Genomic DNA, 230,686 nt, shown 5'->3' on the forward strand with positions numbered 1-230,686 from the left:
GCGCCCTTTTCATGTTTCAGGTTTCAGACCGCTTACTGATCTTCGCCGTCTTCCGGCTGCGGCTCGGCGTCCATATCGGTCTCATCGACCATCGGCGCTTCGTCACCGGTCTCTTCGTCGACCATCACGGGTTCAACCGCGTCATCGCCAGCCACCGATTCTGCATCGGCATCCTCGTTGACATCGCCTTCAGCCATCGGGGCCTCTTCGGCCGGGGTGGCAAGCGGCTCGGGGAAGGGCATGTCCGAGCTGCCTTGCTCGTGCATGTAGGCGATCAGGTTGATGCGGTCTTCCTGGTCGCGCAGGCCGGCGAAGCTCATCGCGGTGCCGGGCATGTAGCGGCGCGGATTTTCCAGGAAGTTGAACATGTTCTCATAGCCCCAACCGTCCACGGTCTCGGCATATTCCTGCATCGCACCGGAATAGTTGAAACCATCGACAGCGGCGACAGCGCGGCCCAGAACACCATACAGGTGCGGACCCGTGCCGTCGGCCATGCCGGAATCGAAGGTGTGGCAGCTGGCGCAACGGCGCGCCACGCGCTCACCGGCGCTGATATCGGCGGAGGCGAGCAGAACGCCGAAATCAATCGGACCCTCTTCCTCTTCCTCGGCGCCCGCAGAGCTTTCAAGCGCGGCGAGATCAACCGGGTAGCCGTATTCCTCGGGCTGTTCGACATTGAACAAGCTGTCACCCAGCGTGGTCAGCCCCAGGACCACCAGGACGATCGCCAGAAGTGCGGCGGCCAGCTTATTGAAGAAAAGAGAGCCCATGAGCGTCCTCACCGATCCCTACTGATTAAAACGGAGTGTGGCGGTGTTTGGCACGCTCCGACGAAAGAGGCAACCAGTTCACACCGCTTCGAAAGGTAATGCCCAGCTCAATCTGACAAGCGCGACAGGGGGTCGCAGGTCTCAGTCTGAACCGGCAGCGAGCCATCTTTCTATCAGCATCCGTGCAATTGAGAAGTGCGATGGCATCATCCGGGCGATCTCGCTGTTGAAAAGCGTGCGCACCTCGCCGCGGGTGAACCAGCGCGCATCTTCCAGATCATCGTCAGGAACAAGTTCGCCCGGCTCGGCTTCCGCCATCAGGCCGATCATGAGCTGGGACGGAAATGGCCAGGGCTGGCTGGTGACATACTCCACCGAGGTCACCTTGAGATGGACTTCCTCGGCCACCTCGCGCGCGCAGGCGGCGTCAATGGTCTCGCCTGGCTCCATGAAGCCGGCCAGGGTCGAGTACATGCCTTCAGGCCAGTTCGGTTGTCGGCCCAGCACGCATTTGTCGCCCGCATGCACCAGCATGATCACGCTGGGATTGACCCGCGGGAAGTGTTCGGTCTGACAGGTCGGGCAGACGCGTCTGGATCCCGCATCCGCGCCCACCGTCTTCTCTCCGCAATTGGAGCAGAATGTATGTTCGCGATGCCACATCAATAAGGACCGAGCGCGTCCGAACGTGCTGGCGAGCTCGGGCGGCGCATGAATGGCCGATTGCCGGAAATCGGGGCCCTTCTCCGCCACGCCGGGCTCCAAGGCGCCCGCGAACCAGGGCGCCCCGTCCAGCAGCCCCAGGAAGATCAGGCCGGGTGATTTGAGCGGCAGCCGGGACGCGTGTTTGGCGCGCATGACAAGCGGCCCGCCATGCTCGTCCATCGCCAGGTCCCCGCCGGCGAACAGAACAGCCTGCGCCTTGCGGTCGGCAAGCTGACTTTCGATCCACTCCGGATCGCATCGGAGCAATCCCGCATGATCCAGCGCGGTGTCGGTGAATGTCAGTTCCATGCCCGCCTTCTAGCGCGCATCGGGGGGCGGACGCCAGTGTGAAACGACCTCACACATGGCTCTCCATCGTGTGAAATCGTGTTGATCGATCAGTCTCTTCTCACACCCGGCTTGCTCCCCCATCTGCGGCTCGTTGCCTTGACCGGCGTCGCATCCCGCCACGCCGCCCCCCTCAGGATGGAGCCTTCCATGACCGACTTTAATCTCTACGACGAAACCAATGCGCCCGAAGCCGCCCGCCCGGTGCTCGCCACCGCCAAGAGCGCCTTCGGCTTTGTGCCCAATCTTCTGGGCACGCTGTCTGAAAGCCCGGCGGCCGCCGAAGCCTATCTGACCCTCGCGGGCATTGTGGACAAGACGAGCCTGAGCCCGGCCGAGCGCCAGATCGTGCTGCTGACCGTGTCCTATGAAAACACCTGCCATTACTGCATGGCGGCGCATTCCACCCTGGCGGGCGGCGCAGGCGTTGACGCGGCGACCCTGAACGCCCTGCGCACCGGAACTCCGCTGCCTGACGCACGCCAGAACGCCCTGGCCCGCTTCACCCGCACCCTGGTGCGCGAACGCGGTTACGCCAATGACGCTGACATCAAGGCCTTCCTCGACGCCGGCTTCACCAAGGCGAACATTTTCGACGTCATCACCGCGACTGCGCTGAAGACCATCTCCAACTACGCCAACCATATCGCCGAAACCCCGGTCGATGACGCCTTCAAGGCCCAGACCTGGGCGAAACCGGCCGCCGCCTGACCCTTGCTCAAACGTTAACAGATCGGTGCGATGGCGAAATTCCGTCCGGGTTTCGCCACCGCCCGGTCACCCTTCGCCACGGCTTGGTCATAATGCGTCGCAGAACTGCAACACTGCGTTTTTACAGACATTTTCAGAAGCAGAAGCGGTCTTGCGAAGTCCGAAATCCGGGCACAGCTTCCTTCGCGGGCTGGGGCTTGAACCAAACCCACTACGCGTCACAGAAAGACAAAAACCATGCAAAAGACGATCCTCCTCTCCACCGCCGCCGCTCTGCTGATCGCGGGGGGCGCCTCCGCGCAAGACTCCCAATGGAATATCGGCGCGGGCTACACTTATTTTGACGCTTCTGACGTCGAGCTGGACGTTATCAATGTCCGCGGCGGTTACGACATCACCGAGTATTTCGGCGTTGAAGGCGAACTGCTGGTCGGCCTTGAAGACGAAGACTATTCCTTCGGCGGCGTCCCGGCCGAAGTGGGCCTGGATTACGGCCTGGGCATCTACGCCAAGGCGCAATACCCGCTGGCCGAGCAAGTCTCTGTGTATGGCCGCGCCGGCTATGCCTATCACGAGTTCGACGCCTCGCTGGCGACCGCCAGCTTTGACGACAGCTCGGACGCCTTTGCGTTCGGCGGCGGTCTGGAATGGGCCGTTTCCGGTCCGAACGCCGTGCGTCTGGACTACACCCGCTATGAGTATGATGGCGACGGCGATGCAGACGCCTTCTCCATCAACTATGTGCGTCGCTTCTAGGCGATCTGCCTGAACCGATACGGGAAACGGGCGCGGCCAAGGCCGCGCCCGTTTTGTATGCGCTGCTGCGGCGAAATGGACCGAGAGAGAAACAGCACTGGACAAGCCTGCGCGCTTTCCTGAAAATGCGAATTGTTCGCAATAAGGAGAGTCGCCATGGCGTGCGCTGTTGTTGAATTCCCCACCTTGAAATCGGAGGTCTGCGCCCCGTCCGTGACCGATTGGCTCGACAGTCAGGCGCGCGTGATCGACATCTGGATTGATCGCCTGGTGGCGACGGGCGGAGATGTCGGGCTGATCGCCGTGCTCGATCAGCATGCCGCTTTTCTGCGCGAGGCTCTGGAGCGCAGCGCAGACGCGGACCCGGCCTAGGCGGCCGAGCTGATCAGATCCGCGTAAAAGTCGTTGTCGAAGTCGGATTTGGCGGCCAGGCCTTCGCGGCCGCTCAGCTTCACCGCATCGCGGAAAGCGGAATAGATCAGACGGTCAGACAGGCTCATCTCGCGTTCGGTTTCGCCATTGCCGCGAATGCGCGCCCAGCGCCAGATCGCCAGTTTGAGCGCAATGCTGTTCCAGTCAGACGCCTCCTGTGCGCTAACGGCGGGCATGAGGTGAACCAGGTCGGGGTTTTCCCCTTCCGATTTCATCTGCTTGAGCTGTTCAAAGACGAATTCAATGAATTCAGAGTCGTTCACACACACACTCCGTTGCGGCTGAACGGCGTTCAATCGCCGAGGCGGCGGGTATAGTTAAATCTGAATGGAGGTCACGTCCCGTAATTCAGGGACAAAGCAGGGCAAGGCTGCCTTATTTCCCCTCATTGTCGCCTTACTGGCGAGAACGCGTCTGAATACGTTCAATTAAAGCGTTATCAATCCGCTTCTTAGCGCTTTGAGCACGGCCGAGATCCGATTGGGCGCTTCGAGCTTCACAAAGGCCCGGCGCAAAATTGTATCCACAGTATGAGGGGACACGCCTAGAATCGCCGCGATGACCGCGTTACTTTTGCCACGGGCGAGCCATTGCAGAACTTCCACCTCACGTTCGGACAGGTGCGGCGGCGCCGGCGCATCCCTTTTCTGCAGAATCAGGGTCCGGCTGAACAATTCCTGGCTGGCGAGCTGGAGCACGCGCAATTGAATGTCGGTCAGGTCGAAGGCGCCCGAAAAGCGCCCGCACGCCACAAAGGCCGCCAGGCCATACGGGCCGAACACCGGAATGGTGAAGCCGTCGGTGAACCCTGACTCCCGCAGCAGCGTGAACAATCGCTGGCTGAAGCGTGTTCCGGGCGAGGTCTGTTCAACATCAAACCAGAACTGAGGCTGCAACGCCGTGGCGGCGCGGCTGGTCACCGGATCATGTTCGAACAGACGTTCTTCGAGATAGGCCTCATGCATCTGGGCGGGGAAGGTGTTGTATTCGAACGTGAAAGACGTGTCCGACGCCTCAAACGGGTCAGGCAGGACCTGGTAGCCGAAGGCCTCGACCCCGTAGAGTTCGCTAAAATCCTTGAAGGCGTGACAGAGCGCTTCCTTGTCGTCCGCGTCAGCACTGTGCTCCAGAAAGGCAAGGAGCGTATCGGTCATCTCTTTCCCCGTGATTGAGAAAAGAGGAACACCCAAACGCGAAAATGGCAAGAACGAAACCCGCCCTCGCCATATACAACAACGACTTACCACCCAAGGCTTGCCCGGTCGACATGGCCGGGCCGCCCCAGAGCGCCTGCCCTCATCATCTGGCTCCGCTGCGGTCTTTCTTGTCTCTTTGGTCAACCAATTCCGGCCAGATCGGATCTGAAGCCCGAATTCGCCAGAGATGACAGTCGAGCCGAAGCCCGCCTTGAGAAAAAGTGAAACTTTGGAAAGCTGTGGACACCTGCGGGCCCGCCTTGCGTTCGCGCGGCTCAAACGCGATATTATGCACAGGAAGGCCGGCGGCGGACGAGCCCCTCGCCAACCCGGTCAGGTCCGGAAGGAAGCAGCCGTAACGAGTTTCGGTTCGGGTCGCCGTCCGGTCTTCCGCCGTCTTCCGCGTCAGTTCATCTCCCGCAGCACCCGCTTATGGGCGCGCGGACCCGCGCGAAGGACCCTCTCCTGTGATGGATGATCCCCATTCCGACGCGCCTGAGTCTGACGTCGCCGAGGCGTATGACGGCCCGGCCCTGCCCGGTCTCGAACCCGAAGCCGCCAGCGATCCCGGCTATCAGGTGCTGGCGCGCAAATACCGCCCGCAAACCTTTGACGACCTGATCGGCCAGGAGCCGATGGTGCGCACGCTGACCAATGCGTTCGCCTCGGGCCGCATCGCCCACGCCTATATGATGACCGGCGTGCGCGGGGTGGGCAAAACCACCACGGCGCGCCTGATCGCCCGGGCGCTCAATTACGACACCGATGAGGTGCACCAGCCCTCCATCAATCTCACCCCGCCGGGCCGGCATTGCGACGCCATTGCGCGCTCGGCCCATGTGGACGTGATGGAGATGGACGCCGCCAGCCGCACCGGCATTTCCGACATCCGCGAAATTCTGGACGGGGTGCGCTATGCGCCCGTCAGCGCGCGCTACAAGGTCTACATCATCGACGAGGTGCACATGCTGTCCACCTCGGCCTTCAACGCGCTGCTCAAGACGCTCGAGGAACCGCCCGAGCATGTGAAGTTCATTTTCGCCACCACCGAGATCCGCAAGGTGCCCGTCACCGTGCTGTCGCGCTGCCAGCGCTTTGATCTCAAACGCGTGGATCGCGAAGTGCTCACCGACCATCTGGCGCGCATCTGCGAGAAGGAGAACGCCAGCGTGGAGCGCGACGGCCTCGCCGCCATCGCCCGCGCCGCCGAAGGCTCGGTCCGTGATGCGCTGTCCCTGCTCGATCAGGCGATCGTCCAGGCCGATGCGGGCCAGAGCGTCACCGCCGACCAGATCCGCGACATGCTGGGTCTGGCGGACCGCTCGCGCGTGCTCGATCTTCTCGAAGCGGCGCTGGAGAACCGGGCCAAGGATGCGCTCGACGAGCTGCGCCACCAGTATGACTCTGGCGCCGACCCGCAAGTGCTGATGCGTGACCTTCTAGATCATCTGCATGCGGTCAGCCGCATCAAGGCGGCGGGCCCGTCCGCCGATCTTGGCGAAGCGCAGGAAACCGTGGACCGGCTGGCGAAGCTGGCCGAGGCGCATTCCCTCGCCTCGCTGGGACGGCTCTGGAAGACCGCGCTGACCGGGCTCGAGGATGTGCGCAACGCGCCCGATCCGGTCTCGGCGGCGGAAATGGCGGTGATCCGGCTGATGGCCGCAGCCAGCCTGCCCAGCCCCGAAGACGCCGCTCGCCTGCTCGCCGGGGTCGCCGCCCCGTCAGGCGGTGGGGCAAACCCTAGCACCGGTCCGGGGGGCGCGCCGTCCGGACCGCAAGCGACTTATGCGGCGCCGCCCGAGCCCGAGTTTCACGGCCCCAAGGATCTCGACGCCCTGATCGCCCTGGTCGACGAAGCGCGCGATATCGGCCTGAAGCTTGATATCGAACGCTGTTTCCGTCCGGTCTCGATCAAGCCCGGCGCCATCGTCTTTGAACCCACCGAAAACGCGCCCAGCAATCTGGGCGGGCGCATCGCCGCCTTCCTGCAAGAGCAGACCGGCGAGCGCTGGCTGGTGGATTCCAAACCCAAATCCAAGGGCGGGGAGACCATCGCCGAGCGTCGGGCGCGCGAGCATGAGGAACGCATGGACGCCATCCGCCGCGACCCGGCCATGGTGAAAGCGCTGACCCTGTTTCCGGGCGCGGAAATCCTCACCGTTGACGAGGCCGCGCCGCTCCCCACATCTGAAGACGAAGACGACACCACTGCGCGGCAGGAGAACTCGCGATGAAAGACCTTGGCGGGCTGATGAAAAAAGCCCAGGAAATGCAGGCGAAAATGGCCGAGGCGCAACAGCGCCTTGAAAGCCTTGAAGTCACCGGCGAAGCCGGCGCAGGCATGGTCAAGCTGACCCTGACCGCCAAGGGCGAGATGCGCGGATTGGAGATCGACAAATCCGTCATCGATCCCGAAGACCCCGCCATGCTCGAAGACCTGATCAAGGCCGCCCATAACGACGCCAAGCGCAAGGCCGACCAGGCCCAGGCCGACGCCATGAGCGAAGCCACCCAGGGCATGGGCCTGCCGCCGGGCATTGATCTGCCGTTTGGCACGAAGCCGGGGCCGTTCTAAAGGGCGTTTTCACACGTCAACGCCAATCCCATCCCACTCCCCTCCCTGAGGGGAGAGGTTAGATGAGGGGTGAGCAGCACTTCATCCGGCTGCGAGCTCAGCCATTGAAACGCACCCCCTCACCCGACCTCTCCCCCTTGTCCAAGGGGGAGAGGGGAAGCTCACCAACGTGCTACGCCTTTCGCTTGGCCTGAACGCTCGCTCCGCCCTACCCTCACAAATGTGATTCTCTGCGTTGAGGCCGCCATGTCCGCTGGTCCTGAAATCGAGCGTCTGATCCAGCTCCTGTCCAAGCTGCCCGGCCTGGGGCCGCGGTGGGCGCGGCGCGCCTCGCTGTCGCTGCTCCAAAAGCGCGATCAGCTGATGAAGCCGTTGGCCGAGGCGATGGCGGATGCGGCTGACAAGATCAGTGCTTGTACTGAATGCGGCAATCTTGATGTCACCGATCCCTGTGCGGTGTGCCGCGATCATCGCCGTGATGACAGCGTGATCTGTGTGGTCGAAACGGTTGGTGATCTGTGGGCGCTCGAACGCGCCTCCGCCTTCAAGGGCCGCTATCATGTGCTCGGCGGCGTTCTGTCTGCGCTCGATGGCGTGGGCCCCGAAGACCTCAATGTGGCGCGTCTGATCGAGCGGGCGAACCACGAGGATGTGAAAGAGATCATCCTGGCGCTGAACGCCACGGTGGATGGCCAGACCACCGCCCATTTCCTGGCGGACAAGCTGGCCGAGGCGAGCGTGGACATCACCTCGCTGGCGCGCGGCGTGCCGGTGGGCGGCGAGCTCGATTATCTCGATGATGGCACGCTCACCGCGGCCTTCCGCTCGCGGCGTCCGGCGTAAGCGTCTCAAACATCATCTTTCTCAATGTGTCATAGAGAATGAAACCCCGGCCAAGCGCAGCGTAGAGCCGGGGCCTCCATCAGAATAAGGCGCTTTGAGCGCAAAGAGGTCCCGGGTCTTCGCGATGCTCGCCCGGGAATTCATTGGCTCAGGACCTGAAACCCCACTTGATCTCAGCGCCCAACCCGCCTGTCATGACGTTCCAGCCAAGGAGCCTGCCATGACCCGTCGTACGCCCCATCCCGCCGGAACTGTCACCCGCATCACGGTCCAGTCCAAACTTCTGGAGGGCAATCTGCTGGGTGATCCGACCGAGCGGGTCATCGATGTGTATGTGCCCCATGGCCATGACGGGGCGGGCCTGCCGCTCCTGGTCGACCTGGCGGGGTATACCGGCTCGGGGCTGAGCCATTCGGCGTGGAAGAATTTCGGCGAGAACCTGCCCGAGCGGCTGGACCGGCTGATCGGGGATGGCGTTCTGCCGCCGGTCGTGGTGGCCATGCCTGATTGCTTCACACGGCTGGGCGGCAACCAGTACATCAACTCCGCGGCCATGGGACCGTGGGAGGACATCCTGATCACCGAATTCGTCCCGGCCGTGGAAGACCGCTTCCAGTGCGGCGGCGCTGGCCAGCGCGGCGTGTTCGGCAAGAGTTCGGGCGGCTATGGCGCGATCGTCCACGCGCTCAAGCATAATGACTTCTGGTCCGCCGCCGCCTGCCATTCCGGCGATATGGCGTTCGAGCTGTGCTATGCGCGCGATTTTCCCGCCGCGCTGCGCGCCATCGCCAAACACGGCTCGGTCGAAGCCTTCATCGAGCACATCGAAACCAGCCACAAACCCAAGGGCGACGACATTCATGCGCTGATGTCACTGGCCATGGCGGCGACCTATGACCCGGACCCCAGCCAGCCTTTCGGCGTACGCCTGCCGGTGACGCTCGACACCTGCGAGCGCATTGAAGACCTTTGGAAAAACTGGCTCGCCTGGGACCCGCTGACGCTGGTGGAGAGCCATCATGAAGGGCTCAAATCGCTCAAGGCGCTATTCATCGATTGCGGCGATATCGACCAGTATGATCTGGTCTATGGCGCGCGCCGCCTGCACCGCCGTCTCGACGCGCTCGGGGTGTCCCATCGCTATGAAGAATTCCCCGACACTCATTCCGGCATCGATTACCGCATGGATGTCAGCCTGCCCTGGCTGGCGAAGGCGCTGGGCTGATCAGGCGGTGCCGGGATAAAAACTCGGCACGACCTGGCCTACTTCCACCCGGTTTCGACCGTTCGATTTCGCCTGATAGAGCGCCCGGTCCGCCAGCTCGATCAGCTCTTCCGGAGATAGGGCGTAGGAGTAAAGCGGCGCCACGCCAAAACTCGCGGTCACCTCGATGTCCGCGCCCTCCGGCGTGGACAGGGTCAGGCGCTCGATCGCCCGGCGACAGCGCTCCGCCGCCACCACGGCCTGATCCAGGGCGCACTCGGTGAAAAGGACGGCGAATTGTGCGCCGCCCAGCCGCCCCAGCTTCGAGCCTGCACGCAGTTCGGTTTCACACGCGGCGATGACGCTGCGAATGACCTGATCGCCAAGCGCGCGGCCATGGGCGTCATTGATCCGCTTGAAGCGGTCGATATCAAACAGGCTGATGCACAGGGTATTCGCATTACGCGCCGCGCGCTGGATCTCTTCTCTCACCATCGCCATCCAGGCGCCGTGGACCATGACCCCCGTCAGCTGATCCGCGCCGGACTGGAGCCGCAATTCGAGCTCGTCCACGACCAGCCGGGCGAAACGGCGCAACACCCTCAGATCATAGTCGGAAAAGGTCCGCGGCTGTGTGTCCATGGCGAACAGCGTGCCGATCGCATACCCGTCCGGCGTCACCAGCGGCACGCCCGCATAGGCCCGCAAATGCTCTTCGCCCGTCACCAGCGGATTGGCGCTGAACCGTTCATCCGCCGTCGTGTCGGGCACGACCATGGGCTCTTCTTGCTGAATGGCGTAATGGCACAGCGCAATGTCGCGCGAGGTCTCGCAAACCTCGAGCCCGCGCTGGGCCTTGAACCATTGCCGGTCAGCATCCAGAAGGCTGACTGCGCATATCGGGACTTCCAGTATGTCCTCGACGAGAGAGATGATGGTCTCAAACGGACGCTCGATCTGGGTATCCAGCACCTGATAGCGGCGCAGAGCCGCCAGACGACCGGTTTCGTCATCCAGTTTCACCTTGCCGGGCAAGGGCGCCTCCATCCACCAAGGCTGTGCGTGATTGCACCCCAGAATGATGGCGGCAGGCTTGATCAAGCTTTAATCAAGAGAACCGGATCGGCTCAGCCCAAACGGTAAATCCCGCTGATCGGCGCATAGTTAAAGGCGATGCGCTTGGCGGCCCGCGCCAGGTTCTCCTTTACTGTCAGCATATGGTGACCATTGGCGTGCAACAGGGTCTCCGCATCGGTCATCACGCCCACATGTCCTGGCCAGAACACCAGATCGCCGCGCTGAAGGCCGCTAAACCCTTCGGTGATCTCGATGGCGCGGCCGTGCTGTTTCGCCCAGGACTCCTGCGGACCGGAATCGCGTGGGGGATAACGCCCCGCTGCTTCCATCGCTGTCTGGATCAGCCCCGAGCAATCCAGCCCCAGGCTTTCCTTCCCGCCCCATAGATAGGGCGTGTGCTCGAAACGTTCGGCGACAGCCACCCAATCAGATTCCACCGGTTCGCCAACCGCGCGCAAATGATCCTCCAGCACCCAGCCCATGCGCTGGGCCTCCACGAAGCGCCCCTCGCGTCGCGCGCCGACGATTTTGGCGTTCATGGAAATCAGGCAGACAGGCGCGCTCTTCATGTCCGGTTCGGCGTACACATAAGTGCGCAGGGTCTTCACAGCATGGGTCGGAATCAGGGCCGGAGCGGACAGGGTCGCCATGTCCGCCCAGCCTTCGTAATTGTCCAGAAGCGCCCGACCGCGCGCCCAGCCCGCCTGTTCCTCGATCAGCTCGAACAGCTCGCCGGCCAGCATCTGCGTCTCCATTGCCCCGTCATCTGTCGGGGTCCGACGGAGCGCGCTGACGCCGGCGGTGACCTGGTACACGGATTGCTCAGCGTTCATCGCTCAGCCTCCAAAGCGGGCTTTCAGGTATTCATAAACAGCGCGACCCGCCAGCATTTCTCCGCCTTGCGGGCGCCCGGGGCGCGCAGACGGCGTCCAGCCGAAGATATCGAAATGGGCCCATTCCTTCGCATCCGCGCCGAACCGGCGCAGGAACAGCGCCGCAGTGATGGAGCCGGCGAACTTGCCATTGCCGGTGGAGCTGAGATCCGCGATCGGGCTGTCCATCCACTCGTCATAGCGGTTCCACAACGGCATGCGCCAGACCGGGTCGTCAATGCGCCCGCCCGCTTGCGCAACGCCCTCCGCAATGGCGTCCACATCGGTGTAGAACGGCGCCACATCCGGTCCCATGGCCACACGCGCCGCACCGGTCAGGGTCGCCATGTCGATCAGCAGATCAGGCTCGGACTCGCACGCCTTGGTGATCGCATCGGCCAGCACCAGACGGCCTTCAGCATCGGTATTGCCGACCTCGACGGTGAGCCCCTTGCGGCTATTGAGAATGTCGCCGGGGCGGAAGGCATTGCCGGAAATCGCATTCTCAACCGCCGGGACCAGCACGTGCAGGCGCACGGGCAGCTTGGCGTCCATGATCATGGACGCCAAGCCCAGCACAGTGGCCGAGCCGCCCATATCCTTTTTCATCAGCAACATGCCATCAGCGGGCTTGATGTCGAGACCGCCGGAGTCAAAGCACACGCCCTTGCCCACCAGCGCCAGACGCGGATGGCTGTCATCGCCCCATTCAAACTCGATGAGACGCGGCGCATCGTCGGCCGCCCGGCCGACGGCGTGGATCATGGGATAGTTCTGCTCGAGCAGATCATCGCCCGTGATCACGCTGAACCGGGCGCCATGGGCTTCGGCCAGCTCCCGCGCCGCCGCTTCAAGATGGGACGGCAGCATGTCGCCGGCCGGCGTGTTGATGAGATCGCGGGTCAGCATGACACCGCGCGCCACGCGCTCGGCCTCGGCCACATCACAGCCCTGCGGACCGACCAGCCGCGCCGGAGCGCGCTTGGCCGCCTTGTACCGGGTGAACTGATAACCGCCGAGGGCGAAGGCGATGGCGGTCTGGGTGGCGTCCCAGCCCTTGGGCAGGCCGTCATAGCTCCAATCGCCCTCCGGCAACGCCAGGGCCGCGCCCGCCGCCTCGAACGGGGACTGGCCCGCCCCGGCGCCCACAAGCGCGTCCAGGCCCGCCTCGCCCGGCAGCATCACCACCTGCCCCGGCGCCGCTTCAAAGCCGCTGGCGCGGGCATGGGCGGCGCTCGAATCGCTCAGGCGCGCCAGTTCGGCGTCCAGATCGCCAAAGGTGACAAGGCGCGCCGTGCGGGCGAAATCGGAGGGAGAGGCAAACAGGTCCGTCATGATACGTCTTTCACTCAATGGCTTGCGGCATACGCCAGATCGCGCGTCAAAAAAGACAGGGTGAACGCGATGGAAACGTTAACGACTTCTTGACCGGCGCACAGGCATTCTCTTCACACACACCTAGAGACAAAGCGCCCGTCGGCAAAAGGTAGAGCATGGCCCGCCCGTCCCCTGCAATCGTCGCACTGAGCATGAGCGTGTGTCTGCTGGCCCTGAGCGGCTGCGCCACCCATGCCGAACTGCAACCGACCGAGCAGGAAGCCGAACTGACCGAGACCCTGCAGGCGCGCTCGATCGCACCGGCCACCGCCGAAGAGCGCGAGGCCATCCACAATCAGGATCTCCTGACGCAGGCCGCGTTCTGGGCGGAAGCGTATGAGCTTAATCCCGGCGACCGGGAAGCGGCGTTCGAGCTGTCCTCGGTATTGCGCCAGCTGGGCTCGACCCAGCGCGCCGCCGAAGTCTCCCGCCAGGCGCTGGCGCTCTATCCCGATGACCAGGAGCTGTTGAGCGCCCACGGCATGGCGCTGACCGCAGACGGACGCGGCGCGCAAGCGGTGGAATACCTGATGCGGGCCCTGAATGCCGGCGCGCCGGACTGGCGTCTCGTCAATACGCTGGGCGTGGCGCTCGAGCAGAGCGGCCGTCCCGATCAGGCGCGGGCGCGTTTCATGGAAGCCCTGGGCATGCAGCCCGGCGAGCCGGCCATCATGAACAATCTGGCGCTGTCCCATCTGCTGGCCGGCGAGCCCGAGCGCGCGGAATCGGTGCTGCGTCAGGCCATGCAGAATGTCGCCGCCGGCCCCGAAATCCGTCAGAACCTCGCCATGGCGCTGGCCCTGCAGGGCCGGTTCGACGAGGCGCGGGAGATCGCACTGATCGATTCCACGCCGGAAATGGCGGAAGCCAATCTCGATTACATTCGCAATCTGATGAGCAGCCCGCGCAGCTGGGAACAGCTGCGGCGCTCCGAAGCGCTCGGCGGTTAGAGACGATCAGACGTCCTTGACGTCCGGCGGCGGCGCCATGGGCGGCGGCGCAGTCTGCACCTCTTCCACCTTCTTGAGCGGGAAACGGGTCTTCAGCCACTGGCTGACCATGATCTGGTCAAAGCGGAAATCCTCGGCCTCCTGCCGCAATTCGGCCGGGGCCCGGCCATCCTTGGACGCCTCAATGGCGCGATAGAGCGCATACAGCCGCAAATAGCCCTTGTCGTCCTTGCTCAGCGAGGTCTCGTCCAGCCCCGAGCAAACCTCCAGCAGCTTGGCGTTGCCGGACCGGCGTTTGCCGCTGGCCAGCTCGACCACCGCCATGGCGAGGGCGGGCTTCCAGCCGCCATCAGCGTATTTGAGCTTTTTGGGAACGGCGGACAATTCCTGGCGCGCTCGCGCCAGATCGCCTTCCGCCAGCGCATCCAGGGCATGATCCGCCGCCTGCTCCGCAATGCGGATCGCCTCACGGCGCTTGGCCACAGCCTTTTCACCACCGAACATGCCTTGAAGGCTCCCTCAGAACGCGACGCCCCGACCTAGCGCAGAACGAAGGCGCCAGACTAGCTGGGGTTACATGTTTTGGAAACTGATCGCGGCGGGTCCGATGATCACGACGAACAGCACGGGCAGGAAGAACAGGATCATCGGCACGGTCAGCTTGGCGGGCAGCGCGGCGGCTTTCTTCTCCGCATTGCTCATGCGCATGTCGCGATTTTCCTTGGCCATCACGCGCAGCGCCTGGCCCAGAGGCGTGCCATAGCGCTCCGCCTGGATCAGCGCCGTCGCCACCGCCTTCACGCCGGGCAGATTGGTGCGCATGCCCAGATTTTCAAACGCCGCGCGCCGGTCCTGCAGATAGGCCAGTTCGGCGTTGGTCAGGGACAGTTCCTCGGCCAGCTCCATGGAGTTCGTGCCGATCTCGGAGGCCACCTTGTGAAGGGCCGCCTCGATGGACATGCCCGCTTCCACGCAGATCAGCAGCAGGTCCAGGGAATCGGGGAAAGCCTGCATGATCGAGTCGCGGCGCTTGGCCGCCTGATTGGACAGGTAGATGCCCGGCGCATAATAGCCTAGCACCGCCAGCACCATCACGATCGTCAGGCGCTGCATCACCGGCAGGCCGAAATCATTGACCACCCAGAAGTAGAAGAAGCCCAGAAGCCCCATGACCGGCGGAATGGCGAAGCGAGCGAAATAGAAGGCGTAGGCCGGCCCCTGGCCGCGATAGCCGGCCTGGATCAGCTTGGTCTTGAGATTGGCGTCTTCCAGCAGCGTCGCCAGATTGAGCTTCTCCACCACCTTGCGATAGAGCGAGCGCGTGTCCTTGCCGCGCAGACCGCCCTTTTTCTCGCTGGCGGACTTTTCAAGCTCTTCACGCGCCTTGCGCCGCAATTCCTCGCGCCGGTTGGCCACGGCCTTCATGCGCTTGTTCAGATTGTCCCCGCCCATGGCCGGCGCGGAAATGGTCCACACCGTGGCGAATACGAGCCCGGCCGCGATGACCGCGAACAGGTTCGCCGGGGTCACGATCCACTGGATGAAATCTTCCATGATCGCCCCCTACATCTTGAAATTGATCATGCCGCGCATGACCAGGATGCCGGTGAGCATCCACACGCCCCCGCCCAGCAGCAGGAAATGCCCGGTGGGCGTGGTCAGGAGCGGCGTCATGTAGTCAGGCGACATGATGGACACCATCACGCCCACGCCCGGCGGCAGCGAGCCGATTATCCAGGCGGACGCCTTGGCCTCGGACGACAGGGCGCCGACCTTCTCGCGCATCATCTTGCGCGCGCGCAGGACGGCGGAAAGGTTGTTGAGCGCTTCGGCGAGATTACCGCCGGTCTTTTGCTGGATCGCCAGAACGGTCGTGAAGAAGGACAGTTCGGGCAAGGGCATGCGGCGATGCATGCGGCGCATGCCTTCTTCCACATCGACCCCGACGGCGAGCCCTTCCACCAGAAGCTGGAACTCCTGCTTCACCGGCGCCTCGCCCTCCTGGGCGATGATCTTCAGCGTCTCATTGAGCGGCAGGCCGGATTTGACGCCGCGCACGATGATGTCGAGCGCATCGGCGAAGTTCTCGGTGAACTTCTTCTGACGACTCTTGCGCATCATGCTCAGCACCCAGCGCGGCAGACCCAGCCCCGCAATGAAGGCGGCGGCGATCGCGAACAGGATGTTGAGCCCGGCGATGACGATCGCAAAGGCGGCGAGGAACCCCAGAATGGCGGAAAACATCCAGAACTGAACCGGTCCGGTCTTGAACAGCCCCGCCTGATCCAACCGCGCGCGCAAGGTCAGCGACTTCTTGCGCTCGGCTTTCTGGCTGCTCTCAAGCTCCTTGAGCCCTTCCTGGATCTGGCGGCGCTTCTGGGCGGCGCTGTCGACCGGCGCGCCGCGTCGGCGCGGGCTCTGCACGGGCCCGCCCACAGCGCCTTCCAGACGCGCCTTGCGCGACTTTTCCTCGCTTGAGCCGACAAAGACCCAGCCAATGCCCGCCACGGCGAGAAAGGCGCATCCGGCGGCCACGAAGAGGGCGAGATCGGGCGTCATGGCTAGGCCTCCGATGCGTCGAGCGCGGCGGCCAGCTGGGCGTCCAGACCGAAGTAACGGGCCCGCTCCCAGAAGTTCGGACGGGCAATGCCGGTGGAGACGTGACGACCGGCGATGTCGCCGTTCTCGTCTTCGCCGGTGATCTCGTACAGGAACAGGTCCTGGGTGATGATCACATCGCCTTCCATGCCCAGCACTTCGGTGATGTGGGTGATCTTGCGCGAGCCGTCGCGCAGGCGCGCCGCCTGCACGATCACGTCGATCGAACCCGAAATCATTTCGCGAATGGTCTTGGTGGGCAGGTTGTAGCCGCCCATGGTGATCATGGATTCAATCCGCGACAGCGCTTCGCGCGGAGAGTTGGCGTGCAGCGTGCCCATGGAGCCGTCATGGCCCGTGTTCATTGCCTGCAACAGGTCAAACGCTTCCGAGCCGCGCACCTCGCCCACGATGATCCGTTCAGGACGCATCCGCAGACAGTTCTTCACCAGGTCGCGCATGGTGACCTGGCCCTGCCCTTCGAGGTTGGGCGGACGGGTTTCAAGGCGCACCACATGCGGCTGTTGCAGCTGAAGCTCGGCGGCGTCTTCACAAGTGATGACGCGCTCATCCTCACCGATGAACCCGGTCAGACAGTTCAGGAGCGTCGTCTTGCCCGAGCCCGTACCGCCTGAAATCAGGACATTGGCGCGGCAGGCGCCGATGATTTCGAGGATGCGGGCGCCTTCGGGCGAGATCGAGCCGAACTCCACAAGGTTCTGGAGCTTGAGCTTGTCCTTCTTGAATTTCCGGATGGTCAGGGTGGGACCGTCCAGCGCCAGCGGCGGCGCGATCACGTTCACCCGGCTGCCATCAGCGAGACGCGCGTCACAGATCGGCGAGCTTTCATCTACGCGCCGGCCCACCTGGGACACGATGCGCTGGCAGATATTCATCAGCTGGCCGTTGTCGCGGAACCGGATATTGGTCTTCTGGACCTTGCCCTTCACCTCGATGAACACATCGCCCGCGCCATTGACCATGATGTCGGCGATATCGTCACGTTCCAGCAAGGGTTCGAGCGGGCCATAGCCCAGAACGTCGTTGCAGATGTCCTGGAGCAGCTGTTCCTGCTCGGCGATGGACATGGCCACATTCTTGATCGAGATGATCTCGGTGACGATGTCGCGGATCTCGTCGCGGGCGGTCTCATTGTCCAGACGCGCCAGCTGGCCCAGATCGATCGTGTCGATCAGGGCGTTGAAGATGGTCGTCTTGACCGCATAGTACTCCGCCGACCGCTCCGTCCCGATCGAGGCGACCTGGGCGGCGGGTTTGGCCTTGATCGGCGCGGAGGCCGCCGGTTTGGGCTTGGGCGTCCTCGAAGCGGGTATCACAGGCGCTTCGGCCGCAGCGGGCTTGGGCGAAGACGCGGGGCTGGGCGCAGGCGTCCGCGGCTTGGTCGCCACACCGCCGGAACCGCCCTGTGCAGGGCGCGGAGCGCTGCCCCCGAACTGGCGGGGCGGGTTTTGCGGACCTGTGGGACGCTTTCCGAACATCGCCGAGCGTTAGCCTTTGCCGAGGAGTGAGCCGAACAGAGATTTGCGCCGCGGCGCCGCGGGCGCGCGCCCGGTCAGCTGGGCGGCGAGATGTGCAAAGCCGTCAGACGCCTTGGACTTGGCGTCCACCTCAGCGATCATCTGGCCGTTATTGGCCGCCTTGCCGAAGAGCGCCGGTTCAAACGGCAGCACCAGAGCCGGCGCCGCGCCCAGAGCATCCGAGAAATCCTTGAGCGGGATATCGGGCTTTTTCGGGCAACCGGCCATGTTCACCACCACCTTGGGCGGCTCGTCATTGGGCCGGGCGTTCTGCACCAGATCAAACAGGTTCTTGGCGTTGCGCAAGCTCGCAAGATCGGGCGTCACGGTGACCACGACCTGATCCGCGCTCAGAAGCGTATGGCGCACCCAGGGGCTCCAGGCGTGCGGCAGGTCGAGCGCAATGAAGGGCGCCTGGCGGCGCACCTTGTCGAGCACCGTTTCGAAGGCATCGGGCTGGAAATCCCAGTCGCGCTCCAGCGTGGCGGGCGCGGAGAACAGGCTCAGCCGCTCGGTGCAGCGCACCAGCAGGCGGTCCAGGAGCGCATCATCCAGACGGTCAGGCTCTTCCAGCGCTTGCGCGATGGTCTGGGCCGGGTCCTGATTGAAATCCAGCCCCGCCGTGCCGAAGGACAGATCAAGATCGACCAGCACCGCGTCAGAACGCAGGCCCTCTGTCATCTGCCAGGCGACATTATGGGCGATCGTGGAGGAGCCCACCCCGCCCTTGGCGCCGATAAAGGCGATCGAGCGGCCCGCAAACGGCGCTTCGGGATCCAGGAACAGCCCCGAGATCGTCGAGATCAGGTGCAGGGGCGTCATTGGCGGCACGAGATATTCGCTGACGCCGCGCTTCATCAGCTCGCGATACAGGGTGATGTCATTGGCCGCGCCGATGATGATCACCTTGGTGTCGCCGTCACACACAGCCGCCAGGTCTTCGAGCTGCTGGAACAGCTCCCGCCCGCGCATGCCGGTCTCAAGGATCAGCAGTTCGGGCGTGCTTTCATCGTGAAAGCGCTCGATCGCGGCGGACAGACCGCCCAGCTCGACCGTGACATGGGTGCGCGCCATGCGCCGGTCATCCGCGGCGTGATGGATCAGGCGGCCCGTTTCGGGGCTTTCGCAAAAGGCGTGAATGGCGATCCGCGGCACGGGCTGGTTCAGCAGCGATTCATCGGGCGCGCTGACCGCGGCGATTTCACCGCTCATCCCGCCCGACGCCAGCGGCGTGGTCAGGGGCAGCGTATCATCTTCCCCGAACGGATCGGGTTCGCGGGCGACCGGTTCAGCGGGCTGGGCCGCCGGACGCATCGGCGTGGCCGGTTCATAGCCGCCGAAATCATCATCGTACTCGGAGTCACGATTGGCGTCCGCCAGTCGCGCCCCGAACGGGCGCGCACCGGGCGCATCAGGCAGCGGCGCGTCATCAACATCGCCAAATCCATCATCCTCACCCAGAAGGCGGCGCTCTATGCTTTCAGCGCCATGGAACGGATCATCGTCGGACGCCGCTTCAAGCGGCTCCGCTGGCGTGTACGCATCGTCGGAGACAAACTCGTCCGCGGCGTCAAAGGCGTTATCATCAAAGGCGTCAGCGGTGCGGTTCATAGCCATACCCTGTTAATTGCCGACCGAAGAGCTGACTGCGCCGCTCTCCCGATCGGAACGCTGGCTGGCGGTGCTTTCGCCTTGCCGGTAGTTATCAAGAACGGTCTGACGGCGACCGGTGTCGGGGCCGTCCATCGTGCGCGGCGCCACAAGATCACGCGGATCCGCGACCATGTTGGCGAGATTGTTCGCCGTGGCGCAGCCGAAACGCGGCCAGTTCTCATTGGCGCGCACATTGGCCATGTCGTTCCAGCGCGTGTCGCACTCGGGCGCGATCGCCTGATAGCGGGTGAAGGAGAAGATGACCGGCGCGCTGGTCCGACCGCCGGCTTCATAGGCGCCGCCCGCAATCTGACGCCAGTCCAGGCCCGCCGCATAAAGTTGGGTCCGGGCCTCGGCGATGGCGCTGATGGCGGCGTCCGCATTGCCCGCATTCTGGGGATAGGAAATCACCAGCGGGCCATGACCGCGCGCCTTGTATTCTGTGGCGACAGCATTGATGACGTCGATCTGGTTCCAGGTCAGCCCGTTATCACGCGCGCTGACATCCATGCTGACGCGCACGGTTTCCGGGGCCGCCGTCGCACGCGGCAGGGGCTGGGGCGCAGAGGCGCAGCCTGCAAGGGTCAGAGCGCTCAGGGCCAGAAGGGCTTTGAAGACATGGTTCATCTTAGCTACTCCAGCACAAAGCCGATCGGACCCGACCAGCCGCGGTTTTCAACCTGCGCGCCCGGCGCGGCGTAAACCCGGTTCAGCCGGCCCAGGAAAGCGCCCGCCGCCACGGACGACACGGCGAAGCCTTCGGCCGGGCTTTCCACGTCATCAGGATTGAGCGGGTCGACCAGATACGGGGTGATCACCACCACCAGCTCGGTTTCATTGTTGGCGAAATCACGTGAGCGGAAGAGCGAGCCCAAGACCGGCATGCGCTCGATGCCGGGCACGCTGTCCATCGCCTGTCGCGTCTCTTCGCGGATCAGACCGGCGATGACCATGGACCCGCCCGAAGGCAGCTCGACCGTGGTCTCCGCCCGGTTCACCGACAAGGCCGGAATGGTCACGCCGGGCACAGTCCCGGTGACATTTCCCTGGTCATCGGTGGTGACGGACTGGCTCAGTGAAATCGCGCCCTCATTGGACAACTCTGACACTTCCGTGGACACCCGCAACGAGATCCGGCCTTCCGACATCACGACCGGGGTAAAGCCCAGGCCCACGCCGAAGGGTTTGAATTCGATGGTGACATTGCCGTCGCGGTCACGCCCGACGGGAACCGGGAACTCCCCGCCCGCCAGGAATTGCGCCGGCTCGCCCGATATGGCGGTGATGTTCGGCTCGGCCAGCGTCCGCACCAGCCCCACGCGCTCGAGCGCGTTCAGGGTCGCCGAAACCGAGCTTTGCAGAACACCGTCGACAAGGTTTTGCGTGCCCAGCGAGCCGGTCAGCCCGCCCAGCGCGGCGCCGGCGACGCCAAACGCGTTGGAGGTGCCCCAGCTGCTCGAATTCTGGAAACGGCCCTGCTGATAGACCTCGTAAATCGGCGCACCGAACTGGTTGAGCAAAGGTTCGCCCCGGTCATTGGTGGCCGGGGTGCGCACGGTCGGCGTGAACTCGCCAAACGCCTGCTCGCCGCTGAGATTGACGCCCAGCTGACGCACCAGCGTGCGCTCCATTTCCACGATCCGAACCTGAAGCGTGACCTGGTCGCGCCCCTCGATCGTCAGGAAGGAGACAACCTGTTCAGGATTGTCCACCCAGCGCTGCGCCACCTGCAGGGCGGTATCCGCCGCAGCGGCCGAAGGCACCTGGCCGGAGAGCACGATATTGGCGTTCATGCTTTCAGCCTGAATGCGACCCTCGGGCACAAACCGGTCAAGCGCGTCCTGCAACGCGGCAATATCGCGTTCGACCCGAACATTGAGATCCAGGATCAGCCCGCCATCAGCGTCAAAGAAGAAGATATTCGTCCGACCAACCATCTGGCCCAGCACGAAGGCGCGACGCGTGGTGCGCACAACCGCACTGGCGACCTCATCATTGGCGATGACCACATCGGCGGCGTCGTCGGGCAGATGAATGACCGCGGCCTGTCCCAGCGGCAGTTGCAGGCTTTCAGACGCCGGGCCCTGGCCGGGCTCGCGGATATGGACCTGCAGCGTGTTGTTGGCCTCGGTGCGACCGCCCGACAATTGAGCCTGGGCGGGGGAGACGCACAAAACCGCCAGAGCGGCGGCGAGACCGAAAATATGTGAGACACGGACCATTACGGCGTCCCTCCCAGCGCAACGCGCTGTTCTGCGCCATACCGGATGATCCGCACTTCCCGACGGGGGCCCGGATCCTCCGAAGTCTCCCCTTCGCTCAGGCGCGGTCCGCCATCGCGATCAGCCACCGAGCGCAGGGCCAGAACGATGTCGCCTTCCGCGACACCCAGCGCCACCGACCGGGTCTGCCCCGGAGTCAGCTCCAGGGTTGCGGTCGAGCCGAGCACCACGCTCTCGCCGTCATCCACATAGGTCTGGTCAATGGCGAGAACTCGCACATTTTCAACAAGCAGTTCAGAAATATAGCCCATGTCGCGGGCCGAGGTCGTCACCAGCACATCCACCCGGTCATTGGGCAGGATAAAGCCACCCGCGCCGGATTCCGCCGAAATCGGCACGGCGACAGCGCGCATGCCCGGATCAATGACCGCCGCCATGAAGCCCGCTTCGCCCGGCTGGACCAGCTTGCCCGGAAGGATCGGCTCGCCTTCGACAAAGGCGGCGCGCGTCACGGCGCCGCTCATCTCGTCCATGGCGCCCGGACGCATGTCACGTGTGACGAAGGCCGGCATGACGGCTTCGACGGGCCAGTCCGCCCAGCGGAAATCAGCGCCCGTAACTCGCGAAGACGGGCTCATGTCCCGGGCCGCCACCAGCACCTGAGCGACTTCCGGCTCTGCGGCCTGTTCGGCGACGACCGGGGCCGGCGCCGGCGCAGGTTGCATCGCGCCGCGCACGAAGACAGCGGCGAAGACCGCCGCCAGCGCAGCGACTGCAAGCACGATCAAGCGGAGAGCATTCATCTCGGACCCCAAAACCCTTTTGCGCACAAGGCGTCAGCAGGCATCAGAGCCGATAATTCTCAAGGCCGCGTTAATGCACGGTGATCAGGAGATTAACTAACTTGTGTAGGCCGCGAACATTTGCGCCTGGGGCAGCACCAGCAAGGCCCCTGCCGCGATGGCGATGGCGTAGGGCACGGGCGCGCCCTGGGCGAGCGCCGTGGCGCCCAGCCGGTCAGACGAAATCGGAAGCAGGGTCGCCACCTGGCGCAAAACCACCAGGATCACCGCCAACACGCCGCCCGCCGCCACAGCGATCAGCAGGAAGGCCAGCGCATCGGGCCAGCCGAACCAGAGCGCGCCGGCCGCCAGCAGCTTGACGTCTCCGCCGCCAACCCAGCCCGGCGCCCAGAGCGCCATGCCGAGCGCCAGCACGCCGATCCCCGCCAGCAGCGACAAACCCGCGCCGGTCCAGCCCAGCCCCAGAAACGGCGCCGCCAGCACCCAGCCCGCGATCATCACGCCGGGAACCCAGTTGGGGATGGTGAAACTGCGCACATCGTACCAGACCGCGCACAGCATCAGGAAAACAAAGCCCAGAAGAGCAATATTGGAAATCATGGCCGACGCCCGCATCCGTCACATCAATGCGCGGACCCTAGGCGGTCATGCTTAAGGCTTTTCAAACAACGCACAGATCCCTGCAAATGCAGAAAGGCCGCCCCTTCCAGGACGGCCTTTCAACTCGATCAGCGTCGATTGGCGCAGACGATTAGGTGCCGCTGCCGCCGGAACCGGCGCTGTTGGCGGTCGAGAGCTGGGTCCCGACATTGCTGAAGGTGGTGCTGAGGTTGGTGCCCAGCGTGGTGACAGCCGTGATGATCACGACCGCGATGAGCGCAGCAATCAGACCGTATTCGATCGCAGTAGCGCCAGACTCATCTTTCAGAAAGCGCGAAACCAGGTTTTTCATCCCATCCACTCCGTTTGGTTTTATCAGACCCAGGATCACGGCTCTTCCCTGCCCCGTCCTGAATGCAGGGTGAGTTAAACCCGAAGACGATTTAAACCGGGTAAAAATCCATGCTTTATTTTGTGTAAACGACCACTTTCTGAAATATGCTAAATAGAACGTAAATGAATTTATATTTGATCACGCTATGTAAACAGGTGTTCTCAATTCGCAAAGATCAAATATCAGCCCTTTTGCAAGCGCGACTGCCCCAGTCCTCCAGACCCTGGCTGGCTGTTTAGGTTTCCTTCACGGGCGAGGTCCATCATGCGGGCGTCCTACTAACAAAGAGGCCTGTCATGGGTTTTCGCACGTTCTGCATCGCAATCGTCATGGCGCTTGGCCTGGGCGCGGCCCAGGCGAGAGACTTTGTCGTCACCGCGGACCAGGCGGGCCTGATCCGTCTGCCGGGCGACGCAGCGGGCGTCATTGTGGGCAATCCGGGCATTGCCGACGCCATGCTCTATGACTCGCGGACGCTCTTTGTCACCGGCAAGGTCTTCGGGCGCACCAATCTGATCGTGCTCGATGGCGCCGGCCGCGTGCTGTACACCTCTGACCTCGTGGTCTCGCAACCGGATTCAGGCACGGTGCAGGTCTTCCGCAACTCGGATCGGCCCGAAACCTATGTGTGCGCGCCGACCTGTCAGGCCATTCCCCAGATTGGCGACGAGATGAGCTGGTTCGATGAGGTCGACCAGCAACGCATCTCCGCCCGCGCCGGCGCCCGTGATGGCGCAACTGCGGATGTGGGCCCGAATTAACCGTATGGTTTCATCGCGCATTAAGCGCTTTGTGTCAGTGTGATCCTTCATATTGAGGGTCGCATCATGCCGTTCAGGCCGATGATCAAAACAGCATCACACCGGTTCATTCGTGCACGCGAAGGCGCTGCAGCGGTCGAGTTCTCCTTGATCGCCGCGCCCTTCTTCCTGTTGATCTTCGCCACGCTGGAAGTCGCCCTCTTCTTTCTGGGCTCCACCATTATCGAAAACGGCGTGAATGAAGCCGCGCGCTCCATCCGGACCGGCCAGCTGCAGCAATCAAGTCAGTCGGTCGAGGATTTCAGAAGCTCGATCTGCGAACGCATCAGCTCGATCGCCGATTGCAGCCGCATCCAGCTGGATGTGCGCACCTTCGAGTCCTTCTCCGAAAGCACATCCATGGACTATCCGCTGGATGAGAACGGCGACATCGACAACAGCGATTTCACCTTCGATCCGGGCGGCGGCGGCGATGTGGTTGTGGTGCGCGTCTTCTATGACTGGCAGCTTCTGGCGCCGGGCGTGGTGTCGGGCATGACGAATATGAGCGGCAACAAGCGCCTGATCACGGCGACCTCCGTGTTCCGCAACGAGCCCTTCGAGTAAGCCATGCGTCAGGTGTTTCGTCTCTTCACGGCCCTCAAGCGCGACCGGCGCGGTGTTTCCGCGGTGGAGTTCGCCTTGCTCGCGCCGTTCATGATCGCGCTCTATCTGGGCTCGGTGCAGCTGACGCTGGGGCTGACCGCAGACCGCAAGGTCTCCCAGGTCGCCAACTCGGTCGCCGACCTTGTGACCCAGGACGACTTCGTCACCGATTCCGATCTGGTGGACATCTATGCGGCGGCGGACGCCATCCTGAACCCGTTTGATCCGGAGCCGCTGGCCCTGCGCATCACCTCGGTGCGCATGGACGCGGAAGGCGAAGTCTTCGTGGACTGGAGCGAGGGGGACGGCATGACCCCGCATGACACCGACAGTCTGCCCGATCTGCCTGAAGGCCTGATGGCGCCCATGAACTCGATCATCATGGTGGAAGCCACCTACCGCTTCTCCACCAATCTGGGCGAGCTGACCAAAACGCCGATCACCCTGTCCGACACGGCCTATCTGCGCCCGCGGCGCGGTCCGTGGGTGCGGCGCGGCTAGGCTGCCGCTTCGCACACGGCCCGGAACAGCGCCAGATCCGCGTCCGGCGGCGTCATGGCGTCACCATCCACAGACACGATCGGGGTCAGCCCCATGACCGCATTGGTGACAAAGCCCCAATCCGCCGTTTCGAGGGCGCTTGGGGCGTACTCGCCCTCGCACACCTCGACGCGCTGCTCGCGAAGGGCGTCAAGCAACGCGGCGCGGGCTGTCCCCGGCAGGCAACCGCATGACAGGGCCGGCGTGAACACGGTCCCGCCCCTCACCCAGAACAGATTGGCGCTATCCGCGCTCGACAGATGGCCGTCACTGGACAGGACCAGGGCGATATCGGCGCCCGCGCGTTGCGCCGTACGCCGCGCGCCCAACATGTCGGCATAGCCGGTCAGCTTATGCTGGCTTGAGAGGTTGCGCCCATCCCGGCGCGCATCCGGGACAATGCGCGCGCTCAGCGTTTTTGGCCGGTCCGGCAGGGGGCGCGCGGTGATCAGCACGGTTGGCGACACAGCGCCTGTCGCCTGCATGCCGCCCCCCATCGCCCCGCGTGATACGGTGAGCCGCACCACGGCGCGCTTCAGCCCCAGGCTCTGGCAGAGCGTCTGAGCTCCGTGCTCAAGCTCTGCTGCGTCTAAGCGGGGGATGTCCAGTGCCTGCAAGGCCCGGTCAAGGCGCGCCCTGTGCCGGGGCCAGCGCCGGATCTCTCCGCGCTGACACGCCATGGTTTCAAATGCGCCATCGCCCAGAAGGAAGCCGCGATCGGCTGGATCGATGCGCGCCTCATCGGCTTGGACCAGCGCGCCGTTGAGCCAGACCTGCGTCATGCATCACCCTCCAGAGCCGCGCGCAGCGCCGCCGCCTTGTGACGGGTCTCATCGAGTTCGGCCTGCGGCTCGGAATCTATGGTGATCGCCCCGCCCGACCGCACCTCCACGTCCCAGCCCTCGTCCGCGCGAGCGAAGCTGGCCGTCCGGATCATCACGTTCAGATCGCACGCCCCGTCCGCGCCCAGCCATCCCAGCGACCCGCAATAGGCGCCCCGGCTTTGCTGTTCGAGTTCGGCGATGATCTCCATGGCGCGCACTTTCGGCGCGCCTGTGATCGAACCGGGCGGGAAGGTCGCGCCGATCAGGTCAAACACCGTGCACTCGGAAGCCAGCTCACCAGTCACGGTCGAGACCAGGTGATGGACATTGGCGTAGCTCTCCACGCTGAACAGCTCGGGCGTTTTCACACTGCCCGGCCGGCAGACCCGCGCCAGATCATTGCGCATCAGATCGACGATCATCAGGTTCTCTGCCCGGTCCTTGAGCGAGGCTGCCAGCGCCTGGGCTTCGTCATTGTCGCGCTCCGGATCGGCACGGCGCGGCCGCGTGCCCTTGATCGGTCGCGTCTCCACCTCGCCTTTCGAGGAGACCTGCAAGAACCGTTCAGGCGAATTGGTCAGCACCACCTGATCCGCGTTGAGCCGGAAATAGGCGGAGAAAGCGGCGGGACTGTTCCGGGTGAGCCGCTCGAACACGCTCAACGGCGCCGCGCGCCCGCCCACATGCCCCGTGAAGGCGTGAGACAGATTGACCTGGAAGATATCGCCCGCAGCGATGTAGTCGCGCGCGCGCTCCACAGCCTGAAGATACTGGCGGTCCAGCCAGGCCTGGCTCAGCGTGCCCTGGCTGGTTTGCTCCAGCTTGGAACCGGGCGCATCCAGACAGGCCAGACGCTCGACAAGCCTTTGGGCCGCCGCACGCTCGCCCAGGGCCTGCACGGTCCGGTCGTGATGGTCAAACTCCAGCACCGCCCCATACCAGCCCATCGCCACTGCCGGGCAAGCCGCCAGCCCCGGCTCTAATACCGGCACGCGTTCAAACGCCTGCCCCAGATCATAGCCGAGCAAACCCGCATAACCGCCCGAAAACCCGCCTTCGCCTGTGGCGTCAGACGGGCGAAACCCATCGCGCAGGCGTTCAAATGCCTGCGCAGGATCGCTCTCTTCAATCGTGAATTCGGGGAAGGCGCACAGATAACTCTTGCGGCCCCAGGACTGGCCACCTCCGCCTTGCAGCAAGAGCGTATAGGGCTCGGTGTCAAAGGCGCGCAACGCCCGAACCGGCTCAACCCAGTCCAGGCTCTGCGCCCCCGTCTGGCGCCGGCTCACGAGGTTTTAAGCCGCTCGTGCAATTGCGCGATCACGGCCTCGCTCAAACCCAGCTCATTGCGCAGATACCCGGTGACGTCGCCCATGGCGTCAAAGGCGGTCGCCAGATAGCCATCCTCCACACCCAGAAAGGCGCGGATTTCCCGGTCACCCACATCCCGGCCCATGCCGTCGCGAATACGCTTGGCGAACCGGGGCGCCAGCTCATCATAGTCCACGGCCGTATTGGTCATCAGATAGTCTTCGCGCACCGCTTCGGGATCCACGCCCAGCTCGGTCAGCAGCAGGGCGCAGAAAATGCCCGTCCGGTCCTTGCCCGCCGCGCAATGAACGACAAAGCCGTCCTCGTCTTCGGCCTTCGCGAGCGCTTCAAAGCCCGCCTTGAACACCGCCTTGTTGCCCGGATCAAAGGGCAAACGGCGATAGGTTTCCGTCATGAAGCCGCGAATATTGTCCAGCGTCAGATCGCTTTCACGCAAAAAGGCCAGATGCGGCGGCTCGGCATGCCCGGCATGATCGGAGCTCAGAATGGTCACCGCATCATGATCGGTCCAGTGAGACGGCTCCAACTCGCGCTCCTTGGGGCGGCGCAAATCGGCGACATAGCGGATGTTCAGGCCATTGAGGGTCTGCACGTCCTCATCGGTCACGCGCGAGAACTGTCCGGACCGGTACAGGCGGTCACGCACCTTCCCGCCGGACTTGAGCGGATAAGCGCCGAAATGGCGGAAATTATAAACACCGTCGAGGGGGAGAACGCGATCTGTCATGTGGCTGAATTAGAACCGAATAGTTTTATGAGCAAGGGATACGGCGAAAAGCTACGAGCATAAGCGCCAATTAAGACTGTAGCGCTACGGCTGTCTCTCCTTAAGGAGAAACCTTTGCGCGTACTCAGCTGTCTCGCTTTCGAGCACCATTTCCCAAGCGTCCTGCTAGCCGGGCTGGTCTGTGTGATCAGTTGCCTGCTCAGCATGCGCCTGCAACGGCGCAGCGAGGACACGGACAGCCTGACCCAGGTCGCCTGGCTGGTGGTCACCGCCACCTGCCTGAGCGCCGGCATCTGGTCGACGCATTTCATCGCCATGCTGGGCTATCGCCCCGCCGCGAGCGTTAGCTTGCAACTGGAAGAAACCGCCCTGTCCGCCCTGATCATCATGTGCGGCGCCCTGGTGGGCTGCTATCTGGCGACCTTGCGCTTCGTCTTCGCCAAGGCGCTCGCCGGCGTTGTCATCGGCCTGTCCGTCACCGGCATGCACTATGCGGGCATGATGGCCTACCATCTGGACGCCGTGGTGATCTGGGATGCGCGATATGTCCTGGCCTCGGTGATCTTCGCCGTATTCTTTGGCGTCTTCGCCTTCGAGGCGTCCGACCGGTTCGACACCGGCTGGAAAAAACTCATCCCCGGCGGCCTTCTGGCGCTAGGCGTGGTCTCCCTGCACTTTACCGGCATGGGCGCAATGACCGTCGTCTCCCTGGGCGGCGCGGAAGGGCTCGACTCCATCACCTTCCAGATTCTGGCGCTGACCACCGCCATCACCACGCTTGTGGTGGTGGGCGCTGGCGGCGCCGGTTATGCCGTCGAGGCCAGCCTGCGCGAGCGCACGGACCGCCATCTGCGTCATCTGGCCCTGCATGATGTGGTGACCGACCTGCCCAACCGGGCTTACTTCACCGCGCTGGTCGAGCAAGCCATCCAGGATCGCAAGACCCATAAGCTCGCGGTCCTCGTCATTGATCTCAATCGCTTCAAGGAGATCAATGATGTCTGGGGCCATCAGGCAGGCGACGCCGTTCTGTGCGATATCGCCGAACGCTTGCGCAGTCATGAACGCCCCGGCGGCTTCGCCGCACGGCTGGGCGGGGATGAGTTCGGCATCGTATTCCCGGTGGATGACGAAGCAGAGCTGGCCCGAGAGCTCAAGCTCATTGAATCGCTCTTCATGACGCCCGTGCGCCATGCCGACTTTGAAATCGTCACCAGCGGGAGCCTGGGCGTGGCGGTCTATCCCGAGGACGGGCGCGATTGCGAAACCCTGATGCGCAACGCCGATCTGGCCATGTACAAGGCCAAGACCGACCCCATAAACCGCATCCAGCATTATGAGCATGCGCTGGGCGAAGCGGTTCGCCTGCGCCGCGAGCTGGCCCAGGACCTGCGCACCGCGCTCGAAACCGGCGAGCTGCGCATGTTCTACCAACCGCAGATCGACCTGAAGTCCGGAGAGGTGTGCGGGTATGAAGCCCTGGTGCGCTGGCCGCATCCGGAACGGGGCATGATTTCACCGGCCGAGTTCGTTCCGCTGGCGGAAGCGAACGGCCTGATCGGGCGGCTGGGCGACTGGGTCCTGGAAACGACCTGTCAGGAAGTGGCGCAGTGGTCGGGCTCTCCCAAGGTGGCGATCAATCTGTCCGCCATCCAGCTCAATGACCCGCAACTGGTCAACAAGGTGCTCCAGGCCATGGTGGCCACCGGTATGAGCCCCAGCCAGCTCGAGATCGAGCTGACCGAAACCGCGCTGATCCATGATCTGGGACAGTCGCTGAACGTGCTGCGCCGGATCAAGGCGCTGGGCGTATCCATGGCGCTGGATGATTTCGGCACCGGCTATTCCGCGCTCGAAACCCTGCGCCGTTTCCCGTTCGACAAGATCAAGCTCGACAAGGGCTTCACCGACGGCCTGTCCGATGGCGGACGCTCCAAGGCCGTCATCAGCGCGGTGGTGACGCTGGCCCGCAATCTGGACGTCCCCGTGCTGGCGGAGGGCGTTGAGACGAGCGACCAGCTGGACGCCTTGAACATGATCGGATGCGAGCAGGCCCAGGGTTATCTGATCGGTCGTCCGGCCCCCAGCGAGAACGGTCAGCCGCCTCAGGTTCTGGACGTGATGTGGCGGCCGGGAAACCCGACCGCCACATACTCGACCGGACTGACCGGCTAGACCCTAGCGGAAGGGCGGTTCGTCAAAGCTTCTGAGCTTGCGCGAATGCAGCGCATCCGCGCCCTGCCGCTTGAGGATTTCCACCGCCTCGATCCCCGCCGCCAGGTGCTCTGACACTGACTTGGCGTAAAACCGGTTGGCGGCGCCGGGCAGTTTCAGCTCGCCGTGAAGCGGCTTGTCGGACACGCACAACAGCGTGCCATAGGGCACACGCAGGCGGAAGCCGTTCGCGGCGATGGTGGCGCTTTCCATGTCCACGGCGATGGAACGGGACTGATTGATGCGCCGCGCTTCCTGAGTGTAGCGCAGCTCCCAGTTCCGGTCGGCGTAGGTCACCACGGTGCCGGTGCGCAGACGGCGCTTGAGCTCGTCGGCGTCATCACCGCTGACGCTTTCCACCGCCTCTTGCAGGGCGACCTGGATCTCGGCGATCGGCGGGATCGGAATCTCCACCGGCAGATCGCGATCGAGCACGCTGTCATAGCGCAGATAGGCGTGCGCCAGCACGTAATCGCCCAGACGCTGGGAATGGCGCAGACCGCCGCAATGGCCGATCATCATCCAGCATTCCGGTCGCAATACGGCCAGATGGTCAGTGATGTTCTTGGCGTTGGACGGGCCGACCCCGATATTGACCAGCGTGATGCCCCGGCCATCCTTGGCCTTGAGGTGATAGGCCGGCATCTGGAAGCGCCGCCAGGGCGCCGCGCTGATCTCGCCCACCGGGTCTTCGGTATTGGCGTCCACATTGACGAAGCCGGCGGCCGACAGCGCCACGTAATCGGTGCTGTCATCCTTCACCTGCTCCACCGCCCAGTCCACGAACGCATCCACATAGCGATGGTAGTTGGTGAACAGGATGAAGGGCTGCACATCCTCATAGGGCGTGCCGGTATAATGGCGGATGCGCTGCAACGAATAATCGGTGCGCACCGCGTCAAACAGGCTTAGCGGGCGAGGACGGCCCGGCATTGAGGGACGCTCGCCATTGGGCAGCGCGTCATCAATGCCCGCCAGATCCGCATAAGGAAAGTGGCGCACCAGCTCCGCGGGGGAGGCCGCATCCATATCCAGATCATCGGCGCCGTCGAGCACATAGGAGAACGGGATCTCCTGCACCGACAAGCCGGTCTCGATCTTCACCGGATAGGTGTCGGACAGAAGCTCGATCTGCTCGACCAGATAACGGCGGAACTCTTCGGGATGAGTGATCGTCTGTTCATAGACGCCCGCTTCGGAGAACTTGCCGAAGGCGCGGCTGACCGGCGGCACGGCGCCGTCCGGCTGGTAGATGATGCGCAGGGCCGGATAGGCGAAGGCGCCGGCGAAACGATCCGCCTCGGACGGCGGCGGGCCGCCATCGAGATAGATCTTCAACTCGTCGCGCAGCGCCTTGACCGAGGCCTCGAACAGGACGCACAGCCGGTCGACCGCCTCGGAGGCGGAACCGGCGCGCTTGAACGTCTTCTCGACCGCTTCGTGGGACACGATATCGGTATCGCCCAAAGCCTAGTCCTCTCGCTTGACGAAGGTCACGGTGAACAGCGGTTCGCCGTCGAACACCGGGTCGGTCTTGCCGTCCTCGTCAATCATCTGGAAGGCGGTGGGCTCGATGCGGCCTTCCATGCGGTAGCCGCGTTCAGCCATGCGACCGCGATGAAATTCGAGGGCCGCCGCTGAAAACGTCTTGGCCAGGAAGGTGATGCGATGCGGTTCGTCTGCCATGGCGGCCTCCTTTGAAACTCTTGTGCGCGCGGAGCGCGGTCCTAAGTCGTACCGCTATCTCCGCGCGCTTCCAAGCCGGGATGACCGTCTGAAGCGAGGCTTTTACTGCGCCGGGCAGCGACCGTCCGTCACACGCGCCACCACTTCGGGGTCGCCATCGGTCTGAGCGGGCTCCAGCCCCAGGGCGCAGGCGATCATCAGATAGACGTTGACGTTCTCGAACGGCGCCACCTCGCCAATCCCGTCAAAACGGGGCCCGGCGGCCACGAAAGTGGCGCCCATCACAGGGTCCATATTGTCATAGCCATGGTTGCCCGGAATGATCCGGCGCGGCGATTGCTCGAGGCTCGGCGCCACGATGGACCAGCCCGCTTCGGCCACCACCAGAAGATCGGGACCGCGGGTCGGGTGGTCGAGATGGTAGTGCGCCGGCATCTCGTGCGCCTTGTAGGCCACCACATGCGCATTGCCGGACCCGTTGATGGCCTCGTAAGCGTCATCAATGGCGGCCTCGTCGCCCTCTTCGGAGAACAGGAAGATGTAAGGATGCGCGCCGGCGCCCCAGCGGCCCTCCATGTGCGGCGAGTACACGCGATCAAAATCGATCCACTCATCCACCGCCACGATGCGCTCGTCAGACAGCTGGGCCATGCCATGGTCGGACACGATGATGATGTTGGTGGTCTCCAGAAGGCCCCGGTCGCGCAATCCCTCGACCAGCTGTCCCACATAGCCGTCCACTTCGGCGACGGCTTCGGCGACCGCCGCGTTCTCAGGCCCATTGCGGTGGGCCACGCTGTCCACGCGGTCAAAATAGACCGCCGCCAGACGCGGCGCCTCCTCGGCCGGCGCATCATACCAGGCCAGCACCTCGTCCACGCGCTCCTGATAGGGCTTGTCGTGCTGATAGGGCGTCCAGATCGACGGACGCAGCCCGTCATGCTCCACTTCCGAGCCCAGCCAGAACATGATCGCGCTGGTCAGGCCCTCACGCTCGGCGGTAGTCCAGATCGGCTCGCCCTGCCACCAGAACGGGTCCTGGGCCGACATCGGATTGACGAACCCGGTTTCCGCCTCCCGGTCATAGGGCGCGTTCTCGGTCATGCCGTGGTTCTCAGGATAGAGCCCGGTGGCGATGGAATAGAAATTCACGAAGGTCTTCGATGGCATGACCGGGATCATGCGTTCGGCCTCCACGCCGCGGTCAGCCAGCGCCTCCAGATACGGCGCGTCATACAGATCCAGAAAATCGTGACGCACCCCGTCCAGACCGATCATCAGAACCCGCTCGGGCTGTTCGCTGGACGCCGTTACGGGCGCGACGGGCGCGTCCGACACGCTGGCGCAGCTCGCCAAAGCCAGCGCACTGCACGCCGCAATAGTATAGACAAAAGACCGAAACATGACGCATCCCCATGCGATGACTGGAAATTTCAAGCTCGCCCTAGCCCATGCCGCACCCGGGGTAAAGTGAACACCGCGAATGAAAACTTTCGCACTGCAACATGGCGCGCTATGGGATCGGCCTTCTTGTAATTCTGGACGATCCGATGACTGATCAAACCCCTCACGCCAACCGTGTCTGGACTGTTTTGAAATTCGGCGGCACCTCCGTGGCCAAGCCGGAAAACTGGGCTGTAATCGCAAAACTTGCGAAGGCCCGGCTCAAACAGGACAAACCGGGCGGCAAGGTGCTGATCGTCCATTCCGCGCTTTCGGGCGTGTCGAACCGGCTCGAAGCCCTGCCCGACCTGGCGCTCAAGGGCGATGTCAGCCCGGAGATCGCCGCCATCAAGGCGGTCCATCTCGATTTCGCCGAGAGTGCGCTGCTCGATGGCGCGACGCTGCTGGCCGAACCGTTTGAAATCCTCGACCGTCTCGCGGCCGGCATTGCGCTGGTGCGTGAAGCCAGCCCGCGCGTGCGCGCCGAATTACTCGCCCTGGGCGAACAGATGGCGAGCCGTCTGGGCATGGAGCGCCTGCGTCAGGAAGGGCTGAGCCCGGTTTTCCTCGATGCCCGGGACGCCCTGAAGGCCGCGTCCGACAGCGCTGACCCCAGCGGCTATCTGTCCAATTCGGTGATCGACGGCGCGGATCCTGAGCTGCAGGCGCAGCTTGGCCATGCTGAGCTGGTGCTGACCCAGGGTTTCATCGCCCGCAACAGCCGCGACGAAACCGTCCTGTTGGGCCGCGGCGGATCGGACACCTCGGCGGCGTATTTCGCCAACAAGCTCGAAGCGAAGAAGCTCGAGATCTGGACCGATGTGCCCGGCCTGTTCAGTGCCGATCCGCGCCTCACCGAAGGCGCGCGCCTGTTGCAGGCCCTGTCCTATGACGAGGCGCAGGAAATCGCGACCATGGGCGGCAAGGTGCTGCATCCGCGCTGCATCGGCCCGGCCCGCCGCGCCAATGTGCCCGTGGAAGTGCGCTCCACCCTGCGGCCGGATCTGGCGGGCACCCTGATCACCGCCAAGCCCGGCGATGACGCGCCCCAGCTCAAGGCCGTGTCGGTCAAGTCCGGCGTGCGCATTGTCGCCATGGAAGGCGCGGGCATGTGGCGTCAGGCCGGTTTCCTCGCCGATGTCTTCGCCTGCTTCAAGGAGTGCGGCGTGTCGGTGGACCTGGTCTCCACCTCCGAGACCAATGTCACGGTCAGCCTCGACCCCGATCCCAGCCTCGATCAGGCGCGACTGGACGCCCTGCGCGCCCGGCTCGAACGCTTCTGCCGGGTGAAGATCATGGATGATGGCGCCGCGGTGTCTTTGGTGGGCTATGGCGTGCGTCGCATCCTGCACAAGCTGGCCCCGGCGCTGGAAATGTTCCAGGACAAGCCGATCCGGCTCGTCAGCCAGGCCGCCAATGATCTCAACTTCACCGTCGTCGTGGACGCCAGCGAGGGCCGCGCCCTCGCCGCGCGCCTGCATGAAGAGCTGATCGCCCCCGCCCCGGCCGGTCCCGTCTTCGGGCCCAGCTGGGCGGAGCTGAACGAGACCGCCTCCAGCACGCCGGCCCGGCCCGATCCGTGGTGGGTCACCAAGCGCGAGCAACTCATCGAGATCGCCCCGCAAACCGGCGGGCGTTATGTCTATGACCGCGACACGATCAAGGCGCGCGCGGCCGCCGTGGCCAATATCAAGAGCGTCAATCGCGCCTTCTACGCCATGAAGGCCAACCCGCATCCCGAAGTCCTCAAGACCATTTTCGAAGCGGGTCTGGGCTTTGAGTGCGTCTCGCCGGGCGAGCTGATGCGGCTCAAGGACACCTTCCCCGATCTGGATCCCAAGAAGGTGCTGTTCACGCCCAATTTCGCCGCGCGCCATGAATACGCCGCCGCCATCCAGCTGGGCACCAACCTGACCATTGACGGTCTGCACCCGCTCGTCGAATGGCCCGAGCTATTCAAGGGCGCCGAGGTCATCCTGCGCATCAATCCCGACCGCCCGCGCGGCCACCACCAGCATGTGCAGACCGCCGGACCCAAGGCCAAGTTCGGCATTCCGCTCGATCAGCTCGACGCCGCGCGCGAGGCCGCCGACAAGGCGGGCGCCACGGTCATCGGTCTGCACGCCCATGCCGGCTCCGGCGTGGTTGAGGCCGGCCATTGGCGCGAGATCGGCGCCATTCTGGCCCGCGCCGCTGAAGACTTTTCCGACATCCGCATCCTCAATGTGGGCGGCGGCCTCGGCGTGCCCGAAAGCGCCGAAGCGCCCGCGCTGGATCTCGCTCTGGTGGATGCCGAGCTCGCCAAGCTCAAGCAGGCCCTGCCCGATTACGAGATCTGGATGGAGCCGGGCCGTTATCCGGTCGCCGAATCCGGCGTGCTGCTCTCCGCGGTCACACAGGTCAAACACGCCTTCGGCACGCGTTTCATTGGCCTCGGGACCGGCATGAACTCACTGATCCGCCCGGCGCTCTACGGCGCCCGCCATGAGATCGTGAACCTGTCGCGCTATGACGCGGACGGCACGGGCATGGCGTCCATCGTCGGCCCGATCTGCGAAAGCGCGGACCTTCTGGGCGCAGACCGTCTGATGCCGGACACGACCGAAGGCGATGTCATCGCCATCGCCGAAGCCGGCGCCTATGGCGCGGTCATGTCCAGCCGCTACAATCTGCGCGAACCGGCGGATGAAGTGGTGATTTAGGGGGGGACAAAACCCCTCTTCCCCGGCGCAGGCCGGGGCCCAGAGCCGCAGATGCGGCGTGCTATGATCTCTGGATCCCGGCCTACACCGGGAAAGAGGACATGAAAAAGCCCCGGTCACATCGACCGGGGCTTTGTCGTTTCGGAGACGACCTAGAGCGGCCGTGCTTCCGCCCTGGTACAAAAGAACACGTCGAACCAAACTCCTTGCCTATCTTTCAAAACCGCTCACTTGACACAGTGTAAAGTTCCGGTATTTTGCGCCCTCTTAGATAGCGCATCAGCCGGCTTCTTGTGACGTGTCGCCGCCTGCGACACAGAGGATTGAGCGCGTCTTCCGCCGACTGATATCAACCACAGAGGGAGTTTCCATTTGTCCGCTTTTTTGACCCGAATAGCGAAAGGCCTTGGCCTGTCCGCCGCTGTCACGACATGTCTTCTGTCCGCTCCCAGCTTTGCGCAATCTGATCCTGCCAGTTTTGCCGACAAGCTGCGGCCACGCGTCTGGATTGGCGACGCGGAAGAGCACTATTCTCTCGACCAACGCATGGTCGACTATGGCGTGCCGGGTGTGGCCGTCGCCATCATTGAGAATGGGGAAGTCGTTTTCGCCTCGGGATATGGCGTGCGACAGTCCGGGACGACGGACCCGGTTGATGCTGACACGGTGTTTTCAACGGCGTCCATCAGCAAGGTCGCAACGGCGAGCCTCGTACTGAGGCTTGCACACGCAGGCGCCCTCGAGCTGGACGCCCCTGTCGCCATCCAGCTGGAGAGCTGGTCCCTGCCCGATTATCCCGAGTTTGACGAAGATCGCATTACCCTGCGCACGATCCTGTCGCATACATCCGGCTTTAATATGCACGGATTTCGAGACTTTCAGCCTGGCGGCGATCTGCCCTCGACGATCGATACGCTTGAAGGCCAAAGCCCGGCGGTGAACGACCCGCTCACACTCTTGTTCGAGCCCGGAACCGCGTACAAGTATTCCGGTGGCGGCTATACGCTCGCTCAACAGATTGTCGATGATGTCGATCCAGCAGCAGATTTCGATACGATCGCGAACACGCACCTGCTGGCGCCACTCGGCATGACCCGCAGCACCTTCACCAATCCGCTGCCGCCAGAACATGGCAATATCGCGATGGCCCATGGTCGAGACGGCACACCCGCCGCGCTACCACGCGGCTATGAGGCCTTCCCGGAGCGCGCAGCGGGGGGGCTTTGGGCAAGCGCGAATGACCTCGCAAGCCTGGTTGCCGGCCTTTTGGCCAGCTATCGGAGTGATGACGGCTTCCTGCCTCGCTCTGTGGCACAGGACATGATGACACCCGTATCGCCCAGCGAGCATGGGCTGGGGCCGCGAATCGAAGGGCGCGATGATCAGCTTTTATTTCACCATGGCGGCGTAAACGACTCCTATCACGCCTGGATCGAGGGGCATCTTGCGACCGGTGACGGCGTGGTCATTCTCACCAATGGCGCCAACGGCAATGGATTGATCACGGAAATCAGAAATGGGGTTGCCGATGCGATGAATTGGGAGATCAACGCGCCGATCCGGGTTCCCGAAATCGCCCTCTCCGCAGACCAGCTTTCGGACTATACCGGCTGGTACCGCGTCGACACCGACTTTCCCGACGCCTTGCGCCGCATCATGGTGCGTGGGCTCTTCGAGCAGCGCATTCACATTGAGACAGACGGCGAAAGGCTGACCCTGAACGTGGGCGACGATGACGGCGCGATCGCCCTGATCCCGCTCTCCACGAACCGGTTCTGGATCGAGGGATTCGGGTTACGCTTGGGCATTGCTGAACTGGAATTTCATCGCGATGCATACGGAGACACGCAGTCGGTCACCTTCCATTTGCCGAATGCCAGCTCTCACTATGTTCGCGACTAACAGCGTGCCGGGCCTTCGCTTTGCTCATCCCAGGGGCTTCAGTCTTCTCTTTCACGGCAGAAGCCGGGGCCCTGAGCCGGACAATCTCTTGATCCCGGCACTCGCCGGAAATGAGAGGGTGAAAAACACAAAGCCCCGGTCACATCGACCGGGGCTTTTCGTGTCAGGAAGGACGCGACCTAGTCGTCGTCTTCTTCATCGTCATCGTCATCATCATCGTCGTCATCCGCCTCGATCATCGCGGCGGTGGCGCTCCAGCCATAGGCGTGGGTGATGACGTGGTGGAGGGTGTTCTGCTCCATCGTGCCATCCACCAGATGCGCCCAGGGGCCGACGGCGTAAGCGATCACGTCTTCGCCCGAATGGGTTTCGGACCCCATGGGCACCGCCGCTTCCTGGCGATAGTTCGGGTCCATGACGATGGCGTCGGTCAGCGGTTCGGCATCCTCGCCACGCGGGCGCAGCGGGCCGCCATTATGATAGCCGAGCGTGGTGTAGGGACGTCCATCCGCCGCCGGCAGCGGCGGGGTGTCCGCATCGCTCAGGTTCGGCGCGGGCGGGCGCACCAGCCCGAGGATCGGATTGCCTCGGCGCGGATAGCCCGCAATGGTGAAGACATGGCCGTGGTCGGCGGTCACGAGGATCAGCGTCTCGTCGAGATCCACCATGGATTCCGCCGTCGCGACGGCTTCAGCCATAGCCAGCGCGTCATTGAGCGCGCGGGCGGCGTTGGCGCCATGGTGGGCGTGGTCGATGCGGCCGCCCTCAACCAGCAGGTAATAGCCGTCCTCATTGTTGGACAGGCGCTCGATGGCGAATTCGGTCAGCTCCGCCAGCGACGGCTCCTCGGCCGGATCCCGGTCGAGCTCATAGCTGAGATGGGAGTTGGTGAAGAGGCCTAGCACCGGCGCGTCATCGTCCGCGTCCAGCGCGTCGAACCCGGCGCGGTCAGCCACATAGACGCCGCCCAGATCGGTCCATTCCGCGGTCAGATCGCGATCCTGGCGCTGGCCGCCCTGATCGGCGGTGACAAAGGCCGCACGACCGCCCCCGAGCGCCAGGTCCAGACCATCGCCATAGGCGCCCGAGCGCGTGCCGATCAGCTGAGCGGCGATATCGGTGCAGCCCGCTTCCACGGCGGCGGCGGGCAAGGACACATCGCTTTCCCAGCCGCGATCGGTAACGTGAGCGTAGGTGGTGGCCGGGGTGGCGTGGGTCAGGCGCGCCGACGACACGATGCCGGTGGCGAGACCGCGTTCCTCGGCCATTTCCACCAGGGTTTGCGGCACCGGGCCGCCCTGGCAGGGCTCGAGCATGTCACGGGCATAGACCGAGATCGCGCCCGAATGGGTTTTGACGCCGGTATGGATGGCGGACGCAGTGGCGGCGCTGTCGGGCACCTGGGCGTTTTCAGAATAGGTCTTGATCAGCGCGGAATGGCCCCAGCGCTCGAACGGCAGATAATTCTCTTCCCCGCTCATGCCCTGGTTCTGACCGTCAAGGATGCGCGAGGCGACGATGGTGCTGAGGTTCAGCCCGTCACCGACAAAGACGATCACATTGCGAGCGCGCCCTTCGCGCTGCGGTCGGCTAAGGCGGGCCAGGATCTCGTCCTGGGCCTGCGTGCGCCAGCCTGCGCCCGGGCCCTCAAATTGCGCCGGCGCGGCGGTCGTCTGGGCCGGCGCGTCATCGCGTCCGCTCCAGTCGGCATCGGATTGGGCGGTGACGGTCTGGCAGGCGCACAACGATAAGGCGCTTGCAGAAAACAGGGCGGCGCGGAAGAACATGGTTGATCCCTTCTCTGACACTGGTGAGGGTTTAGCGCGGGACTGTGACAGATCAAAGCATCTGTCCTGCCTTCCATGCGTTATAAACGGTGAACCCGGAGTCCTCGGAGGCCAACCTTTTGAAAACCTTGTCGCTTGTGCTGAACGCCCATTCCGGAACCACGCGCGAGCTGGGCAAGGACAGGGTGCTGGACGCCGTGCGCGGCTCCGCGGACTGGGCCGAGGTGATCGTGCATGACTGTTCGGAGACGTTTCAGGAGCGGGTCAACAAAGCCTGCGCCGAACCGTCGGACTATATCGCCGTCGCGGGCGGAGACGGGACCGCCGCCGCGGTTCTGAACGAGCTGGTGCGCACCCAATGCCGCACGCCGGTCATCCCTCTGCCGCTCGGCACCGCCAACCTGTTGCCCAAGCGGCTTTATGGCGACCGGTCGATCGAGACCATCCTGCGCGAAGCCCCCGATTACCCGGTCGAGCCCCTGCATGCGGGCGAGGTGGACGGGCATCTGTTCTTCTGCGCGCTGATGGCGGGGTTCCCGGTCCGCTTCGGACAGGCGCGCGAGGCCCTGCGTCCGGATGGACAGGGTCGGCAGCCTGCACGCGCCCTCACCTATCTGCGCAAGGCCTGGCGCGCCTTCGGCTCGACCCGCATGCGGCTGACGCTGGATGATGACGAGGTGAAGAAGCTGCGCCGCGCGAACGCTTTGATGACCATTCCCGGCGGCGCGGGCGCCATGATCCATGGCGCGCGGCCCGGCGATGAAGTGCTGGAGCACATCTTCACCCATACCGAGAACATATCCGACGCCCTGGGCGCCCTGACCGGATTTCTCGGTGAAATGCTGAATATGGGCGAGCTGCATCCCGCCCGCTCCGAGCATAGCGCCGTCCTGGACGGCCCCACCAAGATCCCGGTCATGCTCGATGGCGAGGTGTTGACCCTGAAGACGCCCATACGCATCTCCTTAAAGCCCAACGCCGCCCTGTTCGCTGCACCGGAGCCTGACGCATGACACGCCTGGCGCAAATCTCAGACCTGCATTTCGGGGCGGAATCCCCCGGCCTGCCCGAAGCCCTGCTGGACACGCTCAACACGCTCAAGCCCGATGCGGTCATCGCGTCCGGTGATTTCACCCAGTATGGCCGCCGGCGCGAGTTTGACGCCGCGCGCGATTTCTTCAGCGCCATCGAAGCGCCGGTCATCGCCGCGCCGGGCAATCACGACACGCCCTATCTCAATCTCGCCGCACGGGTCGCCGCGCCCTGGGCGCGCTTTGAAAAACGGCTCGGCAAGGGCGTGACGCCCAGCTGGCGCTCCCCCACGGCGGCGGTGGAATCCTATCTGACCGCGCGCGGGCTTCAGGCCCAGCTTGACTGGTCGCTGGGTCGGGCCAATCCGCGCCAGGCCGCCCAGATCGCGCAGAGCTTCAATGACTTCAGAGGGCTCAAGGTCGTCGCCGCCCACCACCCGCTCATGGCGCCAGGCGGGCTGAAAGGCCGGGCCAAGACCCGCGGTGGCCGTGAAGCCGCGGACATTTTCGTGCAGGCGGGCATGGACCTTGTGGTCACCGGCCATCTGCATCAGGTCTTCGCCCTGCCCCAGCGCCGGCCCGATGGCGGGTCGTGCTGGTTCGTGGGCGCCGGCACGGCGCTGTCGCATCGCACGCGCGGCGAACCGCCCAGCTTCAACCTGTTTGACAACACGCTCGAAGGGTTGAGCCTGACCGTCTATGCCGCCGAGGATGGAGAGAACCGCTTCACCCCCGGCAAGGTCCAGCCGCTGCACCGCTAAAGGCGCATCCCAAGCAACAAAAAGCCCGGCGCCATGCGCCGGGCTTTCCGTTTGCGAACTATAGCCCTGTTACCAGATGCGCACGCGCTGTTCCGGCGGCAGGTAAAGATCGTCATCCTCGGTCACGCCGAACGCGTCATACCAGGCGTCCAGGTTACGCACGACGCCGTTGATGCGGTACTGCGCCGGGCTGTGCGGGCCCTGAACGATCTGGGCGCGCAGGGCGTCCTCGGTGTACAGGTTCCGCCAGACTTGCGCCCAGGCAAGGAAGAAACGCTGATCGCCGGTCAGACCGTCGATCACCGGCGCTTCGCCGCCATGCACTTCGTCCACATACTGACGCCAGGCGGTGTAGGCCATTTGCAGGCCGCCCAGATCGCCAATGTTCTCGCCCATGCTCAGGCGACCGGACACGCAGCTGCCTTCAAGCGGGCAATAGGTGTCGTACTGGGCGCCCAGAGCCGACGCACGCTCTTCAAAGCGGCTGTTGGTCTCTTCGGTCCACCAGTCCCGCAGACGGCCCTCGGCGTCATAGCGACGACCATTGTCATCAAAGCCGTGGCCGATCTCGTGACCGATCACGCCGCCAATGGCGCCAAAGTTGATCGCCATGTCGGCGTTCGGGTCAAAGAACGGCGCCTGCAGGATGCCGGCCGGGAAGGTGATCTGGTTGGCCAGCGGGGAGTAGGACGCGTTCACGATTTGCGGCGGCCAGCCCCATTCGCGAGTGTCCACCGGGCTGTTGAGATCCTCGATCTGCTCGGCCCAGCCGAACTCGGCCATGCGCACGCGGTTGCCGAAATAATCGTCGCCGGTGATCTCCAGGCCCTCATAGGAATCCCAGATTTCCGGATAGCCGATGCGCGCTTCAAAGCCGGCCAGCTTGGTCAGGGCTTCTTCGCGGGTCTCGTCATCCATCCATTCGAGGTTTTCCAGACGCGCTTCAAAGGCCGTGGTCAGACGCGCGACCAGGTCTTCCATCTGGGTCTTGGAGCTCGGCGGGAAGTGGCGATCCACATAGATCTGGCCCACGGCATGGCCCAGGGCGCCGCCCACCAGGTTGACCGCACGGCGGTCACGCGGCCGCTGCTCGGTCTGACCGCGCAGGGTGCGACCGAAGAAGTCAAAGCTCGCCTCGTCAAACTCCGAGGTGAGCCAGCCGGCGCGATCGGAAATGAAGCTGAACGCCATCCAGTCCTTGATGGTCTGAAGGTCGGCGTCCGCCAGAATGGCCGAAGTCTGCTCGATGGCGGTCGGCTGAACCACGATCAGCTCTTCCACATCCAGACCCAGATTGGCCATGCCTTCGGGGAAGTTCAGCGCCGGCGCCAGCGCGTCCAGCTCCTCAACGCTCATGACGTTGTAGGTCAGCGTAACGTCGCGGCTGTCCTCACGGGTCCAGTGCGCTTCGGCGATGCGGGTTTCAAAGGCCAGGATATCCTGCGCCTTCTCTTGCCCGTTCTCGATGCCGGACAGTTCGAAAATGCGCGCGATGTAATCGACATAGGCGTCGCGGTATTGCTGGAAGCGTTCGCCTTCATCGAGATAGTAATCGCGGTTGCCCATGCCCAGGCCGCCCTGGAACAGGCGCAGCGCGTTCACGGACGGATCGGACGGGTCGGCCCAGACGGCGAAGCCATAGGGCGACTGATGATGCACGCTGGCGAACAGCGCCGTAGCGTCATCCAGACTCTCCACCGCGTTGATCTCGGCCAGATAGGGCTCGAGCGGCGCAATGCCGGCGGCGTTGATGGCGTCTTCGTTCATGTAGCTGGCATACAGATCGCCCACCAGCTGGTTGTTCGAGCCTGCTTCGGCGTCCGCTTCACCGGCTTCGAGGATGATCGCCTGAACGTCTTCTTCGGCCTCTTCGGACAGCACGGTGAACATGCCATAGCGCGAGCGGTCGCCCGGCAGCTCGGTGGTCTCCATCCAGCCGCCATTGGCGTACTGGTTGAAGTCGTCGCCCGGATCGGCGCTGGTATCCATGCCGGCCACGTCAAAACCGAACTCGCCAATGACCGGCGAGGCGTCGGCCTGGGCGGTTTCGGTTTGAGCGGCGGTGTCGGTTTGCGTGGAAGCGTTGCTCTCAGGCGCCTCGGTCGGGCCGCACGCGGCCAGGCTGAGCACGGCCAGCGCCGAGCAAGACAACAGGATCTGTTTCATATGGGTTCCCCTTAGCGTTCACATCTGACCCGCCTCGCAAGCGAGAGGGTGTCAGAATTGTGGCGCACCCTCACGTCCGGCAAGATGGATGGCAAGTGAAATTGCGGAAAGACTGAGCTAAACCCATGAAAAAGCCCGGCGCCTGAGCGCCGGGCTTGAACGGTTTCGATCGAGGTTGGTCTACCAGATCGAAACGCGTTGTTCGGGCGGCAGGTAGAGATCGTCGCTCTCATCCACGCCGAAGGCGGCGTACCAGGCGTCGATATTGCGCACCACGCCATTGACCCGATACTCGGACGGGCTGTGCGGATCGGTCCGCAGGCGGCTGATGAGATTGTCCTCACGATACAGGCGACGCCAGACCTGGGCCCAGCCCAGGAAGAAGCGCTGATCACCGGTGAAGCCGTCAATGACCGGCGCTTCGCCGTCATAGTGCTCGTCGACATAATCGCGCCAGGCCGAATAGGCCATTTCCATGCCGCCCAGATCGCCGATGTTCTCACCCAGGGTGAAGCGGCCATTGACCGTGTAGCCTTCAATGGGTTCGAACTGGTCGTATTGGGCAACGAGCGCGTCAGAGCGTTCGATGAAGCGCTCATTGGTCTCTTCGGTCCACCAGTCGCGAATGCGGCCCTGGGCGTCAAAGCGACGGCCCTGATCATCAAAGCCATGGCCGATCTCGTGGCCGATCACCGCCCCGATGCCGCCGAAATTGACCGCCATGTCGGCGTTCGGGTCGAAGAACGGCGCCTGCAGGATGCCGGCGGGGAAGGTGATCTGGTTCAGCAGCGGATTGTAGCTGGCGTTCACGATTTGCGGCGGCCAGTCCCATTCGCGACGATCCACCGGACCGGCGAGATCCTCGAGCTGTTCCGCCCAGCCAAACTCGGCCATGCGGATGCGATTGCCGAAATAGTCGTCCGCCCGGATTTCGAGACCCTCATAGGTGTCCCAGACTTCGGGATAGCCGATGCGCGGCTCGAAGGTGGAGAGCTTCTCCAGCGCCTGGGCGCGGGTTTCGTCATCCATCCAGCTCAGAGTTTCCAGACGATCGCGGAAGGCGGTCTGAAGACCGGCCACCAGCGCTTCCATCTGGGTCTTGGATTCGGGCGGGAAATGACGGTCCACATAGATCTGGCCGATGGCGTGACCCAGCGCGCCGCCGATCAGGTCCACGCCGCGCTTTTCACGCGGACGCTGTTCTTCAATGCCGTTCAGCGTGCGCGAGAAGAACTCAAAGCTCGCCTGGTCAAACTCATCGCCCAGCCAGCTGGCGCGATCAGACAGGAAGTGGAAGGTCAGATAGGCCTTGAGCGTGTCGAGATCGGTTTGAGAGAAGATCTCGCCCGCATCGGCAATGGCGCTCGGCGTGGCGACCATGAAGCTGTCCTGATCGCCCAGGCCGAAAGCGTCGAGATTGGCGCGGAAATCAAATTCGGGCGCCAGCTCCACTACTTCATCCAGCGACATCACATTGTAGATCTCGGTGATCTCGCGGGTGCGCTCCTGGGTCCAGTGGACCTCGGCCAGCGCGGTTTCCAGCGCCATGATGGCTTCGGCCTTCTCCGCGCCGCCTTCCATGCCGGCGAGATCGAATATGGTCTCGATATAGTCGACATAGGCCGCGCGATACCGCTCGGACGCCTCGTCGTCCTCAAGATAGTAATCGCGATCGGGCAGGCCCAGACCGCCCTGACCCATATACAGGGTGTATTGGGAGGTGTTCGCCGGATCGGGGATCACGCCCACGCCCCAGGGCGCGGCGTAATGCACGGTGGCGAACAGGGAGGCGACATCCTCCCAGCTCGACGCGGCGTTGATCTCGTCGAGATAGGGCTGGGCCGGGGTCAGGCCGGCGGCGTTGATGGCGTCTGCGTCCATCCAGGACTTGAACAAATCCCCCACCAGCTGGGCATTGGAGCCGTCGGCCGCGTCGGTCGCGGCGGCTTCGTCGATGATCTCCCGGACATGGTCTTCCGCCTCGATGGCGAGCTTGGTGAACATGCCGTAATTGGAGCGGTCGGACGGGATTTCGGTGCGCTCGAGCCAGGCCTGGTTGGCGAACTGGAAAAAGTCATCACCGGGATCGAGCTCGGCGTTCATGCCGGTGGCGTCAAAGCCGAACTCACCCAGGACCGGCGCGTCTTGCGCAAAGGCCGGCGCTGCGGCGGCGAGCGCGAGCACCGCGACGCCAGACAACAGATGTTTCATAGTCTTCCCCTTGATTATCGTATCGTTCCGAGCGCCGAAAAAGCGGGCGCGAAAGTTGGGTCCTGCGGCGCGAGGCGTGTGAGGCGTCACCCGCGCCGCAGGATCGTGAGGGTTATTCAGCCGGGGCCGTTCCCTCATCCGGATGGCCGACATCGACGCCATCAAGGCCCGAGTCATGGCCGATATAGCTCTCGCCAATGCGCGGCTGTTTCTCGCCGGTCCACATCCCCTTGAAGAAGCGGCCGATATCCGCGCCGATCGCATACAGCGCCGGCACCATCAGCAGCGTCAGGAACAGGGCGAACACCACGGCAAAGCCCAGCGAGATCACCATCGGCTTGAGAAATTGCGCCGCGGTGGAGCGCTCGGCGATCATCGGCAGGATGCCGATGAAGGTGGTGACCGTAGTCAGAAGGATCGGACGGAAGCGCTGCACGCCCGCATCCACCAGGGCCTGCATGGCCCCGACGCCGCGATCACGCAGACGGTTCACGAAGTCCACCAGCACCAGGTTGTCGTTGATCACGATCCCGGCCGCCGCGCCGATGCCGAACATCGAGAACAGCGCGAAGGGCTCGCCCAGGATCAGGTGACCGAACACCGCCCCGGCATAGGCCATGGGAATGGCGGTCATGATCATCAGCGGCTGGGCGTAGGAGCGGAAAGCCACTGCCAGCAGGACATACATCATCACCAGCATCATCAGCTGATACTTGATGACCTCGGCCAGGAACTGGGCTTCGCCCTCCGCCTCGCCGATGGCGCCCGTGGAGATGCCCGGATACCGCTCTTCCCATTGCGGGAAGAAGTTCTCCTCCAGCTCCTGGCGGATATTGGCCGCCGCATCATTGTCGGTCAGCTCGGCGCTCACCGTCACGGTCCGCTGACGCTCCCGGCGGCGGATCTGGTTGATCCCCGGCGCGAACTCGGCGTCGACCACAGCCGCCAGCGGCACTTCCCGGCCGTCATTGGTGCGGATGCGCAGATTGTTCACCGCATCCAGGCTGTTCCGCGCTTCACGGGGATAGCGCACCATCACCCGCACATCCTCGCCGTCGCGCGGCAGGCGTTGCACTTCATAGCCATAGAAGGCCTGGCCCACCTGACGGGTCACATCGGCCAGCGTCAGACCCAGGGCCTGAGCGTCCGGACGCAGGGTCAGGCGCAGCTCGTCGGCCGAGGATTGCAGATTGTCGATGATGTCGTAGGTGGTCTCGAAGGTCCCCAGATGCGCCCGCAGGTCCGCCGCAGCGGCGCGCAGGACATCCAGATCGGGGTGGTTGATCGCGAACTGGATCGCCGGGCCATTGCCGTTGAGCGTCGCTTCGAAACGGATCTCCTCCGCATCGGGCACCGGGCCCAGAGCGTCGCGCAGACGCTGCGCCACATCCGCGGTCGGGGTGCGGCCCGGACGGTTTTCCGGCGGCGCGATATTGATCCAGGCGCGCACCGAGCCATCCGTGGCCAGGGTGGAGCGCGAGCGGATCATGTCGGTTTCACCCGGAAACTCCTCGCGATAGGCCTGCTGCACTTCCAGTTCGGCCTCATCCAGGCGCGCGCGGATTTCATCGGTCCGCGACCAGGGCGTGCCGTCGGCGAGCTGGATGTTCACCCGGATCAGATCGCTCTCGATCTCGGGCATGAAGGCGGACTTCACATAACCGTTCGCCTGCAGCGCAATGGCCAGACCAAAGACGCCGATGAAGAACACCAAGGTGGCGTAGCGCAGACGGATGGCGGTCGCCAGGATCGGGCCGTAGACCGAGTGGGCAAAGGCCACCAGGCTGTCCGCGATCATCGCCTGGAACTTGATGAACGGGCCGAAGAAACCGCCGGTTTTCTGCGGTTTGATGTGCGCCAGGTGCGCCGGCAGGATCAGCAGGGATTCAATGAGCGAGAAGCCCAGCGCCGCAATGATCACCAGAGAGATCTGACGCGTGAACTGCACTTCCGGTCCCGACAGCATCATCCAGGGCGCGAACGCCATCATGGTGGTGATGACCGCGAAGACGACGGGCTTGGCCACCATCTGGGTGCCCACGACCGCAGCCGTCATGCCCTGCTCGCCCCGCTCCACGCGGGCGTGAATGTTCTCACCCACGATGATGGCGTCGTCGACGACCACGCCGATCACGATCAGGAAGGCGAACAGCGACAGGAAGTTCAGCGTGATGCCGATCATGGGCAGCACCAGGAAGGCGCCGGCGAACGCCGTGGCGATGCCGATGGTCACCCAGAACGCCACGATGGGACGCAGGAACAGCACCAGAATGCCCAGCACCAGCACCAGCCCCAGAAGGGCGGAATTGCCGATCACCAGCAGCTGGGAGTTGAACTGGTCCGCGCCGTCCCACCACACCGACAATTGCACGGTGGAGGGCAGTTCGGCGTTCTTGCGCTCGAGATAGTCCTGCATGGCGTTGGACACGTCGATGATGTCCGAGCTGCCGGTCGAGCGGATGGCGATGATCACCATCTGCTCGCCATCGAAGGTGGCGTTCAGATTGGCGTCCACCAGGCCGTCAATGACGGTGGCCACATCGCCCACGCGCACCACGCCGCCATCCGGCGTCTGGCGCACGATGATATTCTCGAATTCGTAGGCGGTGTCCGCCAGCTCGCGTGAGGCGATGCGCACATCCCCAAGATCGGTGCGCACCGAGCCTGCAGAGGCATTGATGGAGGAGTTGGAAATGGCCTGTGCAATCTCGGCGAAGCCCACGCCATACCGGCGCATGGCTTCCTCGGACACTTCAATTGCGACTTCCTCGCCCAGCACGCCCATCACCTCGACCAGCGAGGCGCCGGGAATGGTGGAGGAAATCTCGTTGCGGATTTCACGGGCGATCCGTTGCAGGTCGCGCCGTTCGATCTGGCCATGCAGGGCGAAACCGGCGATCTGGTCGGAGTTCTGCCAACGCTGCACCTGCGGACGATACGCCTCGCGCGGCAGGTTGTTGATGGAGTCCACGCGCAGCTTGATCTCGTCGATGAAAGCCGCCGCATCCTGGCTGGGCAGGCCGGAGACATAGACCGAGCCCGAGCCTTCGCGGGCCACCGCTTCGAGCTCGTCCACGCCGTCGAGATCGCTCAGCGCTTCCTCGATGCGGACAATGATCTGCTCTTCGATCTCCTGGGGTGACGCGCCCGGCCAGGCCACCGAGATCGATGCGCCCGGGAACACCGCGCCGGGATTGTTTTCCCGTTGCATGGAGAAGTAACCCACCACGCCGCCGATCAGGGCGATCAGCATCAGCAGGTTGGCGGCCACCGAGTTCTTGGCCCACCAGGCCAGCAATCCGGTGTGTTTATCGTGTTCAGGATTATGAACCATGATCGTTCTCCTCAATCCTGATTAATTGGCCCGCGATGCGGTATTGGTCTCCTGGACCAGCGCTTCGCTCTCGGAGGCGTTATCCGCGTCGTTTTCGGCTTCGGGTTCGGGATCCAGCGGATCGCCATTGGCGTCCACAGCCCGCACCAGCATGCCTTCAGCGGCGCCGCGCAGCGGCGAGGTGACGACCCGGTCGCCCGGCTGCACGCCTGCGGTCAGGACCACGCGCTCGGCGCTGGTGTCGACCACGGTGACAGTGCGGATGCCCAGCGTGCCGTCCTGCTCAGCCACATAGACCTCGCTGGAGCCGCGCAGGGCGCTGCGGGGCAGCACGATGGCGTTGTCCAGTTCTCGGCCATCAATGCTTGCGGTGACAAACAGGCCCACAGCCAGGGGCGCGCCCGCCTCTTCGGCTGCTGCGCCATACGGGTCTTCCACTTCGATGATGGCGCTCATGGTCCGGGTTTGCGGATCAATGGCGCTGTCGGTGCGGACCAAGCGGCCTTCCCATTGACGCTCCTGGCCCGCCACATCGGCGCTCAGATGCGCCGGGCGGCCCGGATTGGCGTCGGTCGACTGAAAGGCCAGCGGCAGGTTCAGAACCGCCAGTTCGGCATTGGTCAGCGGCAGGCGCACCTGCACGCGATTGGTGGCGAACACGCGGCCCAGCCCGGTGCCCGGGCCCACATACTGGCCCAGATCGGCGTTCTTGGCCCGCACGCGACCGTCAAACGGCGCGGTGATGCGGGTGCGGCTCAGATTGAGGCGGGCTTCATCCAGGCTCGCCTGGGCCGAAGCCAGCTGAGCCCGCGCTTCGGCCATTTGCGGCTCCCGCAGGGTCAGGGCGCTGGCTTCGCCATCGCCCAGGGCTTCCCATTCTTCCGCCGCCAGTTCGGATTCAGCCTGCTCGCGCACCAGTGCCTGACGGCTCTGGGCCACCAGCGCTTCGGCGCGGGTCACGGCCAGGCGATAGTCCGCATCTTCCAGACGCACCAGGACTTCGCCGGCTTCAAAGAAACCGCCCGCCACGAAATTCGGGTTCACATAGGTGATGCGACCGGACACCTGGGCGGTGAGATCAATCTCGGTGAGAGGGGTGACCTCACCCTGCGTGGTGACAGACAGCTGCACCGGGCTGAGCGCCGCTTCGGTGACAAAGACCGCAGACGGACGCGCCACGACTTCCGCGCGCTCGGGCTGGGGCGCCGCCGCCGCGAGAACAACATAGATAACGATAAAGATCGCCAGCACCGCCAACGGCAGTCCCAGTATCAACAAACGACCAACAAACTTGCTCATGACCAACCTCTTTTGTCCCCTGACCGGTTTTCCGGTCTTATGATGTCCTAGTTATCGATATTGGATGCAGGCAGACCGCCGCCGGCGCTGAAATCGCCCGCAATGGCCAGGTGCAGCGCGATCCGGTTATCCACCCGGTCATTCCGCGCTGAAATGAGAGCCGACTGCGCCGAGATCTGACGCGTTTGCGCATCAATCAGCTCGAAAATCGTCGACAGACCCGACGCATACTGCCGCTCCACGAGCGCCAGCGCTTCCCGGGCTTCATCCGCCGCAACCGTGAGGGCCGCGACCCGCTGATCCAGGCGACGATCCGCCTCGATCGCATCTTCCGCTTCGCGCAGCGCGGTCAGCGCCGTGCTCACCAGATTGGCCGACAATTGTTCGGCCTGGGCTTCAGCCCGATCGCGCTCGGCGCGCAGACGACCGCCCTGGAAAATCGGCGCGGTGATCGACCCCGCAATCGTCTGGACCAGATCATCAAAGTCCAGCGCATCTGCGATGTCCGCACCGCCATCGGCCAGGCTGGCGCGCAGGCCCAGACCCGGATAGAGCGCTTTTTGCGCCGCCGAGGCAGAGAAGCCGGCCGCAGCGAGACGCGCTTGCGCCGCAACCACGTCCGGACGACGCGAGAGCAGGGTTTCAGGCTGCCCCGGATTGGGCAGCGCACCCAGCTCCGGCAGCACCGCGCCGGACGCGATGGAGGCGGACGGGTAGCGACCCAGGGCGACTTCCAGAACGCGCGCCGCATTGGCTTGCGCCCGCAGGCGCGAAGCGAGCGTGGCTTCCGAAGACGCCAGCGCCGAACGCGCCGTGCGCACATCCGAAGACCGGACCACGCCGCGCTGGAAGCGCCGCTCTACGATTTCAAGCTGATTGGTCCGCGCCTCGACATCGGCCCGGGCCAGGTCGGCCTGCTGGCTGGCGGCGATAAGCGCATACCAGGACCGCGCCACAGAGGCCGCGATCGACAGGCGGGCGCCGTACCAGTCTGCTCGCGCCGCTTCGGCGGTCAGAGCGCCGGAACGCGCCTGGTCGCCCAGACGGCCCCAGACATCGGCCTGCCAGTTCACTTCGAGACCGGAACTGAAACCGGTATTGCCCGGCTCCTGGTCCGTATAGCCCAGCGAACCGTCAAGGCTCGGCAGGCGCGCAGCGCCGGCGGAGCGGGCGCCCGCACGGGCCGCCTCATAATTGGCGAGCGCGGACGCGACGGTCGGATTGGCGTCCATCGCCTCGGCCACCAACGCCTGAAGCACCGGATCATTGAACGCGGCGACCCAGTCAGCGGGCGATGCATCCAGCTCGGCCGGAACCGCGGAAAACGTTTCAGGCGCTGCAACGAGCTCGGTCGCGCCTGGCGTGGCGACGCTGGCGCAAGCGCTCAACAGCAAGGGCGCAAAAAACGGTGAAATACGCAAAAGGGACACGGGCCCTCCCCCGGAATAATGACTGAACTTGGATTGCACCCTAAAAGCGCGACCTCGAAAGTCAATCAAAACTTATCGAAAAACGCTAAAAGTTTCTCGAATTACAAAAAATTTATACAGGCATTCACGCCCGCCGGCCGGGAGAAACCGCAAGACAACAAGGGTTTCCGGCGTGTCACATTCCCATGCTACGAAAGGGTATGACTGAAGAACGTGACTCGACTGCAAAGCGTCTGACCGGGGATCGTCCGCGCCGCCGGGACATTGCCTTGAGCGTGTCCATCGGCGTGGTCGTCATGATGGTGCTCGCCATCGCCGGGGAACTTTCCGCCGGCGCCTTTCTGGGCGGGACGGTGGCCTTTATCGCCCTGGGTTTCGTCTATTATCTGACCGCCCTGACCACGGCCGAACCCAATCCGCGCCCCACCTCGGTGAACGCGCCGCGCGACCTTGAGGGCGAGGCCAGCGTGACCATGCTCGAGCGCTTGCCCATCCCGGTCCTGCTGATCGGCGCCGGCGGACGAATCGAACGCGCCAATCCCGCCGCGCGCACCTTTCTAGGCCTGGGCGCAGAGCGCGGCCTGCTCTCGACCGTGCTGCGCCAGCCACGGGTGCTGGAAGCGGTCAGCGCCGCCCTGCGCGGCGACAGAGGCGCCACGGTGGAGTATTCAACGCTGGCGCCGCTGGAAAGCCATGTGCGCGCCTTTGTGGAGCCCATCCGCCTGTCCGCGCCCGGGCCCATGCCCTTCCGCGCCATGCTGGTTCTGGCCGACGACACCAATTCCAAGCGCGCCGAGCGCATGCGGGCGGACTTCCTGGCCAACGCCAGTCATGAGCTGCGCACCCCCCTCGCCTCGCTGGCCGGCTTTATCGAGACCCTGTCCGGCCCGGCGCGGGACGATGAAGAGGCCCGCGACCGCTTTCTGGAGATCATGACCGTTCAGACCGAGCGCATGCGCCGGTTGATCAATGATCTGCTTTCGCTGAGCCGGGTGGAGATGAACGAGCATATGCCGCCCACCGGCTCGGTCGATCTGAACAATCTGACCCTCGATGTGTCCGAAGCGCTGGTCCCGGTGGCGGCAAGCCGCAACATCCGCGTGGAGATCGACGAGGCTGATGTCCGGGGCGGCGCCCAGATACGCGGCGATCGCGACCAGCTCTACGAGGTGATCGAGAATCTGGTGCAGAACGCCATCAAGTATTCGCCCGACGGGTCACGCGTGAAAGTCAGCGTCCGCCACGGCGTTTCCCGCGACGCCGCCGAACATCTGGGCGCGCGGATTGATCCTGATTCCGGCCGCCTGACCCTGACGGCCCCGGCGCTCGACCCCGACGCCAAGTTCGGCGTGGTGCGCGTGCAGGATGAGGGTGGCGGCATTGAACGGCGCTATCTGCCCCGTCTGGCGGAACGCTTCTTCCGGGTTGATGGACAAAAGAGCGGTCCTACTTCGGGCACCGGCCTCGGGCTGGCGATCGTCAAGCACATCGTCAACCGCCACAGAGGCGGCTTCACCGTGGAAAGCGCGCCCGAAGTCGGCTCCGTGTTCACGGTCTTCTTCCCCGTGGCGACAGCGGCCAGCCAACCGGACACAGTCGAAGCGAACGCCAGTTCGGACATCGCAGCGCCCTAGCGTCACTTACGGCGTCACATAACTGTCATCAAACTTACATATTGGGTTGATCGTTCCCGACCATGGTCCGCCGCTGATCAAGCTTAGGGACGATACGCGCCTCGCGCAGAGAGTCGCGTCCCGACCAGGTAGGTTTCATGCAGTCTTCGCTTTTCGCTGTCCTTGCACTGTTGGTGCTGACAGCGGTCGGATTTCTGATCGGTCGCCGTCGCGCTGTCGCGGCGGGGAGCGGTCGTGCGTCCAGACTGCACTCCCTGCCCAATTATTACGGCTATTATCTCGCACTGTGGACCGGGCTGCCGGCCTTCGTCCTGCTCGCGCTTTACGGCCTGTTCGGCGCCAGCCTCGTGAACACGCTGGCATTAGGCGAGCTTGAACGCGAAGCCGCGCCGCTGATCCGCGAATATGAAGCCCAGCTCGCGCGCGATGACCAGTATCAGGCGCTGGCCGAGGAAACCCAGCAGATCGAAGCCGAAGCGCTGTCCGCCCGCAATGAGATGTTCCGCGCCGAGCGCGAAGGCGGGGACGCCGAACGCTATCTGCGCGCCCTGGGGGCCCTGACCGCCCAGCGCAATGAAATTGCGGCGGAGCGACAGGTCCGGCGCGACCAGGTCGCGAGCTCCGTCGCCGCGCGCGCCCCGCGCACCATCCCCGGCGTCCGCGCCCGGGCCGGCTTTGAATACTGGCGCGCGCCCAGCGAACGGCGCGAACTGTTCATCGCGGACGCCCGCGCCCTGGCCTTCAATGAAGGCCTCGCCAGCCGCAACACCGAGGAAATCCGCGCCGCCGCCCTGGCGCTGCGGCCCTGGGAAGACCTGTTCCGCTGGAGCGCGGCCGGGGTCGCCCTGGCCCTGTCCGTCGCCGGACTGGCCTATGCGCGCACCCGCATCCGCGCGAGCTTCCGGGCGCGCGACCGGGTGGAGGGCGTGGTCGGACTGGCGCTGATGATGACATCGGCCATCGCCATCCTCACGACGCTGGGGATCGTGTTCTCGCTGTTGTTTGAATCGATCCGCTTCTTCGCCTCGATCGACTGGCGCATCCACGAATTCCTGTTCGGGCTGCACTGGAGCCCGCAGATCGCGATCCGCGCCGACCAGGTGGGCCAGTCGGGCGCCTTCGGCGCCGTCCCGCTCTTCGCCGGCACGGCGCTGATCACCCTGATCGCCATGCTGGTCGCAGCCCCGATCGGGCTGATGGCGGCGATCTATCTGTCCGAATACGCCAGCCCGCGCCTGCGCGCCTGGGCCAAGCCGGCCCTTGAGATCCTCGCGGGCGTGCCAACAGTGGTCTACGGCTTCTTCGCGCTTCTGACCGTGGGGCCCTTCCTGCGCCAGTTCGCGATGATGCTCGGCTATGAGGATGCCGTGACCCAGTCCGCCCTGTCGGCCGGTCTGGTCATGGGCGTGATGATCATCCCCTTCGTCTCCTCGCTGTCCGACGACGTCATCAACGCCGTGCCTCAGACCTTGCGCGATGGCAGCTACGCCATGGGCGCGACCAAGTCCGAAACCGTGCGCCATGTGGTTTTCCCCGCCGCCCTGCCCGGCATTGTAGGCGCGCTGCTGCTGGCGGTGTCGCGCGCCGTGGGCGAAACCATGATCGTGGTCATGGCCGCCGGCCAGGGCGCGAACCTGACAGCGAACCCGCTGGAATCGGTGACCACCATCACCGTCCAGATCGTCATGCTGCTGACCGGGGACCAAGAGTTTGACAGCCCCAAAACCCTGTCCGCCTTCGCGCTGGGCCTGGTGCTGTTCGTCATGACCCTCATCCTGAACATCATCGCGCTGCGCGTGGTGCAACGCTTCCGGGAACGCTATGAATAACGCGCCGACCATACGCGACGCGGTTCAGGCGCGCCTGGCCAAGCGTCATCGCGCCGAAATGCGCTTCCAGTTCTATGGACTGGCGGCGATCAGCGCGGCTGTGCTGTTTCTCGCCGTGCTGCTGGGCTCGATCATCATCCAGTCCATACCCGCATTTACGGCGCACCGGCTGGTGCTCGACGTCGAGATCCGCCCCGAAATCGCCGACCCGCGCGGTGATGGCAGTGAAGCCTCCCTACGCCGGGGGTCTTACAACACGCTGATCCAGAACAGTCTTCGCGACCAGTTTCCGGAAGCCGGCTCGGTGGGCGAGCTGCGCGAACTGTTTGGCCTTTACAGCGCCGTCAACGCCGCCCGCCTGCTCAATGAGGTGGTGAACAATCCTGAAGTTCTGGGCGAGACCCTGCCCTTCAGCCTGCCGATTTCGGACGATGCGGATCTCTATCTTAAAGGCCTCACCACAGACGAAGAGTTCCTGCCCGGCGCCGCCCCGCTGACCCTGGAACCGGGCATGGACGATGCGTTGACCCTGCGCTCTCAGACCGGCGCGCCCGTCTTTGATGTCTTTCTCGATCTCGTACAGGCCCGCCAGGACGCCGCGCTCGATCAGGCCCGGATCCGCGCCGAGCGAACCGCCGCGCGCGCCGCCGAAGAGCTGGACACCGACACCCGCAACAGCCTTGAGGCCGAGGCGCAACGCGCCCGTGACCTTGTCCAGGCCTTGCAAGAAGCCCGTTCGGACACCGGCCCGGTCCGCCTGAATTCCCAGACGGCGTCCCTGATGCTGCGCGCCCAGGGCGGCGTCCTTCGCATCAATGCGCTGGCCCGGGACGGGCTGAGCGCGGAAGGGACCTGGCTGGTCGGCCCTGACACGGCCTCACAGACGGCCCAGGACTGGTCGCTCTGGGTGATCGAAACCCCGTCCATCGCCCGGCGCATCACCGATCGTCAGATCGTCTGGGCGCGCACGCTCAAGGAGCGCGGCCTGATCAAGAATGGTCTGAACACCACGCTGTTCACCAACGCCGACAGTCGGGAGCCCGAGCTGGCCGGCGTCGCCGGGGCGCTGGCGGGCTCCATCCTGACCATGGTCATCACCATGTTGCTGGCCGTGCCGATCGGCGTGGGCGCCGCGATCTATCTTGAAGAGTTCGCGCCCAAGAACCGGCTGACCGACTTCATCGAGGTCAATATCAACAACCTCGCCGCCGTGCCCTCGATCGTGTTCGGCCTTCTGGGGCTTGCCGTCTTCATCAACCTGTTCGGCTTCCCGCGCTCGGCCCCGCTCGTGGGCGGCATGGTGCTGGCGCTGATGACCCTGCCCACGGTGATCATTTCCGCCCGCGCCGCCCTCAAGGCGGTGCCGCCATCCATCCGCGAAGCCGCACTGGGCGTGGGCGCCTCGCGTACCCAGGCCGTGTTCCACCACGTGCTGCCGCTGGCCATGCCGGGCATCCTCACCGGCTCGATCATCGGTCTGGCCCAGGCGCTGGGCGAGACCGCCCCGCTGCTGATGATCGGCATGGTCGCCTTTATCGCCGACCCGCCCACGCTGGGCCTGTCAGGCTTCACCGAGCCGGCCACCGTCATGCCGGTTCAGATTTACATTTGGTCTTCAAGCGCCGAGCGCGCCTTCGAAGCGCGCACCGCCGCAGCGATCCTGGCCCTGTTGACGCTGCTGGTCAGCTTCAACGCCGTCGCCATCTATCTGCGGCGCCGCTTCGAACGGAGATGGTAGGACAATGTCAATGACGCTCGATTTCCCCATCGACAACCCGCCCACCCGGTATCACCCGCTGACCACCCAGTTGCCGATCAAGGTGGCCACCGAGGATGTCAGCGTGCGCTATGGCGGCAAGCTGGCGCTCGAGGACGTGACGCTGGAGATCCCCGATCGCGCGGTGACCGCCTGCATCGGGCCGTCCGGTTGCGGCAAGTCGACCTTCCTGCGGTGCGTGAACCGGATGAACGACACGATCGATACGGCGCGCGTGTCGGGATCGATCCGGATTGATTCCGAAGAGGTCAATGGCCGCGATGTGGACCCGGTGGTGCTGCGCGCCCGGGTCGGCATGGTGTTCCAGAAACCCAATCCGTTCCCGAAATCGATCTATGAGAATGTGGCCTATGGCCCGCGCATTCACGGCCTGGCCGAGACCAAGGCCGAGCTCGACCACATCGTCGAGACCAGCCTGATCAAGGCCGGGCTCTGGGCGGAAGTGGCCGACCGGCTGCATCATCCGGGCACCTCGCTGTCGGGCGGCCAGCAACAGCGTCTGGTCATCGCCCGCGCCATCGCGGTGAACCCCGAAGTCATCTTGATGGACGAGCCGTGTTCGGCCCTCGACCCCATCGCGACCGCGCGCATCGAAGAGCTGATCGACGAGATGCGCGAAAACTACTCGCTGATCATCGTGACCCACTCCATGGCCCAGGCCGCACGCGTGTCGCAGATGACGGCGTTCTTCCACCTCGGAAAACTCGTCGAGTACGGACCGACCGAGGAAATCTTCACCAACCCGCTCGACCAACGCACCCAGGACTACATCACCGGACGTTTCGGATAACCCCCGCGCAATCGGACCTTTGAAAGGCCAACGCAATGAACTCGACGCACAACGCGCCGCATATCGTCAAAGCCTTCTCTGAAGAGCTGGAGCAGCTGACCGCCGATGTGGCGGCCATGGGCGGGCTGGCCGAAAGCATGGTCAGCGACGCGCTGCAGGCCGCCGCCAATCGCGATGGCGAGCTGGCCGATGAAGTGCGCTTCCGTGACGCCCAGGTCGATCAGATGCAGCGCGATATCGAGAAGAAGATCATTCGGCTGCTCGCCCTGCGTCAGCCCATCGCCCAGGATTTGCGGGTGTGCATCGCCGCGCTGAAAATCGTCGCCGACCTCGAGCGCGTGGGCGATCTCGCCAAATCCATCGCCCGGCGCGTGCACACGCTGAACGCCTCCGACCCGACCGCCCTGAACGGCGCCGTCGAGCGGATGGGCCGCGTGGTGCAAAGCCATCTTCATCAGGTTCTGGACGCATACGCGACGGGCGAAGCCAGTCGCGCGGTGGCGGTCTGGGAACGCGATGACGATGTGGACGAGCATTACAATGCGCTCTTCCGCGACCTCGTCACCGCCATGCGCGAGGACGGCTCGATGATCGAGCCCGGCGCGCATCTGCTCTTCATTGCGAAGAATCTCGAACGTATCGGCGACCATGCCACGAACGTCGCCGAAGTGGTCCATTACCTGGTTACCGGGCAAGAGCTGACGGCCGACCGGCCGCGCGGCCCTCGTCCAGAAACGTCCTAGCGAAGGGGGTTCGCCATGCAACCGCATGTTCTGGTCGTAGAAGACGAAGACGCTCTGTCCGAGCTGCTTTCGTACAATCTCAAGAAGGAAGGCTTCCGGGTCTCCCTCGCCGCCGATGGCGAAGAGGCGATGATGCTGGTCGAGGAACGTCAGCCTGACGTGGTCGTGCTGGACTGGATGCTGCCCAAGATTTCCGGCATTGAAGTCTGCCGCCGCCTGCGCAGCCGGCATGAATCACGCAATCTGCCGATCATCATGCTGACCGCGCGCGGCGAGGAAGCCGATCGCATCCGCGGGCTGGACACCGGCGCAGACGATTACATCGTCAAACCCTTCCTGATGAAGGAGCTGTTTGCGCGCGTCCGCGCCGTGCTCCGCCGCATCCGGCCGGGCCTGGCTGAAGACTCCGTGACCGTGGGCGACATCACCATTGACCGGGTGGCGCACCGTGTGGTGCGTTCAGACCTTGAAATCCATCTGGGTCCGACCGAGTTCCGACTGCTCGACTATCTCATGCAGCACCCCGGCCGCGTGTTCTCCCGCGAGCAACTGCTTGATGCAGTGTGGGGCTCTGACGTTTATGTGGAAGCCCGCACGGTAGACGTGCATATTGGACGCCTGAGAAAAGCATTGAGCGCAGGCGGGGAACATGACCCGATCCGCACCGTGCGCTCGGCCGGTTACGCCCTGAACGCCGGCTGATCGTGAAAGACACGACGCTTCAGGAGCTGCAGACCCTGCGGCGTCGTTAAAAAGGCCGGCCTGGACATCCAGGCCGGCCTTTAATTGTCAGGTCTGCGAAAGCCGCCTAGAGGACTTCGAACAGACCGGCTGCGCCCATGCCGCCACCCACACACATGGTGCAGACAACGTATTTCGCGCCGCGGCGTTTGCCCTCGATCAGGGCGTGGCCGACCATGCGGGCGCCGGACATGCCGTAGGGGTGGCCCACCGAGATCGCGCCGCCATTGACGTTCAGGTTCTCGTTCGGAATGCCCAGCTTGTCGCGGCAGTACAGAACCTGCACCGCGAACGCCTCGTTGAGCTCCCACAGACCGATATCGTCCATGGTCAGGCCATTGGCCTTGAGAAGCTTGGGAATGGCGTAAACCGGACCAATGCCCATCTCATCCGGATCAAGGCCGGCCACCGCAATGCCGCGATAGGCGCCCAGTGGCTGGAGGCCGCGCTTTTCCGCTTCCTTGCCTTCCATCAGCACGGCCGCAGACGCGCCGTCAGAGAGCTGGGAGGCGTTGCCGGCCGTGATGAACTTGCCTTCCTTGATCTGCTGACCATTGGCGAAGACCGGGTTCAGTGATTGCAGGTTTTCAAGCGTGGTGGACGGACGATTGCCCTCATCCTTCTCCAGCGTCACGTCCTGCTTGGAAATCTCGCCCGTCGCCTTGTCCTTCACCAGCATGGTGGACGGCAGCGGCACGATCTCATCGTTGAACTTGCCCGCTTCCTGGGCCGCGGCCGTGCGCTGCTGCGATTGCAGGGCGTATTCGTCCTGGGCCTCACGCGAGATGCCATAGCGCTCGGCGACCACTTCAGCAGTCTCCAGCATGGACATGTACAGGTCCGGGCGATGCTCGTTGATCCACGGATCGAACGCCTTGTGCAGGTTCATGTGCTCGTTCTGCACGAGGGAGATCGACTCAAGGCCGCCGCCGACGGTGACGTTCATGCCGTCGGAAATGATCTGCTTGGCGGCGGTGGCGATCGCCATCATGCCCGAGGCGCACTGGCGATCCATGCTCATGCCGGACACCGAGGTCGGCAGACCGGCGCGGATGGCGGCCTGGCGACCGATATTCTGGAAGGTTGAGCCCTGCTGCATGGCCGCGCCGAGGATCACATCCTCGATCTCGTCGGGGGCGACCTTGGAGCGCTCGACGGCGTGCTTGATGGCGTGGCCGCCCAGTTCCTGGGCCTGGGTGTCGTTGAACGCGCCGCGATAGGCCTTGCCGATCGGCGTACGGGCGGTGGAGACGATAAGCGCTTCACGCATGGTAAAGCTCCTTTGCTGGCTTAAAGGATGGAGACCTAGCCCAGGGCGAGGTCGAAATGCTTGGCGGCGTACTGGATGAACTTGAAGGTCTGGCGCGCGCCTTCCTCGTATTCTTCCTGGCCATGATCAGACGTGATCTTGTCGAGATTGGCCATGACGTTTTCGGCCGTCTGCTCTTCAGGCGGCAGGTAGACGCCCGGCGTCTCGTAGATCTTGGTGGCGGCGTACCCGCCCGCGCCGGCGCACAGAATGGTACGTTCGGGGGCGTTCTCCGCGCACAGGGCGATCAGCCCCGCCGTAACGCTTTCGGGCGTCATCAGCTTGGCGGCCTCTTCGGGGATCAGCCCTTCGGTCATCCGGGTATGAGCGGTCGGGGACAGGGTGTTGACCTTGATGTTGTTCTTGCGCCCTTCCAGATGGAGGACGTTCATCAGGCCCACAACCCCCATCTTGGCGGCGCCATAGTTGGACTGGCCGAAATTGCCATAGATGCCGGAGGATGAGCTGGTCATCACGATCCGGCCATAACCAGCCTCTTTCATGTGATCCCAGACCGCCTTGGTGCAGACGGTCGCGCCCCACAGATGGACTTCCATCACGGCGCGGAAGTCGTCCAGGGTCATCTTGGAGAAGCTCTTGTCACGCAGGATCCCGGCATTGTTGACCAGGATGTCGACCTTGCCCCACGCCTTGCGCGCGGCTTCGACCATGTCGGCGACTTCATCGGGCTTGGTGACGTTGGCGCCATTGGCCATGGCCTCGCCGCCAGCGGCCTTGATCTCTTCGACGACGGTTTCCGCCGCGCTCAGGGACGCGCCCGTGCCGTCCACGGCGCCGCCCAGGTCATTGACGACGACTTTCGCGCCGCGACGCGCCAGCTCCAGTGCATGTGAACGCCCCAGACCCGCGCCCGCGCCGGTCACAATGGCGACGCGGCCATCAAAACGAATATCGCTCATGGCAAAATGCCTCCCTGATCAATCGGTCTTTTCGCGTATGCGAACCGGTTTTGATCAGGAAAGCAATTGCTGCGGCGCCGCGCAAGGTACTTAAGCTATAAAAGAAACGCCGGCTCAGAGACGGTGTCGAACCCGCTGCGGCAGATGAAGGCCTGCACAGATGCATTCGAAAGCTCTGAAATAAATGCGGAATCCGTCAGCGGATGACGTCCGTCGCGGGACAGCTTCACGCTGCTGCGTTCGTCGGACTTGCCGCCCACATGACGCTCCCAATCATCAAGGGCGTCCTTGATGATCTGCGGGTCGAGATTGAGGGCGTCCACACAGGCGGACAAACGCGCGCCGGTCGTGTGGCGCAGGTCCAGGACGATCTGGAGTTTGAGCACTTCCTCGATCGGCCACAGACGCATCCGGCCCCCATGGGGACGCACGCCATGGACCGCCTTGATGAAGCCCAGCCGCTGGAGATGGCGCAGAACACCCGTTGAAACCGGACGATCCACCGCTTCCGTGATCACCTCGTCATCGGTGAGCAGTTTGCGGAGCCGCCAATCATAGACCAGCAGTGCGCCCAGCGCGCCCGGGTCGCGCAAGGTGAAGTCCGTACGTTCAGCAAGTGCTGCCATGTCAGCCCCCTTTGCCCACGCTTCAGTGATTCTGAATGCGTATAATGAGTTCGTCTAATAAACATATTCGCCGAATTGTCTTAATGAATAATTTCGAGAATTCCTGAGTTATATGCGAATAACTCGCAGAACTGAGATCCAGTTGATTGTTTTATTTGAACAATTGAAAATTACGCACCAAAACGGCACATCGACCTTGGTCGCAATCACGCACGCGCAGGGCGCGAAAGACCACAACCCGAATCTGTTCAACGAGAACCCTGAAATTCCAGGTGAACAGATTCACCGAAATGATCAGCTCTCGATGATGAGAAGCGCGCCTGACTAGTCGGAACCCGTATCGGTTTCCGAAAGCAGGGCCTGATAGCTGTCGACCAGCGCCATATAGGGCGGAACATGGGTGTTCTGCAGCCCCTGGCTCGTTGCGATCGCCATCTTGATCTCGAAATGCAGATGAATGGTGGTGGCGTTTCCACCAAACTCGTTGGAGACCAGCCCCAGGCGTTCGCCCCGGCTCACTGGGTCGCCCGGCTCCACCTCCAGGCTGTCCCGCTCCAGATGTAGATAGGTGTAGCGCACCCCGTCCGCACTCATCAGCCGGACCGAATAAGACCCGACCGAGGTGATCACGCCATCATCTGCTGCGACGGCCCAGTGTCGGGCATCTTCACAACTGGCGGGGCGGATATCCTGGCCCTGATGGCCCGTGCCTGACGGGCACATGGGCGTGGCATAGCCACGCGTCTCACAGAAATTGTCACGCCAGGCATAGCTGTAGTTCGCTGCCGCGCATTGACCGCCGCCCGGCCCCAGATAACCGCCATGACCGTAGACCTGGGAGTTGGCGTAAGCCTGCCCCGCTTCGAGGGGGAACCGCATGCCCGGCGCATAATTGATCTGGGCGACCTGACCCGCACCGCTATCGGGAACCAGATCCCCCGGCGGCAGGAAGGCCACCGGGTCCAGCCCCTCATCCAGAAGCGGTCCGTCCGGTTCAGGTTCAGATTCAGGTTCAGGCTCGGGCTCGGGCTCGGGCTCCGGCTCCGGCTCCGGCTCCGGCTCCGACTCCGGCTCCGGCTCCGGCTCCGGCTCCGCGATGTCCTCAACCGGCTCTTCCGGCGCAATGGGGGTTTGACTGTCAGGCCAGCACACCAGGACGGCCCCGCCGATGAGCGCCGTCAGAGCGGCGAGGACCAGCTCTATCGGGCGCGGCATCACTCAGCCTCCCCGGTCCGGGCGCCCGGCATCAGCTGGAGCGAATTGCGCAGGCGGTCGCCATAATCGGGTTCAACGCATCGCGGATCAGACTGCGGCGACGCGCATTCGAGCGTGATCGAATAGGCCGCATTATATCGATTGAAGGTGATTTCCCGGCCATAAGCGGTGGGCGTGCTGCGGTACCCCTCCTCCCCGGTCCCGCGCAGATGGCGCGCGGTCAGCGGGTCAGGCGGGCGGGCATGGGCCAAGCGTGTTCCGAACACTTCGATCAAAATCCCGTCGCCCTCGATCACGAGCGTGTAGAAATCGACACGCGGAAAAAGTCGCCCCTGGACCGGAGCGTCAAAGCCCAGCGACTGTTGCGTCGGCGTCAGGACGGGGACTTCACTGATCACGGCCTCATCAGCGGTGATATTGCCGGCCATGACAGGAGCGGGCGCCGCGCGCACCGCGGTAAAGCGCGCGCGTTGACGCTGCTGCATATCCTCGCGCACGGCCTGCCAATCCACTGCAACAGCGACGGGCGCGTCAGGGCGTGGCTCTACGGGCTGTACATTGGTCAGACGCGCGCTCTGGGCCAGAGCCGTGCCCCCCATCCCCGCCAGCATGACGGCGATGACAATGCGCCTTCCCCATAGAGCCAACAGCCTCAGCATGCGCCCCTCCTAGACATGGACGCATGTTAATCTATTCTTAACCGTCTGACGACGCCTTTTGGCCCACGCCTCAGACGGCCTTTTCAATCAGCGACTTGCTCCGGCCTTGGTGCGAACCACGCATAGACGGCCGGCACAATGAACACCGTCACCAGCGTCGAGCTGACCAGCCCGCCGATCACCACGGTCGCCAAGGGGCGCTGCACCTCCGAACCGACGCCGCTTGCGAACAGCAAGGGTGCAAGTCCCAGCATGGTGGTCGCCGCGGTCATCAGGACCGGCCGCACGCGCAAGAGCGCCCCCTGAACACTCAAACTGTCGCGATCGCCGCCCTGCCGCGCCAGACGATCCAGGAAGGAGACGAGCACCATGGCGTTGCCCAGCGCAATGCCGAACAAGGCGATAAACCCGACCGAGGCGGGCACGGACAGATTCAGCCCCGATAGCCAGAGCGCCACCAGCCCGCCGACAAGCGCCAACGGAATGTTCAGGACAATCAACGCCGCGCTCTTGAGTCGACCGAACGCGGCCAACAGCAGGAGAAACACCAGCCCCAGCGTCACCGGCACGATCACCGCAAATCGGGCGTTCGCCTGTTGCTGAAGCTCGAACTGACCGCCCCATTCCAGGAGATAACCCGGGGGCAGCTCGAGCTGGTCAGCGACTGCGGCCTGCGCGTCTTGCACAAAGGAGCCGATATCGCGTTCGCGGACATTGGTCTGGATGGTGATGAAACGCCGTCCGTTCTCCCGCGTCACCTGACGCGGCCCCTCGATGCGCTCGACCCGCGCCAGCGCCCCCAAGGGCAGACGCTCGCCATTGGGCCCTTCAATCAGGGTGCGGGCGATCCGTTCGGGCGTGTCCCGGTCCGCTTCGGCATAACGGGCGATGATGTCGAACCGGCGTACGCCGTCAAACACCTGGCCGGCCCGGGCGCCGCCAATCGCATCCTGGACCGTCTCCAGCACATCGGCGACCTGAAGCCCGTATCGCGCCATGGCGGCGCGATCGACCTCGATGCTGATCTGCGGAGCGCCGCCGACCTGTTCGACCTGCACATCGGCCGCGCCGCGCACGGTGCTGACGACAGCGGCGACCTCATCCGCCTCCTGCGCCAGCACATCGGTGTCAGGCCCGAACAGCTTGATGGCGATCTCGGCGCGCGAACCGGTGAGAAGTTCATCCGTCGCCGCCGCAATGGGCTGGGTGAAATTGAACTGCGCGCCGGGGAAGTCCTCGAACGCCGCGCTCATCTGCGCCAGCAGGGCCTCCTGATTGCGCACCGCGCCCCATTCGGCCCGGGGCTTGAGCGCCAGAAAGGATTCCGCGTTGTTGACCGGATCAGCATGAGCGCCGACTTCGCCGCGTCCCACACGGGTCACGACACGCTCGACCTGGGGAAAGCGCTCCAGCACGTCGCGTTCAAACCGTGTCACCGTCTCTTTCGCCGCATCCAGGGAGATCGACGGCGCCATGGTCATCCGCACCAGGATATCGCCTTCGTTCAGACGCGGTGAGAATTCAGAGCCCAGACGCGTGAAGGCGAGCGCCCCTGTGGCGAGCATCGCCATCGCCAGTCCCGCCGCCAAAGCGCGGCGCGCCACGAAAAAGCCGATCGCGGCGCCCAGCCGGGCTTCGAGCCTTCCGGTGGGCTCTGTCCCAGCCGGACGGGCGGGCGCTTTGAGCAAGCGGCTGGCCGCCGGCGCGACGAAAAGCGCAAACACCAGTGATCCGGCCATGGCGAGGATCACCGCGAAGGCCAGAGGCCGGAAGGTTTTCCCCTCCACGCCCTGCAAGGTGACAATGGGCAGGAAGACCAGCATGACAATCGCGATGGAAAAGCCGAGCGGCTTGATCACCTCCATGAGGGAGGCCGCCAGCAAGGCGGTCTCATCCTGTCCCGCCTCGCCAGACAGCCGGCGGCGGGCATTCTCCACGATCACCACCGCCCCATCGACCATCATGCCGATGGCGATGGCGATGCCGCCCAGCGACATCAGGTTCGCCGACACATCCAGCACGCGCATGGCGATCAAGGCGAAGGCCACCGAAAAGGGTATGGAGGCCGCCACGATCAGGCCCGGACGCCAGCCGCCCATGAACACCATCAAGAGCACCCCGACCAGCAGCGCGCCCTGCCACAGCGCGGTGGTCATGGTGGAGACCGCCTGCCCCACCAGCTCGGACTGATCATAATAGGGCCGCGCCACCACGCCGTCGGGCAAGGCGTCATTGACCGCCGAAAGCCGGTCCGTGACGGCGGCGATGACCGCATTGGTGTTCGCCCCGGTCAGTTTGAGCACCAGCCCGGCGACCACCTCGCCCTCGCCGTTCATCGTGGCGAGCCCCTGACGTGGCGCTCCGCCGACCGCAATGTCGGCGATCTCACCCATCACCACAGGCACCCCGTCCACGGCTTTCACAACCACCTGGCGCAAATCCGCCTCGCCGTGCAGCAGGCCTTCGGCCCGCACGGTGTATTGCTCATTGTTCTCGACAATGTATTGAGCGCCGGCATTGAGGTTCGCCCGTTCCAGCGCGGTGATGACATCGCCCATGACAAGGTCATACTGAACCAGCGCCTGGGGCCGCACATTGACCTGATACTGACGCTCATACCCGCCTAGCGAAAGCACTTCGGTGACCCCGGGCACGGTCTGCAGATCAAGCTTCACCAGCCAGTCCTGTACGGTGCGCAGGCCAATCAGGTCCGCGTTTGCACTCTCGAGATAGTAGAACAGGACCTGCCCCAGCCCGGTGGTGATGGGCCCCAGCTCCGGCTCTCCGAAGCCTGGCGGCATGTCCGCCCGCGCCGCGTCCAGGCGTTCGGAGACCAGCTGGCGCGCCAGGTAGATATCGGTCCCATCCTCGAAATAGACCGTCACCACAGACAGGCCGAAGGTCGAGTTCGAACGCACCTGGTCCAGTCCGGGCAGGCCGCTCATGGCGGTCTCTACCGGAAAGGTGACATAGCGCTCGACTTCTTGAGGGGAGAGCCCGTCGGTGACCGTGAAAACCTGCACGAGCGGCGGCGTAATGTCGGGGAAGGCGTCCACCGGCAAGGTCCGCCATGACCAGACGCCGGCGACGAGCACAGCCAGGAAGGCGAACAGGGCCAGCCCCTTGGCCGAGACTATCTTGTGCGCCCAGCCCAGGCGCTCAGGGTTGGACGCTTTAGTGGTTATGGCCATCACCGAAATCTCCCTTCTGGAGTTCGGCCTTCAGCGCAAAGGCGCCGGCCACCACAATCTCTTCGCCCTCGCTCAGACCGGAGACGATCTCAACAAAGTCAGCGCTGCGCCGCCCCAACCGGACCGGGCGCGGTTCAAACCCGTCGCCCTCGGGCACGAACACTACGCTGTCCCCCTCAAGGGTCTGGACAGCGCTGGCGGGCGCCCGAAGCAGCTGAGCGGCCGCGCCGTCTTCGAGCTCCACAGTGACGAAGGCGCCGGGCATCAAACGTCCCGCTTCATTGTCGACGATCAGCCGGGCCAGGCCCGTCCGCGTCTCTGCGCCAATCTGGGGCGCAATGAAACTCACCTCGGTTTCAATCACCGCCTCGGCTCCCCAACGAATGCGCGCGCGAGCGCCGGGACGCACGCGCATCAGATCCGGGCCATAGACCGCCGCATCCACCCAGACCTGGCTGGCATCCGCGATGGTGAAGGTCGGCATTACATCGCCCGCCTCGGCGAACTCGCCGCGCACGGCGTGGCGCTGCGTGATCACCCCGCTCATGGGCGCGCGCAGCGCATAGCGGCTCAGGGACCCGGTTTCGGGGTCAGCGAGCGTGTCGCGCGCCGCTGCATCAATGCCCAGCGCATCAAGCTGGAACTCGGCGCTCCTGACGGCGATGCGCGCTTCTTCCAATGCGCGTCTCGCGGTCTGAAAGCGGCTCTCGGTGGATACGCCCCGATCAAAGAGTTCGCGTTCACGCTCGAATTCGGGGCGGACCAGCTCCAGCGAGGCGAGCGAGGAGAGATAGTCCGCCTTGGCTTCCGCCAGTTCGCGGCTGTCCACATAGGCCAGGAGGTCTCCGGCTTGCACGGCATCGCCCACGCTGGCGTGCACTTCGCGGATCACGCCCTCTACGGGCGCTGAGACCAGCGCGATCCGGTTCTCGTCAAACCGCACCTCGCCGGGCAGTTCGACCCAGCCGCCCACCGGCCCGGCGTCGACAATGCCGAGCGTGACGCCCAGCGCCTCACGGTCTTCATCAGACAGCCGGACCCGTTCATGGTCCTCCGCCCCTTCGTGATCGTGATCATGCCCTGCGTCATGGTCTTCAACAGAGCCGCCATGGTCATGGCCAGCCGTTACCGGGGACGGCGCGCCACACGCCGACAGCCCGAGCGATATCGCTGCGACAGCCGCAGCGAGGGGGAAGGCGTAAAGCCTTCCATCAGTCTTGAAAGTCATGGAAATCCCTGAAGGTCAGTGCGTCGTGAAACGGTTCAGACGATGACGCTCCGGGGCGGGGCATAAGGCGGCGCGGTGGCCCGCGTGCTGAACGCCTGGGGCGCACTGGCGCGGGTCAGGCCGCGTTCGGCCAGCAGCGTGGGTTCGACCGCTGTGGGCAGCAACACCAGATGGTGGGTCACACAGGCCTCCTGACAGGGGGCCTCTGCGTCATGATGATCGTGATCGGCGTCCGCATGGTGGACGGAATGGCCCTGCCCGGCCTTGATCATCAGATCGTCCGCCGCACACGCCATTTGCGCGCTGACCATCAACACGGTCAGCACCATGAGCAGGAAATGAAACGGGCGGTGCAGCATCGTCGAAACGATAGCCAACACCGCCCGTCTGAACAAGCACGCCTGGTGCGCGCTATCGTCTAGCTGACCATTTGCTCGCGCAGTTTGCGCGACGCCATGACAAAGCCGATCAGACTGGTCGCGCCGAACACCGCCACCACGATGATCGCCCAGCGCAGGCCCTCGGCCACATCCATGCCGCTGGCCGAGAAGCTGTCAGAGAGCAGGCCGACGCTGAGCGGACCCAGCCCCAGACCGATCAGGTTGATCACGAACAACAAAAGCGCCGAAGCGGTCGCACGGGTTTGCGGACGCACCAGCCCCTGGGCCGTTGCGAAGATCGGCCCGTACCAGACCGCGTTCAGCAGCACCGGAATGGTCAGAAGGATCAGCGACAGCGATACCGAAGGGGTGAGCATGGCCCACAAGAAGGGCGGCACGGACAGCACCGAAGCAAGGGCGGGCACCAGGGTATAGGCCCGCGCATCCTTGCGACCCACATGGTCGGAAATGAAGCCGCCCAGATAGGTGCCGATCGCGCCGAAAATACCGATCAGAATTCCGAGCACCAATCCAATGAACCCGATCGGGCCCAGCGCCACCCCGGTCACATTCTCCAGATTCTGGGAAATCGCCGCCAGACCGTCGGTGTGGTTGCGCATGTAGAAGGAGCCGTAAAAGGCGATATGGCCGTAAGACACCATGGCGTTGATGGCTGCACCGAACGCGATCCACCAAAAGGCGGACTTGCCGCGCAACTCACGGGCAGCTTCACCCAGGGTCGGGCCGGTATCGCTTGGCGTCTTGGGCCGGTCCGTACGCGGTTCGGGCAAGGTGAACCAGGCGAGCAGCGCCATCAGAACGCCCGGAGCGCCCGCCACAAAGAAGGCCGCCCGCCAGCCATAGGCGTCTGCAATGAGACCACCTAGCGCCATACCCGCCAGTGAGCCGAGCGGGATGCCCAGCGAGTAGTAGGCCAACGCCGAGGCGCGTTTCTCCTTGGGCGCATAATCAGAGATCAGCGAGTGCGCCGGCGGCGTACAGCCTGCTTCACCGACGCCGACGCCAATCCGCGCCAGCAGAAGCTGGGCGAAATTGGTCGCCAGACCACACGCCATGGTGAACAGGCTCCAGACCGCCACGGCCACCGATATGATTTTCACCCGGTTGCCGCGCTCGGCGAGCCGCGCAATGGGCAGGCCCAGGAAAGTATAAAACAGGGCGAAGGCCAGGCCGGTGAGCACGCCCACCTGCCAGTCCGCCAGACCCAGCTCGACCTTGATAGGCTCGGCCAGGATGTTGACGACCTGACGGTCAAGAAAGTTCAGGATGTAGATGACCAACAGCACCGTCAGGGCATAGCGCCGCTTGGGCGCGGCCAAGGGCTGGACAGGTGGTTGATCGGATGCGGCCTCAGCCATGATGGACTCCCCGGAAATCTTGTTCTGTTTTTTGATGGCGCGCGTTTAACGGCTGCGCGCCAGAGCCGGATTGCTGACCCTAGTTGAAGGGTGCGTTCTCCTGTGCCTTGCGCCGCAGGAAGGGGCTGATTTCAAAGCCCTGCGCGAAACGGTCCGCATGCTTCTCCAGTCCGTCGAGCACGGTTTTCGCGCCGATCTGATCCGCCCAGAACATCGGCCCGCCGCGATAGGTCGGCCAGCCATAGCCATACACCCAGACCACATCGATATCGGAGGCGCGCTGGGCGATGCCTTCATCAAGGATCTTGGCGCCTTCATTGACCATGGGATAGAGTAGGCGTTCGCGGATTTCCTGATCATCAATCGCGCGTTGCTTATAGCCGGCCTTGTCAGCGAACTCGGCGATCAACCGCTCCACATGCTCGGACGGCGCGCCGCGACGGTTCTGGTCGTAATCATAAAAGCCCGCGCCCGTTTTCTGGCCCCGGCGATCCTGCTCGCACAGGATTTCGCGCACCGTGGAGGACGAAGTGGCGTCCGGATCCCAGCCGATGTCCAGCCCCGCCAGGTCCGCCATCTGGAACGGGCCCATGGGCAGGCCGAACTCCACCAGCACCCGGTCCACATCCCAGGGCTTGGCGCCCTCGAGGATCAGGCTGTTGGCCTCCGCCTGGCGCTGGGCCAGCATGCGGTTGCCGATGAAGCCGTGACACACCCCGGCGACCACAGCCACCTTGCCGATCTTGCGCGACAGATCCATGGCCGTCGCCAGAACCGTGTCGGCGGTCTTGGCGCCGCGAACAATCTCCAGCAACTTCATGATGTTGGCTGGCGAGAAGAAGTGCAGACCGAGCACCGATTCAGGCCGCTGGGTCACCGCCGCGATCTCGTTCACATCCAGATAGCTGGTGTTTGTGGCAAGGATCGCATCGTCCTTGGCGATGGAATCCAGCGCCGAGAAAATCTCCTTCTTGATCCGCATCAGCTCGAAGACCGCCTCGATGATCAGATCACAGTCCGACAGGGCGTCCATGTCCAGGGTCGGGGTGAGACGCGCCATGGCCGCCTCAACCTGGTCCTGGCTCAAACGTCCCTTGGCGGCGCTGGCCTCGTAATTCTTGCGAATGGTCGCAACGCCGCGGTCGAGCGCAGCTTGCTCGCGCTCCACCAGGGTGACCGGGATGCCCGCGGACAGGAAGTTCATGGTGATCCCGCCGCCCATGGTGCCCGCGCCGATCACACCGACCTTGGACACTGTCTTGCGCGGCGTGTCCTTGGCGATGTCATCAATCTTGGCGGCGGCGCGTTCGGCGAAGAACAGGTGCCGCAATGCTGCGGACTGGTCGCCCGTCATCAGCTTGGTGAACAGTTCGCGTTCCAGTTTCAGCCCTTCGGACAAGGGCTTCTCGGTCGCCGCCCTCACCGCCTCGATACAGGCCTGCGGCGCGTCCATGCCACGGAAGCGGCGGGCGTTTTTCTGGGCGAAGGCGTGAAAGACCTCCGCATCCGCAGAGAGCTTGTCCGTTCGCGCACCGCTGCGGCGCGGCCCGTCGGCAATCCTGGCCCTGGCAAACGCGATGGCCGCGTCGCGCAGCTTCTCCGCCTCCACCAGCTCATCCACCAGACCGAGGCTTTGCGCCTTTTCCGCCGAGATCGGGTCGCCTTTCGCGATCATCTCGAGCGCAGCTTCCACACCGACCACCCGCGGCAATCGCTGGGTGCCGCCTGCGCCCGGCAACAGGCCGAGTTTGACTTCGGGAAGTCCCAGCTTCGAGCCGCGAGCCGCCACCCGGTAGTGCGCGCCCAAGGCCACTTCCAGCCCGCCGCCCAGCGTCGTGCCGTGCAGCGCCGCGACAACAGGCTTGTCCAGCGCTTCGATCGCCTCGATCACTTCGGGCAAGGACGGAGACTGGGGCGGCTTTCCGAACTCGGTGATGTCAGCGCCCGCATGAAAGGTCCGTCCGTCAGCGGCGATCACCACGGCTTTCACCGCGTCATCGGACCCGGCGGCTGTGACAGCGTCCATGAGGCCGGACCGCACCGCATGGGAAAGCGCGTTCACCGGCGGATTGTCCGAGACGATCACGAGCACGCCGTCCGTCACCTGAGTCTTCACTGTCATCACGTTTGCCTCTTTGCGTCTTGCTGCAGCATACCGATTTTTCTATCGCCTGATCACGGCGGTCAAGGATTGTGCGAGGGAATTTGATCAATTGCCGTTCGCGCAAGCATGATCTAGCGTTTGAAAAACGCAATATATATATACCTTGGAGGAAACATGATGGGCGCGCGCGAATGGCCCGCGCTTACGGCGCAAGCCGCTCAAGAGCAGCTATGCGCGCCGGGGGCGCTTTTCGAATTTACGGTACAACAGATCAATGGCGCGCCCGTTCGGGTGTGGAAGAACGGACCGCAAATCCTGCCCGATCTGGTCGAAGCCGCAAAGGTGCACGGCGACCGGGACTTCATGGTTCTCAATGATGAGCGGCTCAGTTTTGACGCCTTCCGGCGCGCCACCGCTCATCTGGCCGACGCCTTGCTTGCGCGGGGCGTCGAGCCGGGCGACCGGGTTGCGATCGCCATGCGCAACCTGCCTGAATTTCCCATCGCCTATTTCGCCATCACGGTCCTGGGCGCCATCGCCGTGCCGCTGAACGCTTGGTGGACCGGGCCCGAGCTCGAGTACGCGATAAGGGACAGTGGCGCGCGCACCCTGATCTGCGACGCCGCCCGCTGGCACATACTGGCGGATCAGGCGATCAGCTGTGACGTGCTGGTCAGCCGCGCAGCGCCGGGCGCAGCGCCCGAACGCCTTGAAGACCTGATCGGCTCGCCGAACGACTGGGCGACGCTGGCGCCGCGCCCCCTGCCCGAAATCGACATCGCCCCGGACGATCCGGCGACCCTGTTCTACACCTCCGGCACAACCGGTAAGCCGAAAGGCGCGCTCGGCACCCATCGCAGCTCGATGAGCAATGTGCTGTCCACCGCCTATGCCGGCGCCTTCGCCGCCCTGCGTCGCGGCGAGCCTGTGCCCGAGCCTGAACCGCGCGCCTCGCTCCTGCCCATACCCCTATTTCACGTCACCGCCTGCAATGCGCGCATGCTGTCGAGCGTGCATGTGGGCCACAAGACCGTGCTGATGGACAAATGGGATCCGCTGGAAGCGCTCCAATTGATCGAACGCGAACAGATCACCCATACCGGGGGCGTGCCCGCCATCGCCTGGAGCCTGATCGAACATCCGCGTCGCAAGGAATTTGACCTGTCCTCCCTCACCGGGGTCGCCTATGGCGGCGCGCCCGCTGCGCCCGAACTGGTCCGCCTGATCGCCGAAGATCTGAACTGTGAGCCGGGTACGGGCTGGGGCATGACCGAAACCAGCGGCACGGTCACCCGCCATGATGGCGAGGATTATCTGAACAGGCCCGACAGTTGCGGCCCGCCCGTGCCCGTGGCGGAGCTCAAGATCATGAGCCTGGACGGCGAAACCGAACTGCCCGCCGGGCAATCGGGCGAGCTGTGGGCGCGCGGCCCGATGGTGGTTCGCGAATACTGGAACCGGCCCGACGCGACGGCGGACACCTTCAAGGCGGGCTGGGTGCGCACCGGCGACGTCGCCCGGCTCGACGAAGAGGGCTTTTGCTACATCGTTGATCGCGCGAAGGATGTGATCATTCGCGGCGGCGAGAACATCTATCCAGTGGAGATCGAGAACCGCCTGTATGAGCATCCCGCCATTGTGGATGCCGCCGTGGCCGCGATTCCCCACCGCACGCTTGGAGAGGAGCCCGCCGCCCTTGTCACCCTGGCGTCCGGCGCACAGGCGGACGAGGCGGACCTTCAGGCCTTCGTGCGCGAGGCGCTGGCAAGCTTCAAGACACCCGTCCTCGTGCGCGTTCATGACGGACCGTTGCCGCGCAACGCCAGCGGGAAGATCCTGAAAACTGAAGTCAGGCGCATTCTGACGGAACTCGCTGCCACGCGCGCCTCGGCATGACGGCGAGACGCGCTATAGCGGTGGCGTTTATCAGCAAGCCCTTTAGATTAACGCCATGACCGAGACAGGCCTTTCCGCCGCGGCGAGTCGCTATGACCGCAAGCGCGACCAGATCATTGCTGCGGCGACCGAGCTGATCAACGAGCTCGGCTATAAAGGCATGACCTTGACCAAGGTCGCCCAGGCCATCGAGCTGAACACGACCAGCATCACCTATTACTTCAAGCGCAAGGAATTGCTGGCGGAAGCGATTCTGGAAGCGGCGATCGAACGCTACAATAGGATCGTCGATCAGGCCGAGCTTGAGCCGACCCCCTTTGACAAGCTGCACCGCATGGTCTGGGCGACGCTGGAGCAGTTTGCGCAAATCCGCTCGGGCGATGCCCCGCCCGTGGCGAACCTGTCCCACATTCGCAGCCTGAACGAACCACTGCGCACGCGCCTCAGCGACCAGTACATCGTCATGTTCCGCCGCGTGCGCCGGTTCTTTGAAGAAGACGACGGATCGCGCAAGCATCTGGCGACCGCGCAAACCCACGTTCTGCTCGAGAACCTGTTCTGGGCCCAGGCCTGGTTGCGGCGCTATTCACTGGGTGATTTCGAACGCGTGGCCCATCGCTTCAGTGAAGTGCTGGCCTATGGCGTTTCCGGTGCGGGGCGGGACTGGGACCCGGCCTTGCTGGCCCTTGAAGAGCCCGAAACCGTCAAAGGGCTGGGCGACATGAATATCGCCTTTCTCAAGGCGGCCGCCATCACCATCAATGACTGGGGCTATCGCGGCGCGTCTGTGGATCGCATCGCGGCCGAGCTATCCGTCACCAAAGGCAGCTTCTATCACCATTTGCAGAGCAAGGACGATTTGGTCCTGGCCTGCTTTGACCTGAGCTATGCCCGGGTCTCGCTTGCCCAGAGGGCCGCCGAGCGCATTGAAGGCGACCATCACCGCAAGCTGTGCGCCTCGGTCGCATCCTTGCTGGAGCTGCAGTTCTATGGCGACTCCCCACTCCTTCGGACCACGGCGCTCTACGCCCTGCCACCCGATGTCCGAGCCGGCGTCATTGAACGCTCCAACCGGATGGCGCGGCGCTATGCGGGTGTCCTGATCGACGGGATCACCGAATCCTCAATCAAGGCGATTGATCCGCTGATCGCCGCGCAGATGATCATGGCGACGCTGAACACGGCCTATGAGATGCGGCGCTGGGCCGAAGTCCAAGCGCCCGAGCAAGCCATAAAGACTTACGCGTCAATCATCACGCGCGGGCTCATTCCCAACCGCTAGACACCCCGGACAGCCTCACCCCTTCAAGCTGACAGGCGAATTGCGCTCGCAACCCCCTACAAACCCAATATTCAAAAAGCACCACTATTGCGCCGCAACACTTCGCAATAGCGAGAAATTTAATACGTACCGGTTTTTCTTTTTTCTTGAAAGCGACCACAGAAGCTGTAGCGTTTTTGCGATCGGGGCGGATGGGAGACTCACACTCAAACGAACTGCGTCCGGCGCGAACCGCGCCTGAGGGAAGGCCGGGGCCGGCCTGTGCGAACGCATCAACGGCCCGAAAGAACAAGCGCCGGAAAGGCGCGACGAACTGCGGTCTCAACCGCGAGGGACATGGCCTGCATGGCAGGTCGGGAGGAGAACACGATGACAATCAAGTCAAAGCTCATGCTGGGGGCGGTCTGCGCGCCACTGGCCTTCATGGCGGTCACGACCGCTTCTGCTCAGGAGAGCGCCAACCCTGCACAATCTGATGACGCCGCGATGCCGGTTGATCGTGTGGTCATCACCGGCTCGTATATCCGCGGGCGCGGTGAGGACGGCGCATTGCCGGTGGATGTGTTCGGCGCTCAGGAGCTGGATAATCGCGGCATCGACAGCCCGCTCGAATTCATGAAAACCCTGCCGTCGGTCGGTCCGGTCCTGGGCGATTCCAACCAGTTCGCCGCCGGCACCGAACAGGGCGTGGGCTCGATCAACCTGCGCAGCCTCGGCCGTGAGCGCACGCTGGTGCTCTTCAATGGCCGCCGCACGATCTCCAGCCCCGGCACCGGTTCGACCGACACAAACCTCATCCCCTTCTTCGCGGTTCAGCGCGTGGAAGTCCTCAAGGACGGCGCGGCGTCGACCTATGGCTCCGACGCCATCGCCGGGGTGGCCAACTTCGTGACCTACAACGCCTTTGAAGGCATTGAAGTGTCCGGCAGCTACAATTTCATCGACGGCTCGGACGGCAATTACCAGGCCAGCGTTCTGGCAGGCGAGCGCTTCGGCAATGTCGATGTGATGGTTGGCGCAGGCTGGCAACGGCGCAATGAACTGCCCAACACCGAGCGCGCCTTCACCCAGACCGAATATGATGTGAACCCGACAGGCTATTCCTTCCTGTCCAATCCAGGCACTTATCTGCCCATCATTCCCGGTTTCGGCGTCGTGGGCATCGGCATTGACGGTCAACAGCTGGACACCTGCACCGCCATGGGCGGCATCCAGGGCACCTTCCCGACCTCACCGACCAGCGCTTTCCCGGTCTGCCGCTACTCCTATGTGGACTTCAGCAATCTGGTTGAAGAAGAAGAGCGCTATCAGATCTACGGCCAGATCGATGTGGATCTGGGCCCGAACACCACTTTCCACGCCGAAGCGATCTATGCGGGCATGGAAATGATCGATTACGCCGGTTCGCCCAGCTACCCGCCGGTGCAGGGTCCGCTGGGCCCGGGCAGCGCCAATGCCTTCTCCGTACCCGCCTCGAACCCGGGTTATGCGGCCTATCTGTCGCAAACCTTCCCGGCGGGGTCGCCGGCCTATCTGTCCTCGCTGTCGAACATCTTGTTCTTCCGCCCCTTCGCTCTGGGCGGCAATCCGCTTGATGAGCGCGGCGCGGGCCTGGGCAGCGCGGAAAACGAGGCCTGGCGCATTGCAGGCGGCTTCGAGCACGATTTCTCGGACAATTTCGGCGCCCAGCTCTATGCCACCTACATCCACTCAAACCGCAAGAATGCGGTGCGGGACTTTGTGGGCGACCGGCTGCAGCGGGCCATCAACGGGTTTGGCGGCGCCAGCTGTTCGAGCAGCACGCCCGGGGCGAACGGGTGCCAGTACTTCAACCCGTTCATCAACTCCGCGCCGGGCCATCCCACCCTGGGGCTGACCAACCCGGCCTTTGTGCCGGGCAATGAGAACGATCCGGCCCTGATCGAATGGATGTACCAGCCCAGCGGCACCGATCAGACCGAGGACCAGTTCATCGTCGACCTGATCTTCAGCGGCTATGACACGCTGTTCGGCCAGGAAGTGGACTACGCGTTCGGCGCCCAATACCGCCGCACCGAGTACGAATCCCTGCCCGCCAATGTCTTCAGCGATCCGGTCGGTTTCCCGTGCGCGATCGAAGGCGATCGCTCCTGCCTGGACGATCCCAACGACGCCAACCTGCCCACGGGACCGTTCATCTTCCTGGGTCAGTACTCCACCGTGAATGTGGAGCAGGATGTCTACGCCCTGTTCGCCGAAGCCCAGATCGAACCGTTTGACGGCTTCGAACTGACCGGCGCAGTCCGTTACGAGGATTATGGCAATCCGGTCGGCTCCACCTTCAATCCCAAGATCTCGGCGCGTTGGCAGGTCAGCGACAATGTCGCCCTGCGCGCCTCGGTCGGCGACACCTTCCGCGCGCCGCTGCCCAGTGATCTGGAAGGCGACGGCCTGACCCTGGTCGAGGGCATCGACGCCGCCGGCGGCGCCTTCAAGGCCAACCAGATCGCCGGCAACCCCGATCTCGATCCGGAAACCGCCTTTACGTACAATTTCGGCATTCTGTTTGAATCGGGCGGCTTCAGCGCCAGCGTCGATTTCTGGAATTACGACTTTGAAGGCCGGTTCACCGAGCTGCCTGTTCAGGCCATCGCCAGCGCTGTGGCGCCGGGCCCGGTCACGGACGGCACCCAGGCAGTGGATTGTTCCAGCCCGTTCACCGAATTTGTGGTGTTCGCAGGCGGCAGCTGCACCGCCGGAACCACGGCGAACGACATCTCCCGCATCCTGGTGCAGGTCGTGAACGGCCCGGACGTGACCACGAACGGTCTCGATTTCTCGCTCAATTATCGCGGCGATGTCGGCCCGTTCGACTTCAGCGGCGGAGTGAACGCCACCTATACCGCCAAGTACGAGTTCGGCGAGTTCGTCTATCAGGGGCTGACCTTTGACGGCTCCTATGACGCGGCCGGCTTCGCCAATTATGACCGCGCCCCCGGCACGGTCTCGCCCTGGCGCGCCAGCGGTTTCGCGAGCTTCACCTATGGCCGCTACAACGCGACCTATTCGCTGACCTATATCGACGGCGTGGACGACAATCGCTGTCCGGACACGGGGGCGTGCACCCAGACGCCCGAATTCGGTCCGACCGATTTCGGACGCACGGTGGAATCCTATACCCAGCATGACCTTCTGGGCACGGTGGATCTCGCCGCCTTCGGCGCGGATGTGCAGTTCCAGGCTGGTGTGGAGAACATCTTCGACACCGACCCGCCTGCGGCGCGTCTGGAGTTGAGCTACGATCCCTATGTCGGCAACCCGCTGGGTCGGGTGTATCGACTGGGACTGACAGCCCGCTTCTAGGTCCGGGACATCTCCCCCTGAGGGCCGGGCTCTGTCCCGGCCCTTTTCTTTTTGAACTCTGTGCAAGGAGCGCCCTTCATGACGCTTTTCGATCTGACCGGAAAAACCGCCGTGATCACCGGCTCTTCACGCGGCATTGGCCGCGCCATCGCCGAACAGCTGGCGCGACAGGGCGCGCGCGTGGTGATCTCCAGCCGCAATCAGGACGCCTGTGAGGACGTGGCGAACGCCATCAATGCCGAACATGGCGAAACCCGCGCCCTGGCCATCGCCGCCAGCATTTCCTCCAAGCCCGAACTGGAAGCTCTGTTTGAAAAGACCCGCGCCGGTTTCGGCCCGGTGGACATTCTGGTCTGCAACGCGGCGAGCAATCCCTATTACGGCTCCATGGACGGGATTACGGACGAACAGTTCCAAAAGGTCCTGAACAATAACATCATCTCGAACCACTGGCTGATCCAGATGGCGTTGCCCGACATGCGCAAGGCCAAGGATGGCGCCATCATCGTGATCTCATCCATCGGCGGCTTGCGCGGCTCGCAGACCATCGGCGCCTACAACATTTCCAAGGCCGCGGATTTCCAGCTGGTGCGCAATTACGCCCTGGAAGCGGGCCCGGACAATATTCGCGTCAACGCCATCGCCCCCGGCGTTGTGAAAACCGATTTCGCCCGCGCCCTGTGGGAAGACCCCAAGGCCGAGGCGGCGGTGTCCAGACGCACGCCCCTGCGCCGCCTGGGCGAGCCTGAAGACATTGCGGGCGCTGCCGTTTACCTCGCCGGTCAGGCGGGCGCCTGGATGACAGGTCAGATGATGGTGATTGATGGCGGGGTGACCGCCGGCGTCCTTGAATAAGGGCGCCGACGGTCCGTGCCTCAGGCCGCGCTGGCGAGCTTGAGATAGCGCGCCATATGGGCGTCTTCATCGCCGAGCACATGGTCAAGCATGACCAGTCGCTTGGCGAAGTGCGACAGCGGCATTTCCCAGGACATGCCGATGCCGCCATGCATCTGGATCGCCTCTTCGGCGGTCAGGGCGCCCACCTTGCCGGCCGTGTATTTCGCCGCCGACCCGTAACGATCCCGCGTCGCCGGGTCCTTGGCGAAATACGCCGCGGCGTTGATGGCCGCCGAGCGCGCCTGTTCGATTTCCAGCGCCACGCTGGTCATGCGGTGCTTGAGCGCCTGGAACGCGCCGATCGGCACGCCGAACTGCTTGCGCGTGCCCAGATACTCGATAGTCGCATCGCGCAGGACTTCCATCACGGCGACCGCTTCCCAGACCGTGGCGACCAGCCCCAGAGCGCGCGCCTTCGAGATGGCGTCCTCTCCGGACACCAGAAGCCGGGCAGACGCGCCCTCCAGGGTCAGCTCGCCGGCCGCGCCGCCATCCACCAGCGGATAGGCGCGACGCTCCACGCCTTCGGCGTCCGCCTCGACAAGGAAGCTCGCCCAGCCCGCATCGGCCTCGGCCGTCACCACGATCAGGTCCGCAGAGCCCAGATAATCGACCACGCCTTTCGCGCCGCTCAGACGCCAGGCCTCGCCCTCCTTCACCGCCTTGACCGGGTCGGTCACGACGCCGTTGGAATCCATGGCCGGATCATCGGCGAACGTCAGGATTTTCGAGCCTGCAATCACCTCTCCCAGAAGGTCCGCTTCACCCGCGGCCTCCAGGATATTGCCACCCAGCAGCGTGCCCAGGAACGGCCCGGTCGCAAGCGCTTTGCCGACTTCGGCAAACACGGCGCCCGCGTCAAAGGCCGAGCCGCCATAGCCGCCGGCCTCTTCACCAAACAACAGGCCCAGCACGCCCAGTTCAGCGAGGCCCGCCCACATGTCGCGGCTGAAGCCCGCTTCGCTCTCGGCGGCGGCCTGACGGGCTTCCCAGCCCAGCGTGTCGGCAAAATAGCGCGACAGCGAATCCGCCATCATCCGGCGATCATCACCCAGTGAAAAATCCATGATTAGAGCCCCATCATCGATTTGCCGATGATCTCGCGCTGCACCTCGTTGGAGCCGCCAAAGATCGAAAGCTTGCGATTGTTGAAATACTGCGACGCCACAGGCGCGGCCCATCCCGGCCCGACCGGTTCGCCGTTGAAGCCGCCTTCCAGCGCTTCATCCAGGAAGGGTTGGGCGTAGCGCCCCGCCGCCCGACGCATAAGCGCCGTGATTTTCTGGCGAATTTCAGTGCCGCGAATTTTCAGCATCGAGGATTCCGCCATTGGCGTCTGGCCGCGGCCGACGCTGTCGAGCACGCGCAGATTGGTGGTGCGCATGTTCTCAAGGTCGATTTCCACTTCCGCCATGCGTGCTGCGAACAGCGAGTCTTCGATCAGGGCAGATCCGTTGCGTCGGGTCGTGCGCGCCACTTCCTTGAGCCGCTCGAACGCCGCCATGGAGGCGCCGACGCCGGCGATATTGGTGCGCTCATAGCTCAAGAGGTATTTGGCGCAGGTCCAGCCCTTGTTCTCTTCACCCACCAGGTTCTCGACAGGCACTTTCACATCGGAGAACCAGACCTCGTTCACCTCGTGATCGCCATCAAGCAGCTTGATCGGGCGCACTTCGACGCCGGGCGTGTCCATGTCGACGAGGAGGAAGGAAATGCCTTCCTGCTTCTTGCCTTCCTTGCTGGTGCGCACCAGGCAGAAGATCTTGTTGGCGCACTGCGCCAGGGTGGTCCAGGTCTTCTGGCCATTGATGACGTAATGATCGCCCTCGCGCACAGCGGAGGTTTTTAGGCTGGCAAGATCCGACCCGGCGCCCGGTTCGGAATAGCCCTGACACCACCAGTCAGACCCGTCCAGGATGCGCGGCAGCCAGTGTTTCTTCTGCTCTTCGGTGCCGAACTTGATCAGCACCGGGCCCAGCATGGACACCCCGAAGGGCACGACCCGCGGCGCATGCGCCATGGCGGTTTCGGTTTCGAAGATGAAGCGCTGGACCACACTCCAGTCGGTGCCGCCCCATTCCACGGGCCAGTGCGGCGCCAGCCAGCCGCGCTCATTGAGGATGGCGTGCCATTCCTCCATGTCGGCCTTGGTCAGCCGCTGCCCCTGGCGCACCTTGTCTGACAGGCGCTTGGGCAGTTTCTCGTTCAGGAATTCACGCACTTCCTCGCGGAAGGCTTCGTCCTTTTCAGTGAAATCGAGATCCATGACGGTCTCCTCCGCTTTTCTAGTCGACCAGCTCGAACAGGCCGGCCGCGCCCATGCCGCCTGCGACGCACATGGAGACGACTACATATCTAACACCCCGGCGCCGGCCTTCCAGCAGCGCCGCCCCCACGAGACGCGATCCGGTCATGCCGAAGGGGTGGCCCACCGCGATCGCGCCTCCGTTCACATTGAGCCTGTCTGACGGCAGGTCCAACCGGTCGCGGCAGTACACGATCTGGCTGGCGAAGGCCTCGTTGATCTCCCACAGGCCGATATCCCCGACCCCGAGACCGGCGCGCTTGAGCAGTTTCGGGATGGCGAACACCGGGCCGATGCCCATTTCGTCCGGCGCGCAGCCGGCGACCTGAAAGCCCCGGAACACGCCCAGCACCTCGCGGCCTTCGGCCTTGGCGGTTGCGTGATCCATGACCACTTGCGCCGCCGCGCCATCCGACAGCTGGCTGGCATTGCCCGCCGTGACAAAACGGCCTTCCGCCACAGACTTGCCCCCGCTCCAGACCGGCTTGAGACCCCTGAGCGCCTCATAGCTGGCGCCCGGGCGCACGCCTTCGTCCGCAGTCAGATTGACGGCCTCGCGCCCGGTTTCGGACCCGTCCTTGGCGCGCACGATCTTCTCGGCGGGCAAGGGCGCGATTTCCGCTTCCTGCCGCCCTGCTTCAATCGCGGCGGCTGCGCGTTGCTGGCTCTGGACCGCATACTGATCCTGCGCCTCGCGGCTGACGCCATAGCGCTCGGCCACCACTTCGGCGGTTTCGATCATCGCCATATAGGCGTCCGGCTCGGCGGCCATGACGCTTTGAGACCGCCAGCTTTCATCGGGCAAGCCCGGCAGTCGCGTCATGGAGACCGACTCCACCCCGCCCGCCAGGATCATGTCCGCATCATCGGCCATGATGGAGCGCGCCGCCAAGGCGACGGCGGTGAGGCCGGACGCGCATTTGCGATCTAGCGTGGTCGCCCCCAGCGACTGGGGCAGCCCCGCCGTGAACAGGCTCATGCGGGCGAGATTGTAGAATTGAGGGCCGTACTGATTACCCGCGCCGAAGATCACATCATCGAGCCTTTGCGGATCCACGCCCGCGCGCTCGACCGCCGCTTTCATGACATGAGCGGCCAGCCGATCCGGCGCCGTGTCGTTGAAGGCGCCGCGGTGGGCCTTGCCGATCGGCGTGCGCGCTGTTGAAACGATTGCGGCTTCACGTGTCATGACACTCTCCCCAGGCGGGCGGGCAACCCATACCGTTCTTTCTATTTTCTGTAAGCGGTTATGCCGCGCTCGCACGGAAATCGCAATAACACGGCGTTATATGTCGACATTTCAGTGCAGCTACGTCAGAGTTCTACATACCCAATACACAAAAATTGACAGGGGAGGACATCATGGCGCTCACATCAGGAAGCCTTATTCGAACTTGGGCCGGGGCAGCACTGCTGTCGGCTGCAACCGCATTGCCCGGCGCCGCTTACGCTCAGGGCGAAGCCGGCGCCGCGCCAGACTATGATGACGGCTCGGTCTGGCTGTGCCGCCCGGGACGCGAGGATGCTTGCGCGGTTGATCTGGACGCTGCGGTCGTTCAGCCGGATGGCTCGGTGACCATGGATATTCACCAGCCCGCACAGGATCCCGCGATTGATTGCTTTTACGTCTATCCGACGGTTTCGGTAGACCCCGGCGTCAACAGCGATCTCGAAATCGGCCCGGAAGAGCGCGGCGTGGTGCACGCCCAGTTCGCCCGCTTCAGCGAGGTCTGCCGTCCGTTTGCACCGCTCTATCGGCAGGTGACCCTGACCGCCCTGCGCGCGGCCATGGCCGGTGATGGCGACGCCATGTCCGGCGGCGCGCTGGCCTATGGCGATGTGCGCGAGGCGTGGCGTCATTATCTCGAGCACGACAATGACGGTCGCGGCGTCATCCTGGTCGGGCACAGCCAAGGCGCGCGCATGCTGCAAACGCTGATCAGCCAGGAGATCGAGGGCGAGCCGATCCAGGATCAGGTCATTTCCGCCTATCTGATCGGGTGGAACGTCCAGGTGCCGGAAGGCGAGACAATGGGCGGCGACTTCAACGCCATGCCGATCTGCACCGAGGCGGGCCAGACCGGCTGCGTGGTCTCCTATGTCACCTTCCGCGATGACGTGCCGCCGCCGGCCAATACCCGGTTCGGACGCAGCCCGGACCCGGCCAATCAAATCGCCTGCGTCAATCCCGCCAGCCTCTCCGGCGACGGACCGGTCATGCTGGACGCCTATCTGAGCAATGGCTCGGACGGGTACGACATGGCGAGCCAGAGCTGGACCGAGACCCAGGATGTGGACGCCCGCTTTGTCAAACTGCCGGACTTTCTCAGCGGCCAGTGCGTCAATCGCGATGGCGCGCAATACCTGTCGGTGACCGTGAACGCTGACCCGTCAGACCCGCGCACGGACATCCTGACCGGAGACGTGATTGCCAATGGTCAGGTTCTGGCGGACTGGGGCCTGCATCTGGTGGACATGCATGTGGTCATGGGCGATCTGATCGACCTGGCCGAAACGCAGGCGGACGCGTACCAGAACCGCTGACGCCAGCGACACTCCATGAGCAAGGCGCGAGTCCGCAGGACGGGCCCGCGCCTTGTTGCTTAAGAGCCCGAGCCGAGCTTGCGCCGGGTCTGCTGCATCAGGGACTCAGGGGTGAAAGGTTTGGTGATCACGGTCACGCCTTCGGGGAATTCGGCGATGGCGCTGTCGGCTTCGCCGTATCCGGTCGCCAGGATATAGGGCGTTCCGCGTTCGCTCAGCGCCCGGGCGACTTCAGCCGATGTCTGATCGCGCAAATTCACGTCCAGCAGCGCGAAGACGATCGGTTCACGCTCGATCAGGGCCAGGGCCTCCTCCAGGCTGCTCGCCATGTGCGCCTTGCTCGCACCGCCGCGCTGGAGCGTCTCTGACGCATCCATGGCGACGATCATATTGTCCTCAAGCACCAGAACCTCGCCGCTCAGCTCGCCCGATACATGCGCCTCAACGGACTCTGGAAGGGCCGGTCTGGGGGCAGGCGCGCCTTCGGGCGCAGCCTCTTCCGGCGCCCCTTCTCGGACGATCCTGGCCGGCAGGGTGATGTCCGCTTCAAAGCCAGCCGGCTCGTAGCGGGTTTCAACCGAGCCGTTGAGCTCGAAGGGAATGGTCCGCTCGATGACGGTCGATCCGAACCCGCGCCGCGACGGCGTCGCGACGGGCGGTCCGCCGACTTCGCGCCACTGAATGTGCAATGCGCCGTCTTCACCAAAGCGCATATCCACATGAACGACCCCGGCGTGCCCGGTCAGGGCGCCATATTTGGCGGAGTTGGTGATCAGCTCGTGCATCACCAGCGCCAGGCTCGTGAAGGCCTCCGGCTCAAGCATGGGGCTGACGCCGCTCAGCCTGACCCGATCGCCCTGGGCGTCCAGATAGGCCGCCGCCTCCACTTCGATGAGTTCGACCAGGGAAATCGCCGACCATTCCTTGCGCGTCAGCTGGTCATGGGCGCGCGCCAGAGCATGCACGCGCTGATCCAGCACCTTCTTGTAGGTGTCGATATCATTGGCGGCCGGACGCCCCTGGGAGACCAGACCCTGGATAAGATTGAGGATATTGCGAACCCGGTGATTGAGCTCGGCGATCAGGAAATCCTGCTTCTCCGCCGCCTTGCGTCGGGCAATGTTCGCCTCGTCCGTCAGCTTCAGGACAACCTCGATCAGGGAGACGCGCAAGGCCTCCGCAATCCGCAGCTCGCTCTCGGTCCAGGGCGCACAGGCCCCGCGCACCATCTCCTTCCACTCGGCAAAGCTCTCCCGCGGCGTCAGGGCCCGTCCGCCCTCCTTGGCCTCCACAGGCTTGTTCGGGTCGCCGCCCCAAACCACCGAGCGGGCGATCTCACGGCGAAAGAACACGATGTAGTCGCGCGGCGTGCGCGAGATCGGCACCGCCAGCAAGCCGGCGATGCGATCACCGAACGCTTCGGCCTCTTCAAAGACCGAAGACAGGTTTTCGACGCTGTAGACCTGACCGGCCGGCGCGGTGTTCAGAAAGCGGGCCAGCGACTGGAAGGCCTCTTCTGACGGCGCCTCTCCGCGAGCCTTGAAACGCCCTTCGGAAAACACGGCCAGACCATCGCTGGGGATAATCCGCGACAGCTCATCGGCCAGTATGTCGAACCCTTCCACGAAGTCCGTGCCCGAAGACAGGCGCACCATCAGATTGTCATGGATCGCGCGGGCTTCGCCCTCCTCCGCGCGCGCCGCCAGCTCGATCTTGTGCACCAGCTCGTAGGAAAAGAACTGCGCGAACAGCTCGATGGCTGTCCGACGCTCATAGTCCACATAGCGCGGGGTCTTGTGGTGGCATGCGATCAGCCCCCAGAGCTCCCCATCCTTCAGAATGGAGACCGACATCGAGGCCTCAACGCCCATATTGCGCAGATATTGCAGGTGTATGGGCGACACGGCGCGCGTGACCGCCAGGGACAGATCCAGGGGCTCGCCCTGCGCGTCGAGCTGGGGCGTCAGTGCCGAGACCTCCCCGTTCACATCCGCAATCAAGCGCAGGACGCTGCGCTTGTAGAGCTCGCGCGCCTGCTTGGGAATGTCACTGGCCGGAAAGCGCAAGCCTAGGAAGGGCTCCATATCGTCACGACGACGTTCGGCGATCACTTCACCGCTGCCGTCTTGGGCGAACTGGTAGACCATTACCCGGTCAAATCCGGACAAGGCGGCCATGGCCGAAGCGGCTTCATGACACGCAGCCTCTATATCCTCCGCCTGCTTCACACGCCCCACAAGCGGCATGACCGTGGACAAATCATCGCGGTGGCCGCCGCCGGCCTTGGGCTCGAATTCGAACACATACGAGCTGGCGGACTGATGGATGGAAATATCGAACAGCTCACCGGTCTTCATCACGTCATAACCGAACAGGCGCACGACATTGGTCTGGACAGAGAGCAATTGCAGCTTGGCCCGCAGGTCGTGCACCGCTTCACTTGGCAACAGATCGCCCAGATGGGCGCCAATGGCGGCTTTCGGCTCTATGCCCAGTATGGTCTCGAGATTCTCGGAAACATGATTGACCATCAGGTCCGAGGACGCGGACACCAGTCCGCCATACGCCTGAACGCCGCCCAGGAGGTGAATGGGCTCCTGGTCGCACTGGCTGAGATCGGGTGCGTTTGTCGCGCCAGTCTGAATTGTCTCATGGCTCATTGGACCTGGCCCTCCGCCATGGCGGGCGCCTGAACGCCGCGTCCGCTCTCGATGAACAGCCCGAAGACCGCCCTTACATCGCGCACAATCCGCGCAGCGCGTCGGCCATCCGGCGCCAAAGCCGACAAGGCGGCGCACACCGTGCGCCACAACTCGGGATTATGCGGCAGGTTCAGATAGCCGCCCGCGGCGCGGACGACCGCGTCCCGGCTCTGCAACCAGCGCCGCGACAGGAGCTGCGATCCCAGGCGGGAGCCGCACACCACGTAATCAATGGCCAGCGGATCAGGCGCACGAGCGAGCACAGGCGCGCCAGGCGTGAAGGCGCTCGCAGGAAAACCGGCAAGGTCCGCTTTCAGCTGCGCATTCATGCGCGCCAGCAAGTCCTGCGTCAGGCAGTGCCGGTCGGCATAATGACCAAGCACCCCAAAGCTCGCGGCATGAATGAGCAAAAAGCGCTGGTAATCCTGACGGTGTTGGAAATCGAGTTGTGAAAAAAGGGCGTCGACACAGTCGTGCGCCTCCCTTGCCCCATCTCTGAGGGCAAAGCGAAAATCGTGACACATTTGTAGAACCTGCAAAAATCCTAGGATTCGACTTAAATTGTGAACGCTATGGATGACCTGCAGGGTCTCATCACATTCGCTGGGCCTGACATAGGCTTGCGCCGATAGTGTCAGTCATGTCGCGCAATCGCAAGCGAACTAAGCGGCGGCGCAATTCCTGTGGGGCGAATCCATCGCCCGAAGACGCGCGCAATCCTGTCTGATGATCCGGGCCCGATGATTAATCCCTGCGCAAGTTCGCCCCACTTATCTTGCCATGACTGGCGGAGTCCCCCATGCCCAAAGCAAGTGCAAGATCAATTGTTGAGAAATTTTGCCTGGAGCTTCCACGCGAAATCCAACAGGTGAACGCGATCCTCAACGCACAATCGGACTCTCGCTTTGAACACGCCAAAAAGCTCAAGAGCCTGCAGGAAGAATGCCACAGATTGCGCGGCAGCTCTTACTGCATGGGGTTTCCGACCCTCGGGGCGGAGTTCACGAAAATGGAGCAAGATTGCGCCCTGCCCCGTGACCCCAAGGAGGCCATGGACCCGCGCAAGATCGAGCGCATCCGCCTGAGGCTGGCCAAGGTCAAAAGCATCGCGGGCAAGCTCTCCGCGGATCAGTCCCGGCTGGTTCACAGGCTCGAAAACGCGACCAGGCCCGCACAGCCCCCGGCGCCGCCCAAACCGTCGAGCCCGCCCGACGATGATTTTTTCATGATCTAGAGAACCGTCCGCCGTGCGGGGCGACGGCCTAACCTGAGCCCACACGCGACGCGCATGCGAGCCAGCAAGCGCGCTTTGATCGCGCACAGCCGTATGCATTCAAATATCGTTTTGGAAAAGATGGCGCGCCGGGGAGGATTCGAACCCCCGACCCCCAGATTCGTAGTCTGGTGCTCTATCCAATCTTTTCAATGTTTTACTTGTCCTATGCAGCATCCGTGCAGCATGCTGACGCCAGCCCTGTTCCCGGCTCGTGCCGGGTCCGTTCCGGATGACCGCACTGCCAGAATGGAGAAGTCCTAGAAGAAATCAGGCTCAATGAGCCGGGTCCTTCGGGTACAAACCGTCCCTCGAAACGAGTTGACCCATATGGGAGACAACCAAACCATAGTCCCGGTCCCGCGTTGCCTCACCGGCTTTGACCGGCTCACAATCAGGCTCATTGCACCCGCTGGTGCAGTCGGGTGACAGCTCGACTTGCGACCTCCAGCATTGTTGTGAACCGACCAGTCGTGGCGCTATCCAGAGCTGAGCGCAAGCAAGGCTTCACCCTCAGCGCGGGTTTCTCGACTACGCGGCGGAGCAACACGGCCATCAGTAGCGTGCTTGTCCCCATGATCGCGAACATCGCGCCAGTCCCAATGTCGGGATTAAGCGCGACGCACACCTGACCGACCGGCCAGTGCAGGATGTACAGGCCGTAGGAGATATCCTCGACCTCGCGCACCTGACGGCCAATCTCGCCGGGGACCGTCTTGAAGCCGAGCCACAGGAACACATAGGCGCTGGCGATCTGACCAGCGATCATGCCCGCCGGTGTGGCGTACAGCGCGAATGCTCCGAGGCAGAGCAGCGCGGCCCGGCGGCGTTCAAGGCGATCCGGTGGCGGAAACGATAGAAAATCGCTCCGGTCAGGAAGGCCGGCCCAAACCGGGACATGACCTCGACCGTGTCATCGAGCGGCCCGGAATAGGGAAACGCCTGGACCGTCAATGAGACCATGACCGCCAGGGCGAACAGGACCGGCACGTCCCAGCTGCGCCGCCAGACCCCAACCGTCGCCGCAGCTCCGGCGAGAACATAGCAAACCAGCTCATAGCGGATCGTCCAGAGCGGCCCGTTGATCTCCGTTATTGGGTTGGCTTCGAACACGCCGGGCAGCGTGCCCGTAAAGAATCAGGACGGCGAACCCGATCCGCATGGCGGTGAAATTGTTCGACCGATCTTCAAGCCGGCCGTGTCCGGGTGCGGTTTGCATGGCGCGCCTTTCCTCTGCCTGTCTCGGTCTCACGCAAACAGTGGCCCAGCAGCAACGCGCAGGCGTCGAGATAGGCGGTGCAGCGATCCTGAGGGAGGGCCGGTTGCGCCGCGTATAGAGGACGAGAGCGCCGTAGGCCCATGGGAGGATAAGTTGGATCATCAATGCCATGAGCACGACGCCCCGTCTCACAAGCACGATCCAGGGCAGCAGCCCGGCGGGAAGTATGATCGCATTCCCAACGACTTTGACGGCGTCGTCTACACCTGTCCCATGCATCCTGGCGTTCGTGAGCCGAAACCGGGGCCCTGCCCGATCTGCGGTATGGCGCTTGAGCCGGAGAGCGTGATCGCCGGGGATGAGCAGGACAGCGAGGAATTAGCTGACATGACCCGGCGCTTCTGGGTCAGCGCGGCGTTCACGCTGCCCTTGTTTCTCTACACTATGGTGGAGATGGTGCCGGGCAGCCCGTCGCATGCGCTGATCAGGGGCGCGTCAGCGCAATGGCTACAGCTTCTTCTGGCCTCTCCCGTCGTCCTGTGGGGCGGTTGGCCCTTTCTGGTGCGCGGAGCGCAGTCGGTTCGCACCATGAACCTGAACATGTTCACCCTGATCGGGTTGGGTGTTTCGGTCGCCTATCTTTACAGCGTCGTCGCCACGGTGGCGCCAGGCTTGTTTCCAGATGCGTTCCGTCAAGCCAGTGGCGAGGTCGGGGTCTATTTCGAGGCCGCCGCGGTCATCACGACGCTGGTTCTGCTTGGGCAGGTGCTTGAGCTTCGCGCACGTAGTGCGACTTCGGGGGCGATCCGCGCGCTCCTGGAACTTGCACCACCGACCGCGCGACGGATCGAAACAGACGGATCGGAAGCGGAAGTGGCGCTCGACGAGCTGGCCGAGGGCGACCGGCTGCGGGTGCGCCCCGGCGAGAAAATTCCGGTGGACGCGACAGTGGAGGACGGCTCCAGCACGGTCGACGAATCCATGATCACCGGCGAGGCCATACCTGTCGCCAAGCAACATGGCGACGCAGTCACGGGAGGCACCGTGAACCAGACCGGTGGGCTGATCATTAAAGCGACAAGGGTCGGCGAAGACTCAACCCTCTCACAGATCGTTCAGATGGTCGCCGAGGCACAGCGAAGCCGCGCACCGATCCAAAGACTGGCCGATACGGTGTCGGGTTGGTTCGTTCCAGCTGTTATGGCGGTCGCGGTGATCTCCTTCATTGCATGGTCGACCTTCGGCCCTGAACCGGCGATGACCTATGCGCTCGTCAACGCAGTCGCCGTCCTCATCATCGCCTGTCCGTGCGCACTCGGGCTCGCCACACCCATGTCGATCATGGTGGCGACCGGTCAGGGGGCGAAGAGCGGCGTCCTTGTGAAGAATGCCGAGGCCCTTGAAACGCTAGAGAAAGTTAACCTTCTTGTCGTCGACAAGACCGGCACGCTCACAGAGGGCCGCCCCAAGCTCACCTCGATCAAGTGTTTCGGCGAGCTTCCAGAGGATGACGTATTGGGCCTTGTCGCCTCACTCGAGCAAGGCAGTGAGCACCCGCTCGCCGCCGCGATCGTTGCTGGCGCCCAAGCGCGTGGCGCCTCAATCAGCGATGTTTCTGAATTCCAGTCCACCACGGGGAAGGGTGTGGCAGGCGAGGTTCGTGAGCACGCGGTCGCGGTTGGCAATGCGGCGATGATGGAGGCGTTCGGCGGAATGCCCGCCGAAATCGCTGCCGAGGCCGACTCCTGGCGGGCAGAGGGCCAGACCGTGATGTTCGCCGCCATCGACGGCACGGTCGCCGGAATGATCGGCGTCGCCGATCCGATCAAGGAAACGACGAGCGATGCGCTTGCCGACCTCCATGGCGCGAATATCCGTGTGGTGATGTTGACAGGCGACAACCGGCGCACAGCCGAAGCCATCGGCGCCAAGCTTGGTATTGACGAAATTCACGCCGATGTCTTGCCTCAGGACAAGAGCCGCATCGTCAAAGAGTTTCAGGGGAAGGGCTTCATCGTCGCCATGGCTGGCGACGGCGTGAACGACGCACCTGCGCTCGCCGGTGCGAATGTGGGCATCGCCATGGGCACAGGCGCTGACGTGGCGATGGAAAGCGCGAGCGTCACCCTGATGAGCGGTGACTTGCGAGGTGTCGCGAAAGCGGTCCGCCTTAGCCGCGCCACGATGGCCAATATCCGCCAGAATCTATTCTTCGCCTTCATATACAACGCAGCCGGCGTACCGGTGGCTGCTGGGCTTCTATACCCCGTCTTCGGCGTTCTCCTCAGCCCGATGATTGCAGCCGCGGCGATGAGCCTGTCTTCGGTCTCTGTGATCGGCAACGCGCTGCGTCTTCGCAGCGTTCGGCTCTAGGCAGACGCTGGAGGCCTTCCCTTGAAGAACGACAAACGCTCGGCGAAATACGCCGCAAACAGTCTGACCCTCGCCGGTGCTGTAGCTATGGGAACCGGGGTCATGATCGGTGCGGGGATATTCGCGCTGACCGGCCAGATCGCCGAATTCGCCGGTCCCTGGTTCCCGCTCGCTTTCCTGGTGGCCGCCGTGATCAGCGGTTTCAGCGCCTACACCTATATCAAGGTGTCCAACCGCTATCCGTCTGCGGGCGGCATCGCGATGATTCTCAACAAGGCCTACGGTCCGGTCGCTGTGACCGGCGGATCAGCTCTTCTCATGGCCTTCTCCATGATCATCAACGAGAGCCTCGTGGCGCGCACGTTCGCCACCTACACGCTGCAGCTCTTTCCAGGTGATACGCCGTCTGTGATCATCCCGGTTCTGGCGGTTGGTCTCATCGTGTTCGCCTTCATCGTGAACGTCGCGGGAAACCGGTTCGTCGGAGGCCTTTCCAAGGTCGCAGCGGTGGTGAAGATCGGCGGCATTCTGGTCTTCGCGATCGTCGCGTTGGCCGCAGCCGGGTTCAGCTTCGATCCTGCGACGGGCGATGAACCGGCGCACGCGGGTTCGATTGGCGGCTTTCTCGCCGGCGTCGCTCTCGCCATTCTCGCCTACAAGGGCTTCACGACCATCACCAACAGCGGCTCGGAGCTTAAAAATCCGCACCGCAATGTCGGCCGCGCGATCATCATCGCACTCGCAATCTGCCTCGTGGTTTACATGCTGGTCGCCTGGGCGGTCGGCTCGACGCTTTCCATTGAGGAAATCATCGCCGCGCGGGACTATTCGCTGGCTGAAGCTGCTCGGCCGGCGGTGGGAGATCTCGGGGTCCAGTTCACCGTGACGCTCGCCATCATTGCGACCGCATCGGGCGTCATCGCAAGCATCTTCGCCGTCTCGCGCATGATCGCCATGCTGACCGACATGAAGCTGGTCCCGCACAAGCATTTCGGAATGCCTGGCGACATCCAGAAACATACCTTGGTCTATACGGTGGTCGCGGCGGGAGTCCTGGCCGCCTTCTTCGATCTGAGCCGCATCGCGTCGATGGGAGCGATCTTCTATCTGGTGATGGACATCATCATCCATTGGGGCGTGCTCCGGCGCATGCGCGAGGACGTCGACGCGAACCCGGTCATCCTGGTCAGCGCGATTGTTCTCGACGCCGTCGCTCTCGCCGCTTTCATCGTAATGAAGGCGCTGAACGACCCGATCATCATCGGGATTTCGCTTGGAGGCATCGTCGCGATCTTCGCATTCGAAAGCTGGTTCCTACGCCGTGCTCAAGCTGAGGGTCTGCGGGACGGTGAAAGCTCGAGCTAGGAAGCCGGACCGCTGACCGTTGTCGCCCATGTGACGAGTGCGAGCGCTGTGAAGAACAGCACCGTGTCAGCACTAAGCGTGATTTGCAGGAGCCGGCGTCCGCGGGGCAGATCGGCGGCGAGTATTCGGCTCACGAGCTGCTTGTTGACGGCGCCGAGTGCGAGCGCCACCAGGGCGACGGCGAATTTGGCGGTCAGGAGCTGTCCGTAGGGGGTGGTGAAGAGTTCGGTCAGCCCCCCGGCCAGGCGCCAGGCGAGATATCCGCCTGCGGCGAAGACCATAGGGACCATCCAGACCGCCGCTTCGCTGAAGCGGCTTACGGCGCTCGCGTCCGAGCCATCCCCCACCCCACGAGGCCAAAGGAGCAGCGGGGCGATGAACCAGAACGACGCGGCGAGCCCATGGATCGCCACGCCAATCTGGGCGGAGAGCCCGTCTTCCAGACCCGCGGCATGACCACTCAGGGAGAACGACGCGGCGATGAGTAGCGCCGCGGCGAGACCGAGCAAGCCCAGCTTGGCGAGGGAGGCCGCGACCGCCGCCACAAGTCCAAGGCTAAGCACAAGAACCTGAGCTTGCCGGCCGGGCCATATCCAGCCGAATGTCATCGGATCGAGCGCAGAGGCCCACGCGCCGCCGAGCTGGGCGTTCATCGTGAGGAGGAGGATCGCGTAGCAAAGAGCTGCTGCCAGGGCAGAGCCGACGACAACGTTCGGCCTCACCCGGCGCGCAAGATCGCCGCCGAGCGCGATCGCCCAGCCCAGGCCCGCCGACATCAGCGCAGCGGCGAGGACGCAGAGCTTCGCCGCGAAGACAGCCAGCGTAAACCCGTCAGGCATCGCCGCCGGTCACAGAGAAGCTGATCTCTCCCGTCATGACGTGGCCGTCTCGTGCAAGCGCGCGCCATTCAAGGACGTATGCGCCTTGAGACAGCTCAGGAAGCGGCGCGATGTGCTCGACCGCAAATGACCGGTCTGGCGAAAACCCGGTTTCAAGCGAGCTCCCGTCGGCGGTCTCCAACTGCACCGACGCCAACCCGACCTCCGCGGTGAATTCAAGCGTGATCTGGCTCGGCGCCGTTACCAGCGTCGCGCCATCCTCGATCGAGGAGGACCTGAGGCCGGCATGGGCGTGGGCGGCCGCAGTGAAACTCACCAGGGCGACCGCAGCGGCAAGGCCGCGCACCATTATTCGCTCGCTCCGGCCGGCGTCATCTCCACGATGCGGAAGACGTCGTCGCGTCCGCGCCGGACGGTGAAGCGCACCGTGTCGCCCTCGCTGAACCCGGAAAGATCGACCGTGCCGGTGACGGGTATGTCCATGGTCATTTCCGGCCAGTTGATCTCAGGCATGGGCGGGTGGGTGATGTTCACCGAGCCGGCGTCCGAGTCGATGGTGTTGACCACGCCCTCGGCGGTGGCTTCAGCCGCCGCCATGCCGCCGGACATGGCGCCGTGATCCATACCTCCATGGTCCATTCCCGCGTGCATGTCGCCGCTAGCCATTTCGCCATGGTTCATATCACCGTGGTCCATGCCGGACGAAGCGGTCTGCTCGCCAGCAGCGGACGCTTCGGCGGCGACCGCCGGCGCCTCGGTCTCGGGCTCCGAGCAGGCGGCGATCAGGGCCGCGGTGGATGCAGCGATCAGAAACAAGGATGGACGGGTCATGGTCAGGCCTCCGTTCGGGTTGAGAGTGAGTTTGAGACTTCGGACGCATTCCGGTCCAGCCTGAGCCGGAACGCCTCCCAGAGGAAATAGATCGCCGGAACGACCAGCAGGGTCAGCACCAGGGTCGAGACCATGCCGCCCACCATGGGCAGCGCGATCCGGCGCATCACGTCTGCGCCGAGCCCGTCGGTGATGAAGACCGGCGCCAGGCCGGCGAAAATGGTCAGCACCGTCATCAGTTTCGGACGAAGTCGCATGGCCGCGCCGGCCATCACCGCTTCGAACAGCTCGTCCTGAGTTCGGGGCGGATGCTCACGGACCTGCTGGTCTAGGTAGAGCACCATCACCACTGCGGTCTCCACCGCGATGCCGCCAAGCGCGATGAACCCGACAGCGGTCGCGACGGACATGTCGTAGCCGGCGAGCCAGAGCGACCACAAACCGCCGATCAGGGCGAAGGGCAGCGATGCCATGATCATAAGCGTCCGGTCCACACGCCCGAAATGCAGCATCAGCAATACGAACACGATCAGAATGGCGGCGGGTATCGCGAGCGACAAGCGTTCGCGCGCCTCGATCATCTGTTCAAACTGGCCCGACCATTCCACCGCATAGCCGGACGGCAGCGTGACCTCCTCCGCCACCACGCGCTGCGCGTCGTTGACGAACGAAGCGATGTCGCGCCCGGCGACGTCGACGAACACCCAGCCGGTCAGACGGGCGTTCTCCGAGCGGATCATGGGCGGCCCGTCGACGAAGGCGATGTCGGCGAGTTCCGACAAGGGGATCTGAGCGCCGTCACGGCTTGTCACCAGGAGGTCGCCGACTGCGGACGGCTGGTTTCGGAACGGCCGGTCGTAGCGTACTGCGATGGCGTAGCGCTCGCGTCCCTGAACGCTCTCGCTCACCGGGCGTCCGCCCATCGCGGCGTTGATCACCGCCTGAACGCTGGCGAGATCGACATTCTGCCGCGCCAGCTCGCGGCGGTCCGGCGTGATTTCCAGATAGCGCCCGCCCATGGTGCGGTCCGCGAACGCCGAACGTGCGCCGTCCACGCCTTCCACGACTCGGGCCAGATCGGCGGCGACGCGTTCGATTTCGAACAGGTCGTCGCCGGTGATCTTCACACCCACGGGCGTGCGCACGCCGGTCGAGATCATGTCCATGCGGATCTTGATCGGGTAGCCCCAGGAATTGACGAGCCCCGGCATCGCAACGCGCTCGTTCAATTCCTCGATTAGGGCCTCCGGCGTGAGGCCCGATCGCCATTCCTCCCGCGGCTTGAGGCGTATCCAGGTCTCGATCATGGACATGGGCGCGGGATCGGTCGCCGTGTCGGCCCGCCCGGCCTTGCCGAAGGCCTGTTCGACTTCGGGGACCGTCATGATCAAACGGTTCGTGGTCGAGAGAATGTCTCGCGCCTCGGCCGTCGAGACGCCGGGAAGAGTCGTCGGCATATACAACAACTCGCCCTCGTAAAGCGGCGGCATGAACTCGCCGCCGAGTCGGGCGAGCGGAAGCGCCGAGCTCAGCAGCAGCACCATCGTCAGGCCAATCGTCACCCAGCGGAACCGCAGCGCCAGGCGCAGGACGGGCCGATACCCGGCGATGAGGACCCGCATGATCGGATTGGCGCGCTCAGGCCGCACGCGGCCGCGTACAAGCAGCATGATCAGAACCGGAACCAGCGTCACTGACAGGGCCGCAGCGAACGCCATGGCGTAGGTCTTGGTGAAAGCGAGCGGGGAGAAGAGCCGGAAGCTTTCACCGGTCAGGGCGAAGACGGGAAGGAAGGACACCGTGATGATCAAAAGCGAGAAGAAGACGCCTGGCCCGACCTCCTGCACTGCCTTGATCCGCGCGGCGTCCCGATCGGCCTTCGAGGCGTCGGGCGGTAGGTCTGCGAGGCGGCGGTTGGCGTTCTCCACCATGACGATGGAGGCGTCGACCATGGCGCCGATTGCAATGGCGATTCCGCCCAGCGACATGATGTTCGCGGTGACGCCCTGAGCCTGCATGACGATAAAGGCGGCGAGGACGCCGAGCGGAAGGGTGATGACCGACACGAACGCGGAACGCACGTGGAGGAGGAAGATCAGCACCACGAGCGTGACCGCGATCGCCTCCTCGATGAGCTTGTGCTGAAGATACTCGACCGCGCCTTCGATCAACGGCGCGCGGTCGTAGACTGAAACGATCTCCACGCCCTCCGGCAAGCCGGCCGACAATTCGTCGATGCGTTCGGTCACCCGGTCGATGACCTCAAGAGCGTTTTCGCCGTCGCGCATCACGATGATGCCCGAGACCACTTCGCCCTCGCCATTAAGCTCGGTCACGCCGCGCCGCAGCGCCGGCCCCTCGATGACCCGGCCGAGATCGGCGACGGTCACCGGAGCGCCGTCTTCGGCGTAGAGCGAGACCTGCTCAAGCTCTCCGGCCGTGGTCACATAGCCTCGCGCGCGCACGAAAAATTCCGTCTCGGCCTGCTCGACGATGCTGCCGCTTGCTTCAAGCGAAGACCGGCGGACCGCTTCGATCACGTCAGGAAGCGCCACACTGAACGCGCGCAGCCTGTCCGGATCAAGAAGCACCTGAAACTCGCGCTGGAAGCCGCCGACCGAGGCGACCTCCGCCACACCGTCCACGGCGGCGAGTTCAAAGCGCAGGAACCAATCCTGAAGGGCGCGCAAATCGGCGAGGTCGCGCTCGCCGGTGCGGTCGACGAGGGCGTACTGATAAACCCAGCCGACGCCTGTGGCGTCGGGACCGAGCTCCGGCGTCGCGCCGGCGGGCAGTTCGGCCTGCATGCGCGAGAGCGCCTCGAGCACGCGGGAGCGCGCCCAATACTGATCCACCCCGTCCTCGAACACCACGTAGATGAAGGAGGAACCGAACATGGAGACGCCACGCACGTCCTCCGTCCGCGGCAAGCCCAGCAGCGCGCTCGCCATCGGATAAGTGACGAGGTCTTCGACCAGCTGAGGGCTTTGCCCCGGGAACTCGGTGCGCACGATGACCTGAGTGTCGGTCATGTCGGGCACCGCGTCGAGCGGCGTGGACTGAACCGCGCGAATCCCGCCCACCAAGAGCACCGCCGCACCGATCAGGACCAATAACTTGTTCTGGATCGACCAGGCGATGAGGCCGCCAACCCAACCCTTGGACGGGTCGCGGAGCCCTGAGTCAGTGGTTTGCATGACTGCCCCCGGCGCGCATTGCGTCTTCGCTCATGCCTTCGGCTTGTTCACGCTCCGCCGCGGCTTCTGGCCACGTCACCCGTCTCGCGTCTTCATCGCCGTAGGGGTTGAACGGCCTTGTGGTCCCGGCCTCAAGCCAGGCGCGCCCGTCCGCTTCATAGATCGACAGGCCGAGCGCTTCATAGCGCTGCGGCCGGCTCATCAGCCAGGGCCGGAGGGTCTCCACCAGGTCGTCCAGACCGCCTCGAAGTTCGGACGCGGTTCCCGCCTCGGTCAGGTCCTGAAGAGTCTTGGCGGACTCTTCCATGATCCTTCGCAAACGCCCCGGATAGCGGTCTGCGATCATCTCTGCAGCGTCGATCGCAGGCTGGAAGAAGGACGGCTGGACCGGGTAGCCGTCTCGCAGCGCCTCGTGGACATAGAGCGCGGCGTCCACGACATGGTCCACCATGTCGAGCTCGGCCTCGGACAGTTCAAGCGCGCTCAAGGGCGCGTCGCCGCCCTGCATGCGCGCAAAGCTCTCCCGCAGACGGCTTTCGCTATCAATCAGAAACTGGCCCGAGGCGACGATGGTCTCGCCTTCCGACAGGCCGCGTCTTACCTCGGTGAAGCCGTTTTCGCTCATCCCCGTCTCGACCGCACGCGGCTCGAACCGGCCGCCACCAAGCCCGACGACGACGCGCGCGCCATCCTCGCTGTAGAGCACGGCTTCAGTGGGGACCGCGAGACGTCGCTCGATATCGCCCGCAAACGTGACGCTGGCGAACGCGCCGGGGCGCAGCGCGCCGGACGGGTTCGGCACGGCCACGCGAACACGGCCTGTCCGTGTGCGCGCGTCGAAAGTCGGATAGATGTAATCCACTTCGCCGCTGACCGCTGCGCCGCCGCGAGCCAGCCGCACATCGGCGCTCTGCCCCTCGGCGAGGTGCACCAGATCGCTCTGCGGCGCCTCGGCGATCACCCAGACCGTCGAATAGTCCTGCAGCATCAGGACGTCCGCACCGACCGGCAAGTAATTGCCCTCGGCGACGTTCAGCTCGGATACGACGCCATCGCGTTCGGCGAAGACCGGGACGGTGCGAAGGGGCTCGCCGCGCTCGCGCATGCGGGCGATGGCGATCGGCCCCATTCCCAGCGCCTCAAGCCGGCGGAGCGACGCCTCGGCGCGGCGCGCATTGGAGGCGCGCGCCGAGAAGTAATCCATCTGCGCGGCCACAAGCTCGGGGCTGTAGAACTCGAACAGCAGATCGCCGGTGCTCACCTCGTCGCCGACGGCGCGCACGTAGAGCCGTTCGATCCAGCCCGGCGTGCGAGTGGAGACAGCCGACTGGAGCCGCTCATCAGCGGCGATCTGGGCGAACGCTTCGATACGCCCGCCAAATTCGGCGGGCGCGGCTTCGGCGGTCCGTACGCCCACCGTCTGAAGCAGGGCGGGAGAGATGGTTACGGCGGGACTCGCGCCCGCTGAAGAGCCCGTTGCCGCGTCCGCGCCGCCGCTGTCCATAGGCACCAGGTCCATGCCGCAAATCGGACAGCTTCCCGGATCATCCGAAATGTAGTGAGGGTGCATGGGGCAGGTATAGCGCTGCTCGCCGCCCTCCGCCGTTTGCCCCTCGGCGATATATGCGCCAAATGAGAGCGGAACCGGGGCGACAAACACCGAGACCGCCGCCAACATCATGAAGAGTGCGTGTTTCATCAGATCAATCCAGCGTCAGGGCATGCATGCGGGCAGCGGCGCGGTCGGCCTGGAGTTGCAGCTGCAAGACACGAACCCTCACCTCAAGCGCGTTCGCCCGAGCCTCTAAAACAGGGCGCAGATCGCCAGAACCCGCTTCATACTCACGCTGCGCCGCGTCGGAGAGCGCTTCAAGCGCTGCGATCCGATCTTCGAGGGCGGTGCGTGAGCGAAGGGCCGACGCGAACGCCGCCGTCGCCGCGCGGTATTCATCAAGCGCGTTGCGTCTGGCGTCTGCGGTCCTCAGCGCGGCGGCGTCCGCATCACGGCGCGCGGCCTCCAGTGCAGGCTGCTGATTCCACCGCGACCAGAGCGGGATCGACACACCGACGCGCGCCGAAACCCAGTCATCGCCCTCGAACATCGCTCCTGATTCACGCTGGAAATAGCTGACCGACACTTCGTAGCCGAGGTCGAAATCGCGCTCGCGGATTTCGACACCCGCCTCAGCGGCACGCGCCTGAGCCTCTGCCAAGGCGACCGCGTGAAAGCGGAGCGGCTCGTCGCTCATCGGCGGTTCGATGGTCTCAAGACGCGGCGCGGTGTCGACAGCGCCCACCAGGCTTTCCAGCCGACTGCGCGCCTGGGCCGCCATGCGGGCGGCGTCCGCGGCGGTCGTGTCGGCGGCGGCGCGCTCCGCATCGATATCGGCCAGCGCGGCGAACCGGCTTTCGCCCGTGGCGGCAGCGCTTTCAAGCACCTCAGCAAGGTCGTCGTAGACTGCAAGCTGGCGGGCGACGAGCTGTTCGATAGTGTCGGCCGCATCGATCTCGCGGAGCGACACGTGGAGCGCCGCTTCAAGCTGGTCGCGGCGCATGCCCATCATGGTCAGCGCGATGTAAGCGCGGGCTTCGTCAGCAGCCGTGCGGGCCTGGCGCAGCCCACGGCTGGGCAAGGCCTGGGTCACCGTGACCGATTTCGAGCTCGGCAGGTATTCGTCGAACTGGAACGGGTCGTTCACCGGCACATTGTTCACGCCGAGCGCAATGCTTGGGTTTGGCAGGCCGAGACGGCTACGCCCCTCAAGGCGACGCGCCTCGGCCTCGACCGCAAGAGCGGCGAGCGCCGGGTGCTCGTCAAGGCGCGCGCTCAAGTCGGCCAGCGCGGGAGCGGGCGTCGCAGAAAGGGTGGCGGCGAGCGCGGCGAGTATCAGCATGAGAGTTCATCCTGTGTGTTTCACTCTCTCTACGCGCTGGAAATGCGCTTCCCTCACCGGGCTCACAGAAACCGGCACAGATCTGATCTGCAATGAGTTTGAGGGAAGGCGCGCTGGCGTGCGTATAATGGGCATGATCACCAATAGGAGCCGCGCGATGACAGACATCGACCGCGTACTCAAAAAGATCGGCGAAGAACCGGCGACGGCTGACCTCACCGCAATGGAGGCTGAGGTCTGGGCGCGTATCGACGAGCAGAGGCCCGACACTCAGACGGGGCAGTGGACGTTCGAAGGGCCTGTCCAGATTCTGACCAGTCCTGCAGCGGCGATCCTTATCGCCCTCCTCATCGGAGCTGTAATCGGCGCAACCAGCCTTCAGAGTTCGGGCGCGGCGGGCCCTATGAGCGCCTTCTCGGCATCGGCGCCATACGCCCCTTCGACGCTGCTTGGAGGTTCGCCGCAATGAGCAAGCTCGGCTTTTATCAAGGGCTCTGCGTCGTCCTGGCCCTCGCCGCCGGCGCCCTCGGGGCCTGGTGCGTCACTCACTATTTCGCGCCAGCCGATAGCGGCCCGTCGCTCCATCAGATGGTCCATCGCGAGCTTGAGCTTTCATCAGAGCAGGCCGAAGCGATCGCCGAAATCGAGGCGCGCTATCAATCACGACGCCGCGCCCTGGAAAACGAGATGCAGGCTGCCAATGCGCGCCTCGCTGCAGCGATTGACGCGGACAAGGCCTATACCGACGAGGTCCAGTCCGCGATCGAGGACTTTCACGGCGCCATGGGCGCGCTCCAGCGCGAAACCATCGTCTTCGTCCTTGAAATGCGCGAGGTGCTTACTGCCGAGCAGCAGGCGCGCTTTGACGCTACCGTTACGGCGACCCTGACACAGACCGGGCAGTGATGCAGGACGCAGATGCATCGGACGGCGATCTGGCGGCCAGGGCGCTTGCTGGCGAGGACCGGGCCTTCACGCTGCTCATGCGCCGGACCAAGCAGCCGCTTTACCGCTTCGCTTGCCGTCATATCGGCAATGACGACCTCGCCTACGACATGGTCCAGCAGGCTTTCGTTTCAGCCTGGCGGTCGCTGCGCAGCTATGATCCCGCTTATCCTTTCGAGACATGGATGCGCACCATCGTGCGCAACAAGTGCCGCGACGAACAGCGCAAGGCGCGCGTCCGTCGCTGGATCACCCTCAGCCCGGTCGCAAACTCCGGCGTCCAGCTGGACGCTCCGCACGAGGCCGCCGACCCCGAACGCGTTACGACAGAGCGCGATGAGCTGGAACGGGCAAGAGAAGCGATCAGCGCTTTGCCGGACGGTCTCAAGACACCGCTCATTCTCACCGCCTTGGAAGGGCTGACCATGTCTGAAGCCGCCCGCGAGCTCGGCCTCACGGAGAAGGCCGTGGAGAACCGACTTTACCGGGCCAGGAAGAGATTGGCGGAAACGCTGAAGCGCACACGCTGACGCGCTTAACTTATCGCGCGCAGTCTGAAAGTGGCCCAGGTCCCTGGGCGCATTGTGAGTTATGGGACCGCTGAGGGCCCGCGAACTTCCGGCTCTCAGATCTGTGTCGCACGGCAAATGGAGCCTCACAGCTCCACACGGGACGCACCGAAAACTGCGATGATCTTGGGAAGAATGGCGCGCCGGGGAGGATTCGAACCCCCGACCCCCAGATTCGTAGTCTGGTGCTCTATCCAGCTGAGCTACCGGCGCCTGTTTCGTCCTTGGGGGCGCTGGGCGTCCCTGTCGGCGAGGCGCGGAAACTAGCCAAGGCTTGTCAGCTTGGCAAGCGTCCTGACTGCGCTTTTCTCACCTTTGATGCAGCGGGGCCGAACACGCCTGAAACCGGGGGTCCAGGCCGCATCCGGCCCCGTCGCAAAACCCTTATGCCGCGCGCACCGCGGAGAGGAAGTCGCGGACGCGTGTGGCCAAGCCACCCGCTTCCTGGCGGACCGTCGCGGCGGTTTCCTGCACCGTGCCGGCCTGGGAGCTGGTCTCGTCCGCTGAACGGCTGACCTGTTCGATATTGGCCGACACACGCTGGGTCTCGGACGCCGCGCTTTGCGCCGAGCTGGCGATTTCCGTGGAGGCCGACCGCTGCTCGTCAATGGCGGCGTTAATGGCCGAGGCGACATTGAGCATCTCGTCGATCACGCCGCGCACTTCCTGCATGGCGCTCTCCACGGCGCCCGTGGCGGACTGGATCTGGGTAATCTGGTTGGAGATCTGCCCCGTGGCCCGACCAGTCTGTTCAGCCAGGGTCTTCACCTCGCTCGCGACCACGGCGAAGCCCTTGCCGGCCTCACCCGCACGCGCCGCCTCGATGGTGGCGTTCAGCGCCAGCAGGTTCGTCTGCTCGGCGATATCGGAGATCAGCTTGACCACCTGGTCGATTTCATTGGCCGCGGTCGTCAGCTGGTTCATCTCGGTGGAGGCGCGCTCCATCCGGTCCTTCGCCTGCCCCGACACATCGCTGGAGCGCTCGACCTGGGCGGCGATTTCAGACACCGATGCAGACAGCTCCTCGGCGGCGGAGGCCACCGTCGCAACCGCTTCAGAGGCGGACGCTCCCGCGCCGGACACTTCGCCCGCGCGGCTGGTGGTGTTCGACGACGCGCCGACCAGAACTTCGGCGGTTTCCTGAAGCGCGCTGGCGGACATGGTCACCGCCTCCAGCGTGCGCTCCACAGCGGCGTCAAAATCGGCCGCCAATTGTTCGATCTTGCGGGCTCGTTCGGCTTCCGCTTCGCTGGCGCGCAGGCTTTCGGCCTGCAGGCGAGCCGCTTCCTCGCCGCTATTGCGGAAGGTTTCCAGCGACGCCACGATAGAGCCCAGCTCGTCGGCGCGTTTGAGATGGGTGACATCCACGGTGAAGTCGCCCGCCGCCAGCTTCTCGGTGGCGCTGGCGATGGATTTGACAGAGCGGCTCACCGCACGTCCGAAGCCGAACGCCACAGCGGTCAGGCCCAGAGCCACGAGCAAGGTTGCAATGCCGAACATCCATTTGGTCCGCGATGCGGACGCGTTCGCCGCCTCGGCGCGAGCATTGGCTTCAGCGACCGCCGCCTCGCTCAGGCTGACAATGTCGGCGTTCATCTGCGCGAACACCTCATCGAACGGTTCGATGAAGCTCACCGCGCTGGCGAAATCCATTTCCAGCATGGAGCCGACCACTTCCAGCCCGCCCGAATACAGCTCCAGCTGCTCATCCAGGTCAGCGAAAATCTCGTCATTCGCCCCGCCGGCTTCGTTATGAATCGCATCGAAACTGGCGCGCAGCTCGGCGACCCGGTTCATATAGCCTTCAAACTGGGTGAAGACGTCCACATCGCGGCCCGCCGCCACGGCGGTCAGCGTCTGGTAGACATCGGCGTTCAGGGCTTCGGTTTCGGTGCGCAGGCCGTCCAGTTCGATCACATTGGTCAGACGCTCGACCGTGTCGCGCTGGCTGTTCGCAACGCCATTCAGGGCGAAACCGCCCATCAAGGCGATCCCGATCAAGGCCAGAACCGCAAAAGCCGGCGCAACGCCGAATTTCAACGAGAATGGCCAGTCATTAAAACTCAGACGCGTGAACATTAGTATGCGACCCCTTTAAAATCCCAGCGCGAGCATATGGATATGACCAACCTAAACCTGACTTCTTAATAGGTTATTCATGCTCTTCGCAGAATTCCGCCGCCCCGCTGTGGCGAGGCGGCGAAACAGGCAGGCTTTAGAAATTCGCCCGCAGACTGACCCAGTAACGGGCCTCGGTTTCATAGACGGGCGTGGTCAGCTCGCCATCACCGAAATTGACGTTCTGGGCCGTCAGGCTGAGGTCCAGATTGTCGCTCAGCTCATAGCTGGCCCGACCGGAGAAGGAGATGTGACCGTCAATGTCACGCGATGCGACGGCGCCGAAGACCGGCTGGAACGGCATCACCGTATCAGAGACATAGTTGGCATAGCCATCCAGGCTCAGGCGACCAGACGTCCAGCCCAGATGGGCGTTGACGGTATGCTCCGGCGTGATGCCCTCAAAATCCGTCAGCGTAGTGGTCGGGAACGGCGTCAGATCATCTTCCACCGACTTGTAGGTGTAGCTCAGATCCCAATCGACAGTCTCGCCGATCATGCCCGCCAGCGAGCCCTCAAAGCCCCACAGACGGGTCTCACCGCGATTGCCGAAGCGATAGGCCGGCAGAGGCGCGTTCGGCGGGAACAGGTCCGGTGCGCCGCCCAGCGAGGACTTCACATCATCGGTGTTCTGCCAGAACAGAGCCGTCCGCAGCTGGACGCCATTGGACAGATTACGGTCATAGGCGAGCTCGATATTGTCCACGATGGACGGCTGAATGTTCGGATCGCCGATCAGGACCGCCGTGCCGACGGGCAGCAGAAAGCCCATATCGAACATGGTCGGAGCCTGAATGCCGCGCGCCGCCGAAAGACGGACCGTACCGCCCGCTTCGGGCTTGTAGACGAGAGCGGCATTATAGCTGAACTCTTCGAAGCTGACGTCGTAATCGGACTGCGTATACGGGTAGAGCGCCGGATTCGGCGACCCGTCACGGCTCCAGTCCACCATATCATAGCGAACCGCGAGGGTGGTCTCGAGCTTGTTGGAGAACTTGTGGTTCCACATGCCCGAGAACGCCAGGGTCTCGTAGTTCAGATCTCCGGCGGTCGTGTCGGGGAAGGACGCGGTCTCGGCGGTCCGGAACTCCACGGCGAAGCGCAGCGTGTCGTTTGAACCGATCTTGATCAGGTCCTGCAGTTTGAACGACGTCAGCTCGCCATCCAGATCACCAAAGCTGTAGGTGATATCGGATTCATTGCGATAGGCGCTCAGCGTGATGTAGCCGAAATCGGTGTCGGCGCCGAGTTCGCCCTGATAGGAAGTCAAATCGTAGGCGTTTGCAGCCGACGAATAAATCGAGGTCAGCTCGAGCACTTCAGCTTCAGACTGGGTGTACTCGAACGTCAGGCCGACATTTTCCGTGAATTTCACGGAGCCGCCCAGTGCAAAGTGCTCGCGCTCGAAATCAGGGTTGCCGGCGCGCAGACTCACAGCCTCGGTGGCGTCCGGCTCAACGTCAAAATCGCGACCATCGGTGCGACCATAGCTGAAGCGCAGGGCGATCTGGTCATTCAGCGCGCGACCGCCCGACAGGCGATATTGCTGATAGCCGTTCGTGCCCACTTCGGCGGTGGCGTTGGCGAAGTCGCCATAAGCCGGGTCGCGGGTGATGATATTGATCACGCCCGCTACAGCGTTGAAGCCGTACAGCGCCGATTGCGGGCCTTTGACGACCTCGATCTGCTGGATCTCGTCCAGATTCACCGGCAGGGTCGACCAGGCGGTGTAGCCATAGCTGTCGAGATAGACTTCACGGCCATTAACCAGCACCAGCAGGCGCGGCGTGTAAGGAGATGCGGCCGAGCGGATGCCGACTTCACCCTGGCCCATGGAGAACCGGGCGACATCAATGCCGCTGTAATGGCGCAGAATGCCGGGAATGTCGTATTCCGGCGCCTGGGCGATCTCATCCTGGGTGATGATGATCATAGTTGCCGGGACATCGGTGGAGCGCTGCGGCGCGCCCGTGGCGCCGGTGGTCACCGGCTCACCGAACATCTCGCCCATCACCTGATAGTCGATGGACTGGGCGTTGGCGGCTGCGGACGTCGCAATCAGCGCCGCCGCGGAATAAAGCAGTGTATTTTTCATCGTCTCGAATCCTTCCGAGGCAGCGTTAGATTTCTTCGACCATCATGGCGAAAGCAGTGGAGAAGCTGACCGAAGCCGAGCTGGCGGCCGCGCTGTTCACGACGATGCGCACCGAAGGCTCGCTCTGCACGCCCATGACGCAATTGCCGGCCTGAACACAGGTCATGTCCGTGGACACGGTCATCACACCTGCGGAGGTGGCGGCCTGAACCGCGCCGGCGTCGGTCGCCGCACCGCCCAGGAAGACTGCCGCGTCCACGCCGCTGACCGACTGACCCAGCGGGACCAGCTGACCGTTCAGGGTGACGCGACCCGCGCTGAGCCCGCCCGCCATGGCGGCGTTCAGGGCTTCGGCTTCCGCCGCACTGGCCGGATCAAACACAATCGCCACCGTGCGGTCGGAACCGGACGCGCCTTCAAGGAAGCTCAGCGCCCGACCGACAACCGCCAGGTCGCGCTCGGTGGTTTGCGCGGAGGCCGCGCTGGTGAGCAGAACGGACAGGCCGACTGCACTTAAAATGCGGATCATTCTCATACCCCAACACAAGTATAGTGAACTCGTTCATGGGGATGTCTGCAGGTTAAGCCGTGAATGACCTCTTAATCGAGTGTTCCCCTGCCGGGAGAAATATGCATATTTATTAACAATATCAGAGGCTTATAATTATGCATTTTTATGTCGGGAGTTATTGTCGCATTCGTCAAGGTCGTGACGCATGCACGGCACGGGCGATTGAACGCGTTAAGCAATCTGCGGCGTGATTTCCAAGCCGCGTCAAAGCGTAAGCGGACGGCTCGGCCAACACATGGTTTCCCGTGGCCAAAGCAAACACCACATCGCCGTCAAATGGCGCATGTATAGGCCGGATGGCGCGCGCCAATCCGTCCTGCGCCATGACAGCCAGACGTTGCGCCTGACTTTTGCTCAAAACCGCATCTGTCGCGACGACCGCGATCGTCGTGTTTCCAAGCGGTCGCCCATCCAGCTTGGCATCGCCCCAATCGCCCGGATTCATCTGATACTCCGGCGCGGGACGCGCGCCGCCGAACTCGGCATCGATTTCATAAGGCCACGCCCAGAACGCATCGCTGCCCGGCATGTAGACCGATCCAAAACAGTTCACGCAGGCGAGCGCGGCCACGGTGATCCCCTCTTCGGTGACGATGCTGGCCGAGCCCGTGCCGCCCGGATGCGCGCCAGCCTGGGCGCCATATCCCGCACCGGCCTTGCCCAGGCGCAACGGTTCGCCGGCCTTTCGATAGGCCGCCGCGCCCAACGCTGCATAGGGCGGCGCATTGCTCCAGTCCTTGTCCCCGCCATTGGCGAGATCATACAGAATGGCGCCTGGCACAATGGGCGTTGGCGGCACCCCCGGCGTTGGAAACAAGGCGAAGCCGCGCCCGTCCTTGCACAGCTCTGAGGAGACGCCATCGGCCGCCGCCAGACCAAAAGCCGACCCGCCTGACAGGCAGATCGCATCCACCCGCTCCACCAATCGACCGGCCGCCAAAGCATCGGTTTCCCGCGTGCCAGGCCCCCCGCCCGCCACGTCAACGCTGGCAATGGCGGGCTCCTCGCACACCACAACCGTCACCCCGGTGCGTACCGCTTCGTCCTCGACCTGGCCCACGCTGAGGCCTGCAATATCAGTGATGTCATTATTGGGTCCGGGACCGATCATGGCGCATTCCTTACATAGGGCGCCGTGCAGAATAATCGGCTCCAGACAAAAAACGACCCCCGCCGGAACGCTCCGGCGGGGGGCTGTGGTCACAGGCGCATCAGCTTACCAGGTGTAGCGGATGCGGCCGTAGACATAGCGTCCGGAAAACCCGAACGGGCTGAAGCCCGAGAACGGGAAGATGTCCGAGAACGTCCCCGCCAGATTCGGGTCTTCGGATGTGGCGTCCGGATATTCGTCAAACAGATTGTTGGCGCCGAAGGACACGGTCAGCCCCTCCGCCACATCGGCAGAGAATTCCGCATCCACGATGGTCTTGGGATCCAGCACCTCATCGCCCGAACCGTCTGCGGCGGAACCCGGGTCCACGGTTTCGCCGAACCGGGTGGCGCGCAGCACGCCGCCAAAGGCGCCGCGACTCCAGGTCATCGACGCAATCAGCTTGTCGTCGGGCTGGCCCTCCTCAAAGCGTGCGATCTCACGACGCGCGAACAGGGTCACGCCCGGCAGGACTTCAGAGCTGGGCGCCTGGGTGACGTCGGTTTCATTGCGGTTATAGCCCAGCGTGAAATCGAAATCGCCATAGCTCTCGGTGCCCACGCCATAGGTGGCCACGATATCGACGCCCCGGGTTTCGGTTTCAACGCCGTTGATAAAGAAGCGCGCGCGGCTCACGCCGGTCACGCCCGCAGCCTGCAACAGGTTCTCCACCGTCGAACCCGACAGGTTTTCAGACAACACGATCCGGTTGTCGATATCGATCGCGTAGGCATCCACGGTGAGGCTGAACGCACCCTGGGTGAAGACAAGGCCGCCCGAATAGTTCACGGACTCCTCGGCATCGAGCGGCTCTCCGCCCAGCGCCGCAGCAACCGGACTGTCAGCGGGGAAGGTGCCCACTTCCACCGGGGTGGGCGGCGTTCCCACAAAGACCGTCGAGGTCGAGGTGAAATAGGCTTGCTGCAAAGACGGGGCCCGGAAGCCGTTGGAGATAGCGCCACGCAGAGCCAGCGACGGGGTCAGCTCATAGCGCGCAGACACACGGCCGGTCACGGTTTCACCGAAATCGGAATAGCTTTCCGCTCGCAACGCGCCGGTCAGCAGCAACCGGTCGGTGACATCGGCTTCAAGATCGAGATAGACACCGATGGAGTCCCGGTCCTCATCAACTTCATTGCTCGGCTGGAAGCCCGGGAAGACCTGGCTGCCGCCGGCGAAGGACGGATCTCCCGTGATATAGCTGGCTTCCTCGCCCGCCTGGATTTCATAGCCCTCAAGTCGGTATTCGGCGCCGAAGGCGACCGAAAGCGGGCCCGCCAGGCCATCCATCTCAAAAGAGCGGACGAAATCGAGATTGGCCGTGATCTGGTCGTAGATCAGTGCGCCCGCATCGAAAGAGGTGGGGCTGGACGCGCCAAGCGAGGTGTTCAGCGAGTTCTCCACGCCATAACCCAGCTCGTTGCGGCCATAGCCCAGGGACGCATCCCAATCCCAGCCGCCAATGACACCGCGTGCGCCGCCGACTGCGGAGAAGTCCTCGATATCAGTCGTAATGAGCGGCAGGAAACCGTCAGGATAGATCGCAAGGACATTGCGGCTGTCCTGGGCGCGGCGATAAAAGCCGGCCGCCTCGCCTTCCCGGGTCTGATACCCCGCCCAGCCGTAAAGCTCGGTGGTGGCGTTCAGGGGCAGGCCGGCATTGGCGAAGAAGGAAAAAGCCTCCGCTTCGGCCAGACCGAACCGGTGATTGATGCGATCAAAGGTCAGCTCGCGCGGATCAAGTCCGCCGCCGGGCAGGCTGGGATATTGCTGACGCGGATCGGGACCCGCGCGATTGGTGGGTTCGCGATCCAGATACTCCGCCGAGAGGGTCAGGAAACCGTCGCGCCCAAGCGGCAGGCCCACCCAGCCGGACAGGTTGAGCGTGTCGCCATCACTGGCCGAGCGCTCACCCGTGCTCAGCGGAATATCAGTCGCATACTGGCCATAGGTCGCGCTGACCTGACCGCCCTCGCTCGCTTCGCGCAGCTGGACATCGATCACGCCAGCGATCGCGTCAGAGCCATATTGCGCCGACGCGCCATCACGCAGCACCTGCACCTGACCGATCGCAGCGGTCGGAATGGTGTTCAGGTCCACGGCCGCCGACCCGCGGCCGACCGAGCCGCCCAGATTGACCAGCGCGGAAGAATGACGACGGCGGGAATTGACCAGCACAAGCGTCTGGTCTGGCCCCAGACCGCGCAAGGTGGCGGGCCGGACATGGTCCGTTCCGTCGGTGATGGACGGGCTCGGGAAGTTGAACGAGGGCAGCGTGTACGCCAGCGCCGCATTCAGTTCGGTGATCCCGGTGTTTTCAAGCGCACTGACATCCACCACGTCGACAGGCGCGGTGGTTTCAAGCGCGGTCCGGCCTTCAGACCGGGTCCCGACCACGACAATGACGTCATCATTGTCCGCCGATTGCGCATAAGCCGTCGCAGCCGTCAGTGCAGCTAAGGAAACGGCGCCTAATAGTTTCTTCATTGTGTCACACCCCATTTGCTGAAAAGACACAGAACCAAGTGCACCCCTCTTTGCACGCTCACTCCGAGTCATAAAAAATTACCCTGCTTTTGAAGGCTTGGGCCCGTTTATGACGCTAGAGTCGAGCGTGAAGCTGACGGATGTAGCCGAGCAACACAATTCAGAAGCCCTCAATATGGATTTAGAAAAACTAACCAACGAGACCGCTTCTTCCTTGCCCCTCAATGCCTTGAGGACATTCGAGTGCGTGGCCCGTCACGGAAGCGTGACCCGGGCCGCCGCGGAGCTGGGGGTGACGAGCGGCGCCGTCTCGCAACAAGTGCGTCTGCTGGAAGAGCTGATCGGCGCCAAGCTGACTGTGCGCGCCGGGCGCGGACTCGCTCTGACCGCCCAGGGCCGGGCGACCGCGGAAATGGTCCATGACGCCTTTCAGCGTCTGCGTGAAGCCAGCATCCGGCTCAGCGCGCATCAGGATCCAGGACTGATCCGCCTGGGGGCGCCGGGCGCGTTTGCCGCCCGCTGGCTGTCATCGCGGATCAATGCATTTGAGGCTGACCATCCTGAATACCGCGTCCAGCTGGTCACTGATCCGGCTCCGCAAAGCCTGCACCGGTTCCAGCTGGATATCGAAATCCGCTTTTCGCCCGCCCCGCCTCAGGGCGTGCAAACCGTGGAATTGCTCAGCGAAAGCCTCACCCCGGCAGTCGCCCCCCACTTGCTGCATCCTGATGTGGAGCGTGTGAACTGGCGCGCCGCTGTCGAAGCCCTGCCCCTCGTCCACCATGAACGCACCGGCGGCGAACCGGTCGGCCCCAGCTGGGCGCAATGGCTTGAACAGCGCGGCGTCCGCCGACAGGACACACTGAGCGGAGACCGCTACAACCGCCATGACCACGTTCTGGAAGCCGCTGCGCACCAGCGCGGCCTTGCACTGGCCCGGCGCAGCCTGGCCGAGCCCGACATCCAGTCAGGCCGACTTGTTTTCTTGATCGGCGCAGGCGTGACCCCACTTGGCTGGGGGTATCATTTGCTGTGGCCTGAAGGCCGCGCGCTACACAACGCTGCACGCCAGTTGAAAGATTTCTTGATGGACGAGGCCCGTCCGTTTGAAACTCCCGGCCTGTAATGGCCCAGTCGTGAACCGGCCCTTCAAGGCTGTGAAAGGATAGCATGACCCGTATCGCCCTGCTCAGCGCCGCTTCTGCTCTCGCGCTCGCCGGATGTAATGCCCCTTCCGAATCCGAGACGCCCGCCCCGACTCCGACGCAACCCTCTGAAAGCCGGGCGCCCGTTGGCGGTATGGTCGCCGCGGCGAACCCCGATGCCGTGAAAGCGGGTATCGCCGCCCTGCAAGCCGGGGGTGATGCTGTGGACGCCGCCATTGCGATCCAGACCGTGCTGAGCCTTGTGGAACCGCAGAGCTCCGGCATTGGCGGCGGCGCCTTCATGGTGCACTACGACGCCTCGTCGGGAGAGGTGAACGTTTACAATGGACGCGAACGCGCGCCAATGAGCGCGGACGAGGACCTATTCATCAACCCTGAGACCGGTCAGCCCTACCCCTATGTGGACGCCTGGCGGTCCGGTCTGTCGACCGGAGCGCCCGGAGCGATCGCCATGCTTCAGATGGCGCATGCCGAACATGGCCAGCTGGACTGGGCGGACAATTTCAGCTTTGCGATCGATTTGGCCGACAATGGTTTTGAAGTCGCCCCGCGCCTGAACAATATCGCCCAGCGCATGGCGGGCTTCACCGATATGGAAGAGACCGGCGCGGCGGCGGATTATCTGTTTGACGAGAACGGCGAGGCCTGGCCGGTCGGTCATGTGCTGACCAATCCCGACTACGCCGCAAGCCTGCGCCTGATCGCGGATGACTGGCGCAATTTCTATGAAGGCGATCTCGCCCGCGCCATCGTCTCAGCCGTCAATGAAGCGCCCCGGCCGGGCTATCTGACCGAAGCCGACCTGGCGAGCTATGAGCCGGTCAAGGTCAGCGCGTTGTGCTCGCCCTATCGCGACTATCAGATCTGCTCGGCCCCGCCGCCCGCTTCGGGCGGCATCGCCGTGGGGTCGATCATGGGCATGCTCGACACGTTCGACATGAGCGCGCATGGGCCGAACACCGCTGAAGGCTGGGCGCTGTTCATCGAGGCCAGCCGCCTCGCCTATGCCGACCGCGACCATTATGTGGGCGATGCCGACTTCGTGGACGTGCCGGTCGAGGGCCTTCTTGATCGCGATTATCTCGCCGCGCGCGCCCAGTTGATCAATCCGCAACAGGCCATTGCGGAAGTCAGCCATGGCACGCCGCCGGGCGCCGAAGAGCGCCCCGAAGACGCCACCGACGACCGCCCGGGCACCAGCCATTTCGTGGTGATGGATTCGGAGGGTGATGTGGTCTCCATGACCACAACCGTTGAAAGCCCGTTCGGATCGGGCCGCATGGCCGGCGGTTTCTTCCTCAACAACCAGCTCACCGACTTCTCCTTCATCGCGCGGGATGAAGAAGGCCGATTGCTGCCCAACGCCGTGCAGCCGGGCAAGCGCCCGCGCTCGTCCATGTCCCCGACCATCGTGCTGGACGCCAATGGGGATTTCGAGCTGGCCACGGGCTCACCGGGCGGCAATTCGATCATCGCCTATACCGCCAAATCCCTGGTCGGCATGCTCGACTGGGGGCTGAGCCCGCAAGAGGCCGCCGCCCTGCCCAATGTGGTCGCACGCGGCGACACGGTGAATATCGAGGAAGGCTTTGATGAAGCCATCATGGCCGAGCTGCGCGATCGCGGCTTCACGATCCAGGGCGGACGCGGGGAAAACTCCGGCATCCATATCGTGCGCGAGCTTGAAGACGGCACGCTGATCGGCGCTGCCGATCCGCGCCGGGACGGCACGGTGGAACAGCCCTGAGTTCACTACAAACACCAATGAAAAGGGCCGCGCCATGCGCGGCCCTTTTTGCGTCTAGCGCCCGGCTGACAGGCGTTTTTCCAGCCGGGTCGAGAACCAGTCCACGATCGCTTTCCACAGCGCATCCTTGAGCACAGCGCCTTCCACGGAGTGTTCGAGATTGGGGTTGTCATTGATCTCCATGACCATGACGCCCGCCTCGGTCTGTTTGAGATCCACTCCGTATAACCCGTCTCCGATCAGGCGCGCAGCGCGGACAGCGGTCTCCACCACGTCCTGCGGCGCGTCCTCGATGGCCAGGGTGGAGGTTCGCCCGGCGGTCATCTTGCCGTTCTCGCCATGCTTGACGATCTGCCAATGCCCTTTCGCCATGCCATATCGGCAGGCAAAGAGCGGCTTGCCCCCCAGCACGCCAATGCGCCAGTCAAAGCTGGTGGGCACAAAGCCCTGGGCGATCAGGAGCGCGGTCTCGGCAAACAGGCGTTTCGCGCCCGCCTGGAGCTCTTCCAATGTTTGCGCCTTGACCATGTCGAGCCCGAACGAGCCATCTGGCGTTTTCAGGATCACCGGCGCGCCCAACCGCTCCAACACCTTTTTGAGATCGGACTTCTTGTCGATGACTTCGGTGGGCGGGATCGGCACGCCCGCCTTTTCCAGCAATTCCTTGAGATAGACCTTGTTGGTGCACCGGATCATCGACACGGGATCATCGATCACCGGCATGCCTTCCTGATCGGCGCGGCGCGCGAAGCGATAGGTGATATTGTCGATCGCGGTCGTCGCCCGGATGAAGAGGGCGTCAAACTCGGCCAGGCTCGGCAGGTCATTGGTATCGAGCACTTCCACATCCACGCCCATCTTGCCCGCCACATCAATCAGGCGATTGATGTCCGACGGCTGTGACGGAGGCGTGTGCTCATGGGGGTCGACCAGCACGGCGAGCGACCATTTGGCGGGCGCCCTGGCTTTGGGGTTGCGCACGGTGGTGCGGGTATAGCTCCCCAGCGCATCCAGAAAGAAGGCGCGCTGCTCCGCGCTCATTCTGTTTAGCGAAACCGGACGAATCCGGGTGATGCGAACCGTGCGCTCCAGACTGATCTCAAGTTCGAGCGCGGGGGTGCGAAACCAGTCGCTGACCTCGCGCGCCAGGCGCTCATAGCCGGTCTGGGCCGTCTTGGAGAAGGCGATGAACACCTCCTCCACGGGCGCGACACCCTTGGCCAGCGTATCCGCCAGCCGGGCGTTCAGGTCCGGCAAGGCATGGGCGTACAAATCCTTGCGCGACAGCTCGACCATGGTCTGCACGGTCGGGCTCACCCGGTGACCGCGCGCCTCAGCCAGCAGCGCGGCGTAATACCCCGCGCCCTGATAGGCATATGAGCGCGCCAGATTGAGCACATAAGGGCGCCGTCCGGCGAACAGGGTCGGGTTCGCCAGATAGTCTGACACCCGCATCACCTTGTGCGGGGTCTCGGTCTGTTTGAGGTCGGAATCGCTTTCGACCAGGATCAGCCAGTCCGTCATTGTTCAAAAGTCTCCGCAGGCTCTTCAGGCACTGCTCTGTTCATGACCATCGCAGCTGTTCCGTCTGCGTAATGGCCAGGTTTGGCCCCGGCTTCGACGAAGCCGCATTTGCGATAGAGCGCGCGGGCCGCAGGGTTGTCAGGTCGGACTTCCAGGGACAGACGCGCGCAGCCCGCCTTGGCGGCATAAGCCAGTGCAGCTTCGACAAGCCTGCGCCCCACGCCCTGGCCCTGATCGCGTTCGTCAACCGCAAGGGAGTAAAGCCGAGCGGCTTTTGCGCCCTTTCGGATCAGCACGACGGCCGCGCCACAAACGCCCGCATCGGATGCGGCCACCTGCACACACCCTTCACGAGACAGGAAACGTCGCCAGCTGGGCACGGAAATCCGGTCGCCAGACGGAAACCGGGTCTCCAGCTGCATCAGGGCGGGAAGGTCTGAAATCGTCGCTGCGCGAACACTGACGCCTTGCGCCATCGAAGCGGGGACTCCACACGGTGACAGTCTGTCCGGCGCGCCCTCGCGCGGCTCTGTCATCGCGGCGGTGAATACGCCTGAAGAGGCTGACCCGCAACTGAAAACAAGGGCAGTCCCAGCCCTGAAACAATTTGTTTTCAGTCGCGGACAAACTCCCCTTGCCGAAAACAGAATTCAATCGCCATCTATTGCACACGACGCATGACGCGTCGCGACGCCCCAGCATTCGCCGGCGCCTATCTTGTTATGGAGAGTGTGCGCCATGCGCACGCAGTATCAGTCCTCGATCGCCAGCTCGGCCCGTTCGGCCCTGTGTGGCGGTGAAGCCGCCTCTCTTTACAGACCCAGCAGCTCCGACGCTCACCTGCATCCCGGCGCGGTCAAATCCCGCCAGGGCAAGGTTCGCGCAGGCGATCTGTGGGCCATGCTCTTCACGGTCGGCCGATAGGCCCCGGAAGGACTGCGGGCGGATCTGTGACCCGCCCGCCTGTTTTCCATCAAACATCAGGATCAACGGCCATGGCCGGATTGAAGAAAACGGGCCCTGCCCAGAAAGCCAAGAAGCGGCGCACGAGTGAGCCCTGGACCCCCAGCTATCCCTTTGACGCCAGCGATCGCGCCTCCCGCTTTCACACGCACCGCTGGGAGACCGATAGCCATCGCTATGATGGCGAGTACGAGGAGCGCTAAAGCGTCTCCATGCGCCTGAAGGCCCGGCCGGACGGAATGCGCTGTCCGGTCAGGCCGAGGCTGGAGCTGTACGCAGGCAAACCTCGAACACGGCGCCCTCCGACGAACTCGACTGCAGGTGCACATCCCCGCCCATGACCCGCGCCAGTTCACGCACGATGGACAGGCCCAGACCTGACCCGCCGCGCGAGCCGGAGCGGCCAAAGGGCTCGAACAGCGTCTCTGCGATCCGGTCCGGAACACCTGGACCGGTATCGCAGACCTGCACCCGAACCGTGTCGGTATCGACATGCGCACGCACATGGATCAGCGGCGTGGGGCTCTTGTCCATCACCTGAAGGGCATTGCGGAACAGGTTGAGGAAAATGCGGTGCAGATGGTCAGGGTCCGCCTCGACCAGGAGCGCGGCATCCACCTCATTGCGCCAGTCCGCCGCGCCGGTGGCGACGAAGGCATCACCGGCCGCGTCATCCAGCGCCGCACGCAGGCTGACCGCCTGAAACTCGGGCGGATGCTCTTCGGACCGACCGTATTGCAGCGTGTCTTCACACAGGCGAATGCCGCGATCCACAGCGCGCACCAGACGCGCCCCCATGGCCGCCACACGCTCATCCGCGTTCGAGGACAGACGGTCCGAGATCAGCTGGGCGCTGGTCAGCACATTCCTGAGATCGTGATTGATCCGCGCCACGGCGCCGCCCAGCGCGGCCAGACGCTCGCGCTGACGAAACGCGGTGCGCACCTCGTCCTGCATGGCCGCCAGCGCACTTTCCGCCTCGCCAATCTCGTCCGACCGGCGCGAGAACACCACGGTGCAGGCGGGATTGCCGGGGTCTTGCTGGAACTGGGTCATGGCCTGGGCCAGCTTGCGCATGGGCCGCACGAACATGAACATCAGGCACAGATAGATCAGCCCGCCCGTCATCACCGCGATGAAGATCGACAGCCAGAGCACACGCCCCGAATAGGCATAGAGATCGGTCTTGAGCCCGGCTTCGGGCACCACCACGCTGATCAGGCCCGCCTCGCCCGCCATGGGCTCGTCAATGATCAGCAGATACCGCCCTTCAGGCGCCAGGAAGACGCCGACCGTGTTGAAAATGCGCTCGAACAGGTTCTCCTCGGCGAGCATCACCTCGACCACAGGCGCAGCGCCAATACCGCCCGGCCGCGCCAGCAAGGGGACGTTCATGCCGTCATAGACGCGGCCCACGATCACGGCGTCAGCGCTGGTCAGAAGATTGGTGATCATCTCGTCGCCCAGCCCCATCTCGTCCGCGGTCTCCACCGCCAGAGAGGCGAGGTAGGCGTCATCAGTGCGTTCGGTGAGCCAGTCCGACCGGTAATTGGCGGCGGAGGGAAAGAAAATCAGGACTTCAGCCAGCATCACGAAGCCGATGGACAAGCCCAGAAGCTTGCCCGGCATGGACAACAGCGCTCTTCGAACCGCCTGCATCGCCCCAAGGGGCGCGGCGCGGCGTTCGGCGCTTGTCTGGCTCTCTGCCCTGATGTCCACGCCGCCTCCCCAGCCGGATCCTGTTGTTAGTGAAACGCGCTCAGGATCCGGGCGAGCAGTTTCGCCATGGATCCGAACACCACCGGTTCATAGTAAGAGCCCGCCGCGCGTTTGAAGATTTCCCCGCGTGTGGGGTAGGGCGCGACCGGGCTTGTCAGATCGCGCACCGTGCCGCCCTTGGCCATGACGCTGCTGACGATCTGGATCAGGTCGTCAGCCCGCGCACCGGCCGCATGCGCGCCCAGCACCTTGCCGCCCTTGCCCAGGACCAGCTTGACGCCGCCGCGCACATCCCCTTCGGCGATGGCGCGGTCATTGTCATCAAAGCCCCAGCTCGCGACCTTGACCTTATCGCCATGCGCATCGCGCGCCTGGGCTTCGGTCAGGCCAATCTGGGCGATGGGCGGATCGGTATAGACCGCCGCAGGTATGGGTTGGGAGGACTGGCCCGTGCTCAGGCCATAATAGAGATTGCGCACGATGACGCTGCCGTGCCAGCCCGCCAGATGGGTCAGGCCGCCCTTGCCGGCGATATCGCCCGCTGCGAGCACGCGCTTGTTTGACGTGCGCAACCGGTCATCACAGACAATCCCGCGCGCATCGGTTTCAACGCCCGCCACATCCAGGTCGAGGCCGTCGAGCACGGGCTTGCGCCCCGTGGCCACCAGAAGATGGCTGCCCGACACCACATCGCCGTCTGATAGCGCCACAGTGATGCCGGCGTCATCGGTCTGGACCCGCGCCGCGCTCTTGCCGGTGTGCAGGATAACACCGTCCGCCATCAGCTGATCGGTGACGAGCGCGGCATGCTCGGACTCAAACCGGGACAAGGGCTCGCCCGCCTCGATGATCGTGACCTTGGAGCCCAGACGGCGGAAAGCCTGTCCCAGCTCCATGCCGATCGGCCCGCCCCCCATCACGATCAGATGGCCCGGCAGGGCTTCCAGCGACCAGATGGTTTCGTTGGTCAGATAGGGCGCGCCGGCCAAACCCTCGACCGGCGGAATGAAGGCGCGCGTCCCGGTCGCGACCACGATGCGCTTGGCTTTCACCTCGACGCTGTCAGACGCGACCGTGTCCTCGCTGACAAAGCGGGCGTATTCGCGCACCACGCGGACGCCGAAGCCTTCAAACCGCTCCTGGCTGTCATTGGGTTCGATGGTGGTGATGGCCTGCTGGATGGTCTCGCGCACCCGGGCGAAGTCCACGCTCGGCTCACCGACATGGATGCCATGCTTTGAGGCTTCGCGAATGGCGTGAACCTTGTGCGCGGCGGTCAGGATCGCTTTCGACGGAACACAGCCATAATTGAGGCAGTCACCGCCCATCTCGCCCGCTTCGAACAGGACGACCTTGCGGCCCAGCTGAGCCGCGCCAGAGGCTGTCACGAGCCCCGCGGCGCCCGCGCCGATAATGGCGAGGTCCGCCTTGATGCGTTCGCGGCTCATGCGACCTCTCCGTTGTCCTTGCGCACACGGCGCAGAACCATCGGCAACAACGCCAGCGCGGCGAAGGCGACCATGGCGAAGATCAGTTCAGGCGTCAGCAGCGCGCCAAAGCTTGGCACGCCCTCCGCGGCGGCGCGTTTGATGGTCGCGCCGACGGTCGCATACACATAGGCGCCTGGAATGACGCCCACCAGCGTGCCCAGCGCATAGGCGCGCACCGGAACGTTCAAAAGCGCGGTGGCGATATTGATGCCGAAGAAGGGCAGCACCGGGATCAGGCGCAAGATCACGACATAGGTGAAAGCATCCCGCGAGAAGCCGTCCTGCAGCTTTTTCACATAGCCGGGAAACTTCTCACGCACCCAGTCTGCAAAGGCATAGCGCGCAGCCAGAAAAATGATGGTCGCGCCTGTGGTCGAGCCGATCACCGCCACGCCCGTACCTAGATAGGCGCCGAACAGGAAGCCCGAGCCAATGGTGAACCACAGCGCGCCTGGCACCGAGATCGCCACTGCGAGCGCGTAGAACACCGTGTAGACGACAAGCGCCAGCACCAGATTGTCCTGAACCCAGCCATCCATGTCGCGCAGCAGCGCCTGGGCCCGCTCCGCATCCAGGTATTGCTGACCGCCCAGCGCGAAGAACGCCCCCAGCCCCGCGATCAGGACCACCAGCGGCGCCAGGCGCCGCCAGAGCGGTTTTTTCGGCGTAGGCTCAAGCGCGTCGTCTGTCGTGTTCGGCTCGGCGTCCATACGGATACCCTTTCAACATGCGTGTGACTGTTGTGAACGGATATAGACCGCCGCGTCGAGTCGGGGAAAACCACGACTTCGCCGACATCACTCACCTTGATGTGAGATTCTGTTTCAGACCTCGCCCGGTTCGGCATCCAATAACTGGCTATGCGTATTCTCTTCCGACCAGCTCTTCAGAAGCGATAGGACAGAGAGAGCAGACCGTCCGAAGTCGGTGATTTCATAGCTGACCGCCACAGGCCGGACGTCCCGAACATGGCGAACAAGCAAGCCGTCCGCTTCCATTTCCTTCAGGCGTTGGGCGAGCATTTTCTTGCTGGCGCCACTGAGCATTCGGTCAAGATCGTTGAAACGCACAGGCTCATCGCGAAGGTGCCACAGTATAGACCCCTTCCACTTGCCACCGATCAACCGCATGCCGCGCTCGATCGGGCACGGATTATCGCAAGCCTCGCGAACGAGTTTGCGCTGTCCGTCGTCTGACCAAATGACCTGAGCTTCCATTAAACAGCTTCCATTCTCACAGGTTACAAAAAGTATACTAGTTGAACTAGGTAACCTCAATCTTCATTTTCTCGATCATGGAAAGCGGGCGTCTTCGCCTGGATGATCAGAGGCAAACATGAGCAACATATTGATAATCAATGGTGCAGCGTCTTACCCCTTTGCCAAGGGTGCATTGAACTCTGCCCTTGAACAGAAGGCCTGCACCTATTTCGAAGCCAACGGGGACGCTGTCAGAACCTCAAATGTCATCAAGGGCTATGACGTTGATCAGGAAATCGCCAACCACCAATGGGCAGACACTATTCTCATGCAGTTTCCCATCAACTGGATGACCGTGCCATGGGCGTTCAAGAAGTATATGGATGACGTCTATACGGCGGGGATGGATGGCCGACTGTGCGCAGGTGACGGCAGGACGTCGGAAGCACCGAAAGCCAATTACGGCATGGGCGGCGCGCTTACGGGCAAAAACTATATGCTCTCGGTCACGCTGAACGCGCCCGCAGAAGCCTTTGATGACCCCTCAGAACCCTTTTTTGAGGGCCTGAGCCTGGATGCGCTTCTGGCGCCCGTACATTTCAACGCCAAATTCTTTGGCCTGAAGGCGCTGCCGACTTTCGCTGCCTTCGACGTCATGAAAAACCCTGACATCGACTCCGACTTCGAGAGGTTCGAAGCCCATTTGCATAGCGTCTTCATCAAGCCGGAGGCTGGCTAATGTCAAAACCTGATATTCACCTCTACACAGCCGCCACGATGAATGGCTACAAACCCGTCATCTTCTTGGAAGAAGCGGGCATTCCCTACGATCTAACTTTTGTCGACTTTGCCAAACAGGAACAAAAGGCCCCGGATTACTTGCTTCTGAACCCCAATGGTCGAATACCAACGATCATTGATCGGTCGAATCAAAATTTCCCCGTGTTCGAAAGCGGCGCTATTCTTTGGTATCTCGCAGAGAAGTACGGGCAGTTTCTGCCAGCTTCATCCAATGACAGATCTGAAACCCTGCAATGGCTAATGTTTCAGATGTCCGGGATAGGGCCCATGATGGGTCAAGCCATGTACTTTCAGCGAATAGCAGCCCCCAATGGCCAAAATCACCCTTTCGCCATCAAGCGATACGTCGATGAAAGTCTACGCCTTCTCGAAGTATTGAACACGCGCCTGAAGAACCGGGACTGGCTGGCTGGAGACCAGTACACAATAGCAGATATGGCGACTTACCCCTGGGCGCGCGCTTACGTTTGGGCACAGGTCTCCATAGAGGGGCTGGACCATCTGAACGGCTGGCTCGACAGGCTCAGCGCCCGGCCCGCCATTCAGAAAGCCCTGACAATCCCCAAGGCCCAACCTGCCTTCTGGGGTGAAGAAGACGCGGGAGCCTTTCTCGAAGAGAACGCGAGCCGCTTTGCATCAGACGTAAAGTCGGACTAAGGATGTGCATATCGAGTCTCCGGAATGGAGGCGCACCGCTTGACTCATGGCCAGTCCTCCCGTATCCACCGCGGCTCGAATTTTGAGCCGCCGGGTGACCGGCCGCTGATCCCCATGGGAGCCGAACCGTGAAACGTACATTCCAGCCGTCCAAACTGGTCCGCAAGCGCCGCCACGGTTTCCGTGCCCGCGCCGCCACCAAAGCCGGTCGTCAGGTTCTGGCGCGTCGCCGCGCCAAGGGCCGTAAGCGTCTGTCCGCCTAATTCAGGCGTCAGACGACACGACGATGTATCCAGATCGCGCCGCACGGATCACCGAGCGGCGCGATTTTTTACGCGCGCGTGAAGCGCCGCGTTCCGCCAAACCCTCTGTGGTCATTCAGATGCGTGTGCGTTCTGATGATCGCGACGGCCCGGTCCGGGCCGGGTTCACGGCGACCAAGAAAATCGGCAACGCCGTGGCGCGCAATCGCGCCAAGCGCCGATTGCGCGCAGCCGCCCGCCTGCTGCTGCCCCTCCACGGACAGCCCGGAACAGACTATGTGTTCATTGCGCGCGCTCAAACTGCGGCCCGGTCGTGGTCGGCCTTGCTTGACGATGTGAAAGCCGCGTTGATAAGCCTCGCGCGGCGTGAACGCGGACCGACGGGCGGTTCGCGCGATCATACGCCCTCAAAACCGTAAGGGATTGTTCCTCCCATGGGTGAGAACCGCAACTTCCTGCTCGCGGCCGTCATAGCGATCGGCATCCTGTTCCTCTATCAGGCCTTCATCCTCGACCCGATGGCGAGAGACCGGGAAGCAGCCGAGCAGGCTGCGGCTGAATCCCAGGTTCAGGACACCGGCGATGATGCGCCCCAGGCGTCCGACGCCAGCTTCGCCGCGGGCCTGGGCGAGAACGGCATGAGCCGTGAAGACGCGCTCGCCCGCTCCCAGCGCATTGAAATTCGCACCGAGGCCCTCGCAGGTTCGCTGTCGCTGACCGGCGCGCGGATCGATGACCTGCATCTTTTGCGTTACGAGACCGAAGTGGACTCCGATGAACCCGTCACCTTGATGAGCCCGGAAGGCTTTGACGGTTACCAGTTCGCCGCCAGCGGCTGGCTGGGCGGCGCCAACGCGCCCCAGGGCCTGCCGGGCCTGAGCACCGAGTGGACGCTGGTCGAGGGCAATGTGCTGAGCGTGGACAGCCCCGTGGTGCTGGAACACACCGCAGGCGACCTGACCTTCCGCCGCACGATCTCGATCGACGAGAACTATCTCTTCACCGTCAACGACACCGTCGTGAACAACGGCTCGGCTGCGGTGTCCCTGCGCCCATACGCGCTGGTGCGCCAGCATGGCGTTCCGGCGGACCTTCAGAACTTCTTCGTCCTTCACGAAGGCGCCGTGGGCGTCGTGGACGGCACCCATTTCTCGCGCAAGTTCAAGAAATGGGAAGATGAAGGCCTGATCGAGCGCAACGGCCCGGGCGGCTGGATGGGCATCACCTCGAAATACTGGCTGGCCGCGGTTGCGCCCGCAGACCAGTCCAATGTGCGCGCCCAGTTCCGCGTCGTGTCGCGTCCCGACCGTCCGGTCTTTGAATCCAACTATCTCAGCGACGCGCAGACCCTGCCGCCGGGCGCCAGCCTTGAATCGACGAATTATGTGTTCGCCGGGGCCAAGAAACAGCCCATCCTCGCCGCCTATGAGCGCGATCTGGGCATTGAACGCCTGACCCAGGCAATCGACTGGGGCATGTTCTGGTTCATGACCCGTCCGTTCTTTGCGGCGCTTCACTTCTTCTACGGTCTTCTGGGCAATTACGGCCTCGCCATCATGGTCGTGACGCTTCTGATCAAGCTGGTGCTGTTCCCGCTGAACAATCGCGCCTTCGCCTCCATGGCCAAGATGCGCGCCGCCGCACCGAAAATGACCGAGATCCGCGAGCGTCACAAAGACGATCCGCAAGCCCAGCAGAAAGCGATGATGGAGCTCTATCGCAAGGAGCGCATCAATCCGGTTGCAGGCTGTCTGCCGATCCTGCCGCAGATCCCGATCTTCTTTGCGCTCTACAAGACGGTGTTCATCTCGCTGGATGCCCGCCATGCGCCGTTCTTTGGCTGGATCCAGGACATGTCCGCGCCCGATCCGACCATGATCGGCAATCTGTTCGGCCTGTTGCCCTATGACCCGTCCGGCTTCCCGATCGTCGGCCCAATCCTGGCGATCGGCATCTGGCCGCTGCTGATGGGCGTGACCATGTGGGCGCAGCAATCGCTGAACCCGCCGCCGCCGGACAAGATCCAGCGTCAGATCTTCGCCTTCATGCCGATCATCTTCACGATCATCATGGCGCCGTTCCCGGCCGCTCTGATCATCTACTGGTCCTGGAACAACACCCTGACCATCGGCCAGCAATATCTGATCATGCGCCGTCAGGGCGTGGTGACCGAGCTCGACCGCAACTTCTTCAAGCTGCGTGAAAAGCTGACCGGCAAGGCCACTCCCGCCAAGTACAAGGGCGAGGACACGCCGACCGCCACCAATCAGGTGATCGAAGGCAAGGTGGAAGAAGCCGTCTCCGACATGGCGGACGACGCCAACGCCGATGACGTGGCGACCGAGGGCGAAACCCCGGCCGACGCCAAGTCCGAGACCAAGCCCGCGCCGACCGGCCGTCGGGTCAGCTCCAACCCCGCAGCGAAAAAACCGCGCGGCGGCAAGAAGAAATAGGAGGCGGCCCTGACCGAGCCTTCTCCCGAAGCCCAGGCTGAGCAGGCGGCCCGTCTTACGGCGGGCCGCAAGCTGTTCTCCGGCGAGATCGACTTCATGCTGGGGGTGGTGTCCATGGACACCCTGCCCGACACCCATGTCCCCGAAGTGGCCTTCGCCGGCCGCTCGAATGTGGGCAAGTCCTCGCTGATCAACGCCCTGACCGGCCGCAAGCAATTGGCGCGCGCCTCGACCGAGCCGGGGCGGACGCGCGAGCTGAACTTCTTTGACATGCATGGCCGGCTGCGCATTGTCGACCTGCCCGGCTATGGCTTCGCCAAAGCGCCCAAGGAGGTCGCGGCGCGCTGGACGCGTTTGACGCAGAACTATCTGCGGGGCCGGGTCAATCTCAAGCGCGTCTTCCTGCTGATCGACTCCCGTCATGGCATCAAACCGTCTGACGAAGCGATCATGAAGGTTCTTGATAGCGCCGCCGTGGTGTACCAGATCGTTCTGACCAAGACTGACAAGCTCAAACCCAGCGAGGCGCAAAAGCGCCTTGAGGAAACAACGCTGAAAGTCGCCAAGCGCCCGGCCGCCTTCCCGGTGATTTCCGCCACCTCGAGCGCCAAGCGGGACGGGCTGGACGAGTTGCGCGGAGAAATCTCCACCCTGGCCTTGCCCGCCGGGGACCAGTAATCCGGGGCTTTGACACGCCCCGACAGACGGGACTGTCGACATGCTGAACCGGATCCTGATCGCCGCTTTCGTCGCCCTGGGCTTGAGTGGCGCCGCCCAGGCCGGGCAGGTGTGCAACGAGACCAGCTATATGGTGGAAGCCGCCAAGGCCTGGCGCACGCCCACAGGGCTCGCCGTGGAAGGCTGGGCGCGGATCGCGCCGGGCGGCTGTGCGGATATCGGCCCCTCCACCAATACCGAGCAATATCTGTACGCCCGCACCACCCGCGCCTATCTGGGCGGTGTGCGCGAATGGCGCGGCAGCCTTGATATCTGTGTGGACGAGACGGACTTCGCCTTCGAGGGAGTCGCCGATTGTGAAACCCTGGGCCTTGAAACCCGCAAATTCCGACAACTGAGCGAGGCCGAGCGGGATAACGCCGTGCTTGTGGAAGTCGCCGATTTCGGGGATCGCGCCGAAGAGGCGGGCCTGCAGCGCCTTCTGCAGTCCTCGGGCTATGACATCAACGTCATTGATGGCTATGCCGGACGGCGCACGCGTCGCCAGGTCGCCGCCTTCGAAGAAGACCAGGGCCGCAGCTTCGGCGCCGATCGCGCCGCCCTGATCGAGGCGCTGCATGAGCGCGCCATGGCGCGCAATGCGGGCCTGGGGCTCCGCGTCTGCAATGACGCCAACCTGCCCATGGGCGTAGCTGTCGCTCGCGCCGCCGGCGATGGCTACGAGACCCGCGGCTGGTGGCGGATTGCGCCGGGCGGCTGTGCGCAGACCCTGTCCGCCCAGCTCACCAGCAATGAAACCTATGTGTACGCCCAGCTGATTGATGAGGACGCCTTGCGTCCGCTGGCGGGCGGAACCGAGGCCTTCTGCATCACCCCGGCGCGCTTTACCAGCCAGACCCGGGATGAATGCAACACTGCGGGCTTCCAGCCCGCCCTGTTCCGCACCGCGCCGACACCCGAAGAGGGCGGCAGCCTGATGCGGCTGGACCTGGATGATTTTGAGGAACCCCTTCCGTGAACCGAACCCCTGATCTGCATCATGTGAACACCTGGGTGTTCGACCTTGATGAGACGCTCTATCCCGCCGACACCGCCGTGATGAGCCAGGTCATCGACAAGATGACCGACTGGGTCCAGCGCGAATTCTCCATGACACGAGACGAGGCGCACACCCTCCAGCAGCATTACTACACGACCTATGGGACGACGTTGAACGGGCTTCTGGTCAATAATGAAGTGCGCGATCTGGCGAGCTTTCTCGACTACGTGCACGATGTCGACCATTCGGTGATCACGCCCGATCCCGAACTGGCCAGCCATGTGAAAGCGCTGGACGGTCGACGCATCGTCTACACCAACGGTTCGCGCAAACACGCCGAGAAGGTGATCGACCGGCTCGGGCTCAACGGCCTGTTCGAGGACCTGTACGACATCGAAGCCGCTGATTTCACGCCCAAGCCGCATCGCGAAGGCTTTGAGCGGTTTACCGGTCATTTCTCGATCACACCGCAAAGCACCGTAATGTTCGAGGATTCGGTGAAGAACCTGCAGACGGCGCACGATGTGGGCTTCACCACCGTGCTGGTGCACCCGCCAAGCGAAGCGCTTGCGGATGGCGCCCGGCCCGAACCCTTGGTACATCCCCCTCATATCCATTACGCCGTGGATTGCCTGCGCACCTTCCTGGGTGACTGGCACGCCACCGCCGCTGACAAGAAGAAGACGACGCCATGAACCGTGATGCCCTGAAATCCGTCATCGACGCCGCCTGGGACACCCGCGACCAGCTCACCACCCAGACCCAGGGCGATGTGCGCGATGCCGTCAATGCGTCCCTGAACCTGCTTGATAGCGGTGAGGCCCGCGTCGCCAGCAAGGATGAAGCCGGCCAATGGGTCGTGCACGAATGGCTGAAGAAGGCGGTTCTGCTGTCCTTCCGTCTGAACCCGAACCGCATCATTCCCGGCGGCGCCGATCATGGCCCGTGGTGGGACAAGGTGGCCTCCAAGTTCGAAGGCTGGGACGCCGCCGAGTTCGAACGCGCCGGCTTCCGCGCCGTGCCGCCCGCCGCCGTGCGTCGCGGCGCCTTCATCGGCAAGGGCGTGGTGCTGATGCCGTCCTACGTTAACATCGGCGCCTATGTGGATGAGGGCACGATGGTCGACACCTGGGCCACCGTCGGCTCCTGCGCCCAGATCGGCAAGAATGTGCATATTTCCGGCGGCGCCGGCATTGGCGGCGTTCTGGAACCGCTCCAGGCCAACCCCGTCATCATCGAGGACAACTGCTTCATCGGCGCCCGCGCAGAGGTGGCCGAAGGCGTGATCGTGCGCGAAGGCGCGGTGCTCGCCATGGGCGTTTATCTGAGCGGCTCCACCAAGATCGTCGACCGCGAAACCGGCGAGATCTTCCGCGGTGAAGTTCCGCCCTACGCCGTGGTCGTGCCGGGCAATCTGCCCGGTGAAGCGGGCAAGCCGGGACTTTATTGCGCTGTCATCGTCAAGCGCGTCGACGCCCAGACCCGCGCCAAGACCTCAATCAACGCGCTGCTGCGCGATTAGGCCCGCAGACCCGACACAAGCATGGCGCCAGAGGCGAAAACGCCCTAAATCTGCGCCATGCTTGATCTGTCTACTCTTACCGACCCGATCCCCCTCGCCCGACGCCTGATTCAGGCGCCGTCCGTCACGCCTGCCGATGCCGGCGCGCTTGACGTCCTGTCTGAAGCGCTTGAGGCTCTGGGCTTTGAGTGCACCCGCTTCAAGTTCGAGGACGTGGACAATCTTTACGCCCGCTTGGGCAAGGCGGCGCCGGTCTTTTGCTTCGCCGGCCATACCGATGTGGTGCCCCCCGGCGATGAAGCGGCCTGGAGCCGCGGCCCGTTCGAGGCCGAGATCGCCGATGATGTGCTGTGGGGGCGCGGCGCGTCCGACATGAAAGGCGCCATCGCGGCCATGGTCGCGGGCGTCGCGCGCCATATCCAGAACGAAGGCCAGCCGGCCGGCTCCATCGCCTTCCTGATCACGGGCGATGAGGAAGGCCCGGCCGTGAACGGGACCAAGAAGCTGCTTCAGGCCGTCGCCGAGAAAGGCGAGCGCTTTGACCATTGCCTTGTGGGCGAGCCCACCAACCCGCATCATCTGGGCGACACCATCAAGGTGGGCCGTCGCGGCTCACTGAACGGGATTGTCACAGTCACCGGCCAGCAAGGCCATGTGGCCTATCCGGAAAAAGCGGAAAATCCGATCCCGGTCCTGATCGATTTCCTGAACAAGCTGACCGACCGCACGCTAGATAAGGGCGCACCGCACTTTCAGCCCTCCAACCTTGAGGTCACCACGATTGATGTGGGCAATGCCCCGCACAATGTGATCCCGGCCAAAGCCACCGCGAAATTCAACATCCGCTTCAACACCGCCCAGACCGGCGACGGGTTGAAGCAATGGATCCGTGAGGAAGCCGCCGTCCTCAAGCAGGGCTTCTTTGGCGACATTCATCTTGATCTGACGGTCACCGGCGACGCCTTCCTGACCAAGACCGGGCCGTTCACCGATCTGTTGCGGGACGCGGTCAAGGATCACACGGGTCGCGAACCGGCGCTCACCACGGGCGGCGGCACATCCGACGCCCGCTTCATCAAGGATTACTGCCCGGTGGCCGAGTTCGGCCTGGTGGGCGAAACCATGCATCAGGTGGATGAACGCGTGCCGGTGAGTGACGTGACCGGTCTCGCTGCAATCTATGCCGACGTGCTTCAGAGGTATTTCAAGACTTTCGCATCATGAACCAGGCCATTCAGGATATGCGGTCCGGCGTTGTCGGCGTCTTTGCACTGCTGATGTTCAAGTCGGACTGGCGGAAACACTTTGATGTCAGCGCAGAGGGCGTGGCGCGCTCGTTTTCCGGCGTGGTTCTCGCCCTGCCGGCCTTCGCCTTCCTGATTTTCGGCGTGAACTATTTCTACGCCGACAATGTCGACGTGTACGCCAGCGATTTTCGTTACACCCTTCTGGACGCCGTGATCAGCTGGGCGCGCTTCTGGCTGCTGTTTCCGGTCGTGGCCGCGATCGTCGCCCTGGTGATGGACCTCAAGGACCGGTTCGCCAGCTGGCTGGTGGTGCACAACTGGACTGTCTTTGTCCTGGTGCATATCCAGGCGCTGTTGCTGGCGCTATATCCCGCTGGACTGGCGGATGCGGGCGCCATCGCACAGACCCTGATGCTCTACAGTCTCTTGCGCCTGTTCGTGCACTGGCGCGTGGCGCAAGGCGCAATGGGCCTGCCTCCCATCAAGGCGGCGGCGGCCGCCGCCATTCCGCTGATCATGGACCGTCTCATCCTGTCCGTGACCTGACGAGCGCGGCGCGCTAGGTTCCTTTCCAATGATTTGGGGAGAACCGACATGATCCGTTCAGCATCTCTGGCCATGTTATCGCTTGGCGCATGCACTCTGGCGCTCACCGGGTGCTTTGACCCGGACACGGTCAATTCCGGCGCACAGAGCCAAGCCGCCGATGCGGTGTTCACCGGCGGGCCGATCTATACGGGCGTCGAGAGCCAGCCCACTGCTGAATTCATCGCGGTTGACGATGGGCGGATCGTGTTTGTCGGCAGCGCCCGTGACGGCCAGGCCTATATCGGCGACGGCACGAACGAGGTCGATCTTGATGGCGCCACGCTCTTTCCCGGCTTCACCGACGCGCATGCCCATATCATTGGCGTCGGCGAGCGTGAGCGCTCCTTGAACCTTGAGGGCACCGCCTCGATCGAGGATCTCAAGGCGCGAGTGGCCGAGGCCGCTGCGGATGAGAGCGCCTCGATCATTGCCGGGCGGGGCTGGATCGAAACCCATTGGCCTGAAGAGCGCTTTCCCACTGCCGCCGACCTTGATGAAGTGGAAGCCGAGCGCCCGGTCATCCTGATGCGCGCCGATGGGCACGCCCTGGTGGCCAACACCGCCGCCCTCGAAGCGGCTCAGATTACCGCCGCGACGCCGGATCCCGAAGGCGGCGCGATCCTGAAGGATGAGAACGGCCAGCCCAATGGCATGATCATCGATACCGCCATGGCGCCGTTCGCGGCCCTGGCCGGCGAGCCCGATGGCGCGGAACGCGAAACGCTTTACCGGCTGGGCGCGGAAGTCATGGCGTCCCAGGGCTGGACCAGCGTCCACGATATGAGCGTGCCCTATGATGATGTGGACATCATGGCCGGGCTTGCCGAGGACGGCGAGCTGCCGGTGCGTGTCTCCGTCTACGCCAATCCGGAAGATTATGACGCCGTCGCCGCCCGCACCCCGCGCATGCATGCGGAGGGTCGGGTCATCGCCCGCGGCGTGAAATTCTACATGGACGGCGCTCTGGGATCACGCGGCGCCGCGCTGCTGGAACCCTATGACGATGCCCCCGACACCACCGGTCTGTTCCTGTCTGAAGAGGAGCGCGCGGAAGCGATGATGCAACGCGCGCTGGAGGACGGCGTTCAGCTGGCCATCCACGCCATTGGCGACGCCGGCAACCGCAATGTGCTCAACTGGATGGAAGACAGCTTTGAAGCTGTGCCCGCTTCAGAGCGCGCCGTACAAGATCCGCGCTGGCGGGTCGAACACGCCCAGGTCCTGCATCCGGACGATATCCCGCGCTTTGGCGAAATGGATGTCATCGCCTCCATGCAGCCCAGCCATGCCATTGGCGATCTGCACTTCGCCGCCAGCCGCATCGGCTACAACCGCCTTGAGGGCGCCTATGCCTGGCGCTCGCTGATCGAGAGCGGGGCCCTGATTTCAGGCGGTTCGGACGCCCCTGTCGAACGCGGCGAGGCGCGGATCGAGTTCTACGCCGCCGCCGTGCGCCGCGATCTTGAGGGCTTTGCCGATGATCACTGGAATCTCGATCAGGCGCTGGATCGGGAAACCGCGCTCAAGCTCTTCACGATCTGGCCCGCCTACGCCACCTTCCGCGAGGATGAACTGGGCACCATTGAAGTGGGCAAGCTGGCGGACTTTTCCGTCTTTGATCGCGACCTCATGACCGTTCCCGACGCCGAGCTGGCCGAGGCGCGTCCTGTCATGACCGTGGTCGACGGCGAGGTGGTCTGGCGCGCAGAGTAAGGTCTTATCAGGGCATTCGGCGCGGCCATGGGGCCGCGCCGAACCTGACGGCTTTCAGCTCTTAAAAGGCCAGACTGGCGTCCAGATCGTCCGGCCCCGTGCAGGTGAACTCGATCACCATGCGTTCGATATTGACGCGCTGGATGACGCCATCGCGAATGATCAGCAAATAGCGCTTGCTGCGCTCGCCCATATGCAGGTGCTCGGGCAGCGTTTCGGTCAAGCCGAACCAGCGTGAGAACGCCATCGGCCCGTCCGCATAGAACCTCAATCGCGCTTCGGGATCGATCTGCCGCCGCCACTGGTCCACCGCGAACGGATCGTTGGAGACGATGCAGCTGATCTGATCAAAGCCCGATTGCTTCAGGGCGGGAGCTTTCTCGATAAAGCGGGGCAGATGCCGCTTCGTGCAGATCGGCGTGAAGGCGCCGGGCACGCCGATGACGATGTGCGTGCCCTTGTCCAGAATACTGCGCAATCGGGTCGAGACGGGAGATCCCGTCTCGTCCAGATAGCCAACACTCACATCCGGTATGCGCTGCCCGAGAATGACCTTCATGTCAGAGCCCCTCAACAAGAGGCCAAGCGTCACGCTCAGGCATGAACAGGGCTTTACTCAGATGCGCGGAACTCAGGGCTGGGCCTGGCACTCCCCCTCATGGACAACGCTGACGCCAGCCGAGGCCGCCGTGCAGGCATTGCCATAGGTTTCGCCATCACAGCCGCAGACCGGACGATATTCGCGCGTACACATTTGCGGACGGGCCGTGCAGGTTCCCATCTGATCCGCCGCGCCACACTGAGCGGTTGGAGCGTAGGCGCAATAGGCCGCGCCGCTCCGCTCGCCTTCGCACATGATCCCGGCCATGCCGCCACAGGCTTCGCCGAGGCCGACCACGCGCCAATCCCCGTCCGGTCCGCCATTGATCGGCCCACCATCCGGTGCGGTGGCGCTGCACGCCGCCAGAACAAGCATTCCCAAAAACGCGATGACCATCCGCATATTCGTCCCCTTTTCATCTCAAGCGCATCACGCGAGCTGATCGCTTCGGCGCGTGCGCGGCTTAACAGACGGTGGCGTCCCACACCGATCCGCGCAACACTGAAGTGTCTGCTCTAACGAAAGGCGCCTGAATGTCCGATGACCGCCAGCATCCCATCGAGAGCCCGTTCGAGGCCCGCTCCACCGCCGCAGACGTCGCGAAGACGGCCAATCTGACCGGCAAGACCGTCATCGTCACGGGCGGGTATTCCGGCATTGGCCTGGAAACGAGCCGGGCGCTGGTGAATGCGGGGGCCCGCGTCATCGTCACCATACGCTCCGAGGACAAGGCGAAGGCTGCACTGGCCGGGCTCAAGGTCGAGACCGTCAAGCTGGACCTGATGGAGCCTGACAGCATCAAGACCGGCTCTGACGCGATACGCGACCTGACGCCGGACGGGATCGATATCCTGATCAACAATGCCGGCGTCATGGCCACGCCCCTGCGCCGCAACTCGAAAGGCTGGGAGAGCCAGTTCGCCACCAATCATCTGGGGCATTTCGCGTTGTTTGCGTATCTGTCCGATCTCTTGCTCAAGCGTCCGAACGCCCGGGTGGTGGCGCTGTCCTCGCTGGCGCACCGGATCAGCGATGTGAATCTCGATGACTGGAACTGGCGCGATGCGGACTATGAGAAATGGCCCGCCTATGGCCGGTCCAAGAGCGCGAACGCCCTTTTCGCGCTCGAGCTGAACCGGCGTTGTGAAGACCACGGCCTGAAAGCCTATTCGGTGCATCCGGGCGGAATCATGACCGAGCTGCAGCGCGACCTGCCCGAGGCGGAAATGCGGGCTCTGGGCTGGTTTGACGAAGACGGCGCGCTGAACCCGGTCTTCAAAACGGTGGAGGAAGGCGCCTCCACAACGCTGTGGGCGGCCACGTCGCCTCTTCTGGAGGATCGCGGCGGCGTGTATTGCGAGGACTGCAACATCGCCGCGCCCAACCCTCCGGAGGGCGCCTTCTATGGCGTGCATCCGCACATTCGCAATGCACAAACCGCCGAAAAGCTGTGGGCGCTAAGCGAGGAGATTACAGGGTTGAAGCCGCTCTAAGGCTTTTCCTGCGTCGCGCTTCGGTTTAGGTCCAAGCCCAGCCTGCAACAGAAATGACGCTGACCAATGACCCTACGCCTCGCCTTCATGGGAACCCCTGATTTCGCCGCCGCCTCACTGGCCGAGATTGTCGGCGCAGGCCATGAGGTGGTCGCGGTCTATACCCAGCCCGAGCGCCCGCGCGGGCGCGGCCAGGCCAAGGTCAAAACTCCAGTCCATCAGCTGGCCGAACAATTCGGACTAACCGTTCACACGCCTGAAAGCTTTCGTGATCCCGAGGTCATCGCAGAGTTTCAGAGCCTCGATCTCGATGCGGCCTGCGTTGTCGCCTATGGCCAGATCCTGCCGCAAGAGGCGCTTGATGCGCCGCGCCTGGGCTGTCTGAACCTGCACGCCTCCCTGCTGCCGCGCTGGCGCGGCGCAGCGCCCATTCAGCGCGCCATCATGGCGGGTGATGAGATGACGGGCGTACAGATCATGCAGATGGAGGCCGGCCTCGACACCGGCCCCGTCCTGATGAGCGAAGTGGTTCCGATCTCCGAAACCGACACCGCCGCCAGCCTGCATGATCGTCTGATGAGCACGGGCGCCCTGCTCTGGCCGCGCACGCTGGCCGCTCTTGAGCGTGGCTCGCTGAACGCCGTGCCCCAGAGCGAGGACGGCGTGACCTACGCCAAGAAGATCACCCGCGAGGAAGCCCGCATCGACTGGACGAAACCGGCCAGCGAAGTCGCCGATCATATTCGCGGCCTCTCCCCCTTCCCCGGCGCCTATTTCGAGCTCGAAGGCGAGAAAAAGCCTGTTCGCATCAAGGTCCATTTCGCCCAGCCGGAAGCGGGCGATGGCGAGCCGGGCGAAGCGCTCGATGATGAATTGCGGATCGCTTGCGGTCGCGGAGCGGTGCGACTGATCCGCCTGCAGCGCGAAGGCAAGGGTGTGATGGACGCGAAAGCCTTCCTCAATGGCGTGGACGTGCCCAAGGGCACGGTGCTGGGCTAGCCATGCCGCGCTACAAGCTCACCATCGAGTATGATGGCGGTCCATTCGTGGGCTGGCAGCGCCAGGAGAACGGCCCCTCCGTTCAGGGCGCGCTCGAGACTGCGGCGGCCAGGCTCGATGGCGGACCGCGCGAGATCTATGGAGCAGGGCGCACCGATTCCGGTGTCCATGCCCTCGGGCAGGTCGCCCATGTGGATCTGGTAAAGGATCTGCCCGCCGATAAGGTGCGGGACGCGATCAATCACCATCTCAAGCCCCACCCCATCGCTGTGGTGGAGGCGGTGCGCGTCAGTACGGACTTTCACGCCCGCTTCAAGGCGCATCGGCGCGGCTATATCTACCGTCTACATGCGCGGCGCGCGCCCTTGACCCTGACCCGCGGTCAGGTCTGGCGCGTCTATCAACCGCTCGATGTGGAGGCGATGCATACGGCTGCCCAGCACCTTGTGGGCACGCACGATTTCACGACGTTTCGAGATTCCCAGTGTCAGGCGGACAGCCCGGTCCGATCGCTGGATCAGATCGCGGTCTTCCGCTCCGGCGCGGAAATCCATGTGACCGTGGAAGCCATCAGCTTCCTGCACCGCCAGGTGCGCTCGATCGTCGGCTCGCTGGTGGAAGTGGGCCTGGGCAAATGGACGCCGGACGACTTCAAGGCCGCGCTCAACGCCGCGGACCGCAGACGCTGCGGCCCGGTGGCCCCGCCGGATGGGCTGTATCTGTCGCTTGTAGACTACCCGGACGGGTACGAGATTGCGGAGTGAACTCCCGGGCGAGCGACGCGAAGACCCGGGACCTCTCTCCGCGTTAAGCGCCCTATCCTGCGCGAGGCCCCGGCTCGGCGCTGCGCTTGGCCGGGGTTTCACTCTCTCCTCATGTCATTCACCGGTTTATCCGGTGAATCCATGCCGTGACCTGTAATCAAACCCACCGGCATGGATCTCCCGCATGAAGCGGAGGATGACAACTTCTCAGATTTTCAAACCCGTCATCCCGGCCTTGAACCGGGATCTACCGGCTTCGTTTCTGTGATCAGAACAGAGTGTGTCCGGTCGATCCCGGATCGCTGCGCGTCCGGGATGACAAGGAGCAGAAGCAAACCCCTACTCCGCGCCCCAGGGCGCAGGCGGCGTCTCGACAGGTTCGGTCAGGTCAAACGCCACCGAGAAATGCCGGCTTGGACGGTCGAGCGCATAGACGAAGCTGTCCTCTGTCAGCGTGATCGACCAGACATTGTCCATGGAGACCGGAATGCCTTCGCGCTCAAACAGAGCCTGGCTTTCGGCATCGGCGGGAAAGTCAGCGCGCACAGACCCGGCGGCGCCTTCGGTATCGCCGCCATACTGGGTCAGCACGTCTTCAGACCCGTCCTCGTGACGATGGTCATGCTTCAGGCGCAAGCTATCGTCGGGCAGGCGCGTGATCACCCAGGTGCGCGACCGGTCCTCTCCCACATGGAAGGGAATGCGCAGCGTCTCATCCGTGCACTCGCGCACATGCATGACCAGCCGCTCGGAGGCGAAATCCGCGTCTCGCGGATCGTCAGAGGTGACCTCGCCTTCAAATGCCTGCCCGCAATAGGCGCTCAGGCGGTCAAACAGGTCCTGATCTGGGGAAGTGGAAGGTGCGCACGCCGCCATGGCCAGCGACATGCCCAGAAGGAGGATACGGGCCGCGCTCATTCAGCCGCTTCCGTGGGTGCGCCGCGTTGCTTGACCAGTTTCTGGACCTTCTTGACGGCGCGATCGCGCTTCAGGCGGGACAGATAATCGATGAACACCACGCCTTCGAGATGGTCCATCTCGTGCTGGATGCACACCGCGAACAGATCCTCGGCGATCTCCTCGCGCTTTTCACCGTCGTAATCGAGATATTCGAGCTTGACCTTTTTCGGACGCTCGACGCTGTCGAACACATCCGGGACAGAAAGGCAGCCTTCCTGATACGGTTTGAGATCTTCCGTCAGCGGCGTGATCACCGGATTGACGTAAAAGCGCGGATCATTGCGCTCGTCAGACAGATCCATGACGATGACGCGCTTGTCCACGCCCACCTGGATTGCGGCGAGACCAATGCCGTCGGCGGCGTACATGGTCTCCACCATATCGTCCATCAGGGCGCGAAGGTCGTCATCCACCGTATCAACAGGCTTGGACACCAGCTTCAGGCGCGGATCAGGAACAGTAAGTATCTCTCGAATAGCCATGCGTAGTAGGTAATCCCGCAAGGGGTTCGGTTCAAGCGCGACACGCTGCGCGCCTCGACTTTCATGATCAGGCTGGCGCTCCGTTTCAAAGTCACTAGCCTGCCGTGCTACCAGTCTCGGGGGATATGATGAAATCAGTCTTGCTCGCTTGCGCGATGATCGTCTGCGCGTCCGCTTCGCTTTACGCTCAAACGCCGGCCGCTATCTCGGAAAGCCCGATCATCATGGGGCAAAGCGTCATGCTGGATGCGCCCAGCCTGGGCGATCAGCGTGAGGTGAACATCTGGGTTCCGCCCTTCCTGGAGGACCTCGAAGACCCGATCAATGTCGTCTATCTCGTTGATGGCGGACAGGATCAGGACTTCATTCACATGGCGGGCCTGGCGCAATTAGGCGCGTTGAGCTGGCAGTACGAGCCGTTCATGCTGGTGGGCGTTCAGACCCGGAACCGGATTTTCGAGCTGACCCGCCCCGCCACCGATCCTCGCTATCAGGCCCAGTTCGACGAACAGGGCGGATCGGAAGCCTTCCTGGCGTTTCTGACCGAGCAGGTGATCCCCTATGTGGAGGCGCATTATCCGGTGTCCGATCACCGCGCCCTGATCGGGGAGTCACTGGCGGGCCTGTTTGTGACCGACACCTTCCTGAACGCGCCCGGAAGCTTTACCGACTATATCGCGGTCAGCCCGTCCTTGTGGTGGGACGACCAGTCGGCCGGTCAGGCCGCCTCCACGCTTCTGGCCGACCATGACGCAACGGAGCGTCGGCTCTACCTCACCATGGCGGATGAAGGCGGGACCATGCAGGCCGGGCTCGACCAGCTGCTGGCGGCCCTGCGCGAGGATGCGCCCGACAGTCTCGACTGGACCTATGTCGACCGGTCCGAAACCGAACAACATTCAACCATCTTTCATCCCGCAGCCCTTGATGCGTTCCGGACCCTGTTCGCCCTGCCGCCCTATGATTACGGCGAGGCGCCCTGGTATCTCGTAGAGGGCGGCGAGCCCCCGGCTGAGACAGAACAAGCGCAGGACTAGCCCTTGTCTTCTTCCGGGTTCGCCAGAAGCCGCGGCGCTTCGTCGACCGGGGCGGGCGGCTCTATGGCTTTCATCTGGCCGTTGAGCTGGGCCATGTCGCGCGCCTTGGGCAGCACCCGGCTGTCAAACGATCCCACGGCCTTGTTGTAGTTGAGCGTTGCGGTCTTCAGGCCCGCGCCCACACGACCCAGATGGTCCGAGAAGGTATTGAGACGGGTGAACAGCTCGTCCCCCAGCGCGGCGACCTTCTGGGCGTTCTGCTCCAGCTTTTCCTGCCGGAAGCCATAGGCCACCGCTTTGGCCAGCGCCAGCAAAGTTGCGGGCGTGGTGATGATCACATTGGCCTTGATGGCGTCGTCAAACAGGCCCGGATCCTCTTCGATCGCCGCGGAATAGAAACTCTCACCGGGAATGAACAGGGCCACAAAGTCGATCGCGCCGTCCACACTGGCCGCGTATTCCTTCTTGGACAATTGCTTGACGTGGGTCTTCACCTGCTGGGCATGGCGGCGCAAGGCGTCGCGCCGGGTCTGTTCATCTTCCGCCTCCACAGCGTCCAGATAGGCGGTCAGCGCCACTTTTGAATCCACCACGAACCGTCCGCCGCCGGGCAGCTTGATGACGAAGTCCGGCCGGAGCGCGGCGCCATCGGTGTCGCGGGTCTGGTGCTGGGCGTCGTAATCAATGTCCTTGGTCAGCCCCGCCAGTTCGAGAATGTTCTCGACCGTGCGTTCGCCCCATTGGCCGCGCGTGGTGGATTTGCGCTGAAGCGCATTCACCAGCTTGGCGGTTTCCTTGTGCTGGTCATTGAGACCCTGGCTGAGCTTGGTGATCTGCTCGGCGATCGCGCCGGAATTGCGCGCCCGGTCCTGTTCCATTTTCTCGACCTGCTCGCGGAATTTGTCGAGCCGTTCCCGGATCGGATCGACAAGGGATTTCACCTCGCCTTCCGCTTTTTCATGCTGGGTCTTGAAGCTCTGCTGGGCTTGTTCGAGCAGCTTTTTCGAGGACACATCCAGCGCCTCGTCCGCCAGAGCCTTGAAGCGGTCCTGCATTTCCTGGCTCAGCGCGGTCAGGCGTTCGCGTTCAGCTTTCACCGCCGCTTCGCGTTCCTCCAGGCGCTCTTTCAGGGCCCGCAACTCGGAAGACGCGCGGCTTTCCGCCTGCCGGGTCGCCTCAAGCTGTTCTTCCAGCCCCTCGACCCGGGACGCCTTGGTGCGCTCCTCCGCCAGGGCTTTCTCGGCGGCGTCCCGCATGGCGCGTTCGCTGGCAAGCTCCGCCTTGAGTTCATCCACACGCCGGGCTTCGGTCTGCGCCTCGCGCAATTCCAGCTGCGCTTCAGACAGCTCCGCCTGCACCCCGGCGATCTGGACCCGCAGACCGTCAGCCTCACGCCAGGTTTTGCGAAGAATGATCACGCCCACTCCGCCCAGAATGAGACAGGCGCCGCCCAGCGCGATCAGAGCAAGCGAAACGGGATCCATGGCGCACCTTCAAATCAGACCAGAACGAAACGGGACCATACATGAGTCCCGTGCGGCGCGCGCCTTGCATCTTCACCTCGAAGACGACTTTCGGGGGATGAATATGCGCCTGTTTGATACGCCTTTGTCCGCGCTCGGCGTCCGGGACCTTGACCTGTGGCGCGATCTGGCGCGCCCCCTAGGCCGTCTGACCAGCCCCTACCTGCTGCCGGAATTCGCGCAGATGGTGGACGATCAGCGCCACGATGTCCGCGTGATCATCGCCGAGGAAAACAGCGCCCCGGTTGGCTATTTCGCCTATCACGCGCCGCAGGGCGGCATTGCGCGCCCGGTCGGCGCGCCGCTTTCCGATTATCAGGGCTTCGCCGCCCGGCCCGGCTTTAAAGTGGATGAGACAGCGCTCTTGAAAGTCATGGGCGCTGACGTGCTGGTTTATGACAACTGGATGGGCGCTTCGCTGGGCAAGACCCGGGCGCAAACCCGGTCCTCGGTCATCGATCTGAGTGAAGGCTTTGACGCCTGGATGGCCCACAAAGAAGAGAGCCAGCGCAAGCATTTCAAGAAGCTGCGCCAACGCCATCGCAAGGCGGAACGCGAATTCGGACCGGTCCGCGTGGTGTTTGGTGATCCGCTGGGCGACCGGTTCGACAAGTTGCGCACGTGGAAAAGCCGCCAGTATCAGGAAACGGGGCTGCTGGACCTGTTTGATGTGAGCTGGATTGACGGCGTCATTCGCAATTGCGCCGCACGCAGCTTCGGACCGTTTCGTGGTCTCGTGGCCTCGCTCTATCTTGGCGATGAGCTGGCGGCGGTGGAAATGGGCATGGTCGCCGGTGACATCTATCACTCCTGGATACCGGCCTATGACCCGCGTTTCAGCGCGGTGTCCCCCGGACTGCTCCTCCTTCAAGGCCTTCTCGAAGCGGCGCCGGGCATGGGCGTCACCCGGATCGATCTCGGTGGCGGAGACCTGCCCTACAAGGCCGCCTACGCAGACTATGAGGTGACCCTGAACGGGGGCCGCGCCATGACCCCCAGCCTGGCCATGGCGGGCCTTCTGGCCTGGGATAGCGCGGAAGCGGCGGCCCGCCTCCTGCCCGGACCGCTCTCCAAGGCGCCGCTCAAACTGCGTCGCCGTTGGGCCCAGACCGCAGCCGCCGAACCTGTGCTGAGCCGGCGCGTCCGGCGCATGGGCGAAGCCTTTCTCAAAGCCCCGCAACGACTGACGGCCTAGGCTTAGCGGTTCCATTCGGCCCATGATCACCTATCTTTCCGGCAAGCCATCACTGGGGAGACCATCATGATCCGATCCACTGCCATCGCCAGCCTGAGCTTTCTCGCCCTGTCCTCCGCCGCCTTCGGACAAGAGGTCGTGGAAAGCGAACAGGCCGACTTCGTCGTTGAAACCGTGGCCGGCGGGCTGGAATACCCCTGGTCCATCGCCTTTCTGCCGTCTGGTGAAATGCTGGTCACCGAGCGTGAAGGCCGCCTGCGCGTAGTCGATGCGGACGGGTTGCGCGAGGCTCCGGTCTCCGGCCTGCCCGATGACCTGCTGGTCGAACGCCAGGGCGGTTTGCTGGACGTGGCGCTGGCGCCGGACTTTGCAACCAGCCGCATGGTCTATTTCAGCTATGCCGAAGGCACCGCGGACGACAACAATACCGCCCTCGCCCGTGCGACCCTGAGCGAGGACCTGACCGCGCTTGAGAATGTCGAGGACATCTTCCACGTCAATTTCGACAAGGCGGGCGGCTTCCACTTCGGCGGCCGCATCCTGTTCAACACCGATGGCACGCTGTTCCTGACCCTGGGTGACGGCGGCAACTACCAGGATCAGGCCCAGAACCCGGAAAACCATCTGGGAGCGGTGGTGCGTCTCAACCTCGACGGCTCCATCCCGTCTGACAATCCGATGATCGAGAACGCTGCGCCAGGCGTGTACTCATACGGTCATCGCAACGCTCAGGGCATTGCGCGCAACCCCATTACCGGCTCGGTCTGGGAGCTGGAGCATGGCGCACGCGGCGGCGATGAGATCAACATTCTCGACGCCGGCGCCAATTATGGCTGGCCCGAGATCACCTACGGCATCAATTACGACGGCACAATCATCACCGAGGAGCGCGAACGCGAGGGCCTCGCCCAGCCGATCTGGTACTGGAACCCCTCCATCGCGCCGTCCGGCATGATGTTCTACACCGGCGACTCCTTCGAGCACTGGCAAGGAGACCTGTTCGTCTCCGCCCTGGCGGGCAGCAAGATCGAACGCCTGGAAGTGGATGGTGACCGGGTGATCAGCGTGGAGCCGCTTCTGGAAGACCTCGGCCAGCGTTTCCGCGATGTGCGCACCGGCCCGGACGGCGCCATCTACACGCTGACCGATGACTTTGAAGGATCGGTCCTGCGACTGGTCCCGGCGGAGTAAGGATCAGAAGGGCTGGCTTCAGAGCCAGCCCTTTTTTCTGAACCACCAGACCAGACCGCCCGCGACTGCCAGACACAGCCCGCACACCAGCGCAAACGCGTAAGGCCAGTTCGCGCCGGGCAGACCGCCCACATTGATGCCCAGAAGCCCCGTCAGGAAACCCAGCGGCAGGAACACGGCGGCCACGACCGAGAGCAGCAACATGGCGCTGTTCATTTCCTCAGCCCGCGCATCGACCATCTGGTCGTTCAGGATCGAACTGCGCTCGCGCACCATATCCAGCTCCTCGACCAGCCGGGTCAGCTGATCCGCCGTCTCGCGCAGACTGATCCGCGCCTTGGGGTGGTGCATGGGGCCGATATCCTCGTGGGACAGGCGCGCCAGAATATCGCGTTGCGGCGCCAGATAGCGGCGCAGGACGATGGTCGTCCGTCGCACATCCGCCAATTGCGCCCGCAGCCCCGCGGCCTGGTCCACACTGCGCTCTTCGAGGTCATCAATCTCATCGACCAGCTCGTCGAGCACGGGCTCCATGCGCGCCGTCAGACCCTGGGCCAGCGCGCAGATGAAGTCGGACGGCGTGGCGGGACCGTGACCGGCGCTGAATCCCTCCGCGATCTCGGCGACCGCCATCAGCCGCCGGATGCGGGTGGAGATGACAAGCCGATCCGTCATCCAAAGCCGGATCGAGACCATGTCTTCGGGATCCGAATTGGGATTGAGATTGACGCCGCGCATGATCAGGATCGCGCCATCGGCATGATCGGTCAGGCGCGGTCGGGTATCCTCCCGGTTCAGGGCAGTCGCCACGACCGCATCCGCCTGAGCTTCGATCCAGGCGCTGACGCCCGGCGCGTTCCGCTCCAGATGCACCCAGCGATACGCCACATCCGCTCCGGGCTCGGCTCCCAGATCGGCGACAGGGCGTGCGGCCCCATCCTCCAGCACATCAAAGGCATGGATCGGTTTGGGCGTCATGACGGCGTTCCAGACCCGGATGCCTCGGCCTGACCGGAAATGATGTGCAGATCCCGCTGCGGGAACGGGATTTTCACGCCATTCGCCTCGAACAGATCGACAATGGCGAACATGACTTCGCTTTGGGGCACAAGACGGCCCTTGGTGACATCGCCCACCCAGAACCAGAGTGTGAACTCGATGGAGGAATCGCCAAAGGTGCGCATGACGCACAGCGGCTCGGGCTCGTCGATACAGAGCGGATGAGAGCTCGCCGCTTCCAGCATCAGCGAGCGCGCCAGATGCAGATCCGAGCCATAGGCCACGCCCACCTTGATCTCCACCCGGCCGCGGGTGTTGTTCAGCGTCCAGTTGATCACACGGCCCGTGATGAGCTCTTCATTGGGGATCAGGATTTCCTTGCCGTCAAAGGTCTCCAGAAGGACATAGCGAGCGCTGGTGCGCCGCACGAACCCCGTGGTGCCGTCCGCCAGCTCGACAAGGTCGTCTTCCTCGACGGAGCGCTCCGCCATCAGGATCAGGCCGGAAATGAAGTTCGAGGCGATTTTCTGAAGCCCGAAGCCCAGACCAATGCCCAGCGCCCCGCCAAACACCGTCAGCGCCGTCAGATCGAGCCCGACGACATCCAGCGTGATGAGCCCGGCGATAATGTAGATCGCGATCCGGACGATCTGCGCGATCAGGGATCGTGTTCCGGACTTGAAGGCCCTGGAATTGCGAATCCGCTGATCCAGAACTCCGGCGATCACCGCCGCCATCCAGTAGACCAGCGCCAGCACCACGGCGATGCGGGCCACATCATAGGCGGTGAGCGTGAAATTCCCGCTGGTGAAACTCAAACGGCCATCGCTGAGCGCTTGCTCCACCGGCTCAAGCCATCCAGCGACGCCCGCCACCAAAATCGCGCACAGGGCCAGGAAAAGGCCCCATAAGATAATTGGACGGAACCGAGACTGCGGTTTGTCCTGCTCGACCGTATCAATGTCTTCGATCATGGCCTGTCTTCAGCCCTCGCCATTCAACGCTTCGGGACGCTCCGGTCCGGTGAGTCCTTGCTCAAGATGCGACAGGACACGCGTCCAGGCCAGCGCGGCCGCGTCCGCATCATGCCCTGCGCGCAACTCGCACATGAAGCCATGCGCGGCATCATAGGAGAACAGCTCAACATCAGCCTGGCTCGCCTTCAACCGATCCAACAGCGCATCGGGCGTGTGTCGGTCTCCCTGGGCCACATGCACCTGCACCCCGCCCTGGGGTGGCGCTGAGACATGAGCGTCCATCCGCGTGGGATAAAAACACACCGTCGCCGGCAAGGAGCGACGCGCGGCAAGCCGCCAGGCCTCGCCACCGCCCCAGCAAAACCCGATCACGCCCGTGCTGAGATGTCCCATCTCGGCCAGGGCGGCGTCAAAATCCCTATCCCGCGCCGCCGTTTCGGTCAGGGCCACCGCGGCCAGACCCGCCTCGGGATCGGTATACGCGATGGGCCGTGATACGCCGGTCCGGGCGAACAGATCCGGCGCGATCGCGAGATAGCCTGCCCGCGCCAACCGGTCGGCGACGCCGGCGATGTGCGCGGTCAAACCAAAGATTTCCTGCAGGACGATCACGCCTGCGCGGGGCGGTGCATCGGGCCGGGCGATCCAGGCCGGGCAGGAGAACCCGTCTTCACAGTTCAGCGTTTCAAACCCGGCCTTCATGAAGCAGCTCCGCGGATCATAAAAAAACCCCGCCGGTCGCCCGGCGGGGTAGATTACGGGTTCCGCCCGGGATCCTAAAACCGCTTGCGCAGCGTGATCCCGTAGGTCCGAGGCTGGTTTGGATAAGCGGAGAAGGAGCCCGCTTGCAGCGTCGTCGGGAAGCCCGAAGTATAATACTCATCCTCGTTCAGGTTCCGTGCCCACAGCAGGGCTTCGAGACCATTGTCGAGATTCACGCCGAAGGAGGCGTTGATTGTGCTCACCGACCGCGTGATGTCATCAGGCAGGTTGTTGAGCAGCTTGACCTCGGATTCGTACTGGTAGTCGGCCCGGAAGAAGGCCTCGCCGCCATTGAAGTCGCGGCTGTACTGAACACCGAAGGAACCGGCGAATTCGGGAATGCCGGCGACGTCCGCGCCGCTGAGATCACCGACGCCGTTGGCGACGCCGTCCGCCAGGTCTTCCGGGCTGCCCGTCACCACCGGAGCGCCCGGATAGCTGTCATATTCAGCGTTCATCCAGATACCGGACAGGGTGAAGGTCAGGCCCGGGATATCCGGCGGATTGATCGTCGTGTCGAACTCCAGACCCTGGCTGGATTGTTCGCCCGCATTGACCACCGCAAAGCCTGCGCCCTGGAAGATGGAGGACTGGAAGTCCTCGATGGTCTGGTCAAACAGCGCCACATCTAGCGAGCCCCAGGAAAAGCGGGTCTTGAAGCCGACTTCCAGGGTCGTGGTGATTTCCGGACGGGCGAAACGCTGGTTGCCGGCCACGCCGAGCGCTTCAGCGGTGTTCACCACCGTGGGCAAGCCCAGAGCATTGTCCGCCGCCAGTTCGCCCGCCGCGCGCAGCGCCGCCACGTCAGCACTGTTCGGACGCGTATCGGGCGTCAGGTTCCAGGACGAGGCCTTGAAGCCGCGCGCATAGGACACATACACATTGGTGCGGTCCGTGGCGTCATAGGCCAGACGCAAGGTATAGGGCCAATCTGAATCATTGGTCCGACCATCTTCCACCGAGTTGGGGAACGGCGTCAGTGCGCCCAGCGGCTGCAGCCCCAGCTGGAAGAAGTCCAGAAGCGGGTTGGCCAGCGGCAGACCGGTCGAAGGATCAACCACGACGCCGTTCACCAGCACGCCGCCATTGCCCAGAGCCACCGAGTTGAAGGTGGTCGAGGCATCGACAAAGGCGCTGAAGACTGTGGGCTGAGCGGCTGCGAATGCGCCCACTTGCACCGGGTCATTGGGATTGATGCCGGCGCTCTGCAGGAAGCTGCCCAGACCCAGCTCCACAAAGTTCAGGTCGGAGAACGGGTTGGTGCGAATGACGTCGGTGAAATCAACGCTCTTGTTCGTTTCGAAATAAGCCAGACCGGCTGTCAGAACGAGCCGTTCGGTCAGGTCAAAGTCCACCTGGCCGAAGATCTGGAATTGCTCATCGGTCTGTTCCGCGGTGAAACGGGTGCCGCCGCCTTCCGCGTAGAACGTGCCCGGCGCAAAGCCGAGCGGCGCTTCGAACATGGCCAGGGCTCCGCCCGTGAGAATGTCCACATAGGCGCGGGAGTCAGAGCCATAGATACGGGCGTCTTCCACCGTCATGTCTTCATCGGAATAGAAGGCGCCGAGCAGGAAGAAAGCCCGATTGTTCCAGTCGCCCGTCAGACGGAATTCCTGGGTGAACGTGCTGACATCCAGTCCGCGAATGTTCTCTCCGAGAATATCGAGATCGGTGAAATCGCCCTCGTAATCAACGAAGTCGTCATACTGACGCAGCGCCGTAATGGAACTCAGGGTGAGATTGTCATTCAGCTGCCAGTCCGCTTGCAGGGACACGCCCGAATTCTCGATCTGGTTCTGGTTGGGAAGGTCCGTGGCGATCTGATACGCAAAATCACCCTGGGACGTCTGACCGCCCAGCAGGCCGCGAATGGCCGGTCCGGCAGCGCCATCGGTCACCCGGTCCGTACCGCAGCATTGTTCGTCTATCTCGTCATAGTCGGCGATCAGACGGATTTCGAGATTGTCGGTCGGCAGCATGAGAAGCTGGCCGCGAATGGCGTAACGGTCGCGATCATTGAAATCGCCGCCCGGGCCGTTGTTCTCGTAATAGCCGTCACGATTGTTCGTGCTGCCCGACAATGAGAAGGCCACGTTTTCGCTCAGAGGTCCTGACACCGAGCCTTTGAGAATGGTCGTACCATAATTGCCGAAGGTCACCTCACCTGTGCCTTCCCATTCAAAGGAGGGGCTTTCGGTGATGATGCTGACCACGCCGGCCGTGGCGTTCTTGCCAAACAGGGTGGATTGCGGACCGCGCAGGACTTCCACGCGCTCAATGCCCATCAGGTCCGACAGCACCGATCCGGCGCGCGGTCGGAAGACGCCGTCGATATAGACCGCAACGGACGGCTCAATGCCGGGATTGTTCGCGCCATTGCCCTGGCCGCGGATGATAAACGTGGTGTTGGAGCTGCGCTCGAGCTGGCTGACCCGCAGGGTCGGCACTACGGACTGCAGATCAATGGCGTCGATGATCTGGGCGTTCTCGATGGTCTCCGCCTGAACCACGGACACCGCGATCGGCACCTCCTGAAGCGTCTGCTCCCGCTTCTGCGCGGTCACCGTAATGACGTCCGGCTGTTGCGCGTGGGCCAGCCCGGTCAGACCGGCGGCCAGCGCGGTTGCGCCCAGCGCAACGGACTTGATGGATTTCTTCATGCTTTCCTCCCCCGACGCCCCGCAGCTTCTTTGCTGCATTTTTGGTACAGGCGTGTCCGGACAGGTTAGTGAAGCTTAGGCAGAATACGCAAGTACAGACTTGAATACACACCCAGATAATTGGGTTGTGCGCCGCACAATGACACTGCAACTCGAACGCAGTTCAAGTGCTGCATAAGCGAAGTGTGACTGCTCAAGTCCGAATGAATTTATTCCTAATCACGGATTCTATTGGGTATTTGCCCTTGCTCACCGATGCTGCGATGCGCGCACAATGCCGACAAACAAAAACCCCCGGAGCCTGGGCTCCGGGGGTTTTTGATGGAGATGTCAGACGGATCAGGCGCTGGCGGCGCTGATCTCATCAGAAGGGTCACGCAGAACATATCCGCGGCCCCAGACCGTCTCGATGTGGTGATCACCGGCGGTGGCCGAAGCGAGCTTCTTGCGCAGCTTGCAGATGAAGACGTCGATGATCTTCAGCTCCGGCTCGTCCATGCCGCCATAAAGATGGTTGAGGAACATTTCCTTGGTCAGGGTCGTGCCCTTGCGCAGGGAAAGCAGCTCCAGCATCTGGTATTCCTTGCCGGTCAGATGCACGCGCTGGCCGTTCACTTCGACGGTCTTGGCGTCGAGATTCACGGCGATGTCGCCGGTCTTGATGATCGACTGGGAATGACCTTTGGAGCGACGCACCACGGCATGGATGCGGGCGATCAGCTCTTCCTTGTGGAAAGGCTTGGTCATGTAGTCGTCAGCGCCCGAACCCAGGCCGCGCACCTTGTTGTCGATGTCGGCATTGCCCGAGAGGATCAGGATCGGCGTGTCGACCTTGGCCACACGCAGGGTTTTGAGCACGTCAAAACCGGGCATGTCCGGAAGGTTCAGATCCAGCAGAATGATGTCATAGTCATAGAGTTTGCCGAGATCGACACCCTCTTCGCCCAGGTCCGTCACATACGTGTTGAAGCCTTCTGACTTCAACATCAGTTCGATACCCTGCGCTGTCGCGCGATCATCTTCGATCAGCAGAACCCGCATCGGTTCCCTCCCATGGCCGACGCACGAATCACCACCTCCGCGCGACGTCACAACCGTTAACCTTATTCGCTATGAGAGGCGAGAAACCCTTATGGGAAGTTAACGACTGTTTGACTCGTGCGGCAGAATCGAGTCCCGCAGCGCGAATCGGCCAATAAATTCGATATTAATCATGAACTTGGTTATGCCTGAAAAAATTCACGAATCGTAAAAAAGCCCCCGCGAATCGCTCGGCGGGGGCTTCTCAAATCCGTGGAAAACTCTGAAAAATTCAGCCGTTTGAAGGGCCGTCTTTTCAGCCCGTCAGACTATTCCGCCGCCTGCATCAAAGCCGGGGCGAGTGCGGCCAGAACCGGCGCCCATTTGTCGTCAGCCCCCTCGACACGACCATCATAAAGGATGCGATCCTCATAGCCGCTGATCCAGAGCGCTTCAGGATTGCGTCGCGCGATCACGATGTCGCTTTGACGGTCTGAATGGGGCGTCCGGTGTAGCCGGAAGATCACCAGCCCGTCCGCCAGGGCGTCGCCCAGCTCACCGCCCAGCGAGCGCAAACGCTCATCCCCGTCGATGACCGAGACCATCTCCATCTTGCCCGCCTCGGTGGACAGGGCGAAGCGGGAGCGCTCAATACCCGACAAGCCGTGCTGGCTTTCAGCGTGCAGTTTCCAGGCTTTCTCCACAGGCACGGCGAAGGCGCGGAAGCCCTCGATCTCGCGGCACTGGAAGAAGTAGTGATTGTTCACGCCCATGCGCTTGAGTTCCTGCTGCATCAGGCGCAGGGCGTCCGCGTCATCATTCACGCCATCAATGATCGGCGTCTGGTTTTCGAGCGTCACAAACGGACGCGCCCGCAGGCGGGTCGCCGCCTGCTCCACCAGCGGATTGCGCAGCGGACGGCCGCGCTCGTCGCGCACATACTCACCCTGTTCATTCAGGCGCAGGAATTCGTCGGGGTGAGTGAAATGAACCATGAAGGCCATCAGCACCTGCGGATGCACCTCGTGGAAGAGGTCGAGCATGCGGAAGAAGTTGTCGTCGAACCGCTCGGGATAGAACGCCATCTCCTTGGTGCCGATGCGGATCACCTCGACGCCGGCTTCGGCCAGGCCGTTGAGATAATCAAACAGGTTCCGGTTCGACAGCACCATCGGATCGCCGCCGGACAGCAGCACTTCGCGCACTTTCGGCTTCTGGGTGATCTCGCCACGTTCGACCTTGGCGTTGTGGGTCTCGATATAGTCCTTCACCTCGTGGATCGAGGCGGTGTCCTTGCCCGTCTTGCCGGTCAGGAAGTCAGACCGGTAGCAATACCGGCACCAGCTCGAACAGGTGCGCACCACATAGACCAAGCACAGCTCGTATTTGTGCAGAAGCCCCGGCATGGGGCTGTATTTGAGCTGGTTTGACGGGTCCGCCTCGCCCGACAGGTCGTCCATTTCCTCGGGGCGAGCCTTGATCAGATTCTTCACCGCCTCTGAACGCTTGGCGAGGTCGAGATAATAGCCGGTCGCGCGCGGCGGCAGGCGGTTGGAGACGCCGGCCGCTTCCAGCTCGTCCAGCTCTTCGCTCGAATAGATTTCGGCTCCGCCCTCGCTGAGATACTGCCGGTAACGCGGCAGGTCGTGCACGACATAGCGGTTGAATTTGCTCTCTTCGATCTGGGCGTAGAGATTATCTTTGTTTTGACGCGAAATGGCTTTTTTCTTCGGGCGCGATCCAGCGATGCGCACAGTCTTGGCGTTGAGCGACATAAGGCTCCCTCGTCGTCGAATACTCGGCGGCGGCGCTTGCGCCAGCGATGTGAAACTAGGGAGAGACCGGATTTCAGCCTCTCAGAGCGCGCCGGGCTTCATCGAAGGAAACCACCCCATGCGGGCGCACAGGCTCTGATCGGGGCGTTGAGCACGCTGTCAGGCGGCTGCCGCCCGTCGAGCCGAGGGGGAACATAGCCATTCGCACTCAAAAGAAAACAGGCTTACGGAAGTTTCTTGCGCACGTCATAAACTGAAGAACGCGCAGCGACGTTTACGCGGCTGAAACCGCGTTTGGGTTAAACAAGGGTTCCAAGCGGGGAAAAGCCCTGTGCAACAACGCGAGAAGAGCGGTGGATAGCCTGATCGACCGGATCTCCAACCTGGAGACCCGAACGTTCAAAGGCCGTGTGTCAGCGGTCAATGGCCTCCTGGTTGAGGCGGAAGGGCCGGCGATGGCCCTGACCCTTGGCGCACGCGCTCATCTTGATGGTCCCGTCAAAGCCAGCTTCGAGGTTGTCGGCTTTCGCGGCGACACTGCCCTGATGATGGCCTATGACGATCTGACCGGCGTCAGACCGGGCGCGATCGCGACGCTGGATCCGCGCGGTGACGCGATCCGACCGCACAAGGCCTGGCTGGGCCGGGTCATGGACAGTTTCTGCCGTCCCCAGGATTCCATGGGCTTTTTGCCCGAAGGCGATGTGGAGTACGCGCTCAAGGGCCGTCCGCCGGGCGCACACAGCCGACAGCGTCTGGGCGAGCGTCTGGATCTGGGCGTGCGCGCCATGAATGTCTTCACGCCCATGCGCCTGGGGCAGCGCCTGGGCGTCTTCGCCGGGTCGGGCGTGGGCAAGTCCGTCTTGCTCTCCATGCTGGCGCGGGGCTCTGAAGCGGATGTCATCGTCATCGGCCTGATCGGCGAACGGGGCCGCGAAGCGCGCGAATTCGTCGAGGATGTGCTGGGCCCGGAAGGCCGAGCGCGCTCGGTCGTTATTACGGAAACGTCCGACGCCCCCGCCCTGGCGCGACGCCGAGCCTGTTACACCACCATGGCGACCGCGGAGTATTTCCGCGATCAGGGGCTGAATGTCCTGTGCCTGATGGATTCCATCACCCGTTTCGCCCTCGCCCAGCGCGAAGTCGGTCTCGCCGCCGGCGAGCCTCCGACCACGCGCGGCTATACGCCTTCGGTTTTCGCCGAACTGCCTGCGCTGCTTGAGCGCGCCGGCCCCGGCCCCCAGGGCACGGGTACGATCACGGGTCTGTTCACCGTGCTGGTGGACGGGGACGATCATAACGAACCCATTGCGGACGCCGTTCGCGGCATTCTGGACGGCCATATTGTCATGGCGCGTTCAATCGCCGAGCGCGGACGTTTCCCCGCGATCGACATTCTCAAATCGATTTCTCGCTCTGCGCCCGAAGTCTATGCGCCCGAAGAGGCGCCGCTCGCGCGTGAAGCTCGAAAACTCCTCGCCGCCTATGCGGACATGGAGGAGCTGATCCGACTGGGAGCCTATTCCAGCGGATCGAACCCGGAGGTGGACCGGGCCATAGCGGTCAATGAACCGCTGGAAGCATTCCTGGGACAGGGAAAAGACGAGACCTCTTCGATTGAAGAGAGCTTCGCACACCTGGCCGGGATTTTGGGTGATGGATAGGGATAAGACATGGCGACACGTTCACACGCACCGCTGATCCGGCTGGCCCGGTTCAAAGTGGAAGAACTGCAAAAGCAGATGGCCGAGATCGAACGCGCTCGCGCCTCGATCAACGACCAGATCGACCGGCTTGAGGAAAGCGTTCCTGAAGAGCAGGCGATCGCCGAGGAAAACCGCGACGGTTATCTGGCCTATGGCAGCTATGCCCGCTCGGTGATCCAGCGCAAGGACAAGCTGCGCACCTCTCTGGGTGAAGTGGACGCCCAGGCGGATGAGCTGCGCGGACGGCTGGAAGCGGCTTTTGCGGATCTGAAGAAATACGAGCTGCTCGAAGAGCGGCGCCTGTCACGCATCCAGGATGCGCTCAAGGCCGCTGAACAAGCGCAGATGGACGAAATTGCGGGCCAGATTCGACGCCGCGCGCAGTAGACGACAAGAATCGCTTCAAGTCGCAACAGGCGTGACAACGCCTGTCAGGGGAGTTTTGGCTTGAACCCAATCCTTTACACGGTATTAATCCTTTCCAGAACGAGCGGATCCTGGGGGGGATATGAAGAGGCGCCGTATACTGGAGTTGGGACTGGCTGCGCTCGTCGCAGGCAGCGGCCTGTTTGCAGCGTTCGCGCCTGGCGCCGCACCCGATGCCCCGAGGCACGACATGGATCCGGCGCTCACCGGTTCGTCCCTGCCAACCCCGCGCCTTAATCCCGCATCCTTGCGCAATCCGGACCTCTATCGCGACCTGCGCATCTCCGACGCTTCACGCCAGGTGGCAAACGCCATCATGAGCCAGTCTGTCAGGCCGATGGACGCCGCGCCTGCCACACCCCGGTCATCACCCCATATCGCCATGGAAGGCTTCGCCATCTCCCCGCGTGCGGAATCCGATTCCGGGGATGGCTGGTCCGCAACCGCCCTGGGCGTGCAAGTGCGCGTCACGCCAGACGCAGGCGCGTCAGAACCGCAATGGTGGATTGTTGGCGGCGTCGGCCGTGAAAGCTATGCGGTCTCTCCCGGAAGTCTGCGGGAGTTCACCGTCGCGCCATTCTCTTCGGAAACCGTGATTGGCGACACTCATGTGGGCGTTGCCATGAAGCTCTCGGACCGGGCGCACGCCAGTTTCGGCTATGTGCGCGAACAGCGGGAGTTCCACCTCGGGCGCGAGGACTGGGAGGAAGACGAACACTTCCTCGGCATTGGCCTGCACGCCCGCTGGTAGTGCGATCAGGCCGCAGAGGCCAGTTTCGCGGCCATGGCCGGCTTGGCGTACAGACCGCGATGACCGCTGATCGGACGCAGGCTGTCGGTCAGGCCCACCACGGTTTCCGCAGCACCAAGCAGCAAGAAACCGTCATCGGCCAGCTGAGCCGCCAGGCGGTCCAGCACTTTCGCCTTCGTCTGGATGTCAAAGTAGATCAGCACATTGCGACAGAAGATGACGTCCATCTTGCCATAGCGTGCAAAGTCATCGAGCAGGTTGGCCTGCTCGAAACGCACTTTCTGGCGCAGTTGCGGTTTGATCCGCCAGGAATCCCCCACCTGGTCGAAATGCTTCACCAGACGCTGGATCGGCAAGCCGCGCTGGACCTCGAACTGGGTGTAGATGCCGGCTTTCGCCTTTTCCAGCACCGGCGCGCTCATATCCGTCGCCAGAATATCCGCGCTGAGGCCGGGAATTTCATCAAGCAGCATGCCCAGGGAGTAAGGTTCCTGTCCCGAGGACGCCGCGGCGCACCAGATTTTCAGCTGACGCCCCATGCGCGTGGACTTCAGCGACGGCGCGATCACGTTCTCGAACAGGTCGAACGGCGTCTTGTCACGGAAGAAAAAGGTTTCATGCGTGGCGAGCGCCTCACTGGCGGCGACGCACAGACGATGATCGCCGCGCATCATCGCATCCACCAGGGCTTCGACGGACGCAAACCCTTCCTTGCGGGCCAGCGGACCCAGCCGACTGTCGATCAGATAGGCCTTTTCCTGGCCCAGCACCAAGCCTGAACGCTTGCGAACATCCTGACAGAGAAAGTCGAACTTGTTTGAAGGAAGAGCGCTCATAGCGGTCCTTTCAGGCGCCGGGTCAATTCCGGTCCAATGTCTTTAAGGCTTAGAATTTGATCTGCAAGTCCAGCTTCGGCGATGGCGCCTGGCATGCCCCAGACGACCGAAGACGCCTGGTCCTGGACAATCACCTGACCGCCGGCGTCGCGCACCGTGCGAGCGCCGTCCCGGCCATCATGACCCATACCGGTCAGAACCACCGCCAGCACGCCATTGCCCACCACCTTGGCGCAGCTGTTGAACAGCGGATCCACGGCCGGACGACAGAAATTCACCGGCGGGGACTGATCGAGATGGGCCGAGAGCACGCCATTGGTGGATTTCAGCGTCATGTGGAAATCGCCCGGCGCAAGATAGATCCGGCCCGGACGCAGCGGTTCGCCTTCCTTGGCTTCCGCCGCCGGCATGCCCAGCTTGCTCAGATGCTCGGCCAGAATGGCGGTGAACAGCTTGGGCATGTGCTGGGTGATCACGATCGGCACATTGGTGTCGCGCGGCAGCGCGCCAATCACGTCACGGAGCGCTTGCGGCCCCCCCGTCGAGGAGCCGATGGCGATCAGGCTGGGCCGACGCGCCGGCGCCACGGGGCGCGGAATGGCGGGCTTGACCGCCACCGGACGCGGCGGAACGCCCGCGGGGCGCGGGCTGAGCGCGACCAGCTTGTCGAGCAATTCCTTGCGATAGGCTTCGGCCCCCGCCACACGACCCGCTTCGGGTTTGGGGGCATAGTCGGCCGCGCCCAATGACAGGGCGCGCATGGTGATCTCGCCGCCCTTCAGGGTCAGCGTGGACGCCATGACGACCTTGGCCTTGGGACAGGCCTTGAGGATTTGCGGCAAGGCGGTCAGACCGTCCATACGTGGCATCTCGATGTCGAGAACCACGATATCGGGCTGCAATTCAGCGGCCTTGCGCACCCCGACTTCACCGTCAGAACAGGTTGCAGCGACCTGAAGACGGGAGTCCGCCTCGATCCAGCGCGAGACCAGACCGCGCACCACGGCGCTGTCGTCAATGATCAAAACGCTGGGCAGTCCCGACCGACCTGCAGTGGAAGGTGATGCACTCACTTGGTTGTTCCGATCTAGACCAGGCCGGTTTCGGCGAACTTGGATTCAATGATATCGCCGTCGAAAGGCTTCATGACGTACTCATCCGCGCCCGCGCGCAGCGCCTGAGTGATATGCGCCATGTCGTTTTCCGTGGTACAGAAGACAACGACCGGTTTCTTGCCGTTCGGCTCTTCGCGCAGCTTGATCAGGAAATCGAGGCCGTTCATCACCGGCATGTTCCAGTCCAGCAGAACGGCGTCCGGCATGGTCTTCTTGCAGAAGTCCAGCGCCTGCTGACCGTCGGCGGCTTCCTCGCACGCAAACCCCAGGTCTTCGACGATCTTACGCGCGACTTTCCGGATCACCCGGCTGTCATCCACAACAAGGCAGGTTTTCATACCCATGCTCCAAAATTAAGCCGCAAGACCGCCTTGCCAGGCGATGAGGGCTCGAATGTCCAAAACCGCCAACAAGTCTTTTTCCAATCGGTGCACGCCCTTGAGCAGGACGCGCCATTTCGGATCCAGATGAGCCGGGGTGGGTTCAAGCGTATCGGATTTCAGCCGCATGACTTCGCCGACTTCGTCGACCAGAACGCCGAAGAGTTCGGTGCCCTCTTCAAGCCCCAGCGCCATGACGTTTGCGCCCGGCTCGCGCGGCGGCAGGCCCAGGCGGTGCCGGGCGTCCACGGCCGTCACGATGCGACCACGCAGGTTCAGAAGGCCCGCGATCTCACCCGGCGCACGCGGGACGGATGTAACGTCCTGCGGCGAGAAGACTTCCCGGATCTGCTTAACTTCGACGCCGAGCAATTGATCGCCAATTCGGACCGTGACGTATTCGAAGCTATCTTCAACAGACATGCCCTGCTCTCCTCTAGGCCGCGCTGCGCGCGGCTTGATCCAGCGCTGCGATCAGACCGCCGCGATCCCCGGCCGGCATGATGGCGACAAAGCCGTCCGTCGACTGGGTGTAATCGTGTTCACCGACGCCCAGTCTAGGCACATTGGTGTAAACACCTTCTTCCTGAAGACGCGCAAGTGCAGCGGGATCGCCGACCAGCACATCATATTCCGCGCCCATGGTCGCCGCATCGCGCGCTTCGTGCAGTCCGCCTGCAACGGTGACGTCATAGCCGGCCGCCGCCAGAAGCGGCGCAAGCATGCGGCGCGAGAACGCGTCCGCTTCAACCAGCAAGACAGCGTTGCGGCCCGTGCTGGACTTGCCCTTGCGCTGCGGCGCGCCGTTCCAGGCTCGCTGCATGTGCCAGGCGATGTCGAGCACTTCGGTCGCCTTGCCCTTGATGATGGCGGAACCGATCACGCCGGGACGCTCCGAGCCCATTTCCAGATCGAGGCGCTCTTCCACCACATCGAGGATTTCGTCCACCGCGACACCGGCTGAGCGGCCGTCCTCGGCGAACACCAGCACCGGCTGGCGGCCTTCTGTCGGGAAATGGTCCATGCCGCCGGCATGCGCCAGAGGCAGCAGGCGTCCACGGTACTGAACCACATAGCGACCATCGGTCTGCTCGATCGTCTGGGCTTCGAAATCCTCCAGACGCGTGATGAGGCTGACCGGCACCGCCTTGGGCTCCTCGCCCCCGGCGCGGACCAGCAGCAGACGCTGACGACCATTGGCGCCTTGCGCCTCGGCGGCGTCCTCGGCGGCGGCGTCGCTCTGCTCTTCGCCTTCGGCGGAAGAGGTTTCCTGCGCCAGGCCGTTCGGGTCGAGGATCATGATCACCGAACCGTCGCCGAGAATGGTCGCGCCGGAGAACACATTGATGCTCCGCAGCGGCCCGGACAGCGGCTTGACCACGATCTCCTCGGTGTCGAGCACGTCGTCCACTACAAGACCGATCTTGCGGCCGGCGGCTTCGAGAACGATGACATAGCCCGTCATGTCCTCGGCGCTGGTGTGCTCGGCCGTATTCAGGACCTCGCTCAGCGCGATCACCGGCAGAAGACGGTCACGCAGGCGGATCATGTTCGCGCCATTCAGCGTCTCGACCGCAATCGAGGAGCCGGCGCCCACACGGACCAGTTCGCGCACCGACAATTGCGGCGCCGCGAAGCGGTCCTCGCCCGACTTGACGATCAGAGCGGAGACGATCGCCAGCGTCAGCGGGATCTTGATGGTGAAGGTGGTGCCTTTGCCCTGCTCGGAGAACAGGTCAATGGAACCGCCAATCTGTTCGATATTGGTGCGCACCACATCCATGCCGACGCCCCGGCCGGACAGGTTGGTGACCGCAGCCGCCGTAGAGAAGCCCGGCGCGAAAATATAGCGCTGGATCTGGGCTTCGCTCATGTTCTCGAGCTCGGCCTCGCTGGCGAGACCTTTCTCGATCACCTTCTGGCGGATCTTCTCGGCGTTGAGTCCGCGACCGTCATCAATGATCTTCATGATGATGGCGCCGCCTTCGTGATAGGCGGAGAGCTTCACGGTGCCCATTTCATTCTTGCCCGCAGCCGCACGCTCATCAGGCGTCTCAAGGCCATGGTCGCAGGAATTGCGGATCATGTGGGTGAGCGGATCACGGATCAGCTCAAGCACCTGACGGTCCAGCTCGGTGTCTTCACCTTCCTGGACCAGGCGGATCTTCTTGCCGAGTTCCTGGCTCACATCGCGCACGATGCGCGGCAGCTTGCGCCAGGCGTCACCGACCGGCTGCATGCGTGTCTTCATCACGCCGTCCTGCAGCTCCGCCGTCACGGACGACAGGCGCTGCAGCGGAGTCTTGAGAGCGGAATCGTCGTTATCCCGCACGATCTGGTGCAGCTGGTTCCGCGCCAGCACCAGCTCGGACACCGTCGTCATCAGATTTTCAAGCGTATCCACATTCACGCGGATCGTGGCCTGAGTGCGATGGGCCTGCTGCTGACCGGCGTCGTCATTGGCCGGCGCCTTGCTCTCGGACTTGGCCGCAGGAGCGGGCGCGGCCGATTCCGCTTTCACCGGCGCGTCGACATGAGCCGGCTCGGCGTCATGCTCATCCTCATCCGCATCGGCTTCAGCATCGTGAGCCGTTTCAGCCTCGGCTTCGAACTCGGGGCCCGGCGTTGACAGGAAGGCGGCTTCAAGATCGGCGAGCGACACTTCGCCCGGCCGCAGCTCGCGGCCCAGATCCGCGTCAAATCCGGTCGCCGCGTCATCCGCAGTCGCCTGGACTTCAGGTTCGGGTTCGGGCTCGGGGGCGGGTTCAGGCTCGGGCGCGGGCGCAGCGGCGACCGGCTCCGCCGGCGCAGCCGCTTCCGGATCACCATGCCCCTGGGACAGAGATTCCAGTCGATCAATCAGATCGCGGTCATCCCCGGCCGGCTCCACACCGGTTTGCTCGAGACCGTTGGTGATCTCCTTGATCCGGTCAAGGGATTTGAGGACCACGGTCACCGCGTTGGAGTCAGCGACCATGTCGCCATCGCGGAACTTGCCCAGAAGCGTTTCACCCGCATGGGCGATCGCTTCCAGCCGTTCCAGGCCGAGGAACCCGCAGGTCCCCTTAATGGTATGAAGCAGCCGGAAAATATTATCCAGCGTCGCGCGATCCGTCGGATCCGCCTCAAATTTAACAAGCTCAACGTCAATGACGTCGAGGCTCTCCGACGTCTCTGCGAGGAACTCGCCGATCAACTCATCCATGGTCAGCCCCGGTGTTACAAAGCGGCTTTGTCACCAAGACTGTCACGATCAGTGTTAACGCAAGGTTGGGAACCTGCGCATTCCGTCAAATCATGTAAGGGATTATTCGGCGGCCTTGATTTCACTGCCCTCAGGGCCGATCAGGGCTGCCAGTTCGACCCGGTCGCCGTCCAGTCGCGCCTCGGCGCGGCCGCCGCTCTCACGCGCAATCAACCCAGCGTAGTAGGGCTGGATCGAACGGCCATCATAACCGTCTTCAGGACGCTCGCCCCGGATCGCCTTCTGATAGGCCTCATCCAGTCGCAGCCGGGTCCCCTTGGCGGAGACGCGCAGCCGCGCGCCGCCATCAGCGCTGGGGGTCGCCTCGATGATCACTTCCCCGCCGCGCGGCAAGCTGTCGACGCCGATCCAGATGAGATTCAGGAGCACGCGGGCTGCCGTCTTGCTGACCGCACCGCTCTCGGAAGGCCAGACAAGGTCCGGACGGGAATCCTCAAACATAGGTCCCGCAAGCGACTTGATCTCTGTCAGGCTGACCTCGCCGCCTCGCGAGCCGGCGGCGCCGAAACACACCCGGGCGTATTCGAGCTTGGACCGGATCTGCTTGGCGCCGGTCCGCAACAGCGAAATGGCGTCATCGCGCATGTCCAGCGCGCTTTCATCGTCCAGGACAGACAGGGCTGCACCCATGGCGCTGGTCGGGCCCGCAATGTCATGACAGACGCGGGAGGACAGCAAGGCTGCAAGTTCGGCGGCGGTGGGTGCGGTCTCTGTGCTCATGGAGAGTATGCTTAATGCGATTCTCGACTGGAAAAGGGTTAACGGCCTGCGTGAAAATCACACATCGTCATCCAGATCGTCGTGCCCGCTTCGACTGGAATGAAACACCAGCGCCATAAGGCCGACGCCCAGCGCCGCCGTCAGCACCACGCCCAGCGTCAAGGCCAGCCAGCCGTGCCAGCTCATGGCGAAGGCGATCTCGCCGCCATCCATGCTGGTCCATATGTAGACGGAAACCCAGACCGAACCGGCCAGCAGAGCGCCCATGACCAGGAGCGCCAGCAAAATGCCTTTCATGACAATTCCTTCCCTGAAGTTGGGCGAGCCTCTCGCCTGCGCAGCATATTTGCAACCTGTTAAGCGATGCACACTACATCGAAACGTATAGGTAACCCTTCGCCCGGATTAACAACGGGCGCACCGCCGGACTGGAACGAAGATTGCAGTAAACGGCACTTCCAGATGCGTTTCAGGCGCGCTAGCATTCCCCCGCTGGTGGGGAGCAATGAGGGATAATCTGCGTACATGTCCGGATTTGATGTGCACTTGGCTGACGCCCGGCGTTCACGCTCTTTGATCTTTTTCGTCGCTGTCGGGGCCGCCCTGCTTCTGACCGTCGGCTTCCTGATCAGTCGCGACCAAAGCGATCCGCGCCTGATGGCGCAGGCGCAGACGGAAATGTCCGATGACACGGATACGGCGTCCGAACCGGCTCAAACACCAGACCCAGCGACCTCTCCGCTCGAAGCGCTCGACACGCCGCCCCAGACCGCCGTCATGGCCGAGCACGCCCTGTTCACCAATCCGAACAAGCGCCCCGCCGTACACAGTGTCGATGTTACCGTGCGTCGCGGACAGACCTTCGCCAGCGTGCTGGCGGACGCCGGCGCGGACCGGGTGGATGCCGCGCGCGCCATCAATGCGCTCGACCCGCTCTACTCTGCGCGCCTGCTGCGTGCGGGTCAGGACCTGACGCTCTATTTCGAAACGCCTGCACCCTATGAGGTCCAGCAAACGTTCAGCACGGAACCTTCGGCCTCCACCACACGCCTTGCGGGGCTGTCCTTTCGTCCCGATCAGGAACGCACGCTGACCGTATCGCGCGACGGCAACGGTCAGTTCCACGCCCGCGAAGCCACCGCCAGCCTGCGCCGGGAAGTCGTGCGCGTGACCGGCGAGGTCAGCTCCAGCCTCTATCTCTCCGCCATCGAGCTGGGCGCGACCGACCGTGTCGTCTTTGAACTGGCCAATATTCTGGGTTTCGCGGTCGATTTCCGCACCGTGCAGCCCGGCGACCCGTTCGACGTCGTGTTCGAGCGCTTCGTGAACAGCCGGGGCGAGACCGTGCGCACCGGGGAGATTCTCTATGTCGTCTTCGACGGCCGCGGCGATCCGCTGGAATACTTCCGCTATGAAATGGAAGACGGCGAGATCGGCTATTACACCGGCGAAGGCGAAAGCGCCCAGCGCCTGCTGATGCGCATGCCCATCAATGGCGCGCGCATCTCCTCCTCCTTCGGCATGCGCTTCCACCCGGTTCTGAACCGCAATCGCCCCCATAACGGCACCGATTTCGCCGCCCCGCGCGGCACACCGGTCATGGCGGCGGGCGCGGGCATCGTCGAGCGCGCCAACCGTTTCGGCTCCTTCGGCAATTATGTGCGCATCCGCCACGCCAACGGCTATCAGACCGCCTACGCCCACCTTCAGGGCTTCGCCAGCGGCGTACGCTCGGGCACGCGCGTCCAGCAAGGCCAGATCATCGCCTATGTGGGCACCACCGGACGCTCAACGGGCCCTCACCTGCACTATGAAGTGCATCTGAACGGCAACCCGACCAATCCGATGAGCCTGGACCTGCCCACCGGCCGTCGCCTGGAAGCGAACGAGCTTGAGGACTTCATGCAGGTTCGTGATGAGCTGATCGAGCTGCGCGACAATGCGCCGGCAGCGCTTGAAGACGAAAGCTCACAGGACGCGATCCTGACCGCGGACAATGCCGGCGACGCCTGATCTCAATCGGGTGTCTGCAAGCGATAGCTGAGAAAGGCCAGAACATCCCGCGCCGCTTCAAGCGTGGGCTGGCCGTCCTCGGCGATCAGATCCTTGGTCAGAACCGCATGGGGAAACGGATTGCCTGCGGGGTTCTTGGCCTCATCGGGCAGCACGCGGGTTTCGAGCCGGTCCCCCAGCAGATCCTGGAGCGCGTGGAACCGCGCCGCCTTGCAAGACGGGTCACCGTCAAAGCGCAAGGCCATGATCTCGAGATTGTCGCGTTGGGACAGGGCCTGCGCCTCGTCCGGATCGAGATGAACAGAGCCCGCCGCATTGAACGGCAAGGCCGGTTCGCCCGCGACGGCCGCCACCACGCTGGGCTCCACCGCCACCGACCAGGCGAAATTGCCGGTCAGGCACAAACCGACCGCCGCCACGCCCGGCCCGCCGCACTCTTCATGCGCTTCACGCGCCAGGGTTCTCAGCCAGTTCGAAATCGGGCTGCCGCCTGACTTGGCGAACAGATGGATTTCCCGGCTCACACAGGCGCGCGCCATACCGCCCACCTTGCCGTGAGGGGTGACCAGCTCCTCATGCGGCGTGCCGATCGCGTCATAGAGGGCCGGGGCGTAGACGCGAAAGCCAGCCGCCACGATCCAGTTCGCCAACCGCCAGAACTCCGGCACGAAACCGGGCAACTCATGCATCAGGATGACGCCCGGCCCCTCTCCCGCCACGAGAACAGGATGCGCCATGCCCTGGGCTTCCCAGTCAAACACCGTGGTGAAGGGCGTACGATCATCGCGCGCCAGCACCTCGGTATACAGAGACGGTCGGACGTCATGGTCAAACTGCGCCATTCCAGCATCCTCCAGCATGGTCAGCATGACAGAGTGTGACCGCATTCGGACCCGACAGACAGCCCCCTAAATGACGGGCTGCCCAATTGTTGGACTTGACCGGGCGAACCGGCAGGCGTATTTGCCCCTCCGAGCTGGAAGCGCTTGCCGTCCGCAACCCTGTTGGGTCCTGGTGAAGTCTTCCCTTTGAACAGTGTCAGTCGTGCAGCTTTCTGGCGGCGCGGCGGCAACGCGGACCCCGCCGAATTCAGGCCGCCTTCATGAAAGGCGCACACCATGACGACGCTTACCCTGCCCGATCTCGCTGAGCTGAAAGCTCAGGCCAAACGCTTGCGCGCGGCGCTCAGCGATGACGGCGATTTCATCACCCATTCTGAATCCCTTGAGCTGATTGCGCGGCAATACGGCTTTCGGGACTGGAACACGATCCACGCCCGGGCCGGCAATCGCCCAAGCGAGCCCTATCGCATCGGCGACCAACGCTCTGGCGCCTATCTGGGCCAGACGTTTTCCGGTGAAATCCACGCGGTCAAACGCCTGGGTGACAGCGGGCTTTATGAAGTCAGCTTCAATTTCGACGAGCCCGTGGACGTGGTGCGGTTTGACAGCTTCTCCGCCTTCCGCAAACGCGTCAGCGTGACGATCAACCGTGATGGCGTGTCACAGGCCCGCACCTCGGATGGTGAACCGCATCTGCGGCTCAACGCTGTCTGAACCGAACGCAAAACGGGGCGGAGCCCGCTGGCTCCGCCCCGCAATTGCACGCCACGCCGAAAGGCGGGCGGTTTACTGAATCACCGCAGCCTGGGGCGGCTGGGCGTTCCGGCTCACGGCCTTGCCGTTCACAGTCAGCGCATCGCCTTCGGTCGACACCTTCAGCGTCTCGCCATCATTCAGGCTGCCCTCCAGGATCAACCGCGCCAGCGGGTCCTGCAGCTCCTTCTGGATGACGCGTTTCAGCGGACGCGCGCCATAGGCGGGGTCATACCCTTTGGCGGCCAGCCACTGGCGAGCATCATCATCGAGCTCCAACGTCATCCGGCGATCCGCCAGCAGCTTTTCAAGCCGGGTGAGCTGGATGTCCACAATGGCGCCCATATGCTGCTCTTCCAGACGGCGGAACAGGATGATCTCGTCAATCCGGTTGAGGAATTCAGGCCGGAAGGATGACCGCACCACATCCATGACCTGATCACGCGCCGCGTCCACATCACCAGCCAGCAGGAACTCGGACCCCAGATTCGAGGTCATGATCAGGATGGTGTTGCGGAAATCGACCGTGCGGCCCTGACCATCGGTCAGGCGGCCATCGTCAAGCACCTGCAAGAGCACATTGAAGACATCCGGGTGCGCTTTCTCGACCTCATCAAACAGCACGACCTGATAGGGCCGACGCCGGACGCTTTCGGTCAGCGCCCCGCCCTCTTCATAGCCGACATAGCCAGGAGGCGCACCGATCAGGCGGGCGACGGAGTGCTTCTCCATGTATTCGGACATGTCCATGCGGGTGACCGCGGTCTCGTCGTCAAACAGGAACTCCGCCAGAGCCTTGGTCAGCTCGGTCTTGCCCACGCCCGTCGGGCCGAGGAACAGGAAGGAGCCGATGGGACGGCTGGGATCTTTCAGGCCCGCACGCGAACGGCGCACGGCGTCAGAGACCGCTTCAAGCGCCTCTTCCTGGCCGACGACCCGCTTGCGCAGACCCTCTTCCATGGCCAGAAGCTTCTCGCGCTCGCCTTCAAGCATCTTGTCGACCGGCACGCCGGTCCAGCGGCTGACCACAGCCGCGATCTGCTCTTCGTCCACGACCTCTTTGACGAGGGCGGAAGAGTCATTCGCGGCGCCGTCAGCGGCGTCTTCAGCCTCTTTCAGCTGCTTTTCGATCTGAGGGATCTGGCCGTATTTCAGCTCGGACGCCTTGCCGAGATCGCCGCGGCGTTCCGCATCGGCGAGCTCTGCGCGCAAGCGATCGAGCCGCTCCTTGAGTTCGGTCGAGGAGGCGAGCTTGTCCTTTTCAGCCCGCCAGGCAGCGGTCAGCTCGGCCGACCGGCCTTCGAGCTCGGACAATTCCTTGTTCAGGCTTTCAAGACGCTTCTTGGACGCCTCGTCGCCTTCCTTTTTCAGGGCTTCGGCCTCGATCTTCAGCTGGATGATCCGGCGGTCGAGCTCATCAAGCTCTTCCGGCTTTGAATCCACCTGCATGCGCAAGCGCGCCGACGCCTCGTCCATCAGGTCGATCGCCTTGTCGGGCAGGAAACGGTCGGTGATGTAGCGGTTCGACAGGTTCGCCGCCGCCACAATGGCGCCGTCCGCAATGCGCACCCCGTGGTGCACTTCGTACTTCTCCTTGAGCCCCCGCAAGATAGAAACAGTGTCCTCCACCGTCGGTTCTTCCACGAAGACCGGCTGGAAACGCCGCGCCAGCGCCGCGTCCTTCTCCACATGCTTGCGGTATTCATCAAGCGTCGTCGCGCCCACGCAGTGCAGCTCACCGCGCGCCAGCGCCGGCTTGAGAAGGTTGGACGCATCCATCGCGCCATCGGTCTTGCCCGCGCCCACCAGCGTGTGCATCTCGTCGATGAAGAGGATGATATTGCCGCCCGCGGCCTCAACTTCATTGAGCACCGATTTCAGGCGCTCCTCGAACTCGCCGCGATACTTCGCGCCCGCGATCAGCGCGCCCATGTCGAGCGCCAAAAGCCGCTTGCCCTTCAGGCTTTCGGGCACGTCGCCATCCACGATGCGCAGGGCGAGACCTTCGGCGATTGCGGTTTTACCCACGCCCGGCTCACCGATGAGAACAGGATTGTTCTTGGTCCGGCGCGAGAGCACCTGAACCGCACGGCGGATTTCCTCGTCCCGGCCAATGACCGGATCAAGCTTGCCTTCACGCGCCACCTCGGTGAGATCGCGCGCGTATTTCTTCAGCGCTTCATAGCTGTCTTCGGCGGACTGGCTGTCCGCGGTGCGGCCCTGGCGCAGATCGTTGACGGCGGTGTTGAGCGCCTGCGGCGTCACACCGGCCTGCTTGAGGATTTCCTCGGCCTTCTGGCCTTTCACCAGCGTCAGACCCTGCAGGATGCGTTCGGCGGTGATGTATTCATCCCCCGCCTTCTTCGCGGCTTCCTCGGCGGTGGTGAACACTTCGGCCGTCTTGGGCGCCAGATAAAGCTGCCCCGATGCGCTTTCTACTTTCGGAAGCGCCGCCAGAGCGCGCTCGGTCAGGTCCGCAGCCATGTCGGGCCGACCGCCCGACGCCTTGATCAGATTGACCGTCAGCTTCTGGTCGTCATCCAGAAGCGCCTTGAGCAGGTGCTCGGGCGAGAAATGCTGGTTCTTGTTCTTGAGCGCCAGACCCTGCGCGCCTTGCAACACGGTTCGGGCCCGGTCGGTGAATTTTTCAAAGTCCATAGTCATGTCTCCTGAGGTTCAGCGAGACAGGCGGGTTCGGCGACCTTCTTGGAAGCATCCCCATACCGCCCTGTCAGTGTTCGAAGTAGGTGTTGCATATCCGGCACACAAGAGGCTGTGCGCGGAAAAGACGAACGGTCGCAGGGGGAAGGGTGAGTGGCATTTCAGTTCGAGCACAAACCTGTCCCTCTCCCCTCCCTGAGGGGAGAGGTTAGGTGGGGGGTGAGCCGCGCTTCAATCTACAGGCGTTAGAGACACTGAAACGCACCCCCTCACCCGACCTCTCCCCCTTGTTCAAGGGGGGAGAGGGGAAGTCTCAGAAACAATAAAGGCGGCGCAGTTGCCCGCGCCGCCTTTCAATCGGAATGCTCCGGCCTTACGCGATTTTCTCGGCGATATAGGGCGGCAGGGCGAAGCTGCCCTTGTGGATCTCGGGGCTGTAATACTTCGTCTTGATATCAAGCGCCTTGAAGCGTTCACGGATGGTCTCGATGTCCGGATCGAACGTCGCGTCATCATCGGTCGCAAAGCCCAGCGCCATGAAGCCGCCGGAGAAAGCGGGCACGCAGATCAGGTAAAAGCCGGCATGCTTGAACAGCGACCTGAAGCTGTCGGAGGTGGATTTCACCGGCTCGGGATGGATCGCGGCGAGACCGGACTGAGTGACGATGACGCCGCCCTCATTCAGCAGCTTGGAGCAGGCCGTGTAGAATTCACGGGTGAACAGCACCGCGCTCGGCCCGACCGGATCGGAGGAGTCGATCAGGATCAGGTCGAACTTGTCCGACGTCTCTTCGACATATTTCGAGCCGTCCGCAATCACCACATTGACGCGCGGATCCTCAAACGAGCCCTGGGAGACATCCGGGAACCATTTCTTGGAAAACTCGATCACATCGGGATCGATCTCGACGAGGGTGATCGACTCCACCGTGTCATGCTTGAGCATTTCACGCATGGCGCCGCCGTCGCCGCCGCCGACAATCAGCACGCGCTTGACCGCTCCGTGCGACAGCAGCGGCACGTGGGAGACCATCTCGTGATAGATGAACTCGTCGGCCATGGAGACCTGTACCAGGCCGTCAATCGCCAGCACGCGACCGTTCTCATTGTTCTCGAACACGATCAGGTCCTGAACGTCAGACGCTTCGGCGTACAGAAGATTGTCGATGCGCAGGCCGTTGCCGATGCCTTCGCTCAGCGATTCCCGGAACCACAGATCGCCATTGGCGTCGCGATAGGTGTGCTTGGGGGTGTCGGTCATGAAACTCTCCTGAAGGCGCGTGCAGGAACGCTGGTGGCGGATCGCGGGTTTACTCGCGCCCACGCCGCATGAAGGCAAGGGAAAATGTAAAGGGAGCGGCTCCTCAAAGAACCGCTCCCCTGTCCGTCAGCCCTGTGGGCGAAAAGCGCTTACGCGCCCTCGCCGCGCAGGATCTCGGTGACGCGCACCTCGGCGGCCTCGAAGGCCTCCTTGAGGATAGCCACCGCCTTGATCGGCTGGGCGTCGCCGCACATGAACACGTCGAACGCCGCATAGTCGCGCTCGGGCCAGGTGTGGGTCGAGATGTGGCTTTCCGCCAGCACGGCCACGCCAGACACGCCGCCATTGGGCTCGAAAACGTGGGTGTGGATGTGCAGAAGCGTCGCGCCGCACGCAGTCACGCAATCGCGGAACGCCTGCTGGATGCGGTCTTCATCGGTCAGGTGACGCGCGCCCATCAGGTCGATGATCAGGTGGCGGCCCGCCACCTGCTTGCCGTCGACCATGATGAAGTGATCGAGATCGTCCTTGTGGTTGGCGTCTACCGGCTCGAGTGCGGTGTCAAATTGCGGGTTGCCCGCCAGGGTCAGTCCATCCATGAGAGGTCCTTCCGTGTGGGAACGCGGCGCAGGGCCGCGCTCACTCCCGTTGTTCTTTAAAAAGCGTCGTTGAAGAGGTCGGCGAACCGACGGCGGGGGCGCGCTTTCCACGCGCCGCGATGAAACACGTCAGAGACGATCACCGGCGCCACGGTGGTGGCTTCGGCGTAGACCATCTGCTCGAGCGCCACGTCCACCTTGCCCCAGGAGCAGGCCTCCTTGAGGGTCGAGGACGAACAGGCGCCGTCGCGCACGTCAGCCACGGTGATCTGCACCGCGTATTTGTGCATTTCCACGTCCTCGTGGCCGAGGATCTCGGCGCAGACAACGGTGTCCTGCGCAAAGTTCTTCGGCACGCCGCCGCCCACCATGAACAGGCCGGTCGAGCCCGCCTCGATCTTGATGTCGGTCAGTTCGCGGAAATCCGCCACGGAGTCGATGGACACATAGCCCTCACGCGCCTTGATGCGCTTGACCTGATGTTTGACGAGACCAAAGCCCGCCGAACAGTCAGAGAAGGCCGGCACGAAGATCGGCACGCCATGGCGATAGCACTCTTCGATCAGAGAGCCTTCCTTCTTGGCGTTGCCGTCCGCGAGCCATTTGCCCATCGCCTTGATGAAGGCGCGCGAGCTGATCGGACCGACAGGCAGGCTGTCAGCAATGTCGCCAATGATATGGTCGCACGCCTGCAGGTCTTCCTCGTCGATATAGGTATCGTAGATGCGGTCGATATACAGATCGCGCAGCACGCGGTCGTCGGGGACTTCCTTGGCCTGATAGTGCTTGAAGCCCAGCGCCTCGAAGAAATCCATGTCCACAATGGACGCGCCCGTGGCGACCACGGCGTCGACCATGTTGTTGCGGATCATGTCGCGCCACACATGCATGCAGCCGCCGGCCGAGGTGGAGCCCGCCAGCGTCAGGATGACGGCGCAGTCGGTGTCCTTTTGCGAGGCCTGCAGGATGCGCGCGGCGCGGGCCGCGTCGCGGGAGGTGAAGCTCATCTTCTCCCAGGCATCGATGATCACGCGACCGTCAAAGCTGGAAATATCGATGTGTTCGACCGGGCTCGAAAGCAGCTCGGCCTTGCGGTTTGAGGTGTCAGTCATCCTCAACGCCTTTTCATAATACGGTTACGACGACGCCGGTTCAGGCGCGAGAAGGACACCACGCGTCCGGTTTCGTCTTCGGCGACATCGGGTTGATCGACCACAGGCCGGTCATACACGGACGCCCAGGGGAAGTCGGACACCGTCTCGGTCTCCACTTCGCCAAAGCCGTTGAACCGGGTGGCCATGGCTACGCCGTAGGCGCCCAGAAGCGCAAACTCGATCACATCGCCTTCAGACAGGTCCACAGGCAGCTCGACCGGGGCTGCAACCGCGTCAATGGCGTCGCAGGTCGGCCCATAAAGGCGGAACGCCGCGGTCTGGCCGCTCGGCTCGCCCTTGGGACGGTGTACGCGGATCGGATAGGGCCATTTCATATGGACCAGATCGAACAGCGTGCCGTACGCGCCATCATTGAGATAAACCTGATCGCCCTTGACCAGCTCGACGCGGGTCAGGATCGACGTGGATTCCGCGCACAGGGCCCGGCCCGGCTCACACCACAGATCCGCGTTCTCGAGGACCATCATTTCCTCGAACGCATTCTCGATGGCGGCCACATACTCAGACAGCGGCGGCGGGGTCATGCCCGGATAATTGACGGGGAAGCCCCCGCCCACATCCACGATGTCCACGGTGACCGCAGCGCGCTTGATCAGGCGGGACACGTCCAGCATGGCCCCCCGATAGGCGCTCGGCGCCATGCACTGGCTGCCCACATGGAAGCTCACGCCCAGCTCGTCCGCGTAGACGCGGGCGCGCTGGATCAGATCCACGGCGTCATCCTCTGACGCGCCGAACTTGCCCGCCAGCGGCAGAGTTGCGCCGTCATTGGAAACGGCGACCCGCACCACCAGTGTCAGGTCCTTGGCGTAACCGGTTTCAACGAGAATCTTTTCAAGCTCGGCTTCGCAGTCGAGCACGAAGATGCGCACGCCATAATCGAAATAGGCCTTGTTGATGGCGCGCCGGCTTTTGACCGGATGCATGAACGCCATCGTCGCATCCGGACACCGGGCTGCGATCAGCTCGACTTCATTGAGCGACGCCACATCGAACCAGCGCATGCCAGCGGCATACAAGGTGTCGATTACCCACGCGGACGGGTTTGACTTGACCGCGTAGAGAACTTCGCCGGGAAAATTGTTCTGGAACCAGGATGCCGCAATCGTCAGTCGATCGGGCCGCGCGCAGGCGACCGGGCCTTCGACAGGCCGAGAGCGGACCAGGTCCAGGGGCGTATGGTAATGAGACAACTCACGGAACCCCCTGCTTGCTGTTAACCCAATCCGGCATCGAGCGCGTCGCCTCCGCCGGGACGGCGCGAATTAGTACCTGTGACCTCGCATGTAAAGTCGAAAAAACGCGCGCCTGACATTTTTTTTCGAACCCGTTTTCCATTTTGGCTCTTCTTCCTTCCGTCGAGCCTTCCAAATAGTTTCGCACAGAACGACCCCAAGCTCGAAATCGCGCTGAAAAGCATTGCCAGACAAGAGGTTTGGCAATTATCTCGCACGCCTGTCACACAAATGACGCGCTCTTCACGTTAAAAGGCGAAACGCCGACATCGTTCTTAAGTTCCGGGAGTTCCCGCATGGCCTATCTGCGCGCCGACCACGGTTTCATCGCTCTGGCGATGCTCACGCTCGTCGCTTGCGGCGAGCCGCGAGAAGAGATCGTGCTCCTGGACGAACCGGCCGAGACCGTGGAGCCGGCGGCTCAGGAGGCGGGTCCGCTCGGCGCCGGGGTGGGCGGCCGCGAGGGCTTGCGCATGGTGGGGTCTTCGACGGTGTTTCCGTTCGCAACGGCGGTGGCGGAGAATTTCGGCGCCAAGAGCGCCTTCCCGACCCCGGTCGTGGAAGCCACAGGGACGGGCGGCGGGATGAACCTGTTTTGCGCCGGGGTCGGGCTCGGCTTTCCCGACCTGACCGGCGCGTCGCGCCCGATCAAGGCGACCGAGTATCAGCTGTGCCAGGATAACGGCGTGGTCGCGATCACCGAGATCCCGGTCGGCTATGACGGCATCGTCCTGGGCAATTCTGTGGTGTCCGACCCGATGAACATCGAACGGGTCCAGCTTTTCCTGGCGCTTGTCGCGGAAACGCCCATGCCGGTGGATGCCGAGGGCGCGCCCCTGTTTGATGGTCGCGGCGCCCTGAGCGAAGGGCGCAATTATGGCGAGATCGCGGGGTTTTCCTGCGATTCCTTCATCGCCAACCCGTTCCAGCGCTGGTCCGACATTTCACCTGATCTGCCCGCGCAACGGATCGAGGTGTTCGGCCCGCCGCCAACCTCGGGAACGCGGGACGCCTTTGTCGAACTGGACATGATCGAGGGCGCGCAGGAAGTGCCGTGCCTGGAAGACCTGTCAGAGAACGACACGCACATGTTCGAGCGCCTCGCCTCGCGCATTCGCGAAGACGGCGCCTGGGTCGATGCTGGCGAAAACGACAATACGATTGTCCAGACACTCGCCAACTCCCCCTCAGCCTTCGGGATTTTCGGCTATTCCTTCCTTGAGCAGAACGGGGACCGGATCCAGGCCGCCGAGATCGACGGCATCGAGCCGACCTATGAGAATATTTCCAACGGGGTGTATCCGGGCTCGCGCTCACTGTTCGTCTACGTCAAGAACCAGCACGCCGGCGTCGCGCCGGGGCTTGAAGCCTTCGTCGAGGAGCTGACCAGCGAAGACGCTTGGGGGCCGTTCGGCTATCTCGCCGAGCGCGGCCTGATCGCCCTGCCGGAAGCCCGCCGCCAGGATGCGGGTGAACAGGCGCGTGCGCTGACGCCCATGCAAACCCCCGGCTGAAGCCGCCCATCGCCGCATTTAAACAGATCGGGGTTGCATTCGCGCGGCCTCGCCAATCCCTGCCGCTCGTGTTAGGCCCCGAATAGACCGCATCGTTTTATTCTGGGGATGTTACATGGACGCGCTGGATCTGGGCCTGATGACGGCCTCTCTCGTCACGTTTTTCGTCGTGATCGACCCGATTGGCGTGGCGCCGATTTTCGCCAGTCTGACCGAGGGCTCCACCAACGCCCACCGCCGTGTCATGGCCATCAAGTCCGTGCTGATCGCCACCGCCGTCCTGTTTGGCTTCGCCTATCTGGGCGAATGGCTGCTGGACGCCTTGCATGTGAGCCTGGACGCCTTCCGTGCGGCCGGCGGCGTGCTCCTGTTCATGCTGGCGCTCGACATGATCTTCGAGACGCGCTCCAAGCGTCGCGAGGAACGCGCTGAAGCCCTCAATGACGCTGACGAGGAAATTCCGGGCACCAATGAGGACATTTCCGTGTTCCCGATGGCCATTCCCATGCTGGCGGGCCCCGGCGCCATCGCGTCGATCATGCTGTTCATGAATGAAGCGGAGGGCATTGGCGGCCAGCTGATGGTGTTCATTGGCATGGGCGCGAACCTTCTGCTGTGCCTTGTGCTGTTCCTGGCCGTGGGCGCCATCATGCGCCTGATCGGGGATACGCTGGCGGCGATGATCACCCGCATCCTGGGCGTTATCCTGGCCGCGCTGGCCACCCAGTTCCTGTTTGACGGCATTCAGGGCGCGCTGCTGGCGGGCTAGACGCGCCGCCCTTACGAAAAATTAGCCAGACCAGGCCATACTTGCGCCCTATTGGTGTGGGAGCGTCCGGACTGTGTCGTTTCGTCTGATCATACTCGCTATTGCGGCGGTCATCGCCCTGGGCGGCCTGCTCGCAGGCGCGCTGAGCCTGATGGGCGGCGCGATTGATCAGGCTGTGGCATTCACCTGGCCCGGTCTGGCGGGCGCGGTGGCGCTGGCGCTGATGACGCCAGGCCGCCCCGCAAAATAACCCCGTCCGACCGCGCTAGCCGCGGTCTTTCCAGACAATCCGATACAGATCAAAGCGGCGGTCGCGCAGATTGCGCACCGTGCCCGAACGCCGCGCTTGCACGAGATCATCCAGGTGCAGGTCGGCCACCGCAATCGTCTCCACATTCTCGCTGGTCTCCGCGGCAATGCCGTCGCGCGCGAAGGGGAAGTCGCACGGGGTCAGCACCGCGCTCTGGGCGTAGTTGATGTCCATGTTCTCAACGCCGGGCAGATTGCCCACATTGCCTGCCGTGACCACATAGAGCTGGTTCTCGATGGCGCGGGCATGGGCGCAATAGCGCACCCGCAAATGCCCGCCCCGGTCATCGGTGGCGTAGGGGGCGAAGATGATCTTCGCGCCCTCGTCGGCCAGGCGACGGGCCAGCTCGGGGAATTCGGTGTCATAGCAGATCAGTACGCCCACCGGCCCGCAATCGGTCGGGATGGTGGCGACCGCGTCGCCGCCCTTGATGTTCCACCAATAGCGCTCGTTCGGCGTGGGGTGGATCTTCTCCTGGGCGTGCACGGACCCGTCGCGCAGGAACACATAGGCGACGTTCTGGATGTCGCCGTCATCGGTGCGCGTGGGGTGGGAGCCGCCGACAATGTTGATGTTGTAGCGCACCGCTAGCGTGCTCATTAGCTCGACAAAGCGCGGCGTGTGGCGCGACAGGGCGGCGATGCTTTCTTCGGGTGTCAGCTTGCGCTTTTCGAGCGCCAGCAGCGCCACGGTGAACATCTCCGGAAAAACACAGAAATCAGCGCGATAATCCGAGCAGACCTCGACGAAGTATTCGACGTTGCGCTCAAACTCCTTGAGCGTCTCCATCGAACGCATCGCCATCTGGATTGCCGCCACCCGCACCGTATTGGGCGTGGGGCGGTTCACCGGGCCATTGCTCTCCACATACATGGGATTGCGCCAGACCATGCGCGCCGCCGCGCCGCCGGAATCCTTGTCGTCGGGCAGATAGCCGTTCAGAACGCCCGCCGGCTCGTACCCCATGCGCATCTGGAAGTTCAAAACCGGGTCGCGCAACTCGTTGCTGACCACGGCGTCGAGATAATCCTGCGGCGTGGGATATTGCTTGCGCTTACGGCGGAAGCCCGCCATCCGGCCGCCAAACACGACGCCCTTCAGCCCCCATTCCTCGCACAGGGCCTTGCGCGCATCGTACAGGCGCTGGCCGATGCGCAGACGGCGTCGGCTGGGGTCGACGGCCACTTCCATGCCATACACCCAGTCGCCATCAGGATCATGACGCGCCGCGAAACCGCCGCCGGTGATGCTGGCCCAGGTATGGCGGGAGAACGCTGCGTCCTCGTCAATGATGAAGCTGGCACACCAGCCCACCAGATCCCCTTCATACTCCACCACGAACTGCCCCTCAGGGAAGTTCGCGATCTGGCCGCGGATCATCGCGGGGGTGTCGGGATCCCATCCCGGGTAGGCCCGCTCCTGCAAGTCCAGAATGGCCGACACATCCGCGAGCGTCGCGGTACGGACCAGAAGTTTTGCGGAGCGGCGGGTCTGGGTCATGCGGAGTCCTTCTGCACAGCACGCGCCGCCGCACCGGTTGTGATTTCCGGGCGGCGGCGTGTCGGTTCAGAGCTGGCGAACGCCAGCTTTGGATGTCTAACGCGCCAACGGCTTATCCCGTTCCCGCCAGAGCCTGTCTTAGAGATAGAGCTCGGGTCGGCGATCGCGGAAAAAGCCCCAGGCGGCGCGGAAGGTGTCGAGTTCCTTGCGATTGAAGGTCGCGGTCAGCACCCCGGTCTCGGTCCGGCCCAGATCGGCCTTCACCTCGCCCGTATTGTCGCAAATGAAGCTGGTCCCGTAGAAGACCTGGCCATCCTCATCACCGATCCGGTTGGCGGCGCCGATCGGAATGCAGTTGGAGACGGCATGGCCCTGCATGGCCCGGCGCCAGGCGGCGGCGGTGTCCATTTCCGGCGCTTGCGGCTCGGCGCCGATGGCGGTGGGATACAGCAGCATTTCCGCGCCCAGAAGCGCCATGGAGCGCGCGGCTTCGGGGAACCATTGGTCCCAGCAAATGCCGACGCCCACCTTGCCGAACTTGGTGTCCCAGACCTTGAAACCGGTATCGCCGGGGCGGAAGTAATACTTCTCCTGATAGCCCGGCCCGTCGGGAATATGGCTCTTGCGATACACGCCCAGCGCCTTGCCGCCTGCGTCCAGCATGACCATGGAGTTGTAATACAGCGGTCCGTCGCGCTCATAGATGGAGACCGGGATGGCCACATCGAGCTCTTCGGCGAGCTTCTGCATGGCGATGACGCACGGATGCTCCATCGCCGGATAGGCGGTGGCGAACCAGTCCTCGACCTGGGTCTTGCAGAAATACGGCCCTTGGAACAGTTCTGGCGGCAGGATCACCTGCGCCCCCTGCCCGGCCGCTTCACGCACCAGTTCGGTGATGGTCTTGATATTGGAGCTCTCATCGCCGTTCAGCGGCGCTTGCAGAACCCCCATGGTGAAGGTGTCGGTCATTATCTCATCCGAGCGATCGCATCATCGACGAAGGCCCCCGGGCCATCGCCGGTGCGCATATCCATTGCGGTCGGCCAGAGCAAGCGCGGCAGGCCGAAATCGGCATTCCACAACGCCACGAAGGCAAAACCGGTTTCAGGTTCGAGCACGACCTGAGAGCCGTAACCGGCCAGCGCGCCGCCATGCACGATCAGGGTGCGCTCGCCCTGCCAGTCGTAAATCCGCCAGCCCAGGCCATAGGCGGTATCTTCCACACGCCTCAGACGGCGCAGATTGCGCGTTTCGCGGAGCGAGCGGGTTTGCGGAGTATGGGCGCGTTCGATCGCGCCCGCCGGCAATCCATAGGCTTCAGGATCCATCTGGGCCTGCGCCCAGATGATCAGATCATTCAGACTCAGCGATACGCCCGCCGCCGCCGGCAGGGTGTCATAATCCGTGGCCGCACTGCCCAGGCGCTGACGGCGCCCGAAATGCGGGGCGGCCCAGCTTTCGGCGCGTTCGAGGTTCTCCCTGCCAAAGCCAGCGCTCTGCATGCCCAGCGGATCGAACAGATAGGTCTGCACCGCATCCTGGTAGGTCTGTCCGGTCGCGTCCTCGATCAGGTCGCGGACCACGTCGAACGCCACATTCTGATAGGTGTAGCATTCGCCCATCGGACACAGCAGCGGCACCTCGGTCAGCCGGTCGCGCACCGTATGCGCATCCCGTCCCGCCTCGATCAGATTGTCATAGGCGTTCGGCGGCAAGCCGGTCTGGTGGCTGGCCAGTTCGCGCCAGGTCGGCTGACGCGCCCCGCCCAGATCCAGCACGCTTTCCGGCACGCGCGCATCCAGGCTGACAAGGCCGGCATCATCCAGAAGCCCCAGCATCGTCCCGGCGAAGGTCTTGGACACCGAGGCCAGACGGAACACCGTATCGGCCGTGACCGGCGCGCCAGAGCCGCGATGCGTCTCGCCAGAAGTATAGATCGCGACCGGCTCGCCATTTTCCAAGATGGCGGCGGCGAACCCGACCATGCGGTCATGCTGGGCGACATCGGCCACTTCCAGCTGGAAGGCGTCGAGATAGTCGAGCGCTTCTTCCATGGCGCGCATGGGCGCTTCAGGTGCGGGAGAGCTTGCCGAGGCGGACGTATCCGCAAGAGCGAGAGACAGTACGCTAAGCGGAAGAGCAAGTGCGATCACGGCGCCACCAGGTCTATTCAGGTTGATTGTTGGTGACGCAATGAAAAGCGCCGCCACCTGTCAGAATATGATTTGCCGGGCTTGCGACAACCTTGTGACGCGGAAAAGCGTGGGAAAGTGCCCGAACCGCGGCGTCGGCATGCCGGTTATAGGCGGGCATGACCACATGATGCGGACCGATGATCCAGTTCATGTGCGACGCCGCCGCCGGACCGCCGTCCTCGCCTTCCACAAGGCCGGGCGAGGGAATCTCGATCACTTTGAGGGACCGCCCCCGTGCGTCTTTCGCCTGTTTCAGCATCCGGATCGTGCGGGCGTAGAGCGTGGCGTTGGGGTCGTCCGCGCCCGTGGGACGTTGGGTCACCACGACGCCGGGCCCTGCGAAGCGCGCCAGATTGTCGATATGGCCATCGGTATGGTCCCCCGCCAGACCGTCATCCAACCAGATGACTTTCTGAACGCCGCAGGTGCGCTCAAGATCGGTTTCCACCTGCGCTTCGCTCAGGCGTGGATTGCGATTGGGGTTCAGCACCACATCCCGCGTGGTCAGGACCGTGCCGTCGCCATCAAATTCCAGCGCGCCGCCTTCACAGATCCAGTCGAGCGTCTCGACCTGGGCGCCCGCCCGCTTTGCGATCTCCGCGCCAATGCTTTCATCGCCGGGATACTGGTACTTGCCGCCCCAACCATTGAACCGGAAGCGCAGGGCTTTGAGCCCCTCACCGGTCTTGACGAAGACCGGGCCGGTGTCGCGGGTCCACACATCGCCATAGGGCGCCCGCACATAGCGCGCCGTCTCGCCCAGCGCCTGACGGGCGCTGGCTTCGCTCTCGGCGTCTGCGACATAAATCACGAGTTTCTGCGGCTGGCCGCTCGCGCCCGGCGCGGCGACGAGGCTCAGAAACTCGGTGAATTCCGTGCGTGCGCCTTCCAGCGCATCCGCCCAGTCCTCATGATAGGGCCAGGCAGTGTGGATGACGGTTTGGGGGGCGGTTTCGTGGGGTACGGTGCGTGTGGTCATGAAACGCCCATATCACGCGCCGCACCCCGGTTGTAGCGGATTTATCGCAGGGCTCAGACTTCCACTGCGCCCGGCTGTCCCGCCTCGATGACATACTGTTTCTGATTGCGCGGCGCATAGCCGTCCCGGCGCGCCACATCGCCCACCACGCGCAGATCGACCTCCGCCCGGTCCCGGCCCAGACGGATCAGGCCATAGCCCTGCTCGCGGGTGTCGAAATGCTTGATGTGCGGATTGTTGGGCAGAAAGGCTGCGGTGCTCTCATAGCCACCGCGATGGCTGGTGACAGCGGTGGTGACAAATTCGGACGCCACGGTGGCCGAGTTCATGTCGGCGAAATCCTGCTTCACATCGGTCACCCAGTAACAATGGGTGTCCCCGCCCAGTATGATCGGGTTGGCGTTCTCCTTGCGGGCCAGCGCATCGACAAGACGCTGGCGGGCCAGCGGATAGCCGTCCCAGCCATCGGTCCACACCATGGACTCGCCGGTTTGCGGGTTGGAGAAATTGAACGGCGAGAACAGGGTCGGCTGGACGATGAAGCTCCAGATCGCCCCGGAGCCGGCCACGCCGCGCGACAACCAGCGCTCCTGCCCGTCGCCCAGATAGGTGCGGCCCGGATCGGTCAGCTCTTCACAGCTGGCGGGCACGATATTGCCCCCGCGGTCAAACTCGGTCGGGCACGCCATGGGCGTCTTGAACTGGCGACCATCGGTCATGTTCACTTCGGCGAGATCGCCGAACACGGTCTGCCAGTAAATGCGCATGCGGCCCGAAGCCCGCTCCAGCATCGAGCGACGACGCAGGGGCATGTTTTCCCAATAGGCCTGATAGGCGGCGAGACGACGCGCGCGGAAATCCTCGGCCGAGACGAAGGGCTGTTCGCTGATATCGCCGGCGTAATCATTGTCCACTTCGTGATCGTCCCAGGTCACCAGCCAGGGCGCGATGGCGGCGGCGGACTGAAGATCGGGGTCCAGGCGATAGAGCGCATGCACGCGGCGATAATCGTCCAGCGTGTAGGGTTCGGGCGTCACATGGCGTCGCACCTGCTGGCCCCAGCTGGACTCATAGATGTAATCGCCCGTGTGGATGATCAGGTCAGGGCGCTCTTCGGCCATGTTGCGATAGGCGTGGAAATAGCCCTGCTCGTAATGGGCGCACGAGCACCAGGCGATCTTCATGGCGTCCACGCCCGCCCCATAGGCCGGCGCGGTCAACGCCCGCCCCACCGGACTGGTCACGCCGCCCACATGAAAGCGGAAGAAAAACTCACGCCCTGCCGGAAGCCCATACAGCTCGGCATGTACGGAATGCCCCCAATCGGGCAGCGCGCGCTCGACGCCCGAACGGACAATCGTGGTGAAGGCTTCGTCCTCGGACAGCTCCCAACCCACATCCATGGCCTCAGGCGGCATCCCGCCATCCGGATCCAGCGGGTTCGGCGCGAGCCGCGTCCAGAGCACGAAACCGTCAGAGGTCGGCTCGCCAGAGGCCACGCCCAGGCTGAACGGGTCATTGCGGAAGACCGGCGCTGCGGCCTCGGTCACCGGCATGGTGCACCCGGCGGTCAACGCGGCGGCGGCGCCCGATGCGGCCGATGTCAGGACGAAACGGCGCGTCCAGGCGGAAGCGGGAGTGCGAACCATGATATTTCCCCATGCGACAGGCGTAAGCAGTGTCGCCTGCATATCCGTTGGCCATCACAGTTTTGCGACGAGCCGGGGTCTGGGGCGCCTTTTGCGGTCATAAAAAGAAAAGGGCGGCCCAGGCCGGGCCGCCCCTCTCGGTTCGTTTGCGTGAATACGAGCCTTAGAACTCGTAACGCACGCCGACGCGGATCTGCCAGATGGAGGCGTCACCCACCACGGAGGCTTTCGTCTCCGGGTTGAAGTTGGTGTAGACGAACTGGCTGTCATCGCCGCTCAGTTCGGAGTCCACAACGCCCACGCGACGCGGGAAGCTCGCTTCACGCAGGATGCCCCATTCGTCGTTCAGAAGGTTCGTGAAGTTGTCGATCACGAAGAACGCGCTGGAACGGTGGCCTTCCATCAGGCCCGGCAGTTCCTGTTCAAAGCGCAGGTCGACCTTGGTCCACCAGCCGCCATTGAAACCGTTACGCGGAGCGAAGCCGCCCGCATACTGGCTCAGGCCTTCGGCATCGAGATAGTCGAAGAAGGCTTGAACGTCGGTCAGGCCGCTCAGATCCACATTCGGGTCGCTCACGCCGGTCGGAACATACAGCAGATAGTTGTCGCTGTTGCTCAGGAACGGGTTGAAGCCCGACAGGTCGCCGCCACCCACGCTGCGCATGGTGTAGCTGTACGGACGCCCCTCAGAGGCCAGCGCGAACAGGCCGACGCTGGTGAAGTATTCGGGGAACAGCCAGTCGGTTTCGTAGTTCAGCAGGAAGGTGAAGCGGTTCTCGATGTTGTAGTTCGAGGTCGCGATACCCGGATTGTTCGGATCCACGAAAGCCGGCGAGGTGTAGTTGGAGAACGCCACCGAAGAGGTCATCGGGTTGACGTCTTCCGCATCATTGTAGGCATAGCCGAAGACCCAATCGAGGCCGAAATCGTACTCACGGCTCACCGAGAAGGAGAGCGAGATGGATTCCGCTTCCAGGTCGGTGTTGGTCAGGGTCAGCGTGTTCGGGCTGCGCGGGCTCGAATACTGCGGGAACAGGCCGTTCACGGCTGGCGTGCTCGGCTCGAAATCGCCGCGGATGATCGTCGCCGCGTTGTGATCGCGGGTGTAGAGGAAGTCCGCGTTCAGGACATACTCGCCGCCCACGACCGGAGCCGCCAGATCGAGCAGGTAGGTGGCGCCCAGAGAGGCTTTCCACTCGCCCGGGATCTCGAAGTTCGGATCGAGATTGTTCATCTCGAAGCCCGAAATGGAGTCCGCAGACGCCACGGCGTCGATCAGCTGGGACGGGACGGAGTAGCCCGGGCCCTGGCCATCCGGATAGACGATGCCCGGATCGAACAGCGAGGTGAAGCCGGCGTCGTAGAACGCATCCTCATCCGCACCGAACTTCCGCACGAAGTCGTTCTGGTAGTTGTTGGTCAGCCAGACATTGGGGTTGCCGCCCGAGAACAGGCCGATGCCGCCGCGCAGGGTCAGCTGGTCGTTGACGTCCCACTGGATGCCCAGACGCGGTTGTAGCAGGCCTTCGCCATCCAGATTGTTGGAGTTGGTGAAGCCGTAGCTGGCCAGGAAGTCGGCGTTTTCGGCCGGCAGGTCGTCAGACGTGTAGAAGTCATAACGCAGACCCGCGGTGATCACGACGCCGTTGAGAAGGTCCCACTCGTCCTGGGCGTAGATGGAGTTCGTGGAGTAGGCGAACTCACCCGCCGCGTCGGTCGGGTCGAGGGACGGGGCGTTTTCATAGTCGATGCCGCTCGGCGTGCCGTTGCGGAAGGCATCGATGCCGGAGAAGTCGAACTGGCCGATCGAGTGCTGAACGAACAGATTGTACACGTCGAAGGTTTCACGCTCGAAACCGAACGAGAACGAGTGGTTGTTCCAATCGTAATTGCCGCGCAGGATCACGGATTCGACGGTGTAGTTCAGGTCGTTGGACTGACGGGAGTCATCCTCGCCGATGAAGATGGTGTTGCCGCCTTCAAAGATGCGGAACTCACCAAAGCCATCCTGGCCAACCGAGTTCTGACGGTTGTCGAGATCGGTGTAGCTCAGGCGCACTTCGGTGGAGAAGTTGTCGGTCCACTGCGAGAACAGCGCGCCGGTGTAGGCGTGCAGCTCGGCGCCGCGCTCGTACAGGTGGTTGGAGAATTCGAACTCGTTCGCGTCACCGTCGGATTCGGTGATATTGAAGCCGTCGTTATAGTTGTACGTGAACGTGGCGCGGTGGTTGTTGTTGATCTCCCAGTCGAGCTTGACCAGCAGCTTCTCGTCTTCGTTCGGGAACGAGGTCGGCAAGAAGCCCGGATCATAGTTGTACTGGTTGATCGCGATCTCGCGGATCTCGTCGAACATCGCCTGGGTGAAGCCGGACACTTCATTCAGGGCGCCGGAGCCTTCCGGGCCGCGATCAAAGGTGTTGGCGCCTTCCTGGTATTCATAGGCGACGAAGAAGAACAGCTTGTCTTCAAGGATTGGGCCGCTCAGGTTGAAGCCCCAGCGCTCTTCTTCAAACGCGGCCAGCTCGACCGGATTGCCTTCACGGCTGTCGCCGCGCAGATCGTCGCTGGTGAAGTCGTAGAAGAATCCGCCATGGAATTCGTTGGTGCCCGACTTGGTTACGGCGTTGATGTTACAGGCGGAGAAGCCGCCGTAATACACATCATACGGCGCCAGCTCGACGGCGACCTGTTCAATGGCGTCATAGGAGAAGGGCTGACGCTCGGTCGGGAAGCCGTTCCGGTTCAGGCCGAACGCATCGTTCAGGCGCACGCCGTCCAGGGTCAGCGAGTTGAAGCGCGAGTTGGCGCCGGCGCACTGGATGCCGTCCACATCGGCTTCATCCACATAGATGCGCGGGTCGATCCGGACCACATCGTTCAGGGTGCGGTTGATCGCGGGGGCGTTTTGCAGCGTGCCCAGATCAAAGGTCGCGTTCGGACCGATCGCGGTTTCCACCACATTGATGGCGGAGCCGGTGACCACGATCACGTCTTCTGCGACGGCGCCCGATTCCAGAGCCACCTCGAGATCGGTGGTTTCACCCAGATTGATGCTGACGCCTTCAACGCGGGTCGGACGGTAGCCCGGCGCGGTGACCGTCAGGCTGTACGGGCCGCCAACGCGCAGATTGGTCGCGCGGACCAGGCCGTCGCTGCTCGATTGCACAACCGAAGCCGAACCGGTCGGCTCGTGAATGATGGTGACGTTCGCGCCCATGACCGGTGCGCCGGACGCATCCGTCACGGCGGCCCGGATGGAACCAGTGGTTTGCTGTGCGTGCACCGCAGCAACCGGGGCGAGCGCGGCAAGCGCAGCCACGGATGCGCCGCAAGCGAATTTCTTCAAAAGCGCCATTTTGGGGGTCCCCTAGATCGACCAATAACCCGCACAGGCCGCTCGCCTGTACTCAACTGTGGGCGCATATTGGTCGAGGAAGACTCTTGGACGACATTTATGTGAAGGTTTTAAGACGGCCGACATGTCGCCTTCATCAGCCTGCGCATGATCTTTACCACTACGACCCGTCCGTTTTCACAAACAGATCAGCAACTTGTTAGGAAGCCGCCTTGTCACGGGCAAGGCTGACATTAACCCTTTGGCCATCTTTGACGCCTCGAAGGTCGATGTCACGTTTTTAACGCCTGTGGCTTTTCAGACACGTCTAGGCATACAAGAAGGGCGGCAGTCCGAAGATCGCCCCCCCACTGGTTTCAGATCAGATCCGAAGTGAGTCTTAGAACTCGTAACGGATACCGATGCGAGCCGCCCAGACCGAGCGCGAAGCCGACGGGTTGTCGGTGTCGCCACGGAAGCTGTTGAAGCTGTTGAAGCGGTACACGCAGTCACCGGCGCTCAGGCAGGTGGTGCGCGGTGCGTCGCCGCGCAGGGCGGTGGCGCCGTCAACACCGTTCAGAGCCACGTCAGCGGCGCTGACCAGGTCCGCGGAGACGATCTGCGCCTGGCCGAAGCGGACGCTGCTGGAGTAGGTGCCCCACTCGTCGTTCAGCAGGTTCATGACGTTCTCGACATCAAAGACCAGCTTCAGACGGTTGTCGCCCACCCAGCGATCGGCGCCCGGAATGCCCGGCAGATCCTGCTGGAAGCGGAAGTCCCAACGCTGGTTCCAACGACCGGACAGGGAGTTCACATCCATGATCTCGCCGCGGGCAACGCCCTGCTCGGTGATCAGGGTGTTGAAGCCGTCGACGTCAAAGCCGCTGGCGTACACGACCGCCGGATCGTTCAGGGTCGGCACGTAGAGCGGGTTGTTGTCGTACGGGCTCTCACCGTTGCCGGCGCGGCCGAACAGAGCGTTCGAGGAGCTGACGTCGAAGGTGTAGGTGTACGGGTCACCCGAGGTAATGGTGCCGAACAGGTCCACACGCGAGGTCAGGTCCGCGAAGAAGTCACGCTCATAGCTCAGAGCCAGCTTGAAGGCATGCTCGACCTGATAGATCGAGGTCCGTGCTTGCGGGAAGTTCCGGTCAGAGGACATCTGGCCGCGCCAGGACGAGATGCCGCGCGAGGAGGAACCCTCGGACACCATCTCGACGTCCTGGTTGGCGTAGGACGCAAAGAAGCCGAAGCCGTTGTCGAAGTCGTTTTGCAGCGACACGGTGTAGACGAGGCTTTCCGCACCCGAACCGTTGGTCAGGATCGTGCGGTTGGACACACCCAGATCGTTCAGGTCGGCGTAGATGGTGCGGCCGTCCGGAGCGACGCCGGTCTGAGCGTAGGGCTGCTCGTTGGTCTGAGCCGCTTCACGCCACAGGAAGGACTTCTGAGCTTCGGTGTAGAGCACCTGAGCGGAGAAGAGATAGCCGTTGCCCAGGGTGAAACCGCCGAAGTCCAGATCGAATTCCTGGTCGAGACGCAGGGACGCTTTCAGGTCGTTCGGGATTTCGAAGTTCGGGTCGATGGCGTCGATGGCCAGGGCCGTCCCGTTAGCAACGTCGTCCAGAAGGGCTTGCGGGATGGAGTTGCCCGTCACGCCAGAGAAGTTGCCGGACGCGAACACAGCCGGAACCTGATAGGCGTTGGACGTCCACACGGCCGGGTCACCACCGGCGAAGATGCCCAGACCACCGGTGATGGTGGTGCGGTCAAACGGCTCATAGCGGAAACCGATGCGCGGCATGACCAGGTCCAGACCGTCAATGGTGCTGGTGTTGTCGAAGCCGACAGAGGTCGCAAAGGTCGGGTCCAGCTGCGGGGTGTCGTCCGTGGACAGGTTCTCGTAGCGAACGCCAGCGGTCAGCTCGAGATTGTCCAGCGCCTGCCAGGTCGACTGGGCGAAGGCGGTGTAACGGTCGTAACCCCAGGCGGCGGCGCCGTCTGCAGCAGTGTTGGAAGTCGGGTTGCGATACTCGACCCGGGCTTCCTGGTTCACGATGTCAGCCACATCGTTGAAGATGAAGCGGCCACGCGAACGCTCGACGAACACGTTGAACACGTCCAGTTGCTCGTATTCGCCGCCAACGGTGAAGACGAAGTCGTTCCAGACATAGTCGGCGGAGCCGAACAGAGTCAGGCGTTCGTCATTGTATTCGTTGGCGTGACGGAAACGGTCGCAACCACCGGTGAAGGTCAGCTCGGAGGAGTCCGTCAGCAGGCCGTCCAGCGCGGTGCCGGCGACATCGGCGGCGCTCAGGCGGAATTCCAGCTGGCCAACGCCGTCAGCCGCACGGCAGTTCTGGCCGCGGACAAAGTCGATCTGGCTGGCGCGGAAGGTGGTGGAGAGGTTCTCGTTCCAGTTCGAGAACAGTTCACCGGACCAGGATTCCAGGGTGGTCGGCGTGTCGTACCAAGCCGATTCAAAGTTGCGCGAACCGATGTTGGAGATGCCGGCGTCTTCGGTCTTCTGGTAGGAGACGCGCAGACGGTGGTCGTCATTGATGTTCCAGTCGACGCGGGCGAAGTAACGCTCGGTTTCGGACGGCACAGCCGCCTGGGTCGGACGGCCCAGCATGTCGATGCCGTAGGTGTTCTGAACCAGGTTGTTCAGCGCATCGAAGAATTGCGGGTCAACGCCGTTGTCGCTGTCGCTGTTGGTGAAGTCGATGCCGGACGCGGTTTCGAACTTGTCATAGGAAACCGAGAAGAACAGACGGTCTTCGATGATCGGACCACGCAGGGTGATGCCGTATTCTTTCTCGTCGAAGTCACCCGGGGTGTAGTTGGTTTCGCCGCCAAAGCCTTCTTGACCGTAGAAGTCCTGGTCGCGGTAGTAATAGAACGCGGAACCGTCGAACTCGTTGGTGCCGGCCTTGGTGGTGGCGACAACGCCGCCGCCGGTGAAGCCGCCGGTCAGCACGGAGTAGTCAGACGCAACCAGCGTGACCGATTCCAGGATGTCGATGTTGATCGGCGAACGCGCGGTGGCGAAGGTGTTCGAGCCCAGGCCGAACGCGTCTTGCTGGCGGGCGCCGTCGATGGTCACGCCGTTGAAGCGCGGGTTCACGCCAGCGACGGACAGGTTGTTCGGGCCGCCGGAAATGGCGAGCGGGTCGCGCGCCAGCGTGGCGATCACATCGCGGGAGATGCTCGGCTGGTTGGAGATGTCGCGCGCGGTGAAGTTGGAGCCCACGCCGTTGTTCAGGTCATTGGTGTTGATGGCCTGACCGGTGACGACGATGACGTCAGCCGATTGCGGGTTCAGCGACAGGCGCAGCGGGGATTGCGGGCCCGGACGCAGGTTCAGGTCCTCAAGGGCCTGACCGTCAAAGCCGGCGGCGGCGACGGTGATCGTGTAAGGACCGCCCACGCGCAGACCGGACGCGAAGAACGTGCCCGAGTCATTGGTGGTTGCAGTGCTGACCGTACCGGACGGCGTGTGAATGATGGAGATGCGCGCGCCGGAAATCGCGTTGCCGGAAGCATCGACGACAGAGCCGCGCAGTTGGGAGGACGTCTCTTGAGCGTAGACCGCAGTCGGAGCGGCGGCCAGCAGGGCGGCGGCAGCCGCACCGTAGGCCCAGGGATTGAACTTCGACATGTTTCTCTTTCGACCTTAACCGGCGGGACACCCCCTGCGTCCCGCTTGGAGTGCGGCGGATAACGGCCCTACGTGACAGTTCGGTGACATAAATTCCTCGGTTTTTTATCCATTTCCGCGCCTTAATCCACAAATTGATCTGATTACGGACCAATACCTGAGCGATACTAAGTTGTTATAAAAAGGGGTTTTTTAGGTTAATGCTGCGCTGCACAACAAAACCTGCCGCAAATGCGAAATTGTTATATCTGTACACCCGAAGCCGAGCGTGCCTTTGAAGTCACACCTTCGACAACGCCCAGACTTGTACTTTGACAAGATCGCTCGCTCACAGCATGAAACCCCGATGACAACAGACCCCGCCACGCCCCGCTCCGACCGTTCGCTGATCCGCGCCATCGCGACGATTCTCGCCGGCCTGCTGATCGTGCGCGTTCTGGCGCTGTTTGCAGACCCCAACAGCCTGTATGCCGACGAGACCCAGTACTGGCTGTGGTCGCGCGATCTCGATTGGGGCTATTTCTCCAAACCGCCCATGATCGCCTGGATCATTGCGGCCACCACCGCCGTCTTCGGCAATGCAGACTGGGCGGTCCGCTTTGCCGCGCCCTTCCTGCATACACTGACCGCCATCATGCTGGGGCTGACCGCTGCGCGGCTTTTCGATGCGCGCGTCGGAGCGTTCACGGCCTTGGGTTGGGCGGTGATGCCCGCAGTCTGGCTCTCCTCCACCATCATCTCCACCGACGCGGTTCTGATGGCGGGCTTCAGCACTGCGCTTTACGCCCTGGTGCGTTTGCGCGAAGGCCCAGACTGGCGTTTCGCCCTCCTGCTGGGTGCGGCGGCGGGCTATGCCTTCCTGTCCAAATACGCCGCGATCTATCTCTTGATCGGTCTGGCGATCAGCATCGTGATTGATGCGCCGACGCGCCGCGCCCTCGTCTCCTGGCAAGGGCTGGCCGCCCTGGCGCTGTTCGGGGCGCTCATTTCGGGCAATGTCATCTGGAATGCCCAGCACGAGTTCGCCACCGTCTCCCACACGGCCGCCAACGCCAATTGGGGCGGCTCCCTGTTTCACTTTGACGAATTGCTCGACTTTCTGAGTGGGCAGCTGGGCGTGTTCGGTCCCATTACCTTTCCGCTGTTGATCTGGGTGGCGGTCACGGCCTTCAGATCCGTGTCGCTGGACTGGAGCGCGGCGCGCCCGCGCCTGATGCTGGTCAGCTTCTGCCTGCCGGTTCTGGTGATCGTGTGCATCCAGGCGTTCATCAGCCGCGCGCACGCCAATTGGGCCGCCAGCGCCTATGTCACCGGCATCATCCTGGTCACGGTCTTTCTCATGGAGGGGCCGCGCTGGCGCCGCTGGGCGCTTTATGGCTCGCTGGGTCTGCACACGATCGCCGGGCTGGCGCTGATGACGTTCGCCGCCTCAACGCCCCTGTCGGACGCCGCCGGGCTGGCCAACGCTTTCAAGCGCGTGCGCGGCTGGCCTGAAACCGTTCAGGCGGTGGAAGCCCTTGCACGCGAGCAGGACGTGGCCGCGCTCGTCTATGACAATCGCAACGATTTTCACCAGTTCCAGCGCTACAGCCAGGACTATGACGGTCAGGTGTTCATGTGGGTGCGCGCCGAGCACGCCCAGAACTTCGCCGAGCAGACCTGGCCCCTGCCCGACGGATTTTCAGACCCCGTCCTGATCATTTCCGAGCGCCCCGAGGAAGAGCCCCTGCTCGATTGGGATTTCGACCAGTTCGAACAGATAGACGAGATTTCCGTGCCCCTGGGCGGGGATCGCTATCGCCGGTATCAGATTTTCCGCGCACAGGGCCATGACAGGGTTGAACGCGACGCGGCCTATGAAGCGCGCGTCGCGAATTTGCGCGCCCAAACGCCCTGATCTATTCCACGCCGTTCCAGATCTGACGCAAGCGCGCGTCCCGACGGCAGCCAAAGCGATAGCGCTGATACCGGGCGGGGCGGGTCTCGTAATAATCCTGATGCTCGACGCCGGCCGGCCAGAAGGTGTCGAGCTCACGCACCGGCACGACAATCGCACGATCAAACAGGGCCTGAACGCTTTGCTTGGACGCCTGCGCCGTCGCGGCCTGCTCGGCGCTCACCGGGAAAATCCCTGGCGAATAGCCTGAACCCCGGTCACAGAACTGACCCTCATCATCAAACGGGTCGACATTGCGCCAATAATGATCGAGCAAGGCCTGATAGCTGATCACGGCGGGGTCGTAGATGATCCGGGCGGCTTCGTTATGATCCGAGCGTCCCCGCGCCACGTCATAATAATCCGGGTTCGGTTCCGTCCCGCCGGCAAAACCCGAGACGACCTCGACCACGCCATCAAGCTTCTCGAAATCGGCCTCGGTGCACCAGAAACAGCCCGAAGCGAACACGGTATGGGCGAGGCCATCGGGCAGGTCGGCGCCGTCAGGCTGGGCCGGATTGAGGTAATCCTGGTCCTGCGCCACCCCGGCGCCGCAGAGCGAGACAGCCGCGAGCGCGGCGGCGAATACGGTTTTCATGACGGCCTCCATACGGGATCACCCTCATAGATTTGGGGCAAAACCGCTCAAGACCAAGTCACGAAGCCGTCAGTCTCGGCGCTCAGCGAACTCGGGCAGGGACAGTCCCAGACACAGATTCTGCATCGCCTGCACGGCGGCGCCTTTCAGAAGATTGTCGAGCGCGCACACCATGACGCCGCGGCGGCCATCCTCGCTCAGCGCAAATCCACCCAGCACGGCGCCGAGATTGTTCGCGCCTTCGATCACCTCAGGCGCCTCATCCTGAAGCCGGATCAACGGCTCGTCGCCATAAGCGGTCTCGTAAGCCTGACGGAATTCGGCTGCGCTCACCGGGCGCGAAAACTCCATCTGGGCGGTCAGGACAATGCCGCGGAAATAGGCCGCCACATGCGGGCTGAAGCGCACCTCATGACCCAGATGACGGCTCATCTCGCGCTCATGGATATGACCCATCAGCGCATAGGGTATGAGATTGTCCTTGAGCGCTTCGACATCATTGCGGCGATTGGGCGTCGTGCCCGCCCCCGAATAGCCTGACACGCCAAACAAGTGCGCCGGACCGTCCATCACCTCGCGCATGGGCGCGACGGCGAACTGGCCCGCCGTGGCGTAGCAGCCCGGATTGGAAATCCGTTTCGCGCCCTTGATCTCGTCACGGCCATACAATTCGGGCAGGCCATAGACCCAATTCTCATCAAAGCGATAATCCGCCGACAGATCCACGATCACGGTGTCGGGTTTGACCGCCTCGATCGTCGCCACATAGGGCGCCGCCTGGCCATTGGGCATGGCCAGGATGACCGCATCGCACTGACGCTGGGCGACCGCTTCCGGGCTCAGGGCCTCAAAGAGCATGCCCGCCGGGCCTTCTGGCGCCATATCGGTGACCGGTTGGCCATCCATGGCGCGCGACACGGCGAAGGCGAGCGACATGTCGCTGCGCTCGGCCAGAAGCCGGATCAGTTCACGTCCGGTGTGACCGCGCGCGCCCACAAGTCCGATCGTCGTCATGAGCCGGTCTCCTCAAGCGTCGCCGGAAGCGCCGCAATGCGCTCGACCCGCGCCGGAATCCGGGACAGATCCTCCTCGCCGCGCCAGAACACCGTCCACGGCCCCGCCTTCACGGCGCCATGACAGGTGGCGAAATAGAACTCGTTGACCGGATTGTTGGTGCGCGAGCGCCAGTACAGCGTGGGCGCGTACTCGACAAGACGCCGCCAGACAGCGCCGCCCAGACCTTCGCCGCGGGCTTCATCAAGCACCGCGAACTTGTCGAGATAGACCATGTCATCGAGCCGGGTGGTGATGGCCGCGGCCCGATAGTTCTCGGTCACGAAGGCGTGGTCGAAGGCCATGGTCTGAAAATAGTCCGCCACAGGCGGCCGACCGAACGCCCTGGCGATCAGCGCGCGGGTCCGGTCCTGATCAAGATCGCTGAACCGGTCGAGCTCGAGCATGCGCTCGCCACGGCGCACCAGCGTGCCGGACCCGGCATGGGTGAACAGCTCTTTCGCCAGCTGGTCGGGCTTGGTGATGGAGACCGAGCTCGACAGCGGCAAGTCATCAAGCAGCAGCTTGATCTCCTGCAGCTTCAGTCGCATGCCGCCCGCCACCCAGTCCGACGCCATCAGGTCATCATAATCGGTGGCGAGGTTGATCGCCGAGATCGGCTGCTTGCTCGCATCCAGAAGCGCGCCTGTCCCGGTGAGGAAGACGACCTTGTAGGGCTGCAGCTTGTGCACCAGCGCGCGCACGGCGCTATCGGCGTTGATGTTCACCAGGCGCCCGTCGGACGTATCGCCCAGACAGGTCAGGATCGGCGCCTGGCCGGCCTTCGCCGCAGCCGCGACGAGATCGAGCCTGACACCGGTGGGTTCGCCCACACGGCCCAGCCCCGCCTCGTCTATCAGCTCCGCCTCGAACACGCCCGACGGCACCGCCGCCGCCCGGCCGCCGCAATCGCGCACGGCCTGGACCAGCTTGAGATTGACCGATGTCAGGGTGTCGCGCACCACGCCAATGGCTTCAGGCGGGGTGATCCGCAAGCCGTTCTTTCGCTCTTCAGGGAAACCCGCCGCCTCCAGCGTTTCGTTGAGCTGGGGACCTCCGCCATGCACGACAATGGGCGCCAGACCCACCGATTGCAGGAAGGCGAGGGCTGCGGCCAGGGCATCCAGATCTTCCTCGATGATCGCGCCGCCCACCTTGACGACCGCAAAGCGCTCCTGATCCAGCTCGGAGAAGCGGTTGAGATATTCGCGGATTTCCTTGCCGTCGCGCATGTTCGACAACAGCTGCACAATGGCGGACCGGACCGGCGCGTTGGCGCCGCCCCGTTCGGGAAAGGATTTGGGTTCCGTCATCCGTGATCGTCCTGCACCAGCCGCTCCATCATCGCCTTCTGGACGTGGAGCCGGTTTTCCGCTTCCTCGATGCCCAGGAAGGCCGGACTGTCGACCACGGAATCGGCGATCTTCACATTCCGGCGCATGGGCAGGCAGTGGCTGACCGTGGCGTTGTCGGTCAGGGCCATCTTGGCGTCATCGATCATGAAACCGGCGCCCTTGGCGCGGTAAGGCGCCTCGCCTTCCCAGGCGCCATAGAAGGGCAAGGCGCCCCAGCTCTTGGCGTAGACGGCGTGTGCGCCCGAATAGCCTTCCTCGATGTCGGTGGTCACGGTGAAGCGGGCCTTGTTCTCACCACAGAACCGCTCGGCCGCATCCATGTAGCGCTCATCCAGTTGATAGGCGTCATCCGGGATCAGCATGCGCACATTCATGCCCATCTTGGACGCCATCAGGATCGCGGAATTGGCCACCGCAGTGTTGAGCGGCTTGGGATGGGGCACCCAGGTCAGGAGGAAGTCCTTGCCCGACACGTCGCCATGACGGTCCTGCAGCGCCATCATCATCGCCAACTCCTGACACGGATGGACGATGGTCTCCATGTTGATGACCGGCACAGTGGCGTACTTGGCGTAGGCGGTGATCAGCGGATCCTCGCGCTCGGCCTCCCAGTCCTGGAATTTGGGGAAACAGCGGATGGCGATCAGGTCGGCATAGCGCGACAGGACGCGCGCAGCTTCCTTGATGTGCTCTTCGGGGCCGGCGTCCATGATGGCGCCGTCCTCGAACTCCACCGGCCAGGTCTGGCCCTGCGCGTCGAGCACAATGGCGAAACCGCCCAGCTGCTGAATGCCCAGCTGGAAGCTGGTGCGGGTGCGCAGCGAGGGATTGAAGAACATCAGGGCGACAGACTTGCCCTTCAGCGCATCGCCCATCGGACTGGATCGCAGCTCTCGCGCTCGATCGATGATCGATTGCAAGTCACTCCGGGACCAGTCTTCAGTCGACAGGAAATGGCGCATGGCTGCGGACCTTTGTCAGAACAAACAAAGTCTGCGGTGTAGTCAGAGACGACGAACTTGGCAAACCCCCTGTGTAGACAGGTCATGACATCATTCGCGTCTTCCATCTTCAAGGACTGGGCGCGGCTTCGCCTTCCGATGCTTCCAGGACCGACGGTTCCGGCGGATAGGGCGGCGGGTCGGCCAGTGCCGCCACCAGGCGGTCATCACGGTCATAGACGTCATGAACGAACCGCACGCGGCCCAGCGCATCAGAGACCGCCGTGAAGTACAGGATATGCACCGGCACCTCATGACGCAGGCGAACGCGGCGGGTCTCGCCGGAGTCAAACGCATCTATCACGGCCTGCGGGCTCCAGCCTTCCGCAGACAGGATCCAGACCGCCAGCTCTTCGGGGTTCTCCACCCGCACACAGCCCGAGGAATCGTCGCGCTGAGCATTGGCGAAGAGCTCACGATGGGGCGTGTCGTGAATGTAGACATTATGGACATTGGGAAACAGGAATTTGACCCGCCCCATGGCGTTGTTCGGCCCGGGCACCTGAATGACCCGATAGCGCCGGTTCGCCCAGTCGGCCTGATAGGGATCGGTGCGCCGCCCCGTATCCAGATCCACAAGCCGGTATCCCTGGGACAGGGCATAGGCCGGATTGGTGCGGAAGGTGCGCACCCAGCGCGCCCCGAGCCCGCCCGGCGTCAGCCAGTACGGATTGATCTCGATGATGGACATGTCTTCGGAAAAGACCGGGGTGCGCGAATAGCGCTGACCGATCATGGTCTGGTGGGTGCGCGCCACCACGCCATCTTCCCAGGCCTCCAGCCGGTAATCGGCGATATTGACCCGGATATGACGCGCCCCCAGCTCGGCGGGCAGCCAGCGCCAGCGTTCGAGATTGGCGCGGATCTGGTTGATGCGGCGCGCATCCCCGGCGTTCAGCTCGGCCAGGGTCGAGGCCCCCGCCTGCCCGTCCGCAGCCAGATTGTGTCGGGTCTGGAACCGCATGACCGCACTTTCCATGCGCGCGTCAAACGGCGCGCCGGTCCGGACTGATCGCGGCAAGAGCCCCAGCTGAACAAGACGTGCCCGCAAGGCGTCAACACGCGGTCCCTCATCGCCGCGGGACAGGGCCTCGCCGGGCGGCACCAGAATGGGCGCGTCCACCAGCGCCATGCGCCGGATCAGCTCGGCCCTCAAGGCCTGATAATCGGGATGGGCCGGCGCCAGCGCTTCCAGGCTGTCATAGATGCCGACGCTTTCGCGCGCTTCGGCATAGGCGGTCAGTAGATCCACATCATGAATGGGTGCGGTCCAGTCCGGATCAAGCGCCCTGGGGTCCACAACGCCAAAGGCCAGATCTTCGGCATAGGCGAACCAGACCGCACGCGCGATGTCGTCCCGACGCGCGCCGAACGGCAAGTCACGCAAAGCCTGTGGGTCAGGATAGACCGTAGGATCAAGACCATGGGTCCAGGCTTCCGAGACTGCCTCGCTCAGCGCGGCGATCTCTTCATCGCTCCAGCGCGCCATCCAGCTGCGCTCAGCCGCCAGCGCTGGCGCAACACCACTCAGCGCTACGGCCGCACACAAGCTGATCACTACGCGCCAGATCATGAGCCACATCCCCCAGCCCCATGTATTAACAGGCGTTAACCCCCAGCACCAACCATGATCGCGTAAAAAAATCGCCGCCCTGACACGAAGGTCAGAACGGCGAACGAGGCAAACTTGAAGCGAGCGCTATTCAGCTGCGCCCGCCGCGCCTTCGCGGGCGACCGCATGGATGTAATCCTTGCGCGCCTTGTTGGGATCGACCCGGCCGGTCTGCTCGCCGTCAATCTCCCGGGCGATGCGCTCATCCTCTTCCTGCAGGGCCTGCGGATCGAGCTCGGCGAAATGCAGCACCCCCATATCCTCATAGGCGCGCTGGATCTTGGGCCCCCACAGGCCGATATCCTTGACGATCGGCACGATCCGCTGGAACAGCAGCGTGCGATAGAGCTTCACGATTTCGGAGTTCTCGGTGAATTCCTGGCATTCCGCCTCAGGCAGGCCAAGCACCTCATAGATCTCTTTGGAGCGCGTCATGCGATCGCGCATGAGATAGCAGGCTTCCACCAGAAATTCCTCGCGCTCATCGCGCTCCTTCTGGGTCAGCTGCGGATAGTAGTCGCGCAAGGAGAGGCGCCCGAACGCCACATGGCGCGCCTCATCTTCCATGACATAGGCGTTGACCATGCGCGCGAGCGGATTTTGCGCCAGGTCGCGAATGGTGCCGAAAGCGGCCAGCGCCAATCCCTCGATCACCACCTGCATCGCCAGATAGGTCACGTCCCAGCGCGAATCCGACAGCGCGTCATTGACCAACCCCTGCAGCGGATCGGTCATCGGATAGGCGACACCGAACTTGCCCAGTAACTTGCGATACGCCTCCACATGGCGCGCTTCATCCATCACCTGGGTCGCCGCATAGAACTTGGCGTCCAGATCCGGCACGGCCTGCACGATCTTGGAAGCGGCCAGCAACGCCGCCTGCTCGCCCTGCAGGAATTGGGAGATGTTCCAGGACTGGGTGTGCCGGCGCAGCTCGATGCGCTCTTTCTTGTTCATCTTGTTCCAGACATCCGATCCATAGATGGACACCGCCTCATCGGGCATTTCCATCGGGTTCTCGGGGTCCAGATCCAGCTCCCAGTCGATGCGGTTGACCGCATCCCACTGCATGTCCTTGCCCTTCTGATACAGGTGCATCAGCGTGGTGCGCCCCTCGTCGAAGCGCCAGTCGAACACGGCGTCGAACGCATTGGGCACATGCCAGTGCGGGTCAATGCCGGGCATGGGGTAGAGATCACGCAGTGCTGTCATAGGGGCCTCCCGCCTTGTGCAAGAAGAGACGGCGCGCCTGAATCAATCGGAGCCGGACGCGTCCGCTCTCCGCCGCCTGCCTGTCTGATGCAAGCAATGAACGGCGTTCACTTCTCAAGCTTGGATCAAGCGGACGCCCCTTGTCCAGAAAAAGACAAGCAAAACACAATATATTTGATAAGGACTTCAGCTGCGATGCAGCATAGTTCACCTGAGCACTAAGAGCTCCGCATTGATGTTTATGGTGTAATCACCAATGCTGCATTGCGGGAGCTATTCCGCCGCCACAGGCGGCTGAGCATCTTGTTTGCGCGGCGGGGTCAGCCCCTGCTCTTCCATCCAACGCGCCTTGAGCGTGGCCGAGGTCTCCCGGCTGCCGTCGGGCGACCAGCCGGGCGGGCCCAGCCAATAACCCAGCACTTCGCGCAGGGACCGCGCCGACTTCACATCCTTGAGAATGCCCCACCACTCATGCAGGCAGATGGTCAGCGGATTGTGGGTCCCCAGATTGCGCACGATCCCGTAGCGGATCTCTTCCATATCGGTCTCGGCCTCGAACGTGCCGAACAGACGATCCCAGATGATGAAGACGCCCGCATAATTGCGATCGAGATAGCGCGGATTGGTGGCGTGGTGGACCCGGTGATGGCTGGGCGTGTTCATCAGCCACTCGATCGGCGCTGGCAGGCGCTTGATCGCCTCGGTGTGGATCCAGAACTGATAGATCAGGTTCAGCGCCGCCACAAAGGCGATCATGGCGGGCGGAAAACCGATCAGCACCAGCCAGCTGCCCAGGAAAATGAATTTCAGGGTCAGCGGGTTCAGCCAGGGCTGCCGCAGGGCGGTTGAAAGATTGTAGTGCTGGCTTGAATGGTGGACCACATGGTCCGCCCACCACCAGCGCACGGTGTGCGCCCAGCGATGGCTCCAGTAATAGACGAAATCGTCCAGGACGAAGGCGATCACGAACCAGTACCAGGCCCAGCCGATATCGAAGAGGGCGAACTGTTCCACGAAGACGAACCAGGCGACGACAATCCCGCCCAGCACCAGGCCGGACACCGTATTGCCCAGCCCCATGACCAGACTGGCCGCCGTATCGCGCGGCTCGAACCGGGTCTTGCCCGTCAGCCGACCATAGATCATCTCGGCGATGACCAGCAGGATGAAGCCGGGAATGGCCCACAAGATGGGATCAGGCAGATTCGGCATGGCGCGCCTCCTCCTTCAGGGCGCGTTTCGGCGCCCGTACAAATGTCTCGACCCGTTCCGCCCAGGCCTGGGACTGACCATCCCGGCCCAGCTCCAGAACCACACGGGGAAAGGTATAATCATAAAGCGCAATCGTCAGCGTCGCGCCCTGGCGGTCCACCCGTCGCACATCACCAGCTCTTAGGGCGCGCACGACGGCATTGTCACCGCGCGCCAGCACCAGGCCCAGCCGCTCGCCGCCGGCCTCCAGACAGATAAACCCGCACCGATCCGTGGTAAGGGCCTGCTCATCGCCGGCCTCGAAGCCCATGACGTCACGCTTGAGAAAGCGGCGCGCCTTGTCCTCGGTGTCCAGACGCAGACGCGTCCAGCCCATGGCGATGTTCAACAGAACAATCAGTCCGATGCCGAACCCGGCCCCCATGAGCGCGAGCGCATATGTCATACCGTCATTCATGACTGAACTGAACGCTGTTCACCCCAAAAAAGCAAGAGGTCATGCCTGCGGCGTTATCGCAAAGAAAAACGGCGCCGGATCGCTCCGACGCCGTTGATCATCTCTGGGCGTATGCCGCCTAGAAGCGTGCGCGCAGCGTCACGCCATAGGTCCGCGGATCGCCCGGATAGTTGTTGAAGCTGGCGCCCAGATAGCCCACCGAAGGGAAACCACCCTTGATGTATTCCTCTTCGGTGATGTTGCGGCCCCAGAACTGAAGCGCCCAGCTCTCATCGGCGGCCGACAGGGTCACCGACGCGTTGTACAGCGTGAAGGCGTCCTGGTTGGCGACCGGACGCGGGTCCAGGCTGGCCACCGCATTGAACTCGGAGGTGTGACGCGCTTCACCGCGCAAGATCAGATCCAGGCGGTCATTGATCGGGTGGGTGTAGGTGCCGGTGACCGACGCCACCAGTTCGGGGTTGCCACGATCGACGCCGGACAGGTCATTGAACGTGCCGGTCTGGCCCTGATCATTGGTGCGCGGCGTATTGCAGGCGGAGAAGGTCGGATCGGACGGATCCCAGACCGGACCAAACAGCGGCGAGCTGTCCGGGCACGGGGCGTACTGGTAATCGCCGTACTTGTCGTCGATCAGGTAGGTGCCGCCCATGGTGAAGAACAGACGATCGGTCGGCGCATAGCTGAAGTCGAACTCGACGCCGCTGACTTCGATCGAGCCAGCATTCGCCAGCGCAAAGCCGGTGCCCACAAAGGCTTCAGACTGGAAGCCCTCGATTTCCTGGCTGAAATAGGTGACCGCATAGACGAGCGCGCCGTCGAGCAGGCTGCCCTTGGCGCCCAGCTCCCAAGAGCTCGCATCCTCTTCCTCGAATTCGAAGACGCCGGTTTCCGCCGCCTCATAGGAGAGGTTGAAACCGCCCGGTTTGAAGCCGGTGGAGTAGCTGCCATAGATGTTGAACGTATCGGTCACATCATAGCTGAGAATGGCGTTGTAGGAGAAATTGTCGTCCGAACGCGAGGTCGGATACTGGCTGGCGTCCACGGGACCGAAGTTCTGGAACGCAGAGAAGCCGTTGAGCAGGTTGAAGGGCGTGTTCGCCAGGAATGCCGCCACGGTCGGGTCATAGACCACCAGCGGGTTGGCCAGGGTCGCGCCCGGAATGCCCGAGGCCTGCAGCGCGCCTTCAAGCTGGGCGGCCAGCTGGGCGTCCGCCTGGGCTTGCTGGGCCAATACGGTGGTCAGCAGGAACGGGCACGAATTGCCATCAGGGAAGGACGGGCAGAGCGACGCTTCGGGCAGGCGTAGATTGGCGCCCAGCGAGGTGAAGCTCAGAGCCGACAGCGGATCATTGATGTTGATCTGAGACTGAAGGTCCTTGTCCTCTTCGGTGTAGCGACCGCCGAGCGTCAGGGTCAGACGATCGGTGAAGTTGATGTCGAACTGGCCGAAGGCGGACCAGGACGTAGTGTCATACTGGAAGTTCTCGCGCTCAACGCCCATGCCCGGCTGGAGATAACCGCCCGCGGTGAGTTGCGGCACGCCGGCCACGCCCAGCTGGTTGTTCAGCCCGATCAGGGTTTCGGTCAGGGTGACGCCACCCGTGCCGGCCGGCAGACCAAAGGCCGCCACCAGATCGGCCACCTGATCGGCGGACGCCAGGTCGAAGAAGGCCTTGGTGTCATCGCCGTAGACCAGGCGCTGATTAAATTCGAGCTCGTTCTTGTAATAGAACGCCCCGACCATCCAGTCGATAAACTGGCCGCCATTGGACGTGAGGCGGAATTCCTGGGTGAAGCTGTTGTATTCGTTGTCGATGTTCCGCGCGCCCAGCAAATCGATATCGGAGAAGTCCGCATCGATATTCTGGGATTCGTCATAGGTGCGATACGCGGTGATCGAGGTGAAGGTAAAGCCGTCGAACTCGTGGTCGATCTGCGCGGACAGGCCCGCCGTATCGAGCTGGGTGTTCACATTGCCGTCCACGGCGATCTGGCCGTCAAAGGGGTCGGCCGGAAGAGCCGTGCCCCCCAAAGCCACGATCGCGGCCTGGTCGATCGGGTCGTAATAGCCGAACGGCGCGGCGCAGCAGTTCTCGTCGATCACGCCCATATCCGCGATGACGCGCACTTCGGTGGCGTCGGACGGATACCACAGCAGCTGACCGCGATAGGACTGGCGATTGCGATCATTGAGCTGCTGGCGTTGCGCATTGGGCGCCACATTGTCCAGATAACCGTCATTGGTGTGCGTGGTCGCATCCAGACGGAAGGCCAGCACATCCTCCACGATCGGACCGGTCACGGTGGCCTTGGCCACGAACTGGCCGAAGCTGCCCGCAGTCAGTTCCGCATCGCCGCCGAACTCGAACTCGGGCTCCTTGGTGATGAAGCTGACCACGCCCGCCGGCGTATTACGACCGAACAGGGTGGATTGCGGACCGCGGATGACCTCAACGCGCTCGATCGACAACAGGTCATTGATCGCAGCGCCGGCGCGCGGACGGTAAACCCCATCCACGAACACGCCCACGGACGGTTCTAGGCCGGGGTTGAAGCTCGACGTGCCGATGCCGCGCAATGCGAATTCGGTGTTCGTGGAGGCGGCGAATTCAGCGACGCGCAGCGACGGGACCAGGGTTTGCAGGTCAGCCGCATCGCGGATCTGGGACTGCTCGATGGCCGCATCTGTCACCACAGCGACCGAAACCGGGGTCTCTTGCAAGGTCTGTTCGCGCTTTTGTGCGGTGACGGTGATGACATCAGGCTGTTGAGCCATCGCCGGCGTGGCCACAAGGCCCGCAGCGAGCGCGGATGCTCCCAGAACGGCTGCTTTGGTGAATCGGGTCATACAGGTCTCCTCCCCTGAAACTGGTGCGCCGCGACGTTCTAAAACGAGCCGCTATACGCAGTTGAACCCAGCTTATGCAGGGTTTTAGCCGTTTGTCATGCGATCTTCAGACGTTCACAGCGTCAGCGTTGCGGAAAAATCACATCGAGCCCGCTCCAATGGCCGAAAAACAGACATCAAGCGTTTGAATTAAATATATTTATTCATTTCTGAATGAAGTTATGCTGCGCAACAATCAGACCGTCGAAAACAACGTCAGCTGGCGCTCTGATTCGAGTTTCACGTTAACCGGTTTACGCGGGTTTCGACGTACGAGGCGCGGGCGTCAGGGTGACGAAAACCAGCCCTGCCAGCCCGCCGACCAACGCCTGGGCGCAGAAACCGGCGAGGCTTCGCGCCCCCGCAATGAGCTGGACGCCGAAGAACACCTCTTTCATCAAGGTCAGCATGACGGCGATGCAAACCGCGCCGGCGACCGCGAACACGAGCCCCCTTGGCAAGGGCAGCAGCCGACCGACCAGAGCCGCGACAGGCAGCGCGATCAGAAAGCCCAGAGCGATGATGACCGCATAGATCGGCGCCAGCCCCATCAGGTCATCGACCATCATGGAGAGGGCGGGCGTTAGATTGATGTCCGCGCCAACCCCGCTCAGTCCCGCAAGCACGAACAGGCTTTGCGCGATGACGCCCAGCGCCGCCATGACCACGACGGACACCAGATAGACGAGGAAGACCCGTACGAACGCCATGACCCATTCCCCCTTTGCGTGCGCGCCCTGTCGGGCTCATAGTGCGCTTGGCTCAATCGAATGCAGAGTGCAGCAAACCCGAGCGCGAGGGAACCATCATGGCCCGACTGACCCGATCCGTCATCTTCCTGTCCATGATGGCTCCGTTGATCCAGGCCTGCACCCAGCCCCCCGAAGCGTCCCCGCCCGCGACCGATGTCGCCCCTGACACGTATGAGGTCGAAGTCATCGCCGAAGGCCTCGCCACGCCGTGGGACATGGCCTTCCTGCCCGATGGCTCCGCCCTGATCAGCGAACGCAATGGCGGCGTGAAATGGCTGCGCGACGGCGCGCTGAGCGATGTGCCGGGCGGCCCTCAGGATGTCTTCGCCGAGGGCCAGGCGGGCCTGTTTGACTTGGAGCTCGCGCCCGATTTCGATACCAGCAGATTGGTCTATCTCAGCTATGCCTCGGGCACGGCGGACGCCAACACGCCTGCGCTTTACAGGGCGCGGTTCGAGGACGGCGCCCTTGTGGCGGGCGACACGATCTTCCGTGCCACGCCCGAACGCAGCACCAACGCCCATTATGGCGCACGGCTGGCCTTCCTGCCCGATGGCTCCCTTCTGATGACCGCGGGCGAAGGCTTCGCCTATCGCGAAGAGGCCCAGGTCCGGAGCAATCATCTGGGCGCGCTGCTGCGCTTGAATCCGGATGGCTCCGCCCCCGCCGACAATCCCTTCGCCGAGGAGGGCGGCCCGGCGGCCTATGTCTACAGCTATGGCCATCGCAACATGCAGGGCATCGCCCTGGACCCGGCGACCGGTACCATCTGGACGCATGAACATGGCCCACAGGGCGGCGATGAGCTGAACGCCATTTCCGCCGGCGACAACTATGGATGGCCGATCGCCACCATGGGCCTTGATTACAATGGCGCGCGCATCTCGCCCTATTTCGAGCATGACGGATTTCACGCCCCCGACTGGGTATGGACCCCCTCGATCGCGCCAGCCGGCATGGCGCTTTATGACGGCGCTCAGTTCGCGGACTGGCAGGGAGATCTGCTCGTGACCGCGCTCGCGGGACAGGCCCTGCACCGGCTTGACCTTGAAGACGGCGAAGTGGTGGGTGAATACCGGCTCCTCTCCGAGCGGGAACAGCGCATCCGTCAAGTGAAAACCGGCCCTGACGGCGCCATCTGGCTGCTGGCGGAATCCCCGCAAGGTCAGGTCCTGCGCCTCACACCTTCCCCCTGAACACCGCCAACATCATGGCGCCTTAGCCGCTTTTGACTGGCGCTCACTCTCTGAAAGGTGTTCACTCTTGGCAAAGATGATTTGCCCGCCCCGCATCTTCGCGGCGAGATAGGGCGAACGTTTCGGGGAGAAGACATATGATGCGTTTCGTGACAGCTGTGCTGGCGGCGCTGGTCCTGCTCGGACTGGCGGGAGCGGCCTGGTATTATCGGCCCTGGTCGGACTATGCGCCCGCCAAGATCCGCGCCCTTGAAGACCCCGAAGACTATCCCATCACCTATCAGCGCATGGATGAATTCCTGCCGCATACCCTTGTCGCCGCAGATGCAGCCTCGCCCTTTCCGCATAATCTCTCCCCGCTCGACATCACCTATGAATGGCAAGGCGAGACCAAGACGCTCGATCAGTATCTTGAAGAAGCCCAGGTGACCGGTCTGACGGTGCTCTACCGCGGTGAAGTCGTCTCGCACGCCTATGCCTATGGCGCTGAAGAGGATTCACGGTTCACCTCCTGGTCGGTCGGCAAATCCTTTGTCGCGACCCTGATCGGCAAGGCGCTCCATGAGGGGCTCATCGGCAGCCTGGACGATACGGTGGAGCAATACGCCCCTGAATATGCCGGCACCGATTATGGCGCGACCAGCCTGCGTCATTTGCTGATGATGTCCTCGGGCATGGACTTCAACGAGGAATACAGCGCCGAAGCCCCTTCTGACGTGCGGCCGCTCTTCTTCAACGCCTTCATCCTGCGTCGCAATCCGGATGAGATGGTCGCCCGGATCGAGCGCGACCGCACGCCGGGCGAGGATTTTCACTATATCAGCCCCAACTCCCACGTGCTCTCCGCCGTGGTCCGCAATGTCTATGAGGGCCGCCTGGCGGAGATCCTCGAACGTGAATTGTGGGCGCCGCTGGGCATGCGCTACGAGGCCAGCTGGCTTCAGCACAAGCCCGGCCCCGAGGGCGTCGCCATCGGCTATTGCTGCCTGCAGGCCAGCAGCGAGGATTATGCGCGGCTCGGACAGCTCTACCTTCAGGACGGGGTCTGGAATGGCGAGCGCATGCTGCCTGAAGGCTGGGTGGACCAGGTCTCAACGCCGCCCACCCCCTCTCACGAGCCGGGCGCGAGCCGATATCCTAATCGCGGCTATGGCCTGCACTTCTGGATTCCCGAAGACTATGACCGGGAATTCTATGCCGCCGGCGTGTTCGGCCAGTACATCTGGATGGATCGCAAGCGTGATCTGGTGATCGCCCAGAATGCGGGCGATCCCAACTGGACCGATCGCAATGTGGAGATGACGGCGGTTTTCCGCGCCATCGCCAACACCGTTGCGCCGCTCAACCGGTTTGACGTGCATGGCCAGGCGCCTGAGGAAGCCGACGCACAAGCGGCCGAGGCAGACGCCATGGAGCAGCAGCCATGAGCCCGAGTGAAGGCCTGGAGTTTGACTATGTCATCGTCGGCGCAGGCTCGGCCGGCTGCGTGCTGGCCGAGCGGCTCAGCCAGGATCGCAATGTCAGCGTCTGCGTGCTCGAAGCAGGCGGATCCGACAACAAGGCGGTCATCAAGACGCCCATGTTGTTGCAATTCGCCATCACCAATCCCGCCATCAACTGGGACTATTGGACCGAGCCGCAAAAGAACCTGAATGATCGCGCGCTTTACTGGCCGCGCGGCAAGACGCTGGGCGGCTCCTCCTCCATCAACGCCATGCACTATATGCGCGGCGCCCTGGAAAATTACGACGAATGGGAAAGCGCGTACGGAGCCGACGGCTGGGATGGCGACGCCGCGCTCGAAGCGTTCAAGGCGGTCGAGAACAACGAGAACCATGGCGGCCCGTTCCATGGTCAGGGCGGTCCGTTGAACGTGAAGACGATCGGCCCGCTCAACCCGCTGACCCATCGCTATTTCGAGGCCTGCCGTCGCCGGCAAATTCCCGAAAATGATGACCATAACGGCGCGCGCCAGGAGGGCTTCGGCACTTATCAGGTGACCCAGAAAGCCGGCAAACGCTGGTCGGCTGCAGACGCGTTTCTCAAACCCGCCATGCAGCGCCCGAACCTGACCGTCGTCACCGACGCGCTCGCGCACAGGGTCGTTCTGGACCAGGGCGAAGCTACAGGCGTGCTGATTGAAGCGGGCGGGGAGATGAAAACCGTCACCGCGCGTCGCGAAGTCATCCTGTCGGGCGGCGCGATCAACTCGCCTCACCTTCTGATGCTGTCGGGGATCGGCCCGGCCGACCATCTGCGCGAGGTGGGGATCAGTGTCGAACACGACCTGCCGGGCGTGGGCGAAAACCTCCAGGATCACCTCGATATCCTGGCCCGGGCCCGCACCACATCCGCCGCCTCGATCGGCTATTCCGCCCGCAAATTCCCGGCGACCGCCCGCGACGTCCTGCAATGGGCGCTGACAGGCACCGGGAACTTCACCGTCAACCCGGTGCAGGGCTGCGGCTTCATCCGCTCCAGCCGCGCCCGCGATCTGCCCGACATCCAGCTCGTGTTCATCCCGGCCCTCGCCAGCCCGCATGGCCGCGAAACCATGACCGGGCACGGAATGAGCCTGCATGCCTGTCATCTCTACCCGCAGAGCCGCGGCCAGCTGCGTCTGAAGGACGCCGATCCGCGCACCCCTATCGTGATCGATCCCAACTATCTCGATCATGAAGAGGATGTGGAGGTGATGACCGATTGTCTGGAGGTCGCCCGCGACATCCTGATGAGCGATGCCTTTGACGGCGAGTTCCAGGCGCTGGACCTGCCGGCCGATCCGCAGGCCAGTCGGTCGAGCCTGACCGATGAAGTCCGCGACCGCGCCGAGACGCTCTATCACCCCACCTCGACCTGCGCGATGGGCAATACAGAGCTCTCGGTCACGGACCCGCAATGCCGGGTGCGCGGCGTGAAGCGTCTGCGCGTCATCGATGCGTCGGTCATGCCGCGCATTGTCGGCGGCAACACCAACGCCCCCACCATCATGATCGCCACGCGCGCCGCTGATATGATCCGTTCGAGCTAGGGAGAGCTCTCATGCCTGACACCCAAGCCACATCTTCGCCCTCCATTGACGCCATGCAGGATGTCTTCGCCCGTCAGAAGGCGGCCTTTGAGCACGAACGTCATCGCAGCCTGTCTGAACGCAAGGCGGATCTGGAAAAGATCGAAAAGCTGGTGAAGGAGCGCGGAGATGAATTCGCCGATGCGATCGACGCCGATTTCGGTCGCCGATCGAAATCCGAAACGGCGCTCGCCGAGCTGGGCTTCACGATCGCCACAGCCAAGCATTCACGCCAGCACCTGCCCAAATGGATGAGCTCGAAACGCGTCTCGGTTCCGATGACGCTGGCCCCCGGCAATGCCTATGTCCGTCGCGAACCCAAGGGCGTGGTGGGCATTGTCTCGCCCTGGAACTATTCCATGCAGCTGGCCTTCGCGCCGCTGGTCGCCGCGCTCGCCGCCGGCTGCCGCGTAATGATCAAACCCAGCGAGTTCACGCCGCGCACGTCGGCCCTGATCAAGTCCACCCTGGCCGAGCTCTTCAGCGAGGATCATGTGGCGGTGATCGAGGGCGGTCCGGAAGAGGCGAGCGCCTTCACCGCCCTGCCCTTTGACCATCTGTTCTATACCGGCTCCACCCAGGTGGGCCGCATCGTCGCCAAGGCGGCCGCGGAGAATCTGACGCCGGTCACGCTGGAGCTGGGCGGCAAGTCTCCCGCCGTCATCGCGCCCGATTTCGATCCGGCCGAAGCGGCCAAGACACTGGCCTGGGGCAAATTTCTCAACGCCGGACAGACCTGTGTGGCGCCCGATTATGCACTGGTCCCGCGCGGCGCCGAAAAACCCTTCGTGGACGCCATGATGGCGGAAACCGCGCAGATGTGGCCCGACGTGGCCACCAATGAGGACTACACCGCCATCATTTCCGAACGCCACCATGCGCGGCTCAGCGCCATGGTCGAGGAGGTCCGCGAAGCCGGGGCCGAAGTCCATCAGCTGGCCTTTGACAAGGCGAAGGCGGGCAATACCCGCATCTTCCCGCCGACCGTGGTCGTCGATCCGCCCCTGGATTCAAAACTGATGCGCGAGGAGATCTTCGGTCCGGTCCTGCCGGTCCTGAGCCATGACGGGCTGGAAGACGCGGCGCGCTTCATCAATGAACGCGACCGTCCTCTGGCGCTCTATATCTGGTCGAAATCCAAACAGACCGCCCGCACCTTCCTGTCCAAGACCATTTCAGGCGGCGCGGCGGTGAACCTGCCGCTCCTGCACCTGTCGGTCGAGGACCTGCCCTTTGGCGGGGTCGGGGCGTCAGGCTATGGCGCCTATCATGGCGAGGCGGGTTTCCTGACCTTCACCCATGAGCGCGGCGTATTCGAGGCGCCGGTCTGGCACCCCAGCCGGCTGGTCCGCCCGCCCTATGGCAAGGTGTTCGAATTCTTCAAGAAACTGCAGTCAGGCTAGCCGCTGATCGACCAGTTGATGTCATCCACGCCGGGGGCGTCATTGAGTTGAGGTTTGGAGAAATAATAGCCTTGAAACAGGGTGATCCCCAGATCCAGAAGGGCGCGCGCCTCCGCCTTCACCTCAATGCCCTCGGCGATGATGCGAATGCCGAACTTGTCGCAGATTTCAACAACCGCCGCGAGGATGGTGCGTTTGACCGGGCTGATATGAACATTGCGAACCAGACCCATATCCAGCTTGACGATGTCGGGCATGACCGCGGCGAGCAGGGTCAGCCCCGCGCCGCCCGAGCCGAAATCGTCAAGCGCAGTCGTAAAGCCCATATCCTTGTAGGACCGAACGATCATGGCGAAATGATCGGGTTCGTGGACCGCTTCATGCTCGGTCATTTCAAACATGATCTGGTTGATGGGAAAGCCGTTCGCCTTGGCCGCGGCCAGCGTCGTGCGCAAGCAGGTCGCCGGATCATAAACCGCGTTCGGCATGGTGTTCAGCGACAGCAATTCATCGCGTCGCGCCAGGGTCCGGCTCGCCGATTTGAGCGCCTGAATACGACAATGCCGGTCAAAGGCATGCATGTTCTCCGCGTTGACCTTGGAGAGCACCGAGCCCGCCGACTGCCCTTCAGGGCCGCGCACCAGCGCTTCCTGGGCGAAGATGGTCCGCGACTTGAAATCGATGATGGGCTGGAACGCAAAGCTCAACCGTTCGGGGATGGGCTCCGCGCAACGACAGACCGCCTCTTCACAATCAGGGAAAACTACTGAAGTGGCCATGGCAAATAACCTTTGGTGTGTTTTTAAAACTGTCGCACACACAACTTAATGAAGAGTGTTGTGTTAAGAACGCGAGAAAACGCCTGCAGCACAACGCTTTAGAGCTGGGCAAACGGGGAAGCTGAGAATGAAAACCTGGATCATCCGGATCGTGCTGGGCGTGATCGCGCTCGCCCTGATCAGCGTGCTGGGCGTGAGCGCCTGGCTGGTGGAGCGCTTCAATGCGTCCAAGCCGCGCGAAACCGGCGAGGTATCCCTCTCCGCTCTTGAGAACCCCGCCCAGGTGGTGCGTGACGAGAACGGCATTGCGCACATCTTTGGCGAGACCGATGCGGATGTGATGGCCGCCCTGGGTTATGTCCACGCCAGCGAACGGTATTTCCAGATGGATCTGGCGCGCCGCTATATGCGGGGCGAGTTGTCCGCCCTGTTCGGCGAGGAGTATCTGCGCGCCGACGCCCAGACCCGCACCTATGGCTTCCGGGCCTTGACCGAAGACATTGTCGCCAATCTGTCTGATGACACGCGTGCGCTCATGGAAGCGTATGTGGCGGGCGTGAACGCGCGTGTGGCCGAGGGGGCCGTGGCGCCTGAATACGCCGTTCTGCGCACCGCCCCGGAAGGCTGGAGCCTGCACGACAGCGCCGCCATCGTCGTTCTTCTGGCCAATGACCTGGCGGCCGGCGCCGGGCCGGACATGGATCGCGCGCTGCTTGATGACATCCTGTCGGCTGAACAGCTGGCCCAGTTCACCCTGAACTTCCCCGACTGGGCGCCGACCATGCTCAAGGCCGAGGACATGCGCGCCCGCTTCGGCGAGGTCCAGACCCAGTCCCTGCCGCCTGCCGAAGCGCCGACGGCGCAATCGGACAACCAGCCCGGCTCGAACGCCTGGGTGGTGTCCGGCGAGCGCTCGGAAACCGGCCGTCCGCTTCTGGCCAACGACCCGCATCTGGGGCTGAGCACGCCGGCGATCTGGTATTATGTGCGCCTGAACCTGTCCTATGGGCCGGTCATCGGCGGCACGGTCCCCGGCGCGCCCTTCGTGATCCTGGGCCGCAACGCCCATGCCGCCTGGGGCTTCACCAATACCGGCTTTGACGTGATCGACATTCTCGAGCGGGACCGCGAGAGCGAAACGATCACCACGCGCACCGAAGCCATCACCGTGAAAGGCCGCAGCGAGCCGGTGGAGATCATGGTCGAGGAGACCGAGGACGGCCCGGTCCTGAACCCGGACTGGTTTGATCTGCGGGGCTTTGACGAGGATTCCATCGTAGTGCGCCGCTCCACCGTCACTGCCCCGGGCAACCGGGTCGCCGACGCCACCCTCGCCATCATGCAGGCGCAAAGCTTTGACGAGTTCGTCGAGGCGGGCCGCGGCTGGACTGCGCCGATGCAGAACATGCACTTCGCCAGCGTGGACGGAACGATCGGTTACACCACCGCCGGGCTCTTGCCGATCCGCGATGAAGACGGCGAGTGGACAGGCTTTATCCCGTTCGAGGAACTGCCCCGCGTGCGCAACCCGGAAGGCGGCTTCATCGCGTCCGGCAACAATCTGGTGGCCGGGCCGGACTACCCCTATCCGCTGCCGGGCTCTTACGCGACCTATCGCGCGCCGCGCATCGAGACCCTGCTCAATGCCCGTGATCGCCACAGCCTTGAGAGCTTCGCGACATTGCAGATGGATGTGACCAGCGAGCAGGCGCTCCGCTTGCTGCCCATGCTGCTGGGCTCTGAGCCGGAAAGCCAGCTGGGCGCGGAAGCGCTGGCCCGGCTTGAAGCCTGGGATGGCGCGCTTGATACCGATGCGCCCGAAGGGCTGATCTATTCCGCCTGGCTGCGGGTGCTGTCCGGCGCGATCTGGAATGACGAGCTGGACACCCTCGCCGTCGCCTTCAACCAGCCGCGCCGCGCCTTCCTTGAAGAGGTGCTTCTGGGTGAAGCCTCCGCCTGGTGTGATGATGTGCGCACCGATGCGGTGGAGACCTGCGCCATTACGGCGGGGCTGGCGCTCGACGCCGCCATGGCGGAAACCGCGGACGCCTTTGGCCGTGACATGGACAGCTGGCGGTGGGGCGACATGCATGTGGCCGATTTCGACCATCCCTTCGACAGCCTGCCGCTGATCGGCTCGATGTTCGCCAACCGCGTTCCCGTGCCCGGCGACGGCGCCACGATCAATGTGGCCCATTTCAGCTATGCCTCGGGCAGTTATGACGTTTATCACGGCGCCTCGCTGCGAGCGATCTACGACCTCGCCGACCTCAACAACTCGCTCTACATGTTTGCGCCGGGGCAATCGGGACACCCGCTCTCGCCTCATCATGGCGACCTCGCCCCGCGTTGGGCGATGGGCGAGTATTTCGAGATCCGCGATGACTGGGATGTTGCAACCGCCCCCGAAGGCAGCCATGTCCTGACCCTGACGCCGCAATAGGACCCGCCATGATCAGCCTTGAAAACCAGACCGTCTTCGTCACCGGCGCCTCACGCGGCGCCGGCGCCGGCATCGCCCGCCAGATCGCCGAGGCCGGTGGCCGGGTGATCCTGGGCTATGCCCGCAACACCGAGGCCGCCAAGGCCATGGCGAGCGAGCTGGGCGACAAGGCGATCGGGCTGGTCAAGGCCGACTTCTCCGACCCCGCCGCCGCCGAACCGGCCTGGGCGCAGGCGAAAACCATTGCGGACGGGCCGATCCACGGCCTCGTGCTCAATCACGGCGTCTTTGAAGCCTCAAACGTCCATGATCCCGCCGATATCTGGCAGCAGAACTGGGCGCGCACCCTGCAGATCAATCTGCAAAGCTGCGCCGATCTCGCCCGCTGTGCGGCGCAGGACTGGGTGGACGGGCCCGATGGCGGTTCGATCGTGGCGATCAGCTCGCGCGCCGGCCATCGCGGCGATGACCCCGAGCACCCCGCCTATGCCGCCTCCAAGGCGGGCCTGATTGCGATGATCAAGACTTTGGCGCGCGCCTATTCAGGCCGGGGCCTGCTCGCCTACGCCATCGCGCCAGGCTGGATCGACACCGAAATGGCGCCCCAGGACCCTGATGACCGCAAGGCGGCGCTCGCCGAAGTGCCCTATGGCGACATGGCGACCCCGGACGAGCTGGGCCAGCTGTGCGCCTTCCTCCTGTCCGGCGCGTGCAAGAGCGCCACCGGCGCCACGTTTGACGTCAATGGCGCGAGCTATGTGCGGTAGGGGCTGATAGCCCATGGGTCCCCGGGTCAAGCCCGAGGACCGAGACTATAGAGCCTACACCTTTCGGCCTTCGGACTTGATCCGGAGGCCCATACGGCGCTTCAACCCCTACTCCGCCGCCAGCGCCTCTTGCCGCCCTGCGCGCACCAGCCGTCCCGGCCTCGCATCCGTCACCTGATCATCGCGCACGACGACCTCGCCCGAAACAATCGTCGCGCGATAGCCTTCGGCGTCCTGCAGCAGGCGCTGGCCGCCCGCGGGCAGGTCCTTGACCAGGCGCGGCGGGTGCAGGCGCAATGTCTGGTAGTCGATGACATTGAGATCGGCCTTCAGCCCCGGCTTGATCCGGCCCCGGTCTGACAGCCCCAGATAATCGGCGATGTCCGCGGTCAGCATCTGCACGGCGCGTTCGGGCGCAATGCGGGGTCCGCGCGTGCGGTCCCGGGTCCAGTAGCTCAGAAGATAGCTGGGGAAGCTGGCGTCACAGACGGTGCCCACATGGGCGCCGCCATCGGACAGGCCCGGAATGGCGAGCGGGTGCTGCATCATGGTCAGCACATTGTCATAGCTCAGCTCTGTATAGTTATAGATCGGCAGATAGATCAGCTCGCGACCGTCGCGCGCGATCACCGTGTCAAACAGCTCTTCCCAGACCGACACGCCGCGCGCCTCGGCCTTCGCGCCGATGGATTGCTCGGCAGGTTGTTCGTAATCGGGGTTTTCCGACAGGGTGAAGAGCTTGCCCGCCACCATCTCCATATTCTCGATCAGAAGATCGGCGATGGGTGGCACCGAGCTGCCCGGCCCGGCGAGCTTGTCGGACTTCTGGCTCAGGATCTTCTGGCGGAAGGCATCGGTCTTCATCACCGCCACCCGCTCATCGAGCGGCATGTGGGCGATCTCCTTATAGGCCGGAAAGCCCATGAAGGGATGGAAGGTGCATTGCAGCCCCAGGAAGACCCCGATGGCGCGCGGCGCCACCTGGGCGCGGACCGTGTAGCCCTCCGCATCCAGTCCTTCGAGGCCTTTGAGGATCTTGCGCCATTGATCGGGTGCGAAGTCCCGCTGCATCAGCGACATGGAGAAGGGCCGACCGCCCGCGGCGCGGACATACTCCTCGACCACTTTCCATTCCTCGTCGAACCGGGCCTGGTCGCGCTCGAGATCAAAGTCGGACACGGCCTGGATCACGCCATGGTCGCGGCCCTTGAAGGCGCTGGCAATGCCGGTCAGCTCCTTGGTCGTCGCTTCGGACGCCGGGGTCCATTCCCCGTCCGCCGTGCGATGCAGATCCGAGCGCCCGGTGGCGAAGCCGATGGCGCCGGCATCCAGCGCTTCAGAGACAAGGTCGCGCATCTTCGCGATCTCGTTGTCATTGGCCTGCTGGTCAAAGCTCGCCCGCTCATCCATCACATAGACGCGCAGCGGATCATGGCCGACCATCGCCGCCACATCGAGGGTGCGCGGGGTCTTTTCCAGCGCATCGAGATAATCGGGGAAGCTCTCCCAATCCCAGCTCAGGCCTTCGGCAAGCGCGGTGCCAGGAATATCCTCCACCCCTTCCATCAGCTTGATGAGGCGCTCATGGTCGGATTGGCGCACAGGCGCGAAGCCCACCCCGCAATTGCCCATGATGGCGGTGGTCACACCATGCTTGATCGAGGGCTCCATGCGGTCATCCCAGGTGGCCTGACCGTCATAATGGGTGTGCACATCGATGAAGCCGGGGGTGATGATGCAGCCCTTGGCGTCGATCACCTCATCGGCGTCGCCCGGCGCATCGCCCACGGCGACGATCCGGCCCGCCTTGATCCCGACATCGCCGATATAGGGGGAGCCGCCCTCGCCCTCATGGATCATGCCGCCGGTGATTTTCAGATCATACTCCGCCATGTGGTCCTCCCGCATGAATGATTACGGCGCTGTTTCAGCGCTCTTTTGTGATCGGGCCCAGTCGAGCCCGCGATAGAAGCCGACGAGCATGCCGCCGCTGAACAGGTGCCAGACCGCCCACAGCGCCGTGATCGCCGCAGCCCCACCGACGCCCTCGAACTGACCCAGCAAGATGACGAGCCCGAGCCCGGTATTCTGGATGCCCACCTCGAAGGTCACCGACCGCCGCCCAGCCGTTTCAAAGCCCAGCGCCCGGGCCGAAGCCGCGCCGAACACGAAGGCCGTCGCATTATGGATCATGGCGATGACCAGCACGCTGCCCGCCGTGGCGGTGAACAAGGCCCAGTTCGAGCCCACGCCGCCAATGATCAGCACCGCCAGCCCCAAAAGGCCCGCCATCAGGAAGATCGGGCGCAGGCGACGCGCCGTCCTTGGATAATGATGCGCGATCAGCATGCCCGAGATCAGCGGCACGGCGAGCAACAAGGTCGTCTGCACCACGAAGGGGACGGGCGAGACATCGATCGTGTCCACCAGCGCATCCGCCGGGCCATAAAGCGAAGTCCAGAAGACGATGGAGACCGGGGTCAGCAAGGCGGCCGCGAGGCTGGACGTGGCGGTTAGCGAGACCGACAGCGCAATGTCGCCCTTGGCCAGATGCGTCAGGAAGTTCGACACATTGCCGCCGGGACAGCAGGCCACCACGATCATGCCCAGCGCAATCGACGGCGGCGGGCTGAGCACCAGGATCAGGCCCAGCGTCACCAGCGGCAGACCGATGATCTGGGCCGCGGCGGCGCCAATGAAGCGGAGCGGGCGGGCCTTTAAAAGCGCAAAGTCCTTGAGGTGGACGTCAAGCGCCACCCCGAACATCACGGCGACCAGGATGACCGGCATGATGAGCTGTGCGCCCGGCGCAAGCTCAATCTGGACCGCATCAAGCGCAGCGAGATCCATGGCGCGATCTCTCCTCCCCTGTCCGAGCGCGAGTGTGCAACGCCCTCGCCTCTGACGGGCCAGTGAACGTCGTTCACCGCAACAGTGACCGCTTTGCCCACGCCTGTCGAGGCCTTCGCGCGATGCACTTGCGCCTCCAAACGATCAATGCACGATGCACGCATCAGAAATTCACAAGGGGAGTCATTATGTTACGTTACTTTATAACGTCAGGCGCCGCCGCGCTCGCGCTGGCTGCGTGCAGCGACCCGGCGACGGCTCCGGACAGCGAAGACGTCGCCGCCGCCGCGCCCGAGCAGAGCGAAGAATCCAGCGCCTATCCGGCGCACCAAGCCAGTGATGCGGCGATCACGGAAGCCGATTTCGCCTATCGCATCTCCGCCCTGGCCGATGACCGGTTCGAAGGCCGCGGCCCCGCGTCCGAGCATGGCGAACAGGCTGCAACCTGGATCGCCGAGGAAATGGACGCCATCGGGCTCGAGCCGGCCGGCACGGATGGCTGGTACCAGCCCGTACCGCTGATCGAGTCCACCCTGGATGAAAGCGCCTCCAGCTTTGACATCAGCATTGATGGCGAAGCGATGGGCCTGCAGATCAACCAGGACGTGGTCTACTGGTCGCAAAATCCCGAAGAACAGGTCAGCCTTTCAGACTCCGAACTGGTGTTCGTGGGCTATGGCGTTGTCGCGCCTGAATATGGCTGGAACGACTATGAGGGCGTGGATGTCACCGGCAAGACCGTGGTCATCCTGATCAATGATCCGGGCTTCGCCGATCCGGATTCAGGTTTGTTCAACGGCTCGGCCATGACCTATTACGGCCGCTGGACCTACAAATACGAAGAAGCCGCCCGCCAGGGCGCGGAAGGCGCCATCATCGTGCACCAGACCGCCCCGGCCTCCTATCCGTGGGGCACGGTGCAATCGAGCTGGAGCGGGCCGCAATTCACCCTCGCCTCCTCTGCGAGCCAGGAACGCGCCGACGTGCAGGCCTGGATCACCGAGGACAAGGCGACCGAACTGTTTTCCGCCCTCGATCTTGACTTCGCCGAGCTGAGCGAAGCGGCGATGAGCTCCGACTTTGCAGCCGTGGACATGGGCCGCGCGACCATGAGCGCGTCGCTGACCAACTCGCTGCGCACGCTGACCTCGAACAATGTGGCCGGACAGGTGACAGGTTCCGAGCGTCCGGACGAATACGTGCTGTTCATGGCCCATTGGGACCATATCGGCATTCGTCTGAACTTTGCGGGCGACGACCAGATCTATAATGGCGCCGTGGACAATGCCACGGGCGTCTCCGCAGTTCTGGAACTGGCCGAAGCCTATGCGCAATCCGAAACCCCGCCCGAGCGTTCGGTGATCTTTGTTGCGGTCACCGCCGAGGAACAAGGGCTTCTCGGGTCTGAATACTATGCCCAGAACCCGCTCGTGCCGCTCGATCAAACCGTCGCCGGCTTCAACTTCGACGGCATCCTGCCTATTGGCCGGACCGAGGACATTGTCGTGATCGGCTATGGCGCGTCCGAGCTTGAGGACATTCTGGAGACCGAAGCGGAAGCGGACGGCATGTATCTCAGCCCCGATCCCAATCCCGAGGCGGGCTATTTCTATCGCTCCGACCACGTCACCCTGGCCCGTCGCGGCGTGCCGATGCTCTATGCCGATTCCGGATCTGTCGCAGAAGACGGCGGCCGCGATTATGGCGCGCAGATCGAAGCCGCCTACCGGCTTCAGGCCTATCACAAGCCGGCCGACGAGTTTGATCCTGAATGGGATATGGGCGGCTTCGTGCAGTCCACCGAGCTGATGTACCGGGTCTCGCGCCGTCTCACCGATTCTGAAGACTGGCCGAACTGGTATGAGGACAACGAGTTCCGCGCCATTCGCGATGCGATGATGGACAACTAGGCGTCCTCACATCCTGAAAACGAGAAAGCCGGGCGGAAAACCGCCCGGCTTTTTTGTGTCTGTCCGGCCGTGTCACTGCGCCGGGTAGAAGGTCGGCGAACCGGGTCCGACCGGCAGGTCCAGCACGAAGGCCCAGGTAAAGAAGAAGCCCGACCAGGCCAGCATGAAGAAGATCGAATAGGGCAGCATCATCGCGATCAGCGTGCCCACGCCGAGCTTCTTGTCATAGCGCGTGGCCCAGGCGAGGATCAGCCCGAAATAGCTCATCATCGGCGTGATGATGTTCGTCGTGCTGTCCCCGATGCGATAGGCGGCCTGGATCACCTCGGGCGAGTAGCCGATCAGCATCAGCATGGGCACGAAGATCGGCGCCGTAACCGCCCATTGCGCCGACGCCGAGCCCAGCGACAGATTGATCACCGCGCACATCAGGATGAACAGGAAGAACAGGGCCGGGCCCGTCATCCCCGTATCCTGCAGGAAATTGGCTCCGGTCACCGCCGTGATGGCGCCCAGATTGGTCCAGCCGAAGAAGGCCACGAACTGGGCCGCAAAGAACACGAGCACGATGTATAGGCCCAGCGAGGCCAGCGCCGCCGCCATCGCATCGATCACATCCCGATCCGTCTTCATGGTGCCCGCGACCCGGCCATAGGCATAGCCCACGGCCACGAAGAAGATCAGGATCCAGACCACGAAGCCGGAGAAGAAGGGCGAGCGCATGACATCGCCGGTGTCCGGGTCGCGCAGAACGCCCCAGCCAGGCAGGACCTCCGGCACCGAAGCGCCGGCGAGCAGCGGCGTCCAGGCTGGAAAGCTGACATCGGGCAACAGCGTATAGACCATCAGCGCCAGCACGCCGAGAAAGGCCAGGCCAGCCGCGCCGAGCCCTTTTTTCTCCACGCCGGACAGGGGCTCCATCATGGATTTGTTCAAAATGCTCGGATCGGCGCGGTCAGGGTCATAGGCGCCCAGCTTGGGTTCGACGACAAAGATCGACACCACGGACCCCACCAGGGTGATCAGGAAGGTCGACGCGATCATGAAAAACCAGTTCGCGGTGGCGTTCACGGTATACTCGGGATCGACCAGCTGAGCGGCTTCCTCGGTGATGCCCGCAAGCAGCGGGTCCACCGTTCCGATCAGCAGGTTGGCGCTGTATCCGCCCGACACCCCGGCGAAAGCCGCCGCCATGCCCGCCAGCGGATGCCGGCCCAGTGCATAGAAAATGGCGCCCGCCAGCGGGATCAGCACTACATAGCCCACTTCGGACGCGGTGTTGGACACGATCCCGGCGAACACAATGGCGACCGTCACCACATGGCGCGGCGCGCCCAGCACCATGGCGCGCACGGCGGCGGACAGGAGGCCCGCCTTTTCGGCCACCCCAACGCCCAGCATGGCCACCAGCACCACGCCCAGCGGCGCGAAGTTCGTGAAATTGTCGGTCAGGCTGGTGAAGATGCGTCGGACGCCGTCGCCATTCATCAGGCTGACCGCGCGGATCATGCCGTCTTCCGCCACCCCGCGGGAGCCGGCCGGACGGGGGTCTTCAACCGAAACGCCCATCCAGCCAAAGATGCCGGACACCAGCACAATGCCCACCGCCAGAAGCGCGAACAGGGTGACCGGATGCGGCAGCAGATTGCCCAGCCATTCCACCGCGTCCAGGAAGCGCGTGAAGGCATTGCGCCTGGGCGCGTCTGGGGTTTGGGTCTGCTGTTCCGCCATCTCGGACTCCGTTGTGAAAAACAGGACACAATGAAGTCCGAGACGGCATTCTTTTCAACCGCAAGGAAACAAGGGGTATTCCCCTGCGTCTGCCCCTTACCGCGTCAGGCGCAGCTGGTTGATGTCGGCAGCGATGGCGGAGAAGGCTTCGCCAATGTCCAGATTTTCAACCTGGTAATAGTTCTGGGGCTTGTTGGCGCAATTGCGCATCAGGTCACGATTGGTCTGCCCGCTCAGCTGGAACGCGATGGTGTAGATCTGCACACCGTTTTCATCAGCTATGTCACACGCTTCGGCCATGTTCTCGCGGGCCTGACGCGCGCTGTACAACTCATATCCACGCGTGCCGGTGCGGCGGCGGCCCCACCAGTCATAATAGGTGTACTCTTCGCTGCGGATCTGGGCGGTGGCTTCACCATCGGTCATCACCACCAAGATCTTGATGGTGTCGGCATCGTCATAGGCCGCCGGACGATCGGAAAAGCTGCCGCCCAGATTGCCACGCCAGGCCGGATCGAGTGCCCGGGCGCCCCACATGGTGGCGACATCCAGACCCGTATTGCCTTCCGCGCGCAGCGAATTGATCAGCCCGCGCAGGCGACCCTCATTCTGGGTCAGGAATTCGGATTCCATGTTGGCGCGCGGGCAGAAGGCCGAATGGTTATTGCCCGACTGCTCATTGCCATAATACTCGGTGAAACTCATGGCGCGGTTGGGCAGCGTCATTTCGGTGGGATAATCGGTTCCCATATCGACACACCCGGTGCGGCGCCGCTGATTGCCGCTGACAAGGTTCTCGTTCACCTCACGCGGCGTACGCACGCCGCCATTATAGGGAATGACGGAAATCGAGGTGCGTTCAGCCGCATCCGCCGCCAGAACGATCTCGACGAACTCGTTCGCCGCATCCTGTAGGGCGTTGATCTTGGACCCGCCCATGGAGCCGGACACGTCGAGCACCAGCGAGATCTCCACATCGCGCACCTGTTCGATGGCGCGGCTGACATGCTCGAGGTTCAGCGTATTCACGCCGATCAGGCCCAGCATCGTGGTGGGCATGGCGACAGAGGCGGTCGCGACCACCGCACGAGAGTTCAGCGAGATGTCCGCTTGCACGTCCAGCTGGAGGCTGGCCAGCAATTGGGGGTGGTCGTTCAGCGCGGCTTCGACATAGGCGCGCACCACGCTTTCGGGATTGCGATCCTGGGTCAGGGACGCCGCCGCCAGCGCGCCGGAGTCGAGCGCGCTTTGCAATTCGGAACTGACCGTGGCGCTGCGGGAGAAGTCGAGCGCGCCGCCAACGGCGGTCACCAGAACACCCGAACACAGCGCCATGATGATCGCCACATTGCCGCGGCGGTCTTTGGAGAGACGAGACAGGTAGTGTCCAAGCACGCTCATAATCAGTCCTACGCAAAAAATCGTTCCAAGCCGGAACATGCGTATTCAGAGCATGCAACTAACAGACCAAAATCGAGTTAAAACAATAGTTTACGACTTATTAACCGCGTTATCGCGCCAGTCGCAGATTGTTCAGGTCCGCCGCGATCGAGTTGAAAGCGGAGGAAATATCCAGACTTTCAACGGCGTAGTAATTCTCCAGACGGCTGGCGCAATCGCGCATCAGATTGCGATTGGTCGAGCCGGACACTTGGAAGGCGATGGTGTAGATGTGCACCCCCTGCGCCTCCGCCGCATCACAGGCGGCCGCCATGTTGGCGCGCGCCTGGGCGGCGCTGTAGATCTCATAGCTGTACCAGTTGCCATACCAGTTCTGGGCGCGCCGGATCTGGGCGGTGGCGGCGCCGTCGGTCATGACCACAAGCACTTTCATGGTGGACGTATCGTCATAGGCGGCGGGTCGGTCAGTGAAGTCCCCGCCCAGACGTCCGCGCCAGCTGGGGTCCAGCGCCCGCGCGCCCCAGGCCGTCGCAATGTCCAGCCCGGTATTGCCGCCCGCATCCAGATCCCGGATCAGGCCGACCAGGACGGACGGCGTATCTTCCAGAAAGATCGAGGCTTCGTTCTCTTCCGGGCAGAAGGCCGAGGAACGCCAGCCGCGCTGGTCCCGATCCTGCCAGTCCAGCCAGTCATAGCCGTCCGTGCCCAGATTCATCTCGATCGGATCCGCCGTTCCCAATTCGAGACAGCCGCTATCGTCCGGTGTGCCGGGCACGAGTGCATTGGTCACGATCGGCGGCAAACGCACGCCGCCATTATAGGGAATGACCGACAGGCTGGTCAGGCCGGACAGATCCGGGTCCATCATCACGCCGACAAATTCCTCGGCGGCGTCGCGCAGGGCGGTGATCTTGGAGCCGCTCATCGAGCCCGACACGTCCAGCACCAGCGAGATTTCCAGATTGCGCACCCGTTCATTGGCTTCGGATGTACGGTTCAGCGTCAGCGCGTCATAGCCGATCAGGCCCAGCATCAGGGTGGGCACGCTGATCACCGCATCCGCGGTCACTTCTCGCGAATTGATGGCGAGGTCGGAGCTGACCTGCACATTGAGCCGTTCCAGAACGCCATTGTGTTCGGACAAGGCCGCGGTGATGTAGCTGCGGACCACGCTCTCCGGATCTTCGCCCTGGGACAGCGAAGCGGCGGCCAGCGTGCCCGCATCCATGGCGGACTGGATCTCCGCGCCAATGGTGAAGGTGCGCGAATAATCGAGCGCCCCGCCCACGCTGACGACGAGCGGTCCCAGAAACATGGCGAACATCATCGCCACATTGCCGCGAACATCTTTGAAGAAAGTGCTCAACAAGGCACGCATGTCCTGACCCTTCTCGCGCTCGTGCGCAAAACGGCTCAAGACTCTGCCCAACCTCATTAAGGGACTGAAAAGAAACAGGGTAAACACTGCGCTTACCCTATTTCAGACCATACGCTATTCCGAAGCGAAAAAGCCTTTCAGCGCCCGGGCGGCCTGGCGGATGCGTTGTTCGTTCTCCACCACGGCCAGGCGCACATGGCCATCACCGCGCTCGCCAAAACCCAGACCCGGCGCGACCGCCACATCGGTTTCTTCCAAAAGCTTCTTGGCGAACTCCACCGAGCCCAGATGCGCAAACCGCTCGGGGATCGGCGCCCAGGCGAACATGGTCGCGGGCGGGCTGGGGATGTGGAACCCGACGCGGCCAAAGCTTTCCACCAACACGTCGCGGCGCTTCTTGTAGGTCTCGCGCGCTTCGGCCACATGGTCCTGCGGGCCATCGAGCGCCGCCACGGCGGCGATCTGGATCGGCGTGAAGGCCCCGTAATCTAGATAGGATTTCACCCGCTTGAGCGCATCCACCAGACGCGCCGAGCCCGCCGCGAAGCCCATGCGCCAGCCCGGCATGGAATAGGTCTTGGACATGGAGGTGAACTCCACCGCCACATCCCGCGCGCCCTCGACCTCGAGGATGGAGGGTGGCGGATTGCCGTCAAAATAAATCTCCGAATAGGCCAGGTCGGAGATGAGAACGAGATCGTTCTCCTTGGCGATGCGCACGGCCTCTTTATAGAAATCGAGATCCACCACCTGGGCGGTCGGGTTGGATGGGAAGTTCAGCACCAGGGCCGAGGGCGCGGGGATCGAGCGGCGGCAGGCATGCACCGCCTCGCGCAGAAAGTCCTCAGGGTCCTTGAACCCCACCGGACGCACGGCGGCGCCGGCGATCAGGAAGCCGAACATGTGAATAGGATAGGACGGATCGGGCGCCAGGATCACATCGCCGGGCGCGGTGATCGCCTGGGCGAGATTGGCGAGCCCTTCTTTCGAGCCCAGCGTGACGCAGACCTCGGTGTCGGGGTTCAGACCCACATTGAAACGCCGGTCATAATAGCGCGCGAGCGCCTTGCGCAGGGACGGCACGCCCTGGCTGGCGGAATAGCGGTGCGCGCGCGGATCGGCGGCGACTTCGGCGAGCTTGGCGATAATGTGCGGGGCGGGGGCGAGATCGGGATTGCCCATGCCGAAATCGATGACGTCGCGGCCTTCGGCGCGATAGGCCTGCTTCATCCGGTTCACTTCAGCGAACACGTAAGGCGGCAAGCGCCGCTCGCGATAGAATTCTTCCTGTTGGGACATCGGTGTAATCGCCCTGCTTGAATATGGCAGCAGCGTACTCCGCACGCCCGGGAGGGCGTCAATGGGGCGCAGCTGCGGCAGAACGATGAAATGCACGGACATTCATGCGCAAACGCCGGTTTTGCGACTAAAACGGCCCCGCGCGGTGATGGCGCTGGATTCATCATCCGGGGCGTGTCATCGATTCCCTGACGCCACGGAGCCACGATCCCGTCCGCAAGGAGACGCCGCCATGTTCATCAGCCTTCTTGGCGCATTGGCGCTGCTGTCCCTGTCAGACACGGCGCCCGGTCCGGACCAGGCGGTGGCTGACACCCTGGAAGGGACCGGGTTCTCCGGCGTGGCCCTGATCGCAGAGGGCGACACGGTCCTGAGCGTCACGGCGCAAGGCGCGGCGGGACCGGACCAGCCCATGACACCCGAACTCGACTGGATGTGGGCGTCTGTCACCAAGCAGGTCATGGCCGTGGCCGCCCTGTCGCTGGTCGAGCAGGGGCATCTGGAGCTTGATGGGCCGCTCATTGAACACTGGCCGGACGCCCCGCTTGAGAGCGCTGACCGGATCACCCTGCGCGACTTGATGCGGCACACGACGGGCCTGCCCGATTATGACGATTTACCGGCTGACCGGTTCGAGACCGGCTTTGACCCTGACCAGCTCTGCAGCGGACCGCCAAAGGGCGAGCCGGGCGGCGCCTTTGACTATAACAATTGCGACACCTGGGTGCTGGGCCGTCTGCTAGAGCACGTCTCTGGCGCCCCTAGCGAGCATGTCCTGAACGAACGGGTGCTCACGCCGGCGGGCATGGCCGAAACCCGGCTGGGCGATGCACGCGATTTCGGCGACGTCATCGGGCGCACGGCAAGCGGCGACTGGGTCCAGCCTGTGGACCTTGGCCTTTATGGGCCTGCAGCCGGATTGGTCGGGCCCGTGGCGGATCTGGTCCGGTTCAACGCCGCCCTGATGGAAGGTCGCCTGCTATCCGAGGCGAGCCGGGTCGAGCTGTGGCGCGGCGAGCCCGAACGCGGCTATGTGGCTCTGGGCGCATGGAGTTTTCCGGCGCGGCTGGACGGTTGCGCAGAGGCGGTCGATCTGATCGAACGCCGCGGCTCGCTGTCCGCCATTGAAGTGCGCAGCCTGATGGCGCCCACGCTGAACCGGTCGCTCATCCTGATGTCCAATCAGGGTGATCCGGGATATGGCGAAATCTGGATGAGTGAAGGGCTGACCCATGAACTGGCGAGCCTCGCCTTCTGCACCGCACCCTAGAACGCCCCGCCGGCGGGTTTGGCGTCGCGCAAGGCGCGCTGACGGCGCTTCTGATCCGGCATCAGGCCATCGAGCAGCGCATGAAAGCGCGGCGAATGATCCATCACTTTGAGATGGCAGGCCTCGTGCGCGCACACATAATCGATCAGCGCTTCGGGATAGGCGATCAGGCGCGCATTCATGCGGATCGAACCGTCTGACGAGCACGACCCCCAACGCGATTTCTGCTCGCGCACGCTGACTTTCGGGCGTTTGGCGCCCAGCGCCTCGGCATAGGCGTCAAGCTTGGGCGTCATCAGCGCCAGGGCTTCGCTTTTGCGCCAGCGCTTGAGCGCGGCCAGCACCGCCTTGCGGCTGTCAGCCGGGCTCAAATGCCGATCCACATGCACGATCACTTCGGCTTCAGTGCGGGTGACCTTGGTGCGCGCCTTGTCATGGGTTAGCACCGCCAGCCGCATCTCCACGCCCAGCCAGCCGATCGCCTCGCCATCCACGCCGCGCAACGGCGGCGCGGTGCGCGCCTGACGCCGCTCCAGCCGATCGATCACCCAGCCCGCCTTCTCACGCACGACCGCATCGGCCTCGGCCACGCTGACGCGCGCGGGCAAGGTGACGGTCAGACCGTCATCACTGACCTTCAGGCCAATGGTCTTGCGGCGATGGGAGCGCTTGAGCGTGTAGAGCAAATCCCGGTCCGGGAGTTCGATCTGGCGCACCCGGGAATCCTGGCCGGCCATGGTTCAGACCTCAGGCCGGACGCGGCGAAGTCATCGCCACATAATGCAGGCCCAGCATCATCACCGCCCCGCCCACATAAAGCCCGGCAAAGGGCGCATAATTCATCTGACCGGCCACCAGCGCCATCACCGCCATGACGAGGCCGTAAACGCCCAGCGCCAGCACCACGATGCGGCCCAGCGTGCGCGGTTCGGCGCCCTGCCAGCGCGGACGCATGGCCCAGGTGAAACCGGGAAAGGCGACGAGCGTCAGACCGAGCGCCAGATAGGCCGGCAGTCCCACGCCCGCGAGCGCGCCCTGGGCCATCAGACCGCCCGCGCCCGCCAGCATCATCAGGACGCCCCAAACAAGAGGATGATTGATCCGTGCAAACATGACCCGAACTTAGCCCGCGTCGCGACACCGCGCCAGATCAGGCTTTGGTGGGAGGGGGTGATGGGTGTGTGACGTGACGCGTAAAAAGCATCAAAAATCGCACATGAAGGGTTTTGTTCAATTCCTCAAAAAGAAAAGCCCCGCCAAGAAATGCACAAAGGATATTAAAATTAAACTTAAAACTGCAAAAAACCAATTGCTGACAATATACTCATTCAGACCCGACACCCCTTCAGACAAAACCACTACAAATATTCCTAATAGGAATAAAATTCCAACAATACGGAAGCCAACCAAAATTGACTTCGAAAGCCTAAGGATAATTTTTTGATTATTCATTATCGATTAGGCGTTCGCCGAAACCCGCGCTGCGATCATCATGAGCCCCACAAAGCCGGTCAGACCGCCCAGTTGCAGGCCGATGCCGATGACGGCGGGACCAAAGAGCACGGCGGTGATGATAACGCTGACCAGCGCTGTCCCGAGCGCGGCGAGGCTCGAACGGGTCCGCCACAGCGTCGGCGCTGCGCGCCAACGCTCGCGATTGACAAAGCCCATCCCCACAAGCGCCGCCGTGCCGACAAACGGGCCGAGCAGCGCGCTCCAGTGCGTCGTCACCAGAAGGCCCGCCGAGGCGGTCCAGCCAAGACCGACGACGAGCAAAGCCGCCGCCAGCCAGTAAGGGGCATCCAGAAGGCGAGTCATGCTCCTACCCTAGGCCCGTTTCTCCTGCGCGCCCATACCGGTGGCCGGCGGGAAGGGGACGACATGGCGGATGGCGAGCTTGCGGGTGTCCCAGTCATTGAGGATCGCTGCGGCGTGCAGGCTGCCGGTCGCGGCATAATGATCCTCGATCAGGGCGCGGCAGCGGGCCTCGGCCTCGCCCGCCAGCCCATAAACGCCGACGCTTTCAGGGTTGAGGCGCGGTTCCAGCCGGTCCTGCTCATCGAGCACGAAGGCCTCCCCGCCGGTCATGCCGGCGGCGAAATTGTCCCCGACCTTACCGAGGATCACCGCGACGCCGCCGGTCATGTATTCACAGCCATTGGCGCCGCAGCCTTCGACCACCACGGTCGCGCCGGAGTTTCGCACCGCAAAGCGCTGGCCCGCCCCGCCCGCGGCGAACAGTCGGCCCGAGGTCGCGCCGTAAAGCACCGTATTGCCGATGATCACATCGCCGGGGCGATGCTCCTTGCAGCCGCCAAACGGGCGGATGGCGAGCGTCGCGCCCGACAAGCCCTTGCCCACATAATCGTTGGCGTCGCCTTCCAGCTCGATCCGCAAACCCTTGGCCGAGAACGCGCCGAGCGATTGCCCCGCCGAGCCGCGCAGGCGCAGGGTGAGCTGGCCGTCCTCTAGCCCGTCCGGACCGAACGTGCGCACGATCTCGGACGACACGCGCGCGCCCACCGTGCGGTCGGTGTTCTTCACGTCATAGACCAGCTGCATCTTCTCACGGCGGGAGAAGACCGGTTCGGCGTCCTTGAGGATCTGCTCATCGAGCGCCGGAGCGACCGGATTGCGTTGCGTGCGGGTCGAGCGTGGCGGCCGCGCCTGCGGGTCCACGCGCACCAGCAGCGGGTTGAGATCCAGATCATCGAGATGATCCGCGCCACGACTGACCTGATCGAGCAGATCCGCCCGGCCGATCACGTCTTCCAGACGCTCCGCGCCGAGGCTCGCGAGAATTTCGCGGGTGTCGCGCGCGATGAAGGTCATCAGATTGACCACATGGTCGGCGAGCCCCATGAAGCGCTTTCTCAGTTCTTCATCCTGGGTGCATACGCCCACCGGGCAAGTGTTGGAATGGCACTGGCGCACCATGAGACAGCCCAGCGCCACCAGCGAGGTGGTGCCGACGCCGAACTCTTCCGCGCCCAGCATGGCCGCAATCACGACATCGCGCCCGGTGCGGATGCCGCCATCCGCGCGCAGGGTCACCCGCTCGCGCAGGCCATTGAGCGAGAGCACCTGATGGGCTTCGGATAGCCCCAGCTCCAGCGGCGCGCCCGCGAACTTGATCGAGGTTTGCGGGCTGGCGCCCGTGCCGCCCACGCTGCCCGAGATCAGGATCACATCGGCATGGGCCTTGGCCACGCCCGCCGCGACTGCGCCCACGCCCGCCGCGGAGACGAGCTTCACGCAGACGCGCGCAATCGGGTTGATCTGCTTGAGGTCATAGATGAGCTGCGCCAGATCCTCGATCGAATAGATGTCATGGTGCGGCGGCGGGCTGATCAGCGTCGAACCCGGCGTGGCGTGGCGCATCTTGGCGATAAAGCCGGTCACCTTGAAGCCGGGCAATTGGCCGCCCTCGCCGGGCTTGGCGCCCTGGGCCACCTTGATCTCGATCTCGCGGCACTGGTTGAGATATTCCGCCGTCACGCCAAAGCGGCCCGAGGCCACCTGCTTGACCGCCGAGTTCATGTTGTCGCCGTTGGGCATGGGGTTGTAGCGGGCCGGATCTTCCCCGCCCTCGCCCGAGACGGACTTCGCGCCGATCCGGTTCATGGCCACATTGAGCGCGCCATGGGCTTCCTGGCTGAGCGCGCCCAGGCTCATGCCCGGCGTGACGAAGCGCTGGCGGATCTCGTTCACGCTCTCACAGCGCGACAGATCCACCGGCGCGCTGACCGGGCGCGGCTCGAGCAGATCGCGCAGCTGGATGGGCTGTTGCTCATGATTGAGCGTCTGCACATAGGCGCGATACGCGGCGTAATCCTCGTTGCGAACGGCCTTTTGCAGGAGCGAAATGGATTTCGCTTCCAGCGCATGGGCTTCCCCGGTGGAGCGCTGGCGATAAAAGCCGCCCACGGGCAGGCGCACCGCGTCGGGATTGTCCCAGGCCCAGTGATGCAGCTCTGAGAGCTTGGCTTCCAGACCCGCCAGGCCAATACCGGAAATCCGGCTTGTCACGCCGCCGAGATATTCGCTCGCCACGGCGCGGCTCAGGCCCAGCACTTCGAAATTGCAGCCGCCGCGATACGAGCTGACCACCGAAATGCCCATCTTGGACATGATCTTGAGAAGGCCCGCATCAAAGGCGGCCTTCATGTTCTTCGCCTTCTCTTCCGGCGTCATGCCCGAAAGATTGCGCTCGGTGCGCGCCGCCACGGTCTCGAACGCCATATAGGGGTTCACCGTGGTGGCCCCGAGGCCCACCAGAACCGCAAGCGCATGCGGGTCGGTCACTTCAGAGGTGCGCGCATTGAGCGAGCAATAGGTGCGCAGACCCTTCCTTGTGAGGTGGGTGTGCACCGCCCCCACCGCCAGCGCCATGGGCACGGGCGCAAAGCGATCGCTCTGGCTTTCATCGGTCAGGATCAGATGCTGGGCGCCGCCCTCGCTGATCGCGGCCTCGGCTTCGGCGCGAATGCGATCCAGCGCCGCTTTCAGGCCGGCTCCCGAGCCCGTCGCTTCTTTGGCCAGCATGGTGACGTCGATCATCGCCACGCCTTCGCCCAATATGGCGCGCAGGCGCTCATACATGCCATTGGTCAGAACCGGCGAGTTGAGCACGAAGACATTGGTCTGGGCCGCGTCCTCGGCCAGCACGTTTCCGAGATTCTTGAACCGGGTCTTCAGACTCATCACCCGGCCTTCGCGCAGCGGGTCGATGGGCGGGTTGGTGACCTGGGAGAAGTTCTGCCGGAAATAGTGGCTGATCGGGCGATAGCGGTTGGACAAAACCGCCAGCGGGCTGTCATCGCCCATGGAGCCGATGGCTTCCTTGCCGTCCTCGGCCATGGGCGAGAGGATGATCTCGATCTCCTCCATGGTCATGCCGGCGGCGGCCTGACGGCGGGCGCGCTCCTCATCCTCGAACAGCAGCGGCTCCGGCCCCGGGCCCACTTCCGCTTCGATCTCGCGCACATTCTTAAGCCAGGACTCATAAGGGTGCTTGGCGGCGAGCTCATCCAGGATCTCGCTTTCGCGCAAGAAGCCGCCTTCGGCCAGATCCACCGCGATCAGGCGGCCCGGCGCCACCGAGCCGCGCTCGGCTACGCGCTCGGGCTCCAGCTCCGCCATGCCCGTTTCCGAACCGACGGTCAGCAGACCGTCTTCAGACAACGACCAGCGCAGCGGACGCAAGCCATTGCGGTCGAGCCCCGCAATCGCCCAACGGCCATCACAGGCGATGACGGCGGCGGGTCCGTCCCAGGGCTCCATCACCGAGTTGCAGTATTCATAAAGGCCGCGCCAGGCGCCGGGCATGATCTCACCGCGCTTGGACCAGGCTTCAGGGATCAGCAGCGTTTTCGCCATGGGCGCGGACCGGCCGGCCCGCACAAGGATTTCAAACACTTCGTCCAGCGCCGCAGAATCGGACGCACCGGGGCTGATCACCGGACGCACAATGTCCTCGGCGTCCTTGAAGGCCGAGGAAGCCATGAGGATCTCATGGCTCTTCATCCAGTTGCGATTGCCCTTCAGCGTATTGATCTCGCCGTTATGGGCGAGCATGCGGAAGGGCTGGGCCAGCTTCCATTCGGGGAAGGTGTTGGTGGAATAGCGCTGGTGGAAGATCGCGAAGGGCGAGATGAAGCGCTCATCGCGCAGATCGGGATAGAACTGGTCGATGGCCTCGGCCAGGAACATGCCCTTGTAGACCACGTCGCGCGCGGACAGCGAGCACACATAAAGCTCGGGCACGGCTTCATGACGGGCGCGCTGTTCGATGCGGCGGCGCACCAGATAGAGCGCGCGTTCCAGCTCGTCCGCACCGCGATCGGTCGTGTCTTCAAACAGGATCTGTTCGATGGCCGGGCGGGTGGCCGCCGCCTTGGCGCCCAGACAGGACGGATCCACCGGCACCTGACGCCAGCCGAACAGGCGCAGGCCCGCCCGCAGAACCTCGGTCTCGACAATGGTGCGGCCCTTTTCCTGGGCCCCGAAATCGGTGCGCGGCAGGAACACCATGCCCACGCCGATAGCGTGCTCGCTGGGCTCGTGCCCGGTGCGCGCCACCGCCGCCTTGAAGAAGTCCTGGGCGATCCCCAGACGCAGACCGGCGCCGTCGCCGGTCTTGCCATCCGCATCCACAGCGCCCCGGTGCCAGACCGCCTTGAGGGCGTTCAGGCCCAGCTCCACGGTTTCGCGACGCGGCTGCCCCTTGATGTCGGCGATCAGGCCCACGCCACAGGCCGAGCGCTCGCTCTCAAGCTCATAGGCGCCGGCATCAATCAGACGCTGGCGTTCGGTCAGGTAATCAAACTGGCTCATTCGGCAGGCTCCGCGATCGGCTGCGCCTGCGGTTTACGCGCGCTCGCCATCAGATCGGCATGGATGGTTTCAGCAGCATCCAGACCGTCCCGGACGGCCCAGACCACAAGCGAGGCGCCGCGGACGGCGTCGCCGCCGGCATAAACGCCCGGCAGGGCGGTGCGGCAGCGTTCGCTGACCCGAATCGCGCCGCGCGGGTTCAGCTCCAGCCCCTGCGCGCCCAGGCTTTCGGGGAAATTCTCCGGTTCAAAGCCCAGCGCCGCAATAACCATGTCGGCATTGCGATCCTCTTCCTGACCGGCCATGGCCACCGGACGGCGGCGGCCAGACGCATCAGGGGCCCCGAGAGTCATTTTCTGGATGCGCACGCCGGTGGCGGTTTCCGCATCGCCTAGAATGGCGGCGGGGGCGCTGAGCCAGTCAAACATCGCGCCTTCTTCCTCGGCGTGGACCACTTCACGGGCCGAGCCGGGCATGTTCGAACGGTCACGGCGATACAGGCAGGCCACGCTGGATGCGCCCTGACGGATCGCCGTGCGCACGCAATCCATGGCGGTATCGCCGCCGCCAATGACCAGCACGCGCTTGTCCCGGGCGTTCAGGCGCCCGCCGTCTTCGGCCTCTTCACCGAACCCCGCCTTGTTGGAGGCTGTGAGATATTCCAGCGCCGGCACCAGGCCGCGACCGCCACCGCCCGGACAGGTGAGCGCCCGCGCCGCATAGGCGCCCGCCCCGACAAAGACGGCGTCGTGGCGCTCACGCAGCTCTTCAAGCGTGGCGTCCTTGCCGATTTCGAAATTGAGCTTGAAGACGACCCCGCCCTCTTCGAGCCGCTGGGTGCGGCGTTCAACGACGGACTTGTCGAGCTTGAAATTGGGAATGCCGTAGATCAGCAGCCCGCCGGCGCGATCCTGGCGCTCATAGATCGTCACGTCATGGCCATGCTGGGCCAGGCGTTCGGCAGCGGACAGGCCCGCCGGGCCCGAACCGACAATGCCCACCGAAAAACCGGTCTTGCGCGTGGGACGGATAGGCTTCACCCAGCCATTCTTCCACGCGGTTTCGGTGATGAAGGTCTCGACCGAGCCAATGGTCACGGCGCCATGGCCGGACTGCTCGATCACGCACGAGCCCTCGCACAGACGGTCCTGCGGACAGATCCGGCCACAGATTTCCGGCATGGCGGAGGTGGCCGAGGAGCGCTCATAGGCTTCTTCCAGACGACCTTCGGCGACCAGCATCAACCAATCGGGAATATCGTTGTGCAGCGGACAGCCGGACTGGCAGAACGGCACGCCGCATTGCGAACAGCGTTCCGCCTGCGCCTCACCCTGTTCCAGGCTGAAAGGCGCATAGATCTCGTCAAAGTCGGCCCGGCGCTCGTCCGCGGACCGTTTGTCCGGGTAGCGCTGGTCCGTGCTTGTAAACTTCAGCACAGCCGTCTCCTCATGCTTGTCCGCGGCGTCTTTGTGACGCTCTTCATCCGGACATTCTTGCTGCATTGCATCATGAGAAGCGCCCACAGCGCAAGCATGAGCCCGTTCAGCCAGACGAAAACCAGTTCAGAGACCAGTGAAACAAGGCTGTTAAGCGCTGCGAAACTTTTGACAGTCACAGCCCTCTCAACGCCGTTGACACTCATTCTCAATAATGGCTATATTAGTTGCGAATGATTTTCGGACACAATTGCATCCCGCAACGGACCCGGCCATGTATGTCTGCCTCTGCAACGCCCTGAAATGCGCTCAGTTCAAAGACGCCGCCAAGAACGGCGCCGGCGATGTGCCCAGTGCGTTCAAGGCCTGTGGCGCGAAACCGCGCTGTGGCCGGTGCTTTGAAGAAGCGGCCCGCGTGATGGGCCATGACCGCTCCGAAGCGGCCGGCGCCGTCGCCTGATCAAAGGCTTATTCCGCCGGCAATGGCGCTTCCTGTCGACCCAGATTATCCCCCCGGTCAGAAAGCTCTGACAGCGCCAGGGGCTGCACCAGCGGCAATTTGCTGAGCATGGGCGCGATGAACGGTCCGCTGAACCAGCGCACGCCCAGATCGCGCAGAACCGCGAAACTGGTCTGACG

General features: G+C 63.5%; 190 protein-coding genes, 1 tRNA gene and 1 other RNA gene (1 of these 192 cut by a window edge). 74 read left to right on the plus strand and 118 right to left on the minus strand.

What is annotated here, in order from left to right; genetic code table 11:
• Positions 1-32: 32 nt before the first annotated feature.
• Together RBA95_RS03265 and nudC are read right to left on the minus strand one after the other, a co-directional pair.
• The gene (locus tag RBA95_RS03265; protein ID WP_306015377.1) at positions 33-773 is read right to left on the minus strand and encodes a cytochrome c family protein; all 741 of its coding nucleotides are present in this window, start codon (positions 771-773) and stop codon (positions 33-35) included.
• Between the two features lie 141 nt (positions 774-914).
• A complete protein-coding gene (gene nudC / locus RBA95_RS03270) occupies positions 915-1,787 on the minus strand; it encodes an NAD(+) diphosphatase (protein ID WP_306015378.1) in 873 nt (290 codons plus the stop codon).
• Positions 1,788-1,976: 189 nt separating this feature from the next.
• Between nudC and RBA95_RS03275 the strand changes: the two genes are divergently transcribed.
• The 3 genes from RBA95_RS03275 to RBA95_RS03285 all read left to right on the plus strand — a co-directional run bounded on the left by RBA95_RS03275 (position 1,977) and on the right by RBA95_RS03285 (position 3,665).
• Positions 1,977-2,537 (plus strand): carboxymuconolactone decarboxylase family protein, encoded by a 561-nt coding sequence (locus tag RBA95_RS03275; protein ID WP_306015379.1) that lies wholly within the window; start codon positions 1,977-1,979, stop codon positions 2,535-2,537.
• 237 nt (positions 2,538-2,774) lie between these two features.
• On the plus strand, positions 2,775-3,293 hold the full coding sequence (locus tag RBA95_RS03280) for a porin family protein (protein ID WP_306015380.1): 519 nt from the start codon (positions 2,775-2,777) through the stop codon (positions 3,291-3,293).
• A 156-nt stretch (positions 3,294-3,449) separates the two neighbouring features.
• Positions 3,450-3,665: a hypothetical protein gene (locus RBA95_RS03285; protein ID WP_306015381.1), complete on the plus strand. Its 216-nt coding sequence runs from the start codon at positions 3,450-3,452 to the stop codon at positions 3,663-3,665.
• Here RBA95_RS03285 and RBA95_RS03290 read toward each other — a convergent pair.
• Entirely contained in the window at positions 3,662-3,988 is a 327-nt protein-coding gene (locus RBA95_RS03290) for a hypothetical protein (RefSeq protein WP_306015382.1), read from the minus strand. The genes RBA95_RS03285 and RBA95_RS03290 overlap by 4 nt on opposite strands.
• 165 nt (positions 3,989-4,153) lie before the next feature.
• A complete protein-coding gene (locus RBA95_RS03295) occupies positions 4,154-4,879 on the minus strand; it encodes a LuxR family transcriptional regulator (RefSeq protein ID WP_306015383.1) in 726 nt (241 codons plus the stop codon).
• 338 nt (positions 4,880-5,217) lie between these two features.
• Between RBA95_RS03295 and ffs the strand changes: the two genes are divergently transcribed.
• The 5 genes from ffs to RBA95_RS03320 all read left to right on the plus strand — a co-directional run bounded on the left by ffs (position 5,218) and on the right by RBA95_RS03320 (position 9,564).
• Positions 5,218-5,316: signal recognition particle sRNA small type (gene ffs, locus RBA95_RS03300), an RNA gene on the plus strand.
• A gap of 75 nt (positions 5,317-5,391) precedes the next feature.
• Entirely contained in the window at positions 5,392-7,155 is a 1,764-nt protein-coding gene (locus RBA95_RS03305) for a DNA polymerase III subunit gamma/tau (protein WP_306015384.1), read from the plus strand.
• Positions 7,152-7,496: a YbaB/EbfC family nucleoid-associated protein gene (locus RBA95_RS03310; protein WP_306015385.1), complete on the plus strand. Its 345-nt coding sequence runs from the start codon at positions 7,152-7,154 to the stop codon at positions 7,494-7,496. Before RBA95_RS03305 ends, RBA95_RS03310 begins: the two co-directional genes overlap by 4 nt.
• A 246-nt stretch (positions 7,497-7,742) precedes the next feature.
• Positions 7,743-8,339, plus strand: a complete 597-nt coding sequence (gene recR, locus RBA95_RS03315; RefSeq protein WP_306015386.1) for a recombination mediator RecR — start codon at positions 7,743-7,745, stop codon at positions 8,337-8,339.
• Positions 8,340-8,559: 220 nt separating this feature from the next.
• A complete protein-coding gene (locus RBA95_RS03320) occupies positions 8,560-9,564 on the plus strand; it encodes an alpha/beta hydrolase family protein (RefSeq protein WP_306015387.1) in 1,005 nt (334 codons plus the stop codon).
• On the opposite strand, the gene RBA95_RS03325 is transcribed toward RBA95_RS03320, so the two are convergent.
• The 3 genes from RBA95_RS03325 to RBA95_RS03335 are packed head-to-tail and all read right to left on the minus strand — an operon-like array spanning position 9,565 to position 12,830.
• Positions 9,565-10,644, minus strand: a complete 1,080-nt coding sequence (locus RBA95_RS03325) for a sensor domain-containing diguanylate cyclase (RefSeq protein ID WP_306015388.1) — start codon at positions 10,642-10,644, stop codon at positions 9,565-9,567.
• Positions 10,645-10,670: 26 nt separating this feature from the next.
• Complete coding sequence (locus RBA95_RS03330; protein ID WP_306015389.1) at positions 10,671-11,453, minus strand: NlpC/P60 family protein; 783 nt, start codon at positions 11,451-11,453, stop codon at positions 10,671-10,673.
• Positions 11,454-11,456: 3 nt separating this feature from the next.
• Entirely contained in the window at positions 11,457-12,830 is a 1,374-nt protein-coding gene (locus tag RBA95_RS03335; RefSeq protein ID WP_371933582.1) for a M17 family metallopeptidase, read from the minus strand.
• A 155-nt stretch (positions 12,831-12,985) separates the two neighbouring features.
• Here RBA95_RS03335 and RBA95_RS03340 point away from each other — a divergent pair, with 155 nt between their 5' ends.
• A complete protein-coding gene (locus RBA95_RS03340) occupies positions 12,986-13,819 on the plus strand; it encodes a tetratricopeptide repeat protein (protein WP_306015391.1) in 834 nt (277 codons plus the stop codon).
• Positions 13,820-13,825: 6 nt separating this feature from the next.
• Here the strand turns inward: RBA95_RS03340 and RBA95_RS03345 are convergent, their stop codons facing one another.
• The 10 genes from RBA95_RS03345 to RBA95_RS03390 form a co-directional block, all read right to left on the minus strand.
• The gene (locus RBA95_RS03345) at positions 13,826-14,323 is read right to left on the minus strand and encodes a hypothetical protein (RefSeq protein WP_306015392.1); all 498 of its coding nucleotides are present in this window, start codon (positions 14,321-14,323) and stop codon (positions 13,826-13,828) included.
• Positions 14,324-14,392: 69 nt separating this feature from the next.
• Positions 14,393-15,373 (minus strand): type II secretion system F family protein, encoded by a 981-nt coding sequence (locus RBA95_RS03350; RefSeq protein ID WP_306015393.1) that lies wholly within the window; start codon positions 15,371-15,373, stop codon positions 14,393-14,395.
• A 9-nt stretch (positions 15,374-15,382) separates the two neighbouring features.
• The gene (locus tag RBA95_RS03355) at positions 15,383-16,378 is read right to left on the minus strand and encodes a type II secretion system F family protein (protein ID WP_306015394.1); all 996 of its coding nucleotides are present in this window, start codon (positions 16,376-16,378) and stop codon (positions 15,383-15,385) included.
• Positions 16,379-16,380: 2 nt separating this feature from the next.
• Positions 16,381-17,916: a CpaF family protein gene (locus tag RBA95_RS03360; RefSeq protein WP_306015395.1), complete on the minus strand. Its 1,536-nt coding sequence runs from the start codon at positions 17,914-17,916 to the stop codon at positions 16,381-16,383.
• 9 nt (positions 17,917-17,925) lie between these two features.
• Positions 17,926-19,566 carry an AAA family ATPase gene (locus RBA95_RS03365; RefSeq protein WP_306015396.1) on the minus strand — a complete coding sequence of 547 codons (1,641 nt, stop codon included), beginning with the start codon at positions 19,564-19,566 and terminating at the stop codon, positions 17,926-17,928.
• Positions 19,567-19,578: 12 nt separating this feature from the next.
• Positions 19,579-20,235 carry a CpaD family pilus assembly protein gene (locus tag RBA95_RS03370; RefSeq protein WP_306015397.1) on the minus strand — a complete coding sequence of 219 codons (657 nt, stop codon included), beginning with the start codon at positions 20,233-20,235 and terminating at the stop codon, positions 19,579-19,581.
• A 5-nt stretch (positions 20,236-20,240) separates the two neighbouring features.
• A complete protein-coding gene (locus tag RBA95_RS03375; protein ID WP_306015398.1) occupies positions 20,241-21,830 on the minus strand; it encodes a type II and III secretion system protein family protein in 1,590 nt (529 codons plus the stop codon).
• Complete coding sequence (cpaB, locus tag RBA95_RS03380) at positions 21,830-22,633, minus strand: Flp pilus assembly protein CpaB (protein ID WP_306015399.1); 804 nt, start codon at positions 22,631-22,633, stop codon at positions 21,830-21,832. The genes RBA95_RS03375 and cpaB overlap by 1 nt, the downstream gene beginning before the upstream one ends.
• Positions 22,634-22,729: 96 nt before the next feature.
• Entirely contained in the window at positions 22,730-23,233 is a 504-nt protein-coding gene (locus tag RBA95_RS03385) for a prepilin peptidase (RefSeq protein WP_306015400.1), read from the minus strand.
• A 151-nt stretch (positions 23,234-23,384) separates the two neighbouring features.
• Entirely contained in the window at positions 23,385-23,585 is a 201-nt protein-coding gene (locus RBA95_RS03390; protein WP_306015401.1) for a Flp family type IVb pilin, read from the minus strand.
• Positions 23,586-23,923: 338 nt separating this feature from the next.
• On the opposite strand from RBA95_RS03390, the gene RBA95_RS03395 reads away from it, so the two are divergent.
• The 3 genes from RBA95_RS03395 (at position 23,924) to RBA95_RS03405 (ending at position 25,534) form a co-directional block, all read left to right on the plus strand.
• Complete coding sequence (locus tag RBA95_RS03395; protein ID WP_306015402.1) at positions 23,924-24,388, plus strand: pilus assembly protein N-terminal domain-containing protein; 465 nt, start codon at positions 23,924-23,926, stop codon at positions 24,386-24,388.
• A 66-nt stretch (positions 24,389-24,454) separates the two neighbouring features.
• On the plus strand, positions 24,455-24,994 hold the full coding sequence (locus tag RBA95_RS03400) for a TadE/TadG family type IV pilus assembly protein (RefSeq protein WP_306015403.1): 540 nt from the start codon (positions 24,455-24,457) through the stop codon (positions 24,992-24,994).
• 3 nt (positions 24,995-24,997) lie between these two features.
• Complete coding sequence (locus tag RBA95_RS03405) at positions 24,998-25,534, plus strand: TadE/TadG family type IV pilus assembly protein (RefSeq protein ID WP_306015404.1); 537 nt, start codon at positions 24,998-25,000, stop codon at positions 25,532-25,534.
• Here the strand turns inward: RBA95_RS03405 and RBA95_RS03410 are convergent.
• Genes RBA95_RS03410 through RBA95_RS03420 form a run of 3 tightly spaced genes read right to left on the minus strand, consistent with a single transcriptional unit; the run spans position 25,531 to position 28,456 of the window.
• Positions 25,531-26,355 carry an aminotransferase class IV gene (locus tag RBA95_RS03410; RefSeq protein WP_306015405.1) on the minus strand — a complete coding sequence of 275 codons (825 nt, stop codon included), beginning with the start codon at positions 26,353-26,355 and terminating at the stop codon, positions 25,531-25,533. The two genes, RBA95_RS03405 and RBA95_RS03410, sit on opposite strands and share 4 nt — an antisense overlap.
• Positions 26,352-27,686: an aminodeoxychorismate synthase component I gene (gene pabB, locus RBA95_RS03415; protein ID WP_306015406.1), complete on the minus strand. Its 1,335-nt coding sequence runs from the start codon at positions 27,684-27,686 to the stop codon at positions 26,352-26,354. Before pabB ends, RBA95_RS03410 begins: the two co-directional genes overlap by 4 nt.
• Complete coding sequence (locus RBA95_RS03420) at positions 27,683-28,456, minus strand: tyrosine-protein phosphatase (protein WP_306015407.1); 774 nt, start codon at positions 28,454-28,456, stop codon at positions 27,683-27,685. Before RBA95_RS03420 ends, pabB begins: the two co-directional genes overlap by 4 nt.
• 114 nt (positions 28,457-28,570) lie before the next feature.
• On the opposite strand from RBA95_RS03420, the gene RBA95_RS03425 reads away from it, so the two are divergent.
• The gene (locus tag RBA95_RS03425; RefSeq protein WP_306015408.1) at positions 28,571-30,631 is read left to right on the plus strand and encodes a bifunctional diguanylate cyclase/phosphodiesterase; all 2,061 of its coding nucleotides are present in this window, start codon (positions 28,571-28,573) and stop codon (positions 30,629-30,631) included.
• Between the two features lie 3 nt (positions 30,632-30,634).
• Here RBA95_RS03425 and RBA95_RS03430 read toward each other — a convergent pair whose 3' ends face one another.
• From RBA95_RS03430 to RBA95_RS03440, 3 genes are all read right to left on the minus strand, one after another.
• Complete coding sequence (locus tag RBA95_RS03430) at positions 30,635-32,137, minus strand: AMP nucleosidase (protein WP_306015409.1); 1,503 nt, start codon at positions 32,135-32,137, stop codon at positions 30,635-30,637.
• Positions 32,138-32,140: 3 nt separating this feature from the next.
• Positions 32,141-32,356 (minus strand): AMP nucleosidase, encoded by a 216-nt coding sequence (locus RBA95_RS03435; RefSeq protein ID WP_306015410.1) that lies wholly within the window; start codon positions 32,354-32,356, stop codon positions 32,141-32,143.
• Between the two features lie 102 nt (positions 32,357-32,458).
• A complete protein-coding gene (locus tag RBA95_RS03440) occupies positions 32,459-33,760 on the minus strand; it encodes an ectonucleotide pyrophosphatase/phosphodiesterase (protein WP_306015411.1) in 1,302 nt (433 codons plus the stop codon).
• Between the two features lie 146 nt (positions 33,761-33,906).
• On the opposite strand from RBA95_RS03440, the gene RBA95_RS03445 reads away from it, so the two are divergent.
• Together RBA95_RS03445 and RBA95_RS03450 are read left to right on the plus strand one after the other, a co-directional pair.
• Positions 33,907-36,501, plus strand: coding sequence for a bifunctional aspartate kinase/diaminopimelate decarboxylase (locus RBA95_RS03445; RefSeq protein WP_306015412.1), 2,595 nt, complete (start codon positions 33,907-33,909; stop codon positions 36,499-36,501).
• A gap of 546 nt (positions 36,502-37,047) precedes the next feature.
• Positions 37,048-38,403, plus strand: a complete 1,356-nt coding sequence (locus tag RBA95_RS03450) for a serine hydrolase (RefSeq protein ID WP_306015413.1) — start codon at positions 37,048-37,050, stop codon at positions 38,401-38,403.
• A gap of 179 nt (positions 38,404-38,582) precedes the next feature.
• Here RBA95_RS03450 and RBA95_RS03455 read toward each other — a convergent pair whose 3' ends face one another.
• Positions 38,583-40,190: an alkaline phosphatase gene (locus tag RBA95_RS03455; protein WP_306015414.1), complete on the minus strand. Its 1,608-nt coding sequence runs from the start codon at positions 40,188-40,190 to the stop codon at positions 38,583-38,585.
• Positions 40,191-40,309: 119 nt separating this feature from the next.
• Here RBA95_RS03455 and RBA95_RS03460 point away from each other — a divergent pair, with 119 nt between their 5' ends.
• Together RBA95_RS03460 and RBA95_RS03465 are read left to right on the plus strand one after the other, a co-directional pair.
• Positions 40,310-41,203 (plus strand): diacylglycerol kinase family protein, encoded by an 894-nt coding sequence (locus RBA95_RS03460; RefSeq protein ID WP_306015415.1) that lies wholly within the window; start codon positions 40,310-40,312, stop codon positions 41,201-41,203.
• Positions 41,200-41,982 (plus strand): metallophosphoesterase, encoded by a 783-nt coding sequence (locus RBA95_RS03465; protein WP_306015416.1) that lies wholly within the window; start codon positions 41,200-41,202, stop codon positions 41,980-41,982. Before RBA95_RS03460 ends, RBA95_RS03465 begins: the two co-directional genes overlap by 4 nt.
• 69 nt (positions 41,983-42,051) lie before the next feature.
• Here the strand turns inward: RBA95_RS03465 and RBA95_RS03470 are convergent, their stop codons facing one another.
• The 5 genes from RBA95_RS03470 to RBA95_RS03490 form a co-directional block, all read right to left on the minus strand.
• Positions 42,052-44,148 carry a M13 family metallopeptidase gene (locus RBA95_RS03470; RefSeq protein WP_306015417.1) on the minus strand — a complete coding sequence of 699 codons (2,097 nt, stop codon included), beginning with the start codon at positions 44,146-44,148 and terminating at the stop codon, positions 42,052-42,054.
• A gap of 180 nt (positions 44,149-44,328) precedes the next feature.
• Complete coding sequence (locus tag RBA95_RS03475) at positions 44,329-46,359, minus strand: M13 family metallopeptidase (RefSeq protein ID WP_306015418.1); 2,031 nt, start codon at positions 46,357-46,359, stop codon at positions 44,329-44,331.
• Between the two features lie 112 nt (positions 46,360-46,471).
• The gene (locus RBA95_RS03480; protein WP_306015419.1) at positions 46,472-49,693 is read right to left on the minus strand and encodes an efflux RND transporter permease subunit; all 3,222 of its coding nucleotides are present in this window, start codon (positions 49,691-49,693) and stop codon (positions 46,472-46,474) included.
• A gap of 21 nt (positions 49,694-49,714) precedes the next feature.
• On the minus strand, positions 49,715-50,992 hold the full coding sequence (locus RBA95_RS03485; RefSeq protein WP_306015420.1) for an efflux RND transporter periplasmic adaptor subunit: 1,278 nt from the start codon (positions 50,990-50,992) through the stop codon (positions 49,715-49,717).
• A 47-nt stretch (positions 50,993-51,039) separates the two neighbouring features.
• Positions 51,040-52,422 carry an efflux transporter outer membrane subunit gene (locus RBA95_RS03490; protein WP_306015421.1) on the minus strand — a complete coding sequence of 461 codons (1,383 nt, stop codon included), beginning with the start codon at positions 52,420-52,422 and terminating at the stop codon, positions 51,040-51,042.
• A gap of 200 nt (positions 52,423-52,622) precedes the next feature.
• Here RBA95_RS03490 and RBA95_RS03495 point away from each other — a divergent pair, with 200 nt between their 5' ends.
• From RBA95_RS03495 to phoB, 6 genes are all read left to right on the plus strand, one after another.
• Positions 52,623-54,056 carry a cell wall metabolism sensor histidine kinase WalK gene (locus RBA95_RS03495; protein ID WP_306015422.1) on the plus strand — a complete coding sequence of 478 codons (1,434 nt, stop codon included), beginning with the start codon at positions 52,623-52,625 and terminating at the stop codon, positions 54,054-54,056.
• Positions 54,057-54,193: 137 nt separating this feature from the next.
• Positions 54,194-55,885: a phosphate ABC transporter permease subunit PstC gene (gene pstC / locus RBA95_RS03500; RefSeq protein ID WP_306015423.1), complete on the plus strand. Its 1,692-nt coding sequence runs from the start codon at positions 54,194-54,196 to the stop codon at positions 55,883-55,885.
• Entirely contained in the window at positions 55,878-57,623 is a 1,746-nt protein-coding gene (pstA, locus tag RBA95_RS03505; RefSeq protein WP_306015424.1) for a phosphate ABC transporter permease PstA, read from the plus strand. The genes pstC and pstA overlap by 8 nt, the downstream gene beginning before the upstream one ends.
• A 10-nt stretch (positions 57,624-57,633) precedes the next feature.
• Entirely contained in the window at positions 57,634-58,452 is an 819-nt protein-coding gene (gene pstB / locus RBA95_RS03510; RefSeq protein WP_371933580.1) for a phosphate ABC transporter ATP-binding protein PstB, read from the plus strand.
• A gap of 35 nt (positions 58,453-58,487) precedes the next feature.
• Entirely contained in the window at positions 58,488-59,195 is a 708-nt protein-coding gene (gene phoU / locus RBA95_RS03515) for a phosphate signaling complex protein PhoU (protein ID WP_306015425.1), read from the plus strand.
• A 15-nt stretch (positions 59,196-59,210) separates the two neighbouring features.
• Entirely contained in the window at positions 59,211-59,897 is a 687-nt protein-coding gene (gene phoB, locus RBA95_RS03520) for a phosphate regulon transcriptional regulator PhoB (RefSeq protein WP_306015426.1), read from the plus strand.
• 106 nt (positions 59,898-60,003) lie between these two features.
• Here the strand turns inward: phoB and RBA95_RS03525 are convergent, their stop codons facing one another.
• The 10 genes from RBA95_RS03525 to RBA95_RS03570 all read right to left on the minus strand — a co-directional run bounded on the left by RBA95_RS03525 (position 60,004) and on the right by RBA95_RS03570 (position 72,965).
• Positions 60,004-61,206 (minus strand): acetyl-CoA C-acyltransferase, encoded by a 1,203-nt coding sequence (locus RBA95_RS03525; RefSeq protein ID WP_306015427.1) that lies wholly within the window; start codon positions 61,204-61,206, stop codon positions 60,004-60,006.
• Positions 61,207-61,241: 35 nt separating this feature from the next.
• Positions 61,242-62,165, minus strand: a complete 924-nt coding sequence (locus RBA95_RS03530; protein ID WP_306015428.1) for an SDR family NAD(P)-dependent oxidoreductase — start codon at positions 62,163-62,165, stop codon at positions 61,242-61,244.
• A 95-nt stretch (positions 62,166-62,260) separates the two neighbouring features.
• Positions 62,261-62,791 (minus strand): hypothetical protein, encoded by a 531-nt coding sequence (locus RBA95_RS03535; protein ID WP_306015429.1) that lies wholly within the window; start codon positions 62,789-62,791, stop codon positions 62,261-62,263.
• A gap of 324 nt (positions 62,792-63,115) precedes the next feature.
• Positions 63,116-64,006, minus strand: a complete 891-nt coding sequence (locus tag RBA95_RS03540) for a M23 family metallopeptidase (protein WP_306015430.1) — start codon at positions 64,004-64,006, stop codon at positions 63,116-63,118.
• Entirely contained in the window at positions 64,006-64,665 is a 660-nt protein-coding gene (locus RBA95_RS03545) for a hypothetical protein (protein WP_306015431.1), read from the minus strand. Before RBA95_RS03545 ends, RBA95_RS03540 begins: the two co-directional genes overlap by 1 nt.
• Positions 64,666-64,748: 83 nt before the next feature.
• Positions 64,749-67,856 (minus strand): efflux RND transporter permease subunit, encoded by a 3,108-nt coding sequence (locus RBA95_RS03550; protein WP_306015432.1) that lies wholly within the window; start codon positions 67,854-67,856, stop codon positions 64,749-64,751.
• Positions 67,840-69,084 (minus strand): efflux RND transporter periplasmic adaptor subunit, encoded by a 1,245-nt coding sequence (locus RBA95_RS03555; protein WP_306015433.1) that lies wholly within the window; start codon positions 69,082-69,084, stop codon positions 67,840-67,842. The genes RBA95_RS03550 and RBA95_RS03555 overlap by 17 nt, the downstream gene beginning before the upstream one ends.
• 35 nt (positions 69,085-69,119) lie before the next feature.
• Entirely contained in the window at positions 69,120-69,461 is a 342-nt protein-coding gene (locus RBA95_RS03560; protein ID WP_306015434.1) for a hypothetical protein, read from the minus strand.
• A gap of 41 nt (positions 69,462-69,502) precedes the next feature.
• Positions 69,503-70,843, minus strand: a complete 1,341-nt coding sequence (locus RBA95_RS03565) for an MFS transporter (RefSeq protein ID WP_306015435.1) — start codon at positions 70,841-70,843, stop codon at positions 69,503-69,505.
• Between the two features lie 79 nt (positions 70,844-70,922).
• Positions 70,923-72,965, minus strand: coding sequence for a 3-hydroxyacyl-CoA dehydrogenase NAD-binding domain-containing protein (locus RBA95_RS03570; RefSeq protein WP_306015436.1), 2,043 nt, complete (start codon positions 72,963-72,965; stop codon positions 70,923-70,925).
• A gap of 159 nt (positions 72,966-73,124) precedes the next feature.
• Here RBA95_RS03570 and RBA95_RS03575 point away from each other — a divergent pair, with 159 nt between their 5' ends.
• From RBA95_RS03575 to RBA95_RS03590, 4 genes are all read left to right on the plus strand, one after another.
• On the plus strand, positions 73,125-74,843 hold the full coding sequence (locus tag RBA95_RS03575; protein ID WP_371933583.1) for a class I adenylate-forming enzyme family protein: 1,719 nt from the start codon (positions 73,125-73,127) through the stop codon (positions 74,841-74,843).
• Positions 74,844-74,898: 55 nt separating this feature from the next.
• Complete coding sequence (locus RBA95_RS03580) at positions 74,899-76,125, plus strand: TetR/AcrR family transcriptional regulator (RefSeq protein ID WP_306015438.1); 1,227 nt, start codon at positions 74,899-74,901, stop codon at positions 76,123-76,125.
• Between the two features lie 369 nt (positions 76,126-76,494).
• A complete protein-coding gene (locus RBA95_RS03585) occupies positions 76,495-79,467 on the plus strand; it encodes a TonB-dependent receptor domain-containing protein (protein WP_306015439.1) in 2,973 nt (990 codons plus the stop codon).
• 78 nt (positions 79,468-79,545) lie between these two features.
• The gene (locus RBA95_RS03590; protein ID WP_306015440.1) at positions 79,546-80,322 is read left to right on the plus strand and encodes an SDR family NAD(P)-dependent oxidoreductase; all 777 of its coding nucleotides are present in this window, start codon (positions 79,546-79,548) and stop codon (positions 80,320-80,322) included.
• A gap of 20 nt (positions 80,323-80,342) precedes the next feature.
• Here RBA95_RS03590 and RBA95_RS03595 read toward each other — a convergent pair whose 3' ends face one another.
• From RBA95_RS03595 to RBA95_RS03605, 3 genes are read right to left on the minus strand one after another with little or no spacing between them, the layout of a single operon-like run.
• Positions 80,343-81,431, minus strand: a complete 1,089-nt coding sequence (locus RBA95_RS03595) for an acyl-CoA dehydrogenase family protein (protein ID WP_306015441.1) — start codon at positions 81,429-81,431, stop codon at positions 80,343-80,345.
• A 2-nt stretch (positions 81,432-81,433) separates the two neighbouring features.
• Complete coding sequence (locus RBA95_RS03600) at positions 81,434-82,630, minus strand: acyl-CoA dehydrogenase family protein (RefSeq protein WP_306015442.1); 1,197 nt, start codon at positions 82,628-82,630, stop codon at positions 81,434-81,436.
• A gap of 19 nt (positions 82,631-82,649) precedes the next feature.
• Complete coding sequence (locus RBA95_RS03605) at positions 82,650-83,858, minus strand: acetyl-CoA C-acyltransferase (RefSeq protein ID WP_306015443.1); 1,209 nt, start codon at positions 83,856-83,858, stop codon at positions 82,650-82,652.
• A 173-nt stretch (positions 83,859-84,031) separates the two neighbouring features.
• Between RBA95_RS03605 and RBA95_RS03610 the strand changes: the two genes are divergently transcribed.
• Entirely contained in the window at positions 84,032-85,213 is a 1,182-nt protein-coding gene (locus RBA95_RS03610) for a DUF3089 domain-containing protein (RefSeq protein WP_306015444.1), read from the plus strand.
• A 59-nt stretch (positions 85,214-85,272) separates the two neighbouring features.
• Here the strand turns inward: RBA95_RS03610 and RBA95_RS03615 are convergent, their stop codons facing one another.
• Both RBA95_RS03615 and RBA95_RS03620 read right to left on the minus strand, forming a co-directional pair.
• Entirely contained in the window at positions 85,273-87,873 is a 2,601-nt protein-coding gene (locus tag RBA95_RS03615; protein WP_306015445.1) for an HWE histidine kinase domain-containing protein, read from the minus strand.
• A complete protein-coding gene (locus RBA95_RS03620; RefSeq protein ID WP_306015446.1) occupies positions 87,870-88,325 on the minus strand; it encodes a hypothetical protein in 456 nt (151 codons plus the stop codon). The genes RBA95_RS03615 and RBA95_RS03620 overlap by 4 nt, the downstream gene beginning before the upstream one ends.
• Positions 88,326-88,714: 389 nt before the next feature.
• Between RBA95_RS03620 and RBA95_RS03625 the strand changes: the two genes are divergently transcribed.
• Entirely contained in the window at positions 88,715-89,149 is a 435-nt protein-coding gene (locus RBA95_RS03625; protein WP_306015447.1) for an Hpt domain-containing protein, read from the plus strand.
• Between the two features lie 439 nt (positions 89,150-89,588).
• Here RBA95_RS03625 and RBA95_RS03630 read toward each other — a convergent pair whose 3' ends face one another.
• Both RBA95_RS03630 and RBA95_RS03635 read right to left on the minus strand, forming a co-directional pair.
• On the minus strand, positions 89,589-89,957 hold the full coding sequence (locus tag RBA95_RS03630) for a hypothetical protein (RefSeq protein WP_306015448.1): 369 nt from the start codon (positions 89,955-89,957) through the stop codon (positions 89,589-89,591).
• Positions 89,954-90,301 (minus strand): hypothetical protein, encoded by a 348-nt coding sequence (locus RBA95_RS03635; RefSeq protein ID WP_306015449.1) that lies wholly within the window; start codon positions 90,299-90,301, stop codon positions 89,954-89,956. Before RBA95_RS03635 ends, RBA95_RS03630 begins: the two co-directional genes overlap by 4 nt.
• 259 nt (positions 90,302-90,560) lie before the next feature.
• Between RBA95_RS03635 and RBA95_RS03640 the strand changes: the two genes are divergently transcribed.
• On the plus strand, positions 90,561-92,780 hold the full coding sequence (locus tag RBA95_RS03640) for a copper-translocating P-type ATPase (RefSeq protein ID WP_306015450.1): 2,220 nt from the start codon (positions 90,561-90,563) through the stop codon (positions 92,778-92,780).
• 21 nt (positions 92,781-92,801) lie between these two features.
• A complete protein-coding gene (locus tag RBA95_RS03645) occupies positions 92,802-94,145 on the plus strand; it encodes an APC family permease (protein ID WP_306015451.1) in 1,344 nt (447 codons plus the stop codon).
• Here the strand turns inward: RBA95_RS03645 and RBA95_RS03650 are convergent.
• From RBA95_RS03650 to RBA95_RS03675, 6 genes are read right to left on the minus strand one after another with little or no spacing between them, the layout of a single operon-like run.
• Entirely contained in the window at positions 94,142-94,984 is an 843-nt protein-coding gene (locus tag RBA95_RS03650; protein ID WP_306015452.1) for a copper resistance D family protein, read from the minus strand. The genes RBA95_RS03645 and RBA95_RS03650 overlap by 4 nt on opposite strands.
• A complete protein-coding gene (locus RBA95_RS03655) occupies positions 94,977-95,333 on the minus strand; it encodes a copper resistance CopC family protein (RefSeq protein WP_306015453.1) in 357 nt (118 codons plus the stop codon). Before RBA95_RS03655 ends, RBA95_RS03650 begins: the two co-directional genes overlap by 8 nt.
• Positions 95,333-95,815, minus strand: coding sequence for a copper-binding protein (locus tag RBA95_RS03660; protein ID WP_306015454.1), 483 nt, complete (start codon positions 95,813-95,815; stop codon positions 95,333-95,335). The genes RBA95_RS03655 and RBA95_RS03660 overlap by 1 nt, the downstream gene beginning before the upstream one ends.
• Positions 95,816-95,817: 2 nt before the next feature.
• The gene (locus RBA95_RS03665; RefSeq protein WP_306015455.1) at positions 95,818-99,012 is read right to left on the minus strand and encodes an efflux RND transporter permease subunit; all 3,195 of its coding nucleotides are present in this window, start codon (positions 99,010-99,012) and stop codon (positions 95,818-95,820) included.
• Positions 98,999-100,711 (minus strand): efflux RND transporter periplasmic adaptor subunit, encoded by a 1,713-nt coding sequence (locus RBA95_RS03670; RefSeq protein ID WP_306015456.1) that lies wholly within the window; start codon positions 100,709-100,711, stop codon positions 98,999-99,001. Before RBA95_RS03670 ends, RBA95_RS03665 begins: the two co-directional genes overlap by 14 nt.
• A gap of 4 nt (positions 100,712-100,715) precedes the next feature.
• A complete protein-coding gene (locus RBA95_RS03675; protein ID WP_306015457.1) occupies positions 100,716-101,906 on the minus strand; it encodes a TolC family protein in 1,191 nt (396 codons plus the stop codon).
• A gap of 157 nt (positions 101,907-102,063) precedes the next feature.
• Between RBA95_RS03675 and RBA95_RS03680 the strand changes: the two genes are divergently transcribed.
• Genes RBA95_RS03680 through RBA95_RS03690 form a run of 3 tightly spaced genes read left to right on the plus strand, consistent with a single transcriptional unit; the run spans position 102,064 to position 103,381 of the window.
• Positions 102,064-102,375 (plus strand): hypothetical protein, encoded by a 312-nt coding sequence (locus RBA95_RS03680; RefSeq protein ID WP_306015458.1) that lies wholly within the window; start codon positions 102,064-102,066, stop codon positions 102,373-102,375.
• Positions 102,372-102,812 (plus strand): Spy/CpxP family protein refolding chaperone, encoded by a 441-nt coding sequence (locus RBA95_RS03685; protein WP_306015459.1) that lies wholly within the window; start codon positions 102,372-102,374, stop codon positions 102,810-102,812. Before RBA95_RS03680 ends, RBA95_RS03685 begins: the two co-directional genes overlap by 4 nt.
• Positions 102,812-103,381 (plus strand): RNA polymerase sigma factor, encoded by a 570-nt coding sequence (locus tag RBA95_RS03690; RefSeq protein WP_306015602.1) that lies wholly within the window; start codon positions 102,812-102,814, stop codon positions 103,379-103,381. Before RBA95_RS03685 ends, RBA95_RS03690 begins: the two co-directional genes overlap by 1 nt.
• Before the next feature lie 175 nt (positions 103,382-103,556).
• Here the strand turns inward: RBA95_RS03690 and RBA95_RS03695 are convergent.
• The 6 genes from RBA95_RS03695 to RBA95_RS03720 form a co-directional block, all read right to left on the minus strand.
• A tRNA-Arg gene (locus tag RBA95_RS03695) sits at positions 103,557-103,633 on the minus strand.
• 171 nt (positions 103,634-103,804) lie between these two features.
• Positions 103,805-105,499 (minus strand): methyl-accepting chemotaxis protein, encoded by a 1,695-nt coding sequence (locus RBA95_RS03700; RefSeq protein ID WP_306015460.1) that lies wholly within the window; start codon positions 105,497-105,499, stop codon positions 103,805-103,807.
• A 136-nt stretch (positions 105,500-105,635) separates the two neighbouring features.
• Positions 105,636-107,633 (minus strand): TonB-dependent siderophore receptor, encoded by a 1,998-nt coding sequence (locus RBA95_RS03705; protein ID WP_306015461.1) that lies wholly within the window; start codon positions 107,631-107,633, stop codon positions 105,636-105,638.
• A 25-nt stretch (positions 107,634-107,658) separates the two neighbouring features.
• Positions 107,659-108,162 carry a hypothetical protein gene (locus tag RBA95_RS03710; RefSeq protein ID WP_306015462.1) on the minus strand — a complete coding sequence of 168 codons (504 nt, stop codon included), beginning with the start codon at positions 108,160-108,162 and terminating at the stop codon, positions 107,659-107,661.
• Positions 108,163-108,334: 172 nt separating this feature from the next.
• On the minus strand, positions 108,335-109,315 hold the full coding sequence (locus RBA95_RS03715) for a P1 family peptidase (protein ID WP_306015463.1): 981 nt from the start codon (positions 109,313-109,315) through the stop codon (positions 108,335-108,337).
• 105 nt (positions 109,316-109,420) lie between these two features.
• The gene (locus tag RBA95_RS03720) at positions 109,421-111,841 is read right to left on the minus strand and encodes a TonB-dependent siderophore receptor (RefSeq protein ID WP_306015464.1); all 2,421 of its coding nucleotides are present in this window, start codon (positions 111,839-111,841) and stop codon (positions 109,421-109,423) included.
• 175 nt (positions 111,842-112,016) lie between these two features.
• On the opposite strand from RBA95_RS03720, the gene RBA95_RS03725 reads away from it, so the two are divergent.
• A complete protein-coding gene (locus tag RBA95_RS03725) occupies positions 112,017-112,967 on the plus strand; it encodes a LysR substrate-binding domain-containing protein (protein WP_306015465.1) in 951 nt (316 codons plus the stop codon).
• Between the two features lie 44 nt (positions 112,968-113,011).
• A complete protein-coding gene (ggt, locus tag RBA95_RS03730; RefSeq protein WP_306015466.1) occupies positions 113,012-114,754 on the plus strand; it encodes a gamma-glutamyltransferase in 1,743 nt (580 codons plus the stop codon).
• Between the two features lie 54 nt (positions 114,755-114,808).
• Here ggt and RBA95_RS03735 read toward each other — a convergent pair whose 3' ends face one another.
• Together RBA95_RS03735 and RBA95_RS03740 are read right to left on the minus strand one after the other, a co-directional pair.
• Entirely contained in the window at positions 114,809-116,278 is a 1,470-nt protein-coding gene (locus tag RBA95_RS03735) for a RimK family protein (RefSeq protein WP_306015467.1), read from the minus strand.
• The gene (locus tag RBA95_RS03740) at positions 116,275-116,754 is read right to left on the minus strand and encodes an N-acetyltransferase (RefSeq protein WP_306015468.1); all 480 of its coding nucleotides are present in this window, start codon (positions 116,752-116,754) and stop codon (positions 116,275-116,277) included. The genes RBA95_RS03735 and RBA95_RS03740 overlap by 4 nt, the downstream gene beginning before the upstream one ends.
• Positions 116,755-117,016: 262 nt before the next feature.
• Between RBA95_RS03740 and RBA95_RS03745 the strand changes: the two genes are divergently transcribed.
• Both RBA95_RS03745 and RBA95_RS03750 read left to right on the plus strand, forming a co-directional pair.
• Positions 117,017-117,202: a hypothetical protein gene (locus tag RBA95_RS03745; RefSeq protein ID WP_306015469.1), complete on the plus strand. Its 186-nt coding sequence runs from the start codon at positions 117,017-117,019 to the stop codon at positions 117,200-117,202.
• 71 nt (positions 117,203-117,273) lie between these two features.
• Positions 117,274-117,444: a hypothetical protein gene (locus RBA95_RS03750; RefSeq protein WP_306015470.1), complete on the plus strand. Its 171-nt coding sequence runs from the start codon at positions 117,274-117,276 to the stop codon at positions 117,442-117,444.
• A gap of 49 nt (positions 117,445-117,493) precedes the next feature.
• On the opposite strand, the gene RBA95_RS03755 is transcribed toward RBA95_RS03750, so the two are convergent.
• The 4 genes from RBA95_RS03755 to RBA95_RS03770 form a co-directional block, all read right to left on the minus strand.
• Positions 117,494-118,960, minus strand: coding sequence for a HAMP domain-containing sensor histidine kinase (locus tag RBA95_RS03755; RefSeq protein ID WP_306015471.1), 1,467 nt, complete (start codon positions 118,958-118,960; stop codon positions 117,494-117,496).
• 26 nt (positions 118,961-118,986) lie between these two features.
• Entirely contained in the window at positions 118,987-120,408 is a 1,422-nt protein-coding gene (locus RBA95_RS03760) for an NAD(P)/FAD-dependent oxidoreductase (protein WP_306015472.1), read from the minus strand.
• Positions 120,405-121,160, minus strand: coding sequence for a TVP38/TMEM64 family protein (locus tag RBA95_RS03765; protein WP_306015473.1), 756 nt, complete (start codon positions 121,158-121,160; stop codon positions 120,405-120,407). Before RBA95_RS03765 ends, RBA95_RS03760 begins: the two co-directional genes overlap by 4 nt.
• 114 nt (positions 121,161-121,274) lie before the next feature.
• On the minus strand, positions 121,275-121,667 hold the full coding sequence (locus tag RBA95_RS03770) for a helix-turn-helix domain-containing protein (RefSeq protein ID WP_306015474.1): 393 nt from the start codon (positions 121,665-121,667) through the stop codon (positions 121,275-121,277).
• 118 nt (positions 121,668-121,785) lie between these two features.
• Here RBA95_RS03770 and RBA95_RS03775 point away from each other — a divergent pair, with 118 nt between their 5' ends.
• From RBA95_RS03775 to RBA95_RS03830, 12 genes are all read left to right on the plus strand, one after another.
• A complete protein-coding gene (locus RBA95_RS03775) occupies positions 121,786-122,388 on the plus strand; it encodes an NAD(P)H-dependent oxidoreductase (protein WP_306015475.1) in 603 nt (200 codons plus the stop codon).
• Positions 122,388-123,107, plus strand: a complete 720-nt coding sequence (locus RBA95_RS03780; RefSeq protein WP_306015476.1) for a glutathione S-transferase family protein — start codon at positions 122,388-122,390, stop codon at positions 123,105-123,107. The genes RBA95_RS03775 and RBA95_RS03780 overlap by 1 nt, the downstream gene beginning before the upstream one ends.
• 128 nt (positions 123,108-123,235) lie before the next feature.
• Positions 123,236-123,370 (plus strand): 50S ribosomal protein L34, encoded by a 135-nt coding sequence (rpmH, locus tag RBA95_RS03785; RefSeq protein ID WP_040612710.1) that lies wholly within the window; start codon positions 123,236-123,238, stop codon positions 123,368-123,370.
• Positions 123,371-123,393: 23 nt separating this feature from the next.
• A complete protein-coding gene (gene rnpA, locus RBA95_RS03790) occupies positions 123,394-123,789 on the plus strand; it encodes a ribonuclease P protein component (protein WP_306015477.1) in 396 nt (131 codons plus the stop codon).
• Between the two features lie 15 nt (positions 123,790-123,804).
• Positions 123,805-125,823: a membrane protein insertase YidC gene (gene yidC, locus RBA95_RS03795; protein ID WP_306015478.1), complete on the plus strand. Its 2,019-nt coding sequence runs from the start codon at positions 123,805-123,807 to the stop codon at positions 125,821-125,823.
• A 96-nt stretch (positions 125,824-125,919) separates the two neighbouring features.
• A complete protein-coding gene (gene yihA, locus RBA95_RS03800; protein WP_306015479.1) occupies positions 125,920-126,501 on the plus strand; it encodes a ribosome biogenesis GTP-binding protein YihA/YsxC in 582 nt (193 codons plus the stop codon).
• A gap of 40 nt (positions 126,502-126,541) precedes the next feature.
• Entirely contained in the window at positions 126,542-127,519 is a 978-nt protein-coding gene (locus RBA95_RS03805; RefSeq protein ID WP_306015480.1) for a DUF1036 domain-containing protein, read from the plus strand.
• Entirely contained in the window at positions 127,516-128,235 is a 720-nt protein-coding gene (locus RBA95_RS03810) for a pyrimidine 5'-nucleotidase (RefSeq protein ID WP_306015481.1), read from the plus strand. Before RBA95_RS03805 ends, RBA95_RS03810 begins: the two co-directional genes overlap by 4 nt.
• Positions 128,232-129,062 (plus strand): 2,3,4,5-tetrahydropyridine-2,6-dicarboxylate N-succinyltransferase, encoded by an 831-nt coding sequence (gene dapD, locus RBA95_RS03815; protein WP_306015482.1) that lies wholly within the window; start codon positions 128,232-128,234, stop codon positions 129,060-129,062. Before RBA95_RS03810 ends, dapD begins: the two co-directional genes overlap by 4 nt.
• 48 nt (positions 129,063-129,110) lie before the next feature.
• A complete protein-coding gene (gene dapE, locus RBA95_RS03820) occupies positions 129,111-130,286 on the plus strand; it encodes a succinyl-diaminopimelate desuccinylase (protein WP_371933584.1) in 1,176 nt (391 codons plus the stop codon).
• Positions 130,283-130,855 (plus strand): hypothetical protein, encoded by a 573-nt coding sequence (locus tag RBA95_RS03825; protein WP_306015484.1) that lies wholly within the window; start codon positions 130,283-130,285, stop codon positions 130,853-130,855. Before dapE ends, RBA95_RS03825 begins: the two co-directional genes overlap by 4 nt.
• A 48-nt stretch (positions 130,856-130,903) precedes the next feature.
• A complete protein-coding gene (locus RBA95_RS03830) occupies positions 130,904-132,610 on the plus strand; it encodes an amidohydrolase (RefSeq protein WP_306015485.1) in 1,707 nt (568 codons plus the stop codon).
• A 61-nt stretch (positions 132,611-132,671) separates the two neighbouring features.
• On the opposite strand, the gene RBA95_RS03835 is transcribed toward RBA95_RS03830, so the two are convergent.
• Entirely contained in the window at positions 132,672-133,169 is a 498-nt protein-coding gene (locus RBA95_RS03835) for a peroxiredoxin (protein ID WP_306015486.1), read from the minus strand.
• Between the two features lie 72 nt (positions 133,170-133,241).
• A complete protein-coding gene (locus RBA95_RS03840; RefSeq protein ID WP_306015487.1) occupies positions 133,242-133,613 on the minus strand; it encodes a Kazal-type serine protease inhibitor family protein in 372 nt (123 codons plus the stop codon).
• 131 nt (positions 133,614-133,744) lie between these two features.
• Between RBA95_RS03840 and RBA95_RS03845 the strand changes: the two genes are divergently transcribed.
• The 3 genes from RBA95_RS03845 (at position 133,745) to truA (ending at position 136,467) form a co-directional block, all read left to right on the plus strand.
• A complete protein-coding gene (locus RBA95_RS03845) occupies positions 133,745-134,704 on the plus strand; it encodes an oxidoreductase (protein WP_306015488.1) in 960 nt (319 codons plus the stop codon).
• A gap of 66 nt (positions 134,705-134,770) precedes the next feature.
• Complete coding sequence (fmt, locus tag RBA95_RS03850; protein ID WP_306015489.1) at positions 134,771-135,703, plus strand: methionyl-tRNA formyltransferase; 933 nt, start codon at positions 134,771-134,773, stop codon at positions 135,701-135,703.
• Positions 135,704-135,705: 2 nt separating this feature from the next.
• A complete protein-coding gene (gene truA / locus RBA95_RS03855; protein WP_306015490.1) occupies positions 135,706-136,467 on the plus strand; it encodes a tRNA pseudouridine(38-40) synthase TruA in 762 nt (253 codons plus the stop codon).
• Positions 136,468-136,806: 339 nt separating this feature from the next.
• On the opposite strand, the gene RBA95_RS03860 is transcribed toward truA, so the two are convergent.
• Positions 136,807-137,385 (minus strand): hypothetical protein, encoded by a 579-nt coding sequence (locus RBA95_RS03860; RefSeq protein ID WP_306015491.1) that lies wholly within the window; start codon positions 137,383-137,385, stop codon positions 136,807-136,809.
• Complete coding sequence (gene def / locus RBA95_RS03865; protein WP_306015492.1) at positions 137,382-137,909, minus strand: peptide deformylase; 528 nt, start codon at positions 137,907-137,909, stop codon at positions 137,382-137,384. Before def ends, RBA95_RS03860 begins: the two co-directional genes overlap by 4 nt.
• Positions 137,910-138,037: 128 nt before the next feature.
• Between def and RBA95_RS03870 the strand changes: the two genes are divergently transcribed.
• Entirely contained in the window at positions 138,038-138,946 is a 909-nt protein-coding gene (locus tag RBA95_RS03870; RefSeq protein ID WP_306015493.1) for an alpha/beta hydrolase, read from the plus strand.
• Here RBA95_RS03870 and rmuC read toward each other — a convergent pair.
• Entirely contained in the window at positions 138,943-140,430 is a 1,488-nt protein-coding gene (gene rmuC, locus RBA95_RS03875; protein WP_306015494.1) for a DNA recombination protein RmuC, read from the minus strand. The two genes, RBA95_RS03870 and rmuC, sit on opposite strands and share 4 nt — an antisense overlap.
• Positions 140,431-140,533: 103 nt before the next feature.
• Between rmuC and RBA95_RS03880 the strand changes: the two genes are divergently transcribed.
• Positions 140,534-141,664 carry a GNAT family N-acetyltransferase gene (locus RBA95_RS03880; RefSeq protein ID WP_306015495.1) on the plus strand — a complete coding sequence of 377 codons (1,131 nt, stop codon included), beginning with the start codon at positions 140,534-140,536 and terminating at the stop codon, positions 141,662-141,664.
• A gap of 66 nt (positions 141,665-141,730) precedes the next feature.
• Positions 141,731-142,855, plus strand: a complete 1,125-nt coding sequence (locus tag RBA95_RS03885) for a PQQ-dependent sugar dehydrogenase (RefSeq protein WP_306015496.1) — start codon at positions 141,731-141,733, stop codon at positions 142,853-142,855.
• Between the two features lie 18 nt (positions 142,856-142,873).
• On the opposite strand, the gene RBA95_RS03890 is transcribed toward RBA95_RS03885, so the two are convergent.
• From RBA95_RS03890 to RBA95_RS03915, 6 genes are all read right to left on the minus strand, one after another.
• Positions 142,874-143,833: a zinc transporter ZntB gene (locus RBA95_RS03890; protein ID WP_306015497.1), complete on the minus strand. Its 960-nt coding sequence runs from the start codon at positions 143,831-143,833 to the stop codon at positions 142,874-142,876.
• Entirely contained in the window at positions 143,830-144,828 is a 999-nt protein-coding gene (locus RBA95_RS03895; protein ID WP_306015498.1) for a mechanosensitive ion channel family protein, read from the minus strand. The genes RBA95_RS03890 and RBA95_RS03895 overlap by 4 nt, the downstream gene beginning before the upstream one ends.
• A gap of 9 nt (positions 144,829-144,837) precedes the next feature.
• Positions 144,838-145,533: a dienelactone hydrolase family protein gene (locus tag RBA95_RS03900; protein ID WP_306015499.1), complete on the minus strand. Its 696-nt coding sequence runs from the start codon at positions 145,531-145,533 to the stop codon at positions 144,838-144,840.
• Positions 145,534-145,607: 74 nt separating this feature from the next.
• Positions 145,608-148,253 carry a TonB-dependent receptor gene (locus RBA95_RS03905; RefSeq protein WP_306015500.1) on the minus strand — a complete coding sequence of 882 codons (2,646 nt, stop codon included), beginning with the start codon at positions 148,251-148,253 and terminating at the stop codon, positions 145,608-145,610.
• A 339-nt stretch (positions 148,254-148,592) separates the two neighbouring features.
• A complete protein-coding gene (ctrA, locus tag RBA95_RS03910; RefSeq protein WP_306015501.1) occupies positions 148,593-149,294 on the minus strand; it encodes a response regulator transcription factor CtrA in 702 nt (233 codons plus the stop codon).
• A gap of 308 nt (positions 149,295-149,602) precedes the next feature.
• A complete protein-coding gene (locus tag RBA95_RS03915; RefSeq protein WP_306015502.1) occupies positions 149,603-151,048 on the minus strand; it encodes a KamA family radical SAM protein in 1,446 nt (481 codons plus the stop codon).
• A gap of 353 nt (positions 151,049-151,401) precedes the next feature.
• Between RBA95_RS03915 and fliI the strand changes: the two genes are divergently transcribed.
• From fliI to RBA95_RS03930, 3 genes are all read left to right on the plus strand, one after another.
• The gene (fliI, locus tag RBA95_RS03920) at positions 151,402-152,712 is read left to right on the plus strand and encodes a flagellar protein export ATPase FliI (protein WP_306015503.1); all 1,311 of its coding nucleotides are present in this window, start codon (positions 151,402-151,404) and stop codon (positions 152,710-152,712) included.
• Between the two features lie 9 nt (positions 152,713-152,721).
• A complete protein-coding gene (gene fliJ / locus RBA95_RS03925) occupies positions 152,722-153,141 on the plus strand; it encodes a flagellar export protein FliJ (protein WP_306015504.1) in 420 nt (139 codons plus the stop codon).
• A gap of 121 nt (positions 153,142-153,262) precedes the next feature.
• Positions 153,263-153,931, plus strand: coding sequence for a hypothetical protein (locus RBA95_RS03930; RefSeq protein ID WP_306015505.1), 669 nt, complete (start codon positions 153,263-153,265; stop codon positions 153,929-153,931).
• 5 nt (positions 153,932-153,936) lie between these two features.
• Here RBA95_RS03930 and RBA95_RS03935 read toward each other — a convergent pair whose 3' ends face one another.
• The 7 genes from RBA95_RS03935 to RBA95_RS03965 all read right to left on the minus strand — a co-directional run bounded on the left by RBA95_RS03935 (position 153,937) and on the right by RBA95_RS03965 (position 160,544).
• Positions 153,937-154,767: a protein-glutamate O-methyltransferase CheR gene (locus RBA95_RS03935; protein ID WP_306015506.1), complete on the minus strand. Its 831-nt coding sequence runs from the start codon at positions 154,765-154,767 to the stop codon at positions 153,937-153,939.
• A complete protein-coding gene (locus RBA95_RS03940; RefSeq protein WP_306015507.1) occupies positions 154,764-155,840 on the minus strand; it encodes a chemotaxis response regulator protein-glutamate methylesterase in 1,077 nt (358 codons plus the stop codon). Before RBA95_RS03940 ends, RBA95_RS03935 begins: the two co-directional genes overlap by 4 nt.
• 14 nt (positions 155,841-155,854) lie before the next feature.
• A complete protein-coding gene (locus RBA95_RS03945; RefSeq protein ID WP_306015508.1) occupies positions 155,855-156,220 on the minus strand; it encodes a response regulator in 366 nt (121 codons plus the stop codon).
• 15 nt (positions 156,221-156,235) lie between these two features.
• A complete protein-coding gene (locus tag RBA95_RS03950; protein ID WP_306015509.1) occupies positions 156,236-156,685 on the minus strand; it encodes a chemotaxis protein CheW in 450 nt (149 codons plus the stop codon).
• 13 nt (positions 156,686-156,698) lie between these two features.
• Entirely contained in the window at positions 156,699-159,467 is a 2,769-nt protein-coding gene (locus tag RBA95_RS03955) for a chemotaxis protein CheA (protein ID WP_306015510.1), read from the minus strand.
• A gap of 102 nt (positions 159,468-159,569) precedes the next feature.
• Entirely contained in the window at positions 159,570-160,247 is a 678-nt protein-coding gene (locus RBA95_RS03960) for a histidine phosphotransferase family protein (protein WP_306015511.1), read from the minus strand.
• Positions 160,248-160,304: 57 nt separating this feature from the next.
• Positions 160,305-160,544: a hypothetical protein gene (locus RBA95_RS03965; protein ID WP_306015512.1), complete on the minus strand. Its 240-nt coding sequence runs from the start codon at positions 160,542-160,544 to the stop codon at positions 160,305-160,307.
• Positions 160,545-160,772: 228 nt separating this feature from the next.
• Here RBA95_RS03965 and RBA95_RS03970 point away from each other — a divergent pair, with 228 nt between their 5' ends.
• Positions 160,773-162,260 carry a M23 family metallopeptidase gene (locus RBA95_RS03970; RefSeq protein WP_306015513.1) on the plus strand — a complete coding sequence of 496 codons (1,488 nt, stop codon included), beginning with the start codon at positions 160,773-160,775 and terminating at the stop codon, positions 162,258-162,260.
• Positions 162,261-162,262: 2 nt separating this feature from the next.
• On the opposite strand, the gene RBA95_RS03975 is transcribed toward RBA95_RS03970, so the two are convergent.
• Positions 162,263-163,102: a dienelactone hydrolase family protein gene (locus RBA95_RS03975; protein WP_306015514.1), complete on the minus strand. Its 840-nt coding sequence runs from the start codon at positions 163,100-163,102 to the stop codon at positions 162,263-162,265.
• Positions 163,103-163,378: 276 nt separating this feature from the next.
• Between RBA95_RS03975 and RBA95_RS03980 the strand changes: the two genes are divergently transcribed.
• Positions 163,379-163,816: a glyoxalase superfamily protein gene (locus RBA95_RS03980; RefSeq protein ID WP_306015515.1), complete on the plus strand. Its 438-nt coding sequence runs from the start codon at positions 163,379-163,381 to the stop codon at positions 163,814-163,816.
• A 72-nt stretch (positions 163,817-163,888) separates the two neighbouring features.
• On the opposite strand, the gene clpB is transcribed toward RBA95_RS03980, so the two are convergent.
• The 5 genes from clpB to RBA95_RS04005 form a co-directional block, all read right to left on the minus strand.
• Positions 163,889-166,513, minus strand: a complete 2,625-nt coding sequence (gene clpB, locus RBA95_RS03985; protein ID WP_306015516.1) for an ATP-dependent chaperone ClpB — start codon at positions 166,511-166,513, stop codon at positions 163,889-163,891.
• 376 nt (positions 166,514-166,889) lie between these two features.
• Entirely contained in the window at positions 166,890-167,777 is an 888-nt protein-coding gene (gene speE, locus RBA95_RS03990; RefSeq protein WP_306015517.1) for a polyamine aminopropyltransferase, read from the minus strand.
• A gap of 149 nt (positions 167,778-167,926) precedes the next feature.
• Positions 167,927-168,376, minus strand: a complete 450-nt coding sequence (speD, locus tag RBA95_RS03995; RefSeq protein ID WP_306015518.1) for an adenosylmethionine decarboxylase — start codon at positions 168,374-168,376, stop codon at positions 167,927-167,929.
• 56 nt (positions 168,377-168,432) lie between these two features.
• Positions 168,433-169,488, minus strand: coding sequence for a deoxyhypusine synthase (locus tag RBA95_RS04000; RefSeq protein ID WP_306015519.1), 1,056 nt, complete (start codon positions 169,486-169,488; stop codon positions 168,433-168,435).
• A 2-nt stretch (positions 169,489-169,490) separates the two neighbouring features.
• Entirely contained in the window at positions 169,491-170,744 is a 1,254-nt protein-coding gene (locus RBA95_RS04005; protein ID WP_306015520.1) for a type III PLP-dependent enzyme, read from the minus strand.
• Positions 170,745-171,082: 338 nt separating this feature from the next.
• Between RBA95_RS04005 and RBA95_RS04010 the strand changes: the two genes are divergently transcribed.
• From RBA95_RS04010 to RBA95_RS04020, 3 genes are all read left to right on the plus strand, one after another.
• Positions 171,083-172,300 carry a substrate-binding domain-containing protein gene (locus RBA95_RS04010; RefSeq protein WP_306015521.1) on the plus strand — a complete coding sequence of 406 codons (1,218 nt, stop codon included), beginning with the start codon at positions 171,083-171,085 and terminating at the stop codon, positions 172,298-172,300.
• Positions 172,301-172,415: 115 nt separating this feature from the next.
• Positions 172,416-173,069: a MarC family protein gene (locus RBA95_RS04015; RefSeq protein WP_306015522.1), complete on the plus strand. Its 654-nt coding sequence runs from the start codon at positions 172,416-172,418 to the stop codon at positions 173,067-173,069.
• A 73-nt stretch (positions 173,070-173,142) separates the two neighbouring features.
• Complete coding sequence (locus RBA95_RS04020) at positions 173,143-173,319, plus strand: hypothetical protein (protein WP_306015523.1); 177 nt, start codon at positions 173,143-173,145, stop codon at positions 173,317-173,319.
• Positions 173,320-173,334: 15 nt separating this feature from the next.
• On the opposite strand, the gene RBA95_RS04025 is transcribed toward RBA95_RS04020, so the two are convergent.
• The 7 genes from RBA95_RS04025 to RBA95_RS04055 form a co-directional block, all read right to left on the minus strand.
• Entirely contained in the window at positions 173,335-174,879 is a 1,545-nt protein-coding gene (locus RBA95_RS04025) for a bifunctional GNAT family N-acetyltransferase/carbon-nitrogen hydrolase family protein (protein ID WP_306015524.1), read from the minus strand.
• 138 nt (positions 174,880-175,017) lie between these two features.
• Positions 175,018-175,851, minus strand: coding sequence for an N-carbamoylputrescine amidase (gene aguB / locus RBA95_RS04030; RefSeq protein ID WP_306015525.1), 834 nt, complete (start codon positions 175,849-175,851; stop codon positions 175,018-175,020).
• Positions 175,851-176,945: a serine hydrolase gene (locus tag RBA95_RS04035; RefSeq protein ID WP_306015526.1), complete on the minus strand. Its 1,095-nt coding sequence runs from the start codon at positions 176,943-176,945 to the stop codon at positions 175,851-175,853. The genes aguB and RBA95_RS04035 overlap by 1 nt, the downstream gene beginning before the upstream one ends.
• 103 nt (positions 176,946-177,048) lie before the next feature.
• Positions 177,049-178,056, minus strand: a complete 1,008-nt coding sequence (locus RBA95_RS04040; protein WP_306015527.1) for an agmatine deiminase family protein — start codon at positions 178,054-178,056, stop codon at positions 177,049-177,051.
• 53 nt (positions 178,057-178,109) lie between these two features.
• On the minus strand, positions 178,110-179,705 hold the full coding sequence (locus RBA95_RS04045; RefSeq protein WP_306015528.1) for an alkaline phosphatase: 1,596 nt from the start codon (positions 179,703-179,705) through the stop codon (positions 178,110-178,112).
• Positions 179,706-179,868: 163 nt separating this feature from the next.
• Positions 179,869-183,060, minus strand: a complete 3,192-nt coding sequence (locus RBA95_RS04050; protein WP_306015529.1) for a TonB-dependent receptor — start codon at positions 183,058-183,060, stop codon at positions 179,869-179,871.
• Between the two features lie 379 nt (positions 183,061-183,439).
• The gene (locus tag RBA95_RS04055; protein ID WP_306015530.1) at positions 183,440-186,700 is read right to left on the minus strand and encodes a TonB-dependent receptor; all 3,261 of its coding nucleotides are present in this window, start codon (positions 186,698-186,700) and stop codon (positions 183,440-183,442) included.
• 346 nt (positions 186,701-187,046) lie between these two features.
• Here RBA95_RS04055 and RBA95_RS04060 point away from each other — a divergent pair, with 346 nt between their 5' ends.
• Positions 187,047-188,597, plus strand: coding sequence for a glycosyltransferase family 39 protein (locus tag RBA95_RS04060; RefSeq protein WP_306015531.1), 1,551 nt, complete (start codon positions 187,047-187,049; stop codon positions 188,595-188,597).
• 1 nt (position 188,598) lies between these two features.
• Here the strand turns inward: RBA95_RS04060 and msrA are convergent, their stop codons facing one another.
• The 10 genes from msrA to RBA95_RS04110 all read right to left on the minus strand — a co-directional run bounded on the left by msrA (position 188,599) and on the right by RBA95_RS04110 (position 200,736).
• The gene (msrA, locus tag RBA95_RS04065) at positions 188,599-189,234 is read right to left on the minus strand and encodes a peptide-methionine (S)-S-oxide reductase MsrA (RefSeq protein ID WP_306015532.1); all 636 of its coding nucleotides are present in this window, start codon (positions 189,232-189,234) and stop codon (positions 188,599-188,601) included.
• A gap of 69 nt (positions 189,235-189,303) precedes the next feature.
• Positions 189,304-190,248, minus strand: a complete 945-nt coding sequence (gene argC, locus RBA95_RS04070) for an N-acetyl-gamma-glutamyl-phosphate reductase (protein WP_306015533.1) — start codon at positions 190,246-190,248, stop codon at positions 189,304-189,306.
• The gene (locus RBA95_RS04075; protein ID WP_306015534.1) at positions 190,245-191,600 is read right to left on the minus strand and encodes an acetylglutamate kinase; all 1,356 of its coding nucleotides are present in this window, start codon (positions 191,598-191,600) and stop codon (positions 190,245-190,247) included. The genes argC and RBA95_RS04075 overlap by 4 nt, the downstream gene beginning before the upstream one ends.
• Positions 191,597-192,604, minus strand: a complete 1,008-nt coding sequence (locus RBA95_RS04080; protein ID WP_306015535.1) for an N-acetylornithine carbamoyltransferase — start codon at positions 192,602-192,604, stop codon at positions 191,597-191,599. Before RBA95_RS04080 ends, RBA95_RS04075 begins: the two co-directional genes overlap by 4 nt.
• A 109-nt stretch (positions 192,605-192,713) precedes the next feature.
• Entirely contained in the window at positions 192,714-194,216 is a 1,503-nt protein-coding gene (locus tag RBA95_RS04085; RefSeq protein ID WP_306015536.1) for a murein L,D-transpeptidase, read from the minus strand.
• A gap of 126 nt (positions 194,217-194,342) precedes the next feature.
• Complete coding sequence (locus RBA95_RS04090) at positions 194,343-195,467, minus strand: ferritin-like domain-containing protein (protein WP_306015537.1); 1,125 nt, start codon at positions 195,465-195,467, stop codon at positions 194,343-194,345.
• Positions 195,468-195,740: 273 nt separating this feature from the next.
• Positions 195,741-196,679 carry a sterol desaturase family protein gene (locus RBA95_RS04095; RefSeq protein ID WP_306015538.1) on the minus strand — a complete coding sequence of 313 codons (939 nt, stop codon included), beginning with the start codon at positions 196,677-196,679 and terminating at the stop codon, positions 195,741-195,743.
• Positions 196,663-197,124 carry a hypothetical protein gene (locus RBA95_RS04100; protein ID WP_306015539.1) on the minus strand — a complete coding sequence of 154 codons (462 nt, stop codon included), beginning with the start codon at positions 197,122-197,124 and terminating at the stop codon, positions 196,663-196,665. Before RBA95_RS04100 ends, RBA95_RS04095 begins: the two co-directional genes overlap by 17 nt.
• 130 nt (positions 197,125-197,254) lie before the next feature.
• Positions 197,255-199,987 carry a TonB-dependent receptor gene (locus tag RBA95_RS04105; RefSeq protein WP_306015540.1) on the minus strand — a complete coding sequence of 911 codons (2,733 nt, stop codon included), beginning with the start codon at positions 199,985-199,987 and terminating at the stop codon, positions 197,255-197,257.
• Positions 199,988-200,280: 293 nt separating this feature from the next.
• Positions 200,281-200,736, minus strand: coding sequence for a hypothetical protein (locus tag RBA95_RS04110; RefSeq protein ID WP_306015541.1), 456 nt, complete (start codon positions 200,734-200,736; stop codon positions 200,281-200,283).
• Positions 200,737-200,834: 98 nt separating this feature from the next.
• Between RBA95_RS04110 and RBA95_RS04115 the strand changes: the two genes are divergently transcribed.
• From RBA95_RS04115 to RBA95_RS04130, 4 genes are all read left to right on the plus strand, one after another.
• Positions 200,835-201,974, plus strand: a complete 1,140-nt coding sequence (locus RBA95_RS04115) for a PQQ-dependent sugar dehydrogenase (protein WP_306015542.1) — start codon at positions 200,835-200,837, stop codon at positions 201,972-201,974.
• Positions 201,975-202,111: 137 nt separating this feature from the next.
• Positions 202,112-203,401, plus strand: coding sequence for a serine hydrolase (locus RBA95_RS04120; RefSeq protein ID WP_306015543.1), 1,290 nt, complete (start codon positions 202,112-202,114; stop codon positions 203,399-203,401).
• Entirely contained in the window at positions 203,398-205,005 is a 1,608-nt protein-coding gene (locus tag RBA95_RS04125) for a GMC family oxidoreductase (RefSeq protein ID WP_306015544.1), read from the plus strand. The genes RBA95_RS04120 and RBA95_RS04125 overlap by 4 nt, the downstream gene beginning before the upstream one ends.
• 11 nt (positions 205,006-205,016) lie before the next feature.
• Positions 205,017-206,447 (plus strand): coniferyl aldehyde dehydrogenase, encoded by a 1,431-nt coding sequence (locus RBA95_RS04130; RefSeq protein ID WP_306015545.1) that lies wholly within the window; start codon positions 205,017-205,019, stop codon positions 206,445-206,447.
• On the opposite strand, the gene RBA95_RS04135 is transcribed toward RBA95_RS04130, so the two are convergent.
• Positions 206,444-207,226 carry an EAL domain-containing protein gene (locus RBA95_RS04135; protein ID WP_306015546.1) on the minus strand — a complete coding sequence of 261 codons (783 nt, stop codon included), beginning with the start codon at positions 207,224-207,226 and terminating at the stop codon, positions 206,444-206,446. The two genes, RBA95_RS04130 and RBA95_RS04135, sit on opposite strands and share 4 nt — an antisense overlap.
• A 127-nt stretch (positions 207,227-207,353) precedes the next feature.
• Here RBA95_RS04135 and RBA95_RS04140 point away from each other — a divergent pair, with 127 nt between their 5' ends.
• Entirely contained in the window at positions 207,354-209,669 is a 2,316-nt protein-coding gene (locus tag RBA95_RS04140; protein WP_306015547.1) for a penicillin acylase family protein, read from the plus strand.
• A gap of 8 nt (positions 209,670-209,677) precedes the next feature.
• On the plus strand, positions 209,678-210,436 hold the full coding sequence (locus RBA95_RS04145) for an SDR family NAD(P)-dependent oxidoreductase (protein WP_306015548.1): 759 nt from the start codon (positions 209,678-209,680) through the stop codon (positions 210,434-210,436).
• A gap of 108 nt (positions 210,437-210,544) precedes the next feature.
• Here the strand turns inward: RBA95_RS04145 and RBA95_RS04150 are convergent, their stop codons facing one another.
• Positions 210,545-212,329 carry an amidohydrolase family protein gene (locus RBA95_RS04150; RefSeq protein ID WP_306015549.1) on the minus strand — a complete coding sequence of 595 codons (1,785 nt, stop codon included), beginning with the start codon at positions 212,327-212,329 and terminating at the stop codon, positions 210,545-210,547.
• Between the two features lie 21 nt (positions 212,330-212,350).
• Positions 212,351-213,286, minus strand: coding sequence for a bile acid:sodium symporter family protein (locus RBA95_RS04155; RefSeq protein ID WP_306015550.1), 936 nt, complete (start codon positions 213,284-213,286; stop codon positions 212,351-212,353).
• A 188-nt stretch (positions 213,287-213,474) separates the two neighbouring features.
• Here RBA95_RS04155 and RBA95_RS04160 point away from each other — a divergent pair, with 188 nt between their 5' ends.
• Positions 213,475-215,196: a M28 family metallopeptidase gene (locus tag RBA95_RS04160; protein WP_306015551.1), complete on the plus strand. Its 1,722-nt coding sequence runs from the start codon at positions 213,475-213,477 to the stop codon at positions 215,194-215,196.
• Positions 215,197-215,268: 72 nt separating this feature from the next.
• On the opposite strand, the gene RBA95_RS04165 is transcribed toward RBA95_RS04160, so the two are convergent.
• The 4 genes from RBA95_RS04165 to RBA95_RS04180 all read right to left on the minus strand — a co-directional run bounded on the left by RBA95_RS04165 (position 215,269) and on the right by RBA95_RS04180 (position 221,005).
• Positions 215,269-216,927: an AbgT family transporter gene (locus tag RBA95_RS04165; protein ID WP_306015552.1), complete on the minus strand. Its 1,659-nt coding sequence runs from the start codon at positions 216,925-216,927 to the stop codon at positions 215,269-215,271.
• 96 nt (positions 216,928-217,023) lie between these two features.
• Entirely contained in the window at positions 217,024-218,328 is a 1,305-nt protein-coding gene (locus RBA95_RS04170; RefSeq protein ID WP_306015553.1) for a TadE/TadG family type IV pilus assembly protein, read from the minus strand.
• A 109-nt stretch (positions 218,329-218,437) separates the two neighbouring features.
• A complete protein-coding gene (locus RBA95_RS04175; protein ID WP_306015554.1) occupies positions 218,438-219,706 on the minus strand; it encodes a pilus assembly protein TadG-related protein in 1,269 nt (422 codons plus the stop codon).
• A gap of 114 nt (positions 219,707-219,820) precedes the next feature.
• Positions 219,821-221,005: an LL-diaminopimelate aminotransferase gene (locus tag RBA95_RS04180; RefSeq protein WP_306015555.1), complete on the minus strand. Its 1,185-nt coding sequence runs from the start codon at positions 221,003-221,005 to the stop codon at positions 219,821-219,823.
• Positions 221,006-221,237: 232 nt separating this feature from the next.
• On the opposite strand from RBA95_RS04180, the gene RBA95_RS04185 reads away from it, so the two are divergent.
• Positions 221,238-222,275: a serine hydrolase gene (locus RBA95_RS04185; protein WP_306015556.1), complete on the plus strand. Its 1,038-nt coding sequence runs from the start codon at positions 221,238-221,240 to the stop codon at positions 222,273-222,275.
• Here the strand turns inward: RBA95_RS04185 and RBA95_RS04190 are convergent.
• From RBA95_RS04190 to RBA95_RS04210, 5 genes are all read right to left on the minus strand, one after another.
• Positions 222,272-223,012, minus strand: coding sequence for a M48 family metallopeptidase (locus RBA95_RS04190; protein ID WP_306015557.1), 741 nt, complete (start codon positions 223,010-223,012; stop codon positions 222,272-222,274). The two genes, RBA95_RS04185 and RBA95_RS04190, sit on opposite strands and share 4 nt — an antisense overlap.
• A 10-nt stretch (positions 223,013-223,022) precedes the next feature.
• A complete protein-coding gene (locus RBA95_RS04195; protein ID WP_306015558.1) occupies positions 223,023-223,388 on the minus strand; it encodes a hypothetical protein in 366 nt (121 codons plus the stop codon).
• A gap of 345 nt (positions 223,389-223,733) precedes the next feature.
• Positions 223,734-224,093, minus strand: a complete 360-nt coding sequence (locus RBA95_RS04200) for a hypothetical protein (RefSeq protein WP_306015559.1) — start codon at positions 224,091-224,093, stop codon at positions 223,734-223,736.
• Positions 224,094-224,102: 9 nt separating this feature from the next.
• A complete protein-coding gene (gltB, locus tag RBA95_RS04205) occupies positions 224,103-228,611 on the minus strand; it encodes a glutamate synthase large subunit (protein ID WP_306015560.1) in 4,509 nt (1,502 codons plus the stop codon).
• Positions 228,608-230,113, minus strand: coding sequence for an NAD(P)-dependent oxidoreductase (locus RBA95_RS04210; RefSeq protein WP_371933581.1), 1,506 nt, complete (start codon positions 230,111-230,113; stop codon positions 228,608-228,610). The genes gltB and RBA95_RS04210 overlap by 4 nt, the downstream gene beginning before the upstream one ends.
• Positions 230,114-230,321: 208 nt before the next feature.
• On the opposite strand from RBA95_RS04210, the gene RBA95_RS04215 reads away from it, so the two are divergent.
• A complete protein-coding gene (locus tag RBA95_RS04215; protein ID WP_306015562.1) occupies positions 230,322-230,507 on the plus strand; it encodes a bacterioferritin-associated ferredoxin in 186 nt (61 codons plus the stop codon).
• Between the two features lie 8 nt (positions 230,508-230,515).
• Here the strand turns inward: RBA95_RS04215 and RBA95_RS04220 are convergent, their stop codons facing one another.
• A protein-coding gene (locus RBA95_RS04220; protein ID WP_306015563.1) for a hypothetical protein crosses the window boundary here: on the minus strand, positions 230,516-230,686 show its end. 978 nt of this gene lie beyond the right edge of the window; 171 of the gene's 1,149 nt are visible here — the last part of the coding sequence; the start codon falls outside the window, past its right edge — the gene reads right to left on this strand; it ends in the stop codon at positions 230,516-230,518.

Source organism: Oceanicaulis sp. MMSF_3324 (assembly GCF_030733545.1).
Lineage (GTDB): Bacteria > Pseudomonadota > Alphaproteobacteria > Caulobacterales > Maricaulaceae > Oceanicaulis.

Bases quoted from the DNA above. Each gene is read 5' to 3' on its own strand.
- RBA95_RS03265 (WP_306015377.1), bottom strand. From the start codon at position 773: ATGGGCTCTCTTTTCTTCAATAAGCTGGCCGCCGCACTTCTGGCGATC.
- nudC (WP_306015378.1), bottom strand. From the start codon at position 1,787: ATGGAACTGACATTCACCGACACCGCGCTGGATCATGCGGGATTGCTC.
- RBA95_RS03275 (WP_306015379.1), top strand. From the start codon at position 1,977: ATGACCGACTTTAATCTCTACGACGAAACCAATGCGCCCGAAGCCGCC.
- RBA95_RS03280 (WP_306015380.1), top strand. From the start codon at position 2,775: ATGCAAAAGACGATCCTCCTCTCCACCGCCGCCGCTCTGCTGATCGCG.
- RBA95_RS03285 (WP_306015381.1), top strand. From the start codon at position 3,450: ATGGCGTGCGCTGTTGTTGAATTCCCCACCTTGAAATCGGAGGTCTGC.
- RBA95_RS03295 (WP_306015383.1), bottom strand. From the start codon at position 4,879: ATGACCGATACGCTCCTTGCCTTTCTGGAGCACAGTGCTGACGCGGAC.
- RBA95_RS03305 (WP_306015384.1), top strand. From the start codon at position 5,392: ATGGATGATCCCCATTCCGACGCGCCTGAGTCTGACGTCGCCGAGGCG.
- RBA95_RS03310 (WP_306015385.1), top strand. From the start codon at position 7,152: ATGAAAGACCTTGGCGGGCTGATGAAAAAAGCCCAGGAAATGCAGGCG.
- recR (WP_306015386.1), top strand. From the start codon at position 7,743: ATGTCCGCTGGTCCTGAAATCGAGCGTCTGATCCAGCTCCTGTCCAAG.
- RBA95_RS03320 (WP_306015387.1), top strand. From the start codon at position 8,560: ATGACCCGTCGTACGCCCCATCCCGCCGGAACTGTCACCCGCATCACG.
- RBA95_RS03330 (WP_306015389.1), bottom strand. From the start codon at position 11,453: ATGAACGCTGAGCAATCCGTGTACCAGGTCACCGCCGGCGTCAGCGCG.
- RBA95_RS03340 (WP_306015391.1), top strand. From the start codon at position 12,986: ATGGCCCGCCCGTCCCCTGCAATCGTCGCACTGAGCATGAGCGTGTGT.
- RBA95_RS03345 (WP_306015392.1), bottom strand. From the start codon at position 14,323: ATGTTCGGTGGTGAAAAGGCTGTGGCCAAGCGCCGTGAGGCGATCCGC.
- RBA95_RS03350 (WP_306015393.1), bottom strand. From the start codon at position 15,373: ATGGAAGATTTCATCCAGTGGATCGTGACCCCGGCGAACCTGTTCGCG.
- RBA95_RS03355 (WP_306015394.1), bottom strand. From the start codon at position 16,378: ATGACGCCCGATCTCGCCCTCTTCGTGGCCGCCGGATGCGCCTTTCTC.
- RBA95_RS03360 (WP_306015395.1), bottom strand. From the start codon at position 17,916: ATGTTCGGAAAGCGTCCCACAGGTCCGCAAAACCCGCCCCGCCAGTTC.
- RBA95_RS03365 (WP_306015396.1), bottom strand. From the start codon at position 19,566: ATGAACCGCACCGCTGACGCCTTTGATGATAACGCCTTTGACGCCGCG.
- RBA95_RS03370 (WP_306015397.1), bottom strand. From the start codon at position 20,235: ATGAACCATGTCTTCAAAGCCCTTCTGGCCCTGAGCGCTCTGACCCTT.
- RBA95_RS03375 (WP_306015398.1), bottom strand. From the start codon at position 21,830: ATGGTCCGTGTCTCACATATTTTCGGTCTCGCCGCCGCTCTGGCGGTT.
- cpaB (WP_306015399.1), bottom strand. From the start codon at position 22,633: ATGAATGCTCTCCGCTTGATCGTGCTTGCAGTCGCTGCGCTGGCGGCG.
- RBA95_RS03385 (WP_306015400.1), bottom strand. From the start codon at position 23,233: ATGATTTCCAATATTGCTCTTCTGGGCTTTGTTTTCCTGATGCTGTGC.
- RBA95_RS03390 (WP_306015401.1), bottom strand. From the start codon at position 23,585: ATGAAAAACCTGGTTTCGCGCTTTCTGAAAGATGAGTCTGGCGCTACT.
- RBA95_RS03395 (WP_306015402.1), top strand. From the start codon at position 23,924: ATGGGTTTTCGCACGTTCTGCATCGCAATCGTCATGGCGCTTGGCCTG.
- RBA95_RS03400 (WP_306015403.1), top strand. From the start codon at position 24,455: ATGCCGTTCAGGCCGATGATCAAAACAGCATCACACCGGTTCATTCGT.
- RBA95_RS03405 (WP_306015404.1), top strand. From the start codon at position 24,998: ATGCGTCAGGTGTTTCGTCTCTTCACGGCCCTCAAGCGCGACCGGCGC.
- RBA95_RS03410 (WP_306015405.1), bottom strand. From the start codon at position 26,355: ATGACGCAGGTCTGGCTCAACGGCGCGCTGGTCCAAGCCGATGAGGCG.
- RBA95_RS03420 (WP_306015407.1), bottom strand. From the start codon at position 28,456: ATGACAGATCGCGTTCTCCCCCTCGACGGTGTTTATAATTTCCGCCAT.
- RBA95_RS03435 (WP_306015410.1), bottom strand. From the start codon at position 32,356: ATGGCAGACGAACCGCATCGCATCACCTTCCTGGCCAAGACGTTTTCA.
- RBA95_RS03440 (WP_306015411.1), bottom strand. From the start codon at position 33,760: ATGTTTCGGTCTTTTGTCTATACTATTGCGGCGTGCAGTGCGCTGGCT.
- RBA95_RS03445 (WP_306015412.1), top strand. From the start codon at position 33,907: ATGACTGATCAAACCCCTCACGCCAACCGTGTCTGGACTGTTTTGAAA.
- RBA95_RS03450 (WP_306015413.1), top strand. From the start codon at position 37,048: ATGGTCGACTATGGCGTGCCGGGTGTGGCCGTCGCCATCATTGAGAAT.
- RBA95_RS03455 (WP_306015414.1), bottom strand. From the start codon at position 40,190: ATGTTCTTCCGCGCCGCCCTGTTTTCTGCAAGCGCCTTATCGTTGTGC.
- RBA95_RS03465 (WP_306015416.1), top strand. From the start codon at position 41,200: ATGACACGCCTGGCGCAAATCTCAGACCTGCATTTCGGGGCGGAATCC.
- RBA95_RS03470 (WP_306015417.1), bottom strand. From the start codon at position 44,148: ATGAAACAGATCCTGTTGTCTTGCTCGGCGCTGGCCGTGCTCAGCCTG.
- RBA95_RS03475 (WP_306015418.1), bottom strand. From the start codon at position 46,359: ATGAAACATCTGTTGTCTGGCGTCGCGGTGCTCGCGCTCGCCGCCGCA.
- RBA95_RS03480 (WP_306015419.1), bottom strand. From the start codon at position 49,693: ATGGTTCATAATCCTGAACACGATAAACACACCGGATTGCTGGCCTGG.
- RBA95_RS03485 (WP_306015420.1), bottom strand. From the start codon at position 50,992: ATGAGCAAGTTTGTTGGTCGTTTGTTGATACTGGGACTGCCGTTGGCG.
- RBA95_RS03495 (WP_306015422.1), top strand. From the start codon at position 52,623: ATGACTGAAGAACGTGACTCGACTGCAAAGCGTCTGACCGGGGATCGT.
- pstC (WP_306015423.1), top strand. From the start codon at position 54,194: ATGCAGTCTTCGCTTTTCGCTGTCCTTGCACTGTTGGTGCTGACAGCG.
- pstA (WP_306015424.1), top strand. From the start codon at position 55,878: ATGAATAACGCGCCGACCATACGCGACGCGGTTCAGGCGCGCCTGGCC.
- pstB (WP_371933580.1), top strand. From the start codon at position 57,634: ATGACGCTCGATTTCCCCATCGACAACCCGCCCACCCGGTATCACCCG.
- phoU (WP_306015425.1), top strand. From the start codon at position 58,488: ATGAACTCGACGCACAACGCGCCGCATATCGTCAAAGCCTTCTCTGAA.
- phoB (WP_306015426.1), top strand. From the start codon at position 59,211: ATGCAACCGCATGTTCTGGTCGTAGAAGACGAAGACGCTCTGTCCGAG.
- RBA95_RS03525 (WP_306015427.1), bottom strand. From the start codon at position 61,206: ATGCGTGAAGCGCTTATCGTCTCCACCGCCCGTACGCCGATCGGCAAG.
- RBA95_RS03530 (WP_306015428.1), bottom strand. From the start codon at position 62,165: ATGAGCGATATTCGTTTTGATGGCCGCGTCGCCATTGTGACCGGCGCG.
- RBA95_RS03535 (WP_306015429.1), bottom strand. From the start codon at position 62,791: ATGGCAGCACTTGCTGAACGTACGGACTTCACCTTGCGCGACCCGGGC.
- RBA95_RS03540 (WP_306015430.1), bottom strand. From the start codon at position 64,006: ATGCCGCGCCCGATAGAGCTGGTCCTCGCCGCTCTGACGGCGCTCATC.
- RBA95_RS03545 (WP_306015431.1), bottom strand. From the start codon at position 64,665: ATGCTGAGGCTGTTGGCTCTATGGGGAAGGCGCATTGTCATCGCCGTC.
- RBA95_RS03550 (WP_306015432.1), bottom strand. From the start codon at position 67,856: ATGGCCATAACCACTAAAGCGTCCAACCCTGAGCGCCTGGGCTGGGCG.
- RBA95_RS03555 (WP_306015433.1), bottom strand. From the start codon at position 69,084: ATGACTTTCAAGACTGATGGAAGGCTTTACGCCTTCCCCCTCGCTGCG.
- RBA95_RS03565 (WP_306015435.1), bottom strand. From the start codon at position 70,843: ATGGCTGAGGCCGCATCCGATCAACCACCTGTCCAGCCCTTGGCCGCG.
- RBA95_RS03570 (WP_306015436.1), bottom strand. From the start codon at position 72,965: ATGACAGTGAAGACTCAGGTGACGGACGGCGTGCTCGTGATCGTCTCG.
- RBA95_RS03575 (WP_371933583.1), top strand. From the start codon at position 73,125: ATGGGCGCGCGCGAATGGCCCGCGCTTACGGCGCAAGCCGCTCAAGAG.
- RBA95_RS03580 (WP_306015438.1), top strand. From the start codon at position 74,899: ATGACCGAGACAGGCCTTTCCGCCGCGGCGAGTCGCTATGACCGCAAG.
- RBA95_RS03585 (WP_306015439.1), top strand. From the start codon at position 76,495: ATGACAATCAAGTCAAAGCTCATGCTGGGGGCGGTCTGCGCGCCACTG.
- RBA95_RS03590 (WP_306015440.1), top strand. From the start codon at position 79,546: ATGACGCTTTTCGATCTGACCGGAAAAACCGCCGTGATCACCGGCTCT.
- RBA95_RS03595 (WP_306015441.1), bottom strand. From the start codon at position 81,431: ATGGATTTTTCACTGGGTGATGATCGCCGGATGATGGCGGATTCGCTG.
- RBA95_RS03600 (WP_306015442.1), bottom strand. From the start codon at position 82,630: ATGGATCTCGATTTCACTGAAAAGGACGAAGCCTTCCGCGAGGAAGTG.
- RBA95_RS03605 (WP_306015443.1), bottom strand. From the start codon at position 83,858: ATGACACGTGAAGCCGCAATCGTTTCAACAGCGCGCACGCCGATCGGC.
- RBA95_RS03610 (WP_306015444.1), top strand. From the start codon at position 84,032: ATGGCGCTCACATCAGGAAGCCTTATTCGAACTTGGGCCGGGGCAGCA.
- RBA95_RS03615 (WP_306015445.1), bottom strand. From the start codon at position 87,873: ATGAGCCATGAGACAATTCAGACTGGCGCGACAAACGCACCCGATCTC.
- RBA95_RS03625 (WP_306015447.1), top strand. From the start codon at position 88,715: ATGCCCAAAGCAAGTGCAAGATCAATTGTTGAGAAATTTTGCCTGGAG.
- RBA95_RS03630 (WP_306015448.1), bottom strand. From the start codon at position 89,957: ATGATCGCTGGTCAGATCGCCAGCGCCTATGTGTTCCTGTGGCTCGGC.
- RBA95_RS03650 (WP_306015452.1), bottom strand. From the start codon at position 94,984: ATGCCTGACGGGTTTACGCTGGCTGTCTTCGCGGCGAAGCTCTGCGTC.
- RBA95_RS03655 (WP_306015453.1), bottom strand. From the start codon at position 95,333: ATGGTGCGCGGCCTTGCCGCTGCGGTCGCCCTGGTGAGTTTCACTGCG.
- RBA95_RS03660 (WP_306015454.1), bottom strand. From the start codon at position 95,815: ATGACCCGTCCATCCTTGTTTCTGATCGCTGCATCCACCGCGGCCCTG.
- RBA95_RS03665 (WP_306015455.1), bottom strand. From the start codon at position 99,012: ATGCAAACCACTGACTCAGGGCTCCGCGACCCGTCCAAGGGTTGGGTT.
- RBA95_RS03670 (WP_306015456.1), bottom strand. From the start codon at position 100,711: ATGAAACACGCACTCTTCATGATGTTGGCGGCGGTCTCGGTGTTTGTC.
- RBA95_RS03675 (WP_306015457.1), bottom strand. From the start codon at position 101,906: ATGCTGATACTCGCCGCGCTCGCCGCCACCCTTTCTGCGACGCCCGCT.
- RBA95_RS03680 (WP_306015458.1), top strand. From the start codon at position 102,064: ATGACAGACATCGACCGCGTACTCAAAAAGATCGGCGAAGAACCGGCG.
- RBA95_RS03685 (WP_306015459.1), top strand. From the start codon at position 102,372: ATGAGCAAGCTCGGCTTTTATCAAGGGCTCTGCGTCGTCCTGGCCCTC.
- RBA95_RS03690 (WP_306015602.1), top strand. From the start codon at position 102,812: ATGCAGGACGCAGATGCATCGGACGGCGATCTGGCGGCCAGGGCGCTT.
- RBA95_RS03700 (WP_306015460.1), bottom strand. From the start codon at position 105,499: ATGTTCACGCGTCTGAGTTTTAATGACTGGCCATTCTCGTTGAAATTC.
- RBA95_RS03705 (WP_306015461.1), bottom strand. From the start codon at position 107,633: ATGAAAAATACACTGCTTTATTCCGCGGCGGCGCTGATTGCGACGTCC.
- RBA95_RS03710 (WP_306015462.1), bottom strand. From the start codon at position 108,162: ATGATCCGCATTTTAAGTGCAGTCGGCCTGTCCGTTCTGCTCACCAGC.
- RBA95_RS03715 (WP_306015463.1), bottom strand. From the start codon at position 109,315: ATGATCGGTCCCGGACCCAATAATGACATCACTGATATTGCAGGCCTC.
- RBA95_RS03720 (WP_306015464.1), bottom strand. From the start codon at position 111,841: ATGAAGAAACTATTAGGCGCCGTTTCCTTAGCTGCACTGACGGCTGCG.
- RBA95_RS03725 (WP_306015465.1), top strand. From the start codon at position 112,017: ATGGATTTAGAAAAACTAACCAACGAGACCGCTTCTTCCTTGCCCCTC.
- ggt (WP_306015466.1), top strand. From the start codon at position 113,012: ATGACCCGTATCGCCCTGCTCAGCGCCGCTTCTGCTCTCGCGCTCGCC.
- RBA95_RS03735 (WP_306015467.1), bottom strand. From the start codon at position 116,278: ATGACGGACTGGCTGATCCTGGTCGAAAGCGATTCCGACCTCAAACAG.
- RBA95_RS03740 (WP_306015468.1), bottom strand. From the start codon at position 116,754: ATGGCGCAAGGCGTCAGTGTTCGCGCAGCGACGATTTCAGACCTTCCC.
- RBA95_RS03745 (WP_306015469.1), top strand. From the start codon at position 117,017: ATGCGCACGCAGTATCAGTCCTCGATCGCCAGCTCGGCCCGTTCGGCC.
- RBA95_RS03750 (WP_306015470.1), top strand. From the start codon at position 117,274: ATGGCCGGATTGAAGAAAACGGGCCCTGCCCAGAAAGCCAAGAAGCGG.
- RBA95_RS03760 (WP_306015472.1), bottom strand. From the start codon at position 120,408: ATGAGCCGCGAACGCATCAAGGCGGACCTCGCCATTATCGGCGCGGGC.
- RBA95_RS03765 (WP_306015473.1), bottom strand. From the start codon at position 121,160: ATGGACGCCGAGCCGAACACGACAGACGACGCGCTTGAGCCTACGCCG.
- RBA95_RS03770 (WP_306015474.1), bottom strand. From the start codon at position 121,667: ATGGAAGCTCAGGTCATTTGGTCAGACGACGGACAGCGCAAACTCGTT.
- RBA95_RS03775 (WP_306015475.1), top strand. From the start codon at position 121,786: ATGAGCAACATATTGATAATCAATGGTGCAGCGTCTTACCCCTTTGCC.
- RBA95_RS03780 (WP_306015476.1), top strand. From the start codon at position 122,388: ATGTCAAAACCTGATATTCACCTCTACACAGCCGCCACGATGAATGGC.
- rnpA (WP_306015477.1), top strand. From the start codon at position 123,394: ATGTATCCAGATCGCGCCGCACGGATCACCGAGCGGCGCGATTTTTTA.
- yidC (WP_306015478.1), top strand. From the start codon at position 123,805: ATGGGTGAGAACCGCAACTTCCTGCTCGCGGCCGTCATAGCGATCGGC.
- yihA (WP_306015479.1), top strand. From the start codon at position 125,920: ATGCTGGGGGTGGTGTCCATGGACACCCTGCCCGACACCCATGTCCCC.
- RBA95_RS03805 (WP_306015480.1), top strand. From the start codon at position 126,542: ATGCTGAACCGGATCCTGATCGCCGCTTTCGTCGCCCTGGGCTTGAGT.
- dapD (WP_306015482.1), top strand. From the start codon at position 128,232: ATGAACCGTGATGCCCTGAAATCCGTCATCGACGCCGCCTGGGACACC.
- RBA95_RS03825 (WP_306015484.1), top strand. From the start codon at position 130,283: ATGAACCAGGCCATTCAGGATATGCGGTCCGGCGTTGTCGGCGTCTTT.
- RBA95_RS03830 (WP_306015485.1), top strand. From the start codon at position 130,904: ATGATCCGTTCAGCATCTCTGGCCATGTTATCGCTTGGCGCATGCACT.
- RBA95_RS03835 (WP_306015486.1), bottom strand. From the start codon at position 133,169: ATGAAGGTCATTCTCGGGCAGCGCATACCGGATGTGAGTGTTGGCTAT.
- RBA95_RS03840 (WP_306015487.1), bottom strand. From the start codon at position 133,613: ATGCGGATGGTCATCGCGTTTTTGGGAATGCTTGTTCTGGCGGCGTGC.
- RBA95_RS03845 (WP_306015488.1), top strand. From the start codon at position 133,745: ATGTCCGATGACCGCCAGCATCCCATCGAGAGCCCGTTCGAGGCCCGC.
- fmt (WP_306015489.1), top strand. From the start codon at position 134,771: ATGACCCTACGCCTCGCCTTCATGGGAACCCCTGATTTCGCCGCCGCC.
- truA (WP_306015490.1), top strand. From the start codon at position 135,706: ATGCCGCGCTACAAGCTCACCATCGAGTATGATGGCGGTCCATTCGTG.
- RBA95_RS03860 (WP_306015491.1), bottom strand. From the start codon at position 137,385: ATGAGCGCGGCCCGTATCCTCCTTCTGGGCATGTCGCTGGCCATGGCG.
- def (WP_306015492.1), bottom strand. From the start codon at position 137,909: ATGGCTATTCGAGAGATACTTACTGTTCCTGATCCGCGCCTGAAGCTG.
- RBA95_RS03870 (WP_306015493.1), top strand. From the start codon at position 138,038: ATGAAATCAGTCTTGCTCGCTTGCGCGATGATCGTCTGCGCGTCCGCT.
- rmuC (WP_306015494.1), bottom strand. From the start codon at position 140,430: ATGGATCCCGTTTCGCTTGCTCTGATCGCGCTGGGCGGCGCCTGTCTC.
- RBA95_RS03880 (WP_306015495.1), top strand. From the start codon at position 140,534: ATGCGCCTGTTTGATACGCCTTTGTCCGCGCTCGGCGTCCGGGACCTT.
- RBA95_RS03885 (WP_306015496.1), top strand. From the start codon at position 141,731: ATGATCCGATCCACTGCCATCGCCAGCCTGAGCTTTCTCGCCCTGTCC.
- RBA95_RS03890 (WP_306015497.1), bottom strand. From the start codon at position 143,833: ATGACGCCCAAACCGATCCATGCCTTTGATGTGCTGGAGGATGGGGCC.
- RBA95_RS03895 (WP_306015498.1), bottom strand. From the start codon at position 144,828: ATGATCGAAGACATTGATACGGTCGAGCAGGACAAACCGCAGTCTCGG.
- RBA95_RS03900 (WP_306015499.1), bottom strand. From the start codon at position 145,533: ATGAAGGCCGGGTTTGAAACGCTGAACTGTGAAGACGGGTTCTCCTGC.
- RBA95_RS03905 (WP_306015500.1), bottom strand. From the start codon at position 148,253: ATGAAGAAATCCATCAAGTCCGTTGCGCTGGGCGCAACCGCGCTGGCC.
- ctrA (WP_306015501.1), bottom strand. From the start codon at position 149,294: ATGCGGGTTCTGCTGATCGAAGATGATCGCGCGACAGCGCAGGGTATC.
- RBA95_RS03915 (WP_306015502.1), bottom strand. From the start codon at position 151,048: ATGTCGCTCAACGCCAAGACTGTGCGCATCGCTGGATCGCGCCCGAAG.
- fliJ (WP_306015504.1), top strand. From the start codon at position 152,722: ATGGCGACACGTTCACACGCACCGCTGATCCGGCTGGCCCGGTTCAAA.
- RBA95_RS03930 (WP_306015505.1), top strand. From the start codon at position 153,263: ATGAAGAGGCGCCGTATACTGGAGTTGGGACTGGCTGCGCTCGTCGCA.
- RBA95_RS03935 (WP_306015506.1), bottom strand. From the start codon at position 154,767: ATGAGCGCTCTTCCTTCAAACAAGTTCGACTTTCTCTGTCAGGATGTT.
- RBA95_RS03945 (WP_306015508.1), bottom strand. From the start codon at position 156,220: ATGAAAACCTGCCTTGTTGTGGATGACAGCCGGGTGATCCGGAAAGTC.
- RBA95_RS03950 (WP_306015509.1), bottom strand. From the start codon at position 156,685: ATGTCTGTTGAAGATAGCTTCGAATACGTCACGGTCCGAATTGGCGAT.
- RBA95_RS03955 (WP_306015510.1), bottom strand. From the start codon at position 159,467: ATGGATGAGTTGATCGGCGAGTTCCTCGCAGAGACGTCGGAGAGCCTC.
- RBA95_RS03960 (WP_306015511.1), bottom strand. From the start codon at position 160,247: ATGAGCACAGAGACCGCACCCACCGCCGCCGAACTTGCAGCCTTGCTG.
- RBA95_RS03965 (WP_306015512.1), bottom strand. From the start codon at position 160,544: ATGAAAGGCATTTTGCTGGCGCTCCTGGTCATGGGCGCTCTGCTGGCC.
- RBA95_RS03970 (WP_306015513.1), top strand. From the start codon at position 160,773: ATGTCCGGATTTGATGTGCACTTGGCTGACGCCCGGCGTTCACGCTCT.
- RBA95_RS03975 (WP_306015514.1), bottom strand. From the start codon at position 163,102: ATGGCGCAGTTTGACCATGACGTCCGACCGTCTCTGTATACCGAGGTG.
- RBA95_RS03980 (WP_306015515.1), top strand. From the start codon at position 163,379: ATGACGACGCTTACCCTGCCCGATCTCGCTGAGCTGAAAGCTCAGGCC.
- clpB (WP_306015516.1), bottom strand. From the start codon at position 166,513: ATGGACTTTGAAAAATTCACCGACCGGGCCCGAACCGTGTTGCAAGGC.
- speE (WP_306015517.1), bottom strand. From the start codon at position 167,777: ATGACCGACACCCCCAAGCACACCTATCGCGACGCCAATGGCGATCTG.
- speD (WP_306015518.1), bottom strand. From the start codon at position 168,376: ATGGATGGACTGACCCTGGCGGGCAACCCGCAATTTGACACCGCACTC.
- RBA95_RS04000 (WP_306015519.1), bottom strand. From the start codon at position 169,488: ATGACTGACACCTCAAACCGCAAGGCCGAGCTGCTTTCGAGCCCGGTC.
- RBA95_RS04010 (WP_306015521.1), top strand. From the start codon at position 171,083: ATGGCCTATCTGCGCGCCGACCACGGTTTCATCGCTCTGGCGATGCTC.
- RBA95_RS04015 (WP_306015522.1), top strand. From the start codon at position 172,416: ATGGACGCGCTGGATCTGGGCCTGATGACGGCCTCTCTCGTCACGTTT.
- RBA95_RS04025 (WP_306015524.1), bottom strand. From the start codon at position 174,879: ATGACCCAGACCCGCCGCTCCGCAAAACTTCTGGTCCGTACCGCGACG.
- aguB (WP_306015525.1), bottom strand. From the start codon at position 175,851: ATGACCGACACCTTCACCATGGGGGTTCTGCAAGCGCCGCTGAACGGC.
- RBA95_RS04035 (WP_306015526.1), bottom strand. From the start codon at position 176,945: ATGCGCGCCATGGAAGAAGCGCTCGACTATCTCGACGCCTTCCAGCTG.
- RBA95_RS04040 (WP_306015527.1), bottom strand. From the start codon at position 178,056: ATGACCACACGCACCGTACCCCACGAAACCGCCCCCCAAACCGTCATC.
- RBA95_RS04045 (WP_306015528.1), bottom strand. From the start codon at position 179,705: ATGGTTCGCACTCCCGCTTCCGCCTGGACGCGCCGTTTCGTCCTGACA.
- RBA95_RS04050 (WP_306015529.1), bottom strand. From the start codon at position 183,060: ATGGCGCTTTTGAAGAAATTCGCTTGCGGCGCATCCGTGGCTGCGCTT.
- RBA95_RS04055 (WP_306015530.1), bottom strand. From the start codon at position 186,700: ATGTCGAAGTTCAATCCCTGGGCCTACGGTGCGGCTGCCGCCGCCCTG.
- RBA95_RS04060 (WP_306015531.1), top strand. From the start codon at position 187,047: ATGACAACAGACCCCGCCACGCCCCGCTCCGACCGTTCGCTGATCCGC.
- msrA (WP_306015532.1), bottom strand. From the start codon at position 189,234: ATGAAAACCGTATTCGCCGCCGCGCTCGCGGCTGTCTCGCTCTGCGGC.
- argC (WP_306015533.1), bottom strand. From the start codon at position 190,248: ATGACGACGATCGGACTTGTGGGCGCGCGCGGTCACACCGGACGTGAA.
- RBA95_RS04075 (WP_306015534.1), bottom strand. From the start codon at position 191,600: ATGACGGAACCCAAATCCTTTCCCGAACGGGGCGGCGCCAACGCGCCG.
- RBA95_RS04080 (WP_306015535.1), bottom strand. From the start codon at position 192,604: ATGCGCCATTTCCTGTCGACTGAAGACTGGTCCCGGAGTGACTTGCAA.
- RBA95_RS04085 (WP_306015536.1), bottom strand. From the start codon at position 194,216: ATGATCTGGCGCGTAGTGATCAGCTTGTGTGCGGCCGTAGCGCTGAGT.
- RBA95_RS04090 (WP_306015537.1), bottom strand. From the start codon at position 195,467: ATGACAGCACTGCGTGATCTCTACCCCATGCCCGGCATTGACCCGCAC.
- RBA95_RS04095 (WP_306015538.1), bottom strand. From the start codon at position 196,679: ATGCCGAATCTGCCTGATCCCATCTTGTGGGCCATTCCCGGCTTCATC.
- RBA95_RS04100 (WP_306015539.1), bottom strand. From the start codon at position 197,124: ATGACATATGCGCTCGCGCTCATGGGGGCCGGGTTCGGCATCGGACTG.
- RBA95_RS04105 (WP_306015540.1), bottom strand. From the start codon at position 199,987: ATGACCCGATTCACCAAAGCAGCCGTTCTGGGAGCATCCGCGCTCGCT.
- RBA95_RS04110 (WP_306015541.1), bottom strand. From the start codon at position 200,736: ATGGCGTTCGTACGGGTCTTCCTCGTCTATCTGGTGTCCGTCGTGGTC.
- RBA95_RS04115 (WP_306015542.1), top strand. From the start codon at position 200,835: ATGGCCCGACTGACCCGATCCGTCATCTTCCTGTCCATGATGGCTCCG.
- RBA95_RS04120 (WP_306015543.1), top strand. From the start codon at position 202,112: ATGATGCGTTTCGTGACAGCTGTGCTGGCGGCGCTGGTCCTGCTCGGA.
- RBA95_RS04125 (WP_306015544.1), top strand. From the start codon at position 203,398: ATGAGCCCGAGTGAAGGCCTGGAGTTTGACTATGTCATCGTCGGCGCA.
- RBA95_RS04130 (WP_306015545.1), top strand. From the start codon at position 205,017: ATGCCTGACACCCAAGCCACATCTTCGCCCTCCATTGACGCCATGCAG.
- RBA95_RS04135 (WP_306015546.1), bottom strand. From the start codon at position 207,226: ATGGCCACTTCAGTAGTTTTCCCTGATTGTGAAGAGGCGGTCTGTCGT.
- RBA95_RS04140 (WP_306015547.1), top strand. From the start codon at position 207,354: ATGAAAACCTGGATCATCCGGATCGTGCTGGGCGTGATCGCGCTCGCC.
- RBA95_RS04145 (WP_306015548.1), top strand. From the start codon at position 209,678: ATGATCAGCCTTGAAAACCAGACCGTCTTCGTCACCGGCGCCTCACGC.
- RBA95_RS04150 (WP_306015549.1), bottom strand. From the start codon at position 212,329: ATGGCGGAGTATGATCTGAAAATCACCGGCGGCATGATCCATGAGGGC.
- RBA95_RS04155 (WP_306015550.1), bottom strand. From the start codon at position 213,286: ATGGATCTCGCTGCGCTTGATGCGGTCCAGATTGAGCTTGCGCCGGGC.
- RBA95_RS04160 (WP_306015551.1), top strand. From the start codon at position 213,475: ATGTTACGTTACTTTATAACGTCAGGCGCCGCCGCGCTCGCGCTGGCT.
- RBA95_RS04165 (WP_306015552.1), bottom strand. From the start codon at position 216,927: ATGGCGGAACAGCAGACCCAAACCCCAGACGCGCCCAGGCGCAATGCC.
- RBA95_RS04170 (WP_306015553.1), bottom strand. From the start codon at position 218,328: ATGAGCGTGCTTGGACACTACCTGTCTCGTCTCTCCAAAGACCGCCGC.
- RBA95_RS04175 (WP_306015554.1), bottom strand. From the start codon at position 219,706: ATGCGTGCCTTGTTGAGCACTTTCTTCAAAGATGTTCGCGGCAATGTG.
- RBA95_RS04180 (WP_306015555.1), bottom strand. From the start codon at position 221,005: ATGTCCCAACAGGAAGAATTCTATCGCGAGCGGCGCTTGCCGCCTTAC.
- RBA95_RS04185 (WP_306015556.1), top strand. From the start codon at position 221,238: ATGTTCATCAGCCTTCTTGGCGCATTGGCGCTGCTGTCCCTGTCAGAC.
- RBA95_RS04190 (WP_306015557.1), bottom strand. From the start codon at position 223,012: ATGGCCGGCCAGGATTCCCGGGTGCGCCAGATCGAACTCCCGGACCGG.
- RBA95_RS04195 (WP_306015558.1), bottom strand. From the start codon at position 223,388: ATGTTTGCACGGATCAATCATCCTCTTGTTTGGGGCGTCCTGATGATG.
- RBA95_RS04200 (WP_306015559.1), bottom strand. From the start codon at position 224,093: ATGACTCGCCTTCTGGATGCCCCTTACTGGCTGGCGGCGGCTTTGCTC.
- gltB (WP_306015560.1), bottom strand. From the start codon at position 228,611: ATGAGCCAGTTTGATTACCTGACCGAACGCCAGCGTCTGATTGATGCC.
- RBA95_RS04210 (WP_371933581.1), bottom strand. From the start codon at position 230,113: ATGCAGCAAGAATGTCCGGATGAAGAGCGTCACAAAGACGCCGCGGAC.
- RBA95_RS04215 (WP_306015562.1), top strand. From the start codon at position 230,322: ATGTATGTCTGCCTCTGCAACGCCCTGAAATGCGCTCAGTTCAAAGAC.